The sequence below is a fragment of the Sneathiella sp. HT1-7 genome, assembly GCF_020731145.1.
GTDB lineage: Bacteria > Pseudomonadota > Alphaproteobacteria > Sneathiellales > Sneathiellaceae > Sneathiella.
The window spans coordinates 113383-344068 of the sequence record NZ_JAJFZN010000001.1 but is presented as its reverse complement, the minus strand read 5'-3'; the positions used below and the strand labels follow the sequence as shown (position 1 = coordinate 344068).

Sequence of the window (230686 nt, the reverse complement as noted above, 5' to 3'; positions counted from 1 at the left end):
ACGCCTCTTGCGCTCCATTTCATCTAGTCATGCAGAGGCTTCTGCCTTTTTGCGGGCCTCATATTTAAGTTTTTCTTCTTCTACAAGCTCTTTCTTGGAGAGTTTACCTACCAGGGTTTTTGGAAGCTCAGGCCGGAATTCCACTGCCGTTGGCAGTTCATGCTTACCCAGCTTATCTGCGAGAAACTCGCGGAGTTCTTCCAAAGTGAATTCCTTGCCACTCGGTGTTAGCTTGATAAAGGCTTTGGCTGACTCTCCGCGATAATCATCGGGAATGCCGACAACTGTCACCTCGGCCACGGCCGGGTGTTCAAATATGGCTTCCTCAATGATACGCGGATATACGTTAAAGCCACCAGACGTAATCATGTCCTTGGTCCGATCGACGATATGCATATACCCTTCTTCGTCAATAAAACCAGTATCGCCGGTCAGGAAGAAATCGCCGATGAAGCTCGCCTCTGTGGCCTCGGGTTTATTCCAATAGCCTTTCATGATATTCGGGCCCTTGATCGTAATTTCTCCGATTTCTCCTGTGGGCATGATCTTGCTCTTGTCGTCTACATCAAGGATGCGAATTTCAACGCCAGGGACTGGCACGCCTGCGGCACCTGCAATCTGCTTGTCCGTCATTGGTGTGGAGGTGCCAGACGGGGATGTTTCTGTCATGCCCCAGCCTTCAAGTAATCGACATCCGGTCACCTTCTGGAACAGATCCTGTACTTCGACAGGCAAGGGAGCGCCGCCGGAGGCACAGAATTTCAGGGAGGACAGATCATATTTGGAAATCTCCGGATGGTTGGCGATTGCCATATACATGGTGGGCACGCCCGGAAACATCGTCGGCTTTTTCTTGTCGATATCCTTCATCACGTCATCAAGCTCGAACTTCGGATGAAGGATAATCTCTGCGCCGCCAGCAATCCCAAAATTCATAATGACGGTCAGAGCGTAGATATGGAAAAGCGGTAAAACGGCAAGTACCTTTTCAGCTCCGTCAATGAGGACAGCATCTTCTCCCTGCTGCATCGCCCGCAGTTGCTGACACGCCGCAATCAGGTTCTTGTGGGTCAGCATAGCGCCCTTGGGAAGGCCTGTAGTACCGCCGGTATATTGCAAGACCGCAACCTGCTCCGATGGGTCGGGAACGGGGCTTGCCTCGCCACGACCATCATTGGCAAGCAATTGCTTGAATGTGAGATGGTTGTCATCGGCCGGTATTTTTGAAATCTCTTTTGATTTGACCAACGGATACAGGAAATTCTTTGGAAATGGGAGAACTTCCTTGAGACAACCAACAATGATCTTCTTTAGTCGGGTCTCCTGCAACATCGCCGCAATATTCGGATAAAGAACTTCCAAATCAAGTGTAACAATAAAATCCGTATTGCTATCTTCAATCTTGTGACGCAATTCGCGTTTTGCATCGAGTGGTGAATAGTTGACCACCGTGCCTCCCGCTTTCAGGATACCGAAGAAGCAGACAATGTAATGAGGTGTGTTTGGCAGGTACAGCCCGACATGCACCCCTTCCTTTACGCCAAGTTCACGGAAACCCTTTGCGGCTCGGTCGACCATGTCATTGAGTTCCGCATAGGTGATCCGCTTGTCCATGAAATCAATGGCATATTGGTTGGGCCATTTTTTAACGGCTTCATCGAGAAGGCTGTAGACCGGCTTTTCCTCGATTTCGATTTCCCATTTTACCCCTTTTGGGTAAGACTTCTCCCATAGAAATTCAGACATATAACTCCCCAGAACATATTATTATTCCCTGTTTAAACTCAGGTTACGTCGCAAGGGAAGGAGGGTCAATCGAAACCGTGTGAAGAGAATTCACTTTCCGGAAATGTCAAACCCGTCGGGTCCGGCGCCACATATTATAACGCCAGTTTTCGCAGAAGGGTCGGGGGAGAACCGTCCGGATTGTAGTGCCGCAACTGCGGCGGCGGCAGATAGTTCAACGCCAAGACCAACGTTCTGCCATAGCCACTCCGCTGCTCTCTTCATGTCCTCATCCGAGACAAGGAGGATATCATCAACGAGGCGGGAGATAATCCGAAAATTAACTTCTTCTGACCGACGCGGGGCGAGCGTACTAGCCTTAGTTTCAATTTTGTCTAACGTAGTGAGCTCTCCGGCATCAAGACTTGTTTTCAGAGTGGGCGCACCGATTGCCTCCACGCCGATCACCTTGATGTTGGGATTAATTGCTTTCACCGCCGACGCCACACCTGAAATCAGGCCGCCGCCTCCGATGGCGACCAGAAGGATATCGAGGTCAGGGGCATCCTCCAGTATTTCAAGGCCGATCGTGCCCTGACCGGCAATGACACTGGTGTCTGCAAACGGGTGAACATAGTGCTTTCCTTCTTTTGCCGCGGTCAGGGCCAGGGCATTTGCATCATCCCAAACCGACCCTGAAACAATAACCTCCGTCGCTATTTTCCGAAGTTTGTCGACTTTGGATTGGGGCGTGTTTTCGGGCAGGTAAATGGTCGTCTTCGTTCCGGTCATCGCGCCCGCAGTTGCGACACCCATCCCATGATTACCACCAGAGGCCGTGACTAGGCCGCGTTCCAACTTTTCTTTCGAAAGGCCAAGAACAGTATTGAGTGCGCCGCGAATTTTGAAGGATCCGGATACCTGCAGATTCTCAAGCTTTGCCGATACCTCCTGTCCGCTATCTAGCGTGAATATCATCTGAGGTGTTCGGCGGATGCGCGGAGCAAGCCGATTGCGGGCGCTTTCAATAGCTTCTAGCGAGATTTCCGTGGTCATGTATCTCTTACTTCCCGATAATTTTCCATATGCCGTCAGCGGACAGGATCCGCTCTCCCCTGACCAGTAGTTCGCCGCGCATGAAGATTACTGCCATGCCTTTGCGGCTGATTTCTGATCGTGCTTCCACCCAGTCGCCCGGTTTGGCGGATGCGACAAAGTCACAATTCATGGAGATTGTCGCGCAGCGCTTTTGGTTGAGGGAGCGCCAGACGATATGCCCTAGAATGTCGTCAAGAAAACTGAACAGCATGCCGCCATGTACGACACCATTGCTATTGGTATGGCCTTCCTCTGCAAGAAAACCATATATAAAGTCGTCGCCATCAGCTTTGTAGTAGAGGGGGCCAATTTTTGATGTGAAGGGGCTTCGTGCGCCATAAAGGCGGAAGCCTTCCGGAATTGAGGAACTGGTCATGCAGGGAACTCTTTATCATTTTTCTTTTTTAGTATCGCAATTATTGTTCATTGCGCAAGAGAGTTGCTGCATTAGCAACTAAAAGGAGGACCCTTGACGTGAGAGGGATAGGGAATGCTAACGTGTTGTCTTGATATAAGGAAGTTCAGAAGATGAGCACGAATTGCTGTGGGGGATCCAATTTCGACAAGGGGGCGGAGCTGCAAACCGGCCGATACCGGTTGGTTCTGTGGCTTGCCTTGATTGTCAACGGCGGGATGTTCCTGGTTGAGATACTTGCAGGTCTGGCGGCGGGCTCTGCCTCGCTTCAGGCTGATGCGCTTGATTTTCTGGGTGATGCGGGAAATTACGCAATTAGCCTCTTCGTTTTAGGCATGGCTCTGCGCGTCCGGGCGAAGGCCGCCTTGTTCAAGGGCTTGGTCATGGCTGTATTCGGGATTTGGGTAATCGGGAATGTCATTACGCATGTTATTTCCGGGACATTACCGGGCGCCATGACCATGGGTGTCGTGGGTACGGTTGCCCTAATTGCCAACGCCGCTGTTTTTATCCTTTTATGGTCCTATCGGGCAGGGGATAGCAATATGCGATCCGTCTGGCTTTGCACCCGTAATGATGTGCTTGGTAATATTGCTGTTCTGATTGCCGCTGGGGGAGTCTTCGGCACTGGAACGGGCTGGCCGGATTTTATCGTTGCCGCGATAATGGCGTTCCTCGCCTTGCAGGGTGCCTGGGTGGTGATCCGCCAGGCGCTTGGTGAAATTCGCGAGGAGGACAACCCGCGTCCGGTGCCCTCCTCCTTGAACTAGGCAGATCTACCCGGACGATTTCACAAAGCCGTTCCGTTCGGCATTCTCCACGCATTCTTCCTTTTCCGCGTACCCTTGCGTGGAGGCGCCAACAATTCGTCCATTCGATGCTGTGCGGCGCCAGCGCCATTTATGATGCTTTTCATTGTGATCCTGATAAAATTCCCACTTATCTCTGTCGCCTGTAATTTTCATAACATTTCTCCATTCGCTAAATATAAATTTAGACGCGCCAAACAGTGATTTGTGAGATATTGAGAGTGTGGCCACTATATATTTTTCCTTGAATTGGAGCCGTGATGAAGACCGTCGTTATCGAGACCGAGAAGATTTATGTTACGAGCAAGGCCCGTAAACTTCTCGACATGGCGCGTGTCGACGCGCTGGCGGAGGATATATTGGAGAATGGCCAGAAATCACCGATACAGGTCCGCCTCGGCCAGGATCGCTATGTCCTGATTGAAGGATTGCATCGTCTGGAGGCGATCAAGGCGCTTGGGGAAGAAAGTATAGACGCAGTTATCGTTCAGGCACGGCGGCACTGATACGACTTAGCCTCCGGTATTCTCCAAAAGCCGGCGATAGAATTGGATGATCTCGACATAGCTATCGATGTAAATCCGCTCATTCGTGCCATGCACCCGCGAAAGATCGTCCGGGCCGAAGCGCATGGGCAGGAAGCGGTAGCTGTTCTCGGCGATGGTTTCATAATGTTTACTGTCCGATCCGGCCAGCATCAGACCGGGTGATACCAGCACATCGGGTAGTGTTTCACGAATAGTTTTTTCGATCAGTTGATAACCCTCTCCCGACTTACTGGAAATTCGTGACGGCTCGTTACCCTGCTTGACGGAGATTTTAATATCCGGATCGTCCACCACCTTCGTGACGTGATCAACAACATCATCAATGCTGGTGTCCGGGAGCAGGCGGAAATTAACGGTCGCCGTGGCAGTCGATGGGAGGACATTATCTTTCGTGCCGCTCTCTGTAATGGTGATGGCTGTGGTGGTGCGGACCATGGCGTTTGTCGCGCCGCCCTTACCAAGCTCGCTGACCAGCAGAGGATCAAGCAACCAGCGGTTCGAAATGATGGCCTTCAACGGCAATCCCATATGTGGCGCGAGTGTATCAAACATGTCAGAGGCTGGGCTGTTGAGGGCCGCAGGAAAACGATTTTCTTCAAGCCGGGTGATAGCTCGCGCGATTTTCCCGATCGCTGTTGTTTTGGGAGGAATAGAGGAATGCCCGCCTTCCGTCGTGGCCGTCAGCTTCAGGGTAAGATATCCTTTTTCTGCAAGCGCAATAAAGGCAATTGGTTCCTCTACGCCGGGCATCATTCCTTGGACAATCACCATGCCTTCATCCAGCGTGAAGGCAAGCTTGACGCCGCGCTCTTCAAGCAAGTCCGCGATTTTCCCCGCGCCATTTTCTCCGCCAATTTCCTCGTCATGGCCGAAAGCGAAATAGAGCGTACGCTTAGGTTTGAAGCCTGCGGCCAATTGAAGTTCGGCTGCCTCCAAAATGGCAAAAACGGACAACTTGTCATCTAGCGTGCCGCGCCCCCAAATTTTCCCGTCCTTGATCGCACCGGAGAAAGCATCTTCTTCCCAGTCTCCCTCTGTGCCGGGTTCGACCGGGACCACATCCATATGGCCCATCAGCAGCGCCGGCGGCAGACTTGTATCGCTGCCTTCCCAGCTATATAGCAGGCTATGATCCCCGACCACGTCACGCTTCAGATTCTCATGAACAAGGGGAAACGCGCTGGTGATCAAAAGATGCAGCTGGTCAAATTCCGCGCTTGCCGGAGGATCGCCGACATCGGTGGAGATGGTCTTAATGCGAACTGCTTCGGAGAGGCGCGCCGCGACTGCATTGGTGTCGATTGCGGGCATCTCAACCACTTCGAAAATAGGGTCGTCTGCCGTATTCGTGAAGGTGTTAAATGTCATTACTCCGATCAGGACAACAATTACGATGACAACAAAAAGACCAATTTTCTTGAACATCATAATAGCTCTCCTGTTCGAATTTTTAGCGGTAATCCTTTTCCTGAAGGGTGCAGGATGGTAAATATAAAGGCAAATAAAAAATGGGAGTGAGATAATGGCGCAGGAAGAACGCAAAAGCGCAGTAAAAGATACTGTTGATAGAATTCGGCAGACCGCGGAAAATCAGGAAATAACGAAAGCGGTGCTAGGCGATATCAGGGCAGAATTGATAGGACTTGCCAGTCGAAAGGAGCTTTTTTCGATTGAGGATTTTCCGCCACCGGGCGCAGATTCCAAGCGCCGCAGCTGCCTCTATCGGCTGTCTGAGGATGATGATCATGGGTTTGCGCTTTATCTCAACGTCGCCGATGGATCGGTAAATGCCCCGCCGCATGATCACACAACATGGGCTGTTATTGTGGGAATTGAGGGGCAGGAGGAGAACCGTTTCTATAAAAAAGTGCCGGACGGGGTTGAGCAAATTGCCAGCCATGTGGTGGAGCAGGGAACAGGTGTGACCATGCTTCCCGATGAAATCCATACCATCCATATCGAGGCCGACAAGCCGGTCCTGAATTTCCATATGTACGGGCTTGGCCTTGAGCAATTGCACGGACGAAACTTCTGGAACAACAATACGAAGGAATGGAAAGTTTTTCCCGCTCATACAGATATCCGTGAGGCACGCAATTGAGTTTCAAAACAATTACCCCGACGGCTCTCCGCACGATTATGAAGAAAAACGTGGAGGAGTACGCCCTCATCGATGTGCGGGAGCATGGGGTTCATTCCGAAGGGCACCCTTATTTCGCCGTTCCTCTGCCACTCAGTAAATTGGAACTGAGGGCCAATGCGTTGCTCCCGCGCAAATCGGCTCCAATCTATATTCTCGATCAGGGGCCGGAGTTGCCGCTTGGTGAGCGAGCTGCAGAAAAACTCCAGGAACTTGGGTTTAGCAATTTATTCCTAGTGGAAGGCGGCGTTGTCGGGTGGCATGATGCTGGCTACGAGTTATTTTCCGGTGTTAATGTGCCGAGCAAGGCGTTCGGTGAATTCGTCGAAGAAACTTACGGTACGCCGCATATTAATGCCGCCGATTTGGCGGCGAGGCGAGACGCGGGGGAGAAGATTTTTGTTCTCGATAGCCGCCCTTTCCCTGAATTTCATCGCATGTCTATACCGGGCGGCGTGGATATGCCGGGGGCAGAGTTGGTCCATCGTGTGTATGAAACGGTTGGGGATGAAGAAACTCAGATAGTAGTAAATTGCGCAGGCCGGACCCGCAGCATTATTGGTGCACAATCCTTGATCAATGCGGGAGTGAAAAACCCGATTGCTGCATTGAAAGACGGGACTATGGGATGGCATTTGGCTGGTCTGGATTTGGCCCATCGGGAAGATAAGATTGCTCCTTCGCCGGGGGAACAGGCTCTCGCGCGCAGTCAGCAGTCGGCAAAAGAAGTTGCTGCCCGCTTCGGTGTTAAAAGGATAGATCAAGCCGCGTTTCGGTCATTACAGCTGAATACGGAAGAGCGCAGCTTTTACTTGCTGGATGTGCGAAGTGAAGAAGAGTTTCTTGCCGGACATATTCCGGGCGCGCGTCATGCGCCGGGAGGTCAGTTGGTTCAGGCAACGGATGAATATGTCGGCATCCGCAATAGCCGGATCGTGCTGATCGATGATGATGCCGTGCGCGGCGTGATGACGGCCTCCTGGCTGATCCAGATGGATTGGCCTGACGTCTATGTATATACCGCGACGGATGCGGATATGGCGGAAAGCGGGCCTGCGCCTATATCCGAAATCACCAAAGCGCCGGTTCTTTCCGCGCTGGAGCTCGATGCGGTGCTGGCATCTGGTGAGGCGGTGGCTGTGATTGACTTGGCCAGTTCTCTCGAATACCGAAGCGGTCATGTTCCGGGTGCCAATTGGACAATTCGGGCGCGTTTGGCGGAAGATCACATTTTTATCCCGGCGGTCGGATTAATTGTCCTGACATCCCCTGATGGAGACCTAGCCCATCTTGCTGCGCCGGAAGTTGAACGGTTGCGTCCACAAACCATCGTCCGTGTTCTTGACGGTGGAACGAATGCGTGGGCAAGCGCGTCTCTCGCTATGGAGAGCGGTGAAACGAACCTGTTAAGCCGTACGGATGATGTTTGGTATAAGCCTTATGATACGAACGACCCGGAGGCGATTAGGCGTCGGATGCAGGAATATCTGGACTGGGAAGTTGGTTTAGTGCAGCAGATTGAACGCGATGGACTTGCCCGATTTCGGAAATTTTGAATATGGATTGGCCAAATTAAGGTGTGGCATTGTTTCCGTTTACGTAAGGGAACACTTGCCTTGTGAAAGGTGGAGCGACATACTGAAGGCTGCGCTTGCAAAGAAGAAAAACCCGTCTTAGCATGGGGTAAAAATGGGCCTATAGAAACCCATGACAATAATGGAGAACCCGATGGATTTATCATTTAGTAAAGAAGATCTGGCGTTTCGTGATGAAGTGAGAGAGTTTCTCGCAACTTCGTTGCCGGCGGACGTTAAGGATCGATGTGATCGCGGCCTGCATCCGACTAAGGAAGGGCAAGTCAGATGGCAGAAGATTCTAAACGAAAAGGGATGGATGGCGCCGAACTGGCCCGTTGAGTATGGCGGTACCGGCTGGACCTTCACACAGAAATACATCGCCTCGCAAGAGTTCGGGCATGCTTCGGCCCCAATTGCGACGCCGTTCGGGGTCAGCATGGTTGGCCCGGTGATTTATACCTTCGGTAACCAGGAGCAGAAGGATAAGTATTTGCCGCGTATCCTAAATTCCGATGACTGGTGGTGCCAGGGTTATTCGGAGCCGGGATCGGGTTCAGACCTTGCCTCTCTCCAGACGAAGGCGGTTCGTGATGGCGACGACTATATTGTGAATGGTCAGAAAATATGGACCTCTTACGCGCAATATGCGGACATGATATTTTGCCTTGTCCGCACCGATAGCTCGGTCAAGCAACAAGAAGGCATTTCCTTCTTGTTGATCGATATGAAGACACCGGGAATTACCGTTAAGCCAATCACCGTGATTGATAAGGAACACAGTCTGAATGAAGTCTTCTTTGAGGATGTAAGGGTTCCTGTTGCCAACCGCATTGGTGAGGAGAACAAGGGCTGGACTTATGCCAAATTCCTGCTGGGGAATGAGCGGACAGGCATTGCCCGTGTCGCCCGATCCAAACGGCAGGTTGAACGGCTTAAGGAGATCGCAAAAACTGAACTCAGCGGTGGACGCCCGCTTGCTGAGGATACGGATTTTAACAACAAGCTGACACGCATCGAAGTTGACTTGATGGCACTTGAATATACGGAGCTTCGATATCTCTCGATGATCGCCAGTGGTAAGCAGCTTTCGGCGGAACCGTCTCTTCTTAAAATCAAGGGGTCGGAAATTCAGCAGCGGTTGACTGGTTTACTGGTTGAATCCCTTGGCATGTATGGCGCACCCTATGAGGCTGAGCGCGCTTACGAAGGCCGTAATGAAGCCCCGGTCGGGCCGGATTATGCGCATGGCCCGATGGCCGAGCATTTGTACTTGCGCGCCTCCACGATTTACGGCGGCAGTAATGAAATTCAACGTAATATCGTCTCCAAAATGGTTCTGGGATTATAAGGATAACTATAAAATGGATTTTGAACTTTCCGATGAGCAGAACATGCTCAAAGACAGTGTCGAACGGTTCGTGAAGGATAACTATTCGGCCGAGGCACGCGCGAAACTCGCGGATACGGAGCTCGGATTCAGCCGGGACCATTGGAAAAAGATGGCGGAACTAGGCTGGTTGGGCCTCCCATTCCCGGAAGAAGTCGGCGGATTTGGCGGCACGGCCGTTGAGACAGCGATCATGATGGAGAATATGGGCAGTGGCCTCGTGCTGGAGCCATTCCTGAGCACTGTCATTCTTGGCGGAGGCCTTGTTGCCGAAGCGGGCAACGAGGCCCAGATCGAGGCGATTATTCCGCAAGTCATCGAAGGTAATATGATGCTTGCGTTCGCATATGCGGAGCCGCAGTCGCGTTTTGATCTGAATGATGTTGAAACCTCGGCAACCAAATCGGGCGACGGCTATGTACTGAACGGTCATAAGGCCGTTGTCTATCACGGCACGACGGCGGACAAGATTATTGTCTCGGCCCGTACTAGCGGTGGCTCCCGTGATGAGAGCGGTATCTCACTCTTTGTTGTTGATAATAACTCCGATGGTGTAAGTCGTCGTGATTATCGTACGATTGACGGCCAGAGAGCCGCTGATATCAAGCTTGAGAATGTTAAGGTTGGTGCTGATGCCCTGCTCGGTGAGGAAGGTGCGGCTTTCCCGGTTATTGAAAAAGTAGTTGATCAGGCCATTGCTGCGCTCTGCGCTGAAGCCGTGGGGGCAATGCAGGCCGCGAACAATATCACCAATGAATATCTGAAGGAACGCAAGCAGTTCGGCACTCCGATCGGCAAGTTCCAGGTGCTACAGCATCGCATGGTCGATATGTATATGGAGGCGGAGCAATCCAAATCCATGTCCGATATGGTGGCGATGAAGCTGGACCTTGATGATGCAACAGAGCGTCGCAAGGCGGTTGCCGCCGCCAAGGCACAAGTGGGGCAGGCCGCAAAGTTTGTCGGTCAGCAATCAATCCAGCTGCATGGCGGTATGGGCATGACGGACGAATATTCCATTGGCCATTATTTTAAGCGCCTGACGACTCTTGAAATGTTGTTCGGCAACACCGATTACCACTTCAAGAAATACGCTGCGCTGGCCAGCTGATTTTAAGTCGATTTCGAGCGGTCATAGGCCGCTCGATAATCTTCCGGTACTTCCAACACATTCACATCGTCATGATCGATAAGCTGGCATTTGCAATCATAGATTTTTTGCAACTTATGTTTATCGCAGTTATCCAGCGCTTGGAAGGATGAATAGCTCCAATCTGATGAGCCAGATGAGTTCCAGAACTTATAAGGTACTTGTAAATTCTTTTCATCCCATAGCAAACAAGCAGCCAGCGCTTTATGCGTTCTAGCTATACCATTTCTATAAGAGTTTATTTGTCCGGGTCTATTATTAGAGTTGTTGTTTACCGAACTTATCTTGCTTCCTAATATTCTTGCCATCAATTCATTATAAATCGCATCGGTCGTGGGATCGCCTGTCATTTTAATGGAAGGCTCGCCAGTTTCGTTGCCTTTGTCTGCGCAAGAAACCAGAACAAGAAACCCCACCAGAATTATAAGATATCGCATACTTTCTCCCTGCTAATACTATTACTCATGATAGTATAGCATGGGATTTTATTGCAATTTTAGATTTTGAGAATTCATGAGGTGCAGATCATGCTCTCAGTTTTGCGTAGCTTTCTTGAAATGCAGGCGGCAGAGGGCGACGTAGCGGTCGTTGCCACCGATTTCTTTTTGTGCGCCTTCCCGGACGGGTTGTCCGTCTTCGCTGACGCGGATCACCATGGTGGCTTTCTTGCCGCAATGGCAGATGGTCTTCAATTCCCGAAGTTCATCCGCCCAGGCGAGGAGGTACTGGCTCCCCTCAAATAGATTGCCTTGAAAGTCCGTCCGAAGCCCATAGGCGAGAACCGGGATTTTGAGTTTGTCCGTAATTTCCGAAAGCTGGAACACTTGACCCTTGGTCAGGAACTGGGCTTCATCCACCATGACGCAGTCGATCAGCTGGTTCTCTAATTCTTCCTCAATGACCTTCAAAAGATCGGTTTCTGCTGAGAAAAGACTCGCTTCCGCCTGCAGGCCGATGCGGGAGGAGATTTTTCCAACTCCATAGCGATCATCAAGCGCGGCAGTAAAGAGAAAGGGACGCATTCCCCGTTCCTGATAATTGAAGCTCGATTGCAGGAGAGTGGTCGACTTTCCGGCATTCATGGTGGAATAGTTGAAATACAGCTTCGCCATAGCAGTTCTGATCCTAAAAATCTGTCCAGGGGACGGGTTGCCGTGAATAAGGCAGATAGAGGGGGTGGCCGGGCAGTCCTTTCTGGGTAAGCGCCAGGACATGCGGCATTATCTTTTGCTCTTTCAGCAGGCGCTGAACCTCCGTATGGCGGTCCCGATGATTTCCGTGTCCACCCCAAGCACAAATCACCATATCCGCCCTACTCGCGGTTTCCAGAAGGGTGGCATCATTATTTGGACCTATCGGGTGAGCGTATTTTTTAAGCTCCCTCGGGTCCGTTGCGCGATAGGCGAAGATATTAACGACCTCAAGGGCGCCATATCCCATATCGACGGCGCGGCGGTGGCATCTTTCGATGGTAGGATCGTTGCGGAATTCATCGGCGGTGGAGGGGTTAAGCATGATAAAGGCAACGCTCGGCCCATCCCTCCATCGACGCCACAGTCGATAGCGATAGGCTCCGCAGGGGCTGAAGTCCGCCCCGGACTCTCCAAAAAATTCAGCTTGCATCGGGAACTGGAAATAATTCGCCCGCCATTCCTTTCACCCAGATGGGCCGCTTCTTCATGATATAGGCGAAGCGATCTGAGGAAAGAAATCTGGCAAGCCAGCGTTGCAAGTGAGGATAAGGGGCTGTGTTAAACCAGTCGATGTCGGTATTCGCAAATTGCCGAATGAAAGGGAAAATAGCAATGTCCGCGAGAGTGACCTTAGTCGACACCAGAAACGGATGATCTGCCAATCGTTTCTCAAGCTTATGAAAAAAAGCCTCTCCGTCCTGCCGGTAATCTTCGCGTGATTTTTCAGGAAAGCGAACATGGTACTTATACCGGTCGAGACTCGACTTGAACGGGCTGTCATTTTCCTCGACCAAGGCGAAGATCTCCTCACGAGTAGCTGCATCCTCAGGGAGCCATCCATCTGGATCGTTCTGCGCGAGCGCCCAGAGCATGATATCCAGGCTTTCCTCCAACACGCTGCCATCCGGCAGCGTCAGCACGGGAACAGTGGCTTTGGGGCTTGCGGCAACCATCTCTGCTGGCTTGTCTTTCAATAATATATCGCGCAGTTCAACCGTCGCGACAGAGTAGGCAATCGCCATACGCGCCCGCATCGCATAGGGACAGCGGCGGAAACTATAAAGAACAGGCAGAGAAATTTCCTCTGGGCGATCGGCGAGTTGGGACATGTCAGTATTTCAGAATATGCGTTTGCCACGGATGAAATCACAGTGGGGGTCGAGAATAGCGAAACTTCTCGGGATTTACCAGCGTAGGCGATTTACTCGCCGACGCATGGCTGCGCGCAGCGTTTCCCGGCGCTCGAAATCGATATCGATAATTTCTTCCTCTTCCGGAAATTCGAAAGCTGGAATTTCAGATGGGCTGGCCGCGCCTGATTCATACCATTCGTTTTTGTCAGCGCCAGTTTCTTTGGCGGGATGTAGATCTACGACATCAACTGTTTCGCGCTGAGCGGGCCTCTTGCGGGGTCGCTTGCGGGTTGGCGACTTAAGGATATCAATTTCTTCCGGTGCAAGCTCGGGCGAAATGAAATAATCCGCAGAGGGGCTTTCCGTTTTATAAGGCGCGCGCGCCGTTGGCTTTTCCTGGCGTGATGTCGTGTTCGACCGAAAGCGCATTTGTGGGGCAGGCTCACCAAATTCGATCGGTTCCTCGAAGGTTTCATAAATCTCCATTTTGGGAGGAGGAGAATATCGATACCGCCGGGACCGCTCCCGATAAGCATGCTTGCCTGACTTCTGCTGGTTTGAATTGGTCGCTTTTGATTGTTCAAATGTCGCGGTGTTTTCTTTGAGATATGGCAGTTGCATCTCAACCCGCTCGACGAGCGTAAGCATCGCGTTCTTCAGTCGTTCATTCCTCTCACGCAGCTGCCTGTTTTCAGCAATCAACGCGCGTTCCCGCGCTGACACAATGTCAGTCTGGCTGAAGAGAGGCCTTCCACGATTGTGGCGAGCGAAACTCATATGATGCGCTTTTCCCGTCTCATTCTCGAATGATTGGTTGCAATCCTGTTTCTATTAAACCGATATAAATAGTTTTGGATCACTTTTAGGATTTTAACGGGAAATTTGTACAGAAACCACCAAAAAACTAAGTTTTATGGTTAATTTCGGCCAAAATTTCGATAAAATTGGTGAAAATTTCAAAAATGTAAGAAAAATATCCTCTAGACCTACAAAAATATTCTTCTGTTTGGCTATCCCAGAAGAAAAACACTGATTTTTCATAAGGTTATGGTTAACACGAATCAGCTTTCCGACCGCGCCGTGCCAAATTTATTTCTGGGCAACGATATCTTCCATCCTGCAATTTCCCATAAGATATGTTCTCTCGATTTGGCATGACTTATTCATATCAACGACGAAATTACCTTTGCAGCTGTTGAAGCTCAGCCAGCCCTGATAGTTATACTCTTCGCCAGCATCGCTCTCGGAAATGTAATATGTCAGATACTCGATCTTTGAAATTTTGCTCCGCTCAATATTCAATCTATCGATTTGTTGCTCAACGACTGGTTTGCAATCTTTTGGACCGAATGCGGCAATACTCTTTTGGAGATATTCGTTATTGCTCGTGCATGACGCAATAGCGAACAACGCTACTCCACAAGTCACAATATTTCGAAAGTTCTGCATTGATCACCTGTATAAAGTTTGCTTTGGCGCGCATTGGCGCAGAAGTCGGAATTAGCTTTATTTTTCTATGTATCGTGGAGTTCCGACTAGTCAAATAAATTGTTGATCGAATGTCGGAGAACTATGGCGTTAGCGTGACGTCAATAGGGGCCAAACCGTCAACATGCCCGGTTATATGATCGCCGGGACTTAAGGGGCCCACGCCTGCGGGGGTGCCAGTGTAGATCAGATCGCCCGGCATCAGGATAAACGCCTCCGAAAGGGCCGCAATCACTTCCTCGATTGACCAGACAAGGTCCGCGATGGTTGCAGATTGACGAATCTCATCGTTTACAGTCAGCCAGATTTTCGCAGACTCAATATCTGCTAATTCTGAGGCGGGTGTAATCACACTGCAGGGGGCGGATTGATCAAACGCCTTGCCGCTATCCCATGGCCGCCCCTTCTCTTTAGCAAATTTCTGAAGGTCTCGGCGGGTAAGATCGATGCCGACGGCATAACCGAAGATATGTTTCTTCGCGGCGCTTGCGAGGATATTTTCTCCCTTTTTGCCAATGGCAACGACCAACTCAACTTCATGATGAAGGTCTTTTGTGATCTTGGGAAACCGGATTTCAGCGCCGCTCTCTACGACGGCATCCGCTGGCTTTGTAAAGAAAAAGGGTGGTTCGCGGTCAGGGTCACCTCCCATTTCACGGGCATGTTCCGCGTAATTGCGGCCGATGCAGAAAATACGTCTTACCGGAAAACGGCGATCGGTACCCGCTACAGTAACTGTCGGGGTTTCTATCGGGTCAAAAACATAGGCCATGACGGGAGGACTTTCTTGAGGAGAGTTTACTTTTCTTCTGAATTTCGTTGCCAACTCTGGAGGTCTTTGAGCAAGGTCTTCTGCGCCGCTTCATCGAGCGCTTTAAACCAATCCTCAAAGCCACGGGTCAGATCTTCCGCAGTCAATTCCTCATCATAGGCGTTGAATAACATTTCTTTATACTCATCGATGCTGCCGCACTCGAACTCGTTATCTTTCGGATCGAACGTCTTGATTTTTTCCTGCACTTCGGCCTTTGTCATCGCAGCGAAGAACGGAATATCTTCTTCAAGATCAAAGCCCCCCCAGCCGAGCCACCAGGCATCGCTTTTCGGAGTGCCAAGATCCCAGGCATACATCACCTCCGCCTCGATGTCCCGCGCGGCTCTCTTGGCCTCGGCTTCCAACTTTCGGGCATCATTCGTTTCGTTCAAGAGGACGCGTGCAACCTTGAAATAGCCTGTATCGTCCGTGTTCCAGGTTGTAATGTATTGAGCAATATTATTCTGGCGTGTCACCGTGGTCTCCTTCGCGAAGAATCTGGCTCATTCCTCGGCGTTTGAGCGCAATTTGTCAAGCGCTCGTCGATCCGCTTTTGTCGGCCTTCCCGCTCCGCTGTCGCGTTTCGCCACGGGGGAGATGGCAGGGTCTGTTTCTGTCGTCTTTTTTTCCAGGGGCGCCAGATCCTCATAAAGAGATTGGGCTTCCGGGGCGGGCCCTCGACGGGTGCCGAGATCACAAATACGGATTACACGTATGTTTTTACCCTGCGCGAACGTGAGAACGTCTTCCGCCTTTACCGCCGTACTTGCCTTTGAAACGATTATGCTGTTGATGCGGAGCTTGCGGGACTGAACAAGCTTTGCTGCGATAGATCGACTTTTGAAGAACCGCGCATACCATAACCATTTATCAACACGAATGCTGGCAGTTGCGGGTCCTCCACCTTCTATCATGCGCTACTTTTTACCGAGTGTCTTGAGAATCGCAAAAGGCGAATCTGGATCAATTTCCTTGGGTTTCGGTTGCGGCCGCTTTTGCGCAGAACGTTTGTCATTAGGTTTCTGGGTTCCCTTCTTCGCATGGGCTTGTGGCCTGTCCTTGCGGTCCGTTTTTGGGCCTTTCTTTTTCTTTTTGAAGGACTTTCTACGATAGGTAAGATCATCTCCTTCGCCTTCAGCGACATAGCCGAGCTTATCAAGGATGAGCGAGAATTGCTCCCGCGTGGTCCCAACGAGAGAAAGCATTTCATGCGTTGGTTTGAACGGCAGATTGCGTGGCAGATCCTTTTTCTTTTGATCATTCGTCCCTGCTGCTGCAGGCTTTACTTCCTGAGGCGTAGCTGCAGTTGAGGCTGGCTCTTCCGAAGTGGTTACTGCGGGGGTGGCTGATTCCGGTGTCTCACTCGGCGCTACAGTTACCTCAGGCGTGGGTTGAGCCTCATCCGCTGGCTGTTCTGGCGCGGGAGAAGTCTTTGCGATCTCTGTATCCATCGAATGCGAAAGTATCTCTGCCTTTTCGGCTTCGGTTTCTTTTACATCCGTTTCGGTGGCGGCCTCTTCTTGTGGTGCCGTTGGCGCGTCGCTCGTCTCTTTCTTGGGTTCTGCTTCTTCGAACAAGCCGCGAGATGCCCGACGCAGCAATCCGGCGAGCCGGTCCAGCATATCCACCCGAACTGCCAGCGTATCGAAAACCGCATAGCCTGCGATAAGGTAATAGGTCCAGGGAAGTCTGCCATCAGTTTCAAACGAAACACGGCCAGCGGGCGGGGCGGGCGGAATTTCAGTGCGCTCCTGATAGATTGACCATAAAAGACAACGAAGCGCGGTTGGGTCAGGCTTTAACAGGATTGGCATAAAAACATGCTCGTACCCCACTCGAATGCCGCCAAACTTCAATCGGCCGTAGTCTTTTTTCTCCAGAAGGCGAATCTGATCACCAAGTTTATAGCGCGGCATTGCACCTAGATTCTCGCTGACCTGGAAGGCGATTCCCCGCGCCGCGCCGGTGAGTGGCAGCGTTTCGAGCTGTACAAGCGGTTTCAGTCGGGTTTCGATTTGAGCTAAGATCCAGTCATTTAATCGCTTGGAGACTGCATCCTGCGCGCTGCCATTTAACTGCTCGCTCGCGAGCAACTGGACGCGAGGTTTCAGAAAAGTCTCTCCCTTGACAAGGCTCGCTATTTGGGTGTCCTGCCACAATAGTTTGCCCTCTGAATCAAGGGTAATATCGGCATCCTGCGCAGCGGCAAGCTGAGCCGCCCGCGCGGCAATTTCCGCAGCGACAGCCTTGTTTCCGATATTTCGGAGCGTTCTGGCCTCGGTATTATTCAGGCTGGTATCGGCGTTAAATCTCAAACCTGAGAGGGTGCCCAGAAAATGTCCTTCAACATGGACTTCCCCGGTCTCGCTTATCTGTGCTTCCAATTGACTTCGGTCTTTCAGTTTTCGCACCAACATTGCGGTGCGTCTGTCTACAAATCTTTGTGTCAACCGCTCATGAAGAGCGTCTGACAATTTATCTTCTATATTTCTCGCCGTTTCCTGCCAGTATTTATAGTCGTCCATCCAATCGGAAACATGGGAAATATACGTCCAAGTGCGCGTATGGGCAATACGTGTTGCAAGTGTGTCTATATCGCCATCAATTTTTTCCAGACTTTTCAGATGTCCGGAAACCCAATCTGGAGGGAGTTTTCCGGTCGGTCCTTGCAGGTGCATGAATATTTCTCGCAGCAGACGAACATGAACATCATGCATCGTTTTGCGAAAATCCGGTATCTGGCAGACCTGCCATAACTGACGGACGCCCGGCATCGTCTGTGAATGGCGGCGCACCTCCTCATCCTTGATCAGCGTCTTGAACGCATTATGGTCATCCGGCTCCCGGGGTAAGACCATGCCATCAATCCCGGGAAGCCTTTCAAGCGACCTCAAGAGATCGCGGGCCGTCGTAAATTCGAGATCCAGATTGCGCCATCGTATCTGACTAACTGGATCGAAATTATGACTTTCGATTTTTTCTATGAGTTCATCTTCCAGAGGCTCGACATTGGCGGTGGTGCCGAAGGTGCCATCGTTCATATGACGTCCTGCGCGGCCAGCGATTTGGGCAAATTCCGCCGGGCGAAGACGGCGAGACATGGCGCCGTCATACTTGACCGTGCCAGCGAAGGCAACATGGTCGATATCCATGTTAAGGCCCATGCCGATCGCGTCCGTCGCCACGAGATAATCCACATCGCCCGATTGATAAAGCTCGACCTGTGCGTTACGTGTCCGCGGGGATAGACTGCCCATCACGACGGCGGCACCGCCTCTCTGTCGCCGTACCAATTCGGCGATGGCATAAACATCGTTAGAGGAAAAAGCGACAATCGCCGTGCGCGGCCGAAGCCGGGATATTTTTTTCGCGCCACGATAGACAAGTTTTGAGAATCGCGGGCGGGAGATATAGGACGCCTCCGGGATCAGGCGCTTTATCCACGGTCGGATTGTCTCCGCACCTAGAAAGAGAGTTTCTTCGCGGCCGCGTGCATAGAGCAGGCGGTCTGTGAAGATATGACCGCGTTCAGGATCTTCAGCGAGTTGGATCTCATCCACGGCCAGAAATTCAAAGCCGCGGTCCAGCGGCATGGCTTCCACAGTACAGATAAAATAGGCGGCTTGCGGTGGGATGATCTTTTCCTCGCCGGTCACAAGGGCCACGTTTGCCGCGCCCTTTTGGGCAACAACACGTTCATAGACCTCTCGCGCCAGCAATCTCAAAGGAAGGCCGATGATACCGTCCGCATGCCCCATCATCCGTTCTACCGCGAGATGCGTTTTGCCCGTATTGGTCGGGCCTAGAATAGCCGTTACCTGACCTGTTTTAAAATTGCGGGGGGAAATACGGCGCATTGCAAACCTGATTTGTGGGTGAGGGGGATAACGTCCTCAACTTTAATTTATACGCAGCCATCCTGCCGAGAACAGGAAAAACTTACATGGCACGGCATATCGTAAGACGTTTTATATGTAAGCATTATGTCAAAAATGTCTCGCCTTCCGGCTATAAATTCGCATTATTGTATACAGAAAAGTCGATTTCGATGCGTCATATTAGGCTCGCTGTATCGTAAAGCTAACGCTCGTTTGGTATTTTTAAAATTCTATGATATAGGTCCCGGCCAGAATGGGCTATCGATTGGGTAACGGCTTATTGTGTGGCGGGATAAAAAGGAAAAGAAATTATGGGCGACTTTCCAAAACAAACATTTCAGGACTGGGAAAAGCTGTCGGAGAAGGAACTTCGCGGCCGCAAGCTGGATGAACTTAATTGGGAAACGTCCGAAGGAATTACCGTCAAGCCGCTTTACACAGCCGCCGATCTGGAAGGCATGGAATTGGAGGGCGCTTTGCCCGGAGTTGCCCCATTTCAGCGCGGTGTACGCGCGACAATGTACGCCAACCGCCCATGGACGATCCGTCAGTATGCTGGCTTTTCAACCGCCGAAGAATCAAACGCTTTCTATCGCCGTAACTTAGCCGCCGGCCAGAAGGGCCTCTCCGTTGCCTTTGATCTGGCCACACATCGCGGATATGATTCGGATCATCCACGCGTTGTCGGGGATGTCGGAAAGGCCGGTGTGGCCATCGATAGTGTTGAGGATATGAAAATCCTGTTCGATAGCATTCCGCTCGATCAGATGTCCGTTTCCATGACTATGAACGGGGCGGTTCTGCCAATTCTAGCGAACTATATCGTCGCGGCAGAAGAGCAGGGCGTGAAGCCGGAGCAGCTTTCCGGCACGATCCAGAATGATATTCTGAAAGAGTTCATGGTCCGCAATACCTATATCTATCCGCCGGCGCCAAGCATGCGGATCATAGGCGATATCATCGGCTATACCTCCGCCAACATGCCGCGGTTTAACTCCATTTCCATATCCGGCTATCACATGCAGGAAGCCGGTGCGACACAGGTGCAGGAACTTGCATTTACGCTGGCCGACGGTTTGGAATACGCGCGTGCCGCCATGGCGTACGGCCTGAAAATTGATGATTTTGCGCCACGCCTCAGCTTCTTCTTCGCTATCGGCATGAATTTCTTTATGGAGATTGCCAAGCTGCGCGCGGCGAGAATGCTCTGGGCGAAAATGATAAAGCAGTTTGAACCACAGAACCAAAGCTCCCTGATGCTGCGCACCCATTGCCAGACATCAGGCGTCAGTCTGACCGAGCAGGACCCCTACAACAATGTTATCCGCACGGCTTACGAGGCCATGGCGGCAGTTCTTGGCGGCACACAAAGCCTGCATACAAATGCGCTTGATGAGGCAATTGCGCTGCCGACGGATTTCTCCGCGCGCATTGCCCGCAACACGCAGCTTATCCTCGCTGAAGAAACCGGCATACCTCATGTGATCGACCCGCTTGGCGGCAGCTATTATGTGGAAAGCCTGACCAACTCCATCGCGGCGGAAGCCTGGAAGCTGATTGAGGAGGTTGAGGAAATGGGCGGTATGACCAAAGCAGTCGAAAGCGGGATGCCAAAGCTTCGGATTGAAGAATCCGCTGCCCGCCGTCAAGCCGCCATTGACCGCGGCGAAGAGGTAATCGTCGGGGTTAATAAATACCGGATCGACAAGGACGACAGCAATATAGAAATTCTTGATGTCGATAATACGGAAGTTCTCCGACAGCAGGTTGCGCGGCTTGAGAAAATCAGGAGTACGCGGGATAGCGCGGCCTGCACGGCAGCGCTGGTCGCCCTGACAAAGGGTGCAGAAGGCAAGGAAAATCTTCTGGAGCTTTGTGTAAACGCCGCACGGGCGCGGGCAACCGTTGGCGAGATTTCCGACGCCATGGAAAAGGTTTTCACCCGGCATCGGGCGGAAATCCGTTCCATTTCCGGAGTTTATGGGGCAGCTTATGAGGGGGATGAGGGCTTTATGAAGATTAGCGACGATATCGATGCTTTTACTCGTGAGGAAGGACGCCGCCCGCGTATGCTGGTGGTCAAGCTTGGGCAGGACGGGCATGATCGCGGCGCCAAGGTGATCGCGACTGCGTTCGCCGATATCGGCTTCGACGTGGATGTCGGGCCGCTCTTCCAGACCCCTGCAGAAGCCGCACAGGACGCGATCGAGAGCGATGTCCATGTCATCGGAATTTCCTCACAGGCGGCGGGCCACAAGACACTTGTCCCTCAGATCATCGATGAGCTTAAGAAGCAGGGTGCAGAAGATATTCTCGTCGTCTGCGGTGGTGTGATTCCGGCGCAGGATTATGACGTGCTCTATGATGCGGGCGTTGCCGCTATCTACGGCCCCGGAACCAATATTCCGAAGGCTGCTGCGGAAGTACTCGAATTGATCCGGAAAAAACGCAAGGCGGCTTGACCTGTTTCCTGTCCGGTGTTGTATGATATAGACGTCATTACAACAGGGCAGGGAGCCATTCATGAAGATTATCTATAGCCCCGATCATGCAAAGCATGATCCGAAAACATATTTCAAGGGCGGGGCATTTCATGAGCCGCAGGAAGTACCGGGCCGAGCGGATGCGCTGGTTAAGGGGCTGAAAGAGGCCGGTCATGAGATTTTGGCACCGACGGATTTTGGTCCGAGCCCACGGGCGGCGGTGCATACGCCGGGCTATCTTCATTTTCTCGAGACCATACATGCGCGTTGGTTGGCGGCGCAGATGGGCGGCGAGGAAGTGCTCCCCAACATTCACCCGGGGCGGCATATGTCGTCGATGCCGAGCGGGATCGTTGGCGAGGTTGGTTTTTATACCACCGATATCTCCGCACCCGTTGGCCCGACGACGTGGGAGGCGGCGGTCGCCTCCAACAATGTTGCGTTAACGGCAACGGACTATGTGCTGTCCAATCTGGATGACAAGCTCTCCGCCTATGCGCTTTGCCGCCCACCAGGACACCACGCCTTCAAGGACCAGGCCGGCGGTTTCTGTTTTCTCAATAATATCGCCATTGCCGCCGAATATGCGCGCCGGAAAGTGAACCGTGTCGCAATCCTTGATGTCGATGTGCACCACGGCAACGGCACGCAGGGAATTTTCTATGACCGCGCGGATGTGTTCACAATCTCCCTCCATTGCGATCCGACGGATTTTTATCCCTTCTTCTCCGGCTATGCACATGAGCGCGGAACGGGCGCAGGAGAAGGTTATAACCTGAACCTGCCACTTGCACCCGAGAGCGCGGATGAAGCCTTCCTCGACCGCATGGAGGAGGCTATGACGGCGCTTCGGGCTTATGCGCCGGATGTTCTTTTTATCGCGCTGGGTCTTGATGCGTTTAAGGGCGATCCGCTGATCGGGCTTTCCATTACGACGGAGGGGTTTGGGCGGATTGCAGCGCGGATCGCGCAGCTCAATCTTCCGACGGTTCTGGTGCAGGAAGGGGGCTATAATCGCGATTTCCTCGGCGCGAATATCACAAGCTTTATCTCCGGTTTTGAAGAGGTGCGTTAGCTGTTGCGGTAAACGCGTTAGAAACTAAATCCGTCCGGGAGGAGATCACTCACGGATTTGGTGACTTCTCCGCTCTTGCCCGCGTAACGGACCCGGGTGTTCTGTGTTGCGAATTCGGCGATAAACTGGCGGCACGCTCCGCAAGGGGAGCAGGGGATGGATACGCCTTTTTCATTGCGATTGGCGATGAGCACTTCGCGGAGTTTCATGTCCGGGCCCTCCCTAGCTACCGCTTGGGTAATGGCGGTGCGTTCCGCGCAGATGGTAAGGCCGTAGGAAACATTCTCGACATTGCAACCTGTATAGAGGTTGCCGGCTTCCGTCAGGATAGCCGCCCCGACCTTGAATTTGGAATAAGGGGAGTAGGCGTTCTCGAGCGCCTTGTCCGCTTCGGTTTTCAGGTCGACTTTGTCCATGATCCCGTATTTCCTTTACAATACTATCGAAGGAGAAATCCACTGCCGAGAGGATCACCGTCTTCGAATGTAAACTCAGCCGTTCCAGAATAATGGGCGTGGCCCGCAACCTCAACCGTCACGGCATTATACGGCCCCACTTTCGTTTCGTTTGCAATTTTTCCGTCGAAGATGGCGCCGGTCACGCTTTCGAACTGGCAGGTTTCTCTGGGCTCGATTGCCTTTCGGGCGGCGGCAAGGGCCATGCGTGCGGTGACGCCTGATCCGGTTGGGCTGCGGTCCACCTGCTCATCCGCGAACACGCAGATATTTACGCTTGGGCTGCCGCCCTGTCCCGTGGCGCCATCTGTCAGTATGGTGCCATAGAGATAACCTAGATCGTCTTCCTCCGGATGGGTGATCTGAATTTGCGCTTTTACCGCGTCGGAAATTTGGGTTGCTGCCATCACCAAGTCACGGGTGCGGGCTGTTCGCACATCCAGTCCAAGGTTCCCAGCATCTAGAATAGCGTAAAACGCACCGCCATACCCGATATCCAGCTCTACCGGGCCATAGTCAGGTGTCTCGACAAACTGTCCAATTTTATAGGCGAAGGCTGGCACACTATCAAACCTGACCGCGCCGGTTACACCATTCTCAGTCGCCACATGGGCGCGAACCAAACCACAAGGACACTGGATATTGACCGGCGTTTCCTTGTCTTCTTTCACGATCAAGCCATAGTCCAGCGCATAACGGCCAAGTGCCATGATCGCGTGGCCGCACATGGTGCTGTATCCCTCATTATGCATGAATATAACGGCAAGGTCGGCCTCCGGATGGTCAGGCGGTACGAGAAGTGCGCCATACATGTCCTTATGGCCGCGTGGTTCAAACATCAAAAAACGGCGATACTGATCGGCATGAGCACGAAGATAAGCCCGCTTTTCTAGCAGGGTATGCCCGTCCGGCATCGGCACGCCATCTGTGATGATGCGAAGCGGTTCCCCACCGGTATGCATTTCGACTGTCTGTATACTGCTGATCATCTTTTACTCATCCTTTGTATCTAGATTAGGGCCTTCCGTTAAATTCCGATAGTGCTTTCAATTGACTTGACGCAGGCGCGGGATTTTCCCATACCCAAGTCTATGAATGAAACGGGCGAAAAAATAGCGGCGGATGCCGAGAGAATAGCTGAGAAATTACGGCAGGGAGATCGGCGGGCGCTCGCGCGGGCTATTACACTCGTGGAATCCGTGCGGGATGATCATCGGGCTACAGCGCAGGCACTGCTCAACCTGATCCTCCCGTCCACAGGTAATTCTATCCGGATTGGGATATCGGGTACCCCGGGTGTTGGTAAATCCACCTTTATCGAAACCTTTGGCAAACTTTTGACAGGTGCGGGGCATAAAGTTGCTGTACTGACCATCGATCCATCCTCCCAGCGGAGCGGCGGCTCTATCTTGGGAGATAAGACGCGGATGGAAGAGCTGGTCCGTGACCCGAACGCCTTTATCCGGCCATCGCCCTCTGGCGGTTCGCTTGGCGGTGTTGCGCGACGCACACGGGAGGCCATGCTGCTGACCGAGGCGGCGGGATTTGATGTTATCCTGATTGAGACAGTCGGTGTCGGGCAATCCGAAACCACCGTGGCGGAAATGGTTGACGTGTTCCTTCTTCTTCTTGCGCCCGCGGGCGGGGATGAATTACAGGGAATCAAGCGCGGCGTGATGGAACTCGCAGACATTGTTGTTATCAACAAGGCAGATGGAGACTTGAAAGCAGCAGCGGCGCGGGCAGCAGCGGAATATAAAGGCGCAATTGGCTTGATGCGTCCAAAAAGCAAGAACTGGAAACCGAAAGTCCTGATGGTTTCTGCGCTGAATAAAGTCGGGATCGACAAACTTTGGGATACGATCACGAATTATCGCGAGGCGCGCGGCGAAGACGACGAACTCACCGAACAGAGACGAGAGCAGGCGGTTGCCTGGATGTGGTCTGAGCTGGGTGATTCCCTGATGACGCGATTCAAGAGCCATGAGGCTGTGGCCGCGCGCATTAAAAAGATGGAAGCGGATGTAAAGGCCGCGCAAATTGCGCCCACAGCCGCCGCAGAGAAGCTCTTGGAAATCTTTTTGGGAAAATAGGCAGATAACGGCCTAATATGCTTGACGGATGCGCCGTCATTCCTTAAATAGCGTCCTCACGTCCGGCGTTTTGCGCCGGCATTCCTATTTAATTGGTTAAAGAGGTCCAGGATGGCACGTCGTTGCGAATTGACAGGTAAAGGTGTTCAGGCGGGTAATAATGTCAGCCACGCCAAAAATAGAACCCGTCGCCGGTTTTTGCCGAATGTGCAGGAAGTCCGCTTGATGTCCGAGGCACTTGGTCGCTCCTTCAACATGAAAGTGTCGGCATCGGCGCTACGATCTGTTGAACATAATGGCGGTCTGGACAAATTCCTGCTGAAGGCGCGTGACACAAATCTGTCGCTGCAGGCCCAGCGGGTTAAGCGCGAGATCAAGAAAGCGGCAGCTTCCGCATAAATCTGATCTGAAGATCAAGAAAAGATAAACGGGTGAGTTTTCCTCACCCGTTTTTTTATGTCAAATTTGCCTCCTGAATTGCGCGTCCTATCTAAAAAGGATCCTGATCGGCTTTTCAATAGGGGAAATTTAGATGTATGCACGACGTGATATCGTAAAAGGCGCGGCAACTTTACCGTTGGCGGCAATTCTGGCGGATCCATTGCTCGCGAGAGCAGCCGCTGACATGACGGAAGATGTGACCATTAAGCTTGATGGCGGGCAATCAGTAACGGCCTCCGTCATCTATCCGGAGGTAACACCGGCACCAGCCGTTCTTCTCGTTCATGAATGGTGGGGCCTCAATGACCAGATCAAGGCGGTTGCAGCAGAACTTGCCCGGGAAGGATATGTCGCCGTAGCGGTCGACCTTTATGGCGGTAATGTCGGCACAACCCGTGAAGAGGCCGGGCAGTATATGAAGGCTGTCAAACCTGCCGACGCAACAGAAACGCTTGAAAAATGGATTTCATGGGCACGTGCGAATGAAAAAACCACGGATAGTCTTGGAACTATCGGTTGGTGCTTTGGCGGCGGCTGGGCACTGAACGCTTCCATAGCGGCTCCGACCGAGGCGACAATTGTTTATTACGGTAGTGTTGAACGGACCGCAGACCAGTTAAAGGTCCTTAAAGGACCGGTTATGGGCCATTTTGCCGAAAAGGATCAATGGATCAACAAGGCAATGGTTGACGGCTTTGTGGAGCAGATGAAGCTCGCAGGGGAGCCAGCACCGGAAGTCTTCTGGTACGATGCGGACCATGCATTCGCAAACCCGTCAGGCGGCCGTTATGACCAGGCGGATGCACAGCTAGCCTGGAAACGTAGTCTTGAGTTTTTCAAGAAGAACCTAAGGGGTTAGGAAAGCTCTACCAGCGGTCGGATTTTTTCCGCGTTGTGCGCTTCTGCTCGTCAAAAAGATCGGCAAGTTGTTCCATCATAACGCCGCCTAATTGTTCGGCATCGATGATGGTAACGGCTTGTTGATAATAGCGCGTGACGTCATGGCCGATGCCGATGGCAATTAATTCGACCGGGGAGCGCGTTTCAATCCATTTGATTACCTCGCGCAGATGCTTGTCGAGGTAATTGCCTGGATTGACTGACAGCGTGCTGTCATCCACTGGTGCACCATCGGAGATTACCATCAGGATGCGTCGTTGCTCTGGCCGGCCGAGCAGACGGTTGTGGGCCCATAACAGACCTTCCCCGTCGATATTCTCTTTTAGCAGCCCTTCGCGTAGCATCAAGCCAAGTGCTTGACGGGCGCGGCGATAGGGGTAGTCGGCCGATTTATAAACGATGTGACGGAGATCATTGAGGCGACCAGGGTTTGCCTCCTTCCCCTGTTCAAGCCATTTTTCACGTGACTGACCACCCTTCCAGGCGCGGGTCGTAAAACCGAGAATCTCGACCTTGACCGAGCACCGCTCCAGCGTGCGGGCGAGTACATCGGCGCACATCGCCGCAACTGAGATCGGCCTTCCGCGCATGGAGCCGGAGTTATCGATCAGCAGCGTGACAACCGTATCGCGGAAATTCGTATCTTGCTCCACCTTGAAGGAAAGCGGGAGTTGCGGATCGACAACCACGCGGGAAAGACGCGCAGCATCCAGAATGCCTTCCTCCAGGTCAAATTCCCAGGAACGGTTCTGTTGCGCAAGAAGTTTGCGTTGCAGCCGGTTGGCCAGTTTGCTGACCAGGCTATGCATGTTGGTTAGCTGTTGATCGAGCTGCTGGCGAAGTCTGGCGAGTTCTCCCGGTTCACATAAGTCCCCCGCCTGAATGACTTCATCGAATTCGGTGGTGTATGCTTTATAGGCGGCAGCCTCCGGTGAATTGCGGAAGTCATCAGGGTAAACCGGGCGGCTGTCACGGCCCGCATCTTCGCCGGTGCTTGTTGCTTCCATATCGGCGCTTTCGCCCGCTTCGGTATCGGTGCCGTCTTCACCGGCGCCTTCTTGCGTATCCGCATCCTCGGCGGCGCTGGCGTCTTGCGCCTCATCATCACTTTCGGAGCCGCTGCTCTCAGCATCTGGTTGCTGTTCGCCTTCATCACCGTCTCCGCTGTCATCCTCGTCGGAAAACTCGCCCTCAGCATCGTCGATCAGGTCGAGATCTTTAAGGAGTTTCCGTGCCGCACTCGCAAACTCTTTCTGGCTTGCAATGGCGTCGAGCATATCAGTAAAATCGTCGCCGCTTTTTTCTTCAATCTCGGCGCGCCAGAGGTCAACCATGTTTCGGGCGCTCTCAGGGACAGGTATGTTGGCCAGCTTTTCTCGGGCGAGAAGCCCAAGAACCTCTGAAATTGGGGCGTCAGCCTTATCATAAATGCGGTCAAAGCCGCTTTCCTTACAATGGTTATCGAGGCGGTTAAAAAGATTGTCGGCAACGCCTTTCATCCGGCCTGCGCCAATGGCTTCCACCCGAGCCTGTTCAATTGCATCAAATACAGCCTTGGCGTCGCCGCCTTCCGGGGCATAACGCGCATGCATACCGTCGTCGTGATAGCGTTTACGAAGGGCGATACTGTCGGCGAGCCCGCGCACGAGGCGAATATCCTCTGCCGGGAGGTCTTTTGCCGGGTTTGGCAGGCGCGCGCGATCACCGCTCATCCCCGGTGCGTCATTGCCATAGACAACTTCAAGTTCCTTCTCGTGTGACATCGCCCGCATGGTGGCGGTGACGGCGCGCTTAAAGGGCTCTGCCGCAGGCTCCTTATTTTTGATAAAGGCCACGGGAGCGCTTACGCGACGATATTGGCAGCGGATTCAGGGAGTTCTTCACCAAAGCTGCGTTGATAATATTCGGCAACTATTGGCCGTTCCATTTCATCGCATTTATTGAGGAAGGTCACACGGAAGGCGAAGCCAACGTCTCCAAAAATCTGAGCATTTTCAGCCCATGTAATCACAGTTCTTGGGCTCATTACGGTGGAGATGTCGCCAGCGATAAAGCCGGCCCGACTAAGATCTGCGCAGGCTACCATGGCACGGATTTTCTTGCGGCCTTCTTCATTATCATAGCCTGGCAGTTTCGCGAGTACGATTTCGTTTTCGGTATCTTCCGGCAGGTAATTCAATGTTGTTACAATATTCCAGCGGTCCATCTGGCCCTGGTTCAATTGCTGGGTGCCGTGATATAGACCGGTTGTGTCGCCAAGACCTACGGTGTTCGTCGTCGAAAACATCCGGAATGCCGGATGAGGGCGTATAACTCTGTTCTGGTCGAGGAGGGTTAGTTTGCCTTCAACTTCCAGAACGCGCTGGATCACGAACATGACGTCCGGACGCCCGGCGTCATATTCATCGAAGACAATCGCTGTTGGTGACTGTAGCGCCCAAGGGAGAATCCCTTCGCGAAACTCTGTTACCTGCTTGCCGTCGCGCAGGACAATGGCATCCTTGCCAATCAGATCGATACGTGAAATATGGCTGTCGAGGTTAATCCGGACACAAGGCCAGTTCAGACGTGCGGCGACTTGTTCGATATGGGTGGATTTCCCGGTACCATGATATCCCTGCACCATCACGCGGCGATTATAGGCAAATCCTGCCAAAATCGCGAGCGTGGTGTCGTGATCGAAAACATAGGCCGGATCGAGATCGGGCACGCGGTCGGTCGTCACGCTGAAGGCCGGAACTTCCAGGTCACTATCAATTTTAAAAACTTCCCGAACGGAAACCTTCGTATCGGGCAAATCAATTTTTATTTCCGGCGTTTCACCGGCAAGTTCTAAGGACGTCATAAAATGTAGTTCCGTGTCACAATTTGTGGTGTTTCTTTTACGGGCAAGCTTACGAGTTAGCGCAAGATCGCAAATGTGTATAGGCCTGATTGATGTTTTTTAGTATTTCTTCAGCCTTTTTATCACCACCACGGATATCAGGGTGGTATTTTTTTGCAAGTTGCTTATGTCTGCGCTTGATTTGTTCGAGACTGCTTCCGGGATGTAAATTCAAGACGGCAAGTGCCTCTCGTTCCTTTGGATCCATTTCCGGATGACCGTTTGCACGGGATTTAGCAGAGGCCTTTTCCGAAGCCCCCATATCGTCACGAAAATCGAACGGATCATTATAGCGATATTCGTCGCGCGAACTTGCTGTGCGGGTACCTAGTTTCCAGGTTGGGCGATGGCCGGTAATATCCTCATCCTTGTAGCGAAGGACTTCTTCCGCCGACATGCCGTCAAAGAAATTCCATGATTTATTGAATTCACGGATATGCGCAAGACAGAACCACTGATAATCTGCCGGGTTTCCTCGATCAAGCAGCCGTGCCTTCGGCGCCCTAAATTCTCCCGTCTCGAAACAATCCTCATGTTCGCACTGCCTGTTGAACGGTTCCGGGGCGTCATCATCAAGTGGTATTTCTCTATTCTTCGACATTTGACAATTATGGGTGTTGCCTGCTCCCATAGCAAGGCCGGGGTCGAAAAGGAGTCGTTTTTTAACTCCGTGACGACGGTAATTGGGCAACATTCACCTGTAGAGGTGTTTTGACACCAAGCACCCAGAAAAAATATTCTACGCAATCGATACGTAGCGTAAAAATTTGCTATAAGACTGTCAGTACGGTGTTACATCAAGATAGTAAGGAATGCAGGCATAATGTCAGTCGCAGCAACCATAGAAAATAAGCTCAAAGAGGCGTTTTCCCCAACCAGCCTTGTTGTCGTTGACGAATCGCATCTGCACGCGGGCCATGCAGGGGCTCGCCCTCAAGGGGAAAGCCATTTCCGGGTGGAAATAACCGCGGAGAAATTTAAGGGGATGTCCCGCGTTGCCAGCCAACGGGCTGTGTATGATGTCCTTTCGGAGGAGCTTAAGACAGATATTCACGCGCTGGCACTGAACGTAAGATCGTAACGTCGCTATTCGAGATAAGATAAAAGCATCAGAAAAAACTGTTGAACAATTTTGGCACGCCCCTATATGCTCTTTTTGAGAGTTTATAAAAAAATATGGCAACTTATAAGAGCATCAACAGGAGCCCTAACGTGACCCAGATAAGCCAATCCCTCGTCAATCGTAATATTTCAATCATTGATCCCGTTTCAGGTCAGACGCATCGGACCAGTATCAGGCTGGAGGAAATCGAATGGGAGGCCCTGCGCGATATTTGCACGCGTGAAAATATGTCGATCAATGATTTCTGCTGTAAAGCGGACAGCGATGAGAGGCGGCGCGAGCATTCCCGGACTTCCCGAATACGATCTGCCATCCTTGATCATTATCGCAGTCAGTCCGGTAAGCTCGACTCCTGATCTTCTTAAAGAAGGTAGAACAATAGCGCGGGGAGGGTGATAAAGGAGAGCAAGGTCGATATGAGCACCATCCCTGCAACATGGCTGTGGGCGCGGTCATAACGAAGCGAGAAAAGATAGTTGAACACCGCGACCGGCATACTGCATTCCAGGATAAGGACCCCGCGTTCGACCCCTTCCAACCCAAACAGGGCGGCAAGGCCGTATCCAACGGCAAATCCCATAGCAAGTCGAAGAACTGATAGTCCGGTTGCGAGCCGGATGTGATTTACAGAAAGACTTGCAAGACTTACACCCAGAGCAAGGATCATCAAGGGAATAGTCAGGCTGCCAATAAGCTCGGTGGTATTTATGATCCAGAGCGGGACAGGGAAGGAAAGAGCCTTTAACCCCAGGCCGAGGACCACGGCATAAATCAGGGGTGTACGTATTAACTGACGGGGGGAACTGACCCCAGAAGAAAGCCAGATGCCGAAGGTGAATTGCAGGGTGGAAAAGACGGTAAAGACGGCAATGGCGAGCGCGAGACCAGCCTCCCCAAAGGCGAAGAAACAAAGCGGCAGGCCCATGTTGCCTGTGTTCGGAAACATCAGACCGGGTAGGTAATTGCGGATATTAAGGCGGCAGAGCTTTAGTGTAATGACGCCAATGATGCAAAAAGCTAATGCTGAAAGTGCAGCGAACATCGCGAACTCAAGGAATGCGCCAAGTTCCATGTCGAGTTTGACGAGCGTTGAGAAAATCAGCATCGGGGAGCCGACATTCGTTACCAGCCCGGTCACTGTTTCCGTATGAAAGGCGCGCCCGGTCTTGGCCCAGAAAAAACCAATCCCGGCGGTTACAACGACTGGAGCAATAATGTTGAGGAGAATTTCAAACATATTGGCGGAATTTCCAATTGGCCTGCCCGGTAGAAATTCTATAACTCAAGAGAGGTGACTCGAAGTTCGGTAATCTGGTTAAGATCTTTTTTGAGAATTTCAAACTTATACCCATGAAATATAAAAGCTTGACCAATTTCCGGGATAATCTGTGCTTCGTGGATGACCAATCCGGCAACCGTCGCGGCCTCTTCATCGGGAAGTGCCCAGTTGAGCTGCCTGTTCAGGTCACGGATGGTGACATCGCCTTTTGTGATGATGCTGCCGTCCTTCATCAGTCGGACATCGCTTACAGCAAGATCATGCTCGTCCGCTATATCGCCAACGATTTCCTCAAGAATATCTTCAAGCGTGACCAGCCCCATAAGCGCGCCATATTCATCGACGACAAGGGCGAAATGGCTTTTTCTTTCCAGAAACGCGTTGAGCTGGCTGCGCAGGGTTGTGGTTTCCGGCACGAACCAAGCTTCGAGTGCGATTGATTCGATATCCAGTTTCTCGTAATCCCCGCCCAGAGGGATCAGGGCACGAAGCATATCCTTCGCATGGATGATGCCGATAATATTCTCAGGATTTTTCTTCCATAGGGGCAGTCTTGTAAAGGGGCTCCCGAGAACCTGATCGATAATTTCGCGGACTGGTTTCTCTGCATCGACCATTTCCACATTCTTGCGATGAACCATGATCTCTTCAAGGTCCACCTCATCCATATCGAGGATTGTATCCAGCATGTAACGCTCATGCATGATAACGCCGGCATCTTCGGAATGGAGTTCGATTGCCCCGCGCAGCTCATCCTGCGCGGCGTCCGTTAAGGTATCAGAGTCGCCGTCACCTCCCTTAATGCCCATAAGACTCAGGGTAACCTCGACAATATAGTTGATACCCAAGACCACGGGAGAGAGGAGGAAGATCGCGGGCCGCAGCACGGGCGCAACAAAAAGTGCGACGGGGATTGTCCGCCGGAGTGCAATCGTTTTTGGTAAAACCTCCGCAAAGACCAGCACAAGAACGGTCATGACAAGGGTCGCATAGGCAACGCCAATATCTCCGAACAGCGAAATGAAAATACTTGTCGCCAGGGCAGAAGCTAGAATATTGACCAGATTATTGCCGAGCAGAATGGCACTGATAAGTTTCGTATGCTTGTCGCGTAGCCTGTTTACAAGTCCGGCCCGATGGTCGCCGGATTGTTCCATCTGATGCAGACGGGCGCGGGAGGCACCGGTTAGTGCGGTTTCCGAACCTGAAAAGAAAGCAGAAAGCACTAACAGCAAAAAAATTGCGAGCGGCAGAAGGATCAATTCCAAATTTATTTCACCCGTGTCCATTTCCTTATTCTATTCCTGTAGTTCCTGTCGAAGAAGTGACAGGATATCCGATTCATCGATTGTTTTTGTGCTGAAAGCGTCGCCAATGGCGTTCATAAGAATAAGAGTGATCTTGCCGCCACTGATTTTCTTATCTTGCCGCATGTGAGCGAGAAGTTTTTCCGCAGTCCAGAGAATGCCATCAATTTGGGGGACAGCAACAGGCAGTCCGACAGATTTGAAATGTGCGCGAATTCGCCCGCAATCCTGACGATCGAGAAAGCCGAGTTGGGCGGAAAGCTCCGCCGCCATCATCATACCAATGGCAACGGCTTCACCATGATTGAGATGCGCGCCGTAACCGGTCTCTGCCTCAAGCGCATGGCCGAATGTGTGTCCAAGATTGAGAAGGGCCCGGACGCCACACTCTCTCTCATCCTGAGCGACAATATCTGCTTTGGCCTTCACGCTTTGCTCCACCGCATATATGCGCGCGCCGGTATCGCCTTCAATCACCTTTTGACCATTCGCTTCGAGCCATTCGAAAAATGCGTAGTCGCCGAGCAGTCCGTATTTCACAACTTCGGCGTAACCCGCCAGAACCTCGCGACGCGGCAGGGTGTCCAGAGTGGAAATATCCGCGAGTACTATACGTGGTTGATAAAAGGCCCCGATGAGGTTTTTACCCTGCGGTGCATTGATGCCGGTCTTGCCACCAACGGAACTGTCAACCTGCGACAGCAGGGTGGTTGGTATCTGAATAAAATCTACGCCTCGACGCAATGTGGAAGCAGCAAAACCGGTGAGGTCGCCTATCACTCCGCCACCAAGGGCGATCAAAGCTTCGTCCCTTTGAATGCGGTTATCCAGCAGGCGGCTCATTAAATCCCCGTAGGTCGCGATACTCTTGCTGCTTTCACCCGGAGGAAAGATGAGAGCGCTATGCTCAATCCCCGCTTCAGTCAGGGACGTTTGCAAGCTTTCCAAGTGAAGTGCAGCGACGTTTTCATCGGTGATAATAGCGACACGAGGGTTTTTCAGGACATTTCGCAATGTTGCGCCGGCGCCATCAATTAGATTGGTGCCGATGAGAATGTCATAGGAACGCTCGCCCAGGGAAACCTGTACTTTTTCTAATGTCGGAGCGGGGTCTACCGGTAAGGATGTCATTTGCTACCTGAGGTGTCTTGGGCCGTTGGCAGGTTTTCCAGCGCGGCAATAATCTTGTCGACCACAATTTCATGCGGGCCATCGCCGCTGTCGACCGTAATATCCGCCTCTGCATAGACCGGATACCGCGTGTCCATCAGATCCTTTAAAATGGCTTTCGGGTTACCTGTTTTTAAAAGCGGACGATTATTGCGTTTCATGCAGCGCTTATAAATGACATCAAGCTCCGCACGCAACCAGATTGAACAGCCTTTTTGGGCAATAAGGGCGCGTGTCTTTGGGTCCATGAATGCCCCGCCGCCGGTTGCCAAAACATGTCGTGGCTCTTCCAGCAGGCGAGCAATAACTTTCCGTTCGCCTTCCCGAAAAGACGCTTCCCCGTGTTTTTCGAAAAATTCCGATACAGACAGATTGGATGCGGCCTCTATTTCCGTATCCGCGTCCTTAAATGGTAAGCCGAGCTGGGTCGCGAGACGTCGCCCGACAGAACTCTTCCCGGCACCCATCAGCCCAACCAGCACGACGGGTCTGGTTTCGAAATCATCAGCCGGAGTGGCTTTGCCAGCTTCGGCAACTTGTATCTTGTTCATCCTATCACTTTTTTCAGCGGTCAGGCGATCAATCCGCTAGACCCAGCGGCACAATATCTTTGTTAAGGTTATTGATGTAATTCGCCGAACCGTGCTAATCAATAAAGCCAATTTTTACCATAATCGCAGCTTAGTGCTTTAAATAGCAACAGTTTTGCCTAACATGCACTCATTTTTGGTGCTCTGATTTCGGAAATAGTGATCGAATATGTCTAAGTTTTCCCTTTTTCTGCTTTTTTTGGTAGCCGCAGCAGTTATTGGCGGCGGTGTTTTTCTCTCCGCCTGGGATATTCCTGCACCGACGGTAAAAGTTGAAAAGGTTATTCCGAATGACCAATTCCCCAAATAAATTCAGGTGTTTGTTCGGCGCTGGCCTGTTGATTGCGGGCCTGACGACTATGGCACCAATAGCCGCAGCACAGGAAAAGCCTCTTAATCTGGTGCCGCTACTTGGTAAATCGGCCCCCGCGACGCAACCTGAGAAAGCTCCAGCGAATGCATCGCAGACGACATCCGCGCCACAAAAAAACGTGCTGGAAGGGAGCCGCATCAAGGGGGCCGTCGTTGTCCAGTCTCTGGGCGGCTTGAACCCTGCCTCCATTGGCATTTTGAGCGCGACAAATGGTGGGTTGGGGACGGACATGTGGCAGGGAACGCCGCTAGAGCGTGTTGTGACATTGCTTAAATACCTCCCCGTTCCGAAGGCATCTCCCGAGATGCAGACGCTTTATCGGCGGTTGCTGCTGACAGCGGCCACAATTCCGCAAAGTCAAGCGCAGGGCCAATCATCGGATCTGATCGAGCTTCGTCTTGAGAAACTGATGGCCGCCGGACGAGTGACGGATGCATCGGACCTGGTGAACCGGGTGCCTGCGTCTAGTATGACGCCAGAGCTTAACCGCATTGCAACCGAAATTATGTTGCTTAAAGGCGAGAACGATCAAGCCTGCAAAATTGTGGGCCGGACCAAGGCGGCAACTGCCGACAATTTTTGGACAAAGGCAGATGTCTTTTGCAATATGGTCGCGGGCAATATGGCACGGGCGGAAATTGGCCTTAGCCTTCTCGACGAGACAGCAGGGGAGGATGCACTTTTTTTTGCGCTCTACGACCGCCTGGCGGGAGGCAGTGCAGCGCTTCCTGAGAACGGCCAGCCTCTAACGCCCTTGCATTTTGCGATGATGAGCTTATCGAAAACGTCACTTCCCATTGCCTCAATGAAGAACGCTGGAAATGCAATCCTTTGGGCGCTCGCAATGGATAAAACTGCGGGGATCAATTCCAGATTTGCCGCCGCTTATGAATCGCTGGCCGTCGGTAGCATTCCCGCGATCCTCCCGCGCCGCCTTATAAGCGAAGGCGCTTTTCTCGAAGGGGCAGAAGAAAGCCCCATCCTTGGGCAGATTGCGGCGCTTTATCGCGAAACCTTAGGGGCCGATGCGGATGCTGAAAAGGCCCGCTTGCTCGGTGAGCTTTGGGCCGTCGGGGGGCAGGACGGCTCGTATCTAGCCGCCGCCGACCTGTCCATGCCGCTGCTGTCGGGAATGACAGCGGCTGAATATGGAGATGTGTTTGAGCTGGACGCCTTGCGTCTTTCGTTGGTCGGGAAGGAAGAGGCAACCGCTTCACTATGGGAACGTGCAGTTCGCCGTGGAGCGCTAAGGGGGGACTTTTCGGCACGTGAGATCGCGCGGAAATTTATCGCCCGCGCGGATGCCTACGTACTCATCTCCGGTACGACCGGCATTGCGCGCTGGAATGCGGCCAATTTTGACGCGACGGACTTTGGCCATAGCGGTGCAACAGCAACTGGAGACAATACGGGACTGTATCTCGCTATTCTTGATGTCTTCGACGAGCCGGTATCAAGTGATCTTTGGGCGGCTGCGCTTGGCGCAGGCCAAACACCTAGGTCGGGTTTTTCAAATTTTGTAATTAAGAAAAACCTGCAGATTGCGGCGGACGCTGGTTTGGTGGGCGAGACTGTTGCGCTATCACTAGCCGCAATTGGGGTCGAAGGGCCCGGCAAGACCTCAACCGAGACGTTGATCGCGGTACTTGACGCGCTCAAGACTATCGGGCTTGAAACAGAAGCACGACAACTTGCGCTAGAGGCCGCCGTATTGCGGAATCTTTAAGATGTCCCGTTACTATATTGAGGGCTTTCTTGAGATGCTCTTGACAGAGCGGGGCGCTGCGGAAAATACGTTGTCCGGATATCGCCGGGATCTAAATGACTTTGAGAGTTTCGCCCTCCGGTGCGGAAAAGACCTTTCAAGCGTATCTGCGAAGGATATTCAGGCTTATCTCAAATTGCTGGATGATTGCGGCCTAAAGGCAAGCACGCAGGCGCGGCGTTTAAGCGCCATACGGCAGCTTTTCTCCTATTTGTTGGGGGAGGATATTCGTCATGATGATCCCGCACTGAACATTGATAGCCCGCGCGCCGGACGACGGTTACCGAAATATCTGACAGAAGCCGAGGTGGATAGCCTTCTGGCCGCGGCGGACGGGGATACGCCGGAGAAGAAACGTCTTCTGTCGCTATTGCATCTGCTTTATGCGACCGGCCTTCGGGTATCGGAGCTTGTATCTCTGCCATTTCCGGCGCTGCGTGATCAGGATCGTTTCCTTATTGTGCGTGGCAAAGGCAACAAGGAACGCCTCGTTCCGGTGAATCAGTCGTCCAAACAGGCACTGGATGATTACCTTGATGTGCGAGAAAAATTTTGCCCCGACGGAGGTCATTCGAAATGGCTTTACCCGTCGCGGGGAGGGCAGGGCTATCTTACCCGTCAGCGCCTTGGTCAACTCCTGAAGGAACTCGCGATTGAGGCGAATATCGATCCCGCGAAAGTATCCCCGCATGTCCTGCGGCATGCCTTCGCCAGTCATTTGCTGGCCAATGGCGCTGACCTTCGAAGTCTTCAGAAAATGCTGGGGCATTCGGATATTTCGACAACGCAGATTTACACCCATGTCCTGCAGGAGCGGCTTAAAGAAATAGTCGCAACCCACCATCCGCTGGCGTGACGCAAATTTATTCGCTGAAAACTTGACTCTGCCACGCGGCTAACGCAATTTCCTCGCAATAAATTCACAAACTAAACCGAAGAAAGTGTAGAACTCATGAGCTTTACTGTTCCGGAACCTTGCGTTTCGCGCCTGAACCGTTGTGAACTAGCCGTTCCCGGCTCCAGCCCTCATATGTTTGAAAAAGCGGCCAAGTCAGACGCAGACGCCATTTTCCTAGATCTGGAAGATGCAGTTGCACCGAATGACAAGGTGCAGGCACGTAAGAATATCATTGAAGCCCTGCATGATATCGATTGGGGCGATAAGGTGATGTCTGTCCGGATCAACGGCCTTGATACGCATTACATGTATCGCGACATTGTGGACGTGGTTGAGCAAGGCGGGGAACGCCTCGACCTGATCATGATCCCGAAAGTAGGCACGGCCTCCGACGTATATGCCGTTGATATGATGGTGACACAGATCGAGGCGGCAACAGGACGCAAAAAGAAGATCGGGTTTGAGCATATTATCGAAACCGCTCTCGGGATGCAGAATATCCATGAAATCGCGGCGGCAAGTAAGCGCAACGAAAGCCTGCATTTTGGTGTGGCGGATTATGCGGCATCGACAAAGGCTCGGACAACCTCCATTGGCGGACCGAACCCACTTTATGGTGTGCTGACGGACCCGGCGGAAGACGGAAGCCGCGATTTTCATTGGGGTGATATGTGGCACTATGCCATCGCCCGCATGGTTGTGGCGGCCCGAGCCAATGGTCTTCGTCCGATTGACGGTCCGTTCGGTGATTTCTCCGATCCTGATGGGTATATTGCCCATGGTAACCGCGCGGCCATCCTTGGCTGCGAAGGGAAATGGGCCATCCATCCGAAGCAAATCCCTCTTGCCAATGACATTTTCACCCCCGCTGAGGAAGAAGTGGCCAAGGCGCGCCGCATTCTGGAAGCGATGGAAAAGGCACAGGCAGATGGCGCGGGCGCGGTTGCTCTTGATGGTAGGTTGATCGATATTGCCTCGATCAAGCAGGCAGAAGCCCTGGTTAATCAGGCGGACATCATCGCCGCACGCGGATAATTTTTCGCATCACATAGCTGTCACTATTTTTAATACTGGCGGAACGGTTGATTGACGTAACCGTTCCGCCAATTTATTAATCAGACCGTTGATCACTATGGGGTTTGGACATTTAATGAATAATTTTCTTGATTTTGAGAAGCCGATTGCTGACCTGGAAGGCAAAATCCGCGAGCTGGAGGGGTTGGAAGACGGCAGTGATATCGAGATCAAAGAGGATATTGCCAAACTCCGCCAGAAGGCTCTCCACCAGCTTGAGCAAACCTATGCAAAGCTCACTCCCTGGCAAAAAACGCAAGTTGCCCGCCATGTGGATCGACCAAAACTAAGCGATATCACGGCGCAGTTGATTGAAGAATTCACGCCTCTTGCTGGAGACCGGGCCTTTGCTGATGATAAGGCGATTGTCGGTGGCATGGGCCGCTTTCGTGGCCGTAGTGTTGTCGTGATTGGCACGGAAAAAGGCAAGGATACAGAATCCCGCCTACGTCATAATTTTGGCATGGCGCGGCCCGAAGGATATCGCAAGGCGCAACGTCTGATGCGAATGGCCGATCATTTTTCCCTTCCCATACTGACTTTCATTGATACATCCGGTGCCTATCCCGGGATAGGTGCAGAAGAACGCGGGCAGGCAGAGGCGATTGCCCGCTCTATCGAAGTGAGCCTTGATGTACGCGTGCCCATGATTGCTTCAATCGTCGGTGAAGGGGGCAGTGGTGGGGCGGTGGCCTTGGCGAGCGCGAACCGTGTCCTGATGTTTGCGAATGCCATCTATTCCGTGATTTCACCGGAAGGCTGTGCGGCAATTTTATGGAAAACGCGTGACAAGGCGCAGGAAGCGGCGACCGCAATGAAGGTTACTGCGCAGGACCTCTTGAAGCTCAAGGTTATCGACCGAATTGTTGATGAGCCTGTTGGCGGTGCACAGCGGGACGTTCCGGCTGCAATTAATGCGCTCGGGGATGCAATTGAAGAAGAACTTACTTCCCTTGTGGGCAAGGAACCGGGCGAGCTCCGTGAGGAGCGCCGCCGTAAATTCCTTGCGATTGGTCGCCTCGAAGAAGGCTGATCATTAGCCTGTAAAGGCTTTCCCGAGACTGCGAACACTTTCCTGGTGGGCAGACCAGTGACGCCCACCAATCATGCCGCCGTCCACAAGGAAGTCGGCGGCGTTGACGAAGGTGGAATCGTCCGACGCGAGGAAAAGGGCCGCCTTGGCAATGTCATCGGGAAGACCTGCCCGACGAATGGGCTGCGCGTGGGATAGCACTTCTCCGGCTACCTGCGCCGTATCTTCCGCAGCCTGACCTTTAAGACCCAGGGCCTTGCCGAAGATGCCGGTAGCGATGGCGCCAGGGGAGATAGAGTTGACCCGGACATTGCTCTCGCCCAGTTCCATGGCAGCGCTGCGCGTCAATTGTAAGACGGCTGCTTTCGCACTGCTGTAAACCATTGAGGTTGAGTAGCCCGCGAGATGGCCTGCGATACTGCCGTTGTTGATAATACTGCCGAAACCCTGCTTCTTCATAATGGGCGCTGCATGTTTTATTCCAAGGAGAACGCCGCCGAAAAGGAGCGTCATCGCTTCCATCGACTTATCAAAGTCGACAGTTTCTATGCTGCCAACGGGGGCCGGGCCGCCTGCGTTATTGAAAATGCAGTCGAGCTTGCCGAATTTTTCAGCCGCTCCCTGGATGAGGGACTGCATATCCGCCTCAATGCTGGCATCAGCGCGGAAGAAATGTACGCTGTCGCCTAGTTTATCGGCTATTGCTTTGCCTTCCGCTTCGCGGCGGCCGGAAAAAACAACGGTCGCGCCTTCTTCAGCGAAGACTTCTACGGTGCGCAGGCCTATCCCGCTAGTTCCGCCTGTTATAATGGCTACCTTATCCTGTAATCGGTTCATTTTCGTTCTTCTTTGTTTGAGCTTTTGAATTGGGAGTATAAGACTATATCAATACACGGCGTGCTAGGAATAGATGTTTTTCGCCATTCCGGCAGAGATGACTTTCCAATTTGTAATTTTTGACTAAACTGGCGCCTTGTAACTTAAGGGGGATTATCGTCGCGTGCTCTACCATGGCGTAATTATTATTGCCTATGCCTTAACGGCCGTGGTTATCGCTGTGCAAACGCCAGTTTATGTCCAAGGGATTGACCCGGTCATTGGCTATTGGGGCGGGGGCGTATTTTTCCTTGTTTGTGCCTTGATCCATGATTTTATCATGCGGCATGTGGAGCGATCGCGATTTCAGCGTGACTTGCTAAAAATGCGCAGCGATCTCGATATGGCGGAAACTGGTCTTGATCGCTTTGACAACATTCTCGGTCGCCTTGCGGGCAAAGACGGAAATATGGATAGCTTTGCTGGCGAAATGCAAATATTGCGCAAATTGCTGAAGCAACTTTCAACGGATCAGACAACAAAGACAAAAGAGGATGAAGAAGAAATCATCCTTTCCGCAGATGAGGAATTGGTGGAGGCACCGGAAGAACAACCTGAACCACTCCGTAATAGTGATGGTCCGGACGAGGAAATCATGCCTCAGGATGAGTCCATACTGGAAATCGTACGTTCCGGCTTGCAGGAAAACAAGGTTGATCTTTATCTGCAACCGATCGTTCGACTACCTCAGCGCCGCACGCTTTTCTACGAGGCGTTTTCACGTATTCGCGGACCTCAGGGGGAAGTTATCACGCCAGGCCAGTATCTTTCAGTTGCCGAGAATGCAGGTTTGATTGGAACCATTGATAATCTGCTGCTCATTCGGTGCGTACAATTGATCCGCCGGGTCCGTCAGCGCAATTCGGATATCGGCTTTTTCGTAAATGTATCCGCCCGGACATTGAACGATACGTCCTTTTTTCGTCAGTTTGTCGAATTCCTGGACCAGAACAAGGATTTGAGCAATAGCCTGATCCTTGAGTTCGCACAGGATGATGTCGATAATGCTTCTGATCCCGTTCAGAAGGGGCTATCCACCCTAGCGAAAATGGGTTTTTCATTTTCCCTTGATCATGTGCAGCGGCTTGATTTCGATTTCAGCGAGCTTGGGAAGCGGCATTTCCGGTATCTCAAAGTTGCCGCAGAGGAGCTTCTTCCCGGTCGCCCCGGTCTGCCAATGGATATTCATCCCGATGATTTACGGGAGGCCCTGCTGCGTGAGAATATCGAACTCATCGCCAGCATGGTTGAAGATGAAGACACCGTGATTGGCCTTTTGGATGTAGAGGTTGGATTTGGGCAGGGGTATCTTTTCGGTGTGCCGCGCCCACCTCAATCCGTAAATTAACAGGTTATATTTTATGTCTTTCAAGATTATTTCCGGCCTTGCCGGAGTTGCGCCGAGCTATGAAGCTTTCATTCTCGACCTATGGGGTGTGGTGCATAATGGCCATCATCCCTATCCCGGCGTACTGGATTGCATGGACAGGTTGCGGGGTGAGGGTAAACCGATACTCCTTCTTTCTAACGCCCCGCGTACAAACGGCTATGTGATCGAATTTTTGGAAAATATTGGCGTGGCGAGGGAACGATATGACCATATTCTGACTTCTGGCGATATAACGCGCGAGGTGCTGGTGCGTCGGGATCATCCTTTCTTACAAAACAGTGGTGGGGCTTTTTACCAGATTGGTGCAGTTCGCGATAAAGGGTTGGAGGATGGTCTTGGCTATCAACGGGTTTCGTCCGTTAGAGAGGCAGATTTCTTGATTTGCACGGGTCTCGTGGACGATCAAATCGAGACGCCAGAGGATTACCGGGAATTATTGCACGAAGCGCTAAAAGAGGATCTACCGATGCTCTGCGCCAATCCAGACCTGACCGTGATGCGTGGGACGACCTCTCACTATTGCGCAGGCGCGATTGCCGCCCTTTATGAGGAACTCGGCGGGCGGGTAGAGCTTTTCGGAAAGCCGTATCCGGAAGTATATCGGCAGGCGATGAAAAAATTACAGTTATTGGGGCCGTCAGGGATTCTCGCGATTGGCGATAGTATGAGAACCGATATCAAGGGTGCCGACGCCAGTGGGATCGATAGCGTCTTAGTGAGCGGCGGGATACATGCCGATGACTGGGGCCTGCAGGATGGTCAGTTGCCGACAGCGGCGCAGATAGATGAGGTCGCACAAGTTCATCAATTCTCACCGACTTATGTGATGGGACATATGGTTTGGTAGGTACGGCAAATTTCTCTTTAGTCAAAGAGTGCGTCAATTTCGTCCTGCGCTTTATTGCCCGAACTCTCTCCCGTATCGCCGGAGTTTTTGTCTTTCTTTTGTGAGCTGTCGTCATCTGCAGCAAAAAAAGAGTCAACGTCGTCCTGATTGACACCCTCTCCCGCCAGAGCCGGGCCATTCAAGAGATCACTGTCATCGCCCGCGCCCAAATCTGCCTCTGCTTCGGCGACATTATCCATGTGATGCCCCCACGCTTTGGTGAGGCGTGCGAGATATTCCTCGATATAGTTGAGGGTGGAGACAACCTTGCTGATCCGTTGGCCGGTAATATCCTGAAAAGAACAGGCTTCGAAAATCTCCATGCAGGCGTCATTTACGACGTCAGCGTCCGTTACTTTCGCAGACATAATCTTTTCGGTCGCGCTCATGATCTGGTTGGTTGCGTTTTCCGTGGCCTCCACGATCGCATCCAACTCCTTGCCCGCCCGGGGGAGCTTGTCTTGCTTTAGATCGTTTGGCCGAATTTCGGCAATTTCCGATCTGGCGGCAGTGATAAAATTTGCAAGATCCTGGCAATCCTGGTGCAGTAAGGCAATCGCCTTCCTCAGCTGAATGACCTCTTCCGTATCGGACATTAGAAGTCACCAAGAACCGATGAAATTTTTGTCTTTAGGGTTGCTGCATTAAAAGGCTTGACGATGTAGTTATTAACACCGGCTTTTTTCGCGGCGACCACATTATCGGTCTTGGATTCTGCCGTAATCATAATGAAAGGCGTGCTTTTCAGGGTTTCGTCTGCCCGGACTTCCTTCAAGAGCTGGTAGCCGGTCATAGGTTCCATGTTCCAGTCTGAAATGACCAGGCCATAGTTCTTTGCCCGCATCTTCGCGAGCGCGGCGGATCCGTCTGCTGCTTCATCGACTGCGTTAAAGCCGAGCTGTTTGAGAAGGTTGCGGATAATGCGCAACATAGTCTTGTAATCATCTACGATGAGGATCGACATGTTCATATCGACTGCCATTGAAATGCCCTCTTAACTTTCCTAAAAATTCGTTTCAGTCAGGGTGTAAATCGAGACTCCGCCTTAACCATTCCAGTGGAGATTAAATTCGGAACCTTAAAAAAATGGTTAATTTGGATATAGTTTTATAAAAACTGGCTTAATTGATCGCGTCAGGATGGTCGATCTCGTTACAATGCTTGCGGCAACGCATTATTTCCTTCTATATAGCTCGACGTATCGCGGACAAGAATGAGTAGGAACACGATGTCAGTTTATGAAGAATTGCACGGCTATTTCCTGGAAGATCTGGAAGTCGGCATGACGGAAATTTACGCCAAAACGATTACCGAAGCTGACATTGTCATGTATGCGGGTATTTCGGGAGACACAAATCCGGTTCATCTCAATGCTGAATTCGCTGAAAAGACGATTTTCAAGGAACGCATAGCGCATGGCATGTTATCCGCGGGTCTTCTTTCAACGGTATTCGGAACCAAGTTGCCGGGGCCCGGGGCGATTTACATGAACCAGAACCTGAATTTCAAGGCCCCGGTTTGTATTGGTGATACAGTAGTGGCGCGCGTGACGCTGCGGGAAATCAATGGCAAACGAGTCACTTTTGACTGCAGCTGTACGATCGGCGAGACTGTTGTGCTGGATGGCGAGGCAACCTTGATGGTATCACGGCGAAAATAGGATAAACGAGAGAGTACGGATTACAGTCAATGCGCATTTTACGCGATTACCAAAATGTTCCTGAAGAGTGCCGCGGGCTTGTATTGGCCATAGGAAATTTCGATGGTGTTCATCGGGGGCATCAGGCTGTCATCGCGGAAGCCCAGGAAATAGCGGACAGGCTTGGACTGGCCGCAGGTGTATTGACGTTTGAACCTCACTCGCGGGAGTTCTTTGCGCCTGATGCACCGCCGTTTCGTCTCTCAACCCTTGATACGAAGGCAGCACATCTGAAGTGGCTCGGCCTTGATGTCATGGTGGCCCTTGAGTTCAATCTGGCTTTCTCTCAGAAAACAGCAGAAGATTTCGTCCGCGATGTGCTTGTCGATGGATATAACGTTGCGCATGTAGTTGTTGGCTATGATTTTATTTTTGGTCACAAACGTCAAGGAACGACGGTAGTCCTTGCGGAACTTGGTAAGAAATACGGTTTCAACGTGACGGTGGTGGAGCCGGTCGGAGAAGGCACTGTTATTTTTTCTTCCACTGCGATCCGCGAATGCCTGAAAGCGGGCGATCCCGGCAAGGCTGCCTTGCTTCTCGGACATTGGTGGGAAATCGAGGGGCCGGTTATCGAAGGAGATAAGCGTGGACGTACGATTGGATTTCCGACTGCGAATATTCCGCTTGTCGGTTATCATCACCCTAAATTGGGCGTATATGCAGTCCGGGTTGGGCTGCACCGGGGAACGCATGTCGACTGGATAGATGGCGTGGCGAATTTTGGCATGCGGCCGACCTTCGATAAAAAAGATGTCCTTCTGGAGGTTCATCTTATGGACTGGGAGGGTGATCTCTATGATCAAAGCCTCCGCGTTGCCTTTGTCGACTTTATTCGTCCGGAAATGAAGTTCGCCGGGATTGACGAGCTAACCGCGCAAATTGCTGAGGATGCGAAAGCTGCCCGAAAAATTCTCGCCAATCATAGTAATCGGCAAACCAAATATGCGGACAAAAAAGTTAATAGCTAGCTACTCTTCTTTTCTGGTTTGCAGCTTTGCCCTTTTTCTGGCTGTGGCATTGCCAGCGCAGGCCTATGACCGTGTTTACTTCCCCAGCCTTGATGGCAAGACCCAGCTAACGGCGTATATAGCGAAACCGGAGGGCGCAGGGCCGTTTCCAGCAGTTGTTCTCATGCATGGTTGTGGGGGTATGCATTATTCTGGGAATGTCTCTCCGCTTTACGCAAGCTGGGCGAAGTTGTTCAATGATCACGGGTTTGCGACGCTGACTGTTGACAGTGCGGGTCCAAGAAACATGGGCGTTTCCTGTGGGAACAGGGAAAAACGTGGACGAATGTATCGGGAGCGCCCCTTCGATGCCTATGGCGCGCTTGAGTACTTGCAATCTCAGAACTTTATAATGCCGGACAAAATTGGCCTTGTCGGCTGGTCCCAGGGCGGCGGCACTGTCCTCCTGACTATAGTGAACGAGAGTATCGCGCGACCAAACCCAGCTCCACGCTATGATTTTGCTGCCGCAGCGGCGTTTTATCCGGCGCTTTGTAATGACAGGCTGCAATCCAAACCTTTTACGAAGGTGGCGCCGCAAAGCTGGTCTACCAATATTCCGTTATTTGTCTTGCAAGGTGAGGCCGATAACTGGACGCGCCCCGAACCATGTGCGCAATTTATTGGCGAGGTGAAAGTACGGGGAAATCCAGTCTCTATCAAACTCTATCCTGAGGCTTATCACGGATTTGATGCCCCTGGCAGCAGGATAAGGAAATTGCCGCAATATACGACCACATTGGGTGTTATCCCGATTGTCGGACCCAATCCGGTGGCGCGTGCGGATGCCCGTAAAAGGTTGCCTGAATTTCTCAAACAGTATCTTTCGCCGGAAAAAGGGGATTAAGGGAATGGGATGGCGCATAAAACCGCTAATTTTTGCTCCTTTCCGGCTATGATTTCTCGACAGCAGAGCACGGAGTTGATAAAACACCTGCCATGACAGAATTACGGATACATATAGCTGGTTTCCTTGGGCAGAGTGTCGCCTATGACCGAATTATAAGCCCGGCCTTTGCTGTATAGGGCCGGGTAATAAAGGTTCACACCTGATGATCAGGCTAAAACCAGAAAAGATGCGGCTAACCGCCGCGCATGATTTACCGATAAATTGAGATACTGTTAGGATCAGTTTGCCCCGATGAGCACTGACTATAAATCGACGCTATTTTTACCTCGTACCGATTTCCCCATGAAGGCTGGCCTGCCCGCGAAAGAGCCCGGATTGCTGGACCGCTGGGAAGAAATGGATCTTTTCGGCCGTCAGCGGGAACAGTCAATGGACCGCGAAAAATTCATTCTTCACGATGGCCCGCCCTATGCAAACGGCAATTTGCATATTGGCCATGCGATGAACAAGATCCTGAAAGACGTGATCAGCCGGTCACAGCAGATGATGGGCAAGAACGCGCATTATGTTCCCGGCTGGGACTGCCACGGCCTTCCGATCGAATGGAAGATCGAAGAAAAATACCGCAAGGCCGGTAAAGACAAGGATCAGGTGCCGGTTGTTGAGTTCCGTAAAGAGTGCCGCGACTTCGCGACCCACTGGGTCGGTGTCCAGAAGGAAGAGTTTAAGCGCCTTGGCGTGATCGGCGATTGGGAGCGGCCCTACACGACTATGAGCTTTGATGCCGAAGCACAGATCGTTCGCGAACTGCACAAATTCCTGATGAATGGCGGCCTTTATCGTGGATCGAAGCCGGTCATGTGGTCGCCGGTTGAAAAAACGGCGCTCGCTGAAGCTGAGCTTGAATATCACGATCATACGTCGACAACGATCCACGTACGCTTTCCCGTAAAGTCTGGCCCGGAAGAATTTATGGGCGCGTCCATCGTTATCTGGACGACAACCCCCTGGACGATGCCGGGCAACCGCGCAATCTCCTATGGTCCAGATATGGAATATGTCGGGATAGAAGTAAAAGAGGTTGCCGAAGGATCGCTCGCTGTCGTTGGTGAGAAGCTATTCGTTGCGACAGAACTTCTGGAAGAGGTCCAAAAGGAAGCAGGAATTGCCGCTGCCGAAGTAATCTGGCGCGGCAAGGGAGATGCCTTCAAGGGCGTTATCTGTCTCCACCCCTTCCATGGCAAAGGATATGATTTCGATGTGCCGCTGATTGATGGTGATCATGTTACGGTGGATGCCGGCACTGGCTTCGTCCATACGGCCCCGGGCCACGGTCAGGAAGACTATGAAGTCGGTATGATACACGGCATTGAAGTGCCGCACACGGTGGACGAAGATGGTACCTTTTACGATCACGTACCGATGTTCGCAGGTCAGCATGTCTACAAATGTAATGACGGTGTGGCAGATGAGCTAGAAAACGTTGGCGCCTTGTTGAAGCGCGGTAAGCTCGTCCATTCCTATCCGCATTCCTGGCGGTCGAAGGCGCCGCTGATCTTCCGCAATACCAGCCAGTGGTTCATTTCGATGGAGACGAATGACCTTCGCGCGAAAGCACTTAAGGCCATCGACGAAACGAAATGGTTCCCGGCCTCTGGTCGAAACCGCATTCATGCAATGATCTCGGGCCGTCCAGACTGGGTTCTCTCGCGGCAGCGGGCTTGGGGTGTGCCGATCACGGTCTTCACCCACAAGGAAACAGGTGAACTTTTGCGTGACGCCAAGGTCAATGCGCGCATTGAGGAAATCACGGAAGCGGAAGGATCAGACGCCTGGTTTGATTCGCCGGCGCAACGCTTCCTTGGCAACGACTATAACGCTGATGATTATGACATGGCGCAAGACATTCTCGATGTCTGGTTTGATTCCGGTTGTACCCATGCTTTCACGCTGGAGGCGCGGCCGGAACTGCAATGGCCGGCTTCGCTTTATCTTGAAGGAACGGACCAGCATCGCGGTTGGTTTCATTCGTCACTCTTAGAATCATGCGGCACCCGCGGGCGCGCGCCGTATGATGCTGTGTTGACTCATGGGTTTGTGATGGATGGACAGGGGCGCAAGATGTCGAAATCCCTTGGCAATGTCGTCGCTCCGCAGAAGATAATCGAGCAGAATGGCGCCGATATCCTGCGGCTCTGGGTGGTAGCGTCGGACTATTCCGAAGATATGCGTATCGGTAATGAAATTGTGAAGGGGCAGGTCGACAGCTATCGCCGTCTCCGAAATACTTTGCGTTTCATCCTCGGAAACCTAGAGGGTTGGGATGAGAATGAGCGGCTGGAAGTTAACGAAATGCCGGAGCTTGAGCAATGGGTGCTGCATCGGCTTTTTGAGCTGGATAAGATGATCCGTACGAACTGCAATGTATATGAGTTCAGCCGTGTCTTCACGGCCATCCACAATTTCTGCACATTGGAATTGTCGGCCTTTTACTTCGATATACGCAAAGACACGCTTTATTGCGATGGGGCGAACGACACACGTCGCCGCGCCGCCCGGACGGTCCTTGATCATCTGTTCCATTGTCTGACGGCATGGCTTGCGCCGATGCTTGTCTTTACGGCCGAGGAAACCTGGCTCACCCGTTATCCCGGCGAAAACAGCAGCGTTCACCTGCGTCAATTCCCGGATATTCCGGCAGAGTGGGAGAATGGCGCACTTATGGATCGCTGGTTCAGTGTGCGAGCTTTCCGTCGTGTGGTAACGGGCGCGCTGGAAATCGAACGGCGGGAGAAGCGGATCGGCTCTAGCCTACAGGCCTCCCCCACTGTCTATGTGAGCGAGGAATATAAAGCGCTGCTTGACCAGTTCGATCTTGCGGATATCTGCATCACTTCTGGAGTCACGCTCTCAACCGATCCTGCGCCGGAGGATGCCTTCACCCTCGAAGAAGTATCCGATGTTGCCGTAGTTCCGGGCCTTGCCGAAGGCGAGAAATGCCAGCGCTGCTGGAAAATTCTCGATGAGGTGGGAACGCATGATGTCTATGATGACCTCTGCCATCGTTGCGCCGCTGTTGTGGGTTCCTTACCTATGGAAGTCGAGGCGTGAGCAATATGCTCCGTCTCGGGCTTATCGTTGCCGCGATGATCATTGCGGTCGATCAGGTCAGCAAGATGTATCTGATCGACCTGATGGCGCGCTATCCGCACGGAATTGAAGTGACGAGCTTCTTCAATCTCGTCATGGTCTGGAACAGAGGCGTGAGTTTTGGCATGTTCGCTGGCGACAATATGCGCTGGATCCTGGTTGCTGTTGCCGTTGTAATTTCCATTGTCGTTTTCTTCTGGCTCAGAAAAGCCACAAATCGGATGTTATCTATTGGTTTGGGGCTGGTATTGGGGGGCGCGATCGGAAATATCATTGACCGTATCAGATTCGGGGCTGTCGCGGATTTCTTCGATTTTGATTTGATCTTCATGCGCTGGCCCGCCTTTAATGTTGCGGATATGGCTATTGTTGTCGGTGTGATCGTGATTTTGTTTGAAAACTTGTTTCAGGGACATAATTCCGATAAATTATCGGCATGAGGGAAGGGTTCGATATCATGCGTAGTGGGAGATTTCTGACCAGCTTGGTCCTGTTGTCTGCTGTCCTGTTGACGGGCTGCGAGGGCACAAAGCAGGCGCTTGGCATCGGGAAAAAGGAAGGGCCGGATGAGTTTACGGTCATTACCAAGGCGCCCCTGATCATCCCGCCGGATTTCTCGCTTCGTCCGCCGGCACCCGGACAGAAAGGGCCGCAAGACATTCTCGCCGAGAATAGCGCGAAAGCTGCATTGCTTGGTAATCAGCCCAATACGGCACCGGTGACCCACAGCGATGCGGTTGCAGCTGGCGTCTCCACCGGGGAACTCGCTCTACTGCGTCAGGCGGGTGCGGAAAATGTTGATCCTAATATCCGCGAGGTGGTCGACACAGAGACTGCCGTCCTAGCCGAAAATGATGAAACCTTCATGGAAAAGATCATGTTCTGGCAGGAACAGCCACCGTTTGGAACTGTTGTAGATCCGGTTAAAGAGAAAAAGCGTCTTCAGGAAAATGCCGCACTTGGAGAGAGTCCCGCGGCCGGCCCGGAAACACCGATTATCGAGCGGCGCAAGCGCGCGCTTTTGGAAGGGCTGTTTAACTAGACCGCTCCGTTTCACTGACGACAGCAGCATCTTTGACGAAATCATGACAAATAATGGCGGCATAGTCTTGTAAATCCCTGTGCCTAACCCATTATTTTAGGATAACAGTATTTTATGCGACCGGAGGCTATCCATGAGCCCGATGCGACCGCTATTTGTTTTTGTCTTGATTTTTGGCCTGATTTTCGGTGGTAATCCGGAAAAGCTCTTTGCCGAAGAAAATATCCCAACCTTGTTCGATCCGAAAGTGACGACCCTTGATAATGGCCTGCAGGTTGTCGTGTTGGAAGATCATCGTGCGCCCGTCGTGACACATATGGTGTGGTATAGGGCGGGGGCGGCGGATGAAAAGCCGCTTAAATCCGGGATCGCGCATTTTCTCGAACATTTGATGTTTAAGGGAACCAAGACCCTGCAGCCCGGAGAGTTTTCCGAGATTGTCGCCAAAAATGGCGGGCAGGAGAATGCCTTCACCTCGCAGGATTACACCGCCTATTTCCAGAATGTCAGTGTCGATAAGCTACCACTTTTTATGGAGATGGAAGCGGATCGGATGGCCAATCTGGTGCTGACTGATGAAGTGGTCGCACCTGAGCTTAAGGTCGTGTTGGAGGAGCGCTCTCAGCGCACAGACAATAACCCGGCGGCACTTTTCGGCGAGCAGTTTGATGCGGCGCAGTTTCTGGCGCATCCTTACGGTACACCGGTTATCGGATGGCGTCATGAGATTGAGAATTTGACGACGGAAGATGCGCTGGAATGGTACAACACTCACTATGCGCCGAATAATGCTATTCTGATTGTTGCAGGTGACGTCGATGCGGATGACGTGTTCAAATTGGCGGAAAAATACTACGGGCCTATTGCAGAAAAGGAAATTCCAAAACGCGAACGTGTTCAGGAGCCACCGCAGCTAGCCAAACGCGTACTTGAGATGAGCGACAAACGGGTGCGTCAGCCCTCATGGCGCCAAAGCTATCTTGCCCCGTCGGCACGGAGTGAGGACCAGATGAATGTCCGGGCACTTGAAGTGTTGAGCCAGATTCTGGGCGGTGGGGTGACCAGTCGCCTCTATGATAATCTGGTTGTCGACAAGAAAATCGCAACCAGCGCAGGCGCGTACTATCGTTCAGGCTCCTATGACAAATCAACTTTCGTTCTTTATGGCAGCCCGACACCGGATAGTAATTTAGACGATGTAGAGACGGCCATACATGCCATTATCGAGGATATTGTCCAAAATGGCGTGACAGAAACAGAAATAGCCCGGGCCAAGAACAAGCTTCTCGCCGATGCGATTTACGCACGGGATAGTATTCGCGACGCGGCAAACATTCTTGGGTCTTCGCTCGCCAGCGGAGAGAGTATTGATCAGGTTGTTAATTGGCCGAAGAATATTTCAAAGGTGACCGCAGAGGACATCCGAAATGCTGCAAAATCGGTGTTTGATGAACGGCAATCCGTTGTCGGACGTCTTCTTCCGGAACAAGTGAAGAGTTAAGGGAAAAATCATGTTGCAGATTTATTGCCGAATCGCGGCTGGGCTTGTCGTTGCCTTCTTTCTCTTAATTAGCTTGCCCGCTCGGGCGGTTGAAGTGACCGAAGTGACCAGTCCCGGCGGTATCAAGGCTTGGCTGGTTGAAGAGGCCTCCATTCCGATTGTCAGCATGAAAGTTGCCTGGCGGGGCGGCGCTAGTCTCGACCCTGCTGACAAGGCGGGCCTCGCCTATCTTGCTTCCTCTACCATGGATGAGGGGGCCGGAGAGCTTGACAGTAAAAACTTTCAGGAAAGATTGTCTGACCTCGCCATTCAGCTCAGCTTCGATGCCAACAAGGACAGTTTTTCGGGCAGCCTTAAGACATTAAGCGAAAATACCGAGGAGGCATTTCGCCTTTTCGGCCTGGCCATAACGGGCCCGCGTTTTGATGATGAGCCCGTGGAACGTATTCGCGGCCAGATTCTTGCCTCTCTTAATCGAAAACTTTCTGATCCGAACAGTCTTGCCGGACGTGCCTGGTTTGAACTGGCTTTCGGAGACCATCCATACGCCCAGCCATCCGAAGGAACGATCGACACGATGGCTGCGATTACCCGCGATGACCTCGCCGCATTTGCGAAGACTCGGCTGGGTAAGGACAATATGCAGATCGGCGTTGTCGGGGATATTTCAGCAAAGGAACTTGGTGTCCTTCTTGATAAGACATTCGGCGCATTGCCGGAACAAGCAGGCATTTCCGCAATCCCGCAGACAGAACCTCTTCCTGAAGCAGCAATTAGGATCATCCCGCAGGATATTCCGCAAAGCGTGGTCATTTTCGGGGGGCAGGGCGTAAAACGCGATGATCCAGATTATTACGCGGCCTATGTATTGAACTATATTTTGGGTGGGGGGAGTTTTCAATCCCGATTGACTGAGGAAATACGCGAGAAACGGGGCCTGGTTTACTCCGTCTACAGCTACCTCTATCCAATGAAGGCGGCTGGCCTGCAAATGGGAGGCTTCGGGACAAGTAATGCCTCGGTAAAAGATGCACTTGATCTGGTTGAAGTCGAGCTTCTGCGTATTCGTGAACAGGGCGTAACGAAAGAGGAACTTGCTGCGGCAAAAACCTATCTGAATGGTTCTTTTCCGCTCAGCTTGTCGTCCAATGACAGCATCGCAGATATTCTGGTCGCTATGCAGTTCAGCAATCTTCCGATTGACTATCTGAATGATCGGCCCGCCCTGATCAATGCGGTTAGTGAGGAGGATATCAAGCGCGTCGCACAAAAGCTGCTTGATCCGGAAAAGCTGATTGTTGTCGTCGCAGGAAAGCCGGAAAATCTTGAGGCGAAGGGTGTGGGCGCCGAAAAGAATTAGGCCGATCCCCTAGGCTGACCCGCCCAATTTTGCTAAGGTATTTCTGAAAATTCCTGATGGATCGACCATGCCTTTAAGACGCTTGCCCGACAATATTGTAAACCAGATCGCCGCAGGCGAAGTGGTGGAGCGGCCTGCTTCCGCTGTCAAGGAACTGGTGGAAAATGCAATCGACGCTGGCGCAACTCAAATTGACGTTGTAATGCGCGATGGCGGGCGTTCACTGATTACGGTCACGGATAATGGTAGCGGGATGAGCGCGGAAGAGCTTGAGCTTTGTTTCGAGCGGCACGCAACGTCCAAGCTTCCCGATGATGATCTTGTCTTCATACAGAATTTGGGATTCCGCGGGGAAGCCATCCCCTCCATTGCCTCGGTGAGCCGTATGTCCATTACGACCCGACGGGAGGGAGCGGATACCGCCTGGAAAATGACGGTTGAAGGCGGGAAGAAGATTGCGCCGGTACCCGGTGGCGGACAGAAAGGAACGCGGGTCGAGGTTCGGGATATATTCTTCGCAACACCGGCAAGGCTCAAATTTTTGAAAACGGAGCGGTCGGAGTTCGGCGCGGCGCTTGATGTTGTTCGGCGACTCGCTATGGCTTTCCCTGCAATTTCCTTTTCCTTGACGGATGAAAACCGGACGGCCCTTCGTGTCGCAGGATCAGACGGCGACCTCTTTGATGCTTGGCTGGATAGGCTTGGCGCTGTTATGGGACGGGAATTTGCGGATAACGCCATTCGGATCGACGCGGAGCGTGATGGCGTTAAGCTGGCGGGTTATGCAGGTGTGCCGACCTTTAACCGGGGTAACGCTACCATGCAGTTCATGTTCGTCAATGGCCGTCCGGTGAGGGACAAGCTTTTTACTGGAGCTGTTCGCGGTGCCTATATGGATTTGCTGGCACGCAATCGCCATCCCTTGCTTGCACTGTTTCTGGAGGTTCCTGCGGATCAGGTAGATGTTAACGTGCATCCCGCCAAAGCCGAAGTACGGTTTCGTGATTCGGGTGGTGTTCGCGGACTGATCGTGGGATCGTTACGCCACGCACTGGCGGAACATGGTCATCGCGCCTCCTCCACCATTTCCGGTCAGGCGTTGGGCGCGTTCAGGCCGAATAATACCTTGGTTCCTATGCAGCCATCTAACCGTCCGGCAGCGAGCTGGGGGCGTTGGAACGAGAACCAATCGGCCACACTGTCATCAGGGATGGCGGAGGCAGGCGCAGAATACCATGCCCCTCTCACGGCTGAGAGCCCTCCGGTCGCGCGGAGCATTGACGAAACGCCCCTGCAACAGGAGAAGGTACATGCGCTGGAACAATATCCTCTGGGTGCCGCGCGTAGCCAGCTTCATGAAACCTATATCGTCGCCCAGACTACGACTGGCCTTATTCTTGTCGATCAACATGCGGCGCATGAACGGTTAGTGATGGAGCGGATGAAGAAGCAGTTGGCGGAGAAAACCGTCGCGCGACAGATGCTCCTCTTGCCGGAAGTCGTTGAACTTGATGAAGTGTCGGCAAATCGTGTCGCGGAACGGGCGGAGGAACTGGCGGAGATGGGATTGATGTTGGAACCTTTCGGTGTTGGGGCCATTGTGGTGCGGGAAACGCCTGCCATGCTAGGTGAGTGTAACATCAAGGGGTTGGTGCAGGACTTGGCCGATGATTTGGCGGAACTCGATACAGCACTGTCGCTGAAGGACCGGATGGACGATGTCTGCGCGACAATGGCCTGTCACGGCTCTGTGCGGGCCGGCCGGCGGCTCTCCATCGATGAGATGAATGCCCTGCTGCGAGAAATGGAAGTTACGCCCCATAGTGGCCAGTGCAACCACGGAAGGCCTACCTATGTGGAATTGCAACTTGGTGACATTGAAAAATTATTCGGACGCCGGTAAAACCTTTTGCTGATAATAACCTGAACAAGTTGACGTAAATGGACTCTGCGCACGGGCTGAAATTTGATGTGGTCGTCGTCGGCGCAGGTGCTGCTGGGATGATGTGCGCGATCGAGGCGGGAAAACGCGGTCGTAAAGTTCTCCTCCTTGAAAAAGCTGAGAAATGTGGACAGAAAATACTGATCTCAGGCGGCGGTCGCTGTAATTTCACCAACCTTCTTGCAGCGCCCGAAAAATTCATCTCCGACAATCCGCATTTCTGCAAATCTGCGCTTCGTCAATATACGCAGTCCGATTTTATCGCCCTAGTCGAAAAACACGGCATCGCCTATCACGAGAAGAAACTGGGGCAGCTTTTTTGTGATGAAAGCGCCAAGAAGATCGTCGCAATGCTGGAGGCGGAATGCGATGCGGCCGATGTCATGATTTGGCGTGGCACCGGAGCAGAACGCATCGATCAGAAAGAAGGCTCATTTCTGATCCATGCGGGTGGACAATCTATTAAGGCTGAAAGCCTTGTCGTCGCTACGGGAGGCTTGTCTATCCCGAAACTCGGAGCGAATGATTTTGCTTATCGAATGGCTAAGACTTTCGAACTACCGCTTGCCCTGCCGCGTCCAGGCTTGGTGCCCTTTACGTTTGAGACTAAGGATAAGGACCGCTTCGCGGGACTAACGGGGGTTTCCGCCGATGTTGTCATCCATATTGGAAAAGTTCAGTTCCGGGAAAACCTCCTTTTTACCCATAAGGGTTTAAGCGGTCCTGCAATTTTGCAGATATCGTCCTTTTGGCAGCCCGGTGAGGCCATTCAGATCGATTTCCTCCCCAATGTTGATCTTGCCAGCCTTCTGAAAGAGAAGCGGCAAAGTCAACCAAAGCTCAAGGTTGGACATCTATTAAAGGAGTATCTTGCAAATCGATTGATAGGGACTCTCTTGCAGGATGCCAGTGACCTTCCCGAACTTGGCAATCTATCGGACAAGAGAGTTTTAGAGATAGTAAATAATATTAAACTGGTTAAAATATATCCAAATGGAACAGAAGGATATGCCAAGGCGGAAGTGACCGTTGGCGGTGTCAGTACGGGGGCGCTGAACTCAAAATCCATGGAGGTAAAATCAGTTCCCGGACTTTTCTTCATCGGGGAGGCCGTAGACGTTACCGGATTTCTCGGTGGATATAATTTCCAATGGGCTTGGTCATCCGGGTTCGTCGCGGGACAATATGCCTGAACCCCGGAAGCGAGACGATTGGCTGGCATTAGCGCCAGACCTTAGCATTGGGGGAGAAGCCTCCATTGAGGAACTGACTTTTTCCAGTTCCATGCTATCCGACATATCCACTTCTCTTTGGGAGGACGGATATCTCTCCCTACCTCCCTTATTTGATCCGAGTGAATTGGCGTCGGTAAGGGATGCGATATTCGCTCTATTCGAACAGGATATCCCGCCAGTTTATATATATCTTTTTGATCAGCCCTGGTGGTTGTTTGCGCGTTTAGGCCCCTTGCTTCGCCATTTTGTCGGTGAGAATTTTGGGGTTCTTCCTAATCTTTGGGCTTGGCATCTGAACCGTGAAGGCGCGCGGGGCTGGCCACCGCATCGCGATTGTGATGCCATGACCGTCTTCGGAGAAGGAGAGGATGCGGTTCTGATGAGCCTGTCACTCTGGCTTCCACTGACGGATGCGGATGAGAGTAACGGCTGCATGTACATAGTACCTCAATCGAGGTATGAGGCAAACAGCGCGTCGCAAAAAGCCGATCTTATGGACGCACGATCGCTTCCGGCAAAGGCGGGATCTGTTCTCGGGTGGCCACAAGATGTTTATCATTGGGGCGGATCATATACGTCGGCGGCGAAGAACCCGCGGGTTAGCCTTTCGCTTGAATTTCAAAACAGAGCCTTCGATCCGCTTGCCGACCCTTTAATGGATATGGGTAAACTTCCGCCGTTTGAGATACGACGCAGCCTTATTCAGGATCAGTTTGCGAAGTATCGCCATATTGATCCGAATCTCGGCGCAGGAAAATAAGCCGCGCCGCGCCGTATTTACGATCTTTCAACAGCCTGAATTCTGGCGGGATATCGACATTTTCTTTCGCCGCTATTTCAATCACGATGATGGCGTCAGGTTTAATCCAGCCATTTTTCTTGAGCGCAACAAGAGTCGGCGCGGCGAGATTCTCACCGTATGGCGGATCCATGAGGATAAGATCGCATGGCATTCCCGGTTTTCCCGGATTAGCGGCATCTCGCCGGAGAATATCCGTACAATTGCGGGCGCTCATGTTTTTCACATTCTGTTCGACAAGCTTCAGGCTTTCCGAATGGTTGTCGAGAAAGGTGACATGGACAGCCCCTCGCGAAAGCGCCTCCAGCCCAAGCGCGCCAGTTCCCGCAAAAACATCCAGCACGATGGCGTCGTTGGGAAGCAGGCCATTTTCACCGCGCATTTCTGAATCATGGCCGAGTATATTGAAAAGAGCCTCCCGCGCGCGATCAGAGGTGGGGCGCACCCGCTTGTCTTCCGGCAGGACGAGTTTCTTGCCTCTAAATTTCCCACCAACGATGCGCATCAGCTTGATTTTTTTGGGGAAGTGCGGGCTTTTAAGGTTCCTTGCTTGCGCGGCGCAGTCGATGGGCGCGAGGGGGCGGTCTTGGGCTTTAGGGATCCCTGTCGTTTGCCACGCGGGGGGCGCTGGCCCGTATTCGCTTCAGCGGCTGGGTCCTCGAATTTTTCGACACCCATCTGTTCCCGCAGGATTTTGGATCTCACTTCATCTACGGCACCGGCGGGCAGATCGCCTAGCGACATGGGGCCGTAGGATGTCCGGATCAGCCGAGATACGGAATAGCCAAGATATTCCATCACTTTACGGATTTCCCGATTCTTTCCTTCCCGAAGAGCAATGGTCAACCAGCTATTGGCACCCTTGGTGCTGTCGATGGTGCCTTCAATCGACCCATAGCGTACACCCTCTACGGTAATGCCTTTTGCAAGTTTTTGCATGTCGGAGTCTCTAGGGTGCCCATGGACACGGACGCGATACTTCCGCTTCCATCCAGTGGCCGGCAGTTCCAGCTTGCGGGCAAGTTCCCCGTCGTTGGTGAGCAGCAGCAGTCCTTCTGAATTCAGGTCAAGACGGCCGACGGATATCACGCGCGGTAAATCTTCGGGCAGTTTGTCAAAGACGGTGTCGCGGCCTTTTTCATCCTTGTGACTCGTCACAAGACCCGGCGGCTTGTGGTAGCGCCAAAGGCGTGGACGCTCCAGTGCGGGGATCGCCTTGCCATCCACCGTTATGTTGTCCTCTGGCGCGACCGTAAAGGCGGCACTTTCCAGAAGCGTCCCGTTGACGGTAACACGGCCGGCTTCGATCCAGCGTTCTGCTTCGCGGCGGGAGCAGAGACCGGCGCGTGCCATGCGCTTTGCGATCCGTTCTTTTTGAGGGGATTCTGTTGTCATCGGTCAGGCAGCAGACGCAGTGACAAAGGCGTCGATAATCTGTCGATCGCCGTTTGAAATCAGGTATTCCGGATGCCATTGAACACCCAGACAGAAGCGATAACGGCTATCCTCGATCCCTTCGATCACGCCGTCCTCGGCAACTGCATTGACGATGATATTCTCGCTAATGTCCTTCGCCGCCTGATGGTGGGCGCTGTTGACCGCGAGAGTGTCGGTGCCGACAATCCGGTGCAGCAGGGTGCCGGAGGTAACCTTGACAGTATGTCCGGCCTCTGTCCGTGGGTTGGGTTGTTCATGGGCGAGGGGATTTTCCACTTCATCCGGGATATGCTGGATCAATGTGCCACCCAATATTACATGCAGAAGCTGTTGCCCTCCGCAGATGCCGAGCACTGGCTTGTTCGCGGCCAGCATCGCCTCTGTGATATTTTTCTCGAACAGGGTGCGCCGATCCTTGGTCACGACTGTATCATGCCGGGTTGTCGCGCCAAACATGCCGGGGTCAACGTCGAAAGCGCCGCCAGTCACAACAAGCCCGTCGAGCGTTTTGACATAGTCTTCCACATGGTCAGGTTCGTGCGGCAATGCCAGCGGAAGTCCGCCACCAGCCACAATGACATCAGCATAGTTCTGCCGAAGCGCGTACCAGGGCATATTCGAATAGCCGCCCGGATCCTCTGAATCGAGGGTTATGCCAATTACAGGAATACTCATGCTTTCTTTTAGTCCTCTCTTGCCGACAACTCAACTCGCCTCTTTGACTATCTTCCCATAAAATATCTAAATTTCTATTGCTTGACGGCGATGGAACGAATTGCGAGTCTCCGAACATGGATCATGAAATTGTCGATTATATGGAAATGGCGCTCAGCACCGCCGAGATTGCCGGGCATCGCAACGAAGTGCCAGTTGGGGCAATCATTGTGGATACCGCGTCAGGGCGCGTCATCGCGAACTGCGGAAACCAGATGGTAGGTAGAAGCGACCCCACCGCGCATGCGGAAATGCTGGCGCTTCGCGCGGCGGGCAATATGATCGGTAGTCAAAGGCTTGTGAACTGCGATATCTACGTGACACTTGAGCCCTGCCCGATGTGCGCAGCGGCAATTTCTCTCGCAAGAATAAGGCGGCTCTATTTTGGTGCTTATGATCCGAAGGGGGGCGGTGTCGAATACGGTGCACGCATCTTTGATCAGACCAGTTGTCATCATCGACCGGAAATATACGGCGGCCTGCAGGAAAGCAAATCGGCGGCGCTTTTAAAGAATTTCTTTGAAACAAGACGCTAAATATAGAAAGATGGTGTCAGAATTAATCATAACAAAAACCTGAATAACAAAAAAGGGAACAGCGAATGATCTTCGAATATTCGGACAAGGTAAAAGAACTGCAAGCTAGGGTGCAGGCTTTTATGGATGAGCATGTCTATCCAAATGAACAGCTATTTTATGATCAGGTGGATGAGGGCGATCGCTGGCAGCCGACAGCAATTGTCGAAGAGCTGAAAGAAAAGGCCAAGGCGGAAGGTCTCTGGAATTTGTTCCTGCCTGAAAGTGACCGTGGGGCAGGCCTTACCAATCTAGAATATGCACCGCTCTGTGAGATCATGGGGCGGGTCAGTTTTGCACCGGAAGTTTTCAACTGCTCGGCACCGGACACCGGTAACATGGAAGTGTTCGAACGCTATGCGAATGACGATCTGAAAGAGCGCTGGTTAAAGCCGTTGCTCAATGGCGAAATTCGCTCAGCTTTCGCCATGACGGAACCCGCGGTTGCCTCGTCAGACGCGACGAATATCGAATCGGAAATTACCCGTGACGGCGATGAATATGTCATCAATGGCACTAAATGGTGGACCTCCGGTGCTTATGATCCTCGCTGCAAAGTTCTGATCTTCATGGGAAAAACGGACAAGACTGCATCGCGCTATAATCAGCAGTCCATGATTGTTGTGCCGATGGATACCGACGGTATCAATGTGAAGCGTTTTCTGCCGGTGTTTGGCTATGACGATGCACCGCATGGTCATGCAGAAGTGGAGTTTAAGGATGTGCGCGTTCCGGCAGATCATATTCTGTTGGGTGAAGGGCGTGGTTTTGAAATTGCGCAAGGTCGCCTGGGCCCGGGCCGCATTCACCATTGCATGCGCCAGATTGGCGTCGCCGAGCGTGCACTGGAGAAAATGTGCAAACGCGTGAAATCCCGCGTTGCATTTGGTAAACCCATTGCGGAGCAAACGGTCACGCTGGAACGTATTGCGGAATCTCGTGCGATGATCGAACAGGCACGGCTTCTCACATTGAAGGCCGCCTATATGATGGATACGGTCGGCAATAAGGAAGCGAAAGCTGAAATTGCCATGATCAAGGTGGTGGCACCAAATATCACCGGTAAGATCATTGACTGGGCAATTCAGGCGCATGGCGCGGGCGGTGTTAGTGATGACTTCGGCCTCGCCTTTGCCTATGCCCATTCACGGACCTTGCGACTTGCCGATGGCCCGGACGAAGTGCATCGCAACCAGATTGGCCGGTTGGAGCTTAAAAAGCACGATTGATTTGCGGCTTTCAGGTACTAAAGACGTGGAAGAGCTTCCTTTCTGGGAAGCTCTTCTTTTTTCTGTGCAGATTTTTCCATAGCATGAAGTTCTGCTTTTCCTATATACAGGCATGTTCCTGTTTATAGCGACGTAATATTAGGCCTTTTTAATGATCAAGTTTTTGGGTTGGATAATGCTGGGCATCATTGTGATTGTTGCCGGCTTTTTATATCGGTATGAAAGCCTTGATCCTTGTGAATGGCTAACCCAGGACTTGACGGCTCATGCAGGATTGCAGCCTGTCTCTGGGCTTGGCGAAGCCGCAGGATTGGTTATGGAGCCGACGGAGTGCATCCAGCGTTGGGCTAATTTGAGGATTGAAGACGCCGAAAAACATTAAGTGAGCAGGATTTCCTCAAACGGATAGTGGGTCATATTTTCGTAACCCTCCTCGGTGATTACGACTTGCTCCTCCAGTTTGACGCCTTCCTCCCCTCCTTCGGCACCGATATAAGCCTCAACGCAAATCGCCATACCGGGCACCAGCTCATACTCGAATGCCCCTTCGTGATAGTCTTCCGGATAGGCAATATGCGGCCATTCATCGCAAAGACCAACGCCATGCATCTTCACGGAGTAGCGGGAATTCACAAATTCCTCTGAAAGAAGATGTCCGCCGAAGACGATCTCTTTAAATGGAACGCCCGGTGCCAGAAGTTTCATGTTCTGTTGAATATGATCATAGGCATACTGATACAGTTTTTTTTGTTCGGCTGTTGGCGTTCCATCGCCGATAAACCAGGTGCGGGAAATATCCGCGCACATACCGAAGCAACCGACCAGATCCGTATCAAAAGCCAGCAATTCGTTATTTCCGATTACCCGCGGACCGCATTCCTGAAACCACGGGTTGGTGCGCGGGCCTGAGGCAAGTATCCGGGTCTCGATCCATTCTCCGCCGCGCTTGATATTTTCAGCGTGCAGAACGGCCCAGACGTCATTCTCTGTTAGCCCGGGCCGGGCAATGCGCTGCATTTCACACATTGAAACTTCTGTTGCATGGACGGCGCATCGCAGGGCTTTGATTTCTTCCGGCTGTTTGATGGCTCGAGTCTTTTCCGTGACTTCCTCTCCATCAAAAATCCGTAACCCTATTCTTTCAAGGGCGCGTAAGCCATGGATCTGGATCTTATCCACGGCAAGCCGACGGTTACTGCCCGCATGCTCCCGCATCAAGCCATCGATCTGGGCTGCGAACCGTTCCGCATTCTCGACGGACTTATCCCCGCTCGTAAAATAAAAGAAGGAGGCGCCGGATCGTGTCTCGCGTACCAGTGGGTTGAAGGCAGTTAGTAGATCATTGTCGCCGAAATCCCAGACAACCATATATCCATCCGCCAAAACAAGGCAGGCCCGGAATGGATTATGCGCCGCCCAAAGCTGCATATTCGTCGTGTCGGAGGCAAACCGGATGTTGAGCGGATCATACATGAGAATACCGCCGTAGTCCCGCGCCTGAAGTGCCGCGACAAGACGGTCTAGACGCTGTGCGCGCATGACACTGAGGTCGGGAACATCCAACCCCGCCGCCGCCCATTCGTCAAACGCGAGTTGCGTCGGACCGATCTCGACACGGTTATTATCCAGCGGCGTTCCGTCTGGTTTTGTTAAAGGACTAAGTTGACCGCCAGTGGTTTTGCGGCCCGAAAAGATATCGCGCTTCATTTGCCAGCCCCCAAAGCCCAGGCGGGCGCCGCAGGCTCAAAAAGTGGTCACTGAAATCACGATATCAGAAAATTATAATATAGAGCAACATGGCTGCGACTAGTTATAGCTGGCTTTCGACCTTCTGCCAGCCGAGTGTGGCTAGCATATTCGTGAATTCCGCATACTCTTCACCGACCGTAGAACTGGCATTGCCGTCTAGTCCACGTTTATAGACACCCTGAACAATAGCGGCGGTGCGGAAGAGCGAAAAGGCCATGTAAAAGGCCCAGTTCTCAATACCGTCACGTCCTGTGCGGTTGCAATAGGCGTCAATATAGGCTTGTTCCGTTGGGATGCCCGTTGCCTCGAAGTCGACTCCAACAAGACCGCCATTTCGCGGATGTATGAAATGATAATTCATACAGTTGTAGGCGAGGTCAGAAAGCGGGTGCCCGATGGTGCAAAGTTCCCAATCGAGGACCGCGACTACTTCTGGCTTTGTTGGATGTACAATCACATTTCCAAGCCGGTAATCCCCGTGGACAATGGTGCTGTCATCGCTATCCGGTAAATTCTCGGGGAGCCATTTAATCAGGTTCTCCATTGTCTCCAGATTGTCGGTTTGGGACGCGCGGTATTGTTTTGTCCAACGGCCGATCTGCCGCTCGAAATAGTTTCCCCTCTTGCCAAAATCCGAAAGGCCTACCGTGTCAATATCGACTTTATGGAGATTGGCCAGAGCTTCGTTCAATGAATCGTATATTGCGGCACGGATATGTGGCTCTGCGCCTGGAATATCAGGGGACAGGATAATACGGCCTTCTACCTTTTCCATGATATAAAAGGCGGTTCCAATAATGCTGTCATCTTCGCACAGGCAGAAGGTCCGGGGAACGGGAACATCGGTATTCTGAAGCGCCGAAATAACTTTGTATTCGCGGTCAACCGCATGGGCGGAGGGAAGGAGATTTCCCGGCGGCTTTTTCCGCATTACATAGTCCCGCTCGGGCGTATGCAGTAAAAATGTCGGATTGGACTGTCCGCCCTGAAACTGATTGATCTGGAGTGGGCCCTTAAATCCGTCCACATTCTCCGTCAAATAGTCAAACAACGCTCCTTCATTGAACTTGTGCATTTCCCGAACCGGGATGATCTCCACTCCGTCGCTCATAAACTTCCCTTTTACTTTATTAATTCTTTTTGGGAGAAGGCGCGCGTTCTACGCACCCTTAATAATTTTTTCGGCCTGTTCCCATCCCCGCACCGCCAATGGCTTCACGCGGACCGCGACATCCGCTGCATTCTTGTTCGCGGCCGTTCCGTCTTTTACGCGGCCGACAATGCCCTGAAGGATAGCAGCGAGGCGGAACATGTTATAGGCGGCATAAAAATCCCAGTTCTCGATCCCGTCGCGGCCAGTTCTTTCGCAATAGGTGGCAACATATTGCTCTTCTGTAGGGATGCCGAGTGCGGGAAGATCCAGACCGTTTAGGCCCCGGAACAATTCCGGCTCCAGCCGCCAGGTCATGCAATGATATGAAAAATCGGCAATTGGGTGGCCCAGCGTGGCCAGCTCCCAATCGAGAATGCCCATAACCCGGTGGGTTTCCTTATCAAGCACTGTATTGTCGAGGCGGTAATCTCCGTGAACAATCGCCGTTTCATCGCCGGGCGGAATATTATCCGGTAACCAGGCCATAAGGTTATCCATTGTCTCAATGGTTTCTGTCTCCGATGCCCGATACTGTTTCGTCCAGCGATTAATTTGCCGCGCGAGATAGTCTGTAGGTTTGCCGAAAGTTTCAAGGCCAACGGCTTTGTAATCAACCTGATGCAGGGCAGCCATGCCAGCGTTCATGCTGTCAAAAACGGCAACCCGATTGGCTTTCGAATAGCCGGGCAGGGACGGATCCCATTCGATATCTCCGTTGAGAAATTCCATGACATAGAACATGGTGCCGATGATGGTTTCATCTTCGCACAGGCAATATGTTTTTGGCACTGGAACGTCTGTATTGGCGAGGGCCGTGAGTACCCGGTATTCCCGGTCTACCGCATGTGCCGACGGAAGGAGTTTGCCGGGGGGCTTACGCCGCAGTACATACCTGCGATCAGGCGTCACCAGCATGTAACTGGGATTGGATTGTCCGCCCTTAAATTGCGAAACCTCTAGCGGTCCCTTAAAGCCAACAACATTCTTTTTAAGATAATCTTCCAATGGTGCAACATCGAACTTGTGGCGCTCACGCACTTCCATTGTTCCTGAAAATTGAGCTGAATCGTCGGACATTGATGCCCTTTCTTGTTATTTTATTGACCCTGTTCCTCGCGCTTAACCGCCCGCCATCCGATATCTGATCGGCAAAAACCTTGCGGCCATTCAATCGCATCGACGCCACTATACGCCTTTTTTTGTGCTTGTTTAACGGTTTTTCCCAATCCAGTGATTCCCAGCACACGGCCTCCCGTTGCCAGGATAGCATCGCCGTCGCGTTTTGTGCCCGCATGGAAGATAAGAACGTCGTCAATTGCAGCGGCCGCGCCAAGGCCCTTAATGGCAGAATTCTTCTCATAGGATCCGGGATATCCTTGGGCCGCCATAACAACGACAAGAGCCGTTTCATTCCGCCATTGAAGCGTAACATCGGCAAGCCCTTTATCTGCTGTCGCTATCAGGGCTGGCAGTAAATCGCCTTTGATCCGTGCACATAGCGCCTGACATTCAGGATCGCCAAAGCGAACATTATATTCAATGAGTTTTGGCCCATCTTTCGTGATCATCAGTCCGGCATAAAGTACGCCGGTAAAGGGAGTGCCACGGTTTTTCAGGGCGGTAATGGTTGGCATGATAATCGTTTTTATAGTCGCATCGACCATCTCTGGCGTCATAACCGGCGCGGGGGAGTAGGCGCCCATGCCACCTGTATTCGGGCCTGTATCGCCATCGCCAACGGCCTTATGGTCCTGCGCCGTGGCAAGAGGAAGTACATTTTCACCGTCGGTCAGCACGAAAAAGCTGGCCTCTTCACCTTCCATAAATTCTTCAATCACAATTTCGGCGCCCGCGCCGCCGAAAAGGCCGCCAAAAATTTCGTCTATCGTTTCATTGGCCTCTGTCAACGTTTCTGCGATAATGACGCCCTTACCTGCAGCGAGACCATCCGCCTTGATGACAATCGGAAATGTATTGCTCGCCACATAAGCTTTCGCCTCATCGGCTTTATCAAATCGCTGATAGGCGGCGGTCGGGATGTTATTTTCGCGGCAAAGATCCTTCATAAAGCCTTTGGAGCCTTCCAGCGCGGCGGCCGCCGCGCGTGGGCCAAAGCTCTTTATTCCCGCATCGGAAAGCTTGTCGACCAGGCCCAACACAAGTGGGACCTCGGGGCCGACAACAACAAAGTCGACAGCTTCCTTTCGGCTGAAATCGACGATTTTCTTGATATCTTCTGCCCCGATATCGACGCAGTCCGCAACTTCTTTGATCCCGCCATTACCCGGGGCGCAGAAAAGCTTTTCAACCAAAGGGGATTTTTTCAATGCCCAGCATAGTGCGTGCTCACGACCACCGGAGCCAATAACGAGTACTTTCATAATATTTTGAACTAATTTCCTTTGAACGACAGTGTAGAGTTTGTAGCATACTGTGACGGCAGGCCAAACAATCTTGAAGGAAAATCGTGTCAGATAATCGGAACCCGGGATCATCAAATATCCATGAATATACCGTTTCGGAGCTGAGCAGTTCGCTCAAGCGAACAGTTGAGGATGTTTTTGGCCATGTCCGCGTTCGCGCGGAAATATCTGGTTTAAAACGGGCGGCGTCCGGTCACGTCTATCTGACACTAAAGGATGACAAAGCTGTGCTGGACGGTGTGATGTGGCGGGGAACAGCAAGTAAGCTCAGCTTCCAACCCGAAGATGGTCTCGAAGTAATCTGTACCGGTAAGCTGACGACATATCCCGGACGGTCTAAATACCAAATCGTGATAGAGGCGATGGAACCGGCGGGCGTTGGTGCCTTGATGGCCCTGCTGGAGGAGCGGAAGAAAAAGCTTGCGGCTGAAGGGCTGTTCGACCCATCGAATAAAAAGGACCTGCCGTATCTCCCGCAGGTAATAGGTGTTGTTACCTCCCCGACCGGGGCAGTTATCCGCGACATTCTACATCGCCTGCGCGATAGGTTCCCGACCCATGTATTGCTCTGGCCGGTGCTGGTTCAGGGGGAGACGGCGGCAGGCCAGATCGCCGCCGCCATACGCGGGTTCAATGCCCTTCCAGTGGATGGTCATATTCCGCGACCAGACCTCCTGATTGTTGCGCGGGGCGGCGGAAGCCTAGAGGATCTCTGGGCCTTCAATGAGGAGGAGGTGGTGCGCGCGGCAGCTGAGAGTGTCATTCCGCTTATTTCCGCTGTCGGTCATGAGACTGATACAACGCTGATAGATTTTGCGTCGGACAAGCGTGCACCCACGCCAACCGCAGCAGCGGAGATTGCTGTGCCGGTGCGGTCAGAACTGATCGCTTATGTGGATGACCAGGAGCGTCGTATCAAGCGGAGCTTGAGCCGATCAATTGCAGACAAGCGCGAACGGCTCGCGGGCCTCTCGAGGGGATTGCGCGATCCCGCGTCGCTTATCGCTGAGAAAGTCCAGCATCTTGATCATCTGGAAAGCAGACTTCGGCAATCGGTTGTGAGCAACCTCAATTTCAAAGGGCAGCAGTTTAGCGGAGCGAGAGCAAAACTACGGCCACAACTCCTAGAGCGGTCGATGAAGCAATATGATGAAAAGCTGATCCTGATTGAACGTCAGATGGCGAGAAGCATGTCTATAAAACGGGAGCGTGCCGAAGAGCGATTAGGTGCAACAACTCGTTTGCTCGAAAGTCTTTCCTTCCGGCGGGTGTTGAAGCGCGGATACAGCATCGTCTGGGATGACGCGGGCAAGCCAATTTCTTCGGTTCAGGGTGCCACTCCGGGCCGGGCCGTAGAGGTGGAGTTTTCAGACGGCAAGGCCGCTGCGACAATTTCTGGCGAGACGGGGAGTACGTCGTCGGGTCGGACACCCAAGAAGGCGCAGAGGAAGCCGGGCGAGCCAAAACAGGGAAGCCTTCTATGAGGGGTATGTTCGTATTTTTCACCATTTTTTTTATTTCCCTAAATGCCTATGCTGATCGGACCAGCTTGCAGGGAAACTTCACACAAGGTGGATTAATCATTGGGGTGACAGAGCCGGATGCAGTTGTTTTCTTTGAGGGGAAACAGGTGGCAGTCTCTCCCTCTGGCCGTTTCTTGTTTGGCTTCGGACGTGATTTCAAACCGACAGCATTGCTCAAAATTCGCTATGTAGATGGGGGCGAAGAAGAAAAGCAACTCAACATCGAAAAACGGGAGTATAAGGTTGAGCGCGTTAACGGGCTGCCCCCGTCCAAAGTCACCCCGAGCGCTGAATTTCTAAAGCGGATCCGTAAAGAGAATGCCGAAATCGCCCGCATTCGATCTGTTGAAACACAGAAGGAATGGTTCCTCTCCGGCTGGCAGTGGCCTGCGGTAGGCCGGGTGAGCGGCGTTTACGGTAGTCAGCGTATCCTCAATGATATTCCGAAGCGTCCTCATTTTGGTGTGGATATCGCGGCCCCTGAAGGTACGCCAGTCGTTGCCTCAACAGACGGGCTGATCCAGATGGCGGAGGAAGATTTATATTATACCGGTGGCACCGTTATGATTGATCATGGCTATGGGTTGGTATCTGTTTACTCCCACCTTAGTAAGCTCGATGTGATGCCGGGACAATTTGTTCGACAAGGCGAAAGAATTGGAGAAGTCGGCTCGACTGGCAGGTCTACGGGTCCACATCTTGATTGGCGTATCAATTGGTTTTCAGAGCGGCTTGATCCTGAGTTGCTGCTCGGGGCGATGCCGATAAACTAGGCAGAAAATGTGTCTTTTCTGGTGACATTGGCATGCTTTTTTAGCTTACCAAGAAGGACTATGCCCCCAAGTCCGCCTAGAAAGAGAAAGAAGCCAGCAGGCAGCGGTATTGCAGAGGTTGCTTGAGAAGAGATCGGCACAGGGTCGCCCTCTTCCTTAGCATCCAAGGAATGGAGGCCAAACAGGAAACCAACCCATTTTTTGTAGAACTGGTCGCCGGTGCCAAATGGGCCGGATGAAAACAGGCCGAACTGGTCGCCTTCTTCTTTTCCAAAGGAAAGAGATACCGTTTTTCCTTGCGCAATGCTTCTAAATTTTTCGTCTGCGAATACAGTTGAAATCTCTAAATTCTGCTGTTGATGCAATTTTGAAAACCATTCTGAACGACTTTGCAGTGGTTCTGGTCCATAATCCCCATGAAGCGGAGCCGCATTTATAGTTGATGTGTATAGAAGAACGCTCACTATACAAAAAAGAGTTTTAACCAACGATTTCATATTTTCCTCTATCGGAGACCGATATCTCTCAGGGATCGTGAAATCAGTACTTTTTGTGAAAGAAATCGCCCCGTAAATTGCCCCTAGACCGGCGATGGCTAAATAGTAGTGGAGCGGACCCTATTTCGTCAATTGGTGAGATATCAAAGTTATCGCGAAAAATTTACAGGAGAAATAGAATAAAACATAATAATATTAATGAGTTATGGTGTTTTCTCTTTGTGGGAAGACCGCGGATATTCACAAAACCGTCAAGAATATGCGGCGTCTTTCCGGGAGTCATGGTTAATGAATATAGTTAATATGACCTGAACTCAGTTATATTTTTGTGCAACGCAGCAAGAACGGGAAAAATTACGCGAATCGGGAGATTAGAGCTGTGCAGCGTGGAAGTGACAGCCAACTCAATAAATATGAAAGTTCTCCATCGCGCCGGCATTTCGAACGGGCATCCAATTCGCCGTAATTAACAGTGCTGAAAATCAGATTACTCTGATTTAAGCTTTTCGCCTGCTTTGACGACAACGTCACCTGCCTTGTTCATATTCTTGCTTGTGTCTTCCTTGACGCCTTGCCAGGTATCGCTGCAGCCGCTGACCATCAGAGAAGCAGACAGCAGCATAGCTGCCAAAAGTACACGCGAAAAGAATGTCATTGTGGATCACTCCGGTAAATCAAATGATAAAGGTAAATTAGCTAGAGCAATCTGAATTTGCAACCACTTCTCGTTTTCTGAAAAGCTCTTTCATGCTTGCTTGCGTCAATGAGATTTTGCTGTTCCGAAAGTTTCCAGAAGTTTCATGAGTTCCGGGTGAAATTGGAGGCCTGAAGAGATGACATTCCGCTGATTAATGGATTTCCTGTTGTAGACAAGTTTATCACCCTGCGTCGTAGTGGTGATCCCACCTGCTTCAGCAAGAATAATATCCGCTGCAGCAATATCCCAATCGCTTTTTTGCGTTAGAGAAAGGGAGGCGTGTGCATCCTGTGAGGCAACTTTCACCATCCGGTAGGCAATGGAATTTACATGGCTGAACGTCGCTCCCTTGACCGTATCAATCCAGCCATGCCATTCGAAGGATTTGCGGCTCGCGATCAGTTTGGCGTTCAAAAGATCGGATTTTTCACTGCAGGTTATAATCTCGCCATTTAATTTGGCACCCTGTCCGCGAACCGCTTCGTAAAGTTCTTCCAATATAGGATTATATACAATCCCAAGGACCGGTTCCCCGTCTTCCACAAGGGCAGCGCAAATCGTAAATTCTGGCTTTCCGGCGATGAAGGAACGTGTGCCGTCAATTGGATCAACAATCCAGACCCTAGATTTTTCAAGGCGTGTACGGTCATCTGCCGTTTCTTCGGAAAGCCAGCCATAATCCGGACGCGCGGCCAGCAGCTTTTCCTTGAAATGGGTGTCGAGAGCAAGATCTGCCTCGCTTACGGGGTCGCCCGGTTTTTTCTCCCAGCTTTTAAGCGTATTCTTGAAATACCGGCGGGCAATATCCCCGGCTTCTTGCATGGTGTGTGAGAGCAGGGAAAAATCTTTGTCAAATTCAGTCGTCATGTACCTGCAACCATCATCCCTTCGACACGCAGGCTTGGCGCGTTGGTTCCCTGTCGGAATTCTAGGTCATCTGCAGGCGTGAGGTTCAGGAACATATCCTTCAGATTGCCGGCAATGGTAAGTTCAGAAACCGGAAAGGCAATTTTGCCGTCCTCAATCCAGAAACCCGACGCCCCACGGCTGTAGTCTCCCGTGATGCCGTTGACTCCAAAGCCAATCAAGCTGGTAATATATAGACCCGATTTGATGTCAGCGAGCATTTCCTCAAGGGAGTTTGATCCAGCTTCCATATACAGGTTGGTCGTTCCGGAACCGGGGGGCGAGGCAGTCCCGCGCGTTGCTCTGCCATTGGTCTCAAGGCCAAGTTGCTTAGCTGATGCACTGTTGAGGATCCAGCATTGCAGTGTGCCGCCCTTGATCAAGTCCAGTCGATTATTTGAGACCCCTTCGCCATCGAATGGTTTCGACGCTGGCCCCCTCGATCTATGGGGATCATCAATGATATTGATCTGCTCATTGAAAATCTGTTCACCCATCTGGTCTTTCAAAAAACTGGTGCCGCGTGCGACGGAGGCGCCGGAAATGGCACCTGAAAAATGCCCGAGAATACTCCCCGATACTCGGTTGCTATAGACAACAGGAAATTGCCCACTCGGCATTTTCCGTGGATTAAGGAGTTTGACCGCTCGCTCCCCGGCAATTTTACCAATCTCCGAAGGCGACCGCACATCAGCATAGAAATGGCGACTGTCATAATCATAGTCGCGCTCCATACCTTGTCCTTCACCAGCGATCACGGACGCGCTGACAGAAAAGCTGCTGGAGCTATAGGCTCCCCTGAAGCCGCCGGAGGTGGCCAGCGCGATCGAGGCACTTCCTGTTGAGGCACCGCCGCCTTCCGAGTTGGTGACGCCTTCGACACCGAGGGCAGCTTCTTCAGCCTCATTCGCAATAGCGACAAGTTCGTCTGGCGAGAGTGACGTGTCGTCATAAAGATCGAGATCCAGCATTTTCTTGGCAAGAAAGGCAGGATCGGCAAGGCCGCAAAATTCGTCCTCTGGCATATTGCGGGCCATTGCGAGAGCCCGGTCCACAAGTTCTTCCAATACCTCCGGCTTTGTATCATTGGAGGAGACAAAGGCCTGTTGCTTGCCAATAAAAACCCGAAGGCCGAGATCGTGTGCCTCAGACCGTTCGATCTCCTCGGTTTCGCCCTGACGGACAGAGACATTGACTGACGTTCCCTGAATGCGGACCGCATCCGCCGCCTCAGCGCCCTTGCGCTGTGCAATAGCAATCAGGTCATCGAGAATATTGAGCGAATTCTGCTCATCAGCTGTTTGTTTTGACATAGGCACCTTAAGTGAAAAATAACAACCCCCCATACATAGGAGGCATGGGCTGAAAATGGAATTAGAAAAGCAAATTCATTCCAGAGAGGCCGTCCCAGAGTAGCTTTCCGCCTGTCAGCAACACCAGCACATAGGCGATGCGGTAGAAAAGGACCTCCGATACCATTTTATGTGCCTTGACCCCGAGCCAGATACCAAGCGGCGCGAGTGGCAGGAGGACCAGAGATGTTCCGATATTCTGCACAGAGAATTGTCCAAGCAGGCCATAGGGAATAAGTTTCACATAGTTTATCGCGAAGAAAAACCAGACGGAAGTGCCGACGTAAAGCGTCTTGTCGAGCTTTTGCGGGAGCATATAGAACTGGAGCGGTGGCCCACCTGCATGAGCAACGAAGCTCGTAAATCCGGCAATTGATCCCCAGAAGGAACCTCGGATAAGGTTTGCCTTAGCCACATGATCGGCAGGAACTCTGCGCGCATAATGGTTAAGTGTGAAAACGACGCAGATGACGCCGAGCAAGACCTTGATGAAATCCGAGCTTAAATAGCTGAAAAGTAGATAGCCGATGAGGATGCCTATCACGGCGCCCGGTAGCAGGTAGCCGAGATTACGCCAATCGGCAGTACGTCGGTACGCCAATAGGCCGAAAATATCCATCACGCAGAGGATCGGCAGGACGATGGCAGCTGCCTGTATAGGCGAAATCATCAGCGAGAGAAGGGGGACGCTCAACAATCCTAGCGAGCCCGCAAATCCTCCTTTCGATATCCCAATCAGCAAGACCACAGGGATCGCAATAATATAAAAAACAGGATCGGTGATAAACGTCATACTAACTTCCCTGTGGCAGCGTTTGTTATTATTATTCAGGACAATAAGAGGGATGTGCAGCCCTTATTTCCATATTGGTTTCCCGCTACCAGGAAGACCAAGTTTTTCCCAAAGCTGGTCAACTTTTTTGATCACTGCCTCATCCATGCGAATTTGCGTGCCCCATTCGCGTTTGGTCTCGGGGGGCATCTTGTTTGTGGCGTCGAGACCGATTTTGCCGCCTAAACTCGGCTCAGGTGATGCGAAGTCCAGATAGTCGATTGGTGTATTCTCAATTGTCGTGATATCGCGTACAGGGTCCATTCTTGTCGAGACGGCCCACATCACATCTTTCCAGTCGCGGGCGTCGATATCGTCGTCCACGATGATGAGGAATTTTGTGTACATAAATTGCCTGAGATAAGACCAAGCCCCCATCATCACGCGCTTTGCATGGCCGGGATAGGCTTTCTTCATGGAGATAACCGCAATCCGGTAACTGCACCCTTCGGGCGGGAGCCAGAAATCTGTAATTTCTGGAAACTGCTGCTGTATCAGAGGAATGAAAAGCTCATTCAGCGCTTCTCCGAGTACGCTCGGCTCATCCGGCGGCCGGCCGGTAAAGGTCGAGAGATAAATCGGCTTTTTACGCATGGTGATGGCGGAAATCGTGAACACCGGAAAGCTCTCAACCGAATTGTAATATCCGGTGTGATCGCCATACGGCCCTTCATCACCATAATCATCGAGAGAGACATGACCTTCGAGGATAATCTCGGCCGTCGCAGGGACTTTAAGAGGAATGGTTTTGCAGTCGACCAGCTCGACCTTTTCGCCACGTAACAGTCCCGCAAACTGATATTCAGAAAGATTGTCCGGGATTGGCGTTACGGCAGCTAGAATGGTGCCCGGATCCGCGCCGATGACCACTGCCGCTGGAAGAGGCTCGGTTTTTTCCTTGCCCCAGCGTGCATGATGCTGCGCGCCGCCGCGATGCTTGAGCCAGCGCATCAGGGTTTTGTTCTTGCCGAGTTTCTGCATCCGGTAGATGCCAAGATTGAAATCATCCGATTTGCCCTCGCCAGGGCCCTTCGTCACCACCAGCGGCCAAGTGATCAACGGCGCAGGTTCTCCCGGCCAGCAAGTCTGGATCGGCAGCTTGTCGAGATCGATCTCTGCCCCTGTCAGCACTACTTCCTGAGAGGGTGCATTCTTAACGGTTTTGGGGCGCATGTTCATGACGGTTTTCAGGACAGGCAGCATCCCAACGGCTTCACGAATCCCTTCTGGCGGTTCAGGCTGACGCAAAAAAGCGAGGGTTTCGCCGACTTGTCGAAGTTCGTCAGGTGTGCGGTTCATGCCCATGGCAACCCGATCAATGGTGCCGAACAGGTTGACGAGGACAGGCATCGAGCTTTTCTCGCCTTTCTCGTTGACTGGATTTTCAAACAGAACAGCAGGGCCGCCCTCCGCCAGAAGGCGAGTTTGAATCTCAGTCATTTCAAGATCGGTTGAGACCGCTTCCTGCACCCTGACGAGTTTCTTATCTGCTTCAAGCTGCGCAATAAATTCCCGGAGTGAACCGTACGCCATTTTTACCTATTCCATTGTTACCCGCGCCCCGACGACTATGCCCGAGATCATCCACTACCGTAAAGCAAAAGCATTTTCTACCACGGCAGAGGGAATTTCCCCGTAATAATCGCGACAAGCACAATCAGACCAAAGACCTTGTTAGATTTGAAAAGCAGCAGGCAGAGATCGGCATTATTGATATCGAGGGACCGGATCTGCCAGACAAGATGCGCACCCGCACCTGCCATGAAGATGTAGAAAGGAAGGGTCAAGCCAGTGAAATAGCCACTGAGAAGAAGCGCAAGGAAAATTGCAATATAGAAACCAATCATCCAGCGGTAAGTATCCGCGCCAAACTTCAGTGCCGTCGATTTAACGCCAATCAGAACATCATCTTCTTTATCCTGATGGGCGTATATGGTGTCATAGCCGAGCGTCCAGGCAATGCCACCAAGATACATAATAATCGGGGCGATCTCGAGACCGCCCTTTACCGCGGCCCAACCAAGTAGCGCGCCATAGTTAAAGGCGAGGCCCAGAAAGAATTGTGGCCAATAGGTGAATCGCTTGGCAAAAGGATAGATGGCCACAAGAACGAGGCTAGCGGCGCCCAGCAGGATTGCGAAGAGATTAAACTGCAGCAGAATTATCAACCCGATCAGGCATTGCAAGCCCAGCCAGAAAATTGCCTGAAAAAGAGTCACTTGCCCGCTCGGGATCGGTCGTTTCTTGGTGCGTTCCACCTTTCCGTCGAAATCCCTGTCAGCTATATCATTCAGGGTGCAACCCGCCCCGCGCATAACAAGGGCCCCAATACTGAACAGGATAAAGTACCAGATGTTTGGAAGATCGCCTGCAGGCGCAGCAAGAGCGATAGACCATAGGCAAGGCAAGAGCAGTAGCCACGTGCCGATCGGTCGGTCCAGTCGGGATAGCTTCATATAGGGCTGGAGGCCTTCCGGCGCATATAGGTCTACCCAGTTTTGCTTGCTGGCGTCATCGATTATCTTGTCGGGGCGTCGCATATCAAAACAGTCCTAATCTAACTAGAGGTGACGGAGATGGCATTAATTGTTATGAATCGCAACAAATTATCGTCCAACATATTTAAAGAGCTTGTTCCCTTATGTTCCCGAAACCATATTCCGTCCGTCTTTATGTTCCAAGCGACTTGGGTGCTGATCTGGGGGTGATCCTGGATAAAAATCAATCCCACTATGTCGCGACAGTGATGCGGCGCGCAGAGGGCGATAAAGTTGCCTTGTTTAACGGTCGGGACGGGGAGTGGCTTGGACAATTACAGGAAGTACATAAAAATCACTGCCTCATTCATGTTACCGAACGGCTTCGACCGCAAATTGATGAGCCTGACATTGAACTCCTGTTTGCACCGGTTAAAAAAACTCAGACCAACCTCATAGTGCAAAAAGCAACAGAACTTGGAGTCGCCAGTTTTCAGCCGGTTCAGACCCAACGCACGAATGCGGAACGACTGCGCGAGGACAAGATGGCGTTGCAGGCGCTGGAAGCTGCCGAACAATGTGAGCGGCTCAACCTGCCGATTGTTCACGGCCTTATCAGGCTGGAACAGGCGCTGACCGCACTGGAGCCAGATCGGATATTGATATTCTGTAATGAGAGGTTAAGCGGAAATAGTGCGAAAGAAGTTCTATCTCATTTAGAGACTTCGGAAAAATGGGCGATCGTCACCGGGCCAGAGGGAGGGTTTACGGACGAAGAAATCGAAATGATCTCGGCCCGGCCCAATACGCATGCGATTTCATTAGGTCCCAGAATATTACGGGCGGAAACCGCTGTTTTTGCAAGCCTTTCTCTGTTGCAGGCATTTCAGGGTGACTGGACCTGAGCCATTCAAGTTGCTGCCAGAAAGTGATCATTCGACAAAAATAGTATTTTTGCCTTGAAGCGAGGTGAGCAATTCTTTAAGTCAAACTAAAGGCCGGACCAGGGGCGCATTGCCCGGCCACCATAAAATAAGAGGGAATATATGTCCGGACCTTCCAAAGGCGACGCCATTGAGATTAATGACAAGGCACAGTTGGTGGACTTTGCCGCGAGTGGTTGTAAGCCACGCGATAAATGGCGGATTGGCACTGAACACGAAAAATTTGGTTTCACGCTCGATACTCATGAGCCACTAATCTATGAGGGCCCCAAGGGTATAAAGGCGATGCTGGAAGGGTTGCAGCGTTTCGGCTGGCAGCCTGACTATGAGGGTGACAATGTTATCGCGCTCTCAAAAGAGGGATGTTCGATCAGTCTGGAGCCAGGCGGGCAATTGGAACTATCCGGCGCCGCGGTCGAAAATCTCCACGAAACCTGCAGTGAAGTTCATACTCACTTGGCGCAAGTCCGTGAAGTGGGGGATGAGATGGGGGTTGGATTCCTTGGCCTCGGTTTTAGCCCGAAATGGACGCGTGCCGAGACGCCAATCATGCCCAAGGGACGCTATCAAATTATGAAAAGATACATGCCGACCCGGGGTCAGCATGGTCTGGATATGATGTTTCGGTCTTGTACGGTGCAGGTTAATCTCGACTACGCGTCGGAAGCGGACATGATCAAAAAATTTCGGACAAGCCTTGCCTTACAGCCTCTGGCAACAGCGCTTTTTGCGAATTCTCCCTTTACCGAGGGGCGGACAAACGGGCATCTCAGTCATCGCAGCTATATTTGGACCGATACCGATCCTGACCGGACGGGCATGATCCCCTTTGTTTTTGAGGATGGCTTCTCGTTTGAGCGGTATGTCGATTATGCCCTTGATGTTCCGATGTATTTTGTCTATCGAGACGGTGATTATATTGATGTAAGTGGGCAATCCTTTCGCGATTTTCTGGCTGGTAAACTTCCGGGGTTGCCGGGCGAAAAGCCGAACCTTGTCGATTGGGATAATCACTTAACGACGTTATTCCCAGAAGTCCGGATGAAGCGGTTCCTTGAAATGCGGGGCGCCGATGGCGGACCTTGGCGGCGCTTATGCGCGCTGCCAGCGTTTTGGGTCGGTCTACTGTATGACGATACGGCGTTGGATGCAGCCTGGGATCTGGTGAAGGAATGGACAGCGGAAGACCGCCAGCGAATTCGTGAGGATGTGATTACGCACGCTCTCGCCACGAATTTGCCAGACGGGCGTACTATGCTGGAGCTAGCAGCAGAGGTGCTGGAAATTGCGTCATCGGGCCTAAAGGCGCGCAAACGGATGGATAGCTTTGGTGAAGATGAAAGCCATTTCCTGAATGCTTTGAAGACGACTGTTAAAATGAAGAAAACACCGGCAGAAGAGATGCTGGAGCGGTTCCATGGCGACTGGAAAGAAGATATAGATCCGGTATTCAAAGAGTATGCTTACTGATCAGACATCAGTTTTTGATGGATCTTGATCGCCGCCGTGTAATCTTGCTCGGCGGCTTTCTCGTTTATCTTCCTTAGGCCTTTTACGGTGTGCTGGATAGCGCCGATCATCGCATGTGGCCTACTAGCCTGACGGCCTAGCTCACTCCTGATTAAATCTGTTAGTTCGTCCAATTTCGCTTCGTCTTTGTTTTCAAGCGGAGCGTGGAGGAGCGATAAATAAGACATGTCTGTGCCTGTCTGTACATTACTCTGATCTTTACCTAACTCATTGTTATCAATAGAATTAAGATAAGCGACAAGCGCCTCCACCTTTTCGAAGGGAGGGGGTGGTCCAGCAAATTCCGTTACAATGACATGACGTGTAAAGGCATGTAGATCCGCGAATAAATTGATAGTGCCATAAGGAGGCGTGTCCCGAACACCGCGCAAAGACGGAATGTCTATTGGATTTGAAATTCCGTCTTCAAATTCCGCCTGCCAAAAACGATGCGTCACGTCTATTCGCCCAGGGCGGTCCGAAAGCCCGGTAATGAAAAAATCCGTATTCGCATGCCCATTGGGGTGGCAGCTATTGCAGGAGAGGCCGATCCGGACTGCCTTCTCCCCAAGCAGCGACGGGCTTCGAAATAACAGGCGTCCATAGAGCCATTTGTCATCGCGGATCGTATCCAGCCTCAACAATTCTGACGGCGGATCACTTTGGATCTCAGTTGAACTTCCGGTCGGAAGCCAGTTTCGATCGTCGTCGGCGGCGGCGGACGGAGCCACAGCCATCAACGCCGTCAGCAAGCATATATATAACAGGACAGGGGGGCGGACCCCCTTAGCGCGGCGTGCCTTAAGCGGTCCCACCAACGGTCAGCCCTTCAATCAGCATGGTTGGCTGCCCAACGCCAACAGGTACGCTTTGGCCAGCTTTCCCGCAGGTGCCGATGCCGCTATCGAGCGCCATGTCATTGCCGATCGCCTTTACCTTTTTAAGTGCCTCGCTGCCGGTTCCAATCAGGGTCGCGCCTTTGACCGGCGCTGTAATCTTACCGTCTTCAATGAGGTAGGCCTCGGTGCAGGAGAAGACGAATTTGCCTGATGTGATATCGACCTGACCCCCGCCAAAGTTGGCCGTATAAATACCCTTCTTCACTGATTTGACAATTTCGCCCGGGTCTTTATCGCCGCCCAGCATGTATGTGTTGGTCATGCGCGGCATTGGAAGGTGGGCATAGCTCTCACGGCGGCCATTGCCTGTTGGTTCAACGCCCATAAGACGGGCGTTCTGGCGATCCTGCATATAGCCGACGAGGATGCCGTCCTCAATGAGTGTCGTGTTGCTGGTTGCGGTACCTTCATCATCAATACTGAGGGATCCCCGCCGGTCAGTGATTGTCCCGTCGTCTACAACGGTCACGCCCGGAGCCGCAACTCGCTCACCCATCAGGTTGGAAAAGACAGAGGTTTTTTTGCGATTGAAGTCGCCTTCAAGACCATGACCTATCGCCTCATGCAGGATAATACCGGGCCAGCCGGGGCCGAGGACAACATCCATTTCACCCGCCGGGGCGGCGACGGAGTCAAGGTTGACCATGGCCTGACGGTATGCTTCGTCGACTGCGGATTTCCAGGTGCCTTCTTCTAGGTAAAAATCGTATCCAGTCCGTCCGCCCATTCCATGAGAACCGGACTCGCGCCGACCGTCTTTTTCAACAACGACAGAAACATTGAGCCGCACCAGCGGACGGATGTCGCCTGCACGTTCGCCGCCACTGCGGATTATTTCAATCCCCTGCCAGGAGCCTGCGAGAGAAATAGAAACCTGAACAACCTTGCTGTCTTTTCCGCGCGCATAGGCGTCTATTTCGGAAAGCGCCTTCACTTTGGCATCGAAGGGGATTTCACTTAGTGGATTGTCGTCGCTGTAAAGGGCGCGGTTGGAACCTGCAGGCGCTAATGCCATGGTGCCGCCTTTGCCGGCTTGCACGGCCTCTACCGTTTTTGCGGCATTAACGATGGCTTCTTCGCTCAAATCAGAGGCGTGCGCGAAGCCTGTCGCCTCGCCGACAACCGCTCTGAGTCCGAACCCTTGCGTGGTATCAAAACTGGCGCTTTTTAGACGTCCATCGTCGAAGGAAAAGCCTTCCGACTGACGGTATTCCAAAAACAGTTCGCCGTCATCCGCCTTTGCGAGCGCTTTTGATACCTGCTTTTCAACAGCTCCCCGATCCATACCTGTTGGTATGAAAAAGAGGTCATTGGCGGTCGATATATCAGTCATAAATGTGCTCCGGTTGTTGGGCGGCTGGGTTTACTACAGCTGAATATGTGTCTTTTGAGAGCGAATGTCGAGAGAGGGGAATTGCTGATTTGAAAGATTCTAATTGTCTCCGCCCTTGAGGACGCAAGTCGGTGTGACAAAATGTCACAATATGCGTGTCGTTTGAGGATGAAGAGAAAATGAGAATGGCTTTGGTAAAATCTATGTAATATATTGTAATATATGCATAAAATTATTTCCCCTGTGCTTTGCGGGCAAAAAAAAATGATGCGGATTTTTGAATTACTGCAGTCTTAGACTTGTTATAAAGCACATCGGTGGTGTAGTTTCCCGCGCAATCGAGTGGAAAGCTTTTTGATTTGCCGTTATGAGCTGGATATAAATCAAAAAATCTGTCCAAAATTTGGCCTAGCGAGGGTATACTGTTTTTCGTTTCAGGCTAAGTTAGTTAGACATGTGATCACAAACGGGAAGTGAAGATGGGTATGGTAAGAAATCTTGTCGCATTTATGGCCGTAATTGCAGGCACGGTATTGACGATGGGAACTGCCGCCGCGGAGCAGGGGCAACCTGCGCAATGGCAAACAACGTTTCAGCAGGCATTTTCACCAGTCGCAGCAGAGCAACATATATTCCATAATTTGTTGCTGTGGATTATCAGTGCGATTACGGTGTTCGTTTTGGTTTTGCTGCTTTATGTGATCGTGCGCTTTAACAAGCGGGCAAATCCCAACCCCTCCAAAACATCCCATAACACATTTATCGAGATCATCTGGACGGTTGTTCCGATCATGATCCTGATCGTTATCATGATCCCATCATTGAAGTTGCTTTACTACGGGGATCGGATTGAAACGCCGGACATGACCCTGAAAGCCATTGGGTATCAGTGGTATTGGGGCTATGAATATATGGATGAAGACGGGCTTGCCTTTGAAGCCGTGATGCTTGAAAAGGACGAACTTAAACCCGGTCAGCCGCGCCTTCTGGCAACTGACAATGCGATCGTCCTTCCGGTTGAAACAAATATCCGCGTTCTCGTTACGGCTGAAGATGTCCTTCATTCCTGGGCAATGCCGTCCTTCGGTGTGAAGATGGATGCCGTGCCGGGCCGTCTGAATGAAACCTGGATGCGGATCGAGAATGAAGGCATGTATTACGGACAATGCTCGGAACTATGCGGTGCACGTCATGGATTCATGCCGATTATGATCAAGGCGGTTAGCAAGGAAGATTACGCAAAATGGCTCGTTGAAGCCAAAAAAGAATTTGCAAGTGACGGAACCCCGGCGATCAAATTCGCCCAGATTACGTCCACAAGCGCAGAGTAAACAGGCTAGAGAGAGGCACTACATTATGGCTTACGGTTCAGCAGCCGCTCACGACGAACACACTCCATCAGGTTGGAAGCGTTGGGTCTACTCGACCAATCACAAAGATATCGGATCGATGTATCTTATTTTTGCGATTATCGCCGGTATTATCGGCGGGGCAATGTCCGTTTATATTCGGGCAGAATTGCAATTGCCGGGCGATCAGTTTCTGAACGGCAATTACCATTTCTTCAATGTTCTGGTCACAGGCCATGGCCTGATCATGATCTTCTTCATGGTTATGCCGGCGATGATTGGTGGTTTTGGTAACTGGATTGTACCGTTGATGATCGGGGCGCCGGATATGGCCTTCCCGCGCATGAACAACATTTCTTTCTGGCTGTTGCCGCCGGCGTTTGGCTTGCTGCTTATCTCAATCTTCGTTGAGGGCCCCGCCGGAGCAAATGGCGTTGGTGGCGGCTGGACCATGTATCCGCCGCTTTCTTCGAACGTTGGTCATCCCGGCATGGCAGTTGATTTCGCGATCCTCAGCCTTCATTTGGCGGGCGCATCGTCAATTCTTGGTGCGATTAATTTTATCACGACGATTTTCAACATGCGCGCGCCAGGCATGACAATGCATAAGATGCCGCTTTTCGTCTGGTCCGTTCTTGTTACAGCTTTCCTGCTTCTGCTTTCCCTGCCGGTTCTTGCGGGCGGTATTACCATGCTCCTGACGGACCGCAATTTCGGCTCGACATTCTTCGCGCCAGAGGGCGGCGGTGACCCAATCCTATTTCAGCATTTATTCTGGTTCTTCGGTCATCCTGAAGTGTATATTCTGATCCTGCCTGGCTTCGGTATCATTAGCCAGATTGTGTCGACCTTCTCACGCAAGCCGGTCTTCGGCTATCTCGGGATGGCCTATGCGATGGTTGCGATTGGTGCCGTTGGCTTCATCGTCTGGGCCCATCATATGTACACAGTGGGTATGAATGTTGATACGCGAGCATACTTCCTTGTTGCAACGCTGGTGATTGCTGTTCCGACCGGTGTCAAGATTTTCTCTTGGATTGCGACGATGTGGGGGGGCTCAATCGAGTTTAAACCACCGATGGTCTGGGCGCTTGGTTTTATCTTCCTGTTTACCGTTGGCGGTGTAACGGGTGTGGTTCTGGCCAATGCTGGCCTCGATGTTGCACTGCATGATACATACTATGTGGTTGCCCATTTCCATTACGTTCTGAGCCTGGGGGCTGTGTTCGCGATTTTTGCGGGCTTCTACTACTGGTTCGGTAAGATCACCGGGTATACCTATTCGGAAAAACTGGCGCATCTGCATTTCTGGGTGACCTTCATTGGCGTGAATATGATCTTCTTCCCGATGCATTTCCTGGGGCTCGCCGGTATGCCACGGCGTATTCCGGACTATCCGGATGCTTTCGCTGGCTTTAATGCAATTTCTTCATACGGTTCCTATGTATCGGCGGTTGGTGTTCTGATCTTCCTGATTACAGTTGTGCATGCCTTCGTCCGCAAGGAACAGGCTGCAGGTAATCCCTGGGGTGAAGGTGCGACCACGCTGGAATGGACTTTGCCGTCTCCACCGCCTTTCCATCAGTTCAACGAACTGCCGGTTATAAAGTAAGGGTTGAAGGAGCAACGAGTGTCCGACACAAGCCTTATAAAGGATACGATCGAAACCCGTGTCAGTTCAGATCTGACGCGGGTTAGCGATTATTTCGCTCTGCTGAAACCGCGAGTGATGTCGCTTGTCGTTTTCACAGGGCTGGTGGGGCTTGCCGTTGCGCCGGGGACCATTCATCCGGTGCTGGCCTTTACGGCGCTTCTCTGTATTGCTGTTGGCGCCGGGGCATCCGGGGCGATTAACATGTGGTATGATGCGGATATAGATGCGGTGATGGAGCGGACGAAAGAACGCCCGATCCCTGCCGGTCGTGTCAGCGCGAATGAAGCGCTTGCGTTTGGCACCGTACTGTCGGTGGCTTCCGTTGTTCTGATGGGACTCGCGGTGAATTATGTCGCGGCGGCGTTGCTGGCGCTTACCATCGGGTTCTATGTTTTTATCTATACCATGTGGCTGAAACGCCGGACGCCGCAGAATATTGTTATTGGCGGTGCGGCAGGTGCATTTCCGCCAATGATCGGTTGGGCGGCCGTAACCGGCGATGTTAGCGCGGAATCCCTTGTTCTGTTCGCAATTATTTTTATGTGGACCCCGCCGCATTTTTGGGCGCTGTCGCTTTGGCGCGATATTGACTATGCAAAGGCCGGTGTGCCTATGCTGCCGGTTGTTGCCGGCCGGGATGTTACGCGGCGGCAAATTGTACTCTATAGCGCGCTCCTTTTCCCTGTTGCGGTCATGCCGTATTTTCTTGGATATGCGGGCATTGTTTATGGTGTTGGCGCGACCCTGTTGAGCGGTCTGTTTCTGCTTCTTTCGCTAAAAGTATGGCGTGCCAAGGACGAGGAGAGCGCAAAGCAGCTGTTTGCGTATTCTCTTTTATATCTGTTCCTGCTTTTCGCTATGCTACTCGGTGAGAGCCTTGTCCGGACGGTGGTTTGAAATGGCCCGTGATGAAGAACATAACAAGCGGCAACGTATCCGTAATCTCGCGGTCGGGGGTATCCTTATTGCTTTGGTCGTACTGTTTTATTTGATTACAATTGTGAAAATGTCCGGCGGGGCGTCTGCGTGATGGAAGGGCAGAACAAAAAATCAGCCCGTCTTGCATTCGTGTTGGCATCAGTTGTTGTTGGCATGGTCGGGTTAGCCTATGCTTCGGTCCCGCTTTACGATCTTTTCTGCCGGGTGACGGGATATGGTGGAACGACGCAGCAAGCGGATATTGCCCCGGATGTTATTCTTGATCGTGACATAACCATCGAATTTGATGCAAATACAAGCCGTGAAATGCCGTGGGACTTCAAGCCGGTAAAGCACAAGATAACAATGAAGGTGGGTGAAACGGGCCTTGCGTTCTATGAAGCTTACAACCCGACAAATCGTGCGATCAAGGGAACAGCGACGTTTAATGTGACACCGCAGAAGGTTGGGCAGTATTTCACCAAAATTGATTGTTTTTGCTTTACCGAGCAGGTGTTGCAGCCGGGTGAACGGGTCGATATGCCGGTTACTTTCTTTGTCGATCCTGAAATCGATGATGATCCGAACGCCAAAGAGGTGACGGTAATAACGCTTTCCTACACTTTCTTTATCAGCGAAGATGATGAAGAAACAAAGGTTTCGGCGAAATCCGAAAAAAAATCGGTTGATGTAAATTGACCAATAAAAGACTGGGTAACATTTAGGGCCGGACCTGGTCCGGGCGAAATTGCAGGAGTTTAGGAATGGCAGATTCTCACGCCAAACAACATGATTATCATCTCGTAGATCCGAGCCCGTGGCCGGCCCTTGCGTCTGCTGCTGCATTTGTATCAGCTATCGGTGCTGTTTTGTGGATGCATGACAAAGGTTACGCGGTCTTTGTGATTGGTTTCGTCGCCCTTTTATACACGTCCTTCACTTGGTGGCGCGATGTTGTCAAGGAAGGGGAGCATGAAGGGCATCACACGCCAGTCGTTCAATTGGGCTTGCGATATGGCATGATCATGTTCATCGCGTCCGAGGTTATGTTCTTCGTGGCTTGGTTCTGGGCCTACTTTGGCGCAGGCCTGTTTCCGAGTGAAGTTGGCGGCGGTGTTTGGCCACCTGAAGGAATTATGACCTTCAATCCTTGGCATATTCCGCTTCTAAATACTGTTATTCTGCTGCTCTCTGGCACTACGGTGACTTGGGCGCATCACGCGTTACAGCATGGTGACCGTAAGGGTCTGACTCAGGGCTTGTTGCTGACGGTTATTTTGGGTGCCTGCTTTACAGCAGTGCAGATATATGAATATTCGCATGCCGCGTTTGGTTTCACGGATGGGATCTATCCTTCAACCTTCTACATGGCGACCGGATTCCATGGTGCGCACGTCTTTATCGGAACAGTCTTTCTGCTGGTATGCCTGATCCGGGCGACGAAAGGCCATTTCACACCAACACATCACTTTGGCCTAGAGGCTGCGGCTTGGTATTGGCATTTTGTTGATGTCGTCTGGTTGTTCTTGTTCTTTGCGGTTTATTGGTGGGGCGCAGGGCCGGAGTGGACCTGACCTAATAATCTGATGCCTTATTCATACGGCATACCAGTTTCCCCTTTTCGCGCCGGACTTACCTGCAAATGCCCGGCATGCGGAAAGGGGAAACTTTTTAAAGGCTTTCTTGATGTCGCAGAGTCCTGTGATACTTGCGGACAAAGTTTCAGTGCCGTCAACAGTGGCGATGGCCCTGCCGTTTTTATCATTTTGATCGTCGGATTTATTGTTTGCGGTCTTGCCGTCGGGATGGAGCTTATATTCCATCCGCCATATTGGCTACAATTGGTGATCTGGCTTCCAACAATATTGATCCTGAGCATTGGGCTTCTCCGTCCTTTCAAGGCTTTTTTGATTGCTCTGCAGTTCAAGCATAAAGCGAGCTCCGAGATAGAGCGTTACTGAACATGAAAAAATTCTCCCCCGGGGTTATCCCAACTTTGATTACAGTGCCTTGCGTTGTAATCCTGCTGGCTTTGACTGTCTGGCAAGTTAATCGATATAGCTGGAAAATAGATTTAATCGACCAGATAAATAACCAGCTCGCGGCGGCACCAGTTACCTTGCCGGCCGGAGATATTATCCCGGAAGAATGGCATTATCGACGGGTTAGCCTGACTGGTAAATTCGACCATGAGCATGAGCTTCATCTTTTCGCCCATACGAAGAAAGGGCGTTCTGGTTTTCAGGTCATCACCCCGTTCAAGCGTACGAATGAAGGGGATATTATCCTCGTCAACCGAGGTTGGGTCCCAGAGGCTAATATAGATCCGCAAACGAGACCGGAAGGTCAAATTTCAGGGGAAGTTACGGTAACGGGCGTGGCGCGAAAGCCTTGGGGTAAATCATGGTCCTTTCTGCCTGGAAGTAACGCCGAAGATAATGTTTGGCTTTATGGTGAACTTGCGAAGATGGCAGAACATCTGAATATCACGGTCGCGCCGGTTTTTGTTGAACTCGACGCGGCGGAAGTGCCTGGCGGCCTCCCCAAGGGTGGGCAGACACGCATTTCCCTCCCTAATAACCATATTCAGTATGCCTTCACATGGTTAGGGTTGGCGATTGCCTTAATAGTTATATATGTCCTGTACGGTCTAAAGCGCGGCGGATCGAAGCAGGAGTGATATGTCAGAAATGACTACAGCCTATTCAAAGCTTGAGAAGAAATTCGCGAGGCTTTCCGCCCTCTCCGGCGCGGCGGCGATGTTGCATTGGGATAGTGCCGCGATGATGCCGATTGGCGGAAGTGGCCCCCGAGCAGAGCAGCTTGCTGTTCTCAGCCTGGTGTCGCATGAGATGTTGAATAGCCCGGACGTTGCTGATCTGCTGATGGAAGCAGAGAGTGAGATTGTTACTCTTGACGACTGGCAGCGCGCGAATCTTGCCGAAATGCAAAATCGCTGGCGTCACGCGACAGCGGTTGATCCGGATCTTGTGGAAGCTCATTCCCACGCGACTTCCCGTTCTGAATTGCAATGGCGGGATGCGCGGCTCAATAATGATTTTGCCTCTCTCGTTCCGGCATTAAGCGAAGTTGTCCAGCTTACCCAACGCATAGCGGATGCCAAGTCTGATGCTTTCGGTGTATCCCCTTATGATGCGCTACTTGAAGAATATGAGCCAGGCTGTACATCCGCAACGATTGATGTTTTGTTTGATGATCTGGAATCTTTCCTGCCGAGCTTCCTGGGTGAAGTCCTGGAAAATCGAAAAAACACGCCGCCAGCTTTAGCGCCCGAGGGGCCGTTTGACGAAGCGGTTCAGAAACAGCTTGGTCAGGAATTTATGACTGCCCTTGGGTTCGATTTCGACCATGGGCGGCTTGATGTCAGCCATCACCCATTTACCGGCGGTATTCCCGATGACGTAAGGCTAACGACCCGCTACGAGACCGATGATTTTACACAAAGTTTGATGGGAACCTTACATGAAACCGGCCATGCGCTGTATGAGCAAGGACTTCCAAAGGATTGGCGCTGCCAGCCAGTGGGCTCGGCGCGGGGAATGGCTCTTCATGAAAGCCAATCTTTGCTGATTGAAATGCAGCTTTCTCGCAGTGAAGATTTCATGGCTTATGCACTGCCTCGGATAAAAGCAGCCTTTTCCGGTAGCGGCCCTGCTTGGGAAGTTGAGAATATCGAACGGCTTTACCTAAAAGTTGAACCCGAGTTCATTCGCGTGGATGCGGATGAAGTGACATATCCCCTCCATGTTATCCTGCGCTATCGGTTGGAAAAGGCATTACTTTCGGGTGATCTTGCGGTTGAGGATTTGCCCGCGGCGTGGAATAGCGGCATGCGAAATACTCTTGGAATAGCGCCGCCGAATGACCGGCTTGGCTGTCTTCAGGATATTCACTGGCCAAGCGGAGCTATCGGTTATTTCCCAACCTATACATTGGGGGCGATGGCGGCGGCGCAAATTTATAGCACCGCAGCGACAAAAATTCCGGATTTCACCAACAAAATCCGTACTGGGAAATTCGCGCCCTTGCTCGAATGGTTGCGTGGTAACATCCATTCCCTTGGCAGTTCACTATCGACGGAAAGCATTATGCAATCTGCGACGGGTTCTCCTTTGACTGCCGACGCCTTTAAAGCGCATTTGCGGAATCGCTACCTGCCCTAAACAATAGTCTGCAGGCGGGGCGAGCGGGCATATACGGGCTTGCACATATGTCCTGCATATGGTTACTCTCACCCGCCATCTGATTGGTCTGAGGAGTGTGAAAGTGCGATATATCAGCACCCGCGGTAAAGCGCCGGTATTGAATTTTGAAGAAGTGGTCTTGACTGGACTGGCGCGGGATGGGGGGCTCTACCTGCCGGAAAGTTGGCCGCAGTTTTCAAAGAATGACATTCAAAGCCTTGCCGGTATGTCTTATGCGGCGGCAGCGGCATTCCTGCTTCAACCGTTTCTGGGTGACTGCGTTGATGAGGCTGACTTCCGCAAAATGACGGAAAAGGCTTACGCTAACTTCTCTCATAAAGCCGTTGTACCCGTCAGCCAGCTTGGCAGCAACGAGTTCCTGATGGAGCTTTATCACGGGCCGACACTCGCCTTTAAGGATGTGGCCTTGCAGCTCCTCGGCCTGCTCTATGACCATCTCCTTGCAAGGGAAGGCAAGCGCGTGACGATTGTTGGCGCCACCTCTGGCGATACCGGCTCCGCGGCGATCGAAGCCTGCCGGGGGCGGGAAGCGGTAGATATTTTTATCCTACATCCCAAGGGGCGGGTGTCAGAGGTACAGCGGCGCCAGATGACGACGGTGCTCGATTCAAATGTTCACAACATCGCCATAGAAGGCGATTTTGATGATTGTCAGGCCATGGTCAAGGCGATGTTCAACGACCATGAGTTTCGTGACAGTTTAGCGGTTTCGGCCGTTAATTCGATCAACTGGGCGCGGGTCATGGCGCAGATAGTCTATTACTTTACTGTAGGTGTCAGCCTCGGCGCACCGTCGCGGCCGATATCCTTCTCGGTTCCAAGCGGAAACTTTGGTGATGTCTACGCCGGCTATGCCGCGAGCAAGATGGGATTACCGGTCGATCAACTGATTGTCGCCACCAACCGCAATGATATTCTATCCCGTTTTTTCAATAGCGGCGAATACCGGAAATCAGGCGTTGACCCGACTATCAGCCCAAGCATGGATATTCAAGTATCCAGTAACTTTGAACGTTTCCTGGCGGATTTATATGGTCGCGACGGTGACGCGATCGCCGACTTGATGAGTCGGCTCGACAGGGACGGTGGTTTTTCCGTGAATATGTCGCAATTGAATGAAAGCATTTTTGCCGCAGATCGCTGTGATGAGGAAGAAACCCTCGCCACCATCCGACAGACATTGGATAGAAGCGCGAAGCTGGTCGATCCTCATACAGCGGTTGGTCTCTCTGTTGGTGAAAAATGCCGAAAGCACAAGGATGTCCCGTTAGTAACCTTATCTACAGCGCATCCGGCCAAATTTCCTGATGCGGTGGAAAAAGCAACAGGTGAGCGTCCTAGTCTACCAAAGCACATGGCGGATCTGTTCGGACGCGATGAACGGCTTGTTGATTTGCCAAATGATTTAGAGACGGTAAAATCCTTTATTAAGGAACGTGCGCGCATACTGAGTGCGGCTTAGATCGGAAGAATATATGAACGTTAAAGTGAGCACCCTCAAGAATGGGTTGCGCGTTATTTCAGATCCCATGCCAGGCTTGGAAACGGCCGCTGTGGGGGTTTGGGTTGATACCGGAGCTCGCCATGAGACGGCTGAGGAAAACGGTATATCTCATGTGCTGGAGCATATGGCATTTAAAGGCACGGGCAGGCGGAGTGCGCTTCAGATCGCCGAATTGATCGAATCCGTCGGCGGGCATCTCAACGCCTATACAAGCCGGGATCAGACAGCCTATTTCGCTAGAGTGTTAAAAGACGATCTGCCGCTCGCGGTGGATATTCTGGGCGATATATTGCTGCATTCAAGTTTTGATCAAACGGAAATTGCGCGAGAGAAAGAGGTAATCGTTCAAGAGATAGGCCAGACATATGATACGCCTGACGATATTATTTTTGATCACCTTCAGGAGGCATCCTTTCCGGACCAGCCGATTGGACGGTCCATTCTCGGGACTGTCGGGAAAGTTCGTGGCTTCGATAGGTCGATGATCGCGGGTTATATGAAAAGTCATTATCTGGCACCCAAGATGGTTTTAAGTGCTTCCGGTGCTGTTGATCACGACAGGTTGGTGACGCTCGCGGAAAAGGCCTTTGACGGATTGGCCGCGAAGGGGGATACGGGCATGGAGCCGGCCCATTATTCCGGCGGTGAATTTCGCGAGGAAAGAGAGTTGGAGCAGGTGCATTATGCGCTGTCTGTTCCCGGTATCTCCTACACTGACGATGATTACTACACGGCTCAGGTTCTTTCCGGATTGCTGGGCGGTGGCATGTCTTCGCGCCTTTTTCAGGAAATAAGGGAGAAGCGCGGGCTTTGTTATTCTGTGTTCAGTTTCTCCTCCTCATTCGCGGATACAGGAACATTTTCTGTTTATGCAGGAACCGGCGAAGAGCATATAAAAGAGCTGAGCCATATGTTGACGGACGAGCTGCTGCGGGCAAGCGATGGAATACAGCAGGCCGAAGTTGAGCGGGCCAAGGCTCAGTTGAAGGCCTCTCTCCTGATGGGGATGGAGAGCCCGGCCTCCCGTTCGGAAGTTCATGCGCGGCAAATACTGATTTATGGACGGGTTCTGCCAACATCGGAAATTGCCGAAAGCATTGATGCGGTAACAGTTGAGGCAACACAAAATCTCGCAGGAAAGCTGTTTTTTGGGGTGACGCCCAGTATTGCAGCGCTCGGCCCGCTAAAAAATCTTGAGTCGTTTGATCAGATCACGGCAAGATTCAGGTAGTGTAGGAACACCAAGGAGGTCCGCGTCGAGTGTTGGAAAAGCTGTCATTGATGGGAAGTGGACCCCGGGTGGTGACTGAGCGACTAATGCTCCGTCCCCCGAAATTGTCGGATTGGGGTGCTTGGGCAGAACTTAGGTCAGACAGCCGAGACTTTCTCGTGCCCTGGGAGCCAGTCTGGACAGAGGATTCTCTCACTAAGGCAAGCTTCAAGGCGCGACTTCGGCGTTATGCGAGGGATGTGAAGGATGATTTGGGCCAGGCATTCTTCATCTTCAATAGAGAAAGTCATGACCTGATTGGCGGGATCACGCTTGGCCAAATCCGTCGGGGTGTCGCACAGACCGGCACAGTTGGATACTGGACGGGCCAGCGCCATGCACGACAAGGCTATATGTATGAGGCGCTTTGCGGCCTGATGCCGGTTTTGTTCAGTGAATTCGGATTAAGGCGAGTTGAGGCTGCTTGCCTGCCATCAAATATTCCAAGCTCACTTCTGCTCGAAAAGGTTGGCTTTTTAAGGGAAGGTTTGGCACGGGAATATCTCTGCATCAACGGCGTTTGGCATGATCATCTGCTGTACGCCATTTTGAATACTGACCCGGTTTCACCATATTAATCGTAATCAGGCGTGCCCCATATCGCCAGATAGGAGGGAGGGGTCTACACCAAGCTTATGTATGGCAACCTCCCATTTCGTCTCTAATTTGGGTCCAAAAACAATATCCACGTCCGGATCGACGACCAACCATCCATTTTCCTGAATTTCCTGTTCAAGCTGGCCCGGGCCCCAGCCGGAATATCCAAGAGCGAGAAAACTGCTCTCTGGTCCGCTGCCGCCGGCAATGGTTTTCAGCATATCTACGGTCGCAGTCAGTGCCATATCATCGTCGATCATCAGAGTGGTGTCGTAAAGAAGGTCGGTGGAATGAACAACGAAGCCACGCTCTGTATCGACAGGGCCGCCGAAATGAATTTCGATATTGCGGGCGGCCTCCGCTTTCGGAATTTCGAGTTGTTCAAGCAAATCCTCAAAGCTCAACGCATCAAGAGATCGGTTGAGCAGGATGCCCATGGCACCCGATTCTGAGTGAGCGCAGAGCAGAATGACGGCTTTTTTAAAGCGCGGATCACCCATGCTTGGCATCGCAACCAAGAGTTTTCCATCCAAATAGCCTGTATCAATTGTATTTGCGGTCATAATATAAATATGTATCTGCTTTAAAAGAATCCCAGCCGTCGAATGTCTTCATGACGTGATTGTGACATATCAACCCTTAATATTGTTTTATATATGTGGTGAATAATCCATTGTAAGGCAGAAGGCTAATTCTGAATGAGATTACTGAATTTTGGGTATTTCTGCGGTATTTTCGTTTTTCTGTTGTTAGGTGCCAGCCTTTCACCCAGAGCTGAGACAGCACCCGACTGGGTCAGTACAGATCAATCGAAGCTCCGGCTGATATCTGCTGTTGAAGGGGTGAAGGGACTCGATTCTCTTCGGGTCGGCCTTCAGATTAAGTTAGCCCCCGGCTGGAAAACATATTGGCGCAGCCCCGGGGATGCCGGAATTCCTCCCCTACTCGATTGGAGCGGGTCTGAAAATTTGAAATCAGCGGAGGTTTTATGGCCTCTGCCCGAAGAATTTGATGCTTATGGTTTTTCAAGCTGGGGGTATCATGATGAGGTTGTCTTTCCTATAGACATTACGTTGCAGGAACCGGGAAATCCGCTTGACCTTAAGCTTCGGCTTCAACTGGGAATTTGTGAGGATGTTTGCATTCCCTATGAGCTTGAATTTACCCTCACTCTCGATACGAAAAGTGCAGAAACTACTGGAGACGCCAGTATTATTGAGGCATTTTCCCGCCGTGTACCCGAGAAAATCGGTTCAGAAACTGCCGTCCTGACGCAAGTGATGGCGAGCCGTAAAGATGATCGTCTTTTTGCCGTTACAGCGACGTCAACATTGCCTCTAAATAAACCATCCATCATTGTTGAGGGAGAAGATGGCACATATTTCGATCTGGTCAGCGCTTCGTTGTCAGCAGATCGTCGACACGTGGCTTTCGAACTTGAAGGACATCTTCCTGCGAAGTCGGACCGGATATCCGGCCAAGACATCACCGTCACAATTTTTGATGGCTCAGTGGCAGGTGAAGCGGATCTCCGCATCGAATAAAATTCAGAATAGCTGTAATTGAAACTTTTTATTTTCGCCTACATCATTATGTTAAAGTGGCGGGGCTGAATTATGCGATTATTTAAGAATAGGGAACAGAAATGACGATATCAGTTGGTGACAAACTTCCAAATGCCGAATTAATGATGATGACCGAAAAAGGACCGACGAAAGTATCGACAGCGGATCTCTTTGGCGGCAAGAAAGTTGCTTTGTTCGCAGTGCCCGGTGCCTATACGCCCACTTGTTCGGCAAAGCACCTGCCTGGTTTTGTAGATAATACGGCGAATTTAACGTCAAAAGGCGTGAGCGATATCGTCTGTCTTTCCGTGAATGACCCTTTTGTGATGGCCTCTTGGGGTAAGGATCACAACGCGGGCAGCATTAAAATGGTTGCAGACCCGGATGCGGCCTTTACCAAGGCTATCGGGGCTGAATTCGATGCCTCCGGTGCCGGGCTTGGTGTTCGCTCCCGTCGTTATTCCATGGTTGTTGACGATGGCGTTGTAACACAGCTTAACCTTGAAGAAACCGGTGGTTTCGAGGTATCCGACGCTGAAACCTTGCTGGGTCAGCTCTGATTGTTTTTCTCATCGGGGAGGGCGGTTGCCTTCCCCATTGTGACTTGTCTGTGATGGTTGCGCCCGTTAGCGCTTAAATTTTTTCATACCTTCATTGGCGAGCTGATCGGCTTTTTCATTGCCGGGATCACCTGCGTGGCCTTTGACCCATTTCCAACTGATTTGATGATTTGATATGGCCTCATCCAACGCGAGCCAGAGGTCCTTGTTTTTTACTGGTTTTCTGGCGGCCGTTTTCCAGCCGTTCTTTTTCCACCCAATCATCCATTTGGTAATACCGTCTTTCACATAAGTGCTGTCGGTATGTAGCTCGACTGTAGAACGGCGCTTTAGTGAATTAATCGCCATAATAGCGGCGGTCAGTTCCATACGGTTGTTCGTTGTTTCCGCTTCTCCCCCGCATAGTTCTTTTGTTTTGCCTTGATACTTTAAAAGGGCACCCCATCCCCCGGGACCCGGATTACCGGAACAGGCGCCGTCCGTGTAAATTACAACAATATTTTCTGACATAAACAAGCTCCTGAACCGTGGCGATACGCGACTAATCTCAACTGCCCGGCTTTAGCATGTATGCCCTGAGTCGGCAAACTTCGAGAAAATGTAATTTTAACCTAATGTTAGCGCATTTCTGGCAATTATATTGAAAGCGAGGCCGTTACCCTTGCAGAAAACTAAAATTAATAGATTCGAGTTGGCAAGATGCAGAAAAAACTATTCTCCGCAGAAATTAAACAATTTGGCTCGGGCGTTTCAATAGATCCTGCTTTTACGAATGAGGGAATAACGGACAACCAATATCATGAGATCATTGATGCTCTTAACGACATCAAGGTTCAACTTGGCCAAGATGAAAAGATTGTCGTACCGGAGAGCGATTCTGAAGAAGTGAAAGCGACAGAAGAGCTGGGAATATTACGCCAGGAATTGCAGGAACTTTCTGATGTTATCCTCGAAACTCGCCGTGAAATTGCCTCACTCAGTTCTTCAAAGAAGGGGCAGAAAATTAATTCAGTTACCGACCAGCTTGATGCGGTTGTCGGTGATACGGAGAATGCAACCAATGCCATTCTTGAAGCTGTTGAAACGATAGAAGACAAGAACGAGAGCCTCCAACTGCATACAAGCTCCCCGGAGGAGGTTGAGAGCATAGAGGCAATCAGTGCTGCGGTAATGAAGATTTACGAAGCCTGTAACTTTCAGGATGTTACTGGTCAGCGGATTTCCAAGGTTGTGACTACCTTGAGCTTTGTCGACGAGAGGATCAGCAAGATGATCGATATTCTCGGCGGTGAGGATGAACTTGAGGAACTTGAGGTTGCTGAGCTAGAACCGCAATTCGATGAGGATGTTGAATTAAGTGGCCCACGGCCAGAAGGTCACGAAATTTCACAGGACGAAATTGATTCCCTGTTCGATTGATTTCCGCGAGAGTTTTTAGTCGAGGCCGTATGCGGCGACATTTTTAACCGCTTGGTGAAATTGTAGTTTTTTGAGATATTCCATAGGGTCCTTGGGTTTAACCAGCGCCCCTTCAATCTGGTTGATCCAGTCGTAATGGCGGGTCAGGAGAAACCTGATCGCTGCGCCACGACAAAGTAGAGGCAAAAATTCGAGCTCCTGCTGTGAGAAGTCCCGAACTTCCCGATAGCCATTCAACAGTTTTCGCGCCTTTGTGATGTTGAAACTGCCGTCATTTTCAAAGCACCAGGCGTTCACACAGATGGCAAGATCATAGGCAAAGAAATCGCTACAGGCGAAATAGTAGTCGATAACTCCGCTCACTTTGTCTTGTAGAAAAAAGATATTATCCGGGAATAAATCCGCGTGGATTACGCCACTTGGCAGATCGGTTGGCCAGTGATTTTCGAGGAATGTGATTTCCACCTCAATTTCAGGAAAAATCCGCGCATCCGATTGGCCCATGCCGCTTTTCATGCAGGCTTCATACAAAGGCCGCCAGCTCGACAGGGAGAGTGTATTAACACGCGTCATCTTGAAATCACTGCCGATCGTATGAAGCTGCGCCAATGCTTGTCCCAGAAGATTGCAGTGCTGTGGCGTTACCCGTTTGACTGAGCGACCATCAAGAAATTCGATAATTGCAGCAGGACGCCCGGCAACCTGTTTTAGGCTGCTGCCGTCTTTCGCAGCAATGGGCCGGGGCGACATAAAACCGCCAGCGGCCAAATGCTCCATCAGTCCTAAGAAAAACGGCAGATCTTCAGCATTTACCCGCTTTTCATAAAGTGTAAGGATGTAATAGCCAGCTTCTGTATGGAGCAAATAGTTGGAATTTTCTACGCCCTCTGCGATGCCTTTGCACGACAGCGCCTGACCCAGATCATATTGATCCAGCATGTCATCCAGCTCATCGTCGGAAATGTCAGTATATACTGCCATAAACTACTTCATGGCCTCTGGTTCCAGAATTTTGGGCATCTTGAAAACCACCTGTTCCTGATTGGTGACTATTTCCTCCACCGTAATGCTGAATCGTTGTGAGAAGGCCTCGACCACCTCTTCGACAAGTGTTTCCGGGGCGGATGCTCCGGCTGTGATACCAATTGTGAATGCGTTCTGAAGACTGTCCCAAGGAATATCCGAGGCCCGTTGAACAAGGGCTACTTGACGACAGCCGGACTTTTCCGCCACCTCAACCAGACGCATCGAATTGGAGGAATTTGGCGCGCCGATAACCAGCATCCCGTCACAGCGCTCAGCAAGAATTTTCACGGCTGCCTGACGATTGGTTGTTGCGTAGCAAATATCTTCTTTTCTGGGGCTCTCAATCGACGGAAAGCGCTTCTTAAGAATGCCAACAATTTCTGCTGTTTCATCAACGGAAAGTGTTGTTTGAGTGAGATAAGCCAAGCTTTTCCCAACCTGCTTTTGGGTAAAGGATCTTGCCTCTTCCGCCGTTTCAATGAGGCTGATCTGACCCTCGGCAAGTTGTCCCATCGTTCCGATTACTTCAGGATGACCGCGATGACCAATCAGGATAATCTCATGATTGTCCCGTTCGTGGCGTTCCGCTTCCCGATGCACTTTGCTGACAAGCGGGCAGGTAGCGTCGATATAGAACATTTTGCGGTTCTCCGCCTCGGCCGGTACTGATTTTGCGACACCGTGGGCTGAAAAAATCACAGGAACGTCTTTTGGTATATCCGCCAGTTCGTCAACGAAGACTGCCCCCTTCTTTTCGAGGTTTTCGACAACGAAACGATTATGCACAATTTCATGGCGGACATAGACCGGCGCGCCATATTTTTCGAGGGCTCTTTCAACAATTTGGATCGCACGGTCCACGCCAGCGCAAAAACCGCGCGGCGCCGCCAATAGCAATGTCCGTTCTGATCTATCCATAATTGCTTCCAAGCCTGAATTGGTTCATAGAATATTCCTGCGGACCGTGAAAACTTGCTAATTCCGCTGGACCATCCTAGATTTGCCGAACTCATACAACAGTTTCAAGGGTAATGCCATATCTAGGCGAGGTAAATTCAAATGATGATGGCAACAATTGCGCCGTCGTCCGAAAATCTGTATTTCTTTGGACATATGCAGGCTGGTGTCTTGCCGTTTGCGATAGCGTCCAAAATACTCTTTAGTTCCTTATACGCCGGTACATTAACATTATGCCTAGTCTCAAATTCATAAATACATCTTTACGCGCATGTTTTCTGACTGTTCCACTGCTAATTACATCAGCTTGCAGCGGTAGTGTCGATACAGATATATTCAGCATTTTCGGCAGCTCTAAACCACCACTTCCCTGCCCACGGGTGGAAGTGCTACCCGGTGCAGAGACCATCACTATCTTTCGTGAAGGGGAGGGGCGCGACCTTGTTGACGTTCAATTTGAAGGCATCATCGTCCCATTTAGTGGCCAATGCCAGTATGTGGACGATGACACAGCCGTTGTTGTTGAGCTCATCCTGCGCATAGGGGCGACCAAGGGACCGGCTGCGACCAGCCAGACAGAGGAATTTCCTTTTTTTGTCGCTATAGCGGAAAGAACGGGCGAGATTATCGCCAAGAAAATTTTCTATAGCCCGGTCGAGGTTGAGGAAGGTCGTCGTCGTGCCACTGTTCAGGAAGAACTGGAACAACGCATCCCCTTGACCGGCCTTAAGACCGGGGGGGATTATGTAATTATCATCGGATTTCAGCTCACACGTGAGCAGTTGGAATTGCAGAGCTAATTACGGGCGTGAGGCCAATAGTTGTTTGACTATTCTTAAATCGACATTATTATCGCGCGGATATTCAGTCGATCCCCGCGGGAGAGATGGTCGTTATGAGCCATCGCCGAAGGAGCAACCACCCCGGAAACTCTCAGGCAACCGGACCGCAGGGGGATGAAACTCTGGAAAGCAAATTACGTATGTAATTTCACCGAAGGGGTAAGCGATATGGCAGTTGCCAACATCGTCAATTCTCTCAGGTTATAGGACAGAGGGGGTCAATCCAGCGGGTTTTTGCTGGAGAATTTGGCTTTTGTCCGCAACCAGGGTTGTCCTATGAGTGAAACTTCGTCGACGAAAAAAACCGTCCTTTACAATTTGCATGTCGAACTCGGCGCCAAGATGGTGCCGTTTGCGGGCTACGACATGCCTGTGCAATATCCTGCCGGTATTCTGAATGAGCATTTGCATACCCGGGAGGCGGCCGGGCTTTTCGATGTTTCCCATATGGGGCAGGTGGTTATTTCGGGCGAAAATCCTGCGAGAGCTATCGAGGCACTTATTCCTGGGGATATTCAGGCGCTTTCGGCGGGCGAGATGCGCTATAGCTTTCTCACAAATGATCAGGGCGGCATTCTGGATGATCTTATCGTCACCCGGCGAGAGAATGATCTCTTCGTTGTTGTGAACGCCGCCTGTAAGGAACAGGACATCGCGCTGCTGACAGGCGGGCTTGCAGGTAAGGCTGAGGTCACAGAGCTGACTGATAGAGCTCTTGTCGCTCTGCAAGGTCCAAAAGCAGTCGACGTCCTCGCGCGGTATGCACCGGAAGTCGTCGCTATGTCTTTTATGAACTATCGCGAAGTTGAAATAGATGGTGTTCCCTGTTTCGTGACCCGTTCTGGATACACGGGCGAAGACGGATTCGAGATTTCCATCCCGAATGATCAGGCAGAGGAGATATGTCGGAAGCTGTTGGACGAAACCGAAGTAATGCCAATTGGCCTTGGCGCACGTGATTCGCTCCGTCTGGAGGCGGGGCTGTGCCTTTATGGCCACGACCTTAACGAAGTGACAACGCCGATCTCGGCCGGTTTGATCTGGGCGATCAGCAAGCGCCGCCGCATTGAGGGCGGATTTCCCGGTGCGGATATTATTCAGGCCGACATCGCGAATAACCCGGCGATGAAACGCGTGGGTATTTTACCTGAAGGTCGTGCGCCTGCACGCGAACATACGGTAATTACAAATGAAGCGGGAGAGACCATCGGTGAAATTACGTCTGGTGGGTTTTCTCCCAGCCTTGGAATTCCCATCGCGATGGGCTATGTCCCACTTGATTTTTCAGCCGTTGGAACGAAAATAAATTTGCTTGTCAGAGGTAAGTCTCGCCCCGCCGTGGTTGCGAAAATGCCGTTCGTCGAGCAGCGCTATTATCGAGGATAATTTTTCACTGGAGAGTAATGAATGTCTTACAAATTTACAGAAGATCATGAATGGGTGCTGCTCGAAGGCGACGTGGCGACGATCGGCATCAGCGATTATGCTCAGGGGCAGCTGGGCGACGTGGTCTATGTCGAAGTCCCGACGGTAGGCGATGAAATTACCAAGGGAGATGAACTCGCAGTAGTCGAAAGCGTGAAAGCAGCATCAGAAGTTTATTCCCCGGTGAGCGGTGAAATCGTTGATGTCAACGCTGAGTTGGAAGGCGCGCCAACCGTGGTCAACGAGGATGCTATGAAAGGCGGATGGTTTGCTAAAGTCCGCGTAACGAATAGTGCGGAATTGAACGACCTGATGGATGAAGCCGCCTATAAAACATTTATCGAAGGTCTCGACGAATGAGGTATATGCCGCATACCGACCGGGAACGGAATGAAATGCTGACGAAAATCGGTGTTGGATCGATTGACGATCTCTTTACCGATATCCCGGAAGAAGCCCGTCTTGAGGGCTTGCTTGATTTGCCGCTTCATGAAAGTGAAATGGTGGTTGAGAAGAATTTCCGGAAACTGGCGGCAAAGAATCTCTCGCCCTATTCGGTCCCCTGTTTTTTGGGAGCAGGCGCTTATCAGCATCACGTTCCCTCTGTTGCGGACCATATTATCCAGCGCTCCGAATTTTTGACGGCTTATACGCCATATCAGCCGGAAATCAGTCAGGGTACTCTTCAGGCCTTGTTCGAATTTCAGACTCAAGTGGCATTGATCACGGGGATGGAAGTCGCGAACGCGTCTATGTATGACGGCGCGACATCCTGTGCGGAGGCTGTTTTGATGGCCTGCAGGGTGACACGGCGAAAAAAGGCGGTGATCTCCGGCAATCTGCATCCTCATTACCGCGATGTTACCCATACAACGCTGCAATTTACCGAGTTTGAGACAATCGATCTACCATCCGCTGTTTCGGGCGAGGAGAGTTTCGACGATCACATTGGATCGGATATAGCCTGTGTAGTTGTACAGAATCCGGATTTTTTCGGTCGACTTCATGACTTGAGCGTGCTTGCGGAAAAATGTCACGCCTCGGGTGCTCTCCTTGTTGTTGCGGTGAACGAAGTGGTGTCGCTGGGCGCAATCACATCTCCCGGAGAAATGGGCGCGGATATTGTCGCAGGGGAGGGGCAGTCAATCGGCGTGCCGCTTTCATACGGTGGACCATATGTAGGTCTTCTTGCGACGCGGCAGAAATTTGTTCGGCAGATGCCAGGTCGGCTTTGCGGTCAGACTGTGGATCAGGATGGCAAGCGTGGGTTCGTTCTGACCCTCTCCACGCGGGAGCAGCATATCCGCCGTGAAAAGGCGACAAGTAATATTTGTACGAATGCCGGCCTCTGCTCCCTTGCCTTTACGATTCATATGAGCCTTCTAGGTGAGAACGGCTTGACGAAGCTGGCCTCACTCAATCATTCACAGGCCGTCACGCTTGCAGAAAAGCTCGAGGTGATCGATGGTGTGGAGATTCTCAACGACAGCTTTTTCAACGAATTTACACTTCGCCTGCCGATGAATGCAGCAAGCGCAGTCGAAAAGCTTGGTGAGAAGGGCATACTTGGGGGCGTACCGGTGTCCCGCCTCATCCCGGATGACCCGGAGATGACGAATCTACTTCTTGTCGCGGCGACTGAAACTTGCTCGGCTTCGGATATGGATGAATTTGTCGTTGCGTTGAAGGAGGTGCTCTAATGCTGAATAATAAAGGACGCCCGACGCAACCGACGGCAGTTTCCGAAGGCGAGACATCGCTTAAAACTTATACTGGAAATAAAGGTCTCGACCTTGAATCACCTCTGATATTTGAACAAGGCGTTCCGGGTAGAATTGGTGTCGATATGGCCGACCCACAGCCCGTGAAGAGCCGCCTTGGCGGGATTGAGCGGAAAGGATCCATTGGACTGCCCGATTTGTCGGAACCACAGGTCCTCCGGCATTTTGTCAGGCTTAGCCGACAAAACTATGCGATCGACGCAGGATTTTATCCTTTGGGGTCCTGCACTATGAAGCATAATCCGCGAATCAATGAAAAAGTTGCCCGGCTTGCCGGACTCGGCGACCTGCACCCCATGCAGCCGACAAGCACCGTTCAAGGAGCTTTGGAGTTGGTTGATAGTCTGGCCCATTGGCTTAAGACAATTACCGGTATGCCAGCGGTTGCGATGTCCCCAGCCGCTGGTGCGCATGGAGAGCTTTGTGGTGTAATGGCCATCCGTGCGGCCCATGAAGCGAACGGAGAGAGCCGGGCACGCATTTTGGTGCCGGAATCGGCTCATGGTACAAATCCGGCAACGGCGGCGCTTTGCGGCTATAAGGTGGATGCGGTTCCGGCCCGAAAGGACGGGCGGATGGATCTTGACGCCTTCGCCGACAAGCTTGGTCCTGATGTCGCCGGAGTCATGCTGACGAACCCGAATACCTGCGGCCTGTTCGAAACAGACGTGAAGAAAATTGCCGATATGGTGCATGAAGTCGGTGGCTACTTCTATTGTGACGGCGCCAACCTCAACGCCATTCTTGGTCGGGTTCGTCCGGGCGACCTTGGTGTTGATGCGATGCATATTAATCTGCATAAGACCTTTTCCACGCCGCATGGCGGCGGTGGACCTGGCTCGGGACCCGTTGTTCTCTCTGAAGCCCTAGCACCTTTCGCGCCGATCCCTTTCGTAACTCATGGTGAAAATGGCTTTGATCTTGTTGAGCAGAAGAGCGGTGCCGCCGTTCAAAGTTTTGGCCGGATGAAGGGGTATCATGGGCAGATGGGCATGTTTATCCGTGCACTGGCTTATATGCAGAGCCATGGCGCAGATGGACTTCGTCAGATTGCGGAAGATGCGGTCCTTAATGCTAACTACATTCGGGTAGGCTTAGATGACAAGCTCCATTCGCCGTTTGAAGGCATATGTATGCATGAGGCCCTGTTTGACGATAGCACGTTAAAAGGCACAGGGGTGACGACACTTGATCTTGCAAAGGCGATGATCGATGAAGGATATCACCCGATGACCATGTATTTCCCGCTTGTGGTTCACGGAGCCATGCTGATTGAGCCGACAGAAAGCGAATCACGACAAACTCTGGATCAGTTTATCGGGGCCATGCGGCATCTGCTGGATAAGGCAACGACGGGAGAGAGTGACTATTTCCTCAGTGCGCCGCATTTCGCACCTCGGCGGCGGCTGGATGAAACTGGCGCAGCGCGTAATCCGGTATTGAGATGGCTGCCATCAGCACCAGTGGAAACGGAAGAAACGCCTCTATCTGCAGCATCGTAGCCTCCCTGAGATTGCTGCATACCTCGGCCTCGTCATTCATGGCGAGGCCTTTTTCGTCTCTTCTATGAGGGAGATTACTTTGAGCAATAAAAAAAAGCCCCGAAATATCGGGGCTTTTCTAAAATAACCGGATTAGGCTCTAGTTGAGCTGTTTTTCCAAACCTTGAATAGATTGGTCGATCAAGGCGTCGGCCTTATCGCCTTTCAATCCGTCCTGCATCAGCTTGCTCGCGGCGGCAATTGCCACATCAACAGCGATGCCTTGCACTTCAGCGACGGCTTTTTCCTCGGCCTGGCGGATCTTGGTTTCTGCAAGTTCTTGGCGTCGTGCCAAGGTCGCTTCAAGTTCCTGAACGCTCTCTTTACGCAGGATTTCCGCATCTTCCTTGGCTCTTGCAACGATTTCTTCCGCAGTCTGCAGTGCATCGTGCTGTCGCCGCTGATAATCCGCAAAGAGCGACTGTGCATCTTCACGGAGTTTCTTGGCTTCTTCCAACTCTTCACGAATCTTGTCGGCGCGGGCGTCAAGCTGCTTGGCAATCAGCGGCGGCACCTTGAAGTAAACAAGAACAGCAAGAAAGCCAACAAAAGCGACTGCGACCCAAAAGGCGGGATCATGTAGCATCAGGCGTCTCCCTTCATACTGGAGGCGACCGCGGCCTCCACATCCTTGTCGGAAACGTCGAAGGCAACGAGCTTGCCTACTGCAGATTTCGCAGTATCGGCCGCAATTTCGCGCACATGGCTGAGCGCGGATTCCTTAGCCTTAAGAATGCTGGCTTCTGCGGCCTGAGCCTTTTTCGCCAGCTTCGCATCCAACTCAGCCTTGCTCGCGTCCTGCTCCTTGGCCATAGAGGCCTTCAGTTCAGAAACAATGCCGTGAGCTTTGGCACGGGCTTCGGCAAGAGCCTCTTCATAATCGGCTTTCGCCTTATCTGCGTCTTCACTAAGCCGCTTTGCTTCTTCCAGATCCGAAGAAATGCGGTTCTGGCGACTTTCCAGTACTTCTGAAATGCCTGGAATCGCGAGCTTCGCCATCAAAATATAGAGAATGACGAATGAAATCGCGAGCCATACAAGCTGCGGTGGGAAGTCTGCAATATTAAGTTGCGGCATACCGGTTCCTTAATCCAATCCTATCGACCCAATTTCTCAAATATGAGAAAGGTTGATTAACCGAACAGGATCAGGAATGCGATAACCAGCGCGAACAGCGCAACAGCTTCTGTCAGGGCAAAGCCGAGCAGCACGTTACCGAAAACTTTCGGAGCAGCAGCCGGATTGCGTAGAGAGCCAGAAACGTAAGATCCGAAGATATTTCCGATACCCACACCCACACCTGCAAGTGCGATAGTCGCAAGGCCGGCACCGATCATCTTTGCGGCTTCTAATTCCATAATATTCTTCCTTCTAAATCAAGAACAACCAATGTTGAAGATTAACTAATACTCAATGATGCAGGTGAAGCGCATCGTTAAGATAGAGGCATGACAGAATGGCAAACACATAGGCCTGCAAAAATGCGACTAGGAATTCCAAGCCTGTCAGAACAACGATAAACCCGAGGGGAAGCCATCCGAGATAAATCCCGAGGCTGACAACAAATCCGCCAAACACTTTCAGCAGCGTATGTCCGGCCAGCATATTAGCGAACAAACGAACAGAGAGGCTGATGGGGCGAACGAAATAGGAGATGACCTCAATCGGCACCAGAATGACCAGCAAGACAACCGGTACGCCGCTGGGGACGAAGAACGTCAGGAACTTGAAGCCATGACGGACAATCCCGATAACCGTCACACCAACAAATACAAGCGCGGCCAATGCAAAGGTAACAATGATCTGGCTGGTAACCGTAAATGTGTAAGGGATCATCCCGAGCAGGTTACAGAACAGCACAAACATGAACAGGGTGAAGATGAACGGGAAATACTTGCGTCCGTCCGACCCCACATTGTCCTTGATCATATTGGCGATGAATTCATAGCTGATTTCCGCCATAGACTGCATGCGGCCCGGCACCATGGCCCGCCCGCGCATACTCCATGTCAGAAAAAGTGTGATTGCTGCGATTGCGATAACCATGAACAGCGAAGCATTCGTAAAAGAGACGTCAAGGCCACCTACGTTCCATTCAACCAGGCGCTTGATTTCAAATTGTGCAAGAGGGCTATGTTCTGACGCCACGATGCTGTTCCCGTCTTAACTGTTTCAACTTGTTCCAGAATATCCAGCCACTTACCGGATATCTATTCCTCATTCGCGCTGTCATTCATGCGCTTGCCGACTTTAATAACGTTGTATAGACCAACAACGGCACCGACAATCAAAAATACCAGCATTAACCAAGGCTTCGTGTCCAACCACTTGTCGAGCAACCAACCAATCCAGCCGCAAACCAGCAACGCAGCAACCATCTCAACGGATAGTCGCCATGCCCTGCCGGCTGAGCTGTTTCGCTCTACCTTCAAGTCGCTGCGGTTCCAGGAAGCCTGTTCCTGTTGTTGCTGCGCCTTTTTAAGCCGAGCTCTAAATTCTTCTTTCGAGGGAGGTTCAGGTTTACTCATTCGCGTCTCCCGATGGAATGCACTATGCTGCCCATCAACCCCCACAGAAAGCGCGGGAAACATACGGTCTGCCCCCCGGAGTGTCAAGACCTTACACACGGCTTTTTCGCCACATTCATGATTGTTTATTGCCATCGACCAAAAGAGTAGGAGAAGTGCCACTAGGCTGCGTTTTCGGTAATCTCCTTGGCCTGCTCAAGATCGACCGAAACAAGTTGCGAAATTCCGCGCTCTGCCATGGTTACGCCAAACAGGCGATCCATGCGCGCCATTGTGATCGGGTGATGGGTAACCACCAAAAACCGTGTCTCGGAGTTTTGGGCGATGCTGTCCAGAAGATGACAAAGGCGCTCCACATTGACGTCATCAAGCGGTGCATCCACTTCGTCGAGGACACAAATCGGCGCGGGGTTGGTCAGGAACACCGCGAAAAGAAGGGCAACCGCCGTTAGTGCTTGCTCCCCACCGGATAGAAGTGACATGAGCTGAAGCTTCTTGCCGGGGGGGCTCGCCATAATCTCAAGACCTGCGGCAAGCGGATCGTCTGATTCCGTCAGGGTCAGGTGAGCCTGACCACCGCCAAACACTTGCTTGAAGAGATGCTGGAAATGTTCATCAACTTTGGTGAAGGCTGCAAGCAGGCGTTCCCGGCCTTCGCGGTTGAGGCCTGATATTCCTTGTCGAAGCCGGGCGATAGCCGCGAGCAAATCTTCACGCTCATTCGTCAAGGTGGTGAGTTGCTCCTCTACTTCTGCGGCCTCAATTTCGGCCCGGAGATTGACAGGGCCCATATTATCTCGCTCCCGCTTCAACCGGTCCAGCTTGCGCTCGCTATCGTCAACGGGCGGAATTTCCTCGTTTTCTTCGATGCCACCTGCAGCTTTGATCTGGTCCGGTGAACATTCCAATTTCTCTCGGACTTGTTCGGCTAGCCCTTTCAAGACTTCCGTCATATGCTCCACATCAGACTGATGGCGTACCCGTTCCTCACGGCAAGTTGCCAGTGCATCCTGACATTTTTTAAGGGCGGCATCACATTCTGAAAGGATCGATTCGGCCTCTGCCAGCTTATCGCGTGCGCCATTGCGTTGTCCTTCAGCCCGTGCAACCTCATCCATCAGGTTGTTGCGCTTGGTCGCAATCTCTTCGGGCTTGCTCTCGATCTCTGCGAGTTCTTCTGATGTGTCCTTGAAGCGCATTTCAAGTTGCACAAAATGAGCGGCCATGTTTTTGTTGCGTTCAATCCAGCCTATGACCTCCCTATCGATCGCAGCAAGACGGTCACGGCGGGTTGCGGCTTCTCTCTCCACGCGATCCGATTCGCTCCGCATCACGGCAAGTTCGTCCCGTTTTTCATGAAGGCTTGCCCGCACCGTTTCGATCTCGGCACGGCTGCCTTCCATATCCGGAAGACGATCAAGAAGTTGCTGCTTGGCTGCAAGACTTTCCACAAGTGCTTCTTGCTCTGATGAGAGTTCGAAAATATTTTCCTGCAAAGAGGTGAGTCGAGACTGCCGCGCGGCGTTTTGCCTTATTTCTTCTGCGTTCGCAGCCCGTAGCTTGGAAAGTTCCTGCTCCTGCTCCCGCAGCTGCCGCCGGAGATTTTTCACCTTTTCGGTCGCATTACCAAGCAAATCTGAGCAGCCTTTCAGATCGTTCGTGACGTTGGCGAGGGTATCGCGCTTTTTCGCAAGATCTTTTGCAATCTCCTCCAGGCGGTTCCGTTGTTCAAGCCGGGCCGCAGCAGCGGTCTTTGCGCCGGCCTTGCGCGTAAAGCCATCCCAGCGCCAGAGGTCTCCATTACGGGTGACAAGACGCTGGCCTGGCTTCAGATCGCTTTGCATTGCCGGGCCGTCTTTGGCGTCAATCACGGCAATCTGCGAGAGACGGGCTTTGAGCGCCGGGTGCCCTTTTACAAATTGATCAAGCGTCTCAGCGCCGCCCTTGAAATTCTGGGAATTTGCCGAGCCTTCCAGCGTTTGCCAGTATGCGGAGGCGGCATCATCTGCGGGTGCTTCCAATTCGTCACCGAGCGCAGCACCAAGCGCCATTTCATAGCCCTTGGAAACCGTCAATTCCTCGATAATACCGGGCCATTCACCATCACTAGAACTTTCCAGCAGGCGGGAGAGGGTGCGCTCTTCCGTCTCCAGCGTGGTGACGTCGCGTTCGGCGAGTTTGACTTTCTCTCTGGCCTCCCGCTCAGCGCCATCTGCGGCCTGACGGAGTATTTCTGCCTCATCACACGCCGTATTAAGATCGTTTAATGATATGATGTTTTCCTGCAATGATGCGGATGAGGTGGCACCACCATCCGCCTCTATTTTTTCCTGCAGCGTCGCTTTTTCCCGATCCAGATCTTCGAGCCGCGCCTTTATCTTTCCAAGTTGTGCTGTTGCAGTCTCAATCTGCTGAATAAGGCTGTTGCGTTCCGCAAGTTGGGCTGCGACAGTTTCTGTTTTTGTATCAAACGCGGATTGCAGCTCCTGAAGTGAGGTAGCCTTTTCGTTCACCTTGGCAAGCAAGGCTTCTGCGCGCGGCCCCGCAGTTTCCGTCTCTCTTTTTAATACTGACTTTTCTTCTTCGAGACGGGCAATTGCCTCCGCCGAATCTTTCTCGAGATCCTTCTCCCGGACCATATCATGCGATATCTGGCTTTTACGGTCTTCAAGCTGTTGCTTTGTCCGTTTGGCTCGCTCTTCTTCCGCGTCCAGACTTTCACGGGCAACGGTTAGCCGATGAACTGCTGAGGCTGCGGCGGCTTCAGCATCGCGGAGAGGCTTTAAGGCCTCATTTGCGCGCAATGTTGCCGATTCTGCGGTGGCCGCCTGACGGGTCAGTTCATTAACAGCCATGACAGCCTGCTCATATTTTTCACGGGCTTCGGCCGCTTTCGCCTGTGCTTGCTGATGTTTGCGAAAGAGGAGTAATGCTTCTGTCTTGCGAATATGGCCCGAAATATTACGATAGCGGTTTGCCTGCCGTGCTTGGCGTTTCAGATTGCCGAGCTGCACTTCAAGCTGTTCGATCACATCGTCAACGCGCTCAAGATTGGTCTCCGCTGAATTCAGGCGAAGCTCGGCCTCATGTCGGCGGGAATGCAACCCCGAAATTCCGGCGGCTTCTTCAAGCAAGTGACGACGTTCTTTCGGTTTGGCGTTAATGAGCGCGCCAACGCGTCCTTGACTGACGATTGCTGTAGAATGAGCGCCAGTCGCAAGATCCGCAAAGAGAAGCTGTACATCGCGAGCGCGGGCGACTTTCCCGTTGATTCGATAATCCGATCCTGTTTCGCGTCTAATACGGCGTGAGACATCAAGCTCCGACGAATCGTTATAAGAGGCGGGGGCCGTTCGCTCTCGATTATCAAGTCCAAGGGTGACTTCTGCCGCATTGCGCGGGGGGCGTGAGGTTGTGCCGGCAAAAATTACGTCGTCCATGGCACCGCCGCGCAAATTGCGCGCGGATGTTTCGCCCATAACCCATGTCAAGGCTTCGACAAGATTCGATTTGCCACAGCCGTTCGGGCCGACAATGCCGGTGAGGCCGTCTTTGATCAGAAGTTCCGTCGGTTCTACAAAGGATTTAAACCCTGACAGTCGTAAGTGCGAAAACTTCACAGCCTCTCCATCACCTGGTAATCTACGTTAATGTCTTCAGATAGTTGTCCAGAGCTTCAAAGCTTCTGTTTTGCTCATATTTCTCGCCTTGAATAAAGAGTGTCGGCGTTGATGAGACCCCGAATTGGGAGGATCCGATCAGACTCTCGGACGCTATCGCATCAATCAATTCTTGATTAGTCAGGCAAGTCACAAATTCTTCTAGGGCGACTCCATTTTTTGAACCAAGTTCGATGAGGGCGAGCGCAGGATCTTCCTGCCGTGTCCAATTGTCTTGCTGTTCAAAAAGCACGTCGATCATAGCGAAGAATTTACTGTCATCCTCGGTACATTCTGAGAGGATCGCCGCTATGAAGGCAAAACGGTCAAGCGGAAAATGACGATACACAAATTTCACTTTACCCGTATCGATATAATCTTTCTTGAGATCACCAAATGTGTGTTTGTGGAAATTGCCGCAATGGCCACAAGTTAGCGAAGCATATTCAATAATTGTCACGGGAGCTGTCGGAAATCCGAGAACATGGTCGCTTTCCAGAATCTGCGGTTTTGCGGCCTGCGCTTCACGCGGCGCTAAAATCCCTGCTGCGACTGTGGCCGCAAAGGGCAGGGCACTGCCTGCTGCTACAAAATGTCGCCGAGAAATAGCCAATTTACCGTCTTTCCTACTATATGTGGTGTTAGTATAACTTTTCATTCTTTAATCCTCAATCGATTCCTGCGATTTATCGCAACATAATAGGAAAATAGATATTTTATAGGGGTTAACTGGCCGTATCGGGATCATCACCGCTTTGTGTCTTATTTCGCGCGCTCAACATTGATGTGGCCACGCTTTCTAACCGCTTTCTAAGATCTGGCTCGGTAATATCGGTAAGTATTGTCTCAATCCAGATTTTCTGGGAGTCCGTAAGGGGGAGGGGCGGGGCTGATTTTCTAACTTCAGGCTTTTTTACGGGGGCCTGAATCAATTGTAGCCGAGAGATAGCCCTGTATCCGAAGAAGCTATTGATTCGCTCTATTACCAGAGGTTCAAAATGTTGAAACTCCGGTGCCCAACCTGGCGCGACGCGGATGCGAAGCGTCGCATCCTTGTTGCCTTGCCGCGAATAGGTGAGTTTCTCTGGGCTTGAAAAATTCGCGAGATTCGGGCCAACAATGGCGGGCCAGTGGGTCAAGATATCGGCCTGAGCGAAGCCGCGCTTAACCAGCGCTGCTTTTGAGGATTTCCCAACAAGGCTAGCGATCGCGCGTGGTCCGGCCCTTCCCTTTGCTTGTCTCACCTTGCCCCTTATCCATCCTGGAAACTTCGCATTGCCTCAGGATATAAACTTCGCCATAACGAGTAGCAATATGATCGAACAAAAGCTGTCACAAAAGTCTTTTTCTACTGCCATCCTCAATTGGTATGATAAACACGCCCGCCGGTTGCCCTGGAGAAGCCCGCCCGGAGAGCGCCCGGACCCGTATCATGTCTGGTTGAGCGAGATCATGCTACAGCAGACGACTGTGGTAACCGTTGGTCCTTACTTTGATAAATTCCTAACGCTTTGGCCAACTGTCCATGACATGGCCGCCGCACCGCTGGATGATATCCTCACGGCTTGGGCCGGTCTTGGTTATTATGCGCGTGCGCGCAATCTTCATAAATGTGCAATCGCCATATCCGAAGAATTTAACGGGCATTTTCCGAAGGATAGGGACCAGCTTCTTTCACTTCCGGGCATCGGCCCCTATACAGCGGCGGCGATCGCGGCGATTGCCTTTGATAAGTCTGAAGTTGTTGTCGATGGGAATATTGAGCGGATAGTCAGCCGCCTGTACCGCATCGACATGCCACTTCCAGCGGCAAAAAAGAAAATAACGGTACGTGCGGCGGAACTTACTCCCTTGCAGCGTGCTGGAGACTATGCGCAAGCCCTCATGGATATAGGTGCGACGATCTGCTCCCCGCGTGCCCCGACTTGTGTGATATGTCCTGTGGCTGATTTTTGTAATGCGCGAACGGCAGAAGATATGGAGCGGTATCCAGTCAAAGCACCAAAGAAAGTAAAGCCAACGCGGCGTGCTGTGATTTTCTGGCTGGAGCGGGAGGATGGTTTTGTTTTTCTCCGCCGACGGGAGGAGAAGGGACTGCTTGGAGGCATGATGGAGTTCCCCTCAACTGAGTGGCAGGAGGAAACAATTCCCGTAGAGACGGCTATCAAAAACTTTTTCTCAAACGACTTTCAGAAGCGGGAGAACCGAATCACAGAGAAAGCTATGGTTCGTCATACTTTCACGCATTTCCATTTAGAACTGCAGCCCGTTGTTATTTCAATCAAGGAAATGGACAAGTTTGTTTTGCCGCACGGTCAATGGGCTGAGCCGAGAGAGTTTGGCCGCTACGCCCTACCAACCCTGATGACCAAGGTTGCGCGGATCGTGATTAAAGACCGGGACTGACGAATTCGTCTTTCGATACCTTCCCGTCGGCATTTTTGTCGAGCTTATTAAAACGCACAACACCGGCGGCTTTGATCTCCTTCAAGGTAACAATTGTGTCCCCGTTGGTGTCCATCTCTTTATATTCATCAGGAACGGGAACTTCGGAGTGGGCCGGCGCGGTAACAGAGCGGAGGCTTTCTGCCTGAATATATTCCTCATACTCGACCTTACCGTCGGAATTAAGATCATATTCCTTGAACAGGCGCTCGCGATAGGCTTCTGTTTCGGCCTGTGAGATGGCGCCATCCGCATCTCTATCCATGCCAAGAAAACGGGATTCTTCATAGGATAATGCAGGGAGGCTGATTGCCATAGTCAGAGTGCCGCCCAAGATAATCGCTAAAGAAAGTCTGTTCATTGCGTCCCTTTCCAATTTGAAGGGGCGCGGGGACCCCTCAGTTCATTTCCGCTCGTACTTGCTGTCGGAGTACGTCGATGGAGACTGCTTTCCCTTCTGCGTCAAAATGCCAGAAAGTCCAGCCGTTGCAACTGCTGGCGCCTTGTAATTGAGCGCCTACTTTATGGATGGAGCCCGATACATCAGAAGCAACCAGACTTCCGTCCGCACGTACCTTTGCTTTATACCGTTTCCGCGCGTCAAACAAGATTTGTCCTGCGGATAATAACCCTCTTTCAACAACAGAGCCGAAGGGAATTCTCGGTTCTTGACGCTTGCTACGGGTAAATTCCAGATCGTCGGCGGGGAGCTGGCTTACCTTTCGGATACGCTCCTTGGCGACGGCAATGTATTTTTCCTCCCGTTCCAGCCCGATATAGTGTCGACCTAGCTTGTGGGCAACCGCACCGGTGGTCCCGGTACCAAAAAACGGGTCCAGGATGACATCGCCTGGGTTCGAGGCCGCCGTTAGCACACGATAGAGTAATGATTCCGGCTTCTGCGTCGTATGGGCCTTTTCGCCCTCAACTTTCAGTCGCTCCCCGCCGCTGCAAATTGGCAAATGCCAGTCAGAGCGCATTTGTATGTCGTCATTCATGACTTTAAGCGCATCGTAATTGAAAGTGATATTTCTCGCTTCCTGTCCTTTGGAGCACCAAATCAATGTTTCATGCGCGTTAGTGAAGCGGGTGCCGCGAAAATTCGGCATCGGATTAGTCTTGCGCCAGATGACATCATTCAAGACCCAGAAGCCGAGGTCCTGCAGGCTGGCGCCAACACGGAAAATATTATGATAGGATCCGATCACCCATAGCGTTCCGTTGTCTTTCAGTACACGCTTCGCCGCAGCCAGCCAGGCACGTGTGAAATCATCATAGGCGGCAAAGCTGTCGAACTGATCCCAGTGATCCGTCACAGCGTCAACAAAGCTGTCATCGGGGCGCCTCAACTCGCCGGAAAGCTGCATGTTATAGGGCGGATCCGCGAAAATCATGTCCACGGAATTTTCCGGCAGACTGTTCATCAAGTCGATACAGTCGCCCTTTAAAATTTGATCAAGTGGTAGCTTCTGTTTTTGGGTCATTCATATTATTCTGTAATTATTCAATGTGAATATACTGATTCGGCCGATTCGCTACGTCAATATATTTTGTTGAATCAGTATGTTAGAGAATAATTCTGAACTTTCGCTTAATCATCACTAATGAGCGCGCGGATAGGCGCAAAACTTCGCCTATGTTGTGGTGTGATGCCAAAATCACGCAATCCCTTGCGGTGCTCCGCCGTGCCATATCCGGCATTTTTCTCCCATCCGTAGTGCGGATACGTCTCCGCAAGAGTACACATTTTCCGGTCTCGTGTTACTTTTGCCACTATCGAAGCAGCCGCAATGGAGAGAGAACGGCCATCGCCTTTGACAATTAGGTGCGTCGGAATGCCTAGTTTCGGGTCCCTGTTTCCATCGACTAGAGCGACATCGGGACGGAAAGGAAGGGCCTCCATTGCGCGGCGCATGGCAATCAGACTTGCTCCAAGAATATTATGCGTATCAATTTCCTGAACGCTGGCTTCTCCGATGCCGACAACTGCGGATTCGTAGATGGCGCCATAAAGTTCTTCGCGCTTCGCTTTTGAGAGTTTTTTGCTGTCCTGCATACCATCCGGGATGTTGTTTTGATCAAGAATGACCGCAGCGGCAACCACCGGGCCAGCAAATGGGCCGCGACCAACTTCATCAATGCCGACAACCCGACCTGTTTCAAGCAATTCAAACGATAAATCCGGGTATGTTGGGATAGGGCGGTTCATATCCCTTCAATAACATGCACTTCGACCTAAAATAAATTCATTTGTCGCTTGTCGCGGCCCGGTTTCATGAAAAGGTCGGTTGCAAGGCTATACTTACTGCCCTCAAACCCGAGTTGCTGACAGGCAAGACGAAATCTCTTGTTGATAAGTGCCGCATAGGGACCGGTTCCGACCATCCGTTTTCCGAATTCTGCATAATAATCCTTCCCGCCTCGGGTAGAACGGACAAGCTTCATCACCCGTGCGGCTCTGTCCGGAAAATTTTCCCAAAGCCAGTTCTCAAAGAGACCCGCAACATCCATCGGTAACCGCAGAAGGAGATAAATTGCACTTTCCGCACCCTTGTCTCTACATTCCATCAAAATGCGTTCTAGTTCATGATCGTTAAGGCCCGGAATAATGGGGGAGGCCTGAACTAAAGTCTTAACTCCAGCCTTGCTTAACGCCTCGATTGCGGCGAGACGTTTATGCGGGGCGCTTGCCCTTGGCTCCATAACACGGGCTAAGTTTCTGTCGAGTGTGGTCACCGATATACCAACGGAAACAAGGTTGTCCTTTGCCAACGGAGCCAGAATATCAAGATCCCGCAACACAAGATCGGATTTTGTTGTGATCGTGAAGGGATGCCTCGTCTCGGCCAACAGTTGGATAATCTCCCGTGTGATTTTAAGCTTTCTCTCAATCGGTTGATAAGGGTCAGTGTTTGTGCCGAGAGCGATGGGTTTACATTGATAGGAGGGACGGGATATCTCGGCGGCCAGCAACTCCGCCGCGTTCGGCTTTGCAAATAGCTTGCTTTCAAAATCGAGCCCGGCAGAGAGATTCATATAGCCATGGCTTGGTCGGGCATAACAATAAATGCATCCATGCTCACAACCCCGATAGGCGTTAACAGATCGGTCAAAAGGAAGGTCCGGTGACATATTCCGGCTGAGAATGGATTTTGGCCGCTCAATCGTAACCGTCGTTTTCAAACGGTCTGTATCGTCCTGCTCAGCAGGTGCCCAGCCATCATCAATGAAATCCCGTTCGACAATCTCAAACCGTCCGTCTGGGTTGGCAGTTGCGCCGCGCCCATGCCGTCTGTTTTTATCAAATGGGATGATCTGATTGTCTAGCATATGGTCAATATATCGAACCAAAAAGAACAAAACAAGAACATAATAATGAATAGTGATGCGACCGGATCTGAAATGCTGGACGTATAAATAAGAAACCAGCAACGAGGAAGGAACAGGAAGATGCAAAAATTCGGAACTCTCCTGCTTGGAGCGATAATGATAGGTGGTGTTTCCATCGCGCAAGCGGATAGCTGGCAGAGCGGTAAGCATGGCTCCGCCTCCAAGGGATCAAAGGGGCAGAGTACTTTAGTTTACAGCAAAGGGAATAAAGGCTCGGCCAATGTCGGGCAGAATATCACCTATGGCCCTCAACATTCCAAAAATAGACAAGCTCACAGGACGGCGTCTTCAAAGCGGCATGGGACGAAGGTAGTCTACGCATCGCCGAAAAGGGTTATTTATGTTTCACCGAAATATCAGTCTCAATCCAAGAAGCATTCCTATCATTCGTACCGGCCAAAATATGTCTATGTGAAACCCGCATACGCACCGCGTTACTACGGCCATCACCCCTACCGCGAAATCTATTGGCCATTTATAAATGTGCGCTTTGTGGTCGAGCTGACCGCGCGCCAGATTGAGCATCATCATCAGGCTTTATACACGGCATTGGATAGGCCAGTCGGGCATATTACGTCATGGCGCGACGGCGGGCGGAGCGGAAGTATTGCCATCCTTCGAAAGGGGTATGACGCCTATGGCAATCTCTGCAAGCAATACAGGCAAACACTCACCTATCGCGGACGGACAACAACAAGTGTGGAAGAGTCCTGCTTGTCACAAAGTGGCTACTGGAGACCCGTTTGATGCATGCCTGTCCATCAAGGGCGGTGCGAATATTTCTACCGAAGATTTTCGCGCTGCTCCGTTGATACAGGCTACCCTTTTGCCAACTGGCTTAGGCGGTGCATACTGGCTTTTTCCAGAAAATCATATGCCGCCTCATCCAGCTTGTTAAAGCTGAAGGCAACTTGATTCTTCCCGAGCAGAACACGTGTGACGACGGCAACGGAATTGGTTGGCGCGGTTCTATCCGTATCGTAGGCAATCTTTCGGACAAACACCTTCTCCCCGACTGGCGGGCGTCCCGCAAAATCATCTATGCGAAATCCGCCAAGGCTCCAGTCATAAGTAGCGAACTCATGCGTTCCTAACGTGAGATGAAGCTTCGGCACCTCAAAGCGATGGTCTTTGCGGTTATGGCCACGGTAACCTGTAGTTATAAAAACTCGTTTCATTTTAATTTCTAGATTCTGTTTGAGGGCAAATCCTGCAACATTTTAGCAAACGAAAAATTAAAATTGAGTTTCCTTTTGGTTGAAAATTCGATTTTCAGATCAATCAGTTCAGCTTTTCGATCGCTTTTCATGTTCCTGTAGACGATCGAACAGTTCGACAAAATTACAGGGCATGAAACGGTAATCAAGTTGGTGGACAAGAATATCGTCCCACGCATCCTTCACTGCCCCGGTTGAACCCGGAAGCGCAAATAGATAGGTGCCGCGCGCGACGCCAGCACTTGCACGGGACTGAATTGTTGAGGTGCCGATTTTCTGATAGCTCAACATGCGAAAGAGTTCTCCAAAGCCCGGGATTTCTTTTTCATAGAGTGCCCCGAAAGCCTCCGGTGTTATGTCACGCCCGGTTACGCCGGTGCCGCCGGTTGAGATCACCACATCGACATTATCATCAACAAGCCATTGATTAACAATATTCTGGATATCGGCAATCTCGTCGCGAACAATCTGCCTGTCGGCGAGCGTATGCCCCGCCGCTTCCAGGCGGTCTACAAGTGTCTGGCCCGACTTATCCTCTGCCAGACCCCGACTGTCGGATACGGTCAGCACAGCGATCCGTACTTTGATAAAGGGACGGGATGTGTCAATTCCGGGCATTATCTGCGACCTCGTTTTCCCAGCGATCAAGGGGTTGATATTCAGGCCATTCACCCTGCGCAATCTGATCAAGCGCGGGTAGATCCTGTCCCATACGATGACGGTATATCCAGAAATTTGTCAAAACCCTTTTTATAAAATTCCGGGTTTCCTTGCTTGGCATTGCTTCAATGAAAAAGAGTGGATCATCATTATATTTGGTTTCTGACTTCCATTTCTTCAGATTTCCGGGGCCTCCGTTATAGGCCGCAGTAAGATTGAAGAGATTGGTGTCGACATCTTTATATTTCATTAGATAGGTCAGGTATTTCTGACCGAGTTCCAGATTAAAGGCCGGGTCAAATAGCTTCTTGTTGTTTTTGTTACGAAGCGATCGGTCACCGGAAAGATAGCTCGCCGTCGACGGCATGATCTGCATAAGGCCCTTTGCCCCGGCTCCACTTCGCGCCAGAGAGTAAAAGCCGGATTCCTGACGCATAAAGGCGTAGAGTAGGGCGCGGTCCACCTTGAAGCCATTCTTCGGCGACCATTTCGGCATTGGGTAAATCGCGGCGTCCCAAGGCTTGTCTTCATTTTCCCAAAGAAAGAGCCCAATGCGCATAGCAACAGAGGGCGCACCGATTTGCTCGGAAAGTGCCAGTAGCATAGGCGCTAGCTTGTCATTTGCGCTCGGAAAAGCGGCCCTCAACTCCTGTGCTGCGAGATCATATTGCCCGATCTCACTTAAGGCAACGGCGCGTTTGGCGGATGGGATTTTCATCAACCATGAAATTTGCTCTGACGTCAGCGTTGGCAAATCCCAACTGAACGGTTTTTCGATCCCAAGCTGACGCAGCGCAAGCAAACCATAAAACGTGCGCGGCTGGCTCGCCGTCCGTTCTAGGAAAAGATATGCTTTTTCCGGGCTCCCAAGTTTCAGGTACGCGCGCGATGCCCACCAGTTGGCGGCAGTGTAATTCCAGTCCGAAATCCGGCTGACTTCTGCCAATGCGGCAAAATGTTCGGCGGCTTTGTCAATTCGACCTAGGCGCCATGCGGCGAGCCCGGCCGTCCAATCCGCGAGAGGAACATATTTGCGGGAGTTTTTGAGAGCGGCTTCGGCGAACTCAATCGCCTGTTCATCGCGCGCATATAAAAAATAGCTTTTCGAGATTCTTTCTCGAAGTTGGTCAAGTTCTACTTGATCAAGAAGCTTCCGGATCTTTTTCTGGCGAAGAAATTTCGCGGCTTTGGTCGGCTGATCTCGATAGAGATATTGCTTTACGGCACGCTTGGCATGGGCGACATCATTGCGCGTTTGCGCCGATCTTTTGCGTTTGCTTTTATAGGAGCGCGAGAGGAAAACGGGCTGCCCTGGGCCAGTTCCTCCGAGATAGCGGCCATGAAGTGCCTCGGGTAGAGGTTTCCACCCTTTAGGCCGGCGACTCTTTGCGAGCTTATATAGGCGATACGCTCCTGGATGGTCAGAATAGGCCTTCATCCATAGGTGAAGTTCTTCATAGTTTGCGCGGTACTTAGTTGGGTGCATGTACCGCTGGAATCTGACATGGCCAATAAGAATATTGTTCGAAAGTGATTTTATCAGCGCGTCGGCCTTCTTCCATTTACCCTGTTCCTGCAAGACAAATATCTCTTGATATCTTTCTATGTCTGTAGGCGATAGAACGGAAGGCACTGTGCCTGCCACGGCGATCGGCCCCGTCATCACTAGGGCGGACATCACAAATGCTATCGCGGCGATCAATCTGGGGAAATGCTTCATAGGCCAGACAACAAAAATAAAGTGTGATCCACAGGGTAAGTTCAACCCGTTAGGAAAAGGTTATTGTTTTTATTCCATTTCTGCCTTCAGACTGAGTAGGTCCGCCCAGGCAAGTTTTTTTGCACCTGGTTGGTCAATTAAAAAGGCCGGATGAAAAGTCGGCAGCATTTTTGCGCGAACTTCCCCAATTTGCAAATCATTCCATTTGCCGCGGAGTTTGTTGATACCTGTTTTGCGGTCCAGCAGGTGTCCGGCGGCTTCTCCGCAGGCCAGAACACAGGTGGGTTTGGCAAGCTCAATATGGCGGAGAGCGAAGGGCAGGCAAAGAGCGCGTTCTTCATCCGTCGGGGTTCGTCCCCCCGGTGGTCGCCAGGGGATCGCACTCGCAAGATAGACTTCATCACGTTCAAGGCCGATAGCTGCCAGCATTTTATCGAGTAGTTGTCCGGCGGAACCGGAAAACGGGAGCCCGCTCCGATCTTCATCACTGGATGGTTGCCGGTCGATGATCATCAGCTTTGCGCCAGGGGTGCCCTCGGCAAATACGGTATGGCTCGCCAGCTTTTTTAGTGAACAATGCTCAAAATTTTCAATTGTTTGCCGAAGCGCCTCAAGGTTCTCGCAATTGAGGGCTAGTTCCTGTGCCTCACGAACCCCTTCGGCGAGGGTAGGGATCGGCGCGTTTTGAGCGGCGGGTTTCAGATGGTTGGTTTTGACAGTGGGCGTCGGGCAGACGGAGGGTGATTCTGAGGATAATGGTTGTTGCGCGGCTAATTGATAGCGATTAACCGGCTCTTCGCCAATCGTTTCCGTTACCCCCGCGTCGAGATAGAAGCGGAGCAATGCCGCCATGTCAATTTCAGATTGCATGCCATATCATAGCAGCCCTTTTTCCGTTTCGAGAAGATGGCGGGTGAAAGATTTTTGATGTGAAAGGAAAATATCCTTTGGATCGCATGTGCGCCGTATTCCTGTTCGTCGCTGCGTTTAGCGATGTATTATCTTGAATGCTTCGTTTTAAATGGCCGGAAACCGCCGTAATCCATCTCAATCGGGATTGACGCGCAATAAAAAAAATATAGTGTCGGGAGTAAATCTGCTGGATTTGGGTAAAGGGGGTCCCTTTGCGCAAGGCATCGGTTCAATGATAAATAACGGCTGATAATTAGTCGGAAAGGCAAGAAGAGGCTTTTGATGGAACGCGAATCTATGGAGTTTGATGTTGTTATTGTCGGCGGTGGCCCGGCTGGGCTATCTGCGGCAATAAAGTTGCGCCAGCTCAGTGCCGAGGCCGGCATTGACATTTCGGTATGCGTTCTTGAGAAAGGCTCAGAGATTGGGGCTCATATACTCTCGGGTAATGTGTTTGAAACCCGAGCATTGGATGAGTTGATTCCGGACTGGAAGGAAAAGGGCGCACCGCTCAATACGCCGGTCAAGTCAGAGAAATTCTTCTTCATGACAGAATCGAGCGAACTCCGCTTCCCGAACTTCCTGCTACCGAAACAGCTACATAATCATGGCAATTATATCATCAGCCTTGGCAATTTCTGTCGTTGGCTTGCGGAACAGGCTGAAGCGATGGAAGTCGAGGTTTATCCGGGATTTGCAGCCGCAGAGGTTCTCTATCACGAGGATGGCAGTGTTAAAGGCGTCGCCACCGGTGATATGGGCGTTGGTCGCGACGGTGAGCATAAGGGCTCCTATGAGCCGGGGATGGAACTACACGCCAAATACACCCTCTTTGCGGAAGGCGTGCGCGGTTCACTGACCAAAACTCTGTTTGAAAAATTCAACCTTCGTGAAAACTGCGACCCGCAGACTTTCGGTATTGGGATCAAGGAATTGTGGGAGCTGGATCCTGAGCAGCATAAGGAAGGCCAGATTTTCCACAGCTTCGGTTGGCCGCTTGACCGTAACACATATGGCGGTTCCTTTGTCTATCATCTGGAAAACAATCAGGCCTATGTCGGCTATGTCGTCGCACTTGATTATGAAAATCCATATTTGTCACCTTACGATGAGTTCCAGAAGTTCAAGACCCATCCGATGATGAAGGAAATGCTGAAGGGCGGTAAACGTATTTCTTACGGCGCGCGAGCAATTAACGAAGGTGGCTTTCAATCAGTGCCGGAACTTGTTTTCCCAGGCGGCGCCTTGATTGGCTGCACCGCCGGTTTCCTGAATGTGCCGAAGATCAAGGGATCTCATACCGCGATGAAGTCGGGGATGATGGCCGCGGAGGCCATTGTCGCCGAAATGAAACTGAATGCGGAGGCTCCGGCCAAAGTACTGGATACATATCCAGCGCTTTATAAAAAATCTTGGGTTTATGACGAGCTTTATCGTGTTCGCAATAGCCGGCCGGCCTTTAAATGGGGGTTGCTTGCCGGAACTCTCTATACAGGGCTGGATCTCAAAATTCTGGGGGGTAGGACGCCTTGGACGTTCAAGCATCATGATGATCATTCGGCCCTGAAAAAGGCGAAGGATTGCAAAAAAATCGACTATCCGAAATATGACGGTGTATACACATTCGATAAACCATCATCGGTATTCCTCTCGAATACCAATCATGAAGAAGATCAGCCGATCCATCTCACATTGAAGGATGACAGCGTTCCGGTTTCTATAAATTATGTTGAGTATGCCGGGCCGGAACAGCGGTTTTGTCCTGCCGGCGTTTATGAATTCTTGACCGATGATGACGGATCAAATCCGCGCCTGCAGATAAACGCCCAGAACTGCGTTCATTGCAAAACATGTGATATCAAGGACCCGACGCAGAATATCAACTGGGTTGTTCCAGAAGGCGGCGGCGGGCCAAACTATCCGAATATGTAAAAATTAGCCCGAATTTCTGGAAATTTGTTTCATGCTAGTTGGGAACGCCCTACATACTATGGAAATGTGGCTTTCCCGGCGAACCATGCGTCGGATCAAAAACGTAAAGGTAAATTAACAGAAATGGCGAGCGCGGGCGTGAACAAGTTCAAACTGGTTATCGGCGGTTTTATTCTGACGGCGGCGTTGGGGGCTTGTGCCGCGAGCAGCGCCTCAAGCGAACGTCAATCTCTACCAGATTCTTTTCAGGACGCTGGCGGCACGGCAGAGATGTTCCCTTCGTCATATTTTGGCGAATATCTGGCGGGCCGTGAAGCCCTTCGTGAGCAAGACTCTGCAGTCGCCCTTGAATATTTCGAAGATGCGTTGAGCGAGCGGGGCGATGACGGAATTCTTTTGAATATTGCATTGCAGGCCGCACTCTCCAAGGGAGATATAAAACGGGCAATTGCACTTGCACCGAAGGTAATCGAGCTGGATGAAGATAGTTCAACAGCCGATCTTGTTTTGGCAATTAACGCACTCGGCCAGAAGAACTACGCCCAGGCTCGCGACAATTTGGAAAAAACGGCTGAGAATGGCTTCAACGTTCTGTTAAAACCATTGCTTATGTCCTGGATAAAGTTGGGGCAGGGGGATACGGACGGGGCGCTCGCTGAACTCAATGCTCTCGATAAGTATAATGGGTTTGAAGCACTCAAGCAGTATCAGGCGGCATTGCTAAGTGATTTGTCTGGCGACCAGAATTTGGCGGATGTGAATTATGAGGCGGCGCTCACCGGACCTTCCGGTCGGGCCGTTCGTTTGGTGCAGTCCTATGGGGCATATCTCGATCGCACAGGTCGGCGGGATGAAGTCAAGAAACTCTTTGACGCCTATCTCGAAAAGTATCCGTTGAGCCCGACAATCCAGCTTGAACTCGCCGAACTCGAGGCAGGGCGACCTATCACACCGATTGCAAGAGACCCGATTGAAGGCGCGGCGGAAGCTCTTTACAGCGCCGCCTCAATTATAGGGCAAGAACGCGCTGTCGGTGTCGCGGCGACTTATATCTATTTCGCACTTCAGTTAAAACCGGATTTTCCAATGGGGCGGATGTTACTAGCGGAAACTGCGGAAGATAGGAATAAATGGCAGGAAGCGTTTGATCTTTATAGTGAGATTAACCCCAATTCTGCCTATGGCAAGAATGCACGGATTCGAACCGGCTGGGTCGCGTATCGTCTTGGCCGTACAGACGAGGCGAAGGATCGGCTTGAGGCGGTTGCCGCCGGCTATCCGGAAGACATTGAGGCGCTGGTCGTTCTTGCGGACGTCAGCCGGGATTCGAAAGATTGGAACGAGGCGGCGCGCAACTACGGTCGTGCGATTGAACGGCTTCCAGAACTTCAGGAGCGGCATTGGTCGCTCTACTATGCGCGGGGAATTGCTTACGAACAGTCCGGGCAATGGGCGCTTGCACAGGCCGATCTTTTGAAATCACTTGAGCTTCGGCCTGATCATCCGCAAGTTCTCAACTATCTGGCATATTCCTGGGTGGACAGAAATGAAAATCTGGAGCAGGCCAAGGATATGTTGATTAAGGCAGTCTCACTGCGCCCCCGTGACGGCTTTATTATAGACAGCTTGGGATGGCTTTATTATCGGCTTGGCGAATTTGATGATGCGGTGGTGCAACTGGAAAAGGCCGTCTCTTTGGAGGCCGCGGATCCGACGATTACGGATCATCTTGCCGATGCCTATTGGCGCGTTGGCCGCCGGGAGGAAGCGCGCTATCAGTGGCAGCGGGCGCTCTGGCTCGACCCTGCAGAAGATCAGATTCCGATCATCAAGGGAAAGCTGAAATCCGGTCTTAAGGATGATATCAAGGCCCAGAAATAATCGGGCGAGCTATCGTGATTACCGCCTTCGCCCGATCTAAAGTCAATCTCTTCCTGCATGTGACAGGTAAGCGGAATGACGGGTATCATCTGCTCGAAAGTCTTGTGGTTTTCCCTGAGTGGGGGGACAGGATAACCGTTAAAAAGGGCAAGAGTATCACGCTTGAGGTAACAGGCCCCTTTTCTCAATTGATTGGTAGTACCGAAGAAAATCTCGCCTTTAAAGCTGCGCATTTGTTGAAGCGTGAAGGTGGATCGAATGAAGGCGCGCGCATAGTTTTAGAGAAGAACTTACCGGTTGCGGCCGGAATCGGTGGCGGATCTGCTGATGCGGCGGCTGTCTTAAAATCCCTTAATGTATTGTGGAATATAGGGTTTTCTAATAATCGCCTTGGCCAAATCGGACTAGCCCTCGGTGCAGATGTTCCCGTCTGTCTTTATGGAAAACCGGCGATGATGTCAGGCATTGGGGAACAGATTTCTGGTCTACGAGAATTTCCGAAATTTAATATTTTACTAGTTAATCCGGGTATTTCGGCTTCTACGGGGGATGTATTCAGTCAGCTGACAATCTCGGAGAAAATAACCTCTTCAGATGACTTTAGTGGACGAACAGCACGGGAGTTATTCATCGGGCTTGCCGCCATGCGGAATGATCTGGAGGCTCCTGCGCTCGAAGTTGCCCCTGTAATTGACGCTGTTCTTTCGTCGATCAAAGAGCAGAAGGGATGTCATCTTGCCCGAATGAGCGGCAGCGGGGCGACCTGTTTCGGATTATTCGAAGAAGAAGAGGCAGCTGAGATGGCTGCGCGTGACATACTGGAGCGCCATCCTGACTGGTGGGTGCAGGCGGCGGCTGTGGACCCGTAGTTCCGGAGATTTAGCCTTTTACCGATTTTTTCAAAATTTGGCTTGAGGTTAGTCGGCCCTTTGGATAGAAAGAGGCTCCTTATTGGGGTGTAGCCAAGCGGTAAGGCAGCGGGTTTTGATCCCGTCACGCGCAGGTTCGAATCCTGCCACCCCAGCCATTTTTTATATAACTATTTCAAATACTTAGACTTTTTGCGAGTCCCCACCAAGTGCATTAGCGTTAGTACACTTTGCTAGTACACTTTTGTTCGCAAGAGGGCTCAATGGGACGCTATCTCCAGAATCAAAGTGGCACCTTTTATTTTCGAAGGAAGGTCCCTACTGAATTCAAGGAAAGAATAGGCGTTACGGAAATTAAGCGCTCATTGGGAACGGGTAGCAGGAAGCTTGCTAAAATTCGCGCCGCACAATTATACTTGGTAAGTGAACGGCTTTTCGAGTACGCAAAAATGAATCCCAGACAAGCAAGCAAATATATCCAAAACATTGCGAGGGAAATGTTCTCACGGGAAATAGAAAAATGGGAAGAAAATTTCTCATTGAAAAGTGCGGATGTTTTTTGCGAAGAAACCAATACAATTGAATCATCACGCTCATTCACGCGGGCATTGATGCAATCAAGGTTAGACGCGGAAAAATTTTCTCTGCAGGCCAATAAAACTTCCCTCAGTTCGCTAAACATTGAGCCTTTCTTGTCGTCGGTCGGCATTGAGAGCTTACATGATGACGACAACGAAAATCAGGCACTTAAGCAAATACTGGCCCGACTTGTCCAGCGTGGGCAAATTGCAGCATATGAAACTATGCTTGCACGTCTAGATGGCGACTATTCCTTTCGACCAAACGATACGCTTTTCTCAGCAGTTCTGGACATGAAGGATAGGGGAGAAGCGGAGTTTTTCCCCGAGAGAAATAAAGCTGAGGCAAATGAACAGCCGAGAAGCGAGCAGGTTCGAAGTAAAAGGCCCGTTCAATTTTCAGAAATCTATGAAACAGTAATTGCTCAAATGATACAAACAGGCCAATGGAAAGGGCAAACTGTAAATCAAAACAGGACTACTTTCGTCAGGTTCATTGAGGTCGCCGGGGATAAGCCAGTCAGTGAATATCAAAAATCGGATATTGCCGGATTTATTTCTCTAATCAGAAAATTGCCAAGAGACTGGGGACGATCCATAAAAAGTCGAGATTTATCACTTCAACAGATAATAAAAAACGGTGGGGGAAAAGTTCAAGAAACGTTGGCGGTTAATACCTTGAAACGACATCATCGAGCCCTATCAAAGTTTTTTTCGCATCTTCTGAATGAAGGCGTTTATGAGGGCAGAAATCCGGCCTCTGGGTACAAATTTGAAAGGGATAGCTCGAAGAGGAATAAGCGACAGGAGTGGTCTGTAGCAAATTTGGAGATTTTATTTGCTTCCCCGAATTGGCAAGGCTCCAAGTCAAAGGTGCATCGCTCTAATGCGGGAAGTGTCATTACTAAAGACGAAAAATACTGGCTCCCGTTGTTAGCGCTGTATCATGGCAATAGACTTGAAGAATTTGCGCAATTAAGAAAATCAGATATTCAGTCGGAAGCGGATATACCTTTTTTCCATATCCACGGCGCTGGAGGTAGGCAGATTAAGAACGCACAATCCGAGCGTCGAGTGCCAGTGCATCCGACTATAGTGAAGCTTGGCTTTTTGGATTACGTAGATCGTATTATGACTGAACCAGAAAGATCAATTTTTCCAGCACTAAGACCGGGAGGTGCAGACACCAAATATGGCTTTGCATTCTCGAAATGGTTTTCCCGATATCGACAGGAAATAGGGGTTTTTGAAAGAGGAGTAGATTATCACTCCTTTCGACACGGCTTCATTACACAGCTACTCAATAAGGGCGTATCCAAAGAAATAGTCGAGGCTCTAGTTGGGCATGACTCCGGTGAAAGCATGACTACCTCTGTCTATCATAAGGGGTTCAGTCTCGAAAATCTGGCGGAAGCGATAGCGAAGTTAGAGTGGCCAGAAGTTGAGAAATTATTCGCTGAAAAAGCTGCTGACAACTGAGAGTACGAACAAGTCACTTTTAACGTGCTCTAAATGGCACGATAAGCGTGCCTGGGAGTGTTTTTTTGATTTTACGAGGCAATAGTAGCTGGCGACTGCAGGGCGAATTGCTGAGTGATCGGTACTGCTGACGGTAATTAGGAGCGATCCTAGCATTAGGTCAATCTGTTTTGCCAAGTGCCAAAATAGTAACTTGATCTATGGCCCAGTTAATTACAGCGGCCTTTCCTGCATGGGAAATTTTTTCTAATTGTTCAATATCATCGTTTGGTGATAATGACTTATCTAAACCCGCTATAGTATTGTCCAGTAGTTTTTGGCAGGGCTCATATAGAGATTTGTGGGTGCGTTTGAACTTCCGTGTAGGCGATATCGAAAGTTTCTCCAGGTCGGCAAGTAACGGCTTAGGAATCTCGTATATTGCAGCATCAATCCTAATTTGTTCGTATGCTGCTTTTGCCGCATGCGTTAGATTTCTGGATTTTCCAAAAGGCGTCGGTCCAGTCAGATCCGTGTGCATTTTTTTAGTCAGAGCAATAGCTTTGGACGAGTATGTCGCCCACCCAATATTTACAATATAAGCGCCTTGAACCATTTTCCCTTTGAGGAATAAGGGATATGGAATTTTCTGCTTCTTTTTTTTGGGGAGCAACGCGCCGGATGGTTTAGGAGTTTTTAGCTTTAGCTCCGCTGCTCTTTTACTCAATCCCTGTTGAAATCGGTCAAGATCAGTCTTGTCTACTAAAAACCCAGCATGAATATCAAATCTCCGAGGAGAGTTTATCCTATCCACATATTCCTTAGCTTTTTTTCCGCGAGAAACCTTTGGCTCAACTACCAGCCAGTAAGTAGGGTGCTTTCCTAATATGTGTCGGACTTTGTGAAGAATTTCCTTTTTGAATCCAATAGTGAGGTTTTTATGTTTCGATATCCAATTTTGTTGTTGTTCATCACTAATATTGAAAGTGATAGAAAAATTAATCTTAAAGAAATGACCTACTATTTGTTCCATTACAAATTTCTCACTAGAGGTTAAATCTGTCCATCTAGGTGGAGAATATCCTGTGAGGTATGAGAGGCTACTTACTATACGGGAAATGCGGTCCAAATCATAGTTTCCGGTCATTGCTAATTCAAAAAACTTGAGAAAACTGCGCCGTTGACGAGTGCTTTGCGGGCGTGCATACGCTATGGGAAGCCTGGTTTTTGAACTTTTTGCCATGAAAATTATGTTTTCTTTTGTTGTAGATAACGATGTATTGGAGATTATACTGGCATGAATTTATAAGTCTCTAGAACCAATAAATGCTCTACTCGGTTGGATATTGTTTTTCACATGAGCTTATCTTCATTACCGGTCCATTCTTCAGTCGCAAAATTGCGCTGTGAAGTTGCTACTATTTATTCGGTTAGCCATGTGGATAAGCTCAAATTTTTCGAAAGGAATTGAGAAAAAATCAGCGTAACCTTAAGGGGGCAGAAAAATTTGACACAAAGAAGAGGGTATAATGAAGAGGTTTTGATATCGATTTGATATAGAATTTTGGATAAGCATTTGAATATAAAAGCGTAATTTTATATAATTTTCACATAAATATGTGCTCAGGGTCGCGAAATTAGCTGAAAAAGGCTGTTTTTTTGTATGTTTTTTATATCAGTGGCCCCAAAATATATAAAAATCGATATATTTATATAAATTTGATACATAGAGATTGATATAAATATATTAAATCCCGACTCCTTTAGCCCCCCTAAAACTTCTTCTATTTTTCTCGGGGGACCACGGTTGTATTACGGGCGGGGGGCCGTTTTTTTTGTTAGGGCCTGAGATTTGTTGCGTAGTTTCTAGATTAAGTCAGGTCCTTGGAAAGGATCACTGTTTGTCTAATGAATACTCGATGGTGCTGGAATGTTTCTAGCGAAGGATAAAGTTCTATCTATTGAGAATGCGACGGACAGTTTCAGGATGCCAGTCGGAGTTTCGTGCTGTTGGAATTCCTCTTGCGTTTAGTGCAGTTGCTATCTGCTGGTATGTCTCTGCACCAGATGCTTTTATCTGTTCAATGATCGCAGATATATTTTCCGCATGAGAATTGGCCTTCAGTCTGATTGCTTTAATACCTTTGGTACTCAGCTTTGCCCCATTCCTTGTTCCAAGTATCACGCCACGGGCTTTAGCAGCCTGCAGGGCAGCTTTTGTCCGCTCTGATATCATTTCCCTCTCTCGTTCTGCTACAAGGGCGTGAATGCCCAGCGTAAAGCGATCCAGATGGGGTTGATCGCAGACGTGGAGATTAATGCTGGCTTTCTTGACCATATCATCGAATTTCAGGAGAAAGGTTGCATTCCTGCTTAACCGGTCCAGTTTTGCGACAATTAATGTGCTCTTGGTTTTACGGCAATATTTGATTGCTTTATCCAGTTCAGGGCGCTGGTCAATCTTTCCGCTTTCAATTTCAGTAAAGGAAGAGGTCAATTCTGCTCCGACGGAGTTGAGGAACATTTCCACAGAATGTTGCTGGGCTTCTAATCCTAATCCGCTTTTTCCCTGCCGATCCGTTGAAACCCGGAAATAGCCCACATATCCGTTTTGCATTCTCATTTTCCTCTATTTAACAAACCAACACCGACGTGTTGGTTTGTGATAACAGGCAACCTTTGCCTGCCTCAAGAGGAATAACGCACATATATTCAATTTACTTTTCGTAACTTCTAGATGTCACAACCTGACTGGAACTAAGGGTTTTCCAACTATGCCAAAACGAAATTAAATTGAAATGCTAGGTATCACGCAACACAATCGTTTCGACATCATTCTTTCTAACATCCTTGGCCAATTTCACAAAAAGCTCGTGTTTCAGTATTGCTAAATCATCGAGAAACTCTGGTGGCCCATTTTTGTTCATTATGGCGGGCAATAAATAGAATGCTCCAACTCGGTGAAAAGATTCCAAAAATCTTTCCAAATTAATATCGTTGTCGGGGGTCATCATCATATACCGAGAAGAAAATGCAATTCTTTTCCCAATGTCAGGGTCGTCTGTATCCAAAAGTTTGGAAGATACAAAAACATAGTAATGGTGTTTATTCTGAAGGGGCAAATGACGCACTATGGACAAGGAAATTTCGTCATTTTCATCATGTTTGCCAAATCGCGCTAGCCAACCTTCAAAAATCTTTTCAGCACCTGCTTTGTCTTCAAAGAGAAAAGCAAAATGGGGTGGTTGAATTGGATCAGACTGTAAAAAACCTGTCCCCCTCCATCGCGCCTGATCCCATGCAGGTACATTGATAACTGATCGCACAGAAACTGTACGATGGTCCTTCATTTCATCAGAAATGCCTCTATCATCTTTTTTCTCGGTCGAATCCGGATCAATTAACTTATTCAGATCGATAGTGGTAAGAGTCGGTCGTTCGGCACGTATTTCGTAGGTTTTTTTTACCAACTCTTGCCAGTCAGATATTCGCGATGTATTTTTTGAAGCGAACCTATTATAGCTGGTCGAAACGTACGCGGCTATTGCCATCCTATGCTGTACGGCTTCGTCGACATAGAGTTTGTCTAACAGCATATCTATTTCTTTCACGTAGCATGTAGCAGCAAGAACTGTGCCTGACACCTCAGCCAAAAAACTAAGCACTTCTTTTTGTTGCTTGAAATTTGTTTGAGACAGTGCTCGAGGCCACTTGATTTCGACCGTCATATCCATCGCTTTCAACTGAAGTGACGGTTTTGATACTTCGTCGCTCACAATTAAATTGATGCTTATCTTTTCAGTGTGTGGAGAAATCCGCTGTTCAATCGTTGTCGCAAAAAACGCTTCTAAAGAGCCCATAATGGCCTCGGTTACAAGTATGGCTTGGAGACTACCTTTGCTACTAATCTCGACATTCATACCGATTATGGCCGTCCTAAAAGTTTGGATATCCTCTGTATTCAAAATTAAGGAGCCTTGTTGGTTCTGACCGACTGGTTGACTAGCCAACATTGAGAAAATTCGATGTGCCCCTTCATCCGTCTCTTCTTTAGGCACATACCCCTCAGTGCGCAGGGCATCCATATAACCAAGTATATAAAGAAGAGATGAGCGTGCCATGAACAATCCCAGCGCTTCTAGTACGTCAGGCAAGCATTCCAGCCGTTCAAGTTCTTTCGCATTTAGATTCAGGAATTGGCTACCTAAAGCTAGATCCAGCTCTTTAATGTCCTCATTAGCTCTATCGAGGGAATCTTCTGTCAACGGAAGTGAGGCTAGTGCGCCATTCAACATTTGAATTGCAAAAAGAAAATCTGGTAAATGATGAAGCTCCAATGCAATCCAAGCGAAAATCTTCATCGTTGGGACAAAGCTCGCAGGCAGTATGCTATCCTCTTCGCTTTCGACAACAAGAGATGTCGCAAGAGAAATACAGCCTGCACGTGCAGCCCACAAAAGTCCTGCTCGTCGATATGCAAGCGTTAGAAGTTCTAATGCTTCAATTAGTTGATCAGTATACTCTTTTTTAGAGAGGCCAATTGCAGCCTTACCCGAGAGACGGATGATTTCCAATGGTTCCGAGAAATCAAGTTTCCTTGCGCGATTAAGGAGCACTATTGCGCCTTCAGCTTCACTTTTACGGTTTGAAACAAATTTTGCCACTTTGTCTACAAGATCGTTATAGACAGGGTCATTCCCCGCAATTGCGCCTGCCACTTCTATCATTTCTACAAAACGATCAGCTTTGAATTCTCCGAGCCCGCTCGCCTTCTCCAAAGTTTCTACAAAATTTCTCCAAACATCTGGCAATTTGTCATGATTTCCATCAATAAAAATCTGATTCATTCGGAGGATTAGTAAAGAGGCTTCCGCTTCTAAACTATTGTTCGGCTGATCTTTATTCTCGATTATACACTCTAACGCTAGTTTCAATTTTTCAAGCCGCTCGTCTAGCTTGCTTTCTTCACGCGTCATATGCCCGTGAACAATTGAATTAATAAAGAGTTGTAATAAATTGCATAAAAACTCCAAATTAACTGCACGACTAGATTCAAGCGCAATTTTTTCAAAGGGTTCGTATGAATCCTTTAGAAACTGAAAGTCATCGAACCACCAAAATGCCGTCCATATATGTTCATATTTAGCTTCCAATTGTTGTCTGAACGAGCCATCCTTATTCGCCAACCGAATTGCACGAAGAAAACGGCCGTCGATGTCCGAACGCGATTGTTCTAGATTTCTAGATAGCTTAGCGGCGACGAGAGCCTCTGTAACTCTCTGGAGTTCCATTCCAAGATACGCGTCGGGATCATCAATCGACTTTTCTATATCTTCTAATTGTTGTGCCCGAGAGTAATCTGTTGGTCCCAATCTGAGTGGGGCATTTCTAACCTCACCGATTTCTAGAAAATTATATGCGATATCTTTGCGGTCGTTCTCAATAATTTCTTTTACGATCCATGATCTATCGTGAATCGTTACAGGAATTCCATACTGTTTCGAAAGTTCATCTTCAACGCCTGCTCGGCTTTTATCTTTCGCAAATCTACTGGTGACAAAAATTATTCTTTTATAATTTCTATCCGTTTCAATAATACCCTTTACATCATCACGAACTTTAGCAGGCCAAGTCTTCTTAGCACTAAATGCAAACGCCCATCTTTCATGGGCAGAGTTGGCTTCGCCAACATAAAATAGCGATCCCGTTTCTTCAGAAACGGGATAAGTTTCGGTATCAACTTTACTATCACCACCGCCGTCCGGCCCCGTATGCGAACGCAAATTAGGGCATATTGTACGCTCGCATAATTTGCGGCAAAACAATTCAAAAGCTTGCGTCTGGTTTCGTTCAGTAATCGTCTCAAGATGATATTCTAGAGTTGGGGCTTCTAGTACATACGCTACGCGATCCGTAGTGTCGGAATAATACTCCGGGCGAAGTTCCCTCATAAATTGAGAAGGCGAAATTTTCTTCGCTAAAGCAGGATCAGTTTTTCTAGGTTCTGCCGCTTCATCTTTCCCCATCTCTAATCCCCTTCTCGCCCTTGTACTCATGTCGAGTTATAGAACTTTTCGATGTAGTCGGACACATTCATTCTTGCTTGCGCAGGTTGAAGAAGCTTACAGCAATGGCGTTGCCGTTTACCAGATGGAATATGTTGGATCTCTGATTGTGATTTTAATCCCTTTGAAGGATTTGTTCACATTGGTCGGCGAAAATTTTTAGTGTCTCTGTAACTTGATCAAACATAAAATCCATCGCCAGCCCATATCCATCATTCAATAAAGCAACATCAAAATCTAGACTTGTGAGACAGGTTTGTACTGTTTGAGTATTTGCATGGGCATCAGCATTACGAAGGTCGTTGTTAACGAAAAGTGGAGCCATTGCTTTTTGAGAACCTAACAAGTCAATATTAATTGCGCCGCCTCTTAACGCTTGTAAATTCTCGCCATTCTCATTCAATTTATCGACAACTGTGTAAAGTCCTTGAAGTAGTTTAAGCGACTGTAGATTTTTAATGTCACAAGCATTTGCTCCCATAGCAATTAATATCTTCCGGATTTTACCATTGGGAATTTTTTGTATTGTTTCATTCAAAAGTTTACAGCGGGATAAAAACTTTTTTTCGGTCATTTCTAAAGGTGCGACTTGCGCCAATTCGCATAATCTTGGATAATTTGTCCATCCGTTTTTACTAATTTCATGTCGATCGAAACCGCACAGTACCGCCGGGCAGGTCGAGATTCCCAGCTCACTTGCGAAAGCAAATAAACTATCTGCAAGGCGCAGAAGTTCACCAAGAAACGCATCTGTTTTTTCAACAATATGTTCTTGATCTAAGTCAAAGCTTTTTGCTTCAAGTTCACTAATCGAATGATAATGGGCATGACAAATTTCAGCATCCGGTTTTGGCATGTAAAGCTCTCGAATGGGAACTTTGATGAGATTGCGGCCGACACGAATGCATTCTGTAAAGCCCCATTGGCCGCCATAAGAGGGACAACAGGACCAAGTTTCTCCATACTTGAATGGTACAGTATTAAAGATACTATTTTGTTCATAGCGTTCAAGGAAGGTGTCTTTTAAAAAAATATGCTCTCCGAGAATAAGAGCGTTAGCCTTAGCATGGGTCATAGGAAATTTATGACCGGGCCACAATAATCCATCAGCACTGGGGGCGTTACATAACGCGGTATCTACGCATGGAACTGCAGCCGTCACTTGCAAGCGTATTCGACCCATATATTCCATCAGTCGATATTCAAGTTTCCCGCATTCCGATTTGACGGTTATGTCTGTTTGCCCGTTCATTAATTGTCGTATATCAGGCACGTCATCAAGGTTGGTCTCGTAGTAAAAAACTCTCACGCCTATCAGATTGCGCATCCAGAGATACTTTCGCAGATAGTCATTACGCATCGTCCAGCGAATGTTTCGTTTTTGTATCCAATAATATTCGTTTGAGACTTCGCCTTGCGCTACAGCAAAAATTGGCTTCTCCAAATCATCGTAGATCAGTTTCTGGTGATCTCCACCTATAGAACGCGGAGTTAAACCAAGCGTCATCCATACTTTGTCGGCTAAGCTAAAACCATAGTATGAGCCTGTTCCCCAAGACGCGATAATATAGTCGTGACCAGACACAGAGGGAGAATAGGTACGACAACCGCCTTTCTCCGTTACATAGGGCGTCGAATGCGCAACCACGCCTTCACCGGCCTCGCGTGGAATACCAAAGGCGTCAAGACATTCTTCTGGAACGGCTGCCATGAGCATATGGGCATATTCATAGTTTGGCCCAAATCGATCATTTTCATAACGCTCACTTACTAGAATTTGCTCAGCAGCAGAGCTTGTGTTGCCAGACGCCAATAATTTACGCAACTTTTCAGTTTGTATATTTTCGGGAATTAGAATGCTTGTTGTCTGAAGATTCATGAATAGCCTTCGAAATTGGATTAAAATTGATTGCACAAATTTACGGAAATTTTCCAGTAATTGTTGCATCATATATTTTCCTCTAATGCTCCCTTTTCAATCGGTGTTTCGCAAAACAACGAGATTAGCAATGCGCCAATTCTCCATATATTAGTTTGCCAGATTATTTGTGATCTCAGAGTATTATATTCAGTTAGTATTCTGGCACATCAATTAATTGATATTTAAATGGTTTAATACATCATGAAAAATGCCGAGGCTTGAGAGTGCTTAGTCTAATTATTCCCGTTGGTAACTTAAAAAGCTTGAGCTCTGTCTATCTCATTAGACCTTGCCCAAACGAGACACTTCCACAGTTGCTGAATTGCGTCTCATATAAATAAATATTGCATTTTGAGACATAATTCCCACATAGTTTTGTATCTATTGATACATAATGGAAATTGAACTTATGAAAATTGGTTATGCGCGTACATCGACATTGGAACAGGTTGCAGGATTTGAATCTCAAATAGAAGAACTGGAAAAACAAGGTTGCGAGAAGATATTCAAGGAACAAGTCTCTTCTGTTGCCCAGAGGAAGCAACTGGCTCTGGCGCTGGACTATATGCGTGAGGGAGATACATTGGTTGTTTCCAAGCTTGATCGCCTAGCCAGATCCATGCGGCATCTTGGGGAAATTGTTGAAACGGTTCGGAGTAAGGACGCCCATCTTCAAATACTTAACCTTGGAATAGACACCAGCAATGCCACTGGGGAGCTCGTCCTGAATCTTCTGGGGGCTGTTAGTCAGTTTGAGAGACAAATCATGCTGGAGAGGCAGAGGGAGGGCATAGCCAAAGCTAAGAGCGAAGGGAAGTATAAAGGGAGGAAACCGACGGCAAGAGCAAAAGCTATGGACGTTAGGAAACTATTCTCGGAAGGCGTTAGACCATCTGATATTGCCAAAGAGCTCGGAATTGGCAGAGCTTCAGTCTACCGAATTCTAAGCAGTTCATCTTTTTGACTTCAGTTACCTAATATTTAATTCTCAAGCAAAGATGAACAAGGCTGATGTATTCACTTTGCAAGGTTTTTTATATACGGCGTGGGTTAAAGGGTCTCGGATATTGCCGTCGGGAAAGTGAATATCACCCAATTTCTCGGTGAGATTTGTGACTTTATTTGTAATTTGCAAAATATTTAAGAATCTGAATGTCATTCAAGATTCCTTTCATTTTCCATTTAGTAGTATGGCCCTATCAGTTTCAGACACGTTAACTGTAAGTGTTTTATTGTTGATTTTAATTGAAGGTAACTTAAAGCTCGTAGTCACTGACATAGCTTCTATTTTGTGTTTAAAATTGCCTTTCAATTCAGGAATAAAAGCTGTTGCCGGTATCAGTAAAGGTTTCGCGAGATTTAAACCCGAACATGCAAGTGCCATGTTTTCACTTGTTAGCAAAAACTCAGTGGGTCCAGGAGAAATCGAAAAATCAAGTTCATTCTCCGCGACGCTAAAATTGTAGCTTAATTCGTCTCTATCATTGTTAAACTTAATGGCAGTCTCAATGACTAGGAACTGAGGAGGTACAGTCGCTTTGAACTTTTGCTCTTCTGTCCAAGGAACTTGGCAGGCCAGATGACCGACTATATCTAACGGCACGAATTTTAAAGAAACATCAAGATCAGCTGATCCCTCGACGCCCAACGCCGCATGAATTTGGCTCAAGTCTTGCGAAAATGCAAAGTCGCGAATGCACATGTTAATATTTGCTTTGCCGCTAAAAGCCCCATCTAGGTTGGCAAATTTGCCAGTTCTGGCTAGTTTGAATAAAATCTCTTTTCCTGTTTCACAAAGAGCCTTTTCGCCCGATTTTTCCGCTTCACACGAAATTTTTTCCGTAGTTTTCAGACGTTCGCAATCAGCTATTTTAGCCAAATAGTCGGCATGGTATATTACATTCTGAGCTGCCTTTTGTGCCTCGCAAACGGGATTATTGATACATTTAGAACAAAACTTAAGAGGATCACTAAAGGATGGACATGGTACGTCTGCACATGAGCTACATTCCCTATCGTCGTGGCTTTCAGTAAAATCGCACTGTCTTGTTGGAGTGCAATCTCTTGTAGGGGTGCAATCGACAGAATGTTCGTCAGGAAAAGAGATTGTTTCCGCGAACCTTTGAACAGCAATGTTAGCTTGCGTAGAAGCGCATATTGATGCCTGCCTAAAAACGTCATTTGCGGTAAAGGAGATTAGATCTTTGCGCACCGCAACCCAAAGACCATTAGGATAAGTATCTACCTTAAAAACTTTATTGACAATGTTCGAAAACAATTCCTCTACGTCTTTGCTCGATTTTGTGCCATCCTCTTGGGGTGAAGGTATAGGCTGATCAACGTTTGCAAATTGCCCAAGTGCGACAATGCGGTTGCCGTCCATCTGGGCCGCAATACCGAGTAATTTTAATGGCGCAGTTACGATATTTCCGGTTAGTTGAACCTGGCCACTGACGTCTGTATTTTTTATCTGAATTAACCGATTTGGGTCAACTGTGTCAGTAAATCTAGACGGCACCTCTAAATCCATAATTGAGAGTTTGGACAATTCTCCCGATACATTATTGGCATATGTTTTTAAAATACTAATAATAGCGTCGCCAAGAAGTATGGCATCATAATCGTCAGCAACCACAACTTTCGAAAGTTTTAAGCTTTCGAATGCCGGAAGGATTTTTAGGTTTATGAAAGTTGTATTGTCATTTTGATCTTGGGTCGAACTTGTTATTCCTGCATAAAGTGTCATAGTTCCCGAAACCATAGGGTGAAATTGCGTCAACAATTTATCGCCAATGGCCGCGCTTCCCTCTTTTCCGGTAAATACGTGCTCGAAATCCACCTCTAACTTCATTAGTTGGTTTGAACTTGAGAGACGAAGGTCTTTTACACCATCCGATTTAATCTCATCAGTAAGCAAAATTTCGCGGGCCTTAGATAGGGAAAGACCAAGAGCAATATTAGGTTCTTGGAGTTTCTGAATTGCCGTGACTGCTGAAATTACTGCTTTCTCGCGCTGCTCATCTATGGAAACAGGAGGAAAATTACTATTTACATAGTCACTTATTGGATCCCCGCAGCCAGAAACCAGCAGAGAAATTAACAAGAGCATTGCAAGTTTGATTTTCATCGAAGTTCCCTTATTTTGAATTCGGCCGTCGAGAGAATATCAACATTCGATAATCTTGCCGCAGAGCTCTTGAGAATAGGCAACAACAACTGAATCACTTACAGCAATTGCCGTCTTCCTAGTAAAATGGCCAGCCCTAAGTTCGCCATATATCAGTGGAAGAACAACATTCACTTCCGCTCTATCACATACTTCCCAACTATCTGAATTGACGCCCATTGTGATCCACCAAAGTTTGGCGCAGTCGGAACCATCGCCGCCATCCAATTTCAAATATATTTTCCCATTAACATTCCACCCGTCCCAGACTGTTATATTTTGTCCGGGCTGGGCAATCTTGATTTGTGGTTCTTCTGCTATCGCAGTAAATGAAACAACAGAGAACCACATCAAAGTGAGTCCTGTAAGCTTTATGTTCATTTAAATACCCTCTATATTCTATTAATAATAGAAAACTAATATAAATTGTAAAGAGATAAATTGTGCTAGATAATTTCGTTCCGGTTGGGAAAGAATAATAATTTAAGTTGTTATTATTATTATATATATTATTTTATTTTCCGAATTTTTCGGTCTGGCCTACCGAATATGACAAGAGCGTATGTCGGGCTTCTGATGCCAATAAATACATTTTTACCGGTATCTAGACCATACAATTCAATCGATAAATAACTCATGTCGCAAGACTAAGTCATCAATGCTACGCTCAACATCTTCAATCGCCTAATCCGCATTATGAGAAGCATTAGCGGGTTGATCCCCCGTCGTTAAATGCTTTGTCAAAACCCCTCACAATGGTGCCGTCTCACAATCAGGCGATGGTATAAGTCCAAATCCTAGTCTAAGCTCGGCAAATATCTTCTCGGTAAGGACTGTGTTTATGAACGAAACATTTACTAAATCAAAAATTTCAAAACTCGAGTTGGTTTATCCGCCGATTAGCAACCAAGAGGCGGTTTGGTTGCAAAACGATCCAGAAGTCGTAGAGCTATTCAGGAATAGTGATTTTTATATGATTGGTGGTCGGGCCGAAGCGAAATTTATAGACGTCGAAATCAATGAGAATAACGGTGCTATCTCGTTCAAGTTTTCTATTGGCGATACTATAGAAGATAATTGCACAGTAAATGTTGGCGACTTGGTCAACGTAATCAATGCCGATACTGAGGAAATTGAAATAGAAATAGGCGAAAAGTATATTCGAATATGGGATGGTCCTATTAAACAACCTGGTTCTAATGTTTTAGAATGGTTCAGTACGGAGAAGCTTCTCTGGGATAAATCGTATGGTCGAAAAGGTATTGAGGGGTTGGATCAGTACCGTGAACTGGCGACTTATGATCTTCTATACGTTGGGATTGCTAAGAAAACAGATAGTTTTGATCGTCTTTTAAAGCGAGGGCACAAAAACCGTATGGATATTTTGGCAAATGAACCGCAACGCTTTCCAGGAGCAAGACCAACAGATGAAACGTTTATATTTTTGTTTGATATAAATGTATTGCAAGTTAACACCTACGAGTCTGAGCACATCTTTGAAGACGAAGATATATTTCCTCAAATCGACGAAAAGCGTGTGACTGCCGACGCTGAGAAAGCATTTGTTAGCCTCCTTGACCCAAAATATAACTCTGAAAAATATAAAAATTATCCTAAAGGCAGTGACGGGCTCTACGGTGCAGGTTTTGCGCGATACTGTTATTTGATTGGCGAAAGCTTAACTTTTAATACAGCATGTGGGAGTTTTAAAGGACATCGGGGACAATTTAACGAGCCCTACAGCAACGAGGCAGACATTACTATGGTTGAGGGCGATGATGTTAAATTATTTGTTCCTGGAGTAGATTTTCCGAGCGATGTCTAATTCAGTGTGATGCATTCATCATAGAGTCATAATAAAAATTGTATTCTCCCGAAAATTGAATTTGCCGATTACTCTGTTTTTGCGATTCAATGAACCAACAGATATAAAGAAATCGCATGGAAAACAGTGCTCTATTACCTACCAATCAATTCCACCATTGAGCAATGTTTCGGGATTCAAACAAGCGCATATGTTCTGAGGTATAGTCGAAGTTTCACCAATCAAACGCTTTTGGACACAAATGGCTCCGGGTCAGTCTTTACGGCACATATATTTTCTTGACGTGGTCCATTTTATTAGTACAAAATCATTTTTTTTGGGTTCGCAGTAATTTTTTAAACTATTGAATTATTTGGATAAATAGGTTTCATGGTGCGCTTCCTGCCACCCCAGCCAGAACCTCATTTCACCCAATCCAATACCATCAAAAATAATCAACTAAAACAATACTTTGTATTGTTTTCGCGTCTTATGTAGTCCAACATTAGCCTCTTGCATCCAAAAAATTTGGGGGTAAGATTGGGGGTACATTGAAAATGCCAAAAATAATGTACCCCCCCCCCCAAAAATGCCGCTAACCGATATCAAAATCAAGAGGGCAGGAGCGAAGGAAAAAGCTTATAAGCTGTCCGATGGAAAAGGCCTGTATCTGGAGATCCAGCCCAATGGCAGCAAATACTGGCGTTTTAAATACCAGTTCGTCGGTAAGGAAAAGCTCCTGGCTCTGGGGATATATCCAGAAATCAGCCAAACCCTTCGCGGAGCTTTATGATACGGTCTGAGTGTCCGAGGAAGATTGGGACGTCGCTTCGGTTGTCTGCCAGTTGAGAATAAATGTCGTTCCGGGGGCGGGGAGTTTTGCGTCTACAGGCGTCAAATCGACCACACTCAATATCACCGTTATATTTCCCTCTGTGTCCCCCAACGGAAAAGCGGCCACGTCGACAGTCACCCAAGATCGATCAACAAACTGGATTTGCTCTCGGACCGCAATAGGTCGCTTGGATGACGCGCAATTTCTAAACATCCACACTACATCATCGGTTTTGTCGCCGTAGAGATCCTCATCCAGCCATTTTCCGGTTGAGTTTCGCCCTGCCAGTTCTGTGATTTTGGTTCCCAAGAGGCGATATCGAAACCGTAACGGTTCCTGAAAAACATCTACGAGCACGACATGGGGAAGATGGCGCACTATAGCCGCGGGATTGAATTGCTGTTTTGTTGGCATCAATCTGCTTTGCTTCAGATCCATCCAGTAATCCCGTATTTCCACAAGGCTTTCGGACGAAATCGGTAGATCTGTCTTTAGTCGCTCCATCTAATTCCCAAGCGGGATTTATTCCCTACCTAAAAGTCACAGTCGCAAGTGCAGCCTGGGCACGCGAAGCGTCCCAAACGGTGATTTCTCCCGGTACTTTATCGATACCGTCGATATCTACACCGGTTCCGGGGGTGCTTACTATCCGCCCGCCTTCGGCGTTGAAGATAACAATTGTCCCCTCAAACAAGAATACACCATAAGTTCCCTGTGACGGTCCACCCCAAAAATCAGTTCCGCGCACGCCAATCGTTCCGGCACTGCTTTTTATCTCAACGCGTTTTTCTTTTAATTGGCCGATTTTTCCGGTTATAAACCGAAAAGGACCTTGCAGGGCGCTGATAATTGCCGTCCCGATATTGTTGTCAGGATCGTAAAGAAACTCATCGATTTCGACGCGAGCATTCTCGCCGATAAGCAATTTTGTCCCGTCCGTGAAAGTGATTTCAATACGGGCCATGTCTTCTGAACTTATTACATCGCTTTCCCGTATCACGGACCCGACTTCTATGGGAGTTGCCAGGCCATCTCTGACAATCTTTGCATCGCTTTGAAGGCGAGTGACTGTGCCGACTTCGGTATTCGCGGCAATGCTGTTCTCCGCGACTGAAAATACAAGCGCAGCTGTTAGCGACAATACCAAAGCCAGTTTCTTGAACATACCACTCTCCTAAGTCTTCCAAATTGGTCGTAAGTTTTTGTTAATCGCGTTTTATTAGCGCGTTATCGCACCCGATTAACATTTTTACGACGCGACCGTGTGAATAGATCACTTACAGCAGCAGTTTGTCGCGAGACGACGGAAATAAGGGAACTGTAGATAGCGGCTAACTAAAAGGCGACATCATCCAGAGCCTCTTGTGCGCGGAGGGTGCCCCACACCGTTACCTCGCCGGGTGGTGCGGTATTGCTGGTCAGGTTGACGCCGGTTCCTGCTTCTGTGAGGATGCGTTGGCCGAACGGATTGGTGACTGAGATCGACCCATCCAGCAGAAGGACACCATAAACGCCACGTGACGGACCCGCCCAGAAATCTGTGCCGCGCACGCCAACGACGCCAAAGCGACTTTGAACGACGACCTGGGGCTTTTGAACCTTTCCGATACGGCCGGTAATGAAGCGAAATGGTCCTTGCAATGCGCGAAGGATTGTTGTGCCGATATTCTTATCAGGGTCAAACAGAAATTCGTCGATAACAATGTGACAATTTGCACCGATATATAGCTTCGTACCATCATTGAAAATAATTTCTACCCGGGCATTTTTGCCCGACTTTATGGCATCAAATTTTTGCAGTTTATGGCCGGCCTGAACATCTAATTGCTGTCCCTTTCGAATGACAACAGCCGTGTTTCTAAGCCGTGTAACTGTCGCAACGACTTCATCCTCCGCCAAAGCAGTGAGGGGTACGTAAGCCGCACAGAAAACCAAAATTCCAATAGCTATTATAAGATTTTTGAGCATGTGATTGTCGTCCCTACGTTCTGCCTAATTTGTAAAACAAGAACTAAAAAGGTACTAAGCAATTCACAGCCATTTGTGAGATCAGGCACACATGGCGTTGTTGATCTCGGTTTTCATGAGTAATCCACTTTGCGTATCGGGTGCCGCGATAACAGAGAGGGCATTTGCCGTCGCGGCCTTGAGACATATGTCCAAATCTGCGCCAATCGCAGCATAGGCAGAGAAAGTTGTGGCAAATGCATCGCCGGCACCTGCCGTATTGCTGACCTCGGATTTTCCCGCAGGATGAAAGCGAATGCCGTCCGGCGTTCCTACATATGCACCCTCCGCCCCATTGGTAACAAGGACAATTTTGGGGCCGATCTTGCACACTTCCTGAACAAAACTCTCGAATGTTCGTCCACCCAAGCCTTTTTCCAGCAAAACAGGCCCCTCTCCAGAAGATTTAGTGTCAGCCATTGCCTGTCCCTTAGGCAACAGGGTGAGCGCGAGCTGTTCCGCCTCCACCGCATTGATAGAAAGCAGGTCAATATGGGAAAGCGATTCAACAATATCACCGGACCAGTAAGTGATTTGGCGGATGCCGGGATTGGTGGCGACAAAGGCGCCCGCCTCCTTGGCAAGGCGAGCAATTTTTGTCAGGCATGCGGCGGAGTTGCCAGACAGGCTGGCAATATAAACAAGGTTCTGGCCCTTAAAAAGCGCCGGATCAATCTCATCCTCGCAGAAGGCGATGTTGGCGCCACGGTTCGTAAAGATGGTGGGATTGCGGACATGAGACATGACCATAATCGCTTGACCTGTAGGGAGTGCGCTGTCCTTGATCATCAGATCAGTATTGATCTGTTCCATGGATAGAACTTCCTGAATTTTTTTGCCTTCGAGATCATTCCCAACCCGCACAAGAGCCGTTGTCTGATAGCCGAGCCGCGCGAGAGCGACCGCTGAATTGGTTCCGCCGCCGCCAACCGAAGACTTGATAGAACTTACATCTATCTTCCGCCCTTCCTCAAGCAGGAGAAAAGACGACGTGGCGTTATGCATTGTCATCCGTTCGATATCCTGATCGTCAACCGAAGCGATGACATCAATCGTTGCAGAACCGATCGTCAATGCGTTTAACTGGGAAAATGTTTTCATATTAACATCTTAACCTTGCCATTTATTCGCTTCAATTTTTGATTGTATCCTACCTTGTATATGGCATCATGACTATCAACAGAAGGATGAAACAACATCCTCATAATAATAAAACTAACAGATGACTATGGGAGAAAAAGAATGGTGAAAACCATCAGCAAGTTCAACTTGCCATTTGCCAGCCTTGCGGATGTCGAAAAATTTGAGAAAACGCCTATTGAAGAATGGGTTCCGCACCAAAATGTGTACGACGTATTTTGCGCGGCGGTTGAGCAATATGGAGATAAGCCAGCTCTGATCACATTGCCGCCCGGGGATCCGATGGGCGATGGCCGGGAAATCACCTATCGTGATTTGCTTGCTAAGGTCAATCAAACTGCCAATCTCTTCCTCTCTGCGGGTCTCGTAAAAGGAGAGACTGTAACCTACCTCATCCCGCTATGCCCACAGGCCTATTTCACGATGCTTGGCGCAGAAGCAGTCGGCACAGTAAATGCTGTTAATCCTCTGCTGGAGCCCGAGCATATCCTTGGCATTGCAGAAGCGGCTAACGCCACAATCCTGATCGCAACGGGACAGGCATTAAGCCCGGAACTCTGGGAGAAGGCCGCCTATGTCATAGAGCGGATGCCAAATCTCAAGGCTGTCTATGTCCTTGGCGGCGGTGCGGAATGCGACGGGAAGAAAATCTTCCCGTATGATGAGATGATCGCCAAGCAGGACTCAAGTGCCATAAACGGCCCGCGCAATGACGCGCTGGATGATGTCATCGGCTATTATCATACAGGCGGGACGACCGGTGTTCCAAAACTCGCACCGCATACAAACAGGATGCAGCTCTCCCAAATCGCGATGAGCGGATTTGGCCTTGGTTATTCGGAGGCGGATTGCCTGCTGGCAGGACTTCCGATGTTTCATATCAGTGGTTCAATAGTCGTTGGATTGGTGCCCATGATAAATGGCGCAACCTTAGTGATTAGCAGTCCACAAGGATTTCGTGATCCACTAATCATTGGCAACTACTGGCGACTTGTCGAAAAATACGGGGTCACAGTTCTAGGCGGTGTGCCGACGATGATGTCCGCACTTCTGAATGTTCCGATTGGCGATGCTGATATCAGTTCTCTCCGTGCGGGTCTGACCGGCGGTTCTGCTGCCCCTGTCGAGGTTTTGAAAGCGATCAGTGATCTTTCCGGGGTGCCAATGCTTGAAGGGTACGGCATGACCGAAGTGACCTGCTTTACCACCATGCAGCCACAAAACGGTGAAGTGCGCTTTGGCTCTGTGGGCCTTCGTTTCCCCTTTGTAGAGGTTGAGGCTGCTCATATTGATGAAAGCGGGAACATCACCCGATTTGCGGAGCCGGAGGAAATCGGTGAGATTATCATGAAGGGCGTCTGTGTAACGCCGGGCTACGTACAGTCTGATTATAACGCAACTGCTTTTACGGCGGATGGCTGGCTCCGTTCCGGTGATTTGGGGCGCATTGACGCCGAAGGCTATATCTGGCTCACCGGGCGTGCAAAGGATATCATTATCCGGAGCGGACATAATATTGATCCTTCCATCATAGAGGAGGCGCTGCATGAGCATCCGGCAGTAGAACTTGCGGCGGCGGTTGGCCGACCAGATAACTATGCTGGCGAGATTCCAGTGGCTTATGTCCAACTAAAGCCGGATGCGACTGCAACACCGGATGAACTTAAGGATTTTGCCCGTGAAAGAATCCCGGAGCGTGCGGCCAATCCTGCGGATCTGACAATAATTGACGAAATGCCGCTTACGGGTGTTGGAAAGATATTCAAGCCAACCTTGCGCAATGACGCAGCGGTGAAGATTTTCACAGCCGAGCTTGAAACGCTCAACGGCAATGGTGTCTCTATTGCGGTCAATGTCGATAATCACCCTGTGCATGGTAGCGTGGCGACGATTACAGTCACCGGAGGAGACAAGGCAACACTTGGCGGCCAGATCGCGGAGAAACTCGGACCCTATACGCTACGTCATGAAGTGGTTTGGCAGGAATGATATCTTGCGCCATATAATGAGGAGCATTTGGCTTTCCTAAGAAAGGAGTTTCGTTATGACTGTCCGCAGTCCGATTTCCGACCTGCCAACTCATGAGGTAACAAATGTACCGCCCATTCTGGGAGATCAGGATCTTTATGGAAAAGACCTGCCCCTGCAGGAAGGGTTACTTCGAGAGGGGGGTGGTTGGGCTGAGCGGACAGTCATTGATTTCGCGATGAAGGCGGGATCGGAAGAGACGCTTGAATGGGCTAACCAGGCGAACCGGTATCCGCCTGAAATGAAGGCTTTCGACCGCAACGGTATGCGGATCAATCAGGTAACTTTCCATCCCGCCTACCACAGTCTGATGGATCTTGCGATTGCGCATGACGTACCGAGTTTCGCCTGGAATAACCCTCGGGATGGCAATCATGTGGCTCATGGCGCGCTTTCTTACCTTCTCAATCAGATTGAGGGCGGGGCGCTATGCCCGATGGCGATGAGCTATGCTGTCGTGCCTGCACTAAGGGCCACGCCGGAAATCGCGGAGGAGTGGATACCCCGTCTGCTCGCGAAGGAGTATGATCCGCGCGATATTCCGGCAAGTGAGAAGAAAAGCATCACTATGGGGATGTTCATGACGGAGAAGCAGGGCGGCTCCGATGTGCGGGCAAATTCGACGAAAGCGCGTCCGGCGGGTGAGCGCACCGGTCCCGGTGCGCCCTATATATTGACAGGCCATAAATTTTTCTGCTCCGCCCCGATGTCGGATGCTTTTCTTTCCCTCGCTTATACGGAGAACGGCCTCTGCTGTTTTCTGCTCCCACGATGGCGGCCAGACGGCACGCGCAATGGCCTTTTTCTCCAACGGTTGAAGGATAAGCTTGGAAATAAGTCCAACGCATCCAGCGAGATGGAATTCGTCGATGCCTGGGGGCTGATGTTGGGTGAGGAGGGGCGCGGTGTTCGCACTATCATCGAGATGGTGCAGGGGACCCGCTATTATTGTGCCGTTGGTTCGGCTGCCCTGATGCGTCAGGCGCTGACCCAAGCAATTCACCATGCAAGTTATCGCTCTGCCTTTCAGAAGAAATTGATCCAGCAGCCTTTGATGCAGAATGTGCTAGCCGATCTCGCACTGGAGTCGGAGGCCGCGACAACGCTCTTCCTGCGCCTTGGTCGCGCTATCGGGGCAGGGGAGACGGATCCCGTAGAGGCGGCCCTTGCGCGTATCGGGACGGCGATTGGAAAATACTGGATTTGCAAGCGGACGCCGGGGCATGTCTATGAGGCGATGGAATGTCATGGTGGCCCTGGATATATTGAAGAAAGCATCCTGCCGCGGCTCTATCGGGAGGCACCTGTCAACAGCATCTGGGAAGGATCGGGCAATGTGATTTGCCTTGATGTTCTGCGTGCCCTTTATAAGGATGCGAGCGCACTACCCGCGTTTTTTGCGGAAATTGAGCTGGCCAGAGGTGGCAATCATCTGCTTGATCGCTATATGGCTCGCCTGAACGCAGAGGTTTCGGATACCAGTAATCTTGAAAGCCGCGCCCGCCGGGTCACGGAGATGATGGCGGTGGCCTGGCAAGGGGCGCTTCTTGTTCAGCACGCTCCTGCGGCGGTTTCGGATGCGTTCTGCGCGTCGCGTTTGGGTGACTACTGGTCCGGAGCCTATGGTACCTTACCTGGTGATATCGATTTTGAATCAATTCTTGTTCGAGCTGGTGCAGCTTGATGATTTATGATCAAAAGGCATTTGTTGTTTGCCAATTGTGCGCATAGACCGTTAAATTGATAGCCATAAGGATAGCGTTTTTCGTCTCGCTGTTGCAGAATGAGACATCGCTTCCTATAAAGAATAAAAAACAACAATGAACCGGAGCCATTCATGAAAACTAGAATCACCGAACTCTTTGGTATTGAGCATCCAATTATTCAGGGGGGAATGCATTTTGTTGGTCTCGCTGAACTTGCTGCCGCCGTTTCTAACGCGGGTGGTCTTGGTATTATTACGGGTCTGACCCAGAAAACTCCAGCTGACCTTGCGAATGAGATTGCGCGATGCAAGGATATGACAGACAAGCCTTTCGGTGTAAACCTGACATTTTTGCCGACCTTCGCGGCGCCACCGTATCCCGAATATATCGACGCTATCGTCAAAGGCGGTGTGAAGATTGTTGAAACCGCAGGGCGCAGCCCGGAAGCCTATATGCCCGCCTTGAAGGATGCTGGCATCAAAGTTATTCATAAATGCACTTCCGTTCGTCACTCTTTGAAGGCACAGAAGATTGGCTGTGACGCCGTCAGCGTCGACGGTTTCGAATGCGGAGGACATCCGGGCGAAGACGATATCCCAAACATGATCCTGCTGCCACGCGCCGCAGAAGAGCTGGAAGTTCCGTTCGTGGCGTCCGGCGGAATGGGCAATGCACAGCAGCTTGTCGCCGCACTGGCGTTGGGTGCGGACGGGATCAATATGGGCACCCGATTCATGGTGACGAAAGAGGCGCCTATTCATCAGAATGTGAAGGATGCTATCATCGCCGCGAGCGAACTGGATACAAAGCTTATCATGCGGCCGCTTCGAAATACCGAGCGCGTTCTAAACAACGACGCCGTGGAAAAAGTTCTCGAAATAGAACGGCAAAAGGGATCAAACACCAAGATCGAGGATATCGTCGATCTTGTCGGTGGTGTTTATCCTAAAGTCATGCAAGACGGTGACGTCGGTGTCGGCGCTTGGAGCTGTGGCATGGTTGCCGGTCTCATCCACGATAACCCGACCTGCAAGGAGCTCATTGACCGGATGATGAGTGAGGCGGAAGATATCATCAAAGGCCGCCTTGAAAAATTGGTCAACGCCGCCTGATTGATAATCTGTTTGAAAAGGAGCAATGAATGAATACCGCTAAATTCAAGGAATTGCTCAAACGCTTCTCCGCCGCCGCAGAAGCTGGCGATGGAGAGGCCTTCGCAGCCTGTTTCACCGAAAATGGTGTCTATCACGACTATATCTACGGGGATCATCAGGGCCGCGCAGAAATTGCTCACATGATGTCAGATCAGTTTCATCGCGATGCAGGAGAGGATTATCGCTGGGAAATGTTCGACCCCATGTGCGAAGGCAATCTCGCCTATGCCTGGTCACTTTCCAGCTTCACCTCGACAGTGCCGGAGTTTGAGGGAAAACAGGTTGTTATCGATGGCATGAGCCGTTTTGAGCTAAAAGACGGGCTTATTTCTGACTATCGTGAATCTGTGAACGGCGGGGTAGCCATGGCGCAACTTGGCGTACAGCCGGAACGGCTTGCAAAAATCTGTGCTAAATGGGGCAAGATGTTGATTGAACAGCCAGAGACCCAGGAGTATCTAGCCCGCTCGAAGGGATCGTGGAAAGACGGAAGTTAGGACATGATGTCGTCCGACCGCGACGGCGCGCCAACCGTTAGTGAGGGCCATGCCGTAGGCATCCCTTACGGACCCTTAATTCTTACAATCGCGATGCAGACTCTTGCAACGATGGCGGCTTTTTCGGCTCCCACGCTCGCGCCGAAGATCGCTGAGGACCTAGGCGTTGACGGGCATCTCATCGGTTTTTTTGTTTCTACGGTTTATGGGATTGGCATTTTTTCAGCTCTTTTGTCGCCGGACTTTATCCAGAAATTCGGGGCGGTACGTGTCGCGCAGTTTGTGATGCTGGGGGTTGTTGCCATGCTTTCTATTGCAGGATCCGGCGGCATGAATGCGTTGGCGCTCTGTGCTGTTGTGCTTGGCATTGGATATGGGGCGACGGCGCCAGTCTCGACACATCTTCTGATCCCGCGCACGAACCCAAAGGTTCTAAATCTCGTCTTTTCAATCCGGCAAATTGGCGTGCCTTTGGGGGGCGTCATCGGCGCTTTGTTATTGCCGATACTTGCGGTTAAATTCGGCTGGCGAATAGCATTCTGGGCACAGATTCTTCCGGCAGCCCTTCTCATCCTGATGTTTCAGCTATACCGCAAAAGCTGGGACAAGAATAGAAACACGTCGCATCGATTGTTTCGGGGCGAACTTTGGCGCCCGCTTTATCTCTTGCGCGATAGTGCTCTGATGCGTCTGCTCGCGCTCGCAAGCTTTTCCTATGCGGGTGTTCAGCTTTGTTTTATCGGCTTCATGGCGCTGCACCTTACCAGCAGAACGGATCTCGATTTGATCGCTGCCGGGCAAGTGCTGGCGCTTTATCAAATTGCTGGTGTCACCAGTCGCCCGGTCTGGGGTTGGTTGGCAGACCGTTATATATCTTCCATCAGATTGCTTGGTTTGCTGGGCCTTGTCATGGGGGTGACTGCAATTGCGGCGGGGCAAATATCAGAAAACTGGTCGATCTGGTCCGTGCTTCTTGTTGCGGTTGCGGCGGGGGCGACGGCCAGTGGTTTTACCGGTATAGCCTATGGGGCATTTGCAACATTTGGTGGACAATACCGGACAGAGGCAACCGCCTTGGGATCGAGCGCCATGTTCGCCGGCGTGCTTATTCTACCGACGATTTTTGGCCTGATCGTGGGCGACGTTGCGCATTATTGGCAAGCATATAGTCTGATGGCAATAATTGTTTTTTTAACTGGCATTCTGCTTGTTGTAGCGAAACCGTCAATGGATTGAACGACACATAATTGAAATTATGATCCCAATAATAAAAAGGAGAAGAAAATGGAAATCGTTGGACTAGGGCTGCATTTTGAGGAATTGCCGCTGGGCCGACAGTTTAAGACAATTGGCCGAACGGTGACAGAGGTTGATATTGTTAATTTCATCAATGTCACAGGCATGACGGAAGTTCTGTTCATAGATACGGAGTATCTGAAGGAGCATTCGGACATAAAGGGCCGAGTTGCGCCGGGGGCGCTCGCCTATACAATTGCCGAAGGTCTGCTCGTTCAGTCAACGATGCAACATACGGGGCTTGCCTTCTTGAATATGGAACTTGATATACGCGGGCCGGTCTTTGCCGGTGATACAATTCATGTGGAATGTGAAGTGATCGAAGCGCGGCTTACTTCAAAGAGAACGCGCGGGCTGGTTCGGACACGTAACCATATAATAAACCAAAATGGTGAAGTGGTTATTGAATATACACCCCTTCGTATGATTAAATGCAGGGACGCGCACTAGATACGAAAAAACGTATAGTGAAGTGGTAAATGGCGTCCCTTGCTGTAATCCTGCTCTATGTTGCTGGGCCATTAACGCGTGAAGACCTGCTCCCACAGCGAGAGGAGAAAGCGCCCGAAGACTGACAAATCTAAGGGAGTTCTCATCTGTTACTATGCATTTTTGATCGTGAGGCCCGCATCCACCGGCAATGCAACCCCATTGATGTAGGAAGATGCGGGTAGAACAAGACTCAAGGTCGCATGAGCAACTTCCTCTGGCTCACCGTACCGCTTCAGCGGGATGCGCCGCCGGGAGAAAATCTCCTTATGTTCATCCTTAATGCGCGCGGTGATGCCGGTATGGATGGCACCGGGACAGATACAATTGGCCGTGATGCCATATTTCGGCAGCTCTACTGCGAGGGATCGGGTGAGCCCGATGACCCCATGTTTAGCGGAAGTGTATTGTGCAATTTCGGGCGTAGCGCCAAGACCTTCGGTTGAGGCGATATTAACGATCCGGCCCTCGCCTGAGACTTTAAGGTAGGGCAGAGCTGCCCGAACCAGACGCACATGTGCCGTTAGCAGGACATCCATATGCCGTTGCCAATTTTCGTCGAAACCTTCATCCTCAACCGACATGTGGCGAGAAAAACCGGCGTTGTTGATCAGAATATCAAGTGCGCCGAAATGATCTGCAACCGACTTTACAACCGTTCCAATTTGTTCTTTGTTGGCAACGTCTAGAACCCACCCTTCGGCAGAGCCGCCCGCGCCTCGAATTTCATCGACAACCTTCTGAACACCTTCTTCAGTGAGGTCGGTAACGGCAACATTTGCGCCTTCATCGGCAAAGAGATGCGCTGTCGCCCGGCCCATGCCGCTTGCTGCACCCGTTATCAGCGCGGTCTTTCCGGCAATTGACCGGCTGAGCTTTGAAAGTCTCGCCATCCGTTTTTCCTTTTTTATGCTGGTTTGTCGAAATTAGAGAATAAGTCCGCCATCGACGACGATCGTTTGGCCAACCACATAGCTTGCTAGGGGTGACACGAGATAGAGTACCGCGCCCGCGATGTCATCCGGTGTGCCGAGGCGCCCTTGCGGGATTGTTGAGATTGCCGCATCACGGCGTTTCGGGTTGTCCGTCGTTACCTTGGTCAGTTTGGTATCCACGAGCCCCGGGGCAACTCCATTCACGCGAATACCGTCACCTGCCCAAGCCTGCCCTAAGGTGCGAGTTAATCCAATTGCACCCGTCTTGGAGGCGTTATAGGCGGGATTTCCTTTTGTTGCGTGGTACCCGGCCGTTGAACTGATGATCACCAGGGAGCCGTTTGCTTCCTTCAGCATGCCCTGAAATTTTGAGGCACAGGCCATCAGGCTGTTGAGATTTGTATCGATTACCTTCAACCAACCTGGCATTTCAAATTCGCCGCGGTTATAGACGACAATGCCCTGCGACAGGATCAGCATATCGAGTTTTTCAAACGCCGGCTTGTAGTCAGCTATGGCCTTATAATCACTGACATCCATCTGTTCATAGTGCAGACTAGTAAGGTCCGACCCTTCCGCGCCGTCATAGTCGGTTGCGCTGGACCGGGTGCCCCAGACAAAGACGTCCGCCCCGCGATCTTTTAACGCATGGGCGATACCATTGCCAATCCCGCTGGATCCGCCGACGATGAGTGCTGTTTTTCCTGTGAAATCAAGATCGTTCACATGCATCTCCCTTTTTCTTATTTTTATAAACTTTACGGGTTATTGTGCGAGTTAGTAAAGCATATCTTATTGATCATTTGTCCCTAATGGAAGCCGTTGTCTAAAATGCTCTTTCCAACCCTCACCGCAACGGAAGTATTTGAACGCTATGAAGCTGTCCGGGCGCGCCTTCCGACCGCGCAGTTTCCGGCTGAGAGTGCCGCGATCGAAAATCTAGAGGCGCTCGTTGATGAAATTGATGTTTTCCTGCTTGATGCTTTCGGGGTGTTGAATGTTGGGGAAAGTGCGATACCGGGGGCGGCTGAACGGCTTGAGGCTTTTGCACGTCTCGGTAAACAGGTTTTCGTGCTGACCAACAGCGCCACCTATGACGCGACAAAGGCACTTGAGAAATATCGGAGTTTTGGTTTCGCACTGGAGAAGGAGCAGATCATTTCAAGCCGCGATGCGGCAATCACCGCCCTTGATTTATACCCGAAGGACTATGTCTGGGGCATCGCTGCAACGGCTCAATCAGGTCTGGCGGAGCTTCCTCGCATCACTCATTTGCTCGGTGAGGATCCATCTGACTATGAGAAGGCGAATGCGTTTCTTTTTCTGAGTTCGGCGGATTGGACAGCAAAGCAGCAAAGCCTTTTACAAAACTCTCTTCAATTAAACCCACGGCCGCTGCTTGTTGGTAATCCGGACCTTGTTGCCCCGCGAGAAGGGGGATTGTCATTGGAGCCCGGATTTTTTACCCATGAAATAGCCGAACAAATAGGCATTGCCCCGCAATTTTACGGTAAACCCTTTTTGAACGTATTTGACCGAGTGCTGGAGGCGGAACTTAAAGGAACCGATCGCGGGCGTATCGCCATGGTTGGCGATACGCTGCATACCGATATACTCGGTGGCGCGGCAGCCGGCGTTCGCACGGTGCTGGTCACAGGACATGGGCTTCACAAGGGTATGGACATCCCGAAATTGATCAAACAGTCCGGAATTGTCCCTGACTTTATTGCGGCGACAACCTAAGAGGCGTCCGCTAATCCGGTGCGCCGTTACGGGCAGCGAAAGCCGTGAAGATAAGCGCCATCCCGGCGAACAGCATATTGATGCCGACCAGCAGCCCAATGGCCCAGCTTGCCGTGTCAGGCCAGCCGCGTGAGATTAAATAGGCTAGAACGAGGTCGACAACGCCGCTTAGCAGCGTCCAGCCCCAACTCCGTATATGGGCCCGGAATTGAAACGCCAGCAGGATAGAGAAAACACCCTGAATGATAAAGAATGCGACCATCACCATGGTCAGGGTCATGACACCCTCCGCCGGTTTGAAAACCAGCAGGAGTCCAAGGACAATAGCAAGCACAGATGCGAGAACGGACCAGATCGTCCCGGGAAGGCTGCGTGATCGAAACAGCGTTAAGGCCCTGATGACGCCGCCGAAAATTAGGATCCAACCGATGAACAGATCAACGACCAATGTTGCTACTTGCGGTACGAGGATGGCGACAGCTCCGAGCAAGCTGATGAGGAGTCCCTGAAAAAGAAACGTTTTCCAATGCTTTGCCATTTCAGCAGCTATAAGCGACCTCATTTCCTCAAGCTTTGGTGGCATATTCTCGCTCATCTTGCGCTCCTAAAATTACCTGTACCAATGTTCTTTCGCACTATAGGGACGTCAATGAGCAAATCAAGTAGGGAAGCGAGATCGATACCTGGCGCTAATTCAATTTAATCGCGCGTAAGCGCAACGCATTGGAGATTACCGAAACCGAGGACAAGCTCATCGCGGCGGCGGCAATCATTGGGGAAAGCAGCGTACCAGTGAAAGGGTAGAGAATACCTGCTGCAATCGGAATCCCCAATCCGTTGTAGGCAAACGCGAAAAACAGGTTTTGTTTGATATTTCGGAGAGTTCCTACCGCCAGTTTGCGCGCGCGGACAATGCCAGTGAGGTCTCCCTTGACTAGCGTAATACCGGCACTTTCCATCGCCACATCTGCGCCAGTGCCCATGGCGATGCCAACATCAGCGGTGGCCAGGGCAGGGGCATCATTAACGCCATCTCCCGCCATGGCGACATGAAGGCCTTTGCTTTGGAGATCTTCGATCAAAGTCTTTTTATCTTCTGGCAGTGCATCTGCGAGGATCTCATCAATCCCAAGACGAGCGGCGACGGCCTTTGCTGTGCGTTCATTATCGCCCGTCGCCATGATGATCCTGATACCGAGTTTGTGCAGGGCATCGATTGCTTCTTGCGTTGTTTCCTTGATCGGGTCGGCGACAGCGACAATTCCCACAAGAGCGGCATCACGGGTAACATACATCACTGTCTTGCCTTCGTTTTGAAGCTCTGCGGCATGTGCCTCTATCGTAGAAAGATCGAGCTTTTGCTGATCTATCATGGCCCGATTTCCGAGTGTCACGATTTGCCCGTTTATACGTCCCTCAACTCCTTTACCGGTAATGGCATTAAAGTCGGAGGCCATGGGGATGGTGAGCCCGCGCTCCTCTGCGCCAGATACGATTGCTTCTGCAAGTGGATGCTCTGATCCTTTTTCTAGTCCGGCAGCGATGGCAAGAAGTGTATCCTCTCCCTGCTCTTCAACGCTAATGATATCGGTAATTTTCGGGCGCCCCTCCGTCAGGGTGCCGGTTTTATCGACCACAAGCATTTCAACACCGGCAAACCGTTCCAGCGCTTCTGCATCGCGGATGAGCACACCCGCACCGGCACCCCGTCCTGTTGCCGTCATAATCGACATAGGCGTCGCGAGACCGAGCGCACAGGGGCAAGCAATGATCAGCACAGAGACTGCGGCAACAATCGCATGGATCATTGCAGGGGAGGGGCCGAATGCCGACCAGATGACAAAAGCGATAACGGCGATGATGACGACGCTTGGCACGAACCAAGCCGCAACCCTGTCCGCCATTCCTTGAATGGGCGCACGGGATCGCTGGGCGGAGGCAACCATCTCGACGATTTTCGAGAGCATGGTATCCGCACCAACGAGTTTGGCTTCCATAACAAATGATCCGGTGCCATTCATTGTTCCGCCGGTGAGGTTGTCTCCTTCGTTCTTCTCAATAGCTACGGGTTCCCCGCTGATCATGCTTTCATCAACGGAGGAATGACCTTCCACCACGACGCCGTCCACAGGAATACTATCACCCGGCCTCACACGCAGCTTGTCCCCTTCAAGGATATTTTCGAGCGGAACATCATATTCCGACCCGTCCGAATTGATCCGCCGAGCGGACTTTGGGGCAAGATTGAGAAGCGCCTTGATCGCGGAGCCGGTCTGCTCCCGTGCGCGAAGCTCCAGCACCTGACCCAGGAAGATCAGGGCAATGATCACCGCCGCCGCTTCAAAGTACACCGGAACAACGCCACCGTCCGTTTGAAAGGAGGGGGGGAAATTGCTGGGGAACAATGTTGCGATGACGCTAAAGCCATAGGCGGCCGTCACGCCAAGCATAATCAGTGTCCACATATTGGGGCTGCGATTGACGATTGATGACCATCCACGCTTGAAGAAGGGGATCGCGGCCCACAGGACAACGGGCGTTGCCAGTGCCAGTTGGAGCCAGGTTGAGAGTTTTGCCCCGATCCATCTTTCAAAGGGAAGTCCGACCATCTCTCCCATTGTCAGGACAAGAAGTGGCAGGGCAAGTGCTACGCTTACCCAGAAGCGACGCGTGAAATCAATCAATTCCTCGTTCGGGCTTTCATCCGCGCTAGGGGCGCCCATAGGTTCAAGCGCCATACCGCACTTCGGACAGTCTCCGGGGTGGTCCTGAATGATTTCCGGGTGCATCGGGCAAGTATATTCTGTTGCTTTCGTTGCTGCTTTCTGCTGCGTCTTATGACTGCCGTTTATATAGAAATAGGGATCTACCACGAACTTATCGTGGCATTTTTGCGAGCAGAAATGATAGATCTCGGTATTGTAGAGATGGCTCGGCTTGCCTGTGCCGGGCGCGACTTTCATACCGCATACAGGATCAGTTGCTGTGTCGGATTTTTCGGCGGTCAATGGGTTTTCCTATCTTTCGACGACGGGTCTCCAGCCTGCTTTCTCGCGCATCCACTGGAAGGCGACATATAGCATAGGGATTAGTAACATACCAAGTGTCGCCGCGGCGAGCATTCCCGAAAATACTGGAACGCCAAGTGCCACCATCGCCCCGGCACCGGCACCGGAGGCAATGACCAGTGGCACCAGCCCCATGATAAAGGCAAAGCTTGTCATCATGACCGGACGGAACCGCAACCGTGCGCCATCAGCTGCGGACTCCGCGAGAGGCTTGCCAATATTTCGTTGCTCGAGCGCAAAGGTATTGATCAGAATGGCGTTCTTTGCTGCCAGAGCGATTAAGACAACAATTCCGATTTGCGCATATAGGTCGAAGGAGAGACCTGCAATCCGAATGCCAGCAATCGCGCCAAAGACGGCAACGACGACGGAAGACAGAATGGCCAGTGGAATACTCCAGCTTTCGTACAGCGCGACAAGAAAAAGATAGGCAAAAACGAAGGCGAGACCAATAACGAGCGGAGTTTTACCTGCGGCTTCCACCTGCTGCAGGGCGAGGCCGGTCCATTCATAGGCATAACCGCTCGGTAATTCATTTGTCGAGATTTTATCCATATCCGCCATGGCGACACCGATCCCTGCGCCGGGCGCCGGATTCCCGAATACTGCAGCCGTTTCATAATTATTATACCGGGTGATTTGGCGCGGACCGCTATCGAGGCTTGCTTCTGCGAAGCTGGAAATGGGCACCATCTCTCCCGACGAATTACGAACTTGTATGTCGTAAATATCCTCAATCTTTGCGCGGAATTCTTCGCTGCCCTGTACATATACTGTCCAAGTTCTGCCAAACAGATTGAAATCGTTGACATAGTATCCGCCTAGCTGGCTTTGCAAGGCGTTGAATACATCGGAAATTTCGACCCCAAGCGTTTTCGCTTTGTCCCGATCAATATCAAGGGAGACTTGCGGAGTGTTTGCCTCGAATGTTGAAAAGGCGCTGGCGATATTGGAATCCTGATTGGCTTCAACCAAAACATTGCGAAGGACAGCACCCATTTCAGACGGCTTTTGTCCTTGCAGAGCCTGGAGCATATACTGAAAACCACCGGCATTTCCGAGGCCATCAATGGCGGGAGGATTAAGCGGGATAAACGCGGCTTCAGCAATGCCGGCCAGCTTTGGCAAGGCGCGCTGTAATACGGCCGTCGCGCTCAGATTCGGTGATTTACGCTCTGAATAGGGTTTGAGATTGAGAAAGACAACCCCGGCATTGGAGGCATTGCTGTTGCTCAAAAGATCTAGGCCAGCTACTTGGCCAATCATTCGAACGGCGGGGTCGCCTTTTAGGGCTTCTACTGTTCTATCCGCTACTTTCACGGTGCGATTGAAGGAGGCGCCTGCTGGAAGCTGGAAGACGATCATAACGTAGCCCTTGTCTTCTTCCGGAACGAATCCTGCCGGCGTGTTGGTGATGCCATAACCCGTGAGGAGCCCAATACCGATTGCGGCGGCAATACTGAGCGCGGCAACTCGAACGAGCTTCTTGATCAGGCCGGCGTAACCGTCGCCAATACGATTAATCAAGGACGTAATCGGGCGCATAAAGACGACCGGCTTGCCCGGGCGCAGGAATAATGCGCATAGAGCGGGTGATAAAGTTAGCGCATTAATGGCAGAAATAACCATCGCAGCGGAAATCGCAATGGCAAATTGCCGGAACAAAACACCTGAAGAACCGGGGAGCACAGCGATCGGAATAAATACGGCCAATAGTACAAACGTAATGGCGATAATGGACCCGGCGATTTCCGTCATCGCCTTATGCGCTGCCTTGGCAGGGGAGAGGTTTGGCTCTTCCTCCATCACTCGTTCGACATTCTCAACAACAATGATGGCGTCATCAACGACAATACCAATTGCAAGAACCAGGGCGAGGAGGGAGATAATATTTGCTGTGTAGCCCATTGCATAGATGACAGCAATGGCACCAATAATGGCAACAGGTACGGCAAAAAGCGGAATAAGAGTCGCTCGAAAACGGCCGAGAAAGACAAACACCACGATGGCGACGAGGACAAAGGCCTCGATCAGGGTCTCAACGACCTTATAGATCATATCATCGACAAACTCGGCACTGTCGACAAACTTATGATACTCCATGCTGGCAGGAAATCTCTCGGCAAGTTCGGCAATTTTCTCTTCTATCGAATTGGCCGTGATCACGGCATTGGCTCCGGGAGAAAGATAGATTGCAACACCTGCAGCCGGGGAGCCGTTAAGTTTCAGCTGTTGCTGAGCATTCTGGGCACCCAGTTCTACGCGGGCGACATCCTTGATGCGGATAATCGATCCATCATCTTGGGCGCGCAGGATAATATTCTCAAACTCTTCCACACTGGAAAGCCGCCCTTTGGTGTTGACGGTCAGTTGTAAGCTCTGTTCATCTGATATTGGGGGCGCACCGATCCGTCCGGCGGGGGCCTGGATATTCTGGTTCTGGATCGCCGAGATAATATCCTGATTTGTGAGCTTCAGATTGGACATCAATGTAGGATTGTCTATCCATATTCTCATCGCATATGAAGAGGCGCCAAGAATTTGTGCATCGCCAACCCCCGGCAGGCGCTTTAATTGATCCAGAACATTAATGGTCAGGTAGTTGCTGATAAACAGCTGATCCAGGCTGGTATCGTCGGAATAGAAGCCAAAAATTTGCAAGATTGAATTGGATCGCTTCTGCACCGTCACGCCATTTTGCTGCACAGTGTCGGGGAGGGATGACAGTGCCTGGCTCACGCGGGTTTGTGTGTTCACTGTGGCAAGGTCGGGGTTCGTGCCCACATCAAACGAGACGGTTAGCGCGTAGCTGCCATCAGAGTTGGATCCCGACGACATATAAATCATGTTGTCGACGCCATTAACGGCGCTTTCAATCGGCTGAGCAACTGAGTCTGCTACCACCCGGGAACTGGCACCGGAATAGGTGGTGGTAACCTGAACCGTTGGCGGAGTGATATCCGGGTATTGGGATACCGGGATGACAAACATCGAGAGGATTCCCGCGAGCACAAGCACGGTTGAAATCACCATCGCGAATTTTGGGCGGCGAATAAAAAAGTCGAAGATCATCAGTTACCCTCGCTTTGGTCGGCGAGTTTAGGGGTAACGGTGATGCCACTTCGGACCTTTTGTTGACCAGCGACTATGACACGATCTCCCAGTTTGAGGCCCTTTGTCACAATAAGGGAAAGGCCTTGTTGGGCGCCGGTAGTGATACGCTGTACCTCGACTTTGTTATCAGAGCTCACGACAAAAACATAAGGACCCTGCTGGTCAAGAAGAAGGGCGTCCTGCGGGATGACGAGATGCTTTTGCGTCTCCTTGTTCTCAATAATGACGCTAACTAGCTGTTGATCTACAAGGAGCATCTTTGGATTTGAAAACTCGGCGCGGACTGTAATTGTATTCGTCGTTTCGTTGGCACTGGGATCGGCATAAATAATCCTTCCTGTTTGATCGTAAATTGTTCCATCCGCGAGTTTCAGTTTGACGTTTACATCCGATCTGTTGCGCTGGCTCTTGCTGACTTCCAGAAATAGCCGATCCGGGACCGGCCAGGCCACATGGATGGGATCTTGCGCGACTAGAAGTGCTAAAGACGTGCCCGATGGTCCGACAAGAGATCCTTTGGTTTCGTTCGCCTTGCCAATCCGTCCATCAATCGGGGCCCGGATTTCCGTATATCCCAAATCGATTTCGGCAAGGGAAAGCTGAGCCTTTTGCGCGGCGACATTTGCTTGAGCTTCCTCATATTGTGCCAAATCCTTATCAAGCTGTGCCTGGGAGACCGTCTTGCGGGCGACCAACTCCTTGGATCTTTCATAGTCCAGTTTCGCAAGTTTAGAAGCGGCGACGGCGCTTGCCAAATTGGCTCGGGCCTGCGCGACATTCGCTTCATAGATGCTCTTTTCAATCTTGAAAAGAAGCTGACCTTCCTTGACTGTACTCCCTTCTACAAAGGCAACTTCGGCAAGGTAGCCCTCTATGCGCGCATTAATCTGAACGCGTGCTGTTGCCTCAACCCGGCCATAGAAGACAAATTGATCGGCAATATTCTTCTCCTCGACCTTTGCCACCAGCACTGCAGGCGCGGGCGGTTCCCCGCCCGAGGCCGATTGTGCAAAGCTCATGGACGTCATGATTAGTATTAGAATTGTCGCCATAAAGGCTAATAGAAGAGTACCAGATAGTCGCCGCATTGAGCCCCCTCGCAGATTTTAAGGCAATTACTAGGGCGTCATTGTTTCATTCGCGGAGCAATTCGTAAACATATCGGTAAAAAAGATTGTTACCCTTGTGATGGAATTACCAGATTTGCTGTTTTGCAGCATTACTTTAAGGAATGAAACGCTGCATCCAGAATATTGGAGAAGTCCGGGCTTTTGGTGCCAATTGCAACGAATCCGGTTCTCCCGGAGAATGATGAGTCCATGGACAGCGGGGAAATATCTATATGTGTGCCAGCTTTGTGAGCGACCCACAGGTCACTTTCTCCCGTAGCGCGAAATATACCTTTGACGCGCAGAATAGAGGGGGGAAGATGATTGAGTACCTCTTTCAGGGTGGCCTTGTTGATTTCCGAATCTGTGGCGACGGACCATCTTGAAAAGTCCGTCTCATGGGTGTGAGAATGCGAGTCGTTGGAAGTCTCGGAAAGTCGGTCGATGCTCCTTCCTTCGCCGAAGAAAATATCACCTGACAAGGCACCATGCGTAATTTTGATAATCGGTGCGGTCTCATTGACGTGGCGCAAGATCTCTGCACATATGTCTATATTTTGCTGTTGGGCGAGGTCGCATTTATTAAGCAGTAGTATATGGGCACTGCTGATTTGTGCCTCAACTATTTCTGAAAGTCTCTGATCTTCACGCGTTGTCTGAAAATTCAGCGCGTCAACCATCGTTACAATCCCGTTCAGCGTGAGGTCTGGCTCCGCCCTTGCGAAATTGGCGATCCGTTTTGGCTCTGCCACGCCGCTCGCTTCGATCAGGAGATGATCTGGCGTAGGCTCATAATCGAGAGCGGTTGAAAAAGCTTTATAGAGACCAGCACCCATGGAACAGCAGGCGCAGCCATTGGCGAGGGTGAGGGTGTCCCCATCCTTTGCGGCTATCAAATCCTCATCAATAGGGAGGTCGCCAAAATCATTGACAAGTACCATGATGCGCGGCCCATCCGCTTGTCGCAGAAGATGGTTGACCAAAGTTGTTTTCCCCGATCCCAAAAATCCTGCGAGAACAGTCATGGGCAGCGGTTCTCTCCGTATCTTCATGGGATTTTATGCTTTTCTCCCGCGAGGACAGTACCCCATATGCCGACATCCTTCAGATTTTCCGCACCGATGGTTTCAGGGTCATTTTCGAGAATGGCAAAGTCCGCCCATTTGCCCGTCTCAATGGAGCCGACCTCATGGTCCATATGAAGCGTGGCTGCCGCACCAAGGGTGATCGCCTGCAATGCTTCATCAACACTAATTCGCTCATACTCACCGAGAAGCTTTCCGCTTTCTGTTAACCGGTTAACGGCGCACCATGCGGTAAATAACGGGGCCATAGGAGTTACTGGTGCATCAGAGTGGATGGCGAAAGGGACACCAAAATCGATTGCCGACTGACAAGCGTCCATGCGGAGCGCCCTGTCCGGCCCGATGGTCAATTCGTAATGTTTGTCGCCGAAATAATATATGTGATTTGAGAATAGATTGGCGGCCACGCCCAAGCGCTTCATCTTGCGAAATTGTGCTCGGTCCGCCATCTGGCAATGCTGCAGAACATGGAGGAGATCAGGGCGGTTTTTCTTGATCTTTGCCTGCTCCAACGCGTCCAGCGCGACTTCGATTGCTTCGTCGCCGTTGGTGTGAATATGCATCTGGACGCCGGCTTCATTGAGGACACTGACAAGGACATTCAGCTGTTCCGGGGCGATATTCCAGATGCCGTTTGGCGCACCGTTATAGTGATAGGGCCAGCGCAGCCGCGCTGTAAATCCCTGGATTGATCCATCAGTAATGATTTTCACGGCACCGAGGCGAAGCTTTTCGGTGCTTTTTCCTTTTAACTCAAGCGCTCGTTCTCGTGTCTCGTCGGCGGGTTGGGAAATACCGTTTAGCAGGGACATCAAGCGGATCGGATAATCGGACCCATCCGTAATAGTTTTCATCTGTGCGACATCTTCGTCAGGAAGGTCGTTGATGAGGTCGGCGGCAGTGGTGACGCCTACGCGATTACAGACCTTGCCAAAATCGACAAGACTTCTTTCTGTGCGCCCCAACTCTCGCAAATCAATGCCTAGGCGCCTCATAATGGGAAACATTGCGGCCATTTCCTGCAGTTCTCCATTAGGTGACCCGTCGGGGCCAAGGGCAATTCCATCAACATCCATATCGGCGACATAATTAGCAAGGCTGAGCGATGCGGAATTCACAGTTAAAAGATGAAAGTTCGAATGGACAACCGCGATCGGGCGGGAGGGGCTGACGTTATCAAGGTCGTTCTTGTCGAGCCGTCGGTCCATCAGGAAAATAGGATCGAACCCCCAGGCGACGAGGGCATCATCCGGGCCGAGCTCCATCTCGGCTTCCTTCAGCCGCGTAAGGACTTCTTCTAGTGTTTTGACACCTGGCCAAAGTTTACCGTCGGGATCAACGCGATCCTGATAACCAACATAAGTGTAGCGCCAGATTCCGCCGGCCATTAAATGGCAGTGGCCTTCGACAAAGCCCGGCATAATCACTTTGTTAGCAAAGCTGTCATCAAGCGTGTAGTCGCCCCAGCCAGCAATCTCGTCAATCGTTCCGGTTGCCAGCACGCGCCCATCGCGTACCGCGACATGAGTGGCATTTGGGCGGGCGGGGTTCATGGTGATAATTTTCTTCGCGCTGAATACTGTGATTGCCGACAAGATCAGGGTCCTCTCTTTTTCGCTTTTTTGTAGACAGATTGTAAGCCGCTCTTTAACCTCTGAAAAATAGTTTATTTCGCGGGTATTATTATAAAAATCTGAGGAATGGATGCGTTATACCTTAAAGCAGCTAAACTATATAGATATTGCGGCACAGCACCGGTCGATTACCGGGGCGGCAAAGGCGTTGAATATATCTGCCTCGTCCATTTCCTCCGCAATTGATGCTATCGAAATCCAGACCGACAAAAAATTGTTTACCAGGCTTCCTTCAAAAGGAATAAGTGCCACACAATTCGGCCATGTGTTCCTCTCCAATGCGCGCCAGTTGCTCAAGGCGCATCGTTCCTTCGAAGAAGCAATAGATGAGCAGGCGAATGCAATAAACGGCGCGGTACGTATGGGGTGTTTCACTCCCGCCGCTCCCATTATCCTTCCATTGATTACAAAATCCGTGGCTGATAATCATCCGGGTATCTCGATCCATTTTACGGAAGGGGATATTTCCCGGAATATGCGCCATGTTGTTGATAGTAAGATTGACCTGGCAATCGGAGTAAGTGCGAATCTGCCGTCCAGTATCAATTTTGTGCCAATGTTCGTTGCCCCACCACATATTGTCCTTCCTCATAGCCACCCACTCTCCCGGCGGCGGCAACTTTCGCTGGAGGATATTTGCGGTGAGCCAATGGTGCTTCTCGATCTGGATGAAACGCGGGACTATATGTTTGGCCTCTTTGGTCAGAATAACCTGACACCGCATGTCGCCTATTCGTCACAATCATCGGAAATGGTGAGAAGTATGGTGGCGGCTGGCCTTGGTTACTCAATATTCAACCTCAGGCCTTTGCAGAAACAACAATATACGGTTGGTGATCTGGTGCGAATCCCTCTCGCGCCGGGATATCGCAGCGTAGAATATGGTATCATTCATCGCGTTGATGCGCATTTAAGCAAAGTCGATCAAGTCGTCATTGATACATGTATCAGATTGCGGGATAGCGGCGCCTTCAACAGGGCCGTCTTGCCTGAGGGGCGAGCAGGAAAAGATCATCGGAAAAATGTACTAATACCAGCATAAAAATATATTTTACGAAAGAAAGTCGCTGAACTAGCCTGATTATAGTGAAAAAGCTGAGAAAATCTCATAAATCACAGGAGGCAGGATGAGGAAAACAGGAATTATTGCGGCTGCAACGGCGATGCTTATGACCGTCGGCGCCGCATCATTTACCCAAGCGGATGAGCCTAAAAGTGGCGGAACGTTGGTTCTGGGAACAACGCAGAAGGCGCGCCATCTCAATCCTGCGGTCCAATCGGGTATCGCGACGGCGGTCCCAGGCACGCAGATTTTTGCAACACCGCTGCGTTTCGATGAAAATTGGGAGCCGCAACCCTATCTGGCTGAAAGCTGGAGCATTTCCGATGATGGAAAGAGCATTACTTTGAAGCTCCGCGCGAATGCAAAATTCCATGACGGTAAACCAATCACTTCTGAGGATGTGGCCTTCTCGCTGCAGACGGTTAAGGACAATCATCCCTTTAAATCAATGTTTGCCCCGGTGACGGGTGTGGATACGCCAGATCCTTTAACCGCGGTGATCAACTTCGAAAAACCGCATCCGGCTGCACTTCTCGCGATGTCGAGCGCGCTGCTGCCGATCATTCCAAAACATATTTACGGTGACGGGCAAGATGCCAAGAGCCATCCGGCGAACAATGCGCCTGTCGGATCGGGTCCGTTTAAATTCGTCGAATTTAAGCCCGGCGAATATATCATTCTTGAAAAGAATCCCGATTATTTTATCGAGGGGCGGCCATATCTCGATAAGATTATTATTAAGAATTATAAAGACTTAACCAGTCTTGCGCTGGCCATTGATAAGGGTGAAATCAATATGTACCCTTTCCTTGCGCCAACCAAAGATATCGCGCGGTTGAAAAAGAATGATGGTCTGGTTGTCACCGACAAGGGATATGAGGCTGTTGGCCCAATGAACTGGCTCGCTTTCAATTTCAACAATCAGTATTTAAAAGATAAGCGGGTCCGTCAGGCAATTGCCTACGCGATGGATCGTGATTTTATCATCAATGCGCTGCTCGGTGGGCAATCCAAGGCGGCAACTGGACCGGTCGTGCCAGGTAGTCCATTCTATGCGGCTGGCGTGAATAAGTATGACCTTGACCTTGATAAGGCTAACGCCATGCTTGATGAGGCAGGCTTCTCGCGTGGCGACGGCGATATGCGTTTCAAGCTGACGATTGACTACATTCCCGGCTCGGCTGAGTTGCAGAAAAATGTGGCGGAATATTTGAAGTCTCAGCTTAAGAAAGTCGGTATCGACGTGGAACTTCGGGCGTCACCTGATTTTCCGACATGGGCGAAGCGTGTCGGCGGCCACGATTTTGATATGAGCATGGATATCGTCTTCAACTGGGCTGATCCGGTCATCGGGGTTCACCGTACTTACCTTTGCGATAACATCAAGAAGGGCGTGATCTGGTCCAATACACAGAGCTATTGTAACGAGGAAGTCGACAAGCTCCTGAATGAAGCAGGGTCGGAGCTTGATCAGGCGAAGCGTATTGCACTTTATAAGAAGGCGCAGGAAATTATTGTAGACGATGCACCTCTCGCTTTCATAAATGTACTGCCGTATCATACAGCCTATAGCAAAGAAATCGGCAATCCGCCGATAACGATTTGGGGCGCAATGTCACCACTCGATGAGGTTTACATCAAGTAATATGCTGCGTCAGATTATCGATATACGGCGGGAGACCTACCGGTCATGACTATGACGCTTTTGGTCGCCCGCCGCTTGTTGCATGCCTTTTTGCTCATTCTGGCGGTGCTGGTTCTGAATTTCCTCCTGATCCATATGGCGCCGGGGGACCCTGCGGATGTTATCGCCGGGGAGATGGGCGGTGCCACTGAAGAAATGTTGGCCGACATCCGAAAGACATATGGCCTTGATAAACCGGTCTATGTTCAGCTCGGCGTTTATTTGTCCCGGGCGTTGCAGGGCGATTTAGGGCAGTCCTTTTTTTACAATGCCCCGGTGCTTGATCTCGTTGTAAGTCGTGCAGGACCGACCATTCTTCTCGTGGCGACTGCTTTGTTATTTGCAATATTCGTAGGAACTTTCCTTGGCGTGCTCGCTTCCCATAAACCCAAGGGAATTGTGAGTGGTCTGGTCACGCTTGTCTCCGTGATCGGCTATTCTGCGCCGATTTTCTGGACCGGTATGATGTTGGTCATTCTGTTCGCCTGGATTTATCCGATATTTCCTATCGCCAATATGTATGACATCACCAAGAGTGGCGGTTTTTTCGGGCGGGTCGTCGATATTCTCTATCACCTCGTCTTGCCATCGCTTGCGCTTGGGATCGTATACCTCGCACAATATGCGCGCCTGACCCGGGCTAGTATGCTGGAGATTTTAGGGTCGGACTATATCCGCACAGCACGGGCCAAGGGGGTTGCGGAAGTCAAGGTCTATGGCCATCACGCCCTTCGCAATGCAGTGTTGCCGGTGGTCACGATCGCAGGGCTCCAGTTTGGCAGCATTATTTCCGGCGCGGTTCTGGTGGAGACAGTTTTCAGTTGGCCAGGGCTGGGCACGCTCGCATTCGATTCAATTCTTGCCCGTGACTACCCGACCATTCTCGGCATATTGTTTTTCTCTTCCCTTTTGGTGATCGTTGCAAATCTGATAACAGATTTTGTCTATCGGCTTGTCGATCCCCGCATTAGGACGGGTGGGTAATATGACAACAGTTGAAAACAGTCAGGATATCATTCAAAGCCAAAGCCCTTGGCGGGAAGCAATTCGCGCTTTTCGCCAAAGCTGGGCAGGTATGCTCGGGATTATTATTCTGATTGCCGTGATTCTATTCACATTTGCCGGACCCTTATTCTACCCGGTTGATCCGTTCGAGATTGTATGGGCACCGCTTACGCCGCCGGGCGAGTCCGAGCGGGCACCCTTGGGAACCGACTATTTGGGTCGGGATATTCTGGCCGGGTTGATCAATGGGGGCCCAGCAACGTTATTCGTTGGGCTAGTCGCCGGTATTATCACGATCACGATTGGCATTCTTGTTGGCGCCTTTGCCGGATTTTACCGGGGTATCGTGGATGAATTTCTGATGCGGGTCACAGAATTTTTTCAGGTATTGCCGGCCTTGCTTTTTGCGATGGTGCTGGTCACTCTCTTCACGCCGACAATCTATGTTGTCTCTCTCGCGATCGGTATAGTCAGTTGGCCAACGACAGCTCGCCTGACACGTGCGGAGTTTTTACGCATTCGCAACCTGGAATATGTCAATGCGGCCCGATCCATCGGCGCGCGGAACAGACGGATAATCTGGCGTGTTATTCTGCCTAACGCATTGGCACCGCTGATCGTGGCGGCAACCTTGACAGTAGGTATTGCAATTCTGTTTGAGGCGGGACTTAGCTTTCTAGGGCTTGGTGATCCGAATGTCTTCAGTTGGGGTCTGATGATCGGGTCTGGCCGCGAATATATACTCGACGGGTGGTGGGTTGTGACTTTCCCAGGTTTTATGATTTTTTTGACGGTGCTTGGGTTTAGCCTTGTTGGCGATGGTCTCAATGATGCCTTTAATCCAAAGTTGAGGGAGCGTTGATGTCTGCTATTCTCTCGATTAAAGATCTGGTCGTTGACTTTAAAACCCGCGCTGGCAATGCGCGGGTCCTCAACGAAATATCCCTAGAGCTGGAAAGCGGGGAAATCCTCGGCATCGTCGGTGAATCTGGTTGCGGGAAAAGCATGACGGCGCTTTCCATCATGGGGCTTGTCCCGAGTCCGCCCGGGAAGATTACAAACGGCTCTATATCGCTGGACGGGGAAGATTTGGTGCAGGCATCAACCGCGCGGATGCGGCAGGTGCGCGGTGGTATCATCTCAATGATTTTCCAGGAACCGATGACCTCCCTCAACCCGGTATTCCGTGTCGGTGACCAGATTGCGGAATGCGTTCTCTTGCATGAGGATATTTCGAAGGCTGATGCATGGGCGCGTGCTGTTGAGATGCTGACAAAGGTCGGCATTCCGGAGCCGGAAATCAGGGCGAAGTCCTATCCGCATGAGCTCTCGGGCGGCATGCGGCAACGGGTGATGATTGCCATGGCGCTTTCCTGCCGGCCCCGCATTCTAATCGCGGATGAGCCGACGACGGCGCTGGATGTGACAGTGCAGGCGCAGATATTTGATCTCTTGAAAGATCTGCAGCGTGAAACAGGTACTGCTATTATCATGATTACCCATGATATGGGTGCAATTGCCGAACTAGCCGATCGCGTTGCGGTCATGTATGCCGGGCATATAATCGAGACCGGCAAGACAGAGGATATTCTCGCAAATCCGCAGCACCCCTATACCCGCGGCCTGATTGCCTGCGTCCCTCATCTGGAGGAGAATCCGACTAAGGACCGGCCATACTTGAGTGAGATTAAGGGCGTTGTTCCTTCTCTCACCGAGTTGGGCAAGGGATGTGCCTTTGCGCCGCGCTGTCCATATAAAACACCAATCTGTGAGGAGGAGCGCCCGCACATTGAAGCCGTCGATAAGACACATTCTGTTGCCTGCTATAATGTGAAATATGTGGTGGCAGTATGAGTGATAGCCCTCTCCTGGAAGTACAGGACCTGAAAGTTCATTTCGGCGGCAAGAAGCTATTTCGCAAGGCGCAGATCGTCCATGCTGTTGATGGCGTTAGTTTTTCCGTTCCGAAGGGGCAAACTCTCGGTATCGTAGGGGAAAGTGGATCAGGGAAAACCACAACGGCGCTCGCCGTGTTGCGGCTCGTTCCAATCACTGCTGGCACGGTCAGAATTGGCGATGTCGAGATTAGCTCGCTTGAAAAAGAGGGCCTTCGCGAGGCACGGCGGAAGGTGCAAATGGTGTTTCAAGACCCATATTCGTCGCTCGATCCGCGCCGACGGGTTGGAGACATTGTCCGTGAACCGCTCGATCTTATGGATATTGGCGCGGAAGAGGATCGGGATCAGATGGTTCATGATCTCTTTGTTCAGGTTGGGCTGCGCCCAGAACTGGTGCGGCTTTTCCCTCATCAGTTTTCAGGTGGACAGCGGCAGCGAGTTGGCCTTGCCCGGGCACTTGCCACAAAGCCGGAGCTGATTGTCTGCGATGAACCAGTGTCTGCCCTCGATGTGGCGGTGCAAGCGCAGATCCTGAACTTGATGCGGAAGTTGCAGGAAGATCTGGGCCTGACTTATCTGTTTATCAGCCATGATCTCGGCGTGGTTCAGCATCTATGTGATCATGTCGCGGTGATGTATCTCGGTCAGATCGTTGAGCAAGCGGATCGTATCTCGCTCTTCTCCAATCCGCAGCATCCTTATACCAAGTCGCTCCTCGCCGCCGTGCCAAAAGCGCGCCCGCGCGACGGCAGTGAAAAACGGGTGCCCTTGACGGGTGACCCGCCGAGCCCGATTAATTTACCGACCGGGTGTCGTTTTGCAGGGCGTTGCCCGGTTGCGATCGAGAAATGCCATAGCGTTGCGCCGGAATTGAAAGACCAGGGCGATGGTCATATGGCGTCATGCCATCTTTTGGATTAGGAGCTATTCTTGGCGTAGCCGCGCAATGGTTTTAAGAAGACCTATTGTGGAGCCGTCTTTCTCCCCGCATTCGACGTCCGAGCCAATATGCGGAAGAAGGCAGGCTGCTAGTTCCTTGCCGAGTTCAACACCCCATTGATCGAAGCTGTTGATACCCCAGACGACCCCTTCCACAAAAACGCGATGCTCATATAGAGCAATTATTTTGCCCAAAGTGCGGGGTGTCAGCTTCCGGTAGATCAGGGTAGTGGACGGCCGGTTTCCTGGGAAGGCCTTATGCGCGGTTAAATCCAGCTCTTCCCCGGATGGTCCCCTAACGATGAGTTTTTCTGTGACTTCGTTAACGGTGCGCCCGCGCATGAGAGCTTCCGACTGCGCAAGGCAACTGGCGAGCAAAAGCTGGTGATGCTGTTGTAAATTTTCTTCGTGAGATTGCGCCGCCACCAGAAATTCGCATGGAATTACCCGGCTTCCCTGATGAAGGAGTTGATAAAAGGCATGCTGTCCGTTCGTTCCGGGCTCACCCCAAACGATAGGTCCGGTATGTCCGTCGACAACCTCTCCATCAAGCGCTATAGCTTTGCCATTGCTCTCCATATCCAGCTGTTGCAAATAAGCAGGCAGGCGTTCGAGCCGCTGATCATAGGGAAGGACCGCACGGCTTTCATAACCGCAGACGTTATTGTGCCAGATACCAATAAGGCCCAGCATGACGGGCATATTTTTATCCAGTGGTACGGTCCGAAAATGCAGGTCCATCTCATGCCCACCTTCCAGAAATTCGACGAACTTCTCTGGGCCGATTGCAATCATCAGGGGGAGCCCGATAGGGCCCCAAACCGAGTAGCGTCCGCCTACCCAATCTTCAAAACCAAAGACTCGATCGGTAGGAACACAAAAGTCGGTAGTCTTTTTGAGTGCAGTTGAAACCGCCGCGAAATGCTCTGCTGTGTTTTCACCTATTGCATCCGACAGCCATTTTTTGGCAGTCGCCGCATTCGTCATTGTCTCTATTGTGGTGAAGGTTTTCGACGCAATGATGAATAACGTGCGTTTTGGATCAAGGAGAGCGAGTAAATCCGAGATCTCGGCACCATCGACGTTTGATATGAAATGCATCCTGGGGCCGTCGTGGTAGGGAGAAAGTGCACGGGTCGCCATCGTTGGGCCAAGGTCTGATCCGCCAATGCCAATGTTGACAACATCCGTAAAAGCTGCGCCGTCATGCGCCGAGATAGCTCCAGTGCGGATACCATCCGCGAATTCCGCCATCTTTTTCAGCGTTGCATTGACGCCCGGCATTACATCCACATTTTCAACGAAGATCGACTCATCGCTTCGGTTTCGAAGGGCCGTATGGAGAGCCGCACGGTTTTCCGTAAGGTTGACGCACTCTCCCTTGAACATGGCGTCGCGCTTGTTTTCCAAGCCTTGTATTCGGGCCAGTTCCAGCACCAATTCCCGGGCGGTCTCATCGAGGCTCGTCTTCGAGTAATCGAGCAGCATATCGTCGAGGGAAATTGAGAAATTTTGAAAGCGCGCGGGCTCCTGGTCGAAGCGCTCGACGAGGGAGGTTTTCTTCACCCTCTCATAATATTCAGTCAGGCGCGACCAAATATCTTCGCTCATCCTGTCTCTCCCGATCCGCTTACTCTATGATGTCGATTTGTAATCTAACGATAAATTACTCGGTGGTTCGTTAAGGATTTCTCAAAATACGGTAAATTTTATATAAACTGGATCATTTACTGGTAGTATTTACATCTCATTGACGAAAGTTATCAGTTCAGAACCTGACTTACCCGTTACATCCCGGTATTTCTTGTTAAACGCGGGGCGCATGATGTTTTTCAACGTCTCGATTTCTGGCTCAGTTGCAATATAAACTTGCATGTCCTCATCTTCCAGCAGCTTTGGTGCTGCGGCTGCTGAAATTTCGCTCGCCTCGATTGCCCAGATCGCCGCTTTCGCGCTGGCGTCCTTTATTGCTTGTTTATTCTTCTCCGGCAAGGCGTTGTACCATGTGGTGTTAACATAACCGTTATAGAAAAGGGTGAATAGCGGCAGGATGGTTACGTGATCTTGAACCTCGTAATAGCGTGAAGACAGAGCCGATGATACGTTTGTTAGTCCGGCATCCAGATTGCTGCTTTTTAGGGCGTCATACGTCTGTTTGTCAGACATGTCGACAGGGCGCGCGCCCAATGCCTCGAACGCCGCGTTTGAGATCGGGCCCAAACCCTGAATTCTGAGGTCTTTAAAGTCCGATGGCGTGATGATATGCCGTCCCTTAGAAGTGATTGCGGTACGCCATGTTGTGAAAAGCCAGGTTACGTTGGTCAAGCCTGTGTCTGCTATATTCTGTTCCAGCAAATTAGCAGCGGGAGAGCCTCTCCATTTTTTCAGAATATCCATATTACGCAGGGCAAAAGGCTCAAGCGTTATATCCATCAACGGAAGGCTCTCTCTCCATTGGCTATTGCCAGAAAAGGCGCATTCCAACTCTCCGGCACGGACAGCAGCAGCATTTCGTGTCGCCTTTACAAGACTGTTCGCGCCATTGATCTGCACATCGATGTCATTTTCTGACAAGGTTTCAATTTCCGCTGCCCATTGGTCGATGACTTTGGCAATATGGTTATTCGGCGGAAGCGGATGACTGCAGCGCATGATCTCTGCCGCCTGCAGGGTGCTGGTGAAGGATATCATCAAAACCAGGCTGACAATGGCGCCAAAAAAACTATTCAACTTAACTCGTTCCTTAAACTATGAGCATCTTTTTTGGGGGGCGGGAAAATGCTCTCCGCTCTTTTTGTCGCAGACTATAATCTGAGAAGACCTGATTTGTCATGCTTTTGCTTTAGGCGATCGCAGGCTCGGCGCGTTCTTCCCATTTGATGGCCTTCAGATCGAGGACAAAAATGGAATAAATCACAGGCACCAGCAGCAGTGTTGTGAAGGTTGCAATGGTTAGTCCGCCGATCTGTGCGTAGCAAAGCGGCTGCCAGAGGGGCCCGCCATGGAGCGCGAGAGGACCAAGTCCGAAGACGGTGGCGCCGACGGTAATAAGAACAGGGCGGAGACGGACTATCCCCGCATCGAGCAAAGCTAATCGCAAAGGCTCATCCTTCTCGTGCATTTCTTCGATAAAATCGAATAGCACGATGATATGGCTGACGATCACGCCGATAAGGGCGACGATACCAAGAAAGGCCATGAATCCGAATGGACTGTTGGTTACAGCGAGAGCGATGAGCGCGCCAATGATGCCATAAGGCACAGCCGCCAAAACCACCAGCGGCTTGACGGCATTTTTAAACTGGAAGACAAGAGCCACAAAAATGAGGCCGATGGATATTGCCATGACTTTGGCGAGTTGCTGGAAGCCGTGCTGTGCATTTGCCTGCTCTCCCGTAATCTCCATAGTGAATCCGGGCGGAAGTTTTTCTTTGAACGCGGCAAGATCATCCTTGATTACCGTCATCACTTCGGAGGGTAGCACGCCGGCCAATGGGAAAGTGCGAACGTTTACCGTACGGAAATGCTCTTCGCGGCGGATGCGCTCAGTATGAAGCTGATACTCAACTGACGCGATCTGGCCAAGTGGGATTTTATTGTTACTCGTGGTGGCAAATACATAAAGGTTTTCAAGGTCTGAAAGCTGTGCCCGCTCAGACGGTTTTAGTATTGAGACAACGGGAATATTCTTGTCTCCCTGTTGCAGCGTAGTTACTTGATTGCCGTTTAGACCGGCGGAAGAGGATGCCGCAATATTCTGGTTTGTGACGCCAGCAAGAAAGGCGCGATCGGGATCTATTTCGATGCGAAGCCTTAAGGACTCCCCGCCCCAGTCTTCACGGGGCCGTGCCGCGTTTGGTGCCTTCGCGAGAATCTCGAGAACACCGCCTGCAAGCTCTCGTAGGGTGGCAATCTCAGCTTCTGACTCAGGGCCATCCGATTGGACCGCGGATTTAGCGGCCAACCGGATTTCTATCGGATAAGGAACAGGGTTCGTCTGTAACTGTCGTACGTCAATGATGGCTTCTGGTATTTTTGCGCTTAAGGCATGCTGCAAATACGGAATAAGTTCTGCTGTCAGGTCCTTGTTGTTCACCCTCATGACAAGTTGGGCGTAATTGCGTTGATGCAGTTGAGGTGTGACGGAAAACCAGAAACGTGGCGCACCGCCACCGATAAAGCTTGCGATGGATTCCAGAGGGTCGCCGCCACCCTCCGGTCCGAGGCTCGCGCCGAACTGAGTTGCAACGCCCTTGATGATCTGCACGGCGTTTTCAACAACCTTTTGTGTTTCGTGGATATTCGCATTATTGCGAAGGGTGACATCGGCATAGAATAGATATTGGACATCATCCGGAAAGAAGGATGTTTTCAGTGTTTTGCTCAAAGGGATGATCAGGGCAATAAAGGCAAAGGAAACGAGAAGGGCTTTTTTACGGTGATTGATCAGGAAGCTGCCTACACGGAAATAAAGCCCGCTGAACCCACGCTCCCGCCGCTCCTCTATTGTTAATTCGGGTTTGTTTTGGGCCCTGAGAAGATAGTATCCTAGGAAGGGAAGAAAACTCATCGAAACCAACCGGGAGCATACAAGCGCGGTCGTCATCACAATCGGTAAGCTGTACAGAAATTCGCCGGTATTCCCAGAGAGCAGCAAAAAAGGAAGATAGGCGACCACATTGGTGATGGTGGCGAACATAATCGCATGAGCCAGCTTTGTTGGTCCAAGCCAGGCGGCGAGGGTTCTGGGTTGCCCCGCAGCAAGTCCGCGTTTTATTGCATCGCCAGCAACTACCGGGTCATCTACCAGAAGGCCAAGAGCAATAATCAAAGTCGCGATTGAGACTTGTTGGAGCTGGATACCCAGCGTATCGATAATCCCGAATGTCATGGCCAGCGTGATCGGGATTGATATCATCATCAAAAGGGCCGACCGCCATTCCCAAAAACCAACTAAGGATATGACCACGACAAGGACAATCGCCTCTATCAAGGCAGTCATGAACAAATCTATATTTTCCGCGACTTGGGACGGCTGGTTCGAAATACGTTCAACCACCAGATCGTCTGGAAGATGCGGCCGTACTTCTTTCAGGATGGTGTCCACGGCCTCACCAAACTTGCCGATCTGGCCGCCATCACGCATCTGAATGGCAAGGGAGATGGCCTTGCCGCGTTTCCATCTGCCGTTCTCATCTCGCCAGTTGTAGTAATTGAGGAATTCTGGGGGGGATTGATATCCGGGCACGACGTCTCCTATATCCCGAAGATATACGGGCGCCCCCGATGGGGAGGTCGTGAACGCGGTGCCGCCGATTTGATCCGGGCTGGTATATTTTCCAACCGGTTCTACAAGTACGCTGGAGCCGCTGGCGTAAAACTCCCCGCCGGAAATATCGCTGTTGCGCGCGCTGATCGCCCCCGACACATCTCCCGGCGTCAGCCCGTAGGACGCGAGAAGATCTTGCGAATACTCAAGAAATATCCTCTCATCCACGACTCCGGACGTATTGACGACGGTCACGAGCGGGATGGTCTGCAGATTGCGAATGATCAGGTTGGAAAAATCATCGAGTTCCCGATAGCTGTATTTTCCGCCGGGAGAAGCCTGTAAGATGTCGTTTGTTTTTGCCGGATCATCGATAACAATGGCTGGCCAGGCGTCCTCATGAAAACTAACCTGCGCGAGTTTGGTGTGAAGGAAATCTCTGAGTTCTTTTTTCAGGTCAGCATCTGAAAGGCTTGTTGAAAGATCAAGGCCGATAAACCCAGCACCTTCCATGGAAATGATGGCCGAGGCGACGCCGTCCTTAACAAGATAGTCCTTGAACAGATCCATATTTCTGCCGGGTGTCGTCAGGGCAATATCCCGTGGCATTACGACAATCAAGGATCGGCGCTTTGATCCATCACCCGCAGCGTTCGATCGGGCTGTTTTGATCGCGGCCTCAATGTCCCTTGCGCGGAGAGAGATTTCCACCGGATTTTCAGTCGGGCTGGCAATCGTCATCAGGATCGCCGCCGTGTCCCCAAACCCGTCGTTAAACTGTATGGGGCCAGCCCCGTCCGGCAAACCAAGGGCCTTCAGGTTGAGATCAATTTCATTGAAAGCAGATTTTGTATCGTCCAGCGTCTCCTCCAGCTGGATCTGAACGATGGATAGATTTGGTAAAGTTAGAGATTTAACGGCAAATTTCGTCGGGCCGACCGGATGTAGCGTTGAACTGAGGGCGATCTGTTGTTCAATTGGTCGGGTGACGAGCTGTTCAATCTTTGTTGCATCCGCGCCAGGCCAACTCGTAATAACAGAGGCAACGCGCACCTGAATGGCAGGATCCTTCGCTTTTGGCATGGAGAGATAGCCATATATTCCCCACATGAACACAGCAAGGAGCAGGACCCAGGAGATATGCCGGTTCTCGGTGAAATAACGTGCGGTGTTATGGGTTTCCGTAATATCTTTCACCGGCGACGTTCCCCCATATCTTCAACAAATGCAATCACGGAATAACGGCCACTTGCTGGCCATCACGAAGGAAGGACGCACCACTGACAACCACTTGTGCATCGGCCTCAAGCCCGCCCAAGACGATAATTTTGTTGCCGTGCACGTCGCCGAGGTCGACGTCTGTCAGCTGGGCTGTAAATTTGTTGCCTTCAGATTTAAGGACGAAAACAGCATATCCGTCAGCATTTGTTTTGGAACGCACAACCGCAGAAAGGGGAAGCAGCGGTCCCTGATGCTCATTTGCGGTTTCCTTTGGCAGACTAAGTGACGCAATCATGCCAACCTTGAGAAGGTTGTCCTTGTTATCGATATCGATCTTGACATTGAATACCCGGCTATTGGTATCGGCGGACGGGGCAATCTCGGAAATATTGCCAGTGAATACTTTATCGGGGAAAGATTGGGTGACCAGATTCTGTGTATCCCCAATTTTGAGTGACTGGACCGTATTGTCCGGTACTCCGAAAACTGCTTTGACCGTTTTGGTGTCGGCTATAACAAAGGCGACCGTTTGCGGGTTGGCGAGCGATCCGATATCGAGGTTGCGTTGTAGGACCACCCCATCCAGCGGCGCGGCTAGATCAAAATCATTCACATTGTTGCGGGCAATTTTCTGAGCGGCTTTGGCATTTTCCAACTGCGCGACAGCATTTTCATATTCCTGTTTCGCGCTGTCGTAGTCGGGGGCGGTCATGCTGCCGGATTTAAACAACGTTGTTGCGCGGCCATAATCCTGCTTGCCTTTGTTGAGGTTCGATTGCGCGGCGGAGACCTGACTATTTGCCTGGGTCAGGCTGTCGCGAATATCTTTTGAATCTACGGTTGCGAGGATATCGCCCTTTTCCACCACATCGCCTGCCTGAATCGCGCGATCCTTGCCGGTGTTATCTTTTACCTGCATCAATTCAGTGACATAGCCGGTGACCTTGAAGGCGACGTTGACTTGGGTATTCGCCTCTATGTTGGCGCTGTAGCGGACATCGGTCTGCCGAGTGTCCTGTGACAGTGTCTCCGCCCGAACAGGCTGTAGCGGGGCTGGTTTTGACGCTTCCTCTGAATCGCAAGCCGTCAGGACGGATAGGCCTAACATCAAGCTGAAGAGGATGAAAAATCTTGGTGACATTTATTCTTCCCCCAACGCCTGCTCCAGCTCGGCGCTGGCATTCCAAACGCCTAGCAACGCCTGATGATAATCGTCATTTGCCTGTTCCAGTTGCGATTGGGCGTCTAGCAAATCACTTAGTAAGATTGTCTTCTCTTTATATTGATTGAGGCTTACGCGGAGCTTTTCTTCCGCCGCCTTCTTAGCCATTTCGGTAACAGGAACCAACAATCTCGCCACTTCAAGATTACGAATGCTTGCGTTGACTTGTGCGCGTATCTGATCCTCATTATCACGGAGAGAGTTCAACGCCTGCTGCAGGGCGTACCGTGATCCAGCGACATTGCTCTGGTTTCCGCCCCATGTGAAGAAATCCCATTTCGCGAGCAGCCCGACATAGAGACTTTCATCCGGCAGAAGTGTTGTATTTTCCGCCCGACCGTAGCTTGCGACAAGATTGACTTCCGGCAGATACCCGCTCTTCTGAATTTCAAGCTCTGTCTCGGCCGCCTCGACTTGAAGGCGCGCCTCCCGCGTTTCCGGCCTCTGCGACAGCGCCTGCTCTTCCGCTTGATCCGGATCGTAGGAAAAGGAAGGGTTTGCATTGGCTGGGGTGACACGGAACGGTATGGAGATATCTCGGCCCAACAAAGTGTTGAGCTGTTGCTTGCTCGTGAGAAGGTCGTTCTGCTGGGTGAGGAGATCGTGGCGAGAAGAGGCAAGTTGCGCCTCTCCGTTCAGGAGTTGATATTCAAGCTCTGTCTTCTGCGCAACGTTGTCCTTCAGAATTTTAACTAGTTCCTCATTGAAGGTGACGGAGGACTGAGTTGCCTCAATCTCGCTCTCTTCGCTCAAGATCTGGTAATAAACTTGCTTGACTTGAAGGGCAATGGATTGCTCCGTCTGGCGAGACTGCTGTCGCGCAATTTCCTGCTGCGTTTTGAGCTTGTCGACATTGAGACCGATTTCATAAAGGCCGACGAGCGGTTGCGTCGCCGTTAGTGAATAATGGGTGGTAAAGCCGTTCGTTGTATCGATAGCGACATTGCTGGACGGGACAGGACTGCCGCCTACCGTACCGAGGGAGCCTTCTTCGAAGGTATACTCATTATCGACAAAATTCTGGAGACCGCGCACATGGGCACTTAGCTGTGGAAACTGCTTGGACTGAACGGCTTTCTTTTGCTCCTCAACGACGTTAATTTGCAGGTCCGCATTCTTGAGCTGAAAATTCTGCGTTTTGGCAAGATGAAGGGCGTCTTCGAGAGTTAAAAGCGGGTCTTCTTCCGCCAGTGCCGGTGATGCTATCAGGAGGCCGCCTAGTAAAACCGCTGAAAATGCAGAGAGAGGTTTCAACATAGCAACATTTTCCAATGAGCATTAATTAGCAGTTGAAAAAACATAGCGGTTCAATTCAACCATGTCAAAGCGATTGGTCCTGGGGCAAAGGGGTGTTAGCAACGACTTTGGTTGGGAATTTGCGGAGTATTCATTCCTCAACCTCAACGGTTTCAAAATCAGCCGGGAGAATGATCTCAATTAATTCCAGATCGTCCGAATGTGCTAATTCCTGATGCTTTATTCCAGGCGGTTGATGGACGCAGGAGCCTGCCTTTAAAATTACTTCACCTGTTCCTTCATACCAAAATTTTACCCATCCTTTCAAAATATAGACCATCTGAAATTCAAGTTTATGGGTATGTTTGTCCCCTTCGGCATGTTCGCCCGGTACGGCGCGGATGACATGCGCACCGACCTTGCCATCTGTTGACTCTTTAATTCCGAGGTCGCGATATTCGAAAAAACCGCGAAGGCCACTGGAAAATTCTGCATCCTCCGCATGGCTTACAGATAGTTTCATTTTCCCACCCTTGTCAGTTGTCCCTTTCAGGCGCGCGCTGCTTTGGCCTGACGTGTTCGCCAAAGCAGCAGCCCCATGATCCCCATATTTAGCATATTCCAGGCAATGCCGTTAATAAATGCTGCTTGGTAGGAGCCTGTCAGGTCATAGATAACGCCCGAGATCCAGCCGCCGAGCGCCATGCCCACAACCGTCATCATAATCACTAATCCGACCCGCTCGCCGGCCTCCCTTGCGGGTAAATACTCGCGCACAATGATGGCATAGCTTGGAACAATGCCGCCTTGCGACAGCCCGAAAATCAGTGAAACGACGTAAAGTGAGACGAGGCCGTTAAAGGGTATGTAAAGAAACAGCGCGAGACATTGCAGGAAGGAACCGAGGAGGACGGTCCTGACCCCCCCGATGTGATCCGCGAGAAAGCCGGAAAGCAGTCGGCTGACAATACCACCTGCGAGCATGATTGCGAGCATTTCCGCACCTGCCGACACACCAAAGCCAAGATCGGCGCAATAGGCGACAATATGAACCTGCGGCATGGACATGGCAACGCAGCAGCTTATGCCGGCAATGCATAGCAGGATTTGCAAGGTTCGCGGAGAAATGTCGGTCCGGAATTTATTGGTCGACGGCGTAATATTTGCAGATGAAAGCTCGACTGTTTGCGCAGGGAGGCGACGGCGAAGCAACAAGGCCAAGGGTATCATCACAGCGAGAGAGGCAATAGCGACCAGCATATAGGCATCACGCCAACTATCCGTAGCGATTATATCTTTTAGAACAAGCGGCCAAAATGTTCCGGCGAGATAATTTCCGCTCGCGGCGGCGGCGACCGCAATACCGCGGTTCCGCTCAAACCAGTGGGAAATATCGGCAATCAGCGGCCCGAAAGTGATCGCGGAACCAATCCCGATAAAGACGCCCTGAATAATGGCAAAGGTCCAGACGTTAGTCGCCATGGCCCCAAGTGTGAATCCTGCGCCGAGCATTAAAGATGCTGCAATCATTGGCAACACAATGCCAAACCGGTCGATCAATCGGCCAAAAATGAAATTGCCAACAGCAAAACCGATCATCGTGGTGGTGTAGGGGATTGAGGCTTCAGAGCGGTCAATGCCGAACTCATCCTGAACTGCCGGTAAAACTACGACGACCGCCCACATACCCGCGCTTCCGACCAGTGAGATCAGAACCGACACGCAGAGACGAAGCCAAGAGTATCCGCTGTCGAGATACGGTGCGTCAGAGCTATGTTGTGAATTCAAAAAGGACAAGTGATGCGCCCTTTCCCGCCAATGAGAGTTTATTGATTTTCTTCTTCGGGATCACCCTAGCATAGGGAGTGGAATTCCCGCACCTCTTTTGATCGAATGATATTCTGCAGTAAATTCCTCCATCGGATAGTTGTTTTCTTCCTGTCTGCGAGAGAGTAAGCTAACTCATAATGGACACAGAAAAAATACGCGAATTTTTTGAGCAGAGCTTGGCGCATTTAACGGCTCTTGCCTCGGACGTGAATATCCTGTCACAGCTTCTCGCGGTTGTTGGCGGCCTTGTCTTTGCTTACTTTACACGCCGCCGCTTACAGTTGGGTTTTCTAGGCCTTCGCGGCCGATTCCCGGATGGATCTCCACTCACTAAAATATTCGAGATTCTGGCAACTCTTTCCTTGCCGTTGATTTGGCTGGCAATTGAGTTCGCCATTCTTGCTATTTTTCAAGGGGTCGGGCCGCCGTCCCATATCATAAGTGCGATTTGTTCCCTGCTGGTGGCATGGATCGTTATAAATGTGGTCACAAGCCTTGCCGAGAATAAAATCTGGGCCCGTCTTGTCGCCTTTTGTGCCTGGACGATCGCCGCGCTCAATATTCTGGGGCTCCTGACCCCGACATTGGTATTTCTGGAAGATCTTGCCTTCAATCTCGGAGAAACACGCATTTCCATGCTCGGCGTTGCCAAGGCGTTAGTGGCGGGGATCATCGTTTTCTGGGTCACTTTCGGCCTCTCCCGGTTTTTGGAGGCACGGATCCATAAATCGACTGCACTTACACCTTCCGTTCAGGTTCTGACAGCGAAATTGGTACGGGTTGGTCTCATCTCCGCGGCAGTTTTGATCATCCTGTCCAACTCTGGCATTAATATTACGGCTTTTGCCGTCTTCAGTGGCGCGCTTGGTGTCGGCATCGGGTTCGGCCTGCAGAAAATCGTTTCCAATCTGATTAGTGGAATTATCTTACTCCTTGACCGGAGCATCAAGCCGGGCGATGTGATTGAGGTGGGGCAGACTTATGGTCGCGTGAATACGATGGGGGCTCGATATGCCTCCGTCATAACTCGCGATGCTATGGAATTTCTTATCCCCAACGAAGACCTGATCACACAGCAGGTCATTAACTGGTCCTATAGCTCAAAGAATGTAAGGCTGCGCGCGCCAATCGGGGTTTCATATGACACAGATATTCCGAAAGCCCTCGAGCTGATCGTAGGTGCGGCAGCAGAAGTGCCGCGCGTGCTGAGCAACCCGGCTCCGAAATGTCTGATGCGCGGTTTTGGCGATAGTGCGATTGATCTTGAACTCAGGTTCTGGATTGCGGACCCGGAAGATGGGTGCCGCAACGTGACGAGTGAGGTTCTGGTGAGCGTCTGGAAACTTTTCAAGAAAGAGGGGATCAATGTGCCCTTTCCACAGCGCGATATTCGTGTTGAAATGGTCCCGCCCGGATCACCGGTATTGTCGGCAAATGAGGATGAGGCATGATAGAGAACACTGTCGCAGCATGGCATGACTGCATCAAGGAAAGTGACCCGCAAAAACTTGACGCTCTTTTGCATGAGGACGCAACCTTCCACAGTCCTGTTGTTCATACGCCGCAGCATGGCAAAAGTATTACCGGCAAATATCTGATGGCGGCGTTTCAGGTTTTGAATGGCGATGATTTTGAATATGTCCGCGAGATTGTCGGTCCGAAGGATGCGGTTCTGGAATTCACAACAACCATAGACGGTATTGTTATCAACGGGGTTGATCTCATACAGTGGGGCGATGACGGTAGAATTGTTGATTTTAAAGTTATGATCCGTCCCTTGAAAGCGATCAATCTTGTCCATCAGAAGATGGCGGAAATGTTAGTCCGCTCCGCGTAAAATGTGAAAATTCAACTTTGTAACTTTCCGGAAATATGACCATGACAACGGACCAAATTCTGCTTTTCTCGCTTTTCGGCGTTGTCTTTGCATTGCTTATCTGGGGCCGCTGGCGATATGATCTGATTGCTTTTGTGGCGCTTGTTATCGCGCTCGTACTAGGGTTAGTGCCAACGGAGCTAGCCTTTTCAGGCTTTGGTCATCCGGCGACGATTATCATTGCGCTAGTACTTGTTGTCTCGCGGGGGCTCGTAAATTCCGGTGCGGTTGATCTGATTACGCGACGGCTGACCTCACTGGATTTGAAACTTTCCAGCCACATAGCAGCGATGGGCGGGTTAGGCGCAATATTCTCGGCATTCATGAATAATGTTGCGGCACTCGCGATGTTGATGCCGGTCGATTTGCAGGCGGCCGCCAAGGCGAAACGGGCACCGCGCATTACGCTGATGCCGCTTGCTTTTGCAACAATATTGGGCGGGTTGATCACTTTGATTGGCACGCCGCCGAATATCATCATCGCGTCCTATCGGGAGAATGCTCTAGGGGAGCCGTTCTCGATGTTTGATTTTGCCCCGGTTGGCCTGTCCTGCGCCATTGTGGGCATTGTCTTTATTATGATCATTGGCTGGCGCTTTATTCCAGGCTCCCGAGATAGCAAGGCGCCGACTGTCGATTTGCTCGATCAGGAAGGATATCTCGCGGAATTGCAGGTGCCAAAGGAATCTCCTGCGGTTGGTATGCTGGTCCGTGATTTGGACAGCGTCGCCGATGACAATGACGCGGCGGTAGTCGGTCTGGTCCGCAACAACAAGCGGCTTGCGGGTCAGGCGCGGAATGTGGAAATCCGGGAAGGTGACATTCTGGTTGTGGATGCGGTGGCGAAGAGCATCGATCAGTTCCGCGGGGCCATGAAGCTGGAATTTGACGGAGAGAAACGGCACGAAAAGGCTGCTTCCGGCGGGATGGTCCTGATGGAGTTTGTGGTGCCGAAATACTCACGCATCGAAGGGCGGTCTGCCATGTCCCTCCGCCTTCTTGTCCGGCATGGGGTGACGCTGCTAGGCGTCTCGCGTCAGGGTAAGAAGTTTCGGGATAGGGTGCGCAAATTAGATATTGAGGCGGGCGACATTTTGCTTCTGCTCGGTCCGGTCGATCAGGTGCCCGAAGTGGCGCAATGGATGGGCGTGCTACCGCTCGCGGAACGGGGCTTATCCGTCACACAATATCGCCGTGCCGGGCTTGCTGCGGGCATTTTTGCAGCTGCAATTATCGTGGCCAGCTTTGGCTGGCTTTACCTGGCGGTGGCGCTGGCGATTGTTGTCGCTGCCTATGTTGCGCTTGATATCGTGCCTATTCAGGAGGTTTATCAGCATATTGAGTGGCCGGTTATTGTCTTGCTCGGATCGATGATACCACTTGGGGCGGCGCTTGAAGAATCAGGTGGGACCGCTTTGATTGCGGGCGGTATTGTGGATTTGACAGAGGGGCTTCACGTTGTTGTCGTTCTGACTGTCCTGATGGTGGTTATCATGACTCTTTCGGATGTGTTGAATAATACCGCGACGGCGGTGATCGGTGCGCCGATTGCCGTTGATATCGCTAACCGGCTGAATGCCAATCCCGACCCCTTTCTGATGGTGGTGGCGGTGGCCGCGTCCTGCGCCTTTCTAACCCCAATTGGTCATAAGAATAACACGTTGATCATGGGGCCCGGCGGTTATAAATTTGGTGATTATTGGCGGATGGGGTTGCCTCTCGAAATACTTGTGATTTCAGTCGCTATCCCCGCAATCCTGTTTTTCTGGCCGCTCTGAGCGCGGTTGGTATTCAAAACTGAACTTTTTATTCACGGCGCATTTTAAAAGGATGTGGACATGCTAAAAGACAAGGTCGCGGTAATCACGGGATCAACTTCCGGAATAGGTGAGGGATGCGCCAGAGCGCTTGCGAAAGAGGGCTGCCACATTATCCTCAACGGCTTTGGTGATGCGGCGGAAATAGAGGCTCTGCGCAGCTCAATCGGAAGTGAATATGGCGTCAAATGTCTGTACAATGCGGCCGATATGACCAAACCCGATGAAATTGCGACCCTGTTCGAAATGGTGGACAAAGAGTTCGGTGGTGTCGATATACTGATCAATAATGCGGGTATTCAATATGTCTCGCCGATCGCCGAATTCCCCACGGAGAAATGGGATGCAATTATCGCCATCAATCTATCGTCGGCATTTCACACCATGCACCATGCAATTCCGCTTATGACAAAGCGGGGATGGGGGCGGATCATTAACATGGCGTCGGCCCATGCTTTGGTTGCTTCACCCAATAAAAGTGCATACGTCGCCGCAAAGCATGGTATTGCCGGGCTGACCAAAACCGCAGCGCTGGAAGTTGCGCGGGACAATATTACGGTCAATGCGATCTGTCCGGGCTATGTCTGGACGCCACTGGTGGAAAAGCAGATACCGGATACAGCGCGCACGCGCGGTATAACCGAAGACGAAGTGATCAATGACGTGCTGCTCGCGGCTGCGGCAACGAAAAAATTCACGACTATAGAGCAGGTAGCGGCTCTTGCCCTGTTCCTTTGCAGTGACACTGCTGAAAATATCACGGGCAGTCTGCAATCCATCGACGGAGGCTGGACGGCGCAATAGGGGAGGTTGAAATTAGATGTCTGCGGATAGCATAGCCCTTAGCATCACCGGAAAGCCCAAGGATATCGGCGGGTTTGAGGTGCGGCGTCTTTTGCCTGTCGCGCGATGCCGTTCAGTTGGTGCTTTTGTTTTTCTCGACCATATGGGGCCTACAACCCTAAAGGCCGGGGAGGGGATTGATGTGCTGCCACATCCACATATCGGGCTCGCCACGGTAACCTATCTGTTTGAGGGGGCGATCCTTCATCGCGACAGCCTGGGAACGGTGCAGGAGATTTTTCCTGGCGATGTTAATCTGATGACTGCGGGGCGCGGGATTGTCCATTCAGAGCGTAGCAGCGAAGAAACCCGGTCGAAGGATCGCGATGTTCACGGCTTGCAGATGTGGGTGGCCCTTCCCAAAGAGCATGAAGAGATACGGCCAGTCTTCTCCCATACCCCGAAATCAGCATTGCCGGACTTAAAGGGAGAGGGATGGCATGGCCGCCTTGTTGTGGGTAGCCTGTTTGGCAAAACGTCGCCCGTCGAAACAATGAACAGGTATTTCTTTGTTGATTTACGACTTGAAGCCGGTGTTTCTATCCCGTTTGCTCCCGATTATGACGAGGCAGCTGTTTATGTTGTTGACGGGGAGCTTGATATTGATGGCGCGATCGTTGGGGCAGGCACTCTTGCGGTGCTTGAAAAGAAACCAAATGTCTTACTGACCTCCCGGCAGGAAGCGACCTTTGTCGTTTTGGGCGGTGACGCGCTGCCAGAGCCGCGGTTTATGTATTGGAATTTCGTCTCGACCCGCAAAGAAAGAATAGAGCGCGCGAAAGAAGATTGGCGAGGTCAGCGCTTCGATAGGGTTCCGGGTGAGACCTCGTTTGTTCTCCTTCCGGAATGATACCAGAGGTTATTCATGCGTTGAAGCAGTTGACAGCGATGCCTTTGACGGGTTTGATATTTTATCGACAAGACTAAGCCGACGCATGCGTCATAATCAGTGCAGCCCGCGTCCAAAGAAAAACAATAAAAAGGGACAGATAAATGAGTTGGGAAAAAGAGATTGAAGAACTAAAGGCCCGTCAGGCTCTTGCCAAAAAAATGGGGGGAGAGGAGAAGGTCGCGCGTCATGTAAATGCCGGAAAGCTGACTGTTCGTGACCGGATCGCCAAAATGGTCGATGAAGGCTCCTTTGAAGAAGTCGGGTCTGTCACGGGGAAGGCGGAATATGACGCAGACGGCAATCTTGTAGATATGCAGCCAGCAAATTTGATTACTGGGCGAGGGCGTGTAAATGGCCGTCGCGTGGTTGTCGCAGGTGACGACTTTACGGTACGCGGCGGAGCGAACGATGCAGGTATACGCGAGAAACTGATCCATGTCGAAAATATGGCGGGCACGATGCGTCTGCCGCTGATCCGCCTCGTTGACGGGACTGGCGGCGGTGGCTCGGTCAAGACTATCGAAACCGAAGGCCGCACCTATGTCCCCGAAGTTCGTGGATGGGATACGGTGATCGAGAATCTCTCGAAAGTACCGGTTGTTGCACTCGCTCTCGGTTCAACGGCCGGGTTGGGCGCGGCGCGAGTTGCCGCAAGTCATTATTCGGTAATGGTCAAGGAAACGTCCCAGATGTTTGTCGCGGGCCCGCCTGTGGTCGCCAGAACCGGGGAGGTTCTGACCAAGAATGAATTAGGCGGTTCTGATATTCACACGCGCAACGGAGCCGTGGATGATGAAGCAAATTCAGAGGAAGAAGCATTTGAACGTGCACGGCGGTTTCTTTCTTACCTGCCGCCTTCTGTCTTTGAATTACCAGAACGCGTCGAAAGCGATGACGATCCAAACCGACGCGAAGACTGGCTGATCGATGCGATCCCTCGGGATTCGCGCAAGGTCTATAAAATGCGAAAAATCATTGAGGCGGTCGTTGATAAGGGCAGTTTCTTTGAAATTGGCAAGAAATGGGGACGCTCAGTTATTACGGGTTTTGCCCGAATGGATGGCTGGCCGGTCGCCATTATGGCCAGCGATCCTTATCATTATGCGGGAGCATGGACATCAGATGCCTCGGATAAAGTCCTTCGTTTTGTTGACCTTGCGCAGACATTCCATCTGCCGGTTGCTCATCTGGTTGATATTCCGGGCTTTCTTGTCGGCCGGCAAGCGGAAGAACAAGCAACGATCCGTCATGGTGTGCGGGCGATGGCGGCAATTGCACAGGCGAGTGTGCCCTGGTGTGCGATTATTCTACGCAAAGCCTATGGGGTTGCGGGGGCTGCACATATGAATTCAGGACGGTTCAATCTCAGGTATGCCTGGCCATCGGGTGACTGGGGGTCGTTGCCCATCGCAGGGGGGCTGGAAGCTGCTTATAAATCCGAGCTGGAAGCATCGGATGATCCCAAGGCGAAGCTAGAGGAGATAGAGGAACGGCTGAATCGCTTGCGGTCTCCTTTCCGGACAGCAGAGCGCTTCATGATCGAAGAAATTGTTGATCCGCGTGATACCCGGAAGCTTCTCTGTGATTTTGCGGAAATGGCGGCACCGCTGAGGGAGACAGGCGTTTCGACCTTCAAGGTGCGGCCATAAGTGCGTTGGTATAGTCGTTTTGCCTATAATGGCGGGGGTTTTTAGGAAATTAGATGCCTGGATATGAAGGCGCTCTGACTTTACAGCGTAATTTTGGTGCACTTTGGTCACAAGGCCTTCCGATTTGAGAGTAATATTTGTGGTAATTTCACGCTTACTAATAACTCAAAGACGAGGCTGGTCATGGCTCAGAAGAAATTGCTGCAACTTCGCTCCGATATCCGCGACAACTATCTCACAAATGAGGCAGCGGCAGTTCATAAACTGATTGACGATCTGGACCTCTCGGAAGACGCCCGAAACCGGATCGTTGATCAGGCTGTGGTTTTAGTGAAAGAACTCCGCCGTGCTGACAACCCCGGCGTTATGGAAACCTTCCTCGGTGAATATGGCCTTACAACTGAGGAAGGGGTCGCCCTGATGTGCCTGGCTGAGGCTCTCTTGCGTGTGCCGGACGAAATAACCATGGACGCGCTGATAAGCGATAAGATCGCCCCTGCGGACTGGAGCAAGCATCTAGGTCATTCTTCCTCTCCGTTGGTGAATGCCTCCACATGGGGGCTGATGCTGACGGGAAAGGTTGTTCATCCACTTGGTGATGGTTCACTTGACGTCGTCGGGCAGCTTCGAAAGCTTATGAAGCGGGTAGGGGAGCCGGTTATCCGCACCGCCGTCAGTCAATCCATGAAAGTTCTCGGTCATCAATTCGTGCTTGGCCGCGATATTCAGGAAGCGATGAGCCGCGCCCGAGGAATGGAGAAAAAGGGATATACATATTCCTATGACATGCTGGGTGAGGCGGCGCGAACAGCAGAAGACGCGCAGCGTTATTTCATGGCCTACGCCAAGGCAATATCCAGTATTTCTGAACACAGCCGGCATGCGGATAGTCGTAATAATCCGGGTATATCCGTGAAGCTTTCGGCGCTTCATCCGCGTTACGAATATGCACAGAAAAAGCGGGTCATTGATGAGTTGGTGCCGCGCCTGTCGTCCCTCGTGTTTCAGGCGAAGAACGCTAATATGGGCTTCAATATCGATGCGGAAGAGGCCGATCGCCTCGATCTCTCTCTCGATGTAATCGAAACTGTGTTGGCAAGCCCGGACCTGAAAGGATGGGACGGGTTTGGGGTCGTGGTGCAGGCTTATGGGCCGCGCGCCGCCTACGTGCTCGACTGGCTATATGCGCTGTCCAAAAAGCTGAACCGGAAGATTATGGTTCGGCTGGTCAAAGGCGCCTATTGGGATACTGAGATCAAGCTCGCGCAGGTCATGGGATATGAAGGGTATCCTGTGTTCACCCGAAAGGCAGCAACGGATGTCAGTTATCTAGCCTGTGCAAAGAAGTTACTTTCCATGACAGATCATATTTACCCGCAGTTTGCGACGCATAATGCGCATTCAATTGCGGGCATTCTGGATATGGCAGACGAAGTCGATAACTTTGAGTTTCAGCGGCTCCATGGCATGGGGGAAGGATTGCATGACCTTGTCATGGCGCACAACAAAAATCGATGCCGCATTTATGCGCCGGTCGGGGTTCATGAAGACCTTCTCGCGTATCTTGTCCGCCGGCTGCTTGAAAACGGGGCGAACAGTTCTTTCGTCAATCAGGTTCTCGATGAAAAAGTTCCACCGCAGCAAGTTGTGCGCGATCCGGTGGATACAATTTTATCTTACTCGACAATAGAAAATGACAAAATTCCCTTGCCGTTGGCAATATATGGAGAGTGGCGGCGTAACTCAGCAGGTATTAATTTCCCGAACCCGTCGGTACTGGCGGCGTTTGAGGATAGTCGCGATGCCTTCAAGGCCACGACATGGCAGGCTGCTCCGATGATTGAGGGAAAACGGGTGGCCGGTAAGGGACGTGATGTCTGTAACCCTTCCCAGCGATCAGATATCGTTGGTAGAGTAATAGAGGCGACACCGGATGATATAAGTGCGGCAGTTTCCATTGCTGTTGCCGGGGTGACGGACTGGCGGCAAACGCCGATTAATGATCGTGCAGAAGTATTAGAGCGTCTTGCCGATCTTTACGAGGAAAACCGGGTGGAACTGATGGCTTTGCTGGCGCGGGAGGCAGGCAAATCGATCATGGACGGAATTTCCGAAGTACGGGAGGCAGCCGACTTCTGTCGATATTATGCTTTGCGGGCGCGGGAGGATGCAAAAAAGGGAGATTTAGAGGGGCGCGGTCTTTTTATCTGTATCTCCCCCTGGAATTTTCCGCTTGCCATATTTACGGGGCAGATTGTCGCCGCATTGGTCGCAGGCAACACCGTGATCGCGAAACCAGCGGAACAAACACCATTAATTGCCAACAGGGCCGTTGAATTGATGCGCGCCGCAGGAATTCCGGGCGATGTTCTGCAACTTCTGCCGGGCGATGGTGCGGTCGTTGGGGCGGCGTTGGTCTCGCATCCCGATATACAGGGTGTTTGCTTCACTGGATCGACGGTAACCGCGCAGCGCATTGCGCGATCAATGGCCGAGAATGCAGACCCGAGGGCGCCGCTCATTGCGGAAACGGGCGGTCTCAATGCCATGATTGTTGATTCAAGCGCACTACCGGAGCAGGCGATCCGGGATATCGTCGCATCGGCGTTCCAGTCTGCGGGCCAGAGATGCTCTGCGCTCCGCGTCCTCTATGTACAGGAGGATGTGGCTGACAAGGTTACTGAAATGCTTGAAGGCGCGATGGCAGAACTCAAGATTGGCAATCCCTGGGATATTGCTGTCGATGTGGGGCCAGTCATCGACCTTGATGCGAAGTCCATGATTGAAGCGCACTGTAAAAAGATGGAAGACGCCGGCCGTTTGATCAAGAAATTGCCGCTACCGCCGCAGGCAAAGGCGGATTGTTTTGTAAGTCCGGCGGCTTATCGAATCGACGGGATTGAGGAACTAGAGAAAGAGATATTTGGTCCAGTTTTGCACGTTGCAACATTCAAGGCAGAGGACGTGAACAAGGTCGTCGAGAAGATCAATGCCACAGGTTATGGGTTGACACTCGGTCTGCATACCCGTGTCGATACCCGTGTTCAGGATGTTTGTGATCGGGCACATGTTGGTAATCTCTATGTTAATCGCAACCAGATTGGTGCTGTCGTTGGCGTTCAGCCATTTGGTGGGGAGGGGCTGTCGGGGACCGGCCCGAAGGCAGGTGGACCGCTCTATCTTCATCGTTTTATGAAGAAGAAAGGTCATGTAAAGCTCTCTTCTGGGCAGGCTGCCAGCACATGGCCGAGGGTAACTATATCCGACAATCTATATGCAGTAATCCGAGGGTTGCGACAGGCGCAATCGCGATGGGATCAGAGCGAAGATCGCAGAGCAATGTTGGAAAACTCTTCCTCTAAACTGCGGGTAACCCTGCAGAAGACAATCAGGGAAACTCTGGATCAGGCACTGGATTATAGTCCTGGTTCTGTCGATCTGGCGGGACCGACCGGGGAAAGTAATCGTCTAGGCCTTCACGGGCGGGGGATAATTCTGTGCGCGGGATCAGACGCAATCAGAATGGCGTTGACGGCATTGCTCACCGGAAACAGCGTTATTCTTGCGAATGCGCCGGAAGGAAACGAAGAAGTAATCAAAGCGTTTGACGCGGTAAAAGGGCTAAAAGGACTTATCATCCGCCTTGAGGAGGAACTGACACCGGGATTAGTCGCGGCGTTGCCGTCATTGGCCGGAGTTGCCCTCACGGGTGGGGAGTATGATCTTCGTGCCTACCGACAGGCAATTGCAACTCGCGACGGATCAATCGTCCCGCTGATCACCGGCAGTGAGGATTGGGAATATTACGTTGCGGAACGGGCGCTTTGTGTCGATACGACTGCTTCGGGCGGCAATACCAAGCTTCTTGCGGCGAATGAGGCTTAATCAAGCCCCATGCAGTTTGCATAATAAGTGGTTGTCGCGGGCCAGTCAGAGAAGACACCAACAACACCCACGTCTTTCGCCAGAACGTCGAGAACGGTCATCATGTCGCCCTCGTTGTCTATAGCATTCGAGATTGTTCTATAATACCAGCCACCGCCGGTGGTGAGGGAGCCGGAGCGTTCCAACGTCCAGGTAATGATTTTAAGGTCTGCCTTTTTGGCCTCCTTCGCATAGGATGAGGGGACGATCTTGCCGTTTTCATCCAACGCAAGAAGCATCCAGATCGGTGGTGCAATATAGCGCAAGCCTTTATTGGCGAGTTCTTGCATGCTTGGTGAGAATGTATCCGGATTAGCCGGGTTCAGACTATTGCCGCGATATCGTCCATCAAGAAATACGGCTTGCATACCAAGCTCTGGCTCACTTTCGATCCAATAAAACACATCGTCGAGATTAAAGGATTGCGGAAAGACACGCGCCGGATCGATCCCCGCCGCTTTATACTCTGCGATCATTGCTTTGGCGTAGTCTTGCTGATTGTAATTTCCTGCGTAGGGCATTGGAACATCGGCGGATTTAAGCTCTGGTGTGAATTTTAGTCCTAGTCCGTCAATCAGCGCGATACTTTCCTGATGCGTCATCAAAGTGCCGTTCGAGGCATAAAGATCCGTACGCCAACTGGGTGTTCCTCTCAGGTATTCAGTAATGGTTTCTGCCTTTTTGTTTCCACCATCCATCTTGCCCTTCAAGGATTTGAACTCGGCAAGCGTCAGATCAGAGGCACAGCATTTCATAGACGCCTTACCACCATTCTCACTGGCCGGGGAAAAGGGAACGGAGCATTTTGCCGCCAGCTCAGGGCGTTCAAGAATATCTGTCGTCTGGTGAAGATCACATTGAGAGTGCCGACAGACAAGTGCCTTGTCCTTGGTGAAGGTTACGTCGCATTCAATGATGCCCGCGCCCATGCGCGCAGCAGCAAGATAGCTTTCTTTTGTATGCTCGGGAAACTGAAGGGAGGCGCCACGATGTCCAATAGAGAAATCTGTTGTTCTGGCTGGTTGCGACCGACATTGCAGGAGCTTTTCTTTCAGCTCCCCGGTTTCCATTTCATCCACGAGGAAGAGAGGCCGCGGCCCGTAGGAGACAGTTTCTGCCGGCTGAGCGGTCGATTCACCATGTTGTAAGGTCATGAAAAACAGGGCCAATAACGAAGATATAAATAATCTGGTAGCTTTCATGAAATCTCTCTCTTAGATATCGCCAATATAGAACTTTAGCCTTTTTACTAAGGCAGTGTATTCAATTTTATGACAGGAACTTGTTCCGCGCTAACTGCGTCGCCAATTCACAATAATTGGGCCCGCCACGGCGCAGGCCAATCCTACAAGGAAGAGATTGGAGAGATGCTCGTTCAATATTAGGGCACCGAAGGCCGCCGCCATGATAGGCGCTATGGGTACATAAATCGCCGCTTGGGAGGGAGTGAGCTGTTTTAGGCCCCAGTTAAATATAAAAAGGCTGAAGGCTGCGGCGGGCCCCGCGAGATACAGTATCCACAGCCAATCTTGCGTGTCATATCCGGCGATGACGGTTCCGATTCCTTCGCTATAGGCGACGGGAAAAATCACCATGGTTCCCGCGCTCATCCCGATAATCGTGAGTAGCAGGACAGAGCGATTTTGCATTAGGCGGCCAGAAAAAGCGTTATATGTTGCGCCGCAGCTAACTGCCAAAAAGAAGAGTATCTCTCCTGTCCAGCTACTTGACGTGGCGTTGGGGGCGAAGGCTTTTTCGCCAATGGCAAGCGTTACGCCAACAATGGATAAGACCGCCGCAAACAGCTTGATGCCATTGAGTGTGTCGCGCCCCGCCATAGCCGCGATTAACATGGTCATGATTGGAATAAGGGCGAAGATCACTGCGCCGCGGGAAGCAGGAATATCCTTCAGGGCTGTGTTTACGAAAAGATGGAAAAGGCCAAACTGGAGTACGCCGAGAAGGGCTACAATAGTGAACACTTTCAGCGGAGGCATAACTATCCTGCGCCGCCATAGCAATGGCAGAAGGATCAGCGTCGCGAGCCCATAGCGAAGGAATCCGAGGGATGCGGCAGCCTCCTGATCCGTCATAATGGCCCGTATGCCGACAAAAGACAGACCAAGAAGCATTACAGCAAGCAATAAAGCCCCATGTGGGAGCAGGGTAGCGAGGGGCGAGATTGCCTCTCTATGCTTCCGATTGTTTTCAGGCGAGGCCAAGGCTGTACATCGTATAAACGCCGAGCGACATTGTGCCGATGCCGACAATCACCTGCATGCTGTTATACGCCCATGTCATGGATGCAGCCGAATAGCGCAGTGGAACGGCAATAACGGCGGAAAGCGCGGCCATACCGACAATAGATCCGAAGCCAAAGAGGACAATATAAAGAATGGCTGTCGTCGTACTTGTAATTGTTCCGGCAACGAGCAGAACCAAAGCCGCGGATCCCGCCATTCCATGCATTATTCCGACGGCGAGGACGCGCGCCGTCAGGCCCTTATTATGCGTATGCTCATGAGCCGAGGCCGCATGTTCGCCCTCACCGCGGTGGGAATGCGCGTGCAAATGAGAGTGGTCGTTGGCTTTATGTTTATGAAAATGAAAATGTACCCGGTCCCGGATCATCCGCCGGATCACATCGGCCCCAAGCAGCGCCAGCATAATTCCAACAGTAAATTCCAACCAATGGGCGAGTGTTTCCGGCACCGTACTGTTCATCATAATAACGACTGAGCCAAAAACCATCAGGGCGATCGTATGGCCGAGACCCCAGACTGCGCCATGGAATACCGTTTCCCGGATATTCTTGCTGCCCGATGCAAGGCTGGCGACCGCAGCGACATGATCTGCCTCCAACGCGTGGCGCATACCAATTAAAAAGCCGAGAGTAAGTATCGAAAGCATTCTGATATCCGTAAGGCAGTAAATTACATTTAAGGCACGCTTGACCCGTCGGGGAGGACAGACCGCCAAGAGTACCTTCGGGCACAAAGCTGCGCCAGCGTTAATTTACATGGATGGGGACAGGCGGAAAAAATCAGCTGACAGCAAGCGAGATTGCCATCATGGCTAACTTTCATCGCATCCCTTCAATGTTTCCGATACGAGTGAGAAGATTTCACCAGCACGCTCTTCATAGCTGAGGCTAATACGCTCAGGTGGAATGATAACTATGTTGTCGGACGAATTTTCTGCGAACTTGAAAGAAAAAACATAGTTCGGGTAAAAGCCCATGCGTAAGTCCGTAATGGTCTGGGCGCCATCCCTTTCCCCATAGGAATAAAATCCGTCTGTAAACCATTCCAGTCTTTTCACAGATGGTGGGATATCCTTGATACCATGCGGAATTTGCTGTCGCGGAACCGTTACAAGATTACGAATGCCGCAGTCATTGATAAGACTGGTCAATCCGGTCGAAATCTTTTCCTCAGAAATGGCCGTAACTTGCCATACCAGAAGATTAAAGGCCGTGGGTTGAACATGTATGCGCATATCTCGAAGGAGCGGGTCAGCGCTGGCACGACTGGAAATAATCGTATTTCCTGTAAGCCCGATGGCTAGATAGGCGCAACTGAGTGCCAGCATAATCCGGTTTATACGAAAACCGCCGCCCGGTTTGTTCCTCGCCAGAAATATTGTCGCAATTCCGATCAGCAGAAGCAGCGTATAAATTGGATCAATTATGAAAACAGCAGGCAAGGCGACAGGCGGTCCAACGTTCAGTGGCCAGAAAATCTGCGTACCATAAGTTGTTAGCGAATCCAGCAGGCTGTGGGTAATCAAAGCGAGCCAAACCGTTAGAAAGAGTATTTTCTTATGTTGCCAGCTTGACGGGGCGATCTTGCCTATCGCGAGTGCGATCAGCGGAGAGAGGACCGTTTGAACAATAACGGAGTGGCTGAAGCCCCGATGATAAGTCATGTTATCGATGGCATCATCAAGAGGAACAAAACTGTCAAGATCGGGTAAGGTCGCGACAATGCCGCCTATCAACAGGGCTTTTGGCCCAATGCGTGGGCCTAACAACGCACCGGAAATGCTGGCACCTAATACAAACTGCGTAACTGAATCCATTCTATCCCTGTATCCGAGTGCAGATTATTTACCAAGTCTGCCGGTGTTTTCACCTTCAGAACTATTTTCTAGCATCTAACCTGAGATAAATGATGCATATATATACGACGTTACGCTATGTGTAGGTCATTAATCATGTGCTCGCGACTGCTTTTAATATCCATTGCAGTCCCGAAATGGCCAAAATAACAGCCTGGAAAGCTCTTCTATGTCTCTTCCTCATATTGCGATGGCCCTTGTTATCAGTGCGATATGGGGATTTTCATTTGTTGCGTCGAAGGTTGGCCTTGATCATTTTCCGCCCCTTTTCTTTACGGCGCTGCGATTCTTGCTGGTGGCAATTTTGCTGTCGCCCTTCTTGAGAATCATCAAAGGACGGATGAAGGCGATTTTCTGGATTGCCATAACTGTTGGGGTTTTCCATTTCACTTTTCTTTATCTTGGAATTTTTGCCGCGGGCGGTGTTACGGCGGTTGCCATCACAAGCCAACTTATTGCGCCATTCTCGGTGATTATGGCGGTGATCCTGTTAAAGGAAACAATCGGCTGGCGGCGTATATTGGGAATCATCATGGCGTTTGGTGGGGTCATGATTCTGGGGTTTGATCCAGTGATTTTTGATCAGCTTGAGGGCGTTACCCTGGTTGCCATCGCGGCACTTTTTATGTCCGTTGGCCTGATTATGATGCGGCAAATCCAGAATGTTGGTACCATGTCGATGCAAGCTTGGATCGGTGCGATCTCTGTTCTGCCATTGATGTTGCTTTCATTTATTCTGGAAACGGGTCAGGTTGATTCAGTAATGTCGATGGGATGGGAAGCGGTCGGTGCCCTTGCTTTTGTTGTTGTCGTCACTACGATTTTTGCCCATGGCGGCTGGTACTATCTTATTCAGCGTTATCCGATCGCCGCATTGACGCCCTTTGGGTTGTTGGCCCCGATATTTGGCGTTGCCTTCGGTGTCGTGCTCTTCTCCGAGCCTATTACATTGCGCTTTGTTCTTGGAGGAATAGTGACTCTTGCCGGTGTCGCGATAATCAATCTTCGAACGGCAAAGAAAACTCCCGAACTTGCCAACGAACCCGAAGTTTAGCGGTTCTCGTCCAGATAGACCTTCAGCTTGTCGAGGAAGCTGAAAAAGTCCTTTTTCTCCCACTCACGCCAGCCATCGAAGGTATCGGCGAGTGCAGCTTCCAATCGCTCCTGCGCCTTTGCATGGGCCTTCTTACCAGCTTTGGTCAGATAAAGGATTTTTGAGCGTCCATCCGCTGGATTGTCTTCCGCGCGCAGAAAGTCTTTTTTGAGCATCTTCGCAATTGTCTTGGTTATGCCCGGCTGCGGCTGCTGCATGGCCCAAGCGATCCCGGAGACTGTCTTGCCCTCTTCAGGCTGATGCATAAAATGGTTGAGAAGGATGAACTGTGGAGGAGGAACATCTGTTCCGTCGAGAAGCTGCCGCATCTTCGTATCCGTCAGCTGGCTGATAATCCCAATCCAGTTGATGATGCGAAAATCCGAAGACGGAAGCTCTTCCTTCCGGTCATACTTCTCGTTTTCTCTGTTTGCGCTCATGCGATTACTATATCAGGCATTTTACGGCGTGGGGAAGGGGAAACGTTAGTTTGATAGCCTAATCGGTAGAACATTTGCACGGTTTCGGGTGCTTCTATCCCTAAATGATCTAAAAAGTCGGATTGAATCTCTTGCATTTCGGGATATTCCTGCAAAACCTGGCTAACCGGATGTATGGCAATTCCTGCATTGGTTGCCATTAGGTTCAGGCGAACGTAGCTCCGGCCGGCATTTACTTGCGCGCTTCTTGAATTATCAGCGGTTGATAGCCAACCCATATTGTAAGTACCCTCTACCCACCCCATGGCGTAATCGATACCGCCTTGATGGGCCAATGTGCCAGGCGTCATTGCCTTTTCCTTGCTCATTAAATTAAACCTTTTGAGCCACCAGAATAGAGGGCCGTTCAAGTCGATCCCGTCAGGGTTTGCGGCAATTTCCGTGGCACCTATTCTGGTTAGTTCAACACTTTCAAGGAGAGTGCGGGGCGTTTCAATTTCCTTGAGAACCGAGAGGCGAGCAAACTCCCTAAGGGGAGAGACATCCGCTTCATTTGTTGCAATACCGGTTCTTTGCCCGTCAAGCAATGGCAGGCTTTCTATGATCTGCTCATCTGTCGCGTTGAGATAAGCCTTCTCATATCCTTCTTTGTTGGAACGGCGGTTGAGAATATCACCGAAAAGGGGATCGGTAGATATGGACACGTCCTTTTCAAGCTGGATGCGTGCCACTGGCATGGTTCCGATTTCGAGGCTGTCACCTGCTGGCTCCCCGTTCGGGAACAGTGTAATCTTCGTGCGGTAGCCTTTTTCCCGTGCTGCAATGCCGAGAAGTTCGAGAAATGTGCCATGGCCGATCAGGACCTGTCGCCCGAAAGGATCTGTATGAGGAAGCAATCTTTCTGGATCTGCAAACAGGGTAATCTCATCATCTTTGGATAGATCCGCGAGCCAAGGCTGCCTGTTATGGGGGTTGGGAGCGAGGATGGCATAACTTAACAGCCACTCCCGATCGGGAAGGTCCGGAGCCGGCCCGCTCCAAGGGGAAATTGCGCTTTCCGGCATTTGATCGCATCTGGACAAAGAGAACCCGGAAGCCGCGATCACTAATCCACTTCCGCCAATTGTCCTAATAAATTTGCGCCGATCCATCACAATTCCTCCATTCATCGTTGTATGAGTATTAGAATAAAGTAAATTCCATGGAATTCAAGTGATCTATGTCACATTATTTAATGGAAATGCGGGGGCCGGGCAGAGCCTGACAATTCTTCAGTTTGTTGTGAGTACTTATTGAGCTATGAAGAACCTCCGCTAATTGGCGAGTGTTTTTCCTGATGGCAGAGCCTGACTATTCAAAGCGATCCGCACATCTTCGGATGTCGCTCTATTACGTCGCCTTTTTCTCGGTCTATGGGATCGCTATTCCTATTTGGCCGCGATGGCTCGAACATTATATCTCGGTGGAGTATGTCGGCATTGTGATGGGCGCGGCCTATTGGGCCAAGTTGATCTTTGTGCCCCTGACGTCATGGATCGCGGATATGACGGGAAATCGCAAAAGCATTCTGATCGCCTTGGCCCTGTTCGTTATTGCGGCCCTGATTTTGCTCCCCTACACGGAGGGGTGGCTTCTTTATGCGTTGATCTGGGGTGCGGCGGGGGCGGCTCTTTCCTCTGCAGTACCGCTTTCCGACGGACTGACACTTCGCGCGCAGCAGACAGTCGGTATCGATTTCGGCAAAGCCCGCCTCTGGGGATCATTGAGCTTTATTGCTGTTTCGCTTCTCGTGGGGGCTGCAGCCGATCAGTATGGCATTGACACAATCTATGTGTCGATGGTGTTGGCGGCGGTATTTCTGCTTTTCGTCTCTCTTTTGCTTCCGGGAATCCAGACGAAGCCCGAAAAAGGAAAAGCGCCATTCTTCAGGCCACTCACACTGCCCAATTTTCCGCTCTTTGTAGTAACCGTTTCCTTGCTCCTTTCCACCCATGCTGGACTGTATGGCTTTAGTGCTATTCACTGGGCTAATCTAGGCTATACAAATGCTGAAATTACGCTGTTTTGGGTGATCGGGGTTGTGGCAGAGATCGGGATGTTCGCAGTCTCAGGCCGTCTGATCGCCCGCTTTGGTGCGACGCCGATGATTGCCGTCGCGGCACTTGGAGGCGTGGTGCGCTGGCTTCTGCTTGCCGTCGCGGCTTCACCGATCCTCATCGGTTTCGCCCAGACTCTTCACGCCTTGACGTTCGCGCTTCTCTATATGTCATTCATTGCGTATATCGGAAAACGCGTGCCGCCGGCAATTTCGGCGTCCGCTCAAGGCCTCTATGACAGCCTCGCCATGGGGGTATTCTTCGGCATTTTCACCATTGCGGCCGGGTGGCTGCATCAGCAGGATGGCTCCTATAATTTCCTGTTTATGTCACTACTTTCCGCAATCGGGCTGTTGTTGGCTCTGATCCTCTTGCGGCAGGTAAAGCGTTATGACCGATTGCATACGGCGCAGTAAATTTAAAGAGAATTCAGGAAAGCCAGAAGTTGCCCGCGTTCCAAGGCATCCAGGCTGCGGTATGAGTCCTTTGCATTTTTCGCCTCTCCGCCGTGCCAGAGGATAGCTTCCTCGATTGAGCGGGCGCGGCCATCATGGAGGAACCTTGAATGTTTGTTGACCGCCTCAACTAAACCAATACCCCAGAGCGGTGCGGTGCGCCATTCTTTGCCAGTCGCCACAAAATCCGTCCGGCCATCGGCGAGGTCATCGCCCATGTCATGGAGCAAAAGGTCCGTGAAAGGGTGGATCGTCTGGTTGGAGAGTATCGGTAGCGCCGGATGTTTTCCTGTTACAAATGTCGGGATATGGCAAGAGGCACAGCCGATATCGCGGAACAATGACTCCCCTGCAACGACATCCGGCTCATCAACATGCCGCCGGATCGGGACTGCAAGCGTCTGGGTATAGAGTGTCATCTTGTCCAGAAACTCATCACTAAGCTCGGGCGCATTCCCAATCGGTGCATTGCGGCAGGCGTCTTGCCCTTCCGGGCAATTCTGCTCAGGAAACAAATTTGAAGTAAGGCCGATATCGCCAAAAGCGGCGGCAGCGTTCTGATGAAGAAGTGACGCCGCGTTTGACTTCCAGCCGAACCGGCCAATGCGCATTGCTTTTTTGCCTTGATCCCACACATGGTTGAGCCGGCCGGAAATGCCGTCATCATCGACATCTTTCGGGTCCGCAATTGCCTTTAAATCCTCTTCAGAAATCGCTTCGAGCAACCCAAGGCCTATGACGGCCGGAGCCACCCGGGGTGAAATCATAATATCCGGTCCCAATGGACCGAATGCAAGGTCGGAGAAATGATATTCCGGCCGGAGAAGGGAATAGGGCGTGCCATCTGCAAACTGGCCGGAAATTTCGGTAGTTTCGATCATGACCTTGCCCTCCGCCGGAACAGAGGGAATTGACCGGTCATTTAACTGATCGCCATAGATAGGATGAGGGTTTGGGCCGCCATGCTCAGCCGCGCCAGGGACACTTAGCCGGACAAGCATGGAAAGAAATTCCCCGCCCTTTTTCGTGGGTGGCTGGCCGCGCCCGTCTCGTAAGTGACAACCCGAGCAGGAGACGCGGTTAAAGGTCGGACCGAGGCCATCGAGTGTTTTGACCGACGCGGGCGCGATTACCCAGTTTGTATTGAAGAGCTTGTTGCCAAAGAAAAAAATACGAAGTTGATCGCGGTTTATATTCGCGGCAGGCAGTGAAAAAGAATTTTTCCCCCGGGTCGGTTGCGTTGTCTCCCCACCCGGAGAAGCAGATATGGGCGCTTTGATGTCGTAGCCGGCCTTAACGATAGTTGCCGACAGGATAAGTGGCAGTATCAGGGCTACTGTGACCCAAAGCGTCCGTTGCATTTTTATTGTGGTTCCTTTTAACCGCCGGTAGGGACGATGACTTTAACTCCGAGGAGTTTGCCAATGTCCTTAATGACATCTGATTGAGCTTGCAAGGCAGTAATCACGGCCTCTGCCTCTGCGCGGGCCTGACTTTTTGGCGCCGATGCCAGAATAGAGTCGAACGGATAATTGAGTGATGAAATCGCTGCGTCGGTCTGGTTAAGCGCGGTGATCATACGCTTGTTTAGATCTGGTGCGAGGTCGCCGACAAGGTCGCTGAAGCCGGGGCCATTCACGCTGCCGTAGCTGCCGAAATAGACATTCCGTATCCCGCGCTGATCAAAAATGACGTCATTAAGTGTATTGTCGGAGAAACAAGACTGCTCGTCCTCCTGATCGCCACTGTCTAACCCGGTTGCAATGCGTTCCAGGGCCAGTTCAAACTCGCTCAGTGTTGCGAGCGAGGTTAGAATTCGGCCAAGTGCTTCGCGATCCGAATATGCTTTGAATGTTGCGGCGTAGCTGTCTGGATCGCTGGTATTCCAGGCTGTCACCAGCCATTCCAAATCGGCAACCAGCATCTCAGTGATCGTTTTAAGATAGAGCCGCCGTCTGTCGTTGTTATCCTTCCCGACGATGAAGTCTGTATAAGGACGTTCGCCAGGGGAGGTGGGGTTCATGTCCTGTCCCCAGAGCAGGAATTCAATGGCATGATAGCCGGTCGTGACATCTGCCTCGTCTTCCACTTGGTCATTTTCACGAATGGAGGCTGCGGTGATCTCGATAGACGTATTATTGATGATTCCAGCTTTCGGGTTTCCTTCAACATAGTCAATAAAGCCTTCATTCATCGGCCAAGCATTGAGCCGGCCTTCCGGTCCTTCTTCGCCGGTTTTTTCGTCTACGAAATCGATAGGTCCTTCATAAAAGCGAAATGCCTCCGTCTGTAAATAGCTCGTGCGGGCATTCAGCCAAGCGTTTCGAGCTGCGTTAAGCGTTTCCTGGGATGGATTTTCCAGCAGCGCGCCGATGGCAGTTTGCAGGTCTTTTGCATCCAGCAGTGACTGACTGTAATTTTCCGCGACCAATGCGGCATAATTTGCGATGACCGGATAAGCGTCATACTTCGGAACATATCCGGCGGCATCCTTATCAAGGGCATAGCTTGAGATATTCCGGATAGGATCGGTTTGTGAAGCATAGGACACGGAAGCGAGTGCCAGTGCGATGCAGGAGATGCCTGCATATAAGCTAATTTTTCTCATTGGGTTCCTCATGCTTAGAATTCAATTGCGTATGAAAGGAGAAGGCCAAGGCCCTCTGAATCGACGTTGTCTTCTTCGGCGCCACGCCATGCGGCAGCTACCCCGAGGCCCATGTCAAAGACATAACCCACGGTAAAGTCGACGACATAGTCATCGGTAGTGACGCCGGAAACTTCCGTATCGCGCAACTGATAGGTGGTCGAGGCAACCCAGTTCTCATGATTGAGCGCCAGTCCACCAGTGAAATATTTCGCAGTGTCATTGCCCATGCCGCCATAATTATCGAAATAGACATATTCAGCCATGGGAGAAATGGTCAGGTTCTCGCCGATGTTAAAGGCGTATTCGACGCCAATGGCATAGCCAAGCTGTCGGTCATTGCCACCCTCGCCAGCCCCGAGAGAGGAAAAGCCAAGATGATACCGAAATCCGGCAACATGTTGAAATTCACCATCAAATGCGACAGCAAATGAAGAGAAGTCTTCCGTATTGCCAGCACCGCCGTCTGAAAGTTCCAACGGCCCTCGTTTTGTTCCAACAGAATTGCTTAAGAAACTTGTATCCTGGAAAAAGGTGCTAGCTGATATTGTATGGACACCCGCGGCTTCAAAATGAAATCCGCCACCAAATCCGACCATCTCTGCCAACTCATAGTCTTCATTCAGGTTGGTGCCGAAAATTCCCGGCGCGATATCCCAGGCAATGCCGAAGTTCGGGGTGAACTTACCGGCATAAGCGGAAACTGTCTCACCGTCATAGTTAGCGGTGATAATATTCAGATATCCTCCCAAGTCTTCAAACGCCCGATCACTTGTTGCGTCTTCGACGGGCTCGAGCGTGGCTTCGAAGTTAAGGGAAAAGGCTTCTGTAAAGGCGACATTTGTACCAAGAACAACCGTGGGATAGAGGTCGTTAATCTCTGCTGTGGGATCATCCGATTGGTATGTCCAGTCATTCTCAATCTCGACGGAAAGCTCTCCGGTTATTTGCGGATAGCTTGTCTCTTCGGCGGATGCGGAGACAGCAACAAGTGATATCGGAAAGGCGGCGGTAAGCGCAAGCAGGTATCCCGCTGGCCCCGAACGGTAAATTAACATGGAGATGTTCTTTCAGATTCTAGGTTTGATTTTCATTCGCAACTATGACTAATAATAAAAATGCAAATCATTCGCAACTAAAATCTTGACAAAATGGGTGCTATAGTTTGGATTTCTGGCGGTCGCCCCAATACTGTTGTATCTCGGTCGTCTATGATGCGCGCAAAGACACTAAAAGGGCGTTTACGCTATTCAGGAAAAGGCCCCTGTGCTACCTGTGGGCCAGTTTATACAAGATAAAGCCGGATAACAGATTGAGCAAAACAACTCCCGATATTCCAAATAATTCAGCGACAGTGGTTCTGTATGGTCGATTGTTGCGGGATTATGTCTCCCATTATAAAGGCCGACTGTTTCTTGCCATTTTCTTTATGATCGTGAGCGCCCTGACTGCCACAGCGACAGCTTTTATCATGAAGCCAATCATTGATGAGGTATTCTTCGATAAAAATCCGGAGTTCGTGATTTACACCACTCTTGCTGTGATCGGTATTTTCGCGGCCCGTGGATTTGCGACATACGGACAAACAATCGTCATGGACTGGATTGGTACGCGTATTGTCTCTGATATCCAGAAAAATCTATTTAAAAAACTCGTTTTTGCGGATCTGGCCTGGTTTCATGAAAACGCCTCGGGCAATCTGATTTCCCGTTTTGTCTTTGATACAAATTACCTGAAAACGGTCGCCACCCAGACTTTGGTGGTTATGACCAAGGACACCCTTACAGCAATATTCCTAATCGCGTCGCTGTTTTATTATGACTGGAAAATGGCTCTGTTTATCCTGATCGCCTTGCCTCCCGGTGCGTTGGCAATCCGTCAACTTGGCAAGCGTTCCCGCAAGGCATCGAACAAGGTGCTCGAGCAAACAGCGGATTTCAGTTCCTTCCTGGAGGAGAACTTTCAGGGGATTCGTGTGGTGAAGGCCTATGATCGTGAAAATCAGGCCGTGCAGCAGGGCGACGAAGTGATTGAAGATCGCTTCAAAATGCAGTTCAAGGCGTTGAGGATCGAGGCGTCAAGCGGACCGATTGTTGAGACATTGGCGGGGTTTCTGATTGCCGGTGTGATTTTCTATGGCGCGAGTAGCGTGATCGAAGGACAGACCACGCCGGGCACATTCTTTGCTTTTATCACTGCAATTATGTTGGCGTATCAACCTATCAAAAGTGTGGCGAAGCTTTTTCCAAGAATGCAAACCGGCCTCGCAGCGGCGCAACGAATTTTTGCTCTCTTGGATATTGATCATAAGGTTGTGGATAGCCCAATGGCCGCCATGCTTGAATTCCACCGGGGAGATGTCGAGTTCCGACATGTTAAATTCGCCTATCAAAATGATGAAATCGTCCTGAACGACATTTCGTTGAAGCTTGAGGCCGGGAAACGGGTTGCGCTGGTCGGACCCTCAGGCGGAGGTAAATCAACCATACTGAACCTTATCCCGCGATTTTACGATGTGAACGACGGAGAAATTCTGGTCGATGGGCAAAATGTTCGAGATGTTACCTTGGCTTCGCTTCGTCAGAAAATTGCTCTGGTGAGTCAGGATGTGTTCCTGTTTGATGATACGATTAAGGCGAATATTGCATATGGCCGCGACGATGCGACCGACGAGGAGATTGTAGAGGCAGCTAAAGCCGCAGCGGTTCATGACTTCGTTTCGGCTTTACCGAAGGGGTATGAAACACTTGTCGGTAGCCATGGCGTCCGCCTTTCCGGTGGCCAGAAACAACGTATTTCTATTGCGCGTGCAATGTTGAAAGATGCGCCGATCCTGCTTCTCGATGAGGCAACCTCGGCTCTTGATACTGAGTCAGAACGTAAAATACAGAGGGCACTTAAACATCTGATGAAGGGGCGAACCTCCCTTGTGATTGCGCATAGGCTGTCGACTATACTCGATGCAGATATGATAAATGTCGTCGTGGAAGGTGAGATAGTGGAAAGCGGCGCTCATGATCAACTCTTGAAGAAAGAGGGGGTCTATGCGGATCTCTATAACCACCAATTTTCTCTCGACGGCGGCGTTACACCTTTCCGTGAGGTGAAGTCCTAAATTTCCGACAGGGGCTCTTCGCTAATCCTGCGATAAAATGCTTCTATTTCTCTTCGCACATAGTCAAAAGGAAGCGGTTCTTCTTTATCTGCGTCTTTGGGGTTGTTCGATCTGGTGATGGGGGTGCCATGCGGAGTGCTTTTCAGGCATAAGGACTTTTCACCCCATGGTCCGTAGACAGCTGGCTTTCCAATGCCAAACAAAGCCACTGTTGGTATTTGAACAGCAACCGCCGTATGCATGAGACCGGAATCATTGCCGACAAACAGTGCGCATTGTGACAGGACAGCGGCGGCCTCCATCGGTGTGGTTTTGCCAACCAGATTGATAACCTGAGCCTCGGGAAGCGCCTCTACGACAGGCATGGCTTGCGCCTCCTCTCCCGGAGCACCAAAAACGGCAATGCGGGCACCTTCAAGAATGCAGCCTTTCGCCGTCAGTTCTTTAGCGAGTTTGAGATAATTTTCATAATGCCACTGCTTTTGGTAAAAATTTGCTGTCGGAGCGAGAGCCAATATCGGCCCTTGCACTTCTTTTGGGCCGAGCCATTTTTGTGTGGCAATGAGTTGCTCTTCGCTTGGCATAATTCTTGGTGGTAAGGGAGTATCCAGACCGATCAGCTTCGCATTTGCAACGGCTTTGTGAATGTCGTCCTGGCCACCTCGCCAGATATGTCTGTGGCGACCGGGAAGAAACCCAAGTAGAGAACCACGGAAATCGACGATGCGGTGCCAGAAAACGGGGCCAAGCTTTAATGCAACTTCCGGCCAGTGCAGGCTAAATCGCCGCTTGTTAATGCCGATGACGCGCTCCACGCCGGGAATGGATTCAAATATGCTTTTGGGAATATTGCCGCATATCACTGTGACAGCTATATCCGGCTCTGTCTCAAGGAGATAATGCAGCACGCCCGTTGTCAGGACGGCATCTCCCAACCGGTTCGAGGCGACGAATAAAGTCCTCTTCATAAAAAAACCTTTGAACGTAATCTTTAGTATCGGGTACATATACGATTATTGTCGCTACCTCCATCATTATCAGGCCTGAATAGCTGAGGGGGAGGGGCTGAAACAGATTTTATAGGTCGCCGCGGTGGACGCGGGCAAACAAAATTGATTGGGAGTGAAGCATTGGCAGATTCTTTAGCAAAGAGTGACAGGTCATACAGATACGGAAATTTGGCTTTTTTAGTCGTGATGATCGCGATTCTTGTCTTCGGTGCTTCAGTGGCGCGTGCGGAAGATCAGCAATTAACAATTACAGGTAAAATCACTTCCATTCATGGTTCGATATATTTCAGCCCGGGCGATATGGCGGCTTCGACGCCGGTTGAAGTCATCACACGCAGCCCCTGGACAACAGGAAAGACTCGCTTTCGCGGGGTTCTCTTGCGGGATATTCTGGATAAAGTGGAAGCCGCAGGCACAGTCCTCAAAGCCACGGCGGTTGATGGGTATACAGTTGAAATCCCTATTTCCGACGCTGAGGACTTCGAGGTTATTATTGCCTATAAGATGGACGGAGAGTGGCTGGAAGATGGCGTCTACGCACCATTTTGGATCATTTATCCCTATGATACGAATAAGGAACTTGCCCAGGAAAAATATTATGGCAGGTCGATCTGGCAGCTCACGAAATTAGCAGTGGAATAAACGGGTCACCGCTCATCGATCGTCTGATGATATGACGGGGGATTATGTAACACAGGAATGGTGGTTGATCCGCCACGCGCCTGTTAATGCTGACATGATCTATGGCCATCTCGATTTAGATGGCGATTTTTCTGACACAGGCAGGTTGGATACTCTCGCGCAATTACTTCCCAAAAAGAGTGTCGTTGTCACAAGTGATCTGGCGCGGTGCCGTGACACTGCGCGGCATATTCTTGACCGGCAAGGATGCGCAGATATGCCCGTACTGGAACGTTCAACGTTGCGCGAGCAGAGTTTTGGTCAGTGGGAAAGAAAAACCTATCAGGAGGTGGCCGCGGCGGAGGGGGAGCATTATCGTGATTTCTTCGACCACCCCGCAACCTTTAGACCAGAGGCGGGGGAAAGTTTTCAGGACCTTCTCAATCGTGTGCAAGGAGAAATTGACATTCTTAAGCAGTCCGGGGAGACACGAAATTTTGTTCTCGTGACACATGCGGGTGTGATCCGGGCGATTGTGGGGCTGGCCCTAAGTATGATACCCGAAAAGATGCTCTCCCTAGCGGTAGATCCCCTCTCACTCACCCATTTAACGTCCTTTCAGAGCGATGGGAGCACGAATTGGCGTGTGAACTTTGTAAATGATCTGAACCGAACTCAATATTCCTAACGCTAATCGGTTTTCTCTTCGCTTACTCCGGCATCAGCAAAGCTCGCCATGCCATTGTGTGTGGCGACGGCGCCCTTGATAATAGCAAGGGCCAAGGCTGCGCCGGAACCTTCGCCGAGGCGCATGCCAAGCGAGAGTAATGGCTCCTTGTTGATTGCTTTGAGCAGCTTCTTATGGCCGGGTTCAGCAGAGACATGCCCCGCTACGCAATGATCAAGAGCCTTTGGATTTGCCTTGAAAAGGACGGTTGCGGCCGCCGTGGCAACAAATCCGTCGAGCAGAACAGGGGTATGTTTCTGCCGTGCCGACAGAATGGCACCGGTCATGGCGGCGATTTCACGCCCGCCAAGACATTGGAGTATTTTCAGTGGGTCATCAAGTATGTCGCGATGGCGGGTTAGCCCGGCATTGATTGCCGCTGCCTTCCGTCGTATGCCTTCTTCTGTAACGCCAGTACCGGGGCCGGCCCAGTCCGCGCCGTCGCCGCCCAGAAGGGCGGCCGAAAGAGCCGCTGCCACGGTGGTATTTCCGATCCCCATTTCCCCGACGATAAGGATATCGGTTTTGCTGTCGACGGAATCCCACCCCTCAGAAAGTGCGTTTGCACATTCCGCCTCATCCATTGCCGGGGCTTTTGTAAAATCAGCGGTCGGGTTATCGAGCTCCAGGGCATTTACCGAAAAACTCGCGCCAAAAGCGAGGGCAAGCTGGTTAACGGCCGCGCCTCCTCGGTCGAAATTTGCGACCATTTGAACGGTTACCTCCTGCGGAAAAGCAGAAACACCTTGATCGCAAACCCCGTGATTCCCTGCGAAAATAATTACCTGCGGATGGTCGCAGCTTGGCGGATGCTTGCCCTGCCAACCGGAAAGCCAAAAAGCGAGCATTTCGAGTTCACCAAGCGACCCCGCTGGCTTCGTTAGCACGGCATCGCGGGTGACAGCAGCCTCAGTGGAAGATCGGCTTATTGTGGTAAGGTTGGAGAGTTCCTTGCGGAATTCGCTAAGAGACGAGGCCATAATTTATCAGAACCTATGCATTTACAGGAGGGAGTTGAAGATCAGCGTCATTTTAGGGAAGATCGGATTTAATTCAATCCATGGACCGACATAAATTAGCAAGAAAGCCGGTCTGCATAATTGACCTTGTTTAACAGATACAAAGTTTCTACATTACTGGAACGATTGTTCCATATTGGCTGGAAATAATGGCCTATAACACTGCAAAGGGATAGACAAAATGACAAGTAATAAACTTACGGCAGGGCAGGCATTCCCAAAAATTGAAGTTCCTCTTGTGTCCGGCGGTAAGCTAGCAATTGGCAATGGAACGGCAGATACCAAAAAATGGCGACTTGTAATTATCTATCGCGGAAAGCATTGCCCTATATGCATGCGTTATTTAACGCAGCTTGAAAGCCTGAAAGGGGAATTTGAAGAAGCCGGTTTGGACGTTGTTGCCATCTCCGGGGATGGGCAAGAGAAGGCGGATGCTGTCACGAAGGACAATGCGCTCAGCTTTCCTGTTGGATATGACCTGTCTATTGATCAAATGAAGAAACTCGGGCTTTATATTTCTGATCCACGCTCTCCCAAGGAGACGGATCAGCCATTCCCGGAGCCGGGGCTTTTTGTTATTCGGCCAGATAATGTCATTCAAATCATTGATATTTCGAATGCTCCGTTTGCGCGGCCGGAACTTGGGGCAATTCTCCGGGGTGTGAAATTCATCCGGGAAAATGATTACCCCATTCGCGGAACCCATGCCGCATAAATTCTGAAGAATTCTTCTCTCGGCACAGAAAAAGTTGCCATGTTTCGGTTTTAAAACAATTGCCAAATGTAGCAATTAAGTGCACTCTTGCCCGCAAAATCGTAGGCGATAAACCTGTGTAATAATAACAAGAACGATCAGGAAGGAGTGATATGTCAAATATTCTATCGGGAATTCGGGTGCTGGATTTCGGTCGCTATATCGCGGGCCCCTATTGCGCAACAGTATTGTCCGACTTTGGTGCAGAGGTTATCCGTATTGAAAAGCTGGCAGGTAGCGAAGATCGCTATGTCACGCCTCTCACAGAAGAGCAGACGGGTGACGGCGGCCTCTTTATGCAAATGGCGCAGAATAAAAAAGGCATTACCCTCAATCCAATGAAGCCCGAAGGGCGTGAGGTGGTCAAGCGCTTGGTGAAAACCGCTGATGTAGTTGTTGCCAATCTTCCGATTGAAACACTGGAGGCCATGGGGCTTGATTATGAAAGCCTGAAAGCCGTCAAGGAAGATATTATTCTGACTCATGGCTCCGCCTTTGGTGATGAAGGGCCTTACAAAAACCGCGTCGGATTTGATGGTCTCGGTCAGGCAATGTCTGGTGTTATGCATATGTCCGGCAGCGAGGGTGAGCCCCGCAAGCTATATGGCCCATATGTTGATTTTACGACGGCTCTGATGGGAGCTATCGGGACAATGGCCGCGCTCCGTCACCGGGATATGACAGGTGAAGGTCAGGTGATCAACACGTCGCTGTTTGGTTCTTCCGTACTTATTTCCAGTGTGACGCTAATGGAGCAGGCGATGCTTCAGTTAAATCGGGTCGGAACAGCAAACCGCGCACAGGGTGCCGGGCCTGGCGATACATTCAAGACAAAAGATGGTTGGGTTCTGGTGCAATCACTCGGTTGGCCGTTGTTCGAACGTTGGACAAAACTGATTGGGGAGGATCATTGGCTCAGTGATCCGCGCTTCAAGACAGACCAGAGTCGTGGTGACAATAACGAAATCATCTCTGAGCGCATGGCGAAATGGTGTGCGGAAAGAACGACGAAGGAGGCAATTGCTGAGATGGACGCCGTTCGTCTTCCTTGCGGACCCGTCATGACCCCTCAGGAGGTACTGGATGATCCTCATCTTGCGGCAATGGGTTTGCTAAAAGAAGTCGAGTATCCGGGGTTTGACAAGAAGATCCCCGTTACCGAATTACCTATCAAGATGTCGAAAACCGACACAAAGCTTAAAAGCAGGGCGCCGACACTGGGTGAGCATACGGACGAAACCATGCAAAGCCTCGGTTATTCGGCTGAGGAGATCGCGGACTTAAGGTCCAAGCGTGTAATTTAGCTGCCGACTGCGGCCTGCCGCTGCGCAAGCGGCGGCAGCCAATGATCCAGAAAAAGATCGAGCCAATCGCGCATGTCGGCGTCATATTTACGCCGGCCTTCAAGCTGCGCATCCCGTGACTGTGCACCGGGATCGCTTAGCATATGCGATGCTTTAATTGTCCAGCGGCGGTTCATGGCCTCTGTTACTTCTGGGTGGAACTGGATACCGTAAGCATTTTTCCCTACTTGAAAGGCTTGATTTGGAAAGAAGTCGCCGCGGGCGAGCAAAGTGGCCCCTTCCGGGACATCAAATCCTTCGCGGTGCCATTGATAGGCCATCATCGGTTTCTTGAAGAGATGGCAATCGTCGACAGCAGGAGTAAGCTGGTAGTATCCAACCTCCCGCAATCCATCTTCATGCTCCGCGACGCGGGCACCCAAGGCGCGGGCCATTATCTGGGCGCCAAGACAAATCCCGAGATACGGAGTTTCGCTTTTTAGAAGGACATCGATCAGCTTGGTTTCTTCACGGATGAATTCCTCATGATCATCATTGGCACTCATTGGGCCACCAAAAATGACAGCGGCGGCATGTTCTTCCATCGTTTTTGGCAATGGTTGCCCAATCGCTGGAATGCGCATATCGAGTTCAAATCCTCGGGTGCGAATGGCTTCGCCGACATGGCCAGGATCAGACGTTGCCTGATGGAGAACAAGAAGAACTTTTTGCGACATTATTGGAACAAAATCCTCGCTTAAACGAAAAATCGGCCTGCGCCTTAGTTTAGCTTTCCTTTAGTCCGATACAAGACCATATCCCATTATTATATTAAAATGATTGGCAATTGATTACCGGCGAGGGGAAATGGCAAGTACAATGATATCGTTAAAATATCTGGCGATTTTAGTCGGTCTATCAGCAGCCGCAATTCCAGTGCCTGTGGCATATGCAGAGGACACGGATGAAGTTGGGGCGATTATCACTATCCGTGCCGAGGATCTTCCCGAACCATATGCAACACCTGTTGAGGCACTCAGTCCGCGGCGCGTCAGTTCAAATATAAAAGGTGAACTAAATCTACCCCCTGGCTTTATTGTAAACCCCTTTCGCAGGGGGTTGACGCATGCGAGATGGCTTTACGCGCTGGAAAATGGGGATGTCTTGCTGGCGGAGCCCCGCGGCGGCAAGATTACTATTTTGCGTGATGCGGATGAGGATGGCCGGGCGGAAATCGAGAAAACACTGGTTGATGGCTTGGAGACACCGCATGGCATGGCGATCATCGGCGACTGGCTTTATATTGGAGAAGAAACACAGGTCCGTCGCGTTCCCTTCGACGTTGGGGATCTCGACGTCACTGGACCGGTTGAGGACGTTACGGAGCCTGGATCGCTGGGTGATGGGCATGGGCATTGGACGCGAATTCTGCTGTATGACGCGAAAGATAATGCCCTCTATATTTCCGTCGGAAGCGCGTCGAATATCGCCATAGAACCGCTCCCGCGTGCCAGTATTCAAAAACTCTATCTTGACGACAACCGGATGGAAACAGTGGCGACGGGCCTTAGAAACCCCGTTGGTATGGATTTTAACCCCGTTACCGGCGCGCTTTATACGGTGGTGAATGAGCGTGATGGCTATGGCGACGGTTTGGTGCCGGATTATCTGACGGAAGTGAAGCAGGGCGGGTTTTACGGTTGGCCTTATGCCTACTCCGGCACTATTCCCGATCCGGACTATGCTGATCGGGCTCCAGAGATGGTCGCAAAATCAATCCTGCCTGATGCCTTGTTCCAGTCCCATTCCGCGCCACTTGGCCTGACATTCTATCATGGCGATCAGTTCCCGGCAGAATATAAAAATGATGCGTTCGTTGCCTTTCAGGGGTCATGGAATGCATCCGTACCGACGGGATATAAAATTGTCAGGGTGCCATTTGACGGGGGCAAACCAACGGGGTCCTATCAGAATTTCGCTACTGGATTTCGTATCGAAGTTGAAGATCCTGGTGCTGCAAAAGTCTGGGGCCGACCGGTGGGCCTCACGGTGGCGGCTGATGGCTCCCTCCTGGTGGCCGATGCCGTTAGTCAAACGGTATGGCGTATTTCCTATACACCATAATACGCCAAAACGGAATTATTATAGACTCTCTGCGCTGTCAGGGATATATCAGTGAGGCTTTGGCGGCGGCGCGACAATTATATGGATTGCGGCCGCTGTTGATTTAGGGCAACCGCAACAAGAGATCGTGGAATGAGTTGGACTGAAGAACGTATTGAGACGCTGAAAAAGCTCTGGGGCTCCGGCAAAACAGCCGCGGAAATTGCCGAGGAGCTGGGCGATGTCACACGCAATGCCGTTATTGGGAAGGCGAACCGTCTTGGCTTGTCATCCAAATCAACACCTGCGGCGGCCAAGCCGAAGAAGAAAGTCATTCCGGCGCATCGCGCTTGCCAATGGCCCATTGGCCATCCGGGTGAGGATAATTTCCATTTTTGTGGCGATGAAGCAGTGCCGAGCAAGCCTTATTGCCTGAAGCATTGCAACATGGCCTATCAAAACAAAGACAATAACTAGGCTTTTCAGGCCGCTTCAAACATTCCCAGATTAAGTTTCAGCTTTTCGCCAAGCCAAAGCGCATGATCGCGATGATCTTCAAGGTCATGGCCGGTTTCCGGGTGGACTAAAATATCAAGGCCCTGACGGTTAAGCATAAGCCAGGGAACAATTTTCTCGAACTCTTCGATTGTGAACGCCACCTGATACATGGATATCGGGTGAGGTCCAACAGGTCTGTCATGCCAGCGGCCCAAGGTGACGTCAAACTGAGCGCCTAACTGCTCACGGACGCTGGCCGCGGCGGCTTTTGTTTCCGGGCGATAGTAGATATGGGCGTGGTATCCGATTACTCGCTGGTTCAAGTCGTGAGACATAAAATTTTCCTTCGAAAATTCACTGGCCTTAAAGAGCCGATACTTGTTAACATAGGTACTCCACGTTGCTTTGTCATGGCGGGACAAGGCAGACGCTATAAAAACATATAAATCGGAGGAAAACCCGTGGCCTATGAGCATATTCTTTATGATGTCGAAGATCAGATCCTGACCATTACTTTAAATCGGCCGGATAATCTGAATGCCTTTACCAAGATTATGCGCGATGAATTGATTGACGCCTTTGACAAGGCAGATAATGACGATGATGTTCGCGCAATTATCATCACGGGCGCGGGGCGGGCATTCTGCGCGGGGGCCGATCTTGGAAAAGGGACAGAAACCTTCGATTACAAAGCGCGTGGCGAGGTAAACGACGGCGAGGTGCACCGTGATGGCGGTGGGCGGGTAACACTGCGGATGTATCAATCTAAGAAGCCGATAATTGGGGCCATCAATGGTCCGGCGGTTGGCATCGGGGCGACAATGACCTTGCCCATGGACATCCGCCTGGCGTCCGAGAAAGCCCGTATCGGTTTTGTCTTTTCACGCCGTGGCATTGTTATGGAAGCCTGTAGCAGCTGGTTCTTGCCCCGCCTGGTTGGTATCTCGCAGGCGGCGGAATGGGTCTATTCTGGGCGTATCTTTCCGGCGGATGAAGCGAAGTCTGGCGGCCTCGTAAAGGAGGTTTATCAGCCTGATGAACTTTTGCCAGCGGCTCGCAAACTCGCTAAGGAACTTATTGCAGATTCGGCGCCTGTCTCGGTTGCCCTTTGCCGCCAGATGATGTGGCGCATGATGGGTGCAGATCATCCGATGGAAGCCCATAAGATCGATAGCCGCGGCATTCAGGTGATGGGCAAAAGCCCTGATGTTGCCGAAGGGATTACGTCTTTTCTGGAAAAGCGGCCAGCAAAATTCACTATGCGCCCGTCGACCGATATGCCCGACTATTACCCCTGGTGGGAGGAACCTGAATTTAAATAAGCATACTGAATTATGTGAATACATTTTATAGGTGTATAAAAAATTTAGTCAAAACGCCCAAAAATTATCTCCGGTTCTTGCGTGTCATTCAGCAAGAACCGGAGGTAGTCTTATGAAGCTCACATCAATTCTTGTTCAGGGCGGTTTGTTGTTCTTATTGTCGCTGCAGTCTGCCAATCCGGCGGTTAATATTGAAACCAGCGCCACAAGCTCTAATCTGGCAACAACATCGGCTTTGCACCCTTGAATTAATAAAGCTGTATTCGTTATAAGGAAATCTGCAGAATGGTTGCGTTTTGCAGGCTTAGCGCCTAAATGTAGGATGGATTAAATCGCGCAGGTATATACATGACTTCCTTACTCTATCTGATTAGTACGATTATCAGTATTTTTATCTGGCTTTTGATTGCAAATGCGATTTTGAGCTGGCTCGTTGCGTTTAATGTCGTCAATACAAACAATCAGTTTGTCGCGTCGGTGGGCAATTTTCTGTACAAGATCACGGAACCTCCGCTGCGCCCGATCAGAAAAATCATACCGACGATGGGCGGACTCGACATTTCGCCCGTTGTTCTCATTCTATTGCTGATTTTCCTTCGTAATCTCTTGTTTGAATATGCCCCGATGATGATGTGACACTGCCGTTTAGACGAAGTGAGGACGGATTACTGCTCGATATCCGTCTCACGCCGAACGCTGCACAAAACCGGATTGAAGATATATTTGTCGATGGTGAAGGGTGCTCTAGACTTAAAATCAAAGTGACGGCGATCGCTGAAAAAGGGAAAGCCAATGGCGCCTTGGTCAAACTTCTGTCGAAATCAATAAAGTATGCCCGAGGAAATTTTGAGATTGTCTCAGGCAAGCTTGATCGAAACAAGACCTTGCTGATATTAGGTGATCCATCGGAGACAGAAGATCGGATAAAGGTCTGGTTAGATAATTTATGATCAGGCGATATCGCGGTGAGGGGATGGAATAATGACAGCGACAATTATCGATGGCAAGGCCTTCGCGGTCCGTGTGCGGGAAAAGGCTGGCAAGCAGGTTGCTATCCTGAAAGAAACTCATAATCTGACGCCAGGGCTTGCCGTAGTGTTGGTCGGAGAAGATCCGGCGAGCCAAGTTTATGTCCGCAACAAGGGCAAGGCGACAACGGAAGCCGGCATGAAATCTGAAGAAATCCGTCTGGAGATGACTGCCAGTCAGGAAGAAGTGCTGGAAGTCGTACACCGCCTTAATGCAGACCCTACAATTCACGGTATTCTTGTGCAATTGCCGCTGCCGAAACAGGTTGACGAGATGGCAGTGCTGGATGCCATTGATCCGATGAAAGATGTTGATGGTTTCCATGTGATCAATACCGGTCGGCAGGCGGTTGGTCTTCCGGCGATGGTGCCCTGTACGCCGCTTGGCTGCCTGATGATGCTGAAGGATACGCTTGGCGATCTTTCCGGTATGAACGCTGTTATTGTCGGTCGGTCGAATATTGTTGGCAAACCGATGGCGAGCTTGCTTCTATCGGAGAATTGTACAGTTACCATTGCGCATTCCCGCACCCGCGACTTGCCCGATGTCTGTCGGGGGGCGGATATTCTGGTTGCTGCGGTGGGCCGTCCTGAGATGGTTCGGGGCGATTGGGTCAAGCCCGGCGCAACCGTGATAGATGTCGGGATCAATCGTATTCCCAAGGATGACGGTAAAACCAGGCTTGTTGGTGATGTTTGCTTTACCGAGGCAGTTGAGGTGGCGGGGGCGATTACGCCGGTTCCGGGCGGCGTTGGTCCAATGACAATTGCCTGCCTGCTGGCCAACACGATAACGGCCGCCTGCCGTCAGGCCGGTGTTCCCGAACCAAAGGTGTAAATTCTTCCTGTGCGATATTCCCGCCCGCTTATCGGACGTTTTTTTAAATTTGTCGCCGTTGGCGCGTTGGTGGGAATTGTCTTCAGCATTCTTGTTATCGCGCTGCCGATGGCGGGCGTTCTGTTTATCCTAAGCGCATTTGATATTGGCTGGACACTGCCATGGGTCCCGTCGATGCCGCAGATTATGGCGATCGGGGCAATTGCAGGAGCGGCGTTTGCAGCCGCGCTTTTTATCAAGGACCGCTACGTCCCCTATGTGGAGGAAGTCCCTGATTTCGAGGGCGATGACGACGATCCGGGGTCGGATCATCGTCTTCATTAAGAGCTTTAGCCTTTCTGCCGATGCAGAAGTCGCAGACGAAGCGCGTTCAACTTAATAAAGCCTTCGGCATCACGTTGGTCATAAACCGTGTCTTCCTCGAACGTCACATGCTCCATCGAATAGAGGGAGTAGGGGCTCTTGCGCCCGACAACGCTTACCCGTCCTTTAAAGAGCTTGAGCCGGACGGTACCAGTCACCTTTTCCTGGCTCTTGTCGATCAGAGCCTGCAGCATTTCCCGCTCTGGGGAGAACCAGAGGCCGTTGTAAATCAGTTCTGCATAGCGGGGCATGATGTCGTCTTTCAGGTGCATGGCGCCGCGATCAAGGGTGATCTGCTCGATCCCGCGATGGGCTTCTAACATAATCGTCCCACCTGGCGTCTCATAGATGCCGCGTGACTTCATGCCAACAAATCGGCCTTCCACCAAATCAAGCCGCCCGATGCCGTTGTCGCCGGCGAGTTTGTTCAGTGCGGTTAATAATTCCGCCGGGCTCATCCGTTTGCCGTCAACGGCAACCGGATCGCCTTTTTCATACTCAACCTCGATATAGGTTGGGATGTCCGGCGCATCTTCCGGCGCTACTGTGCGCGAATAGACATACTCCCCGGCTTCTTCCCATGGGTCTTCCAATGCCTTGCCTTCCGCCGAGATATGGAGGAGGTTCGCATCGACCGAGAATGGAGCTTCGCCGCGCTTGTCCTTCGGGATGGGGATCTGGTTCTTTTCGGCGAAGTCAATCAGTTTGGTGCGGGAGTTAAGGTCCCATTCCCGCCAGGGGGAAATAACCTTGATATCGGGATCAAGCGCGTAATAGCCAAGCTCGAACCGGACCTGGTCGTTCCCTTTACCGGTTGCGCCATGGGCAACGGCATCGGCGCCGACCTCTTTCGCAATCTCGATCTGCCGTTTTGAAATCAGCGGCCGTGCGATGGAAGTACCAAGGAGATACTGACCTTCATACACCGCATTTGCGCGGAACATAGGAAAGACAAAATCACGCACGAATTCTTCGCGCAGATCATCCACATAGATTTCCTTGATACCCATCATCTCTGCTTTGGCGCGGGCCGGTTCCAGTTCCTCGCCCTGACCTAAGTCAGCCGTAAAAGTGACAACTTCGCAATTGTAGGTCGTCTGAAGCCATTTCAGAATGACGGAAGTATCAAGACCGCCGGAATAGGCGAGAACGACTTTTTTGATTTCTTGGGACATAACTGGGGACCTCAATAGGGAATCTGTTATTCAGGCAACTTTGCAGCGCGCAAACTAGGGGAAAAGTAAAGGCTTCGCAAGGGGCAGATTTCCGCATATTTCAGGTACGATGCGGATAGTGGATCACTGAAAGCGTAACGGCCTTTTCATCGTTCCGATTCCGATACCCATGAGGCTTGTCCCCACGAAAGCGTATTGTCTGCCCTTTTTCAAGTTTCTGCCAGATATCGTCGGTCAGAATCTCCATTTTTCCGGACATGACAGTAATATGTTCGATAACGCCCGGTTCATGCGGCTCTGATACGCGCTCATATCCGGGAAGGAAGGTAAGCTCCATCAGGTCAAAGCCGAAGCGCGGTTCAAACGGGAAAAGCGGGGCAACGGCCATGCCCTTATCGCCGGGAATATTGCGGATTTCTTCAGCGTCTCGAATAACAGTATCCGCCGAGATTTCGGGTAGCGGTTCCATCAGGGAAGAGATGGAAACCTGAAATCCCGTCGCCAGCTTCCATAGGACGGCGGTTGTCGGGCTCGATTCGCCTCGTTCGATTTGTCCCAACATGGCTTTGCTCACGCCAGTAGCCGCGGCGGTAGCATCCAGGCTCCAGCCGCGATTTTTGCGAAGATGCTTGAGGGTTGTTGAAAGGTGATTTTTCAGTTCCTGCATAATGCGTCCATTTTTTCTTGAGCGTTATAACGCACATCTGTTAGTTTGGCGTTGCTTGTGCGTTATAACGCATACTATGTTGGAAGGTATAGATCAAAATGCTCCGCTATTTCTCTCCGAGCTACATTTCCGCAGGCTTTGTCGCCGTACTGGTCGGCTATGCCGGTGCGGGGGCGATTGTCTTTCAGGCGGCAAATGCGGCAGGCGCGACACCGGATCAGATCAGTTCTTGGCTCTGGGCGGTCGGGATTGGCATGGGCGTCAGCAGTATCGGACTCACCCTCTTTTATCGCCAGCCAATCCTGATTGCCTGGTCAACGCCCGGCGCGGCACTCCTTGCGACCAGTTTGCCCGGCATACCGATGGGGGACGCCATTGGTGCGTTTCTTTTCAGTTCCGTCCTGCTCACGCTTTGCGGGGTTACTGGGCTTTTTCAGAAGATAATGGCTTTTGTGCCGCAATCGCTCGCTTCAGCTTTGCTGGCAGCGGTCCTGTTGCGGTTTGGTCTGGATGCGTTTGTCGCGCTGGAGGCAGATGTTGTCATGGTTGGTGCGATGGTTTTCGTTTTCCTCGTTGCGAAGCAGTTTATGCCCCGATACGTTATCCCGCTCACTCTTCTGACCGGAGTTGCGATTGCATTCTTTGGGGGCCAAATATCCCCGGTCGAGGCAGAGTTCTCCCTCACGCTGCCAGTCTTTGTAGTACCGAGCTTTGACATCTCCACATTGATTGGTGTGGGGATTCCTCTTTTCATAGTGACAATGGCATCACAGAATGTGCCGGGCATCGCTGTTCTCCGGGGGCATGGCTATGATGCGCCGGCATCTCCCCTGATCGGCTGGTCAGGTTTCACAGGTGTTTTGCTGGCTCCATTCGGGGGGTATGCGTTTAATCTTGCGGCAATCACGGCGGCCCTTTGTATGAGCCCTGATGTGCATCCTGATCCGGAAAAGCGGTATCCTGCTGTGCTCTGGGCATCGGTTTTCTATATTCTTGCCGGGCTATTTGGCGCGGCGATTACGGCTTTGTTCATAGCCTTTCCGGCGGCGCTCGTCATGGCGATTGCCGGGCTTGCCCTTCTGTCTACGATCGCCAATAGTCTTGAATCCGCTCTCAAGGAGGAGGTAGAGCGCGATGCGGCGATCCTGACCTTTGCCGTTACAGCATCGGGTATGACGCTCCTGTCCATCGGCGCGCCTTTTTGGGGAATTGTTATTGGTATGTGCGCCTACCTCTTTCGCAAGCACTTTACGGGACGTGTAAAAGTGTAAATTATTGCGAATATTGAGAAAGCACGGGATTAAGCGATGGTAAGGGTTGCAGTTAAGGAAGTGGGTTTTGTCGAATGGCGGGAGTTGCTTGCGCTCCTGTTTGATGCATTCGCCTATATGGAAACTCGCATTGACCCACCGTCCTCTCTGCACCTTTTAAATGAAGACACAATTATTCAAAAATCAGAGGAGGAAGCGCTTCTTTTAGCGCGAGAGGAAGGCAAGCTGATTGGCTGTTGTTTTCTGAAAGATATAGGCGAGAGGATGTATCTTGGTAAGCTTGCGGTTGACCCGAAGGCACAGCAATCAGGTATTGGTCTTGCGCTTGTGAATGCAGCGATTAACCTTTCTCGCATTGAAGGAAAAAAGCTGATTGAATTGCAGTCACGTGTTGAACTTAAGGAAGTGCATGATTTCTTCCACCGACGCGGCTTTCGCCAAACTGGGACAACTGCTCATAAAGGCTACGATCGTCCTACCAGCATCACCATGCAGCTTGAGTTATAGGCTAGCAATAGCGCCAGATTCTTTGCGACGCACAGACGCGGGGGCTTTCTTGCTTGCAGATTTAAGCTGGCCACAGGCGGCCATGATATCGCGCCCGCGCGGTACGCGAATGGGGGAAGAGTAACCCGCGTCATTGACGATTTTCGCAAAACGATGCATCGCATTATTACTGGAGCATTCATATCGCGAACCGGGCCAAGGGTTGAACGGGATCAGATTGACCTTCGCGGGAATGTCTTTCAGCAACCGAACGAGCTCCCGCGCGTCAGCCGGGCTGTCATTGATGCCGTCCAGCATGACATATTCGAATGTGATCCGGCGCGCATTGTTGCTGCCCGGATATTCTTTGCAGGCCTGCAATAGTTCCTTGATTGGATAGCGCTTGTTGATCGGCACCAGAATGTCGCGCACCTCATTGTTAACCGCATGAAGTGATATGGCGAGATTGACGCCAAGCTCTTCGCCGCATTGGTGGATTTTTGGAACGACGCCGGATGTCGAAAGAGTGATCCGCCGCTTGGAAAGCGAAATACCCTCACCATCCATGATGATTTTGAGCGCCTTGGCGACGTTATCGTAGTTCAGAAGCGGCTCGCCCATACCCATCATAACGATGTTGGAGATCATACGTTCGCCCTTCGGGCTTGGCCATTCGTTGATCGTGTCACGCGCGACGAGCATCTGGGAGATAATCTCGCCTGCAGTCAGGTTTCGCACAAGCTTCATGGTGCCTGTATGACAGAAACTGCAAGTGAGGGTACAGCCGACCTGACTTGATACGCAAAGCGCACCGCGATCCTCTTCCGGGATATGTACCGATTCTACTTCCTGGCCATCCGGAAATTTCACCAGCCACTTACGCGTGCCGTCAGTCGATTCCTGAAGGGACGTAATTTCCGGCCGTTCCGCTGTAAATTTTTCAGGTAGCCAACCGCGCATGTCTTTCGAGATCGAGGTCATGTCCTCGAAAGTGCTGGCACCGCGGTAGTAAAGCCAGTGGAACAGCTGGCGCGCCCGCATCCGGGAGGTTTTCTCATCCAGTCCCGCCTCAGCCAGCGCACCCGCTATTTCGCTCCGGTCGAGCCCTATCAGGCTTTGACGGATGGCGAGTAGTTCCGGTTGCCGGTCAACGGCGGCCACATCGGGAATCAAATGATCCATGGTTTCCACTATATCTTAAAAAAGCGGCTTATACTCTTGTCAGGTCGATCAAGTACAGCTTTTTCTAATCTGCTTGTAAGCGGCGGTGAAGCCTTGGAGTGAATATGTATCGACAGTTAGCGTCCCACGCGTTGATGTTCCCTTAACGATCATCTTCGATCCGCCACGCATCGCGCTGATCAACTTTTCGTCACTGCCGCCCTCCGGAACCCAGGCAACCTCGTTATTTGTCGCGAGCAGAAACCTGTTGCTACCGATCAAAGCCTCAACTGTTGATTTATCTTTAAACGGGTAACCGGCAACGTGGCTGACTTCTTCCTTGGACTTTGAGCTTGGCCGATAGGCTACCATTAAATAAATGTCACCACGTTTTACTCCTTTCGGAGTTGATTTAAGCGGCCGAGAAAGCATGTAGCAAACCTTGTTGTCATTCTCGATCCAACTATAGGCAAGCCAATCAGTAAAAGTGCCAAGAACACGGGGCTCTGCCTGTTGCGCGGCAACTGTCCCCGGCAGGGACAGAAGAAGGGTTAGGGTCAGTAGAAAACTTGCTGATAATCTATACATGGCGAAAGAATAGCGGCCTGACGTAGATTTTTCTACCCTCGGCATCTTCAATTTTTCTTCAAACTGGAACATCCACTCAACCTGTTCAATTGCATGTCTAACATCAATCCGTTTCGCGCCGCTTGATCGGCGCCCCCTGGATATGCGTTTCTAGGGGTACCGGCTTTCCAAGCTCACCGGTTGGTCGCTGGGCAAATCGTCCATGGGTGACTATTCTGTCATACATAACAATTGCCCCAGCGGTTGCAACATTCAGACAGAAATTTGTCGGAATTTTGATAAAGTAGTCGCATTTTTCCTGCATAGCTGGCGAAAGGGAGCCGCGCTCGCGTCCCAGAACATAGGCGGCGCTGATAGGATGGAAAAAACTCGGGAGTTCTGTTGCCTCGTCGAGTAGTTCCACTCCGACAATCTTGCATCCCTTGGGCAGTTGCATTTCATCGAGATTTCCAAAATCATACCACGGGATGTTCTTTGGCGCGACGGAGGTGTCCGAGCGGGCCTTGCGAACGGAATATTCAGCACCGAGAGTAAAAACAAAGCTCGCACCGAAAGCATGGGCAGTGCGGAAAAGGTTGCCTGCATTCATCGGCTTGCTAATCCCCTCTACCCCGATACCAAAATATCCCCGGGAAATTGCCATAATTATCTACTCTCCTGACCGGTTTCCTGATAAAAACCCCGAACTACAAAACCACTTTGGGCCAGAATATGAATAACCATTCCTCTGATAATTCTGCAAGTCTTCCTTTTACCGTGTCGGTGACACGCGGGTCGATGGTGGAGAGCCGTCATCTTGTCTCTGCTGCCGTATGCGATTCGGCGAGTAAGATGGTGAGATGCTGGGGAAAAGTTGACAGTCCGGTCTATCTCCGCTCTGCAATCAAGCCCCTGCAGGCGTTGCCACTGGTTGAAAGCGGGGCAGCGGATGCATTCAACGTAAGTGAAAAAGAGCTTTCGCTTGCCTGCGCCTCTCACACGGGGGAACCTATACATGTCGAGGCGGTGACTGGCTGGCTCGAACGGCTCGGCCTCGGAATTGAGGACCTGGAATGCGGCACGCATTGGCCGACATATGATCCGGCGGCGCGGGCACTTGCCGCCGCGGGCCAGGAACCATCGCCCGCGCATAATAACTGTTCGGGCAAACATTCAGGCTTCCTGTGTACGGCTGTGCATTTGAAAGACCAGGTAAAAGGCTACATCAATCGAGAACATCCGGTGCAGCGGCGCATCGTCGCCGTGCTGGAAGAGTTCACTGATCTAGATCTATCGAAAGCGCCGATCGGGATTGACGGTTGTTCCATTCCCACGATCGGTATTCCACTGCAGCAGGCTGCGCTTGCATTCGCAAGATTTGCCGATCCGTCCAAGCTCAGTGCGGATCGGGCTGCCGCCTGTGCCCGTTTACAGAAGTCAATTGCGAAATATCCCGAAATGATTGCGGGATCTGACAGGCTCTGCACCGCAATTAACGGCGCGGCAAAGGGCCGGGTTATTGCTAAGGTAGGTGCGGAAGGCGTCTATCTCGCGGCCCTACCGGAGGACGGCATTGGCATCGCAATCAAAGCCGCCGATGGAACGACGAGAGCGGTGGAGGTTGCGCTTGGTGCAATTCTTGACGAACTCGGGGTTCTTGATGATGACATTCATCGGGCAATTGATCCGTTCGTTCGCCCCATTCTGCGCAACCGGAATGATCTGACAGTCGGCGAGATCAGGGCCGATCTGGAAGGCTAGAAAATCTCGGAGATTGACCTCAGCTTTTGTTGAAGGGTAAGTTTCCCAATCGCAATAACAACAAAAATGACATTTAGGAAAAAATCATGAAAGCTCTTGTTTGCAAGGAATTTGGGGATCCGGATATTCTGGTAATGGAGGATGTACCAGAACCGGAAGTTAAAAAAGGAATGGTCAAGATAGAGGTGCATTCCGTCGGTCTGAATTTCCCCGACACCCTGATGATTGCGGGCAAATATCAAGTCAAGCCGCCCTTCCCCTTCTCTCCCGGCATGGAATCATCCGGCATCGTAACGGAAATCGGTGAAGGCGTCACAAAGGTTGCCGTTGGCGATCGGGTTATGGCTAATCATGGAGTGGGCGGCTTTGCGGAATATGTGTTGGCGCCGGAAAATGGGACCTACAAAATTCCCGACAATATGCCTTTTGATGAAGCCGCTGGCTTCCCGGTCACTTATGGCACGACTTATCACGCGCTCGTCGACCGGGGTGATTTGAAGCCGGGCGAGGTCCTGCTGGTCCATGGTGCAGCCGGAGGCGTAGGACTAAATGCGGTTGAACTTGGCAAGGCGCTCGGCGCGACGGTGATTGGCACGGTCGGTTCCGATGAAAAGATGGATATAGTCAAGCAGTATGGCGCGGAGCATGTCATCAACTATTCAACGGAAAGCATTCGTGACCGCGTCAAGGAACTGACGGACGGAAAAGGTGCTGACGTAATTTATGACCCGGTTGGCGGCGACGCGTTTGACCAGTCCATGCGTTGCATCAATTGGAACGGTCGTTTACTCGTAATCGGATTTGCCTCTGGTCGGATTGCGGAGCTTAAAACCAACCTCGCTCTGCTTAAAGGCTGTTCGGTAGTGGGTGTCTTCTGGGGCGAGTTCGCTCGCCGGTATCCGGAGCAGAACCGTGCAAACTTCCAGGCGATGTTGGACATGGTGGAAAGCGGCAAGATCAAACCACATGTTTCCATGCATTTCCCGTTGGAGCAGGGGGCAGATGCTATGAAAGCACTGCTTTCACGCAAGACCACTGGCAAGGTCATCATCACCGTTAAGGATTGATCTTTTATGGCGAAGGGGAAGGGCAGGCGCGATAAGGCGGTCAAACGTCAGTATGAAGCGCTACCCTATCCTCCTCGCGATCCGAAAGACGAGGCGGCGCGGCTGATTGAAGGAAGTCCGAGCCATCTTGATGAGCTTAATCATTACCTTTTCGCCGGAAAACGCGATTTTTCACAGTCTTTTCGCGTGCTTGTGGCGGGTGGAGGAACCGGCGATGCTGCTATTATGCTGGCGCAGCATCTGGCGGACAGGGGAAAGGCGGGGCATGTCACCTATCTCGATCTATCCACGGCGAGCCGAAAAGTGGCCGAGGCACGGGCGAAAGTGCGCGGCCTCGAGAATATTGAGTTTATAACCGGCTCTCTTCTAGATCTCCCCACACTGAAACTTCCACTGTTTGATTATATCGATTGTTGCGGTGTACTCCATCATTTGGAAGAACCCGAAACAGGACTTGCGGCGCTTGCAGCCAGCCTTGCAGATGACGGAGGCATGGGACTTATGGTTTACGCGACGCTTGGGCGGACAGGTGTTTATCCGATACAGAATGCCCTTCGGGTCCTGACGGAGGATGAAAGTGTAAACGGGCAGGTAAAGCTCGCCAAAAGTCTTCTAATTGATCTTCCGTCTGGCAATTGGCTCAACAAGAACAAGGTGCTCGGTGATCACAAGTTGGGAGAGGATGCTGCGCTCTATGATTTGCTGCTGCACCCACGGGACAGAAGTTATCTGGTGCCTGAAGTTCTGGAACTTATAGGCGGCGCTGGTTTGGATCTCGTAAGTTTTATCGAACCGATACGCTATGAGCCGGAGACATACCTCAAGGATACCGAGCTTCGAAAGCGGGCTCGTAAACTAGATGATGGGGTGCGCGCCGCACTGGCTGAGAATCTCTCCGGAACAATCAAGACACATACTTTCTACATCAGGAAAACGGGGGGAGACGCTGCCGGACCAGCAAAGTTCGATCCTGAAATGATACCCTTCCTGAAGGATGACAATGCCGAGGCACTCTCCCGGACCCTTGCCATGCGATCCACCCTTACGGCGCATTTTGATGCGGAACCGATGACGTTTGACGTACCAGAGGGTGCCGCAGAATTTGTCCTTCAAATTGATGGTCGGAAAAGTCTTCGGGACATTCAGGCCGATATTTCTATGACCTGGCCCAATTTTCGGGCGCGCTACGCCCCCACGTATAAAATGTTACAGGGGCTTAATCTTCTATGGCTCAAGTCGAGGCGCGATTAGAGGGCGCTTAAAACGCACAGCTGTATTGCGTTATTTGTGCTTTGCCTTTTATGGCTGCCGATTTATTCTGGTGAGAATGGTATTTTTACGTGTCCTGATTAGACCCTTTCTTAAACTCTCTCCGATTTTGCAGGCGGTGAGCCTGATGATAATCGCTTGCCTTCTTTTCTCCATGATGGGTGGAATTATCCGTTATGTGTCTGATAGTGGAATGCCAATTTTCCAAGTAGTTTTCCTACGGAATGTGGCGGGCATTCTCTTTTTCCTGCCCTGGTTTTTTCAGGCAGGATTCGGTGTCTTAAAAACGGCACGCATTGGTGCCTTTGGATTACGGAGCTTATTCGGTTTCGCGTCCATGCTGAGTTGGTTCTACGCGGTAAGTGTTTTGCCGCTCGCTGACGCGGTTGCCCTGAATTTTACGGCTCCAATCTTCGGCACAATATTGGCGATTGTCGTCTTGCGCGAGGTTGTGGGTATTCGTCGTGGTGCCGCTATGATTGTCGGATTTATCGGGGCGATGATTATTCTTCGGCCCGGGCTGGCCGAACTAAGCATCGGATCCTATTCCGCCATTTTTTCTGCGCTAACCATGGCTGGATCGATGACGATGGTGAAGCTTTTGTCGCGAACGGAAAATACAGCGGCAATGGTCGCCTTGAACCAGATATTGATTATCCCGATGTCTTTAATTCCGGCTATTTTTGTTTGGCAAACTCCAACATTGGAGCAACTGATTGCCATATTGATAATTGGACTGCTGGCAACAATCGGTCATCTGTCTTTTACAAAAGCCTACACGCTCGCTGATGTGTCGATTGTTATGCCGTTTGATTTCTTCCGCCTCATATTCTCGGCGTTAATCGGTTTCATTTTTTTTCTGCAGGAGCCGGATCTCTTTACGTATATTGGCGCGGCGATAATTTTTGCCTCTTCAATTTACATTGCCATTCGGGAAACCCGGGTGAGCAGCGCACTTAAAAAAGAAATACTGGCACAAACAAAGGCAGAGAACCGTTCCGGGCCGGCAAAATGATGCCCTTCCGCCCAGGCAGTTCTGCACATACCATTTTTTCCCGAATTCCTGCAAACGGACAAGGCGCGCTCTGGATGTTGCTGGGTGGTTTTTTCTTTTCCTGCATGGGAGTCGGAATAAAGTTTCTTGGCGAGGGAATGGACAGTTTCCAGATTGCCTTTCTACGCGCCCTGTTTGGGTTCATCGTTATCCTTCCCTTTGCGCTCCGTCGTGGAATCTCCGGCCTTAAAACAAAGGTCCTGAGACTCCATATTGCCCGGGCGGTTGTCGGGATTCTCGGCATGCTTTCCATTTTTTATGCGATTACACAACTGCCGCTCGCCGATGCCGTTGCGCTCACCTTTACCCGTCCACTTTTCCTGATCCTGCTGGCGGTTTTGTTCCTCGGCGAAATGATACGTTGGCGGCGCTGGACGGCGACGGCCGTTGGGTTCATCGGAGTGTTGGTGATGGTTCAGTCACAGGGTGAATTTGAATTTGCTTCCTTGGTTGCCCTGTTCGGCGCGTTGATGGTCGCAATGGTATCCGTATTCTTGAAAAAATTGAGTGCAACTGAAGCACCGCCGACGATGATGTTCTACTTCGGTCTCTTCGCGTCAATCATCTCTGCGGTTCCGGCGATGTTCGTCTGGATACAGCCGAGTTTTGAGGATATCGCGATACTGGTCTTGCTAGCCTGTTTTGGCTCGGGTGCAAATTTCTGCGCAATCCGTGCCTTTTCGGTTGGGGAGGCGACCGCCGTCGCACCGTTCGATTATACCCGGCTTATATTTTCTGGCTTTCTGGGCTTTTTTATCTTCGCCGAAGTTCCGACGCTCGCCATGCTTATTGGTGCGTGCATCATCGTTGCTTCCAGCCTTTATATCGTGCGTCGTGAGGCCGGACTCGGCAAGAAAAAACCTGCCGTACTGGAGAGTTGACGCCGCCCTAAAGGGCGACGTCGAATTCAGCCTCGGTCGCGGCCTGAACCTCATCAAGCGTTACACCGTCGGCAAGCTGTACCAGTTTCATGACGGTTTCGCCGCCTTTTTCAAACTTGAAAACCGCCATATCTGTAATGATCATGTCAACGACACCTTTACCGGTTAATGGAAGATTACAGGTTTTAAGAAGCTTTGGTTCACCTTTCGCTGTGTGTTCCATAACCACGATCACTTTCTTCACGCCAGCAACCAAATCCATCGCGCCTCCCATGCCCTTGACCATCTTGCCCGGGATCATCCAGTTGGCGAGATCACCGTTTTGGGCAACTTGCATCGCGCCGAGGATGGAAAGGTTGATATGTCCGCCGCGGATCATTGCGAAGCTGTCAGCGTTTGAAAAATAACTGGTGGTCGGCAGTTCCGTTACCGTCTGCTTGCCCGCATTGATCAGATCTGCGTCTTCCTCTCCCTCATAGGGGAAGGGGCCCATTCCGAGCATGCCGTTTTCGCTCTGGAGCTGGATTTCCATGCCCTCAGGAATGTAATTGGATACCAGTGTCGGAATGCCGATGCCGAGATTGACATAGAAGCCGTCTTCAAGTTCCTGGGCGGCGCGCTGCGCCATTTGTTCTCTTGTCCAAGCCATGTGTAAGTCCTCTATCTCTGTCGGTCAGGCAGTCTGATTGCGGGGGCGGGTGGTCCGCTGTTCAATATGTTTTATAGGGTTCGGTACATGGACAATCCGCTGCACATAAACACCTGGAACGACGATATGATCAGGATCGATCTCGCCAGGCTCCACCAGATGCTCGACCTCGGCGACAGTGACGCGCCCGGCAGTCGCCATCATCGGATTGAAGTTGCGGGCCGTCTTGCGGAACACGAGGTTACCTTCCTTGTCCGCCATATAGGCGTGAACCAGAGCAACGTCGGCAGTGAGGCCGCGTTCCATGACATAATCCTCGCCGTCAAAATCGCGGACTTCCTTACCTTCCGCAACCAGCGTACCAACGCCTGTCTTGGTGAAAAAGGCGGGGATACCCGCACCACCTGCTCGAATTTGCTCCGAGAGCGTTCCTTGAGGCGTGAAAACAACTTCCAGATCGCCGTTCAGATACTGTTCGGCAAACATCTTGTTTTCCCCAACATAGGAAGAAACCATTGTCGATATCTGCTTGCTTTCCAGAAGGACACCCAGGCCGATGCCATCTACACCCGCATTGTTGGATATGACAGTCAGCCCTTTCACGCCGGATGCTTTTACAGCCTCTATCAAGGTTTCCGGCATTCCGCAGAGACCAAACCCACCGGACATAATCGTCATGCCGTCCTTCAGTATGCCGTCCATGGCTGCCGTTGCGTCGGCATAAATCTTCCTGTCACTCATTCCAAGTTCCTTATCAAACGGATGTCAGTTTCGTTGAATGGGAATGCTATATATCAAAAAATTTGTTGCTACGCACAATTTTTTTAAAATGCACCTGTTTCTAACAAAGCTGGCAGGGAGGTCCTGAATTACTCCGCAGAGGCGGGTTCCTTGTCCAGAAAAACACGGGCTTTTTCCCGATGTTCTTCATTTACATATTTCTTGACCGTTGCCATTGCCGCCATGAGAACGCTGGCATCATCCGTGAAACCGACACCAGCGATGAAATCAGGAATGACATCTGCGGGCATGATAAAGTA

217 protein-coding genes, 1 tRNA gene, 1 pseudogene and 2 riboswitches (1 of these 221 cut by a window edge) are annotated in these 230686 nt (G+C 51.0%); of the genes and pseudogenes, 110 read left to right on the top strand and 109 right to left on the bottom strand.

From position 1 onward, the window contains the following. Window positions 1-27: 27 nt before the first annotated feature. From LKE13_RS01640 to LKE13_RS01630, 3 genes are all read right to left on the bottom strand, one after another. Complete coding sequence (locus LKE13_RS01640; RefSeq protein ID WP_227947946.1) at window positions 28-1746, bottom strand: long-chain-fatty-acid--CoA ligase; 1719 nt, start codon at window positions 1744-1746, stop codon at window positions 28-30. 90 nt (window positions 1747-1836) lie between these two features. Beyond that, complete coding sequence (locus LKE13_RS01635; RefSeq protein WP_227947945.1) at window positions 1837-2781, bottom strand: threonine/serine dehydratase; 945 nt, start codon at window positions 2779-2781, stop codon at window positions 1837-1839. 7 nt (window positions 2782-2788) lie between these two features. Beyond that, a complete protein-coding gene (locus LKE13_RS01630) occupies window positions 2789-3199 on the bottom strand; it encodes a PaaI family thioesterase (protein WP_227947944.1) in 411 nt (136 codons plus the stop codon). 152 nt (window positions 3200-3351) lie between these two features. Between LKE13_RS01630 and LKE13_RS01625 the strand changes: the two genes are divergently transcribed. Beyond that, window positions 3352-4008: a cation transporter gene (locus LKE13_RS01625; RefSeq protein WP_227947943.1), complete on the top strand. Its 657-nt coding sequence runs from the start codon at window positions 3352-3354 to the stop codon at window positions 4006-4008. Window positions 4009-4014: 6 nt separating this feature from the next. Here LKE13_RS01625 and LKE13_RS01620 read toward each other — a convergent pair whose 3' ends face one another. Continuing rightward, the gene (locus tag LKE13_RS01620) at window positions 4015-4203 is read right to left on the bottom strand and encodes a DUF1508 domain-containing protein (protein ID WP_227947942.1); all 189 of its coding nucleotides are present in this window, start codon (window positions 4201-4203) and stop codon (window positions 4015-4017) included. A gap of 101 nt (window positions 4204-4304) precedes the next feature. Between LKE13_RS01620 and LKE13_RS01615 the strand changes: the two genes are divergently transcribed. Then, a complete protein-coding gene (locus LKE13_RS01615) occupies window positions 4305-4553 on the top strand; it encodes a ParB N-terminal domain-containing protein (protein ID WP_415776477.1) in 249 nt (82 codons plus the stop codon). Window positions 4554-4559: 6 nt separating this feature from the next. On the opposite strand, the gene LKE13_RS01610 is transcribed toward LKE13_RS01615, so the two are convergent. Continuing rightward, a complete protein-coding gene (locus LKE13_RS01610; protein ID WP_265334745.1) occupies window positions 4560-6023 on the bottom strand; it encodes a M20 family peptidase in 1464 nt (487 codons plus the stop codon). A gap of 94 nt (window positions 6024-6117) precedes the next feature. On the opposite strand from LKE13_RS01610, the gene LKE13_RS01605 reads away from it, so the two are divergent. The 4 genes from LKE13_RS01605 (at window position 6118) to LKE13_RS01590 (ending at window position 10810) form a co-directional block, all read left to right on the top strand. Next, window positions 6118-6696: a hypothetical protein gene (locus LKE13_RS01605; RefSeq protein ID WP_227947940.1), complete on the top strand. Its 579-nt coding sequence runs from the start codon at window positions 6118-6120 to the stop codon at window positions 6694-6696. Continuing rightward, window positions 6693-8291, top strand: a complete 1599-nt coding sequence (locus tag LKE13_RS01600; protein WP_227947939.1) for a rhodanese-like domain-containing protein — start codon at window positions 6693-6695, stop codon at window positions 8289-8291. Before LKE13_RS01605 ends, LKE13_RS01600 begins: the two co-directional genes overlap by 4 nt. 172 nt (window positions 8292-8463) lie before the next feature. Further along, entirely contained in the window at window positions 8464-9660 is a 1197-nt protein-coding gene (locus LKE13_RS01595) for an acyl-CoA dehydrogenase family protein (protein WP_227947938.1), read from the top strand. A gap of 13 nt (window positions 9661-9673) precedes the next feature. After that, complete coding sequence (locus tag LKE13_RS01590) at window positions 9674-10810, top strand: acyl-CoA dehydrogenase family protein (protein ID WP_227947937.1); 1137 nt, start codon at window positions 9674-9676, stop codon at window positions 10808-10810. 2 nt (window positions 10811-10812) lie between these two features. Here the strand turns inward: LKE13_RS01590 and LKE13_RS01585 are convergent, their stop codons facing one another. The 10 genes from LKE13_RS01585 to LKE13_RS01540 form a co-directional block, all read right to left on the bottom strand. Then, window positions 10813-11286 (bottom strand): hypothetical protein, encoded by a 474-nt coding sequence (locus LKE13_RS01585; protein ID WP_227947936.1) that lies wholly within the window; start codon window positions 11284-11286, stop codon window positions 10813-10815. Window positions 11287-11382: 96 nt separating this feature from the next. Then, window positions 11383-11961, bottom strand: coding sequence for a thymidine kinase (locus LKE13_RS01580; RefSeq protein WP_227947935.1), 579 nt, complete (start codon window positions 11959-11961; stop codon window positions 11383-11385). Window positions 11962-11974: 13 nt separating this feature from the next. After that, the gene (locus LKE13_RS01575) at window positions 11975-12472 is read right to left on the bottom strand and encodes a DUF1643 domain-containing protein (protein ID WP_227947934.1); all 498 of its coding nucleotides are present in this window, start codon (window positions 12470-12472) and stop codon (window positions 11975-11977) included. Further along, a complete protein-coding gene (locus LKE13_RS01570; RefSeq protein ID WP_227947933.1) occupies window positions 12462-13151 on the bottom strand; it encodes a glutathione S-transferase in 690 nt (229 codons plus the stop codon). Before LKE13_RS01570 ends, LKE13_RS01575 begins: the two co-directional genes overlap by 11 nt. A gap of 75 nt (window positions 13152-13226) precedes the next feature. Next, on the bottom strand, window positions 13227-13952 hold the full coding sequence (locus LKE13_RS01565) for a hypothetical protein (protein ID WP_227947932.1): 726 nt from the start codon (window positions 13950-13952) through the stop codon (window positions 13227-13229). A gap of 312 nt (window positions 13953-14264) precedes the next feature. Continuing rightward, on the bottom strand, window positions 14265-14624 hold the full coding sequence (locus LKE13_RS01560; RefSeq protein WP_227947931.1) for a hypothetical protein: 360 nt from the start codon (window positions 14622-14624) through the stop codon (window positions 14265-14267). 121 nt (window positions 14625-14745) lie between these two features. After that, on the bottom strand, window positions 14746-15435 hold the full coding sequence (locus LKE13_RS01555; protein ID WP_227947930.1) for a fumarylacetoacetate hydrolase family protein: 690 nt from the start codon (window positions 15433-15435) through the stop codon (window positions 14746-14748). A 26-nt stretch (window positions 15436-15461) separates the two neighbouring features. Next, window positions 15462-15953: a hypothetical protein gene (locus tag LKE13_RS01550; protein ID WP_227947929.1), complete on the bottom strand. Its 492-nt coding sequence runs from the start codon at window positions 15951-15953 to the stop codon at window positions 15462-15464. A 27-nt stretch (window positions 15954-15980) separates the two neighbouring features. Continuing rightward, the gene (locus LKE13_RS01545; protein WP_227947928.1) at window positions 15981-16391 is read right to left on the bottom strand and encodes an RNA-binding S4 domain-containing protein; all 411 of its coding nucleotides are present in this window, start codon (window positions 16389-16391) and stop codon (window positions 15981-15983) included. Between the two features lie 3 nt (window positions 16392-16394). Continuing rightward, window positions 16395-19334, bottom strand: a complete 2940-nt coding sequence (locus tag LKE13_RS01540; protein ID WP_227947927.1) for a helicase-related protein — start codon at window positions 19332-19334, stop codon at window positions 16395-16397. Between the two features lie 332 nt (window positions 19335-19666). Between LKE13_RS01540 and scpA the strand changes: the two genes are divergently transcribed. Both scpA and LKE13_RS01530 read left to right on the top strand, forming a co-directional pair. Beyond that, window positions 19667-21817 (top strand): methylmalonyl-CoA mutase, encoded by a 2151-nt coding sequence (scpA, locus tag LKE13_RS01535; protein WP_227947926.1) that lies wholly within the window; start codon window positions 19667-19669, stop codon window positions 21815-21817. Between the two features lie 61 nt (window positions 21818-21878). After that, window positions 21879-22913 (top strand): histone deacetylase family protein, encoded by a 1035-nt coding sequence (locus LKE13_RS01530; RefSeq protein WP_227947925.1) that lies wholly within the window; start codon window positions 21879-21881, stop codon window positions 22911-22913. A gap of 17 nt (window positions 22914-22930) precedes the next feature. On the opposite strand, the gene LKE13_RS01525 is transcribed toward LKE13_RS01530, so the two are convergent. Beyond that, window positions 22931-23329, bottom strand: a complete 399-nt coding sequence (locus LKE13_RS01525) for a cytidine deaminase (protein ID WP_227947924.1) — start codon at window positions 23327-23329, stop codon at window positions 22931-22933. 23 nt (window positions 23330-23352) lie between these two features. Then, window positions 23353-24357, bottom strand: coding sequence for a proline racemase family protein (locus LKE13_RS01520; RefSeq protein WP_227947923.1), 1005 nt, complete (start codon window positions 24355-24357; stop codon window positions 23353-23355). 102 nt (window positions 24358-24459) lie between these two features. On the opposite strand from LKE13_RS01520, the gene meaB reads away from it, so the two are divergent. From meaB to LKE13_RS01505, 3 genes are all read left to right on the top strand, one after another. Beyond that, window positions 24460-25461 (top strand): methylmalonyl Co-A mutase-associated GTPase MeaB, encoded by a 1002-nt coding sequence (gene meaB, locus LKE13_RS01515; RefSeq protein ID WP_227947922.1) that lies wholly within the window; start codon window positions 24460-24462, stop codon window positions 25459-25461. Window positions 25462-25572: 111 nt separating this feature from the next. After that, a complete protein-coding gene (rpmB, locus tag LKE13_RS01510) occupies window positions 25573-25860 on the top strand; it encodes a 50S ribosomal protein L28 (protein ID WP_227947921.1) in 288 nt (95 codons plus the stop codon). Between the two features lie 133 nt (window positions 25861-25993). Continuing rightward, window positions 25994-26761 (top strand): dienelactone hydrolase family protein, encoded by a 768-nt coding sequence (locus LKE13_RS01505; RefSeq protein ID WP_227947920.1) that lies wholly within the window; start codon window positions 25994-25996, stop codon window positions 26759-26761. A 7-nt stretch (window positions 26762-26768) separates the two neighbouring features. Here the strand turns inward: LKE13_RS01505 and cobT (LKE13_RS01500) are convergent, their stop codons facing one another. Genes cobT (LKE13_RS01500) through LKE13_RS01490 form a run of 3 tightly spaced genes read right to left on the bottom strand, consistent with a single transcriptional unit; the run spans window position 26769 to window position 30287 of the window. Continuing rightward, window positions 26769-28637 (bottom strand): cobaltochelatase subunit CobT, encoded by a 1869-nt coding sequence (gene cobT, locus LKE13_RS01500; RefSeq protein ID WP_227947919.1) that lies wholly within the window; start codon window positions 28635-28637, stop codon window positions 26769-26771. An 8-nt stretch (window positions 28638-28645) separates the two neighbouring features. After that, window positions 28646-29647, bottom strand: coding sequence for a cobaltochelatase subunit CobS (gene cobS / locus LKE13_RS01495; RefSeq protein WP_227947918.1), 1002 nt, complete (start codon window positions 29645-29647; stop codon window positions 28646-28648). Between the two features lie 49 nt (window positions 29648-29696). Beyond that, on the bottom strand, window positions 29697-30287 hold the full coding sequence (locus LKE13_RS01490) for a J domain-containing protein (RefSeq protein WP_227947917.1): 591 nt from the start codon (window positions 30285-30287) through the stop codon (window positions 29697-29699). Window positions 30288-30509: 222 nt separating this feature from the next. Here LKE13_RS01490 and LKE13_RS01485 point away from each other — a divergent pair, with 222 nt between their 5' ends. Together LKE13_RS01485 and LKE13_RS01480 are read left to right on the top strand one after the other, a co-directional pair. Further along, window positions 30510-30767 carry a BolA family protein gene (locus LKE13_RS01485; protein ID WP_227947916.1) on the top strand — a complete coding sequence of 86 codons (258 nt, stop codon included), beginning with the start codon at window positions 30510-30512 and terminating at the stop codon, window positions 30765-30767. A 131-nt stretch (window positions 30768-30898) separates the two neighbouring features. Continuing rightward, the gene (locus LKE13_RS01480; RefSeq protein ID WP_227947915.1) at window positions 30899-31165 is read left to right on the top strand and encodes a ribbon-helix-helix domain-containing protein; all 267 of its coding nucleotides are present in this window, start codon (window positions 30899-30901) and stop codon (window positions 31163-31165) included. A gap of 5 nt (window positions 31166-31170) precedes the next feature. Here the strand turns inward: LKE13_RS01480 and LKE13_RS01475 are convergent, their stop codons facing one another. The 4 genes from LKE13_RS01475 to LKE13_RS01460 are packed head-to-tail and all read right to left on the bottom strand — an operon-like array spanning window position 31171 to window position 35116. Continuing rightward, the gene (locus LKE13_RS01475) at window positions 31171-32046 is read right to left on the bottom strand and encodes an AEC family transporter (RefSeq protein ID WP_227947914.1); all 876 of its coding nucleotides are present in this window, start codon (window positions 32044-32046) and stop codon (window positions 31171-31173) included. Between the two features lie 38 nt (window positions 32047-32084). After that, the gene (locus LKE13_RS01470) at window positions 32085-33377 is read right to left on the bottom strand and encodes an HlyC/CorC family transporter (protein ID WP_227947913.1); all 1293 of its coding nucleotides are present in this window, start codon (window positions 33375-33377) and stop codon (window positions 32085-32087) included. A 9-nt stretch (window positions 33378-33386) separates the two neighbouring features. Continuing rightward, window positions 33387-34526, bottom strand: coding sequence for a 3-dehydroquinate synthase (gene aroB, locus LKE13_RS01465; RefSeq protein WP_227947912.1), 1140 nt, complete (start codon window positions 34524-34526; stop codon window positions 33387-33389). Further along, complete coding sequence (locus tag LKE13_RS01460) at window positions 34523-35116, bottom strand: shikimate kinase (RefSeq protein WP_227947911.1); 594 nt, start codon at window positions 35114-35116, stop codon at window positions 34523-34525. The genes aroB and LKE13_RS01460 overlap by 4 nt, the downstream gene beginning before the upstream one ends. A 208-nt stretch (window positions 35117-35324) precedes the next feature. On the opposite strand from LKE13_RS01460, the gene LKE13_RS01455 reads away from it, so the two are divergent. From LKE13_RS01455 to LKE13_RS01435, 5 genes are all read left to right on the top strand, one after another. Further along, window positions 35325-35465 carry a hypothetical protein gene (locus LKE13_RS01455; protein WP_227947910.1) on the top strand — a complete coding sequence of 47 codons (141 nt, stop codon included), beginning with the start codon at window positions 35325-35327 and terminating at the stop codon, window positions 35463-35465. Continuing rightward, a complete protein-coding gene (locus tag LKE13_RS01450) occupies window positions 35446-37254 on the top strand; it encodes a hypothetical protein (RefSeq protein WP_227947909.1) in 1809 nt (602 codons plus the stop codon). Before LKE13_RS01455 ends, LKE13_RS01450 begins: the two co-directional genes overlap by 20 nt. Window position 37255: 1 nt before the next feature. After that, complete coding sequence (gene xerD / locus LKE13_RS01445; RefSeq protein WP_227947908.1) at window positions 37256-38149, top strand: site-specific tyrosine recombinase XerD; 894 nt, start codon at window positions 37256-37258, stop codon at window positions 38147-38149. A 96-nt stretch (window positions 38150-38245) separates the two neighbouring features. Next, window positions 38246-39226 carry an HpcH/HpaI aldolase/citrate lyase family protein gene (locus LKE13_RS01440; protein WP_227947907.1) on the top strand — a complete coding sequence of 327 codons (981 nt, stop codon included), beginning with the start codon at window positions 38246-38248 and terminating at the stop codon, window positions 39224-39226. A 115-nt stretch (window positions 39227-39341) separates the two neighbouring features. Beyond that, window positions 39342-40298 (top strand): acetyl-CoA carboxylase carboxyltransferase subunit alpha, encoded by a 957-nt coding sequence (locus LKE13_RS01435; protein ID WP_227947906.1) that lies wholly within the window; start codon window positions 39342-39344, stop codon window positions 40296-40298. Between the two features lie 3 nt (window positions 40299-40301). Here the strand turns inward: LKE13_RS01435 and LKE13_RS01430 are convergent, their stop codons facing one another. Then, a complete protein-coding gene (locus LKE13_RS01430) occupies window positions 40302-41135 on the bottom strand; it encodes an SDR family NAD(P)-dependent oxidoreductase (RefSeq protein ID WP_227947905.1) in 834 nt (277 codons plus the stop codon). A gap of 163 nt (window positions 41136-41298) precedes the next feature. On the opposite strand from LKE13_RS01430, the gene LKE13_RS18715 reads away from it, so the two are divergent. Then, a complete protein-coding gene (locus LKE13_RS18715) occupies window positions 41299-42522 on the top strand; it encodes an EAL domain-containing protein (RefSeq protein WP_227947904.1) in 1224 nt (407 codons plus the stop codon). A gap of 13 nt (window positions 42523-42535) precedes the next feature. Continuing rightward, window positions 42536-43411 carry a TIGR01459 family HAD-type hydrolase gene (locus LKE13_RS01420; protein ID WP_227947903.1) on the top strand — a complete coding sequence of 292 codons (876 nt, stop codon included), beginning with the start codon at window positions 42536-42538 and terminating at the stop codon, window positions 43409-43411. 17 nt (window positions 43412-43428) lie between these two features. Here the strand turns inward: LKE13_RS01420 and LKE13_RS01415 are convergent, their stop codons facing one another. Together LKE13_RS01415 and LKE13_RS01410 are read right to left on the bottom strand one after the other, a co-directional pair. Further along, a complete protein-coding gene (locus LKE13_RS01415; protein WP_227947902.1) occupies window positions 43429-44046 on the bottom strand; it encodes a protein phosphatase CheZ in 618 nt (205 codons plus the stop codon). After that, window positions 44046-44432 (bottom strand): response regulator, encoded by a 387-nt coding sequence (locus LKE13_RS01410; protein ID WP_227947901.1) that lies wholly within the window; start codon window positions 44430-44432, stop codon window positions 44046-44048. The genes LKE13_RS01415 and LKE13_RS01410 overlap by 1 nt, the downstream gene beginning before the upstream one ends. Window positions 44433-44678: 246 nt before the next feature. On the opposite strand from LKE13_RS01410, the gene LKE13_RS01405 reads away from it, so the two are divergent. The 11 genes from LKE13_RS01405 (at window position 44679) to LKE13_RS01355 (ending at window position 57999) form a co-directional block, all read left to right on the top strand. Beyond that, the gene (locus tag LKE13_RS01405; RefSeq protein WP_227947900.1) at window positions 44679-45110 is read left to right on the top strand and encodes a MaoC family dehydratase; all 432 of its coding nucleotides are present in this window, start codon (window positions 44679-44681) and stop codon (window positions 45108-45110) included. Window positions 45111-45139: 29 nt separating this feature from the next. Continuing rightward, window positions 45140-46120: a bifunctional riboflavin kinase/FAD synthetase gene (locus tag LKE13_RS01400; RefSeq protein ID WP_227947899.1), complete on the top strand. Its 981-nt coding sequence runs from the start codon at window positions 45140-45142 to the stop codon at window positions 46118-46120. Continuing rightward, complete coding sequence (locus tag LKE13_RS01395; RefSeq protein ID WP_227947898.1) at window positions 46095-47006, top strand: dienelactone hydrolase family protein; 912 nt, start codon at window positions 46095-46097, stop codon at window positions 47004-47006. The genes LKE13_RS01400 and LKE13_RS01395 overlap by 26 nt, the downstream gene beginning before the upstream one ends. A gap of 294 nt (window positions 47007-47300) precedes the next feature. Further along, complete coding sequence (gene ileS / locus LKE13_RS01390) at window positions 47301-50120, top strand: isoleucine--tRNA ligase (RefSeq protein ID WP_227947897.1); 2820 nt, start codon at window positions 47301-47303, stop codon at window positions 50118-50120. 5 nt (window positions 50121-50125) lie between these two features. Further along, window positions 50126-50599, top strand: coding sequence for a signal peptidase II (gene lspA, locus LKE13_RS01385; RefSeq protein WP_227948845.1), 474 nt, complete (start codon window positions 50126-50128; stop codon window positions 50597-50599). A 17-nt stretch (window positions 50600-50616) separates the two neighbouring features. Further along, on the top strand, window positions 50617-51201 hold the full coding sequence (locus LKE13_RS01380) for a DUF3035 domain-containing protein (protein ID WP_227947896.1): 585 nt from the start codon (window positions 50617-50619) through the stop codon (window positions 51199-51201). A gap of 133 nt (window positions 51202-51334) precedes the next feature. Next, window positions 51335-52702: a M16 family metallopeptidase gene (locus LKE13_RS01375; RefSeq protein WP_227947895.1), complete on the top strand. Its 1368-nt coding sequence runs from the start codon at window positions 51335-51337 to the stop codon at window positions 52700-52702. Between the two features lie 10 nt (window positions 52703-52712). Continuing rightward, the gene (locus LKE13_RS01370) at window positions 52713-54062 is read left to right on the top strand and encodes a M16 family metallopeptidase (protein ID WP_227947894.1); all 1350 of its coding nucleotides are present in this window, start codon (window positions 52713-52715) and stop codon (window positions 54060-54062) included. 67 nt (window positions 54063-54129) lie between these two features. Further along, on the top strand, window positions 54130-55965 hold the full coding sequence (gene mutL, locus LKE13_RS01365; protein WP_227947893.1) for a DNA mismatch repair endonuclease MutL: 1836 nt from the start codon (window positions 54130-54132) through the stop codon (window positions 55963-55965). Window positions 55966-56003: 38 nt separating this feature from the next. Next, on the top strand, window positions 56004-57197 hold the full coding sequence (locus LKE13_RS01360; RefSeq protein WP_227947892.1) for an NAD(P)/FAD-dependent oxidoreductase: 1194 nt from the start codon (window positions 56004-56006) through the stop codon (window positions 57195-57197). Further along, complete coding sequence (locus tag LKE13_RS01355; protein WP_227947891.1) at window positions 57190-57999, top strand: phytanoyl-CoA dioxygenase family protein; 810 nt, start codon at window positions 57190-57192, stop codon at window positions 57997-57999. The genes LKE13_RS01360 and LKE13_RS01355 overlap by 8 nt, the downstream gene beginning before the upstream one ends. Here LKE13_RS01355 and rsmD read toward each other — a convergent pair. The 3 genes from rsmD to LKE13_RS01340 are packed head-to-tail and all read right to left on the bottom strand — an operon-like array spanning window position 57938 to window position 60150. Next, entirely contained in the window at window positions 57938-58543 is a 606-nt protein-coding gene (gene rsmD / locus LKE13_RS01350) for a 16S rRNA (guanine(966)-N(2))-methyltransferase RsmD (protein WP_227947890.1), read from the bottom strand. The two genes, LKE13_RS01355 and rsmD, sit on opposite strands and share 62 nt — an antisense overlap. After that, window positions 58543-59433: a pseudouridine synthase gene (locus LKE13_RS01345; RefSeq protein ID WP_227947889.1), complete on the bottom strand. Its 891-nt coding sequence runs from the start codon at window positions 59431-59433 to the stop codon at window positions 58543-58545. Before LKE13_RS01345 ends, rsmD begins: the two co-directional genes overlap by 1 nt. 3 nt (window positions 59434-59436) lie before the next feature. Next, on the bottom strand, window positions 59437-60150 hold the full coding sequence (locus LKE13_RS01340) for a gamma-glutamyl-gamma-aminobutyrate hydrolase family protein (protein WP_227947888.1): 714 nt from the start codon (window positions 60148-60150) through the stop codon (window positions 59437-59439). A 116-nt stretch (window positions 60151-60266) separates the two neighbouring features. Here LKE13_RS01340 and LKE13_RS01335 point away from each other — a divergent pair, with 116 nt between their 5' ends. The 3 genes from LKE13_RS01335 (at window position 60267) to LKE13_RS01325 (ending at window position 62375) form a co-directional block, all read left to right on the top strand. After that, window positions 60267-60725 carry a nucleoside deaminase gene (locus tag LKE13_RS01335; RefSeq protein ID WP_227947887.1) on the top strand — a complete coding sequence of 153 codons (459 nt, stop codon included), beginning with the start codon at window positions 60267-60269 and terminating at the stop codon, window positions 60723-60725. Between the two features lie 65 nt (window positions 60726-60790). Further along, on the top strand, window positions 60791-61993 hold the full coding sequence (locus LKE13_RS01330) for an acyl-CoA dehydrogenase family protein (RefSeq protein WP_227947886.1): 1203 nt from the start codon (window positions 60791-60793) through the stop codon (window positions 61991-61993). A 151-nt stretch (window positions 61994-62144) separates the two neighbouring features. Next, entirely contained in the window at window positions 62145-62375 is a 231-nt protein-coding gene (locus LKE13_RS01325; RefSeq protein ID WP_227947885.1) for a hypothetical protein, read from the top strand. Here the strand turns inward: LKE13_RS01325 and dddP are convergent. The 4 genes from dddP to purD all read right to left on the bottom strand — a co-directional run bounded on the left by dddP (window position 62372) and on the right by purD (window position 67276). After that, window positions 62372-63700 carry a dimethylsulfonioproprionate lyase DddP gene (gene dddP, locus LKE13_RS01320; RefSeq protein ID WP_227947884.1) on the bottom strand — a complete coding sequence of 443 codons (1329 nt, stop codon included), beginning with the start codon at window positions 63698-63700 and terminating at the stop codon, window positions 62372-62374. The two genes, LKE13_RS01325 and dddP, sit on opposite strands and share 4 nt — an antisense overlap. Before the next feature lie 103 nt (window positions 63701-63803). Next, window positions 63804-64853, bottom strand: coding sequence for a phosphotransferase (locus LKE13_RS01315; protein WP_227947883.1), 1050 nt, complete (start codon window positions 64851-64853; stop codon window positions 63804-63806). 48 nt (window positions 64854-64901) lie between these two features. Next, the gene (locus tag LKE13_RS01310; protein ID WP_227947882.1) at window positions 64902-65972 is read right to left on the bottom strand and encodes a phosphotransferase family protein; all 1071 of its coding nucleotides are present in this window, start codon (window positions 65970-65972) and stop codon (window positions 64902-64904) included. Between the two features lie 20 nt (window positions 65973-65992). After that, a complete protein-coding gene (gene purD / locus LKE13_RS01305) occupies window positions 65993-67276 on the bottom strand; it encodes a phosphoribosylamine--glycine ligase (RefSeq protein ID WP_227947881.1) in 1284 nt (427 codons plus the stop codon). 86 nt (window positions 67277-67362) lie between these two features. Between purD and xseA the strand changes: the two genes are divergently transcribed. Together xseA and LKE13_RS01295 are read left to right on the top strand one after the other, a co-directional pair. Beyond that, on the top strand, window positions 67363-68802 hold the full coding sequence (gene xseA, locus LKE13_RS01300) for an exodeoxyribonuclease VII large subunit (protein WP_227947880.1): 1440 nt from the start codon (window positions 67363-67365) through the stop codon (window positions 68800-68802). Further along, entirely contained in the window at window positions 68799-69614 is an 816-nt protein-coding gene (locus tag LKE13_RS01295) for a M23 family metallopeptidase (protein WP_227947879.1), read from the top strand. Before xseA ends, LKE13_RS01295 begins: the two co-directional genes overlap by 4 nt. On the opposite strand, the gene LKE13_RS01290 is transcribed toward LKE13_RS01295, so the two are convergent. The 7 genes from LKE13_RS01290 to ubiA all read right to left on the bottom strand — a co-directional run bounded on the left by LKE13_RS01290 (window position 69611) and on the right by ubiA (window position 76438). Then, window positions 69611-70111, bottom strand: a complete 501-nt coding sequence (locus LKE13_RS01290; protein WP_227947878.1) for a hypothetical protein — start codon at window positions 70109-70111, stop codon at window positions 69611-69613. The genes LKE13_RS01295 and LKE13_RS01290 overlap by 4 nt on opposite strands. Window positions 70112-70598: 487 nt before the next feature. Next, window positions 70599-70766: a hypothetical protein gene (locus tag LKE13_RS01285; protein ID WP_227947877.1), complete on the bottom strand. Its 168-nt coding sequence runs from the start codon at window positions 70764-70766 to the stop codon at window positions 70599-70601. A 105-nt stretch (window positions 70767-70871) separates the two neighbouring features. Further along, window positions 70872-71675 carry a 3'(2'),5'-bisphosphate nucleotidase CysQ gene (locus tag LKE13_RS01280; protein ID WP_227947876.1) on the bottom strand — a complete coding sequence of 268 codons (804 nt, stop codon included), beginning with the start codon at window positions 71673-71675 and terminating at the stop codon, window positions 70872-70874. Next, a complete protein-coding gene (locus LKE13_RS01275) occupies window positions 71672-73027 on the bottom strand; it encodes a TldD/PmbA family protein (RefSeq protein WP_227947875.1) in 1356 nt (451 codons plus the stop codon). The genes LKE13_RS01280 and LKE13_RS01275 overlap by 4 nt, the downstream gene beginning before the upstream one ends. A gap of 61 nt (window positions 73028-73088) precedes the next feature. Beyond that, complete coding sequence (locus LKE13_RS01270; RefSeq protein WP_227947874.1) at window positions 73089-73859, bottom strand: sulfite exporter TauE/SafE family protein; 771 nt, start codon at window positions 73857-73859, stop codon at window positions 73089-73091. Window positions 73860-73922: 63 nt separating this feature from the next. Beyond that, complete coding sequence (locus tag LKE13_RS01265; protein WP_227947873.1) at window positions 73923-75431, bottom strand: UbiD family decarboxylase; 1509 nt, start codon at window positions 75429-75431, stop codon at window positions 73923-73925. A 77-nt stretch (window positions 75432-75508) separates the two neighbouring features. After that, window positions 75509-76438, bottom strand: a complete 930-nt coding sequence (gene ubiA / locus LKE13_RS01260; protein WP_227947872.1) for a 4-hydroxybenzoate octaprenyltransferase — start codon at window positions 76436-76438, stop codon at window positions 75509-75511. A 101-nt stretch (window positions 76439-76539) separates the two neighbouring features. On the opposite strand from ubiA, the gene LKE13_RS01255 reads away from it, so the two are divergent. Both LKE13_RS01255 and LKE13_RS01250 read left to right on the top strand, forming a co-directional pair. Next, complete coding sequence (locus LKE13_RS01255; protein ID WP_227947871.1) at window positions 76540-77280, top strand: 16S rRNA (uracil(1498)-N(3))-methyltransferase; 741 nt, start codon at window positions 76540-76542, stop codon at window positions 77278-77280. 141 nt (window positions 77281-77421) lie between these two features. Then, window positions 77422-78789, top strand: coding sequence for a glutamate--cysteine ligase (locus tag LKE13_RS01250; RefSeq protein ID WP_227947870.1), 1368 nt, complete (start codon window positions 77422-77424; stop codon window positions 78787-78789). Here the strand turns inward: LKE13_RS01250 and LKE13_RS01245 are convergent. Further along, window positions 78783-79565 carry a hypothetical protein gene (locus LKE13_RS01245; protein WP_227947869.1) on the bottom strand — a complete coding sequence of 261 codons (783 nt, stop codon included), beginning with the start codon at window positions 79563-79565 and terminating at the stop codon, window positions 78783-78785. The genes LKE13_RS01250 and LKE13_RS01245 overlap by 7 nt on opposite strands. A gap of 64 nt (window positions 79566-79629) precedes the next feature. After that, the gene (tldD, locus tag LKE13_RS01240) at window positions 79630-81060 is read right to left on the bottom strand and encodes a metalloprotease TldD (RefSeq protein ID WP_227947868.1); all 1431 of its coding nucleotides are present in this window, start codon (window positions 81058-81060) and stop codon (window positions 79630-79632) included. Between the two features lie 479 nt (window positions 81061-81539). Between tldD and coxB the strand changes: the two genes are divergently transcribed. The 12 genes from coxB to LKE13_RS01185 all read left to right on the top strand — a co-directional run bounded on the left by coxB (window position 81540) and on the right by LKE13_RS01185 (window position 92559). Further along, window positions 81540-82391, top strand: coding sequence for a cytochrome c oxidase subunit II (gene coxB / locus LKE13_RS01235; RefSeq protein ID WP_227947867.1), 852 nt, complete (start codon window positions 81540-81542; stop codon window positions 82389-82391). Window positions 82392-82416: 25 nt separating this feature from the next. Next, the gene (ctaD, locus tag LKE13_RS01230; protein ID WP_227947866.1) at window positions 82417-84021 is read left to right on the top strand and encodes a cytochrome c oxidase subunit I; all 1605 of its coding nucleotides are present in this window, start codon (window positions 82417-82419) and stop codon (window positions 84019-84021) included. Window positions 84022-84057: 36 nt separating this feature from the next. Then, window positions 84058-84960, top strand: coding sequence for a heme o synthase (gene cyoE, locus LKE13_RS01225; RefSeq protein WP_415776486.1), 903 nt, complete (start codon window positions 84058-84060; stop codon window positions 84958-84960). A gap of 1 nt (window position 84961) precedes the next feature. Beyond that, complete coding sequence (locus LKE13_RS18570; protein ID WP_265334742.1) at window positions 84962-85093, top strand: hypothetical protein; 132 nt, start codon at window positions 84962-84964, stop codon at window positions 85091-85093. Further along, window positions 85093-85680: a cytochrome c oxidase assembly protein gene (locus LKE13_RS01220; RefSeq protein ID WP_227947864.1), complete on the top strand. Its 588-nt coding sequence runs from the start codon at window positions 85093-85095 to the stop codon at window positions 85678-85680. Before LKE13_RS18570 ends, LKE13_RS01220 begins: the two co-directional genes overlap by 1 nt. 65 nt (window positions 85681-85745) lie before the next feature. After that, window positions 85746-86555, top strand: coding sequence for a cytochrome c oxidase subunit 3 (locus LKE13_RS01215; protein ID WP_227947863.1), 810 nt, complete (start codon window positions 85746-85748; stop codon window positions 86553-86555). Between the two features lie 12 nt (window positions 86556-86567). Then, the gene (locus tag LKE13_RS18840; RefSeq protein WP_227947862.1) at window positions 86568-86942 is read left to right on the top strand and encodes a DUF983 domain-containing protein; all 375 of its coding nucleotides are present in this window, start codon (window positions 86568-86570) and stop codon (window positions 86940-86942) included. Between the two features lie 2 nt (window positions 86943-86944). Then, window positions 86945-87661 carry an SURF1 family protein gene (locus LKE13_RS01205; RefSeq protein WP_227947861.1) on the top strand — a complete coding sequence of 239 codons (717 nt, stop codon included), beginning with the start codon at window positions 86945-86947 and terminating at the stop codon, window positions 87659-87661. Between the two features lies 1 nt (window position 87662). Continuing rightward, window positions 87663-89165: a carboxypeptidase M32 gene (locus LKE13_RS01200; RefSeq protein WP_227947860.1), complete on the top strand. Its 1503-nt coding sequence runs from the start codon at window positions 87663-87665 to the stop codon at window positions 89163-89165. 103 nt (window positions 89166-89268) lie between these two features. Then, window positions 89269-90669, top strand: a complete 1401-nt coding sequence (gene thrC, locus LKE13_RS01195) for a threonine synthase (RefSeq protein ID WP_227947859.1) — start codon at window positions 89269-89271, stop codon at window positions 90667-90669. A 13-nt stretch (window positions 90670-90682) separates the two neighbouring features. Beyond that, complete coding sequence (locus LKE13_RS01190) at window positions 90683-91942, top strand: M16 family metallopeptidase (protein ID WP_227947858.1); 1260 nt, start codon at window positions 90683-90685, stop codon at window positions 91940-91942. A 32-nt stretch (window positions 91943-91974) separates the two neighbouring features. Continuing rightward, window positions 91975-92559, top strand: a complete 585-nt coding sequence (locus tag LKE13_RS01185) for a GNAT family N-acetyltransferase (RefSeq protein WP_265334763.1) — start codon at window positions 91975-91977, stop codon at window positions 92557-92559. Window positions 92560-92565: 6 nt separating this feature from the next. On the opposite strand, the gene LKE13_RS01180 is transcribed toward LKE13_RS01185, so the two are convergent. Then, the gene (locus LKE13_RS01180; protein ID WP_227947856.1) at window positions 92566-93141 is read right to left on the bottom strand and encodes a YqgE/AlgH family protein; all 576 of its coding nucleotides are present in this window, start codon (window positions 93139-93141) and stop codon (window positions 92566-92568) included. 135 nt (window positions 93142-93276) lie between these two features. Here LKE13_RS01180 and LKE13_RS01175 point away from each other — a divergent pair, with 135 nt between their 5' ends. Continuing rightward, a complete protein-coding gene (locus LKE13_RS01175; RefSeq protein ID WP_227947855.1) occupies window positions 93277-94122 on the top strand; it encodes a protein-disulfide reductase DsbD domain-containing protein in 846 nt (281 codons plus the stop codon). A gap of 101 nt (window positions 94123-94223) precedes the next feature. Then, window positions 94224-94703, top strand: coding sequence for a peroxiredoxin (locus LKE13_RS01170; RefSeq protein ID WP_227947854.1), 480 nt, complete (start codon window positions 94224-94226; stop codon window positions 94701-94703). A gap of 66 nt (window positions 94704-94769) precedes the next feature. Here LKE13_RS01170 and rnhA read toward each other — a convergent pair whose 3' ends face one another. Then, window positions 94770-95213: a ribonuclease HI gene (gene rnhA / locus LKE13_RS01165; protein WP_227947853.1), complete on the bottom strand. Its 444-nt coding sequence runs from the start codon at window positions 95211-95213 to the stop codon at window positions 94770-94772. A gap of 189 nt (window positions 95214-95402) precedes the next feature. On the opposite strand from rnhA, the gene LKE13_RS01160 reads away from it, so the two are divergent. Further along, window positions 95403-96122: a hypothetical protein gene (locus LKE13_RS01160; RefSeq protein ID WP_227947852.1), complete on the top strand. Its 720-nt coding sequence runs from the start codon at window positions 95403-95405 to the stop codon at window positions 96120-96122. A gap of 15 nt (window positions 96123-96137) precedes the next feature. Here LKE13_RS01160 and thrB read toward each other — a convergent pair whose 3' ends face one another. Continuing rightward, complete coding sequence (gene thrB / locus LKE13_RS01155) at window positions 96138-97103, bottom strand: homoserine kinase (RefSeq protein ID WP_227947851.1); 966 nt, start codon at window positions 97101-97103, stop codon at window positions 96138-96140. 3 nt (window positions 97104-97106) lie between these two features. Next, the gene (gene ispH, locus LKE13_RS01150) at window positions 97107-98066 is read right to left on the bottom strand and encodes a 4-hydroxy-3-methylbut-2-enyl diphosphate reductase (RefSeq protein WP_227947850.1); all 960 of its coding nucleotides are present in this window, start codon (window positions 98064-98066) and stop codon (window positions 97107-97109) included. Window positions 98067-98338: 272 nt separating this feature from the next. On the opposite strand from ispH, the gene LKE13_RS01145 reads away from it, so the two are divergent. The 5 genes from LKE13_RS01145 to gcvPB all read left to right on the top strand — a co-directional run bounded on the left by LKE13_RS01145 (window position 98339) and on the right by gcvPB (window position 103655). Next, complete coding sequence (locus LKE13_RS01145; protein WP_227947849.1) at window positions 98339-98905, top strand: hypothetical protein; 567 nt, start codon at window positions 98339-98341, stop codon at window positions 98903-98905. A 68-nt stretch (window positions 98906-98973) separates the two neighbouring features. After that, window positions 98974-99064, top strand: a riboswitch (glycine riboswitch). Window positions 99065-99067: 3 nt separating this feature from the next. Further along, window positions 99068-99161, top strand: a riboswitch (glycine riboswitch). A 62-nt stretch (window positions 99162-99223) separates the two neighbouring features. Beyond that, on the top strand, window positions 99224-100333 hold the full coding sequence (gene gcvT, locus LKE13_RS01140; protein WP_227947848.1) for a glycine cleavage system aminomethyltransferase GcvT: 1110 nt from the start codon (window positions 99224-99226) through the stop codon (window positions 100331-100333). Between the two features lie 21 nt (window positions 100334-100354). Then, entirely contained in the window at window positions 100355-100732 is a 378-nt protein-coding gene (gene gcvH / locus LKE13_RS01135; protein ID WP_227947847.1) for a glycine cleavage system protein GcvH, read from the top strand. After that, complete coding sequence (gene gcvPA, locus LKE13_RS01130; protein ID WP_227947846.1) at window positions 100729-102072, top strand: aminomethyl-transferring glycine dehydrogenase subunit GcvPA; 1344 nt, start codon at window positions 100729-100731, stop codon at window positions 102070-102072. Before gcvH ends, gcvPA begins: the two co-directional genes overlap by 4 nt. Beyond that, entirely contained in the window at window positions 102072-103655 is a 1584-nt protein-coding gene (gene gcvPB / locus LKE13_RS01125; RefSeq protein ID WP_227947845.1) for an aminomethyl-transferring glycine dehydrogenase subunit GcvPB, read from the top strand. Before gcvPA ends, gcvPB begins: the two co-directional genes overlap by 1 nt. A 139-nt stretch (window positions 103656-103794) precedes the next feature. Here the strand turns inward: gcvPB and LKE13_RS01120 are convergent, their stop codons facing one another. The 8 genes from LKE13_RS01120 to LKE13_RS01085 form a co-directional block, all read right to left on the bottom strand. Continuing rightward, a complete protein-coding gene (locus LKE13_RS01120) occupies window positions 103795-104280 on the bottom strand; it encodes an ATP F0F1 synthase subunit B (RefSeq protein ID WP_227947844.1) in 486 nt (161 codons plus the stop codon). Then, window positions 104280-104771 carry a hypothetical protein gene (locus LKE13_RS01115; protein WP_227947843.1) on the bottom strand — a complete coding sequence of 164 codons (492 nt, stop codon included), beginning with the start codon at window positions 104769-104771 and terminating at the stop codon, window positions 104280-104282. The genes LKE13_RS01120 and LKE13_RS01115 overlap by 1 nt, the downstream gene beginning before the upstream one ends. A 56-nt stretch (window positions 104772-104827) precedes the next feature. Continuing rightward, window positions 104828-105052, bottom strand: a complete 225-nt coding sequence (locus tag LKE13_RS01110) for a F0F1 ATP synthase subunit C (protein WP_161313699.1) — start codon at window positions 105050-105052, stop codon at window positions 104828-104830. Window positions 105053-105104: 52 nt separating this feature from the next. Continuing rightward, entirely contained in the window at window positions 105105-105842 is a 738-nt protein-coding gene (locus LKE13_RS01105; protein ID WP_227947842.1) for a F0F1 ATP synthase subunit A, read from the bottom strand. A 62-nt stretch (window positions 105843-105904) separates the two neighbouring features. Beyond that, a complete protein-coding gene (locus tag LKE13_RS01100) occupies window positions 105905-106222 on the bottom strand; it encodes an AtpZ/AtpI family protein (RefSeq protein WP_227947841.1) in 318 nt (105 codons plus the stop codon). Window positions 106223-106383: 161 nt separating this feature from the next. Then, a complete protein-coding gene (smc, locus tag LKE13_RS01095) occupies window positions 106384-109842 on the bottom strand; it encodes a chromosome segregation protein SMC (protein ID WP_227947840.1) in 3459 nt (1152 codons plus the stop codon). A gap of 22 nt (window positions 109843-109864) precedes the next feature. Beyond that, the gene (locus LKE13_RS01090; protein ID WP_227947839.1) at window positions 109865-110539 is read right to left on the bottom strand and encodes a DsbA family protein; all 675 of its coding nucleotides are present in this window, start codon (window positions 110537-110539) and stop codon (window positions 109865-109867) included. A gap of 67 nt (window positions 110540-110606) precedes the next feature. After that, the gene (locus tag LKE13_RS01085) at window positions 110607-111125 is read right to left on the bottom strand and encodes a DUF721 domain-containing protein (RefSeq protein ID WP_227947838.1); all 519 of its coding nucleotides are present in this window, start codon (window positions 111123-111125) and stop codon (window positions 110607-110609) included. A gap of 70 nt (window positions 111126-111195) precedes the next feature. Here LKE13_RS01085 and mutY point away from each other — a divergent pair, with 70 nt between their 5' ends. Next, window positions 111196-112287, top strand: a complete 1092-nt coding sequence (gene mutY / locus LKE13_RS01080) for an A/G-specific adenine glycosylase (RefSeq protein WP_227947837.1) — start codon at window positions 111196-111198, stop codon at window positions 112285-112287. Here mutY and LKE13_RS01075 read toward each other — a convergent pair. From LKE13_RS01075 to LKE13_RS01060, 4 genes are all read right to left on the bottom strand, one after another. After that, entirely contained in the window at window positions 112271-112687 is a 417-nt protein-coding gene (locus tag LKE13_RS01075; protein WP_227947836.1) for an EF-hand domain-containing protein, read from the bottom strand. The two genes, mutY and LKE13_RS01075, sit on opposite strands and share 17 nt — an antisense overlap. Before the next feature lie 37 nt (window positions 112688-112724). Further along, complete coding sequence (locus LKE13_RS01070) at window positions 112725-113810, bottom strand: site-specific DNA-methyltransferase (protein ID WP_227947835.1); 1086 nt, start codon at window positions 113808-113810, stop codon at window positions 112725-112727. A 107-nt stretch (window positions 113811-113917) separates the two neighbouring features. Then, a complete protein-coding gene (locus LKE13_RS01065; RefSeq protein ID WP_227947834.1) occupies window positions 113918-114535 on the bottom strand; it encodes a ribonuclease HII in 618 nt (205 codons plus the stop codon). Window positions 114536-114561: 26 nt separating this feature from the next. Then, complete coding sequence (locus tag LKE13_RS01060) at window positions 114562-115656, bottom strand: PA0069 family radical SAM protein (RefSeq protein ID WP_227947833.1); 1095 nt, start codon at window positions 115654-115656, stop codon at window positions 114562-114564. A 120-nt stretch (window positions 115657-115776) separates the two neighbouring features. Here LKE13_RS01060 and LKE13_RS01055 point away from each other — a divergent pair, with 120 nt between their 5' ends. Continuing rightward, a complete protein-coding gene (locus LKE13_RS01055; protein ID WP_227947832.1) occupies window positions 115777-116463 on the top strand; it encodes a hypothetical protein in 687 nt (228 codons plus the stop codon). Window positions 116464-116534: 71 nt separating this feature from the next. On the opposite strand, the gene LKE13_RS01050 is transcribed toward LKE13_RS01055, so the two are convergent. From LKE13_RS01050 to LKE13_RS01035, 4 genes are all read right to left on the bottom strand, one after another. Beyond that, window positions 116535-116894, bottom strand: coding sequence for a PilZ domain-containing protein (locus LKE13_RS01050; protein WP_227947831.1), 360 nt, complete (start codon window positions 116892-116894; stop codon window positions 116535-116537). A gap of 108 nt (window positions 116895-117002) precedes the next feature. Further along, the gene (moaB, locus tag LKE13_RS01045) at window positions 117003-117551 is read right to left on the bottom strand and encodes a molybdenum cofactor biosynthesis protein B (protein WP_227947830.1); all 549 of its coding nucleotides are present in this window, start codon (window positions 117549-117551) and stop codon (window positions 117003-117005) included. Further along, entirely contained in the window at window positions 117538-119271 is a 1734-nt protein-coding gene (locus LKE13_RS01040) for a lytic transglycosylase domain-containing protein (RefSeq protein ID WP_227948843.1), read from the bottom strand. Before LKE13_RS01040 ends, moaB begins: the two co-directional genes overlap by 14 nt. Before the next feature lie 111 nt (window positions 119272-119382). Next, window positions 119383-120183 carry a uracil-DNA glycosylase gene (locus LKE13_RS01035; RefSeq protein ID WP_227947829.1) on the bottom strand — a complete coding sequence of 267 codons (801 nt, stop codon included), beginning with the start codon at window positions 120181-120183 and terminating at the stop codon, window positions 119383-119385. A gap of 324 nt (window positions 120184-120507) precedes the next feature. Between LKE13_RS01035 and LKE13_RS01030 the strand changes: the two genes are divergently transcribed. The 5 genes from LKE13_RS01030 (at window position 120508) to LKE13_RS01010 (ending at window position 126964) form a co-directional block, all read left to right on the top strand. Next, window positions 120508-122157, top strand: coding sequence for an electron transfer flavoprotein-ubiquinone oxidoreductase (locus LKE13_RS01030; RefSeq protein WP_227947828.1), 1650 nt, complete (start codon window positions 120508-120510; stop codon window positions 122155-122157). Window positions 122158-122280: 123 nt separating this feature from the next. After that, window positions 122281-124038, top strand: coding sequence for a tetratricopeptide repeat protein (locus LKE13_RS01025; RefSeq protein WP_227947827.1), 1758 nt, complete (start codon window positions 122281-122283; stop codon window positions 124036-124038). A 14-nt stretch (window positions 124039-124052) separates the two neighbouring features. Beyond that, on the top strand, window positions 124053-124907 hold the full coding sequence (locus LKE13_RS01020; RefSeq protein ID WP_227947826.1) for a 4-(cytidine 5'-diphospho)-2-C-methyl-D-erythritol kinase: 855 nt from the start codon (window positions 124053-124055) through the stop codon (window positions 124905-124907). A gap of 83 nt (window positions 124908-124990) precedes the next feature. Next, window positions 124991-125065: transfer RNA gene (locus LKE13_RS01015), tRNA-Gln, on the top strand. A 105-nt stretch (window positions 125066-125170) separates the two neighbouring features. Then, window positions 125171-126964 carry a site-specific integrase gene (locus LKE13_RS01010; RefSeq protein ID WP_227947825.1) on the top strand — a complete coding sequence of 598 codons (1794 nt, stop codon included), beginning with the start codon at window positions 125171-125173 and terminating at the stop codon, window positions 126962-126964. Between the two features lie 160 nt (window positions 126965-127124). Here LKE13_RS01010 and LKE13_RS01005 read toward each other — a convergent pair whose 3' ends face one another. The 4 genes from LKE13_RS01005 to LKE13_RS00990 form a co-directional block, all read right to left on the bottom strand. Then, window positions 127125-128186: a hypothetical protein gene (locus LKE13_RS01005; protein ID WP_227947824.1), complete on the bottom strand. Its 1062-nt coding sequence runs from the start codon at window positions 128184-128186 to the stop codon at window positions 127125-127127. Window positions 128187-128897: 711 nt separating this feature from the next. Further along, the gene (locus LKE13_RS01000) at window positions 128898-129560 is read right to left on the bottom strand and encodes a recombinase family protein (RefSeq protein ID WP_227947823.1); all 663 of its coding nucleotides are present in this window, start codon (window positions 129558-129560) and stop codon (window positions 128898-128900) included. Between the two features lie 184 nt (window positions 129561-129744). Next, window positions 129745-132969, bottom strand: a complete 3225-nt coding sequence (locus tag LKE13_RS00995) for a hypothetical protein (RefSeq protein WP_227947822.1) — start codon at window positions 132967-132969, stop codon at window positions 129745-129747. A gap of 154 nt (window positions 132970-133123) precedes the next feature. After that, window positions 133124-134959, bottom strand: a complete 1836-nt coding sequence (locus tag LKE13_RS00990) for a hypothetical protein (RefSeq protein WP_227947821.1) — start codon at window positions 134957-134959, stop codon at window positions 133124-133126. Window positions 134960-135338: 379 nt separating this feature from the next. On the opposite strand from LKE13_RS00990, the gene LKE13_RS00985 reads away from it, so the two are divergent. Then, window positions 135339-135893, top strand: a complete 555-nt coding sequence (locus LKE13_RS00985) for a recombinase family protein (RefSeq protein WP_415776485.1) — start codon at window positions 135339-135341, stop codon at window positions 135891-135893. Between the two features lie 207 nt (window positions 135894-136100). Here the strand turns inward: LKE13_RS00985 and LKE13_RS00980 are convergent, their stop codons facing one another. Both LKE13_RS00980 and LKE13_RS00975 read right to left on the bottom strand, forming a co-directional pair. Further along, entirely contained in the window at window positions 136101-138056 is a 1956-nt protein-coding gene (locus tag LKE13_RS00980; protein ID WP_227947819.1) for a hypothetical protein, read from the bottom strand. Between the two features lie 39 nt (window positions 138057-138095). Next, the gene (locus tag LKE13_RS00975; protein WP_227947818.1) at window positions 138096-138476 is read right to left on the bottom strand and encodes a hypothetical protein; all 381 of its coding nucleotides are present in this window, start codon (window positions 138474-138476) and stop codon (window positions 138096-138098) included. Window positions 138477-138936: 460 nt separating this feature from the next. Between LKE13_RS00975 and LKE13_RS00970 the strand changes: the two genes are divergently transcribed. Then, a complete protein-coding gene (locus LKE13_RS00970) occupies window positions 138937-139920 on the top strand; it encodes a hypothetical protein (RefSeq protein WP_227947817.1) in 984 nt (327 codons plus the stop codon). 568 nt (window positions 139921-140488) lie between these two features. After that, a pseudogene (locus LKE13_RS18835) lies at window positions 140489-140668 on the top strand (Arm DNA-binding domain-containing protein); the annotation flags it as partial. 18 nt (window positions 140669-140686) lie between these two features. On the opposite strand, the gene LKE13_RS00960 reads toward LKE13_RS18835, so the two are convergent. The 4 genes from LKE13_RS00960 to LKE13_RS00945 form a co-directional block, all read right to left on the bottom strand. Next, window positions 140687-141238: a PAS domain-containing protein gene (locus tag LKE13_RS00960; RefSeq protein WP_227947815.1), complete on the bottom strand. Its 552-nt coding sequence runs from the start codon at window positions 141236-141238 to the stop codon at window positions 140687-140689. A gap of 25 nt (window positions 141239-141263) precedes the next feature. Further along, entirely contained in the window at window positions 141264-141899 is a 636-nt protein-coding gene (locus LKE13_RS00955) for a FecR domain-containing protein (protein WP_227947814.1), read from the bottom strand. A gap of 170 nt (window positions 141900-142069) precedes the next feature. Further along, a complete protein-coding gene (locus tag LKE13_RS00950) occupies window positions 142070-142702 on the bottom strand; it encodes a FecR domain-containing protein (RefSeq protein ID WP_227947813.1) in 633 nt (210 codons plus the stop codon). A gap of 81 nt (window positions 142703-142783) precedes the next feature. Next, window positions 142784-143842 (bottom strand): carbohydrate kinase family protein, encoded by a 1059-nt coding sequence (locus LKE13_RS00945; protein WP_227947812.1) that lies wholly within the window; start codon window positions 143840-143842, stop codon window positions 142784-142786. 141 nt (window positions 143843-143983) lie between these two features. Here LKE13_RS00945 and LKE13_RS00940 point away from each other — a divergent pair, with 141 nt between their 5' ends. The 6 genes from LKE13_RS00940 to LKE13_RS00915 all read left to right on the top strand — a co-directional run bounded on the left by LKE13_RS00940 (window position 143984) and on the right by LKE13_RS00915 (window position 151012). Further along, window positions 143984-145870 carry an acyl-CoA synthetase gene (locus LKE13_RS00940; protein ID WP_227947811.1) on the top strand — a complete coding sequence of 629 codons (1887 nt, stop codon included), beginning with the start codon at window positions 143984-143986 and terminating at the stop codon, window positions 145868-145870. Between the two features lie 55 nt (window positions 145871-145925). Beyond that, window positions 145926-147593, top strand: a complete 1668-nt coding sequence (locus LKE13_RS00935; RefSeq protein WP_227947810.1) for an acyl-CoA dehydrogenase family protein — start codon at window positions 145926-145928, stop codon at window positions 147591-147593. Window positions 147594-147746: 153 nt separating this feature from the next. Beyond that, window positions 147747-148727 (top strand): NAD(P)H-dependent flavin oxidoreductase, encoded by a 981-nt coding sequence (locus LKE13_RS00930; RefSeq protein ID WP_227947809.1) that lies wholly within the window; start codon window positions 147747-147749, stop codon window positions 148725-148727. A gap of 29 nt (window positions 148728-148756) precedes the next feature. After that, entirely contained in the window at window positions 148757-149266 is a 510-nt protein-coding gene (locus LKE13_RS00925; protein WP_227947808.1) for a nuclear transport factor 2 family protein, read from the top strand. A gap of 3 nt (window positions 149267-149269) precedes the next feature. Then, on the top strand, window positions 149270-150502 hold the full coding sequence (locus tag LKE13_RS00920) for an MFS transporter (protein ID WP_227947807.1): 1233 nt from the start codon (window positions 149270-149272) through the stop codon (window positions 150500-150502). 48 nt (window positions 150503-150550) lie between these two features. Then, window positions 150551-151012 carry a MaoC family dehydratase gene (locus LKE13_RS00915; protein WP_227947806.1) on the top strand — a complete coding sequence of 154 codons (462 nt, stop codon included), beginning with the start codon at window positions 150551-150553 and terminating at the stop codon, window positions 151010-151012. Window positions 151013-151164: 152 nt separating this feature from the next. Here the strand turns inward: LKE13_RS00915 and LKE13_RS00910 are convergent, their stop codons facing one another. Together LKE13_RS00910 and LKE13_RS00905 are read right to left on the bottom strand one after the other, a co-directional pair. Further along, on the bottom strand, window positions 151165-151944 hold the full coding sequence (locus LKE13_RS00910; RefSeq protein WP_227947805.1) for an SDR family NAD(P)-dependent oxidoreductase: 780 nt from the start codon (window positions 151942-151944) through the stop codon (window positions 151165-151167). A gap of 33 nt (window positions 151945-151977) precedes the next feature. Further along, window positions 151978-152718: an SDR family NAD(P)-dependent oxidoreductase gene (locus tag LKE13_RS00905; RefSeq protein ID WP_265334740.1), complete on the bottom strand. Its 741-nt coding sequence runs from the start codon at window positions 152716-152718 to the stop codon at window positions 151978-151980. A 99-nt stretch (window positions 152719-152817) separates the two neighbouring features. On the opposite strand from LKE13_RS00905, the gene LKE13_RS00900 reads away from it, so the two are divergent. After that, window positions 152818-153729, top strand: a complete 912-nt coding sequence (locus LKE13_RS00900; RefSeq protein ID WP_227947803.1) for an HAD-IIA family hydrolase — start codon at window positions 152818-152820, stop codon at window positions 153727-153729. Window positions 153730-153739: 10 nt separating this feature from the next. On the opposite strand, the gene LKE13_RS00895 is transcribed toward LKE13_RS00900, so the two are convergent. The 6 genes from LKE13_RS00895 to LKE13_RS00870 all read right to left on the bottom strand — a co-directional run bounded on the left by LKE13_RS00895 (window position 153740) and on the right by LKE13_RS00870 (window position 163700). After that, window positions 153740-154324 (bottom strand): HdeD family acid-resistance protein, encoded by a 585-nt coding sequence (locus LKE13_RS00895; protein ID WP_227947802.1) that lies wholly within the window; start codon window positions 154322-154324, stop codon window positions 153740-153742. A gap of 94 nt (window positions 154325-154418) precedes the next feature. Further along, window positions 154419-156737 carry a heavy metal translocating P-type ATPase gene (locus LKE13_RS00890; RefSeq protein ID WP_227947801.1) on the bottom strand — a complete coding sequence of 773 codons (2319 nt, stop codon included), beginning with the start codon at window positions 156735-156737 and terminating at the stop codon, window positions 154419-154421. 9 nt (window positions 156738-156746) lie between these two features. Further along, a complete protein-coding gene (locus LKE13_RS00885) occupies window positions 156747-159869 on the bottom strand; it encodes an efflux RND transporter permease subunit (protein ID WP_227947800.1) in 3123 nt (1040 codons plus the stop codon). Further along, on the bottom strand, window positions 159869-160999 hold the full coding sequence (locus LKE13_RS00880) for an efflux RND transporter periplasmic adaptor subunit (RefSeq protein ID WP_227947799.1): 1131 nt from the start codon (window positions 160997-160999) through the stop codon (window positions 159869-159871). Before LKE13_RS00880 ends, LKE13_RS00885 begins: the two co-directional genes overlap by 1 nt. A gap of 131 nt (window positions 161000-161130) precedes the next feature. Continuing rightward, window positions 161131-162045 (bottom strand): CobW family GTP-binding protein, encoded by a 915-nt coding sequence (locus LKE13_RS00875; RefSeq protein ID WP_227947798.1) that lies wholly within the window; start codon window positions 162043-162045, stop codon window positions 161131-161133. Between the two features lie 23 nt (window positions 162046-162068). Further along, window positions 162069-163700: an amidohydrolase gene (locus LKE13_RS00870; RefSeq protein ID WP_227947797.1), complete on the bottom strand. Its 1632-nt coding sequence runs from the start codon at window positions 163698-163700 to the stop codon at window positions 162069-162071. Window positions 163701-163809: 109 nt separating this feature from the next. Here LKE13_RS00870 and LKE13_RS00865 point away from each other — a divergent pair, with 109 nt between their 5' ends. From LKE13_RS00865 to LKE13_RS00840, 6 genes are all read left to right on the top strand, one after another. Then, the gene (locus LKE13_RS00865; protein ID WP_227947796.1) at window positions 163810-164781 is read left to right on the top strand and encodes a LysR substrate-binding domain-containing protein; all 972 of its coding nucleotides are present in this window, start codon (window positions 163810-163812) and stop codon (window positions 164779-164781) included. 85 nt (window positions 164782-164866) lie between these two features. After that, the gene (locus tag LKE13_RS00860) at window positions 164867-166447 is read left to right on the top strand and encodes an ABC transporter substrate-binding protein (protein ID WP_227947795.1); all 1581 of its coding nucleotides are present in this window, start codon (window positions 164867-164869) and stop codon (window positions 166445-166447) included. A 45-nt stretch (window positions 166448-166492) separates the two neighbouring features. Then, window positions 166493-167470, top strand: coding sequence for an ABC transporter permease (locus tag LKE13_RS00855; protein ID WP_227947794.1), 978 nt, complete (start codon window positions 166493-166495; stop codon window positions 167468-167470). Window position 167471: 1 nt separating this feature from the next. Further along, window positions 167472-168353 carry an ABC transporter permease gene (locus LKE13_RS00850; RefSeq protein WP_227947793.1) on the top strand — a complete coding sequence of 294 codons (882 nt, stop codon included), beginning with the start codon at window positions 167472-167474 and terminating at the stop codon, window positions 168351-168353. Then, entirely contained in the window at window positions 168353-169345 is a 993-nt protein-coding gene (locus LKE13_RS00845; RefSeq protein ID WP_227947792.1) for an ABC transporter ATP-binding protein, read from the top strand. The genes LKE13_RS00850 and LKE13_RS00845 overlap by 1 nt, the downstream gene beginning before the upstream one ends. Next, window positions 169342-170310: an ABC transporter ATP-binding protein gene (locus tag LKE13_RS00840; RefSeq protein ID WP_227947791.1), complete on the top strand. Its 969-nt coding sequence runs from the start codon at window positions 169342-169344 to the stop codon at window positions 170308-170310. The genes LKE13_RS00845 and LKE13_RS00840 overlap by 4 nt, the downstream gene beginning before the upstream one ends. Before the next feature lie 3 nt (window positions 170311-170313). On the opposite strand, the gene pgi is transcribed toward LKE13_RS00840, so the two are convergent. The 7 genes from pgi to LKE13_RS00805 form a co-directional block, all read right to left on the bottom strand. Then, the gene (gene pgi, locus LKE13_RS00835) at window positions 170314-171939 is read right to left on the bottom strand and encodes a glucose-6-phosphate isomerase (protein WP_227947790.1); all 1626 of its coding nucleotides are present in this window, start codon (window positions 171937-171939) and stop codon (window positions 170314-170316) included. Between the two features lie 129 nt (window positions 171940-172068). Next, a complete protein-coding gene (gene dctP, locus LKE13_RS00830) occupies window positions 172069-173058 on the bottom strand; it encodes a TRAP transporter substrate-binding protein DctP (protein WP_227947789.1) in 990 nt (329 codons plus the stop codon). Between the two features lie 112 nt (window positions 173059-173170). After that, window positions 173171-176794, bottom strand: coding sequence for an efflux RND transporter permease subunit (locus tag LKE13_RS00825; RefSeq protein ID WP_227947788.1), 3624 nt, complete (start codon window positions 176792-176794; stop codon window positions 173171-173173). Window positions 176795-176828: 34 nt separating this feature from the next. Further along, window positions 176829-177959: an efflux RND transporter periplasmic adaptor subunit gene (locus LKE13_RS00820; protein ID WP_227947787.1), complete on the bottom strand. Its 1131-nt coding sequence runs from the start codon at window positions 177957-177959 to the stop codon at window positions 176829-176831. Then, window positions 177960-179297 (bottom strand): TolC family protein, encoded by a 1338-nt coding sequence (locus tag LKE13_RS00815; RefSeq protein WP_227947786.1) that lies wholly within the window; start codon window positions 179295-179297, stop codon window positions 177960-177962. A 130-nt stretch (window positions 179298-179427) separates the two neighbouring features. Further along, complete coding sequence (locus tag LKE13_RS00810; protein WP_227947785.1) at window positions 179428-179799, bottom strand: cupin domain-containing protein; 372 nt, start codon at window positions 179797-179799, stop codon at window positions 179428-179430. A gap of 26 nt (window positions 179800-179825) precedes the next feature. Then, the gene (locus LKE13_RS00805; protein WP_227947784.1) at window positions 179826-181073 is read right to left on the bottom strand and encodes an MFS transporter; all 1248 of its coding nucleotides are present in this window, start codon (window positions 181071-181073) and stop codon (window positions 179826-179828) included. Between the two features lie 170 nt (window positions 181074-181243). Here LKE13_RS00805 and LKE13_RS00800 point away from each other — a divergent pair, with 170 nt between their 5' ends. The 7 genes from LKE13_RS00800 (at window position 181244) to putA (ending at window position 192068) form a co-directional block, all read left to right on the top strand. Further along, on the top strand, window positions 181244-182557 hold the full coding sequence (locus LKE13_RS00800) for a mechanosensitive ion channel family protein (RefSeq protein ID WP_227947783.1): 1314 nt from the start codon (window positions 181244-181246) through the stop codon (window positions 182555-182557). Further along, entirely contained in the window at window positions 182554-182943 is a 390-nt protein-coding gene (locus LKE13_RS00795; protein ID WP_227947782.1) for a nuclear transport factor 2 family protein, read from the top strand. Before LKE13_RS00800 ends, LKE13_RS00795 begins: the two co-directional genes overlap by 4 nt. A gap of 41 nt (window positions 182944-182984) precedes the next feature. Then, a complete protein-coding gene (locus tag LKE13_RS00790; RefSeq protein ID WP_227947781.1) occupies window positions 182985-184760 on the top strand; it encodes an SLC13 family permease in 1776 nt (591 codons plus the stop codon). Window positions 184761-184820: 60 nt separating this feature from the next. Further along, window positions 184821-185603, top strand: a complete 783-nt coding sequence (locus LKE13_RS00785) for a 3-hydroxybutyrate dehydrogenase (protein ID WP_227947780.1) — start codon at window positions 184821-184823, stop codon at window positions 185601-185603. Between the two features lie 16 nt (window positions 185604-185619). Next, a complete protein-coding gene (locus LKE13_RS00780; protein ID WP_227947779.1) occupies window positions 185620-186492 on the top strand; it encodes a pirin family protein in 873 nt (290 codons plus the stop codon). A gap of 143 nt (window positions 186493-186635) precedes the next feature. Then, window positions 186636-188183 carry an acyl-CoA carboxylase subunit beta gene (locus LKE13_RS00775; RefSeq protein ID WP_227947778.1) on the top strand — a complete coding sequence of 516 codons (1548 nt, stop codon included), beginning with the start codon at window positions 186636-186638 and terminating at the stop codon, window positions 188181-188183. Between the two features lie 183 nt (window positions 188184-188366). After that, window positions 188367-192068: a bifunctional proline dehydrogenase/L-glutamate gamma-semialdehyde dehydrogenase PutA gene (gene putA, locus LKE13_RS00770; protein ID WP_227947777.1), complete on the top strand. Its 3702-nt coding sequence runs from the start codon at window positions 188367-188369 to the stop codon at window positions 192066-192068. Here the strand turns inward: putA and LKE13_RS00765 are convergent. From LKE13_RS00765 to LKE13_RS00750, 4 genes are all read right to left on the bottom strand, one after another. Further along, window positions 192065-193261, bottom strand: a complete 1197-nt coding sequence (locus tag LKE13_RS00765; protein ID WP_227947776.1) for a glycerophosphodiester phosphodiesterase family protein — start codon at window positions 193259-193261, stop codon at window positions 192065-192067. The two genes, putA and LKE13_RS00765, sit on opposite strands and share 4 nt — an antisense overlap. A gap of 138 nt (window positions 193262-193399) precedes the next feature. Next, entirely contained in the window at window positions 193400-194251 is an 852-nt protein-coding gene (locus LKE13_RS00760) for a DMT family transporter (RefSeq protein ID WP_265334739.1), read from the bottom strand. A 64-nt stretch (window positions 194252-194315) separates the two neighbouring features. Further along, window positions 194316-195017 (bottom strand): hypothetical protein, encoded by a 702-nt coding sequence (locus LKE13_RS00755; RefSeq protein WP_227947775.1) that lies wholly within the window; start codon window positions 195015-195017, stop codon window positions 194316-194318. A 165-nt stretch (window positions 195018-195182) separates the two neighbouring features. After that, a complete protein-coding gene (locus LKE13_RS00750) occupies window positions 195183-196187 on the bottom strand; it encodes a metal-dependent hydrolase (RefSeq protein WP_227947774.1) in 1005 nt (334 codons plus the stop codon). Between the two features lie 208 nt (window positions 196188-196395). On the opposite strand from LKE13_RS00750, the gene LKE13_RS00745 reads away from it, so the two are divergent. Further along, entirely contained in the window at window positions 196396-197280 is an 885-nt protein-coding gene (locus LKE13_RS00745) for a DMT family transporter (protein WP_227947773.1), read from the top strand. Here the strand turns inward: LKE13_RS00745 and LKE13_RS00740 are convergent. Both LKE13_RS00740 and LKE13_RS00735 read right to left on the bottom strand, forming a co-directional pair. Further along, on the bottom strand, window positions 197277-197759 hold the full coding sequence (locus tag LKE13_RS00740; RefSeq protein WP_227947772.1) for a MarR family winged helix-turn-helix transcriptional regulator: 483 nt from the start codon (window positions 197757-197759) through the stop codon (window positions 197277-197279). The two genes, LKE13_RS00745 and LKE13_RS00740, sit on opposite strands and share 4 nt — an antisense overlap. Continuing rightward, window positions 197756-198910 (bottom strand): Acg family FMN-binding oxidoreductase, encoded by a 1155-nt coding sequence (locus LKE13_RS00735; RefSeq protein WP_227947771.1) that lies wholly within the window; start codon window positions 198908-198910, stop codon window positions 197756-197758. Before LKE13_RS00735 ends, LKE13_RS00740 begins: the two co-directional genes overlap by 4 nt. A gap of 185 nt (window positions 198911-199095) precedes the next feature. On the opposite strand from LKE13_RS00735, the gene LKE13_RS00730 reads away from it, so the two are divergent. Further along, window positions 199096-200271, top strand: coding sequence for an MFS transporter (locus LKE13_RS00730; RefSeq protein WP_227947770.1), 1176 nt, complete (start codon window positions 199096-199098; stop codon window positions 200269-200271). A gap of 2 nt (window positions 200272-200273) precedes the next feature. On the opposite strand, the gene LKE13_RS00725 is transcribed toward LKE13_RS00730, so the two are convergent. The 3 genes from LKE13_RS00725 to LKE13_RS00715 are packed head-to-tail and all read right to left on the bottom strand — an operon-like array spanning window position 200274 to window position 204015. Next, window positions 200274-201671, bottom strand: coding sequence for a di-heme oxidoredictase family protein (locus LKE13_RS00725; protein WP_227947769.1), 1398 nt, complete (start codon window positions 201669-201671; stop codon window positions 200274-200276). 17 nt (window positions 201672-201688) lie between these two features. Continuing rightward, window positions 201689-202918: an imelysin family protein gene (locus LKE13_RS00720; RefSeq protein WP_227947768.1), complete on the bottom strand. Its 1230-nt coding sequence runs from the start codon at window positions 202916-202918 to the stop codon at window positions 201689-201691. A gap of 14 nt (window positions 202919-202932) precedes the next feature. Next, complete coding sequence (locus tag LKE13_RS00715; protein ID WP_227947767.1) at window positions 202933-204015, bottom strand: hypothetical protein; 1083 nt, start codon at window positions 204013-204015, stop codon at window positions 202933-202935. A 254-nt stretch (window positions 204016-204269) separates the two neighbouring features. Between LKE13_RS00715 and LKE13_RS00710 the strand changes: the two genes are divergently transcribed. After that, on the top strand, window positions 204270-206072 hold the full coding sequence (locus LKE13_RS00710; RefSeq protein ID WP_227947766.1) for an ABC transporter ATP-binding protein: 1803 nt from the start codon (window positions 204270-204272) through the stop codon (window positions 206070-206072). Here the strand turns inward: LKE13_RS00710 and LKE13_RS00705 are convergent. After that, window positions 206069-207040, bottom strand: coding sequence for a glycosyltransferase family 9 protein (locus tag LKE13_RS00705; protein ID WP_227947765.1), 972 nt, complete (start codon window positions 207038-207040; stop codon window positions 206069-206071). The genes LKE13_RS00710 and LKE13_RS00705 overlap by 4 nt on opposite strands. Window positions 207041-207268: 228 nt before the next feature. On the opposite strand from LKE13_RS00705, the gene LKE13_RS00700 reads away from it, so the two are divergent. Both LKE13_RS00700 and LKE13_RS00695 read left to right on the top strand, forming a co-directional pair. After that, complete coding sequence (locus tag LKE13_RS00700; RefSeq protein WP_227948838.1) at window positions 207269-207724, top strand: molybdopterin-dependent oxidoreductase; 456 nt, start codon at window positions 207269-207271, stop codon at window positions 207722-207724. Between the two features lie 31 nt (window positions 207725-207755). Then, window positions 207756-208391, top strand: a complete 636-nt coding sequence (locus LKE13_RS00695; RefSeq protein ID WP_227947764.1) for a histidine phosphatase family protein — start codon at window positions 207756-207758, stop codon at window positions 208389-208391. A 2-nt stretch (window positions 208392-208393) separates the two neighbouring features. Here LKE13_RS00695 and cobT (LKE13_RS00690) read toward each other — a convergent pair whose 3' ends face one another. Next, entirely contained in the window at window positions 208394-209410 is a 1017-nt protein-coding gene (cobT, locus tag LKE13_RS00690; RefSeq protein ID WP_227947763.1) for a nicotinate-nucleotide--dimethylbenzimidazole phosphoribosyltransferase, read from the bottom strand. A gap of 220 nt (window positions 209411-209630) precedes the next feature. Here cobT (LKE13_RS00690) and LKE13_RS00685 point away from each other — a divergent pair, with 220 nt between their 5' ends. Both LKE13_RS00685 and LKE13_RS00680 read left to right on the top strand, forming a co-directional pair. Beyond that, the gene (locus LKE13_RS00685) at window positions 209631-210164 is read left to right on the top strand and encodes a peroxiredoxin-like family protein (protein ID WP_227947762.1); all 534 of its coding nucleotides are present in this window, start codon (window positions 209631-209633) and stop codon (window positions 210162-210164) included. Between the two features lie 152 nt (window positions 210165-210316). Beyond that, on the top strand, window positions 210317-211507 hold the full coding sequence (locus tag LKE13_RS00680) for a CaiB/BaiF CoA transferase family protein (RefSeq protein WP_227947761.1): 1191 nt from the start codon (window positions 210317-210319) through the stop codon (window positions 211505-211507). On the opposite strand, the gene LKE13_RS00675 is transcribed toward LKE13_RS00680, so the two are convergent. Continuing rightward, a complete protein-coding gene (locus tag LKE13_RS00675; RefSeq protein ID WP_227947760.1) occupies window positions 211504-212223 on the bottom strand; it encodes a glutamine amidotransferase-related protein in 720 nt (239 codons plus the stop codon). The genes LKE13_RS00680 and LKE13_RS00675 overlap by 4 nt on opposite strands. Window positions 212224-212365: 142 nt before the next feature. On the opposite strand from LKE13_RS00675, the gene LKE13_RS00670 reads away from it, so the two are divergent. Continuing rightward, entirely contained in the window at window positions 212366-213610 is a 1245-nt protein-coding gene (locus LKE13_RS00670; protein ID WP_227947759.1) for a PQQ-dependent sugar dehydrogenase, read from the top strand. A 132-nt stretch (window positions 213611-213742) separates the two neighbouring features. Beyond that, window positions 213743-214066: a GcrA family cell cycle regulator gene (locus LKE13_RS00665; protein WP_227947758.1), complete on the top strand. Its 324-nt coding sequence runs from the start codon at window positions 213743-213745 to the stop codon at window positions 214064-214066. Between the two features lie 5 nt (window positions 214067-214071). Here LKE13_RS00665 and LKE13_RS00660 read toward each other — a convergent pair whose 3' ends face one another. After that, window positions 214072-214422 (bottom strand): DOPA 4,5-dioxygenase family protein, encoded by a 351-nt coding sequence (locus LKE13_RS00660; protein ID WP_227947757.1) that lies wholly within the window; start codon window positions 214420-214422, stop codon window positions 214072-214074. A 126-nt stretch (window positions 214423-214548) separates the two neighbouring features. Between LKE13_RS00660 and LKE13_RS00655 the strand changes: the two genes are divergently transcribed. The 6 genes from LKE13_RS00655 (at window position 214549) to LKE13_RS00635 (ending at window position 217599) form a co-directional block, all read left to right on the top strand. Next, a complete protein-coding gene (locus LKE13_RS00655; RefSeq protein WP_227947756.1) occupies window positions 214549-215409 on the top strand; it encodes a crotonase/enoyl-CoA hydratase family protein in 861 nt (286 codons plus the stop codon). A 112-nt stretch (window positions 215410-215521) separates the two neighbouring features. Next, the gene (locus tag LKE13_RS18560) at window positions 215522-215656 is read left to right on the top strand and encodes a hypothetical protein (protein ID WP_265334738.1); all 135 of its coding nucleotides are present in this window, start codon (window positions 215522-215524) and stop codon (window positions 215654-215656) included. Between the two features lie 101 nt (window positions 215657-215757). Further along, on the top strand, window positions 215758-216045 hold the full coding sequence (locus tag LKE13_RS00650; RefSeq protein ID WP_227947755.1) for a YggT family protein: 288 nt from the start codon (window positions 215758-215760) through the stop codon (window positions 216043-216045). Continuing rightward, a complete protein-coding gene (locus LKE13_RS00645) occupies window positions 216042-216359 on the top strand; it encodes a DUF167 family protein (RefSeq protein WP_227947754.1) in 318 nt (105 codons plus the stop codon). The genes LKE13_RS00650 and LKE13_RS00645 overlap by 4 nt, the downstream gene beginning before the upstream one ends. Window positions 216360-216390: 31 nt before the next feature. Then, on the top strand, window positions 216391-217275 hold the full coding sequence (gene folD, locus LKE13_RS00640) for a bifunctional methylenetetrahydrofolate dehydrogenase/methenyltetrahydrofolate cyclohydrolase FolD (RefSeq protein ID WP_227947753.1): 885 nt from the start codon (window positions 216391-216393) through the stop codon (window positions 217273-217275). A 9-nt stretch (window positions 217276-217284) separates the two neighbouring features. Continuing rightward, window positions 217285-217599 (top strand): hypothetical protein, encoded by a 315-nt coding sequence (locus LKE13_RS00635; protein ID WP_227947752.1) that lies wholly within the window; start codon window positions 217285-217287, stop codon window positions 217597-217599. Window positions 217600-217604: 5 nt separating this feature from the next. Here the strand turns inward: LKE13_RS00635 and LKE13_RS00630 are convergent, their stop codons facing one another. Both LKE13_RS00630 and LKE13_RS00625 read right to left on the bottom strand, forming a co-directional pair. Continuing rightward, the gene (locus tag LKE13_RS00630; protein ID WP_227947751.1) at window positions 217605-218813 is read right to left on the bottom strand and encodes an argininosuccinate synthase; all 1209 of its coding nucleotides are present in this window, start codon (window positions 218811-218813) and stop codon (window positions 217605-217607) included. A 100-nt stretch (window positions 218814-218913) separates the two neighbouring features. Next, entirely contained in the window at window positions 218914-219480 is a 567-nt protein-coding gene (locus tag LKE13_RS00625) for a helix-turn-helix domain-containing protein (protein ID WP_227947750.1), read from the bottom strand. A 98-nt stretch (window positions 219481-219578) separates the two neighbouring features. On the opposite strand from LKE13_RS00625, the gene LKE13_RS00620 reads away from it, so the two are divergent. Together LKE13_RS00620 and LKE13_RS00615 are read left to right on the top strand one after the other, a co-directional pair. Further along, on the top strand, window positions 219579-220751 hold the full coding sequence (locus tag LKE13_RS00620; RefSeq protein ID WP_227947749.1) for a benzoate/H(+) symporter BenE family transporter: 1173 nt from the start codon (window positions 219579-219581) through the stop codon (window positions 220749-220751). A gap of 36 nt (window positions 220752-220787) precedes the next feature. After that, complete coding sequence (locus LKE13_RS00615) at window positions 220788-221258, top strand: GNAT family N-acetyltransferase (RefSeq protein ID WP_227947748.1); 471 nt, start codon at window positions 220788-220790, stop codon at window positions 221256-221258. Here the strand turns inward: LKE13_RS00615 and rlmN are convergent. Genes rlmN through LKE13_RS00600 form a run of 3 tightly spaced genes read right to left on the bottom strand, consistent with a single transcriptional unit; the run spans window position 221253 to window position 223629 of the window. Further along, on the bottom strand, window positions 221253-222419 hold the full coding sequence (gene rlmN / locus LKE13_RS00610) for a 23S rRNA (adenine(2503)-C(2))-methyltransferase RlmN (protein ID WP_227947747.1): 1167 nt from the start codon (window positions 222417-222419) through the stop codon (window positions 221253-221255). The two genes, LKE13_RS00615 and rlmN, sit on opposite strands and share 6 nt — an antisense overlap. A 48-nt stretch (window positions 222420-222467) precedes the next feature. Continuing rightward, complete coding sequence (locus LKE13_RS00605; protein ID WP_227947746.1) at window positions 222468-223058, bottom strand: invasion associated locus B family protein; 591 nt, start codon at window positions 223056-223058, stop codon at window positions 222468-222470. A gap of 31 nt (window positions 223059-223089) precedes the next feature. Continuing rightward, the gene (locus tag LKE13_RS00600; RefSeq protein ID WP_227947745.1) at window positions 223090-223629 is read right to left on the bottom strand and encodes an RNA methyltransferase; all 540 of its coding nucleotides are present in this window, start codon (window positions 223627-223629) and stop codon (window positions 223090-223092) included. 68 nt (window positions 223630-223697) lie between these two features. Here LKE13_RS00600 and LKE13_RS00595 point away from each other — a divergent pair, with 68 nt between their 5' ends. The 5 genes from LKE13_RS00595 (at window position 223698) to LKE13_RS00575 (ending at window position 228997) form a co-directional block, all read left to right on the top strand. Further along, complete coding sequence (locus tag LKE13_RS00595) at window positions 223698-224726, top strand: asparaginase (RefSeq protein WP_227947744.1); 1029 nt, start codon at window positions 223698-223700, stop codon at window positions 224724-224726. 86 nt (window positions 224727-224812) lie between these two features. After that, complete coding sequence (locus tag LKE13_RS00590) at window positions 224813-225793, top strand: NADPH:quinone oxidoreductase family protein (RefSeq protein ID WP_227947743.1); 981 nt, start codon at window positions 224813-224815, stop codon at window positions 225791-225793. A 6-nt stretch (window positions 225794-225799) separates the two neighbouring features. Then, complete coding sequence (locus LKE13_RS00585) at window positions 225800-227044, top strand: class I SAM-dependent methyltransferase (protein WP_227947742.1); 1245 nt, start codon at window positions 225800-225802, stop codon at window positions 227042-227044. Window positions 227045-227189: 145 nt separating this feature from the next. Then, entirely contained in the window at window positions 227190-228077 is an 888-nt protein-coding gene (locus LKE13_RS00580; RefSeq protein WP_265334737.1) for a DMT family transporter, read from the top strand. Further along, window positions 228074-228997: a DMT family transporter gene (locus LKE13_RS00575; RefSeq protein ID WP_227947740.1), complete on the top strand. Its 924-nt coding sequence runs from the start codon at window positions 228074-228076 to the stop codon at window positions 228995-228997. The genes LKE13_RS00580 and LKE13_RS00575 overlap by 4 nt, the downstream gene beginning before the upstream one ends. A gap of 7 nt (window positions 228998-229004) precedes the next feature. Here the strand turns inward: LKE13_RS00575 and LKE13_RS00570 are convergent, their stop codons facing one another. The 3 genes from LKE13_RS00570 to LKE13_RS00560 all read right to left on the bottom strand — a co-directional run. Continuing rightward, a complete protein-coding gene (locus LKE13_RS00570; protein ID WP_227947739.1) occupies window positions 229005-229646 on the bottom strand; it encodes a CoA transferase subunit B in 642 nt (213 codons plus the stop codon). A 24-nt stretch (window positions 229647-229670) separates the two neighbouring features. After that, window positions 229671-230387: a CoA transferase subunit A gene (locus LKE13_RS00565; RefSeq protein WP_227947738.1), complete on the bottom strand. Its 717-nt coding sequence runs from the start codon at window positions 230385-230387 to the stop codon at window positions 229671-229673. Window positions 230388-230515: 128 nt separating this feature from the next. Then, window positions 230516-230686, bottom strand: the end of a protein-coding gene (locus tag LKE13_RS00560) for a YkvA family protein (RefSeq protein ID WP_227947737.1). It continues 210 nt past the right edge of the window; 171 of the gene's 381 nt are visible here — the last part of the coding sequence; the start codon falls outside the window, past its right edge; it ends in the stop codon at window positions 230516-230518.

What these genes read in the sequence shown, in the direction of transcription:
- LKE13_RS00615 (WP_227947748.1), top strand. Translation starts at nt 220,788, where the DNA reads ATGGTAAGGGTTGCAGTTAAGGAAGTGGGTTTTGTCGAATGGCGGGAG.
- LKE13_RS00620 (WP_227947749.1), top strand. Translation starts at nt 219,579, where the DNA reads ATGCTCCGCTATTTCTCTCCGAGCTACATTTCCGCAGGCTTTGTCGCC.
- LKE13_RS01200 (WP_227947860.1), top strand. Translation starts at nt 87,663, where the DNA reads ATGTCAGAAATGACTACAGCCTATTCAAAGCTTGAGAAGAAATTCGCG.
- LKE13_RS00735 (WP_227947771.1), bottom strand. Translation starts at nt 198,910, where the DNA reads ATGGATCGGCGCAAATTTATTAGGACAATTGGCGGAAGTGGATTAGTG.
- LKE13_RS00685 (WP_227947762.1), top strand. Translation starts at nt 209,631, where the DNA reads ATGACAAGTAATAAACTTACGGCAGGGCAGGCATTCCCAAAAATTGAA.
- cobS (WP_227947918.1), bottom strand. Translation starts at nt 29,647, where the DNA reads ATGACGTCCTTAGAACTTGCCGGTGAAACGCCGGAAATAAAAATTGAT.
- LKE13_RS00580 (WP_265334737.1), top strand. Translation starts at nt 227,190, where the DNA reads ATGATAATCGCTTGCCTTCTTTTCTCCATGATGGGTGGAATTATCCGT.
- LKE13_RS01250 (WP_227947870.1), top strand. Translation starts at nt 77,422, where the DNA reads ATGTCCGGACCTTCCAAAGGCGACGCCATTGAGATTAATGACAAGGCA.
- LKE13_RS01525 (WP_227947924.1), bottom strand. Translation starts at nt 23,329, where the DNA reads ATGGACAAAGTCGACCTGAAAACCGAAGCGGACAAGGCGCTCGAGAAC.
- LKE13_RS01290 (WP_227947878.1), bottom strand. Translation starts at nt 70,111, where the DNA reads ATGAAATCGTTGGTTAAAACTCTTTTTTGTATAGTGAGCGTTCTTCTA.
- ispH (WP_227947850.1), bottom strand. Translation starts at nt 98,066, where the DNA reads ATGGATAGATCAGAACGGACATTGCTATTGGCGGCGCCGCGCGGTTTT.
- ctaD (WP_227947866.1), top strand. Translation starts at nt 82,417, where the DNA reads ATGGCTTACGGTTCAGCAGCCGCTCACGACGAACACACTCCATCAGGT.
- LKE13_RS01055 (WP_227947832.1), top strand. Translation starts at nt 115,777, where the DNA reads ATGCAAAAATTCGGAACTCTCCTGCTTGGAGCGATAATGATAGGTGGT.
- ubiA (WP_227947872.1), bottom strand. Translation starts at nt 76,438, where the DNA reads ATGCGACGCCCCGACAAGATAATCGATGACGCCAGCAAGCAAAACTGG.
- LKE13_RS00865 (WP_227947796.1), top strand. Translation starts at nt 163,810, where the DNA reads ATGCGTTATACCTTAAAGCAGCTAAACTATATAGATATTGCGGCACAG.
- LKE13_RS01355 (WP_227947891.1), top strand. Translation starts at nt 57,190, where the DNA reads ATGCCTGAACCCCGGAAGCGAGACGATTGGCTGGCATTAGCGCCAGAC.
- LKE13_RS00930 (WP_227947809.1), top strand. Translation starts at nt 147,747, where the DNA reads ATGAAAACTAGAATCACCGAACTCTTTGGTATTGAGCATCCAATTATT.
- meaB (WP_227947922.1), top strand. Translation starts at nt 24,460, where the DNA reads ATGAATGAAACGGGCGAAAAAATAGCGGCGGATGCCGAGAGAATAGCT.
- LKE13_RS01275 (WP_227947875.1), bottom strand. Translation starts at nt 73,027, where the DNA reads ATGTCAAAACAAACAGCTGATGAGCAGAATTCGCTCAATATTCTCGAT.
- LKE13_RS00960 (WP_227947815.1), bottom strand. Translation starts at nt 141,238, where the DNA reads ATGGAGCGACTAAAGACAGATCTACCGATTTCGTCCGAAAGCCTTGTG.
- LKE13_RS00915 (WP_227947806.1), top strand. Translation starts at nt 150,551, where the DNA reads ATGGAAATCGTTGGACTAGGGCTGCATTTTGAGGAATTGCCGCTGGGC.
- LKE13_RS01435 (WP_227947906.1), top strand. Translation starts at nt 39,342, where the DNA reads ATGAATAATTTTCTTGATTTTGAGAAGCCGATTGCTGACCTGGAAGGC.
- LKE13_RS01180 (WP_227947856.1), bottom strand. Translation starts at nt 93,141, where the DNA reads ATGACCGCAAATACAATTGATACAGGCTATTTGGATGGAAAACTCTTG.
- putA (WP_227947777.1), top strand. Translation starts at nt 188,367, where the DNA reads ATGGCTCAGAAGAAATTGCTGCAACTTCGCTCCGATATCCGCGACAAC.
- LKE13_RS00565 (WP_227947738.1), bottom strand. Translation starts at nt 230,387, where the DNA reads ATGAGTGACAGGAAGATTTATGCCGACGCAACGGCAGCCATGGACGGC.
- LKE13_RS00990 (WP_227947821.1), bottom strand. Translation starts at nt 134,959, where the DNA reads ATGATGCAACAATTACTGGAAAATTTCCGTAAATTTGTGCAATCAATT.
- LKE13_RS01030 (WP_227947828.1), top strand. Translation starts at nt 120,508, where the DNA reads ATGGAACGCGAATCTATGGAGTTTGATGTTGTTATTGTCGGCGGTGGC.
- LKE13_RS01555 (WP_227947930.1), bottom strand. Translation starts at nt 15,435, where the DNA reads ATGGCCTATGTTTTTGACCCGATAGAAACCCCGACAGTTACTGTAGCG.
- LKE13_RS00650 (WP_227947755.1), top strand. Translation starts at nt 215,758, where the DNA reads ATGACTTCCTTACTCTATCTGATTAGTACGATTATCAGTATTTTTATC.
- LKE13_RS01325 (WP_227947885.1), top strand. Translation starts at nt 62,145, where the DNA reads ATGATCAAGTTTTTGGGTTGGATAATGCTGGGCATCATTGTGATTGTT.
- LKE13_RS00790 (WP_227947781.1), top strand. Translation starts at nt 182,985, where the DNA reads ATGACAACGGACCAAATTCTGCTTTTCTCGCTTTTCGGCGTTGTCTTT.
- LKE13_RS00895 (WP_227947802.1), bottom strand. Translation starts at nt 154,324, where the DNA reads ATGAGCGAGAATATGCCACCAAAGCTTGAGGAAATGAGGTCGCTTATA.
- LKE13_RS01090 (WP_227947839.1), bottom strand. Translation starts at nt 110,539, where the DNA reads ATGAAAAGTTATACTAACACCACATATAGTAGGAAAGACGGTAAATTG.
- LKE13_RS00725 (WP_227947769.1), bottom strand. Translation starts at nt 201,671, where the DNA reads ATGCAACGGACGCTTTGGGTCACAGTAGCCCTGATACTGCCACTTATC.
- LKE13_RS01640 (WP_227947946.1), bottom strand. Translation starts at nt 1,746, where the DNA reads ATGTCTGAATTTCTATGGGAGAAGTCTTACCCAAAAGGGGTAAAATGG.
- LKE13_RS01635 (WP_227947945.1), bottom strand. Translation starts at nt 2,781, where the DNA reads ATGACCACGGAAATCTCGCTAGAAGCTATTGAAAGCGCCCGCAATCGG.
- gcvPB (WP_227947845.1), top strand. Translation starts at nt 102,072, where the DNA reads ATGCTGAATAATAAAGGACGCCCGACGCAACCGACGGCAGTTTCCGAA.
- mutY (WP_227947837.1), top strand. Translation starts at nt 111,196, where the DNA reads ATGATCGAACAAAAGCTGTCACAAAAGTCTTTTTCTACTGCCATCCTC.
- dddP (WP_227947884.1), bottom strand. Translation starts at nt 63,700, where the DNA reads ATGAAGCGCGATATCTTTTCGGGCCGCAAAACCACTGGCGGTCAACTT.
- LKE13_RS01520 (WP_227947923.1), bottom strand. Translation starts at nt 24,357, where the DNA reads ATGATCAGCAGTATACAGACAGTCGAAATGCATACCGGTGGGGAACCG.
- LKE13_RS00675 (WP_227947760.1), bottom strand. Translation starts at nt 212,223, where the DNA reads ATGTCGCAAAAAGTTCTTCTTGTTCTCCATCAGGCAACGTCTGATCCT.
- LKE13_RS01025 (WP_227947827.1), top strand. Translation starts at nt 122,281, where the DNA reads ATGGCGAGCGCGGGCGTGAACAAGTTCAAACTGGTTATCGGCGGTTTT.
- LKE13_RS01295 (WP_227947879.1), top strand. Translation starts at nt 68,799, where the DNA reads ATGAGGGGTATGTTCGTATTTTTCACCATTTTTTTTATTTCCCTAAAT.
- pgi (WP_227947790.1), bottom strand. Translation starts at nt 171,939, where the DNA reads ATGAGCGAAGATATTTGGTCGCGCCTGACTGAATATTATGAGAGGGTG.
- LKE13_RS00665 (WP_227947758.1), top strand. Translation starts at nt 213,743, where the DNA reads ATGAGTTGGACTGAAGAACGTATTGAGACGCTGAAAAAGCTCTGGGGC.
- LKE13_RS01040 (WP_227948843.1), bottom strand. Translation starts at nt 119,271, where the DNA reads ATGTCCGCCCTAGTGATGACGGGGCCGATCGCCGTGGCAGGCACAGTG.
- LKE13_RS01485 (WP_227947916.1), top strand. Translation starts at nt 30,510, where the DNA reads ATGTCAGTCGCAGCAACCATAGAAAATAAGCTCAAAGAGGCGTTTTCC.
- LKE13_RS00970 (WP_227947817.1), top strand. Translation starts at nt 138,937, where the DNA reads ATGAACGAAACATTTACTAAATCAAAAATTTCAAAACTCGAGTTGGTT.
- LKE13_RS01160 (WP_227947852.1), top strand. Translation starts at nt 95,403, where the DNA reads ATGCAGAAAAAACTATTCTCCGCAGAAATTAAACAATTTGGCTCGGGC.
- LKE13_RS01560 (WP_227947931.1), bottom strand. Translation starts at nt 14,624, where the DNA reads ATGCAGAACTTTCGAAATATTGTGACTTGTGGAGTAGCGTTGTTCGCT.
- LKE13_RS00875 (WP_227947798.1), bottom strand. Translation starts at nt 162,045, where the DNA reads ATGACTGTTCTCGCAGGATTTTTGGGATCGGGGAAAACAACTTTGGTC.
- LKE13_RS01460 (WP_227947911.1), bottom strand. Translation starts at nt 35,116, where the DNA reads ATGAACAAGATACAAGTTGCCGAAGCTGGCAAAGCCACTCCGGCTGAT.
- LKE13_RS00800 (WP_227947783.1), top strand. Translation starts at nt 181,244, where the DNA reads ATGGACACAGAAAAAATACGCGAATTTTTTGAGCAGAGCTTGGCGCAT.
- LKE13_RS00820 (WP_227947787.1), bottom strand. Translation starts at nt 177,959, where the DNA reads ATGTCACCAAGATTTTTCATCCTCTTCAGCTTGATGTTAGGCCTATCC.
- LKE13_RS01100 (WP_227947841.1), bottom strand. Translation starts at nt 106,222, where the DNA reads ATGAGTAAACCTGAACCTCCCTCGAAAGAAGAATTTAGAGCTCGGCTT.
- LKE13_RS00590 (WP_227947743.1), top strand. Translation starts at nt 224,813, where the DNA reads ATGAAAGCTCTTGTTTGCAAGGAATTTGGGGATCCGGATATTCTGGTA.
- LKE13_RS00715 (WP_227947767.1), bottom strand. Translation starts at nt 204,015, where the DNA reads ATGTTAATTTACCGTTCGGGGCCAGCGGGATACCTGCTTGCGCTTACC.
- LKE13_RS00815 (WP_227947786.1), bottom strand. Translation starts at nt 179,297, where the DNA reads ATGTTGAAACCTCTCTCTGCATTTTCAGCGGTTTTACTAGGCGGCCTC.
- rlmN (WP_227947747.1), bottom strand. Translation starts at nt 222,419, where the DNA reads ATGGATCATTTGATTCCCGATGTGGCCGCCGTTGACCGGCAACCGGAA.
- LKE13_RS00775 (WP_227947778.1), top strand. Translation starts at nt 186,636, where the DNA reads ATGAGTTGGGAAAAAGAGATTGAAGAACTAAAGGCCCGTCAGGCTCTT.
- rpmB (WP_227947921.1), top strand. Translation starts at nt 25,573, where the DNA reads ATGGCACGTCGTTGCGAATTGACAGGTAAAGGTGTTCAGGCGGGTAAT.
- LKE13_RS00995 (WP_227947822.1), bottom strand. Translation starts at nt 132,969, where the DNA reads ATGGGGAAAGATGAAGCGGCAGAACCTAGAAAAACTGATCCTGCTTTA.
- LKE13_RS00585 (WP_227947742.1), top strand. Translation starts at nt 225,800, where the DNA reads ATGGCGAAGGGGAAGGGCAGGCGCGATAAGGCGGTCAAACGTCAGTAT.
- LKE13_RS01075 (WP_227947836.1), bottom strand. Translation starts at nt 112,687, where the DNA reads ATGAACAGACTTTCTTTAGCGATTATCTTGGGCGGCACTCTGACTATG.
- LKE13_RS01470 (WP_227947913.1), bottom strand. Translation starts at nt 33,377, where the DNA reads ATGGACACGGGTGAAATAAATTTGGAATTGATCCTTCTGCCGCTCGCA.
- LKE13_RS01565 (WP_227947932.1), bottom strand. Translation starts at nt 13,952, where the DNA reads ATGAGTTTCGCTCGCCACAATCGTGGAAGGCCTCTCTTCAGCCAGACT.
- LKE13_RS01540 (WP_227947927.1), bottom strand. Translation starts at nt 19,334, where the DNA reads ATGCGCCGTATTTCCCCCCGCAATTTTAAAACAGGTCAGGTAACGGCT.
- LKE13_RS00985 (WP_415776485.1), top strand. Translation starts at nt 135,339, where the DNA reads ATGAAAATTGGTTATGCGCGTACATCGACATTGGAACAGGTTGCAGGA.
- LKE13_RS01310 (WP_227947882.1), bottom strand. Translation starts at nt 65,972, where the DNA reads ATGTCCGACGATTCAGCTCAATTTTCAGGAACAATGGAAGTGCGTGAG.
- LKE13_RS01450 (WP_227947909.1), top strand. Translation starts at nt 35,446, where the DNA reads ATGACCAATTCCCCAAATAAATTCAGGTGTTTGTTCGGCGCTGGCCTG.
- LKE13_RS01255 (WP_227947871.1), top strand. Translation starts at nt 76,540, where the DNA reads ATGTTCCCGAAACCATATTCCGTCCGTCTTTATGTTCCAAGCGACTTG.
- LKE13_RS01505 (WP_227947920.1), top strand. Translation starts at nt 25,994, where the DNA reads ATGTATGCACGACGTGATATCGTAAAAGGCGCGGCAACTTTACCGTTG.
- LKE13_RS01455 (WP_227947910.1), top strand. Translation starts at nt 35,325, where the DNA reads ATGTCTAAGTTTTCCCTTTTTCTGCTTTTTTTGGTAGCCGCAGCAGTT.
- LKE13_RS00570 (WP_227947739.1), bottom strand. Translation starts at nt 229,646, where the DNA reads ATGGCTTGGACAAGAGAACAAATGGCGCAGCGCGCCGCCCAGGAACTT.
- LKE13_RS01070 (WP_227947835.1), bottom strand. Translation starts at nt 113,810, where the DNA reads ATGACCCAAAAACAGAAGCTACCACTTGATCAAATTTTAAAGGGCGAC.
- LKE13_RS00945 (WP_227947812.1), bottom strand. Translation starts at nt 143,842, where the DNA reads ATGAAAACATTTTCCCAGTTAAACGCATTGACGATCGGTTCTGCAACG.
- LKE13_RS01420 (WP_227947903.1), top strand. Translation starts at nt 42,536, where the DNA reads ATGTCTTTCAAGATTATTTCCGGCCTTGCCGGAGTTGCGCCGAGCTAT.
- LKE13_RS01000 (WP_227947823.1), bottom strand. Translation starts at nt 129,560, where the DNA reads ATGCAAAACGGATATGTGGGCTATTTCCGGGTTTCAACGGATCGGCAG.
- LKE13_RS00855 (WP_227947794.1), top strand. Translation starts at nt 166,493, where the DNA reads ATGACTATGACGCTTTTGGTCGCCCGCCGCTTGTTGCATGCCTTTTTG.
- LKE13_RS00940 (WP_227947811.1), top strand. Translation starts at nt 143,984, where the DNA reads ATGGTGAAAACCATCAGCAAGTTCAACTTGCCATTTGCCAGCCTTGCG.
- LKE13_RS00765 (WP_227947776.1), bottom strand. Translation starts at nt 193,261, where the DNA reads ATGACCTTACAACATGGTGAATCGACCGCTCAGCCGGCAGAAACTGTC.
- LKE13_RS00975 (WP_227947818.1), bottom strand. Translation starts at nt 138,476, where the DNA reads ATGAACATAAAGCTTACAGGACTCACTTTGATGTGGTTCTCTGTTGTT.
- LKE13_RS01620 (WP_227947942.1), bottom strand. Translation starts at nt 4,203, where the DNA reads ATGAAAATTACAGGCGACAGAGATAAGTGGGAATTTTATCAGGATCAC.
- LKE13_RS01430 (WP_227947905.1), bottom strand. Translation starts at nt 41,135, where the DNA reads ATGAACCGATTACAGGATAAGGTAGCCATTATAACAGGCGGAACTAGC.
- tldD (WP_227947868.1), bottom strand. Translation starts at nt 81,060, where the DNA reads ATGACTGATATATCGACCGCCAATGACCTCTTTTTCATACCAACAGGT.
- LKE13_RS01315 (WP_227947883.1), bottom strand. Translation starts at nt 64,853, where the DNA reads ATGAGCGACGGAGTGGAGATCATCCCGGTTCGGGAAATGCACAAGTTC.
- LKE13_RS00860 (WP_227947795.1), top strand. Translation starts at nt 164,867, where the DNA reads ATGAGGAAAACAGGAATTATTGCGGCTGCAACGGCGATGCTTATGACC.
- LKE13_RS00935 (WP_227947810.1), top strand. Translation starts at nt 145,926, where the DNA reads ATGACTGTCCGCAGTCCGATTTCCGACCTGCCAACTCATGAGGTAACA.
- LKE13_RS01545 (WP_227947928.1), bottom strand. Translation starts at nt 16,391, where the DNA reads ATGATAGAAGGTGGAGGACCCGCAACTGCCAGCATTCGTGTTGATAAA.
- scpA (WP_227947926.1), top strand. Translation starts at nt 19,667, where the DNA reads ATGGGCGACTTTCCAAAACAAACATTTCAGGACTGGGAAAAGCTGTCG.
- LKE13_RS01405 (WP_227947900.1), top strand. Translation starts at nt 44,679, where the DNA reads ATGTCAGTTTATGAAGAATTGCACGGCTATTTCCTGGAAGATCTGGAA.
- LKE13_RS01270 (WP_227947874.1), bottom strand. Translation starts at nt 73,859, where the DNA reads ATGACGTTTATCACCGATCCTGTTTTTTATATTATTGCGATCCCTGTG.
- LKE13_RS01005 (WP_227947824.1), bottom strand. Translation starts at nt 128,186, where the DNA reads ATGGCAAAAAGTTCAAAAACCAGGCTTCCCATAGCGTATGCACGCCCG.
- LKE13_RS00660 (WP_227947757.1), bottom strand. Translation starts at nt 214,422, where the DNA reads ATGTCTCACGACTTGAACCAGCGAGTAATCGGATACCACGCCCATATC.
- LKE13_RS01585 (WP_227947936.1), bottom strand. Translation starts at nt 11,286, where the DNA reads ATGCGATATCTTATAATTCTGGTGGGGTTTCTTGTTCTGGTTTCTTGC.
- LKE13_RS01570 (WP_227947933.1), bottom strand. Translation starts at nt 13,151, where the DNA reads ATGTCCCAACTCGCCGATCGCCCAGAGGAAATTTCTCTGCCTGTTCTT.
- LKE13_RS01190 (WP_227947858.1), top strand. Translation starts at nt 90,683, where the DNA reads ATGAACGTTAAAGTGAGCACCCTCAAGAATGGGTTGCGCGTTATTTCA.
- LKE13_RS01375 (WP_227947895.1), top strand. Translation starts at nt 51,335, where the DNA reads ATGAGCCCGATGCGACCGCTATTTGTTTTTGTCTTGATTTTTGGCCTG.
- LKE13_RS01110 (WP_161313699.1), bottom strand. Translation starts at nt 105,052, where the DNA reads ATGGAATTAGAAGCCGCAAAGATGATCGGTGCCGGCCTTGCGACTATC.
- LKE13_RS01440 (WP_227947907.1), top strand. Translation starts at nt 38,246, where the DNA reads ATGAGCTTTACTGTTCCGGAACCTTGCGTTTCGCGCCTGAACCGTTGT.
- LKE13_RS01215 (WP_227947863.1), top strand. Translation starts at nt 85,746, where the DNA reads ATGGCAGATTCTCACGCCAAACAACATGATTATCATCTCGTAGATCCG.
- thrB (WP_227947851.1), bottom strand. Translation starts at nt 97,103, where the DNA reads ATGGCAGTATATACTGACATTTCCGACGATGAGCTGGATGACATGCTG.
- LKE13_RS00910 (WP_227947805.1), bottom strand. Translation starts at nt 151,944, where the DNA reads ATGGCGAGACTTTCAAAGCTCAGCCGGTCAATTGCCGGAAAGACCGCG.
- LKE13_RS01340 (WP_227947888.1), bottom strand. Translation starts at nt 60,150, where the DNA reads ATGAGTATTCCTGTAATTGGCATAACCCTCGATTCAGAGGATCCGGGC.
- LKE13_RS01415 (WP_227947902.1), bottom strand. Translation starts at nt 44,046, where the DNA reads ATGTCCGATACGGAAGAGGTCATTCAGCTGAGGAAGGCGATTGCCTTA.
- LKE13_RS00695 (WP_227947764.1), top strand. Translation starts at nt 207,756, where the DNA reads ATGACGGGGGATTATGTAACACAGGAATGGTGGTTGATCCGCCACGCG.
- LKE13_RS00785 (WP_227947780.1), top strand. Translation starts at nt 184,821, where the DNA reads ATGCTAAAAGACAAGGTCGCGGTAATCACGGGATCAACTTCCGGAATA.
- LKE13_RS00900 (WP_227947803.1), top strand. Translation starts at nt 152,818, where the DNA reads ATGCTCTTTCCAACCCTCACCGCAACGGAAGTATTTGAACGCTATGAA.
- LKE13_RS00885 (WP_227947800.1), bottom strand. Translation starts at nt 159,869, where the DNA reads ATGATCTTCGACTTTTTTATTCGCCGCCCAAAATTCGCGATGGTGATT.
- rsmD (WP_227947890.1), bottom strand. Translation starts at nt 58,543, where the DNA reads ATGCGCATCGTTGGTGGGAAATTTAGAGGCAAGAAACTCGTCCTGCCG.
- folD (WP_227947753.1), top strand. Translation starts at nt 216,391, where the DNA reads ATGACAGCGACAATTATCGATGGCAAGGCCTTCGCGGTCCGTGTGCGG.
- LKE13_RS01245 (WP_227947869.1), bottom strand. Translation starts at nt 79,565, where the DNA reads ATGGCTGTGGCTCCGTCCGCCGCCGCCGACGACGATCGAAACTGGCTT.
- LKE13_RS00720 (WP_227947768.1), bottom strand. Translation starts at nt 202,918, where the DNA reads ATGAGAAAAATTAGCTTATATGCAGGCATCTCCTGCATCGCACTGGCA.
- LKE13_RS01605 (WP_227947940.1), top strand. Translation starts at nt 6,118, where the DNA reads ATGGCGCAGGAAGAACGCAAAAGCGCAGTAAAAGATACTGTTGATAGA.
- LKE13_RS00670 (WP_227947759.1), top strand. Translation starts at nt 212,366, where the DNA reads ATGATATCGTTAAAATATCTGGCGATTTTAGTCGGTCTATCAGCAGCC.
- LKE13_RS01630 (WP_227947944.1), bottom strand. Translation starts at nt 3,199, where the DNA reads ATGACCAGTTCCTCAATTCCGGAAGGCTTCCGCCTTTATGGCGCACGA.
- LKE13_RS01475 (WP_227947914.1), bottom strand. Translation starts at nt 32,046, where the DNA reads ATGTTTGAAATTCTCCTCAACATTATTGCTCCAGTCGTTGTAACCGCC.
- LKE13_RS00780 (WP_227947779.1), top strand. Translation starts at nt 185,620, where the DNA reads ATGTCTGCGGATAGCATAGCCCTTAGCATCACCGGAAAGCCCAAGGAT.
- LKE13_RS01625 (WP_227947943.1), top strand. Translation starts at nt 3,352, where the DNA reads ATGAGCACGAATTGCTGTGGGGGATCCAATTTCGACAAGGGGGCGGAG.
- LKE13_RS01400 (WP_227947899.1), top strand. Translation starts at nt 45,140, where the DNA reads ATGCGCATTTTACGCGATTACCAAAATGTTCCTGAAGAGTGCCGCGGG.
- aroB (WP_227947912.1), bottom strand. Translation starts at nt 34,526, where the DNA reads ATGACATCCTTACCGGTAGACCCCGCTCCGACATTAGAAAAAGTACAG.
- LKE13_RS01610 (WP_265334745.1), bottom strand. Translation starts at nt 6,023, where the DNA reads ATGATGTTCAAGAAAATTGGTCTTTTTGTTGTCATCGTAATTGTTGTC.
- LKE13_RS00575 (WP_227947740.1), top strand. Translation starts at nt 228,074, where the DNA reads ATGATGCCCTTCCGCCCAGGCAGTTCTGCACATACCATTTTTTCCCGA.
- LKE13_RS00840 (WP_227947791.1), top strand. Translation starts at nt 169,342, where the DNA reads ATGAGTGATAGCCCTCTCCTGGAAGTACAGGACCTGAAAGTTCATTTC.
- LKE13_RS01590 (WP_227947937.1), top strand. Translation starts at nt 9,674, where the DNA reads ATGGATTTTGAACTTTCCGATGAGCAGAACATGCTCAAAGACAGTGTC.
- LKE13_RS00630 (WP_227947751.1), bottom strand. Translation starts at nt 218,813, where the DNA reads ATGTCCCAAGAAATCAAAAAAGTCGTTCTCGCCTATTCCGGCGGTCTT.
- LKE13_RS01575 (WP_227947934.1), bottom strand. Translation starts at nt 12,472, where the DNA reads ATGCAAGCTGAATTTTTTGGAGAGTCCGGGGCGGACTTCAGCCCCTGC.
- LKE13_RS00880 (WP_227947799.1), bottom strand. Translation starts at nt 160,999, where the DNA reads ATGCGGCGACTATCTGGTACTCTTCTATTAGCCTTTATGGCGACAATT.
- LKE13_RS01580 (WP_227947935.1), bottom strand. Translation starts at nt 11,961, where the DNA reads ATGGCGAAGCTGTATTTCAACTATTCCACCATGAATGCCGGAAAGTCG.
- LKE13_RS00925 (WP_227947808.1), top strand. Translation starts at nt 148,757, where the DNA reads ATGAATACCGCTAAATTCAAGGAATTGCTCAAACGCTTCTCCGCCGCC.
- LKE13_RS01265 (WP_227947873.1), bottom strand. Translation starts at nt 75,431, where the DNA reads ATGGCGTACGGTTCACTCCGGGAATTTATTGCGCAGCTTGAAGCAGAT.
- LKE13_RS01285 (WP_227947877.1), bottom strand. Translation starts at nt 70,766, where the DNA reads ATGACATTCTTTTCGCGTGTACTTTTGGCAGCTATGCTGCTGTCTGCT.
- gcvH (WP_227947847.1), top strand. Translation starts at nt 100,355, where the DNA reads ATGTCTTACAAATTTACAGAAGATCATGAATGGGTGCTGCTCGAAGGC.
- LKE13_RS00810 (WP_227947785.1), bottom strand. Translation starts at nt 179,799, where the DNA reads ATGAAACTATCTGTAAGCCATGCGGAGGATGCAGAATTTTCCAGTGGC.
- xerD (WP_227947908.1), top strand. Translation starts at nt 37,256, where the DNA reads ATGTCCCGTTACTATATTGAGGGCTTTCTTGAGATGCTCTTGACAGAG.
- LKE13_RS00850 (WP_227947793.1), top strand. Translation starts at nt 167,472, where the DNA reads ATGACAACAGTTGAAAACAGTCAGGATATCATTCAAAGCCAAAGCCCT.
- moaB (WP_227947830.1), bottom strand. Translation starts at nt 117,551, where the DNA reads ATGCCCGGAATTGACACATCCCGTCCCTTTATCAAAGTACGGATCGCT.
- LKE13_RS00740 (WP_227947772.1), bottom strand. Translation starts at nt 197,759, where the DNA reads ATGAGCGCAAACAGAGAAAACGAGAAGTATGACCGGAAGGAAGAGCTT.
- LKE13_RS01595 (WP_227947938.1), top strand. Translation starts at nt 8,464, where the DNA reads ATGGATTTATCATTTAGTAAAGAAGATCTGGCGTTTCGTGATGAAGTG.
- LKE13_RS01345 (WP_227947889.1), bottom strand. Translation starts at nt 59,433, where the DNA reads ATGACAACAGAATCCCCTCAAAAAGAACGGATCGCAAAGCGCATGGCA.
- LKE13_RS01280 (WP_227947876.1), bottom strand. Translation starts at nt 71,675, where the DNA reads ATGACGACTGAATTTGACAAAGATTTTTCCCTGCTCTCACACACCATG.
- coxB (WP_227947867.1), top strand. Translation starts at nt 81,540, where the DNA reads ATGGGTATGGTAAGAAATCTTGTCGCATTTATGGCCGTAATTGCAGGC.
- LKE13_RS00845 (WP_227947792.1), top strand. Translation starts at nt 168,353, where the DNA reads ATGTCTGCTATTCTCTCGATTAAAGATCTGGTCGTTGACTTTAAAACC.
- purD (WP_227947881.1), bottom strand. Translation starts at nt 67,276, where the DNA reads ATGAAAGTACTCGTTATTGGCTCCGGTGGTCGTGAGCACGCACTATGC.
- LKE13_RS00955 (WP_227947814.1), bottom strand. Translation starts at nt 141,899, where the DNA reads ATGTTCAAGAAACTGGCTTTGGTATTGTCGCTAACAGCTGCGCTTGTA.
- LKE13_RS01380 (WP_227947896.1), top strand. Translation starts at nt 50,617, where the DNA reads ATGCGTAGTGGGAGATTTCTGACCAGCTTGGTCCTGTTGTCTGCTGTC.
- LKE13_RS00795 (WP_227947782.1), top strand. Translation starts at nt 182,554, where the DNA reads ATGATAGAGAACACTGTCGCAGCATGGCATGACTGCATCAAGGAAAGT.
- LKE13_RS01530 (WP_227947925.1), top strand. Translation starts at nt 21,879, where the DNA reads ATGAAGATTATCTATAGCCCCGATCATGCAAAGCATGATCCGAAAACA.
- LKE13_RS01120 (WP_227947844.1), bottom strand. Translation starts at nt 104,280, where the DNA reads ATGCTACATGATCCCGCCTTTTGGGTCGCAGTCGCTTTTGTTGGCTTT.
- LKE13_RS01050 (WP_227947831.1), bottom strand. Translation starts at nt 116,894, where the DNA reads ATGAAACGAGTTTTTATAACTACAGGTTACCGTGGCCATAACCGCAAA.
- lspA (WP_227948845.1), top strand. Translation starts at nt 50,126, where the DNA reads ATGCTCCGTCTCGGGCTTATCGTTGCCGCGATGATCATTGCGGTCGAT.
- gcvT (WP_227947848.1), top strand. Translation starts at nt 99,224, where the DNA reads ATGAGTGAAACTTCGTCGACGAAAAAAACCGTCCTTTACAATTTGCAT.
- LKE13_RS01490 (WP_227947917.1), bottom strand. Translation starts at nt 30,287, where the DNA reads ATGTCGAAGAATAGAGAAATACCACTTGATGATGACGCCCCGGAACCG.
- LKE13_RS01370 (WP_227947894.1), top strand. Translation starts at nt 52,713, where the DNA reads ATGTTGCAGATTTATTGCCGAATCGCGGCTGGGCTTGTCGTTGCCTTC.
- LKE13_RS18570 (WP_265334742.1), top strand. Translation starts at nt 84,962, where the DNA reads ATGGCCCGTGATGAAGAACATAACAAGCGGCAACGTATCCGTAATCTC.
- LKE13_RS01060 (WP_227947833.1), bottom strand. Translation starts at nt 115,656, where the DNA reads ATGCTAGACAATCAGATCATCCCATTTGATAAAAACAGACGGCATGGG.
- LKE13_RS00920 (WP_227947807.1), top strand. Translation starts at nt 149,270, where the DNA reads ATGATGTCGTCCGACCGCGACGGCGCGCCAACCGTTAGTGAGGGCCAT.
- LKE13_RS01220 (WP_227947864.1), top strand. Translation starts at nt 85,093, where the DNA reads ATGGAAGGGCAGAACAAAAAATCAGCCCGTCTTGCATTCGTGTTGGCA.
- LKE13_RS01395 (WP_227947898.1), top strand. Translation starts at nt 46,095, where the DNA reads ATGCGGACAAAAAAGTTAATAGCTAGCTACTCTTCTTTTCTGGTTTGC.
- LKE13_RS00625 (WP_227947750.1), bottom strand. Translation starts at nt 219,480, where the DNA reads ATGCAGGAACTGAAAAATCACCTTTCAACAACCCTCAAGCATCTTCGC.
- LKE13_RS00950 (WP_227947813.1), bottom strand. Translation starts at nt 142,702, where the DNA reads ATGCTCAAAAATCTTATAATAGCTATTGGAATTTTGGTTTTCTGTGCG.
- LKE13_RS00680 (WP_227947761.1), top strand. Translation starts at nt 210,317, where the DNA reads ATGTCAAATATTCTATCGGGAATTCGGGTGCTGGATTTCGGTCGCTAT.
- LKE13_RS00600 (WP_227947745.1), bottom strand. Translation starts at nt 223,629, where the DNA reads ATGGCAATTTCCCGGGGATATTTTGGTATCGGGGTAGAGGGGATTAGC.
- LKE13_RS01330 (WP_227947886.1), top strand. Translation starts at nt 60,791, where the DNA reads ATGATCTTCGAATATTCGGACAAGGTAAAAGAACTGCAAGCTAGGGTG.
- LKE13_RS00605 (WP_227947746.1), bottom strand. Translation starts at nt 223,058, where the DNA reads ATGTTCCAGTTTGAAGAAAAATTGAAGATGCCGAGGGTAGAAAAATCT.
- cobT (WP_227947763.1), bottom strand. Translation starts at nt 209,410, where the DNA reads ATGGCCTCGTCTCTTAGCGAATTCCGCAAGGAACTCTCCAACCTTACC.
- LKE13_RS00750 (WP_227947774.1), bottom strand. Translation starts at nt 196,187, where the DNA reads ATGGATTCAGTTACGCAGTTTGTATTAGGTGCCAGCATTTCCGGTGCG.
- LKE13_RS18560 (WP_265334738.1), top strand. Translation starts at nt 215,522, where the DNA reads ATGAAGCTCACATCAATTCTTGTTCAGGGCGGTTTGTTGTTCTTATTG.
- LKE13_RS01410 (WP_227947901.1), bottom strand. Translation starts at nt 44,432, where the DNA reads ATGGCAGTCGATATGAACATGTCGATCCTCATCGTAGATGATTACAAG.
- mutL (WP_227947893.1), top strand. Translation starts at nt 54,130, where the DNA reads ATGCCTTTAAGACGCTTGCCCGACAATATTGTAAACCAGATCGCCGCA.
- LKE13_RS00705 (WP_227947765.1), bottom strand. Translation starts at nt 207,040, where the DNA reads ATGAAGAGGACTTTATTCGTCGCCTCGAACCGGTTGGGAGATGCCGTC.
- LKE13_RS01170 (WP_227947854.1), top strand. Translation starts at nt 94,224, where the DNA reads ATGACGATATCAGTTGGTGACAAACTTCCAAATGCCGAATTAATGATG.
- LKE13_RS01145 (WP_227947849.1), top strand. Translation starts at nt 98,339, where the DNA reads ATGCCTAGTCTCAAATTCATAAATACATCTTTACGCGCATGTTTTCTG.
- LKE13_RS00700 (WP_227948838.1), top strand. Translation starts at nt 207,269, where the DNA reads ATGATCGCGATTCTTGTCTTCGGTGCTTCAGTGGCGCGTGCGGAAGAT.
- LKE13_RS18840 (WP_227947862.1), top strand. Translation starts at nt 86,568, where the DNA reads ATGCCTTATTCATACGGCATACCAGTTTCCCCTTTTCGCGCCGGACTT.
- rnhA (WP_227947853.1), bottom strand. Translation starts at nt 95,213, where the DNA reads ATGTCAGAAAATATTGTTGTAATTTACACGGACGGCGCCTGTTCCGGT.
- LKE13_RS00745 (WP_227947773.1), top strand. Translation starts at nt 196,396, where the DNA reads ATGTCTCTTCCTCATATTGCGATGGCCCTTGTTATCAGTGCGATATGG.
- LKE13_RS00595 (WP_227947744.1), top strand. Translation starts at nt 223,698, where the DNA reads ATGAATAACCATTCCTCTGATAATTCTGCAAGTCTTCCTTTTACCGTG.
- LKE13_RS01010 (WP_227947825.1), top strand. Translation starts at nt 125,171, where the DNA reads ATGGGACGCTATCTCCAGAATCAAAGTGGCACCTTTTATTTTCGAAGG.
- LKE13_RS01065 (WP_227947834.1), bottom strand. Translation starts at nt 114,535, where the DNA reads ATGAACCGCCCTATCCCAACATACCCGGATTTATCGTTTGAATTGCTT.
- LKE13_RS00905 (WP_265334740.1), bottom strand. Translation starts at nt 152,718, where the DNA reads ATGCATGTGAACGATCTTGATTTCACAGGAAAAACAGCACTCATCGTC.
- LKE13_RS01035 (WP_227947829.1), bottom strand. Translation starts at nt 120,183, where the DNA reads ATGCAATCTGAAATTGACATGGCGGCATTGCTCCGCTTCTATCTCGAC.
- LKE13_RS00730 (WP_227947770.1), top strand. Translation starts at nt 199,096, where the DNA reads ATGGCAGAGCCTGACTATTCAAAGCGATCCGCACATCTTCGGATGTCG.
- LKE13_RS01335 (WP_227947887.1), top strand. Translation starts at nt 60,267, where the DNA reads ATGGATCATGAAATTGTCGATTATATGGAAATGGCGCTCAGCACCGCC.
- gcvPA (WP_227947846.1), top strand. Translation starts at nt 100,729, where the DNA reads ATGAGGTATATGCCGCATACCGACCGGGAACGGAATGAAATGCTGACG.
- ileS (WP_227947897.1), top strand. Translation starts at nt 47,301, where the DNA reads ATGAGCACTGACTATAAATCGACGCTATTTTTACCTCGTACCGATTTC.
- LKE13_RS01360 (WP_227947892.1), top strand. Translation starts at nt 56,004, where the DNA reads ATGGACTCTGCGCACGGGCTGAAATTTGATGTGGTCGTCGTCGGCGCA.
- LKE13_RS01205 (WP_227947861.1), top strand. Translation starts at nt 86,945, where the DNA reads ATGAAAAAATTCTCCCCCGGGGTTATCCCAACTTTGATTACAGTGCCT.
- LKE13_RS00755 (WP_227947775.1), bottom strand. Translation starts at nt 195,017, where the DNA reads ATGCTTTCGATACTTACTCTCGGCTTTTTAATTGGTATGCGCCACGCG.
- LKE13_RS00980 (WP_227947819.1), bottom strand. Translation starts at nt 138,056, where the DNA reads ATGAAAATCAAACTTGCAATGCTCTTGTTAATTTCTCTGCTGGTTTCT.
- LKE13_RS01175 (WP_227947855.1), top strand. Translation starts at nt 93,277, where the DNA reads ATGAGATTACTGAATTTTGGGTATTTCTGCGGTATTTTCGTTTTTCTG.
- LKE13_RS01115 (WP_227947843.1), bottom strand. Translation starts at nt 104,771, where the DNA reads ATGCCGCAACTTAATATTGCAGACTTCCCACCGCAGCTTGTATGGCTC.